Here is a 179,092-nt window from a genome sequence, read left to right as displayed (position 1 = left end):
CAAGCGAGGTCTGGGACGGATCCAGCGTTTGCGGCTCGCCGGAATTGCCGCGGTGCAGAACCGCTTCGGCAAGCGCCGGGCCTGCCGCCAGCACAAGCGAACCGGCAAGCAGGGCGGCGGTAAAATTGAACTTCGCAAACGTCATCTGGCTGTTTCCTCGCCGTTTACTGGTCGGTGTTTGACATGAAATGGCAATATCCATCCGTTCACGGTCCTGTAGAAAGGGCCGTGCCGGGTCATGTCTGTTTGTCGATTTGCGGTCGGTAGCTGGCACATAGCGAGCCGGGCAAAAGCGTGACGCGCAACCCGCGGGTGCGGGTTGCGCGTCAGACTTTGCTATTCAACGCTGAGATATTTGCTCAGGTGCTCGTTGTTGGCGTTATCACCCCAGCCCTTGACCTTGTCGGCCACGAGCCAGAGGTTCGCATCATTCATCAGCGGCGCGATCGGCTGGTCGCGCATGATCAATGCTTCTGCCTGGTGCAGGATCTTGGCGCGTTCCGCAGGATTGCGCTCTTCATAGGACTTCTTCATCAGGGCATCAAATTCGGGATTGGAATAATGCCCGTAATTGAAGGTCTTGTTGGTGCTGACATTGAGGTTCAGGAAGTTTTCCGGATCGGCGTAATCTGCCGTCCAGCCGGCACGGGCAACGTTGAATTTGCCGCCTTCCTGCAGGTAGGCGTAGTGCGATGAAATATCGAGGTTCATCAGCGTGACCTTGGCGCCGAAGGCCTTTTTCCACATGTCGGCAACAGCCGTCGCCACACGCTCGTGGTTCGGGTTGGTGTTGTAGCGGATTTCGATGTTCAGAGGCTTGCCGCCTTCGCCATAACCCGCTTCCTTCATCAGCTTGAGCGCTTCATCTTCACGGTCAAGCTGCGACTTGTCGGCAAAATCGGCCTTGGAGGGTTCGCCGTAGTTTTGCATGCCCGGAGGAACCAGGGAGTAAACCGGCAGTTTGGTGCCGTTGTAGATGTCCTTGGCAAGGAAATCGCGATCGACGGCCATCGAAAGGGCACGGCGCACGCGCACATCGTTGAACGGTTCGGTGCGCGTATCGAAGGGGTAGTAGTAGGTTGCCATGGCCGGGGTCACGTGGACCTGCTTGGCATTGGCGGCGCGCATGCGCTCGATCTGGTCGGAGGAGAAGTTGTAGACGAGGTCCAGTTCACCGGCTTCGTATCGTCGGACGGCTGCGGCCTGGTCTTCCAGGGGATAGAAGATGACCTTGTCGAGCTTGACGTTTGCCGCATCCCAGTAATGTTCGTTCTTGGCAACGGTCAGATGGTCGTTCGGCACGTGCTCAAGCAGTTTGAATGCGCCATTGCCCACCAGTTTGCCCGGTTTGACGAAATCGGCGCCATTCTTTTCGAAGCTGGCCTTGTTGATCGGCAGCGCAGTCTGGTGCGACAGCAGCTCGATGAAGAAAGGGGTCGGACGTTCGAGCGTGATTTCCAGCGTCTTGGCATCAATGGCCTTTACGCCGAGCTCTTCCACCTTGGCCTTACTCTTGTTGACGGCTTCGGCATTCTTGATGGGATAAAGGATATTGGCGTAGCCGGCGGCTGTCTTCGGGTCTTCGACGCGGCGCATCGAGAAGACAAAATCTTCCGCCGTTACCGGCGTGCCATCCGACCAGTTCGCATTGTCGCGCAGCTTGAACGTGTAGACGGTGCCGTCATCGGAAACCTTCCAGCTTTCCGCGGTGCCCGGAACGATCTTGCCCATGGCGTCATAGATCGTCAGGCCCTCGTAAAGATCCTTGACGATGAATGCTTCGATATCGATCGAGGTCTGCGACTGATCAAGGGTCTGCGGTTCGCCGCTGTTGCCGCGATGCAGCACGGCTTCTGCCAGTGCCGGGCTTGCGCCGATCATCAGCGATCCAAGCAGCAGCGCCGCGCGGAGGTTGAGTTTCATAAATGACATTTTTTGGTCCTTCCCCTTTGAAGAATTATGAAGGCATGAACAAAAGCCAAAATTTTGCCAAACGCAAGCCGTCGATTCTGCGAATTATGCGAAATATGCGAGTCGACGAAACGGCCTAAATCGAGTTAAACTCAGGATAGAGCAGCATTTTCAGGCTGTTTGGCCTGCAAGCAAATTTTACGAAAACGTCAAAAAAATTGTGCACGATGTGGACCATCGGGCCCATTCTCGTCACTTTTTGCTCCAAAATCGCCGCTCTGGCGCGTTTCACGGTGTCTGTTTGATATTTTTCCCCGAAATGGAAATTTGGTTAGCAAAGCCTTTCCGGCACCGTGCGGGTGCCCGCGCAGACGACGAGCGCTTGCGGTCTCGTGGCCGGCCAAGGGCCGAGGATCATTGTCGCCCATTGTTGTTGCCACACCACGCAATACCCCCAATTTTATCCTTGGACAGCCGGACAAGAATAGGTCTTAAGCGGGTGGTGATTTGCTGATCGAAAAAATCCTGTATGCTGCAGCGCCCCGCCCTTTGAACATCTGCCAGACATCCCCGGTGAACAACAGGTAAACGTGCATGACAGCTCTCGTCATTCTTACTATCGCAGCTGTCGCGCTCTGCGGCGTGATGGCCTGTGCCTTTCTTGTGCAGCGCCAGACCGGGAACAGCGGCTGGGCGGATGCCTTCTGGTCGTTCGGTGTCGGGGCAATCGGCATTCTTTCCATCCTGTTTTCCAGCGATATGGTCTCGCCGGCCCGAAAATGGCTGGTGATTATCCTGCTTGCGCTATGGTCGCTGCGGCTGGGCGGCCATATTCTGCTGCGCACGCTCAACAGCGAGGATGATCCACGCTACGCGCGGTTGCGCAGGCAATGGGGTGCCTCTGCCAATTCGCAGATGTTCTTCTTTCTGCAAACGCAGGCCTTTGCCGGCATTCTCCTTGTCGTCAGCGTTTACATCGCCGCCGCCCGGCCGGATGTCGAGCTGGAATTTCCCGATTATCTCGGGCTCGTGGTGGCGCTTGTTGCGCTTGCCGGCGAAGCGATCGCGGACTGGCAGCTCAAGCGGTTTTCGCGAAACCCGGCCAATCGCGGCAAGATCTGCGATACGGGTTTCTGGCGCTGGTCACGCCATCCGAATTACTTCTTCGAATGGCTGAGCTGGGTGGCCTATGTGCTGATCGCTGCGGATTTCGACGGCGACTATGTGCATGGCTGGCTCACGCTTGCCGCGCCGGTCCTGATGTATGTGCTGCTGCGCCATGTCTCCGGCGTCCCGCCGCTGGAGGAGCACATGCTTGCCTCGCGCGGCCAGGCTTTCCGGGACTATCAACGGCGCACGAGCATCTTCTTTCCCAAGCCGCCTCAAGAATAAGGTGAGAAAACAGGTATTAACCTATTGAAGTATCGATAATATCTATCGTCCTAATCGGTGACATCGGAATCGCGCAAAAGGGCTTCCAGGGTTTCCAGCCTGTCCGCCTCGATCGGCGGCTTGTCCCAGCGCAGGCGGGCGATACGGGGAAAGCGCATGGCGACGCCGGATTTGTGCCGTTTTGACCGGTTCAATCCTTCGAAGGCCACTTCCAGTACGAGGCCATGGTTCTGCTCCGCCCGCACGGAACGCACCGGCCCGAAGCGTTCGGTGGTGTTGTTGCGCACATAGGCATCGAGCTGTTTCAACTCTTCGTCGGTGAAGCCGAAATAGGCCTTGCCCACCGGCACCAGATGCGGGTCGTCTTCCGGGCCGGTCCACACGGCAAATGTATAATCCGAATAGAAGCTTGATCGCTTGCCGTGGCCGCGCTGGGCATAGACAAGCACGGCATCGATGGTGAAGGGATCGCGTTTCCACTTGAACCACGGTCCCTTCGGGCGTCCGGGCACGTAGGTGGAATCCCACTGTTTCAGCATCAACCCTTCGATAACGGGGTGCGGCGGGTTCCGGCGCATTGTGACAAGGTCTTCGAAGGTGGAATACGGCACGAGCGGCGACAGATCGAAACGCGTGGAATCGAGATCGGAGACAAAGCGCTCAAGCCTTTGCCTTCGTTCAGCAAAAGGCAAAGTCCGGACGTCTTCGTCGCCGTCAACCAGCAGATCGTAAAGCCGCACGAATGCCGGATGACTTTCCATCTGTTTGGCCGAAACCGCTTTCCGGTTGAGCCGCTGCTGCAGATCACCGAAGGCGCCGATTTCGACGCTTTCGGCGGTGCTGCGGGCAACGAGCAGTTCGCCATCCAGTGTTCCCTCGAAATGCATGGCATCGGCAATATCGGGAAAAGCGTGGGAGATGTCGTCACCCGTCCGCGAATAGACGCGCCGCTGGCCGGCTTCAGCCGTCAACTGCACGCGGATGCCGTCCCACTTCCACTCCGCCGCATAATCTTCTGCAACAATCTTTGCATAGTCCGATTCTTCGAGCGGGGTCGAAAGCATGACAGGACGAAACGGTGCGGCGGCAAGGCTGGCAGGTTTTTCCGTCTTGCCTTCCAGCCAGGCGAACAGGGATTGATAGGGCGGCTTCAATCCGTGCCAGAGTTCCTCGATCTCGCCAACATCCACTGCGCCGAAATCCGCAAGCGCCTGCTTGGCCAGTCGTGCCGAAACGCCGATGCGCAGGCCGCCGGTCACCAGCTTCAGCAGGGCGTAGCGGGCGGAGGCGTCCAACTGGTCCAGCCATTTCTCCACGAGCCTGATGGCATCGCTGCGCGAGGCGCGCGCGAGCGAGGCAACGACGTCGCCAAGGGTGGGGACGGCGTTGGCACGCGATGGCTCCTTGGCTGACCAGACCAGGGAAATCGTTTCAGCGAGGTCGCCGACATAGTCATAGGAATAGGCAAAAAGCTGTTCGTCCATACGCTCGGCGACGAGCGCGCGCAGCATGGCGGGTTTGACATTGGCGATGTCGAGGTCCCGCGTGATGGCGGCAAGGGCAAGACCGCGGTCGGGGTCCGGCGTCTGCCGGAAATAATCGACGAGCAGCCTGATCTTGCCGTTGCGCTGCGGCGTGAGCACCAGCCTGTCGAGAAGGGCGGCGAATTCGCGCATCAGTCCCCCTCGTCTTCATAGCCGACGAGATGCAGCGGCCGTGCGGCAAACCCGTTGAGATCGCACCATCGGACAAGCGCCTCCTCGCGGCCGTGGGTCACCCAGATCTGCGATGGGGCCAGTTCCCTGATCGTACTGGTCAGTTCATCCCAATCGCAGTGATCGGACAGGATGATCGGCAGTTCCACGCCCTGCTGGCGCGCGCGCTGGCGGATGCGCATCCAGCCCGAGGCGAAGCATGAAACAGGATCGGGAAAGCGTCGGGCCCAGCGGTCCTGAAAGGAGGAAGGCGGTCCGACAACGACACTGCCTGAAAAATCCTGCGGCGTACCGGTTTCGAGGGTTGCCGGGGACAGGGGGCCAAGATCGATGCCCTGCGACTGGTAGTATTCGCAGAGTTTTGTCAGTGCGCCGTGGATGTAGATCGTCCTGTCATAGCCCGCATCGCGCAACATGCGGATGACCCGCTGCGCCTTGCCCAGCGCATAGGCGCCCACAAGATGCGAGCGTTCCGGAAACTGTTCGATGGACTTTATGAGCTTGGCGATTTCGTCCCTGGCATCGGGATGCCGGAACACCGGCAGGGCAAAGGTCGCCTCGGTTATGAACACGTCGCAGGGAACGGGTTCAAACCCGATGCAGGTGGGATCCGCCGCCCGCTTGTAGTCACCCGAACAGACGATGCGCATGCCGTCCTTCTCGACGGCAATCTGTGCCGAGCCCAGCACATGGCCTGCCGGGTGAAAGCTGACCTTGACGCCATTGATCTCGCTGACTGTTCCGAGCTCCGCGGCCTGCGTCGTTCCGGCAAAATTGTCGCCATAGCGTATCCCCATGATATCGAGTGTCTGCTGTGTTGCCATGACATGCTGGTGGCCGGGTCTGGCGTGGTCGGCATGACCATGGGTGATCAGGGCGCGCTCCACCGGGCTGACGGGATCGATATGGAAATCCCCCGCCGGGGAATAGAGACCCGCTGGCGTTGATCGCAAAAGTGCCTCCGGACGGGTCAGCATTGTTCTTCCACCTTTCTGCACCAACGAAGATAGGCAGCATTTGGCTCCACGCAAATGCCGAAAACCGCGAAAGAAAACTTGGCGCTTTCCTTGCACACCATTACATTCGCTCTTGTGAGCACCAAGACAAAGCCCCTTTTTATCGAAGGCAGTTCTCTCCTGCCAAAACCTTTCCTGGACTGGTTTCAGGCCAAGGGATGGTCGCCGCGCGCGCATCAGCTGGAATTGCTGGAGGAAGCACAAGCCGGCCGTTCGACCCTGCTCATCGCGCCGACAGGTGCGGGCAAGACGCTGGCGGGTTTTCTTCCGGCGCTGGTCGATCTGGCGACACGCGGCAAAAGCAACAATGCCAGCCGTGGCATTCACACGCTCTACATCTCGCCGCTCAAGGCGCTGGCCGTCGACATCGAGCGCAATCTGGCCCGGCCCATCGAGGAGATCGGGCTTGATATCACCATCGAAACCCGCACCGGCGATACCCCCGCCTACAAGCGGCAACGCCAGAAGCTTGTTCCGCCGGATATCCTCCTGACCACACCGGAACAGCTCGCCCTTTTGATTGCCAACAAGGATGCCGGGCGGTTTTTCGCAGATTTGCGCTATGTCATCTTTGACGAGCTGCATTCGCTGGTGACGTCCAAGCGCGGACACCTGCTGTCGCTGGGATTGGCACGGCTGCGCAAGGTGCAGCCCGGTGTGCAGACCATCGGGCTTTCCGCAACCGTTGCCGATCCGGATGCCCTGCGGCGCTGGTTGCTGCCGCAATTGGAAGGCAGGCCCATGGCCAGCCTCGTCAAGGTCGAAGGCGGTGCCAAACCGCATATCACCATTCTTGAAACATCCGACCGCATTCCCTGGGCCGGCCACTCCGCCGTTTATGCCCTGCCGGGCATCTATGAAGCGATCAAACGGCACCAGACAACGCTGATTTTCGTCAATACCCGCAGTCAGGCGGAGCGCCTGTTCCATGATCTGTGGATGGCGAACGATGACAATCTGCCGATTGCGCTGCATCACGGCTCGCTCGATGTCAGCAAGCGGCGCAAGGTCGAGCAGGCGATGGCCAGCAATGCGCTGCGTGCAGTCGTTGCCACCTCGACGCTTGATCTGGGCATCGACTGGGGTGATGTCGATCTCGTCATCCATGTGGGTGCGCCGAAGGGGGCGAGCCGGCTGGCGCAGCGCATCGGCCGTTCCAACCACCGGATGGACGAACCCTCGCGCGCCATCCTGGTTCCGGCCAACCGATTCGAGGTGATGGAGTGCCAGGCGGCGCTCGATGCCAATTATCTCGGTGCCCAGGATACGCCGCCGCTCGGCGAGGGTTCGCTGGATGTGCTGGCTCAGCATATTCTCGGCATGGCCTGCGCTGAACCGTTTCATGCGGATGCGCTTTTCGAGGAGATAACCACGGCCCTGCCCTATGCGGGCTTGCCGCGTGAAACGTTTCACCGGATTGTCGATTTCGTCGCCACCGGCGGTTATGCCCTGAAAAGCTATGAACGTTTCGCCAAAATCCGCCAGACCGCCGATGGGACATGGCGTGTAACGCACCCGCGCATTGCCCAGCAATACCGGCTGAATGTCGGCACCATTATCGAGGCGCCCAGTCTCAATGTGCGGCTCACTCGCCAGCGCGGCAAGGGTGGCAATGCGCGTGGCGGCCCGGTGCTCGGCAAGGTGGAGGAGTCGTTTCTCGAAGCCCTTTCGCCGGGCGATACGTTCTTCTTTTCCGGGCGCGTGCTGCGTTTTGAAGGCATTCGCGAGAATGAATGCCTTGTTTCCAATGCCGAAGGGTTCGACGCCAAAATTCCTGCCTATGCCGGCGGAAAATTCCCGCTGACCACCTATCTCGCCGATCAGGTGCGCGCCATGCTGGCCGATCCGGATCGCTGGGGTGCCCTGCCCGATCAGGTCAGCGACTGGCTGAGAATCCAGAAGGAGAAATCGGTGCTGCCTGATCCCGGCAGCCTGCTGGTCGAAACCTTCCCGCGCGGTGAACGCTATTACATGGTGATCTATCCCTTTGAGGGACGGCTGGCGCATCAGACCCTTGGCATGCTGCTGACGCGGCGGCTGGAGCGGGCCAAGGCGCGGCCCCTCGGCTTTGTCGCCACGGATTATGCGCTGTCGATCTGGGGCCTGCGCGACATGGGCCGTATGTTCCGGAAGGGTGAACTGCCGCTTTCCGAATTTTTCGATGAAGACATGCTGGGCGATGATCTCGAGGCATGGCTGTCGGAAAGCTGGATGCTGAAGCGCACGTTCCGCAATTGCGCGCTGATCTCCGGCCTTGTCGAGAAGCGGCATCCGGGGCAGGAAAAAACCGGGCGGCAGGTAACCGTCTCGACCGATCTCATCTATGACGTCCTGCGCACGCATGAACCCGACCACATTCTCATCCAGGCCACGCGCGCCGATGCCGCCACCGGGCTTCTCGACATTCGCCGCCTTGCCGATATGCTGGCACGAATCAAGGGTCACATCATCCACAAGGAGCTCGACCGGATATCGCCGCTCGCCGTTCCCGTGATGATGGAAATCGGCAAGGAGCGTGTTCCGGGCGAAGCCCACGAAACGCTGCTCGAAGAGATTGCCGACGAACTGACCCGCGAGATGATGGAACGGACATGAATCTGGCGGTTCACACGACACGGACAATGCTGCACGGCGCGGTCGAGACCGATATTGCCGGCCATGCAGCTATATGTGACCCGTCCGGTGCGCTTTATCTGGAGGCCGATCGCATCCTGATCGTCTCAGACCTGCATTTCGAAAAGGGCTCGTCTTTCGCCCGGCGCGGCATGCTGCTGCCGCCCTATGATACCGCCTCCACATTGAAGGCACTGGCGGCAAGCATTGCCCGGTATCAACCGGCCTGTGTCATCAGCCTTGGCGACAGTTTTCACGATGGCGATGCCGCCGCGCGCCTGCCCGCCATCTATGCCGAGCAACTGGCGACATTGATGCATGGCCGTGACTGGATCTGGATCACGGGCAATCACGATCCGGAGCATCCGGCCGATCTTCCCGGAGAGACCTATGCGGAACTGGCTTTCGGGGCGCTGGTGTTCCGCCACGAACCTTCAAAAATCGCATCGCGGGGTGAAATCGCCGGGCATCTGCATCCGGCGGCAAAGGTGGTAAGGCGCGGCCAGGCGGTGCAGCGGCGCTGTTTCGTCACCGACCACACCCGCATGATCATGCCGGCGTTCGGCGCCTATACCGGCGGGCTCAACATTCTTGGCCGGGCCTTCCATGGCCTGTTCGACAGCAACAGCCTCAAGGCCTATATGCTCGGCCATGCCAGGGTTTACCCCATGCTGCGCAAGACGCTGTATCCTTGAGATATCTGCATGACTGTTCTTGCGGTCGGTAAGGAAATTCCTTACATATGGGCCATGCGAAGGAGTAACTCATGATCACCAGCAAAATGACGAGTAAAGCTCAGACGACCATACCGCAGGCGGTACGTGTGGCGCTGAAACTGAATCCAGGCGATGAAATTGCCTATCGGATTGAAGAGGGGCGGGTCATCCTCATGCGAGTGGAAGCCGGTACCCAAGGCGATGATCCCTTTGCAACATTCGTGGAGTGGGACAGCCCTGCCGATAGAAAAGCCTATGCTGACCTTTAAGTCCGGCGATATCGTCCGCGTACCGTTTCCTTACACGGACCGCAACACGCGCCAGCACCGGCCTGCGCTTGTCATCTCGGACGGCGCCGTGGGTGAAGATGCCAACCTTCTTTGGGTGCTGATGATTACCAGTGCTGAAAATAAATCCTGGACGGGAGATGTTTCCATTCCCCGTCATGCGGAAACTGGTCTTCCGGTCGCCTCCGTCATCCGGCCGCTTAAGATTGCGACCATTGAAGCGGCTCATGCGGACAAGCTGGGACAGGTTGCAACGGAAACACTGGATGATGTCAGGCGTGTGGTTGCCTCAGTCCTGAGCAAATAGCAATTCTGTCAGTTCTCCATTCAAATCGGCAGCCTGCCATCTTCCTTCAATGTGTCCAGCACGATGGCGGTCTTGACGTTCTGTACGGACTCGTGCGGCAGCAGCACGTCGTTGACGAAGGACGAGAGCGCCCGCAAATCTGGTGTGACCACCTTGATGAAATAATCCATCTCACCCGTCAGTGCATGGGCTTCCATGACTTCCGGCAGCTTTGAAATGAGGTCGGAAAAGCGGCGGGCATTGTCCCTGTTATGGGTGGCAAGTGTGACAGAGATGATGTTGACGATGCCGAGACCCAGTTTTTCGCGATCGATTTCCGCCCTGTAGCCGCGAATGAATCCCTCCTCCTCCAGCCGGGAGCGGCGGCGCGAGCATTGCGAGGCGGACAGGTTGATCCGCTCGGAAAGCTCGTTGTTTGTGAGTCGTCCATCCTCCTGCAGCGAAGACAGTATTTTGCGGTCAAACGCATCAAGTTGCTCCACTCATGCTCTCCTTAGTAGTTATATGCACGAAATGTGCGCATTATGCCTCTGCGGAGCGCTGAAATGCAAACACTTTGCATGCCATTTGCGCGATAATGCGGATAATCAGAGGAGGATGCCATGGGCCCATTTCCGCACGACGCACCGGTCGCTACGATCAGCAAGGAAAATCCTGCCGGGACGGATGGTTTCGAGTTTGTCGAGTTCTCGCATCCGGAGCCGGAAAAGCTGGAAGAGCTCTTCACCCGCATGGGCTACAAGCCCGTTGCCCGGCATCGCACCAAGAACATAACGTTGTGGCGTCAGGGCGACATCAACTACATCCTCAATGCTGAACCCAATTCCCATGCGACGAAATTCGTCGGTGAGCATGGCCCGTGTGCGCCATCCATGGCCTGGCGCGTGGTGGATGCCAAGCATGCCTTCGATCATGCGGTTGCCAAGGGTGCGACACCCTATACCGGCGATGACAAGACCATCGATGTTCCCGCCATTGTCGGTATCGGCGGATCGATGTTGTATTTCATCGAAAAATATGGCGAAAAGGGCTCGGTCTATGAGGACGAGTTCGAGTGGCTAGGCGAACGCGACCCGAAACCGCAAGGTGTCGGCTTCTATTATCTCGATCACCTGACCCATAATGTCTATCGCGGCAACATGGACAAGTGGTGGGCGTTCTACCGGGAACTGTTCGGCTTCAAGCAGATTCACTTCTTCGACATCGCCGGCAAGCTGACGGGCCTCGTTTCCCGCGCCATAACCTCCCCTTGCGGCAAGATCCGCATTCCGTTGAACGAATCGACGGATGACAAGAGCCAGATCGAGGAATATCTGCGCAAGTACAAGGGCGAAGGCATCCAGCACATCGCCGTCGGGACGGAAGCCATCTACGACGCGACGGACAAGCTCGCGGACAACGGGCTCAAATTCATGCCCGGCCCGCCCGAGACCTATTACGACATGTCGCATGAGCGTGTGCATGGCCACGATGAACCGATCGAGCGGATGAAGAAGCATGGCATTCTCATCGACGGCGAAGGCGTGATCGACGGCGGCATGACAAAAATCCTGCTGCAGATTTTCTCCAAGACCGTTATCGGCCCGATCTTCTTCGAATTCATCCAGCGCAAGGGCGATGAAGGCTTTGGCGAGGGCAATTTCCGCGCTCTGTTCGAGTCGATCGAAGAAGACCAGATCCGCCGTGGCGTGATCAAGGTCGCTGCTGCGGAATAACGCACAACGGAGCGGGCTATAAATCGGGTTGGTTGTGCATTATATTGAGTGCATGATGACTGCAGCTTTTGTAGCCCCTATCGTTCCCGCTGATTTCCCCGAGCTGAAACTGCTCGCGTGGAACAGGGATGCTGCGCGTCCAATTCCAGCGGAAGAAGCGTTTGAGCTCTACGAGCGCAACTGGCGCTTTGTCGATGCCGAGCACCTGACCGCCCGTGAAGCAAAACTCATTCGGGAGCTGACGCGGGTTTTCGGTAATGGTGTATTGCTGATTTCCTGACTTTTCCATCCATAGCGGTTCCTGCATAGTGCAGGATGGAAAAATGTGGGAGCGTTATGCCGATGGATGCGAGCGATGTTTTCGAAGCCATTGCCGCCTTAAAAAGCGACGTCGCTCGCATCTGGCCGGAAGGCCGTGTAGAAGCCGAATAGGCGTTGTCTCTAACGCTTGCCGATCAGCGCGGCGGCCTTGCTGCGGATTTCGGCAAGTTCTGCTGCCGACACGCTGCCCTTGTGCATTGCGCGTCGAACGCGCCAGTCGAGACTCTTGACCTGATCGGCAAGGACGGTGCCCGGTCGATCACCTGCGATCAGCACTTCGAACGGATACTTCTTGATCTGCGTGGTCATGGGGCAGCACAGCATGAGGCCGGTCTTGCCGTTATAACTGGCGGGGCTGAGCACGACGGCGGGGCGATGTCCGGCCTGTTCATGACCGGCTTGCGGATTGAAATGCAGCCACACGATGTCACCGGCATCGGGTACATAGGCCGGCATCAAAAGGATTCCTTGCCGACGGCAGTGCCAAAGTCGGCCTCGGAATGCATGTTCTCGGATGTGACGCCCTCGATCAGCTGATCCAGGTCATACTCGGTCTGACGGACCGGCTCGATGATGATCAGGCCATCTTCTTCACGCACATCAACCACCGTGTCGAGTTGCAGCCGCGCTGCAACCATGACAGCGACCGGGATGCGCACCGAAGCACTGTTCCCCCATTTCTTCACGGTCACACGCATAGCCAACTCCTTGTATCATCATTGTCGATACAATGATGAGTTCCGCTTGATGTGTCAACAATGTCTATACGTCAGGCTTGGCTTTATCCGGATGTGCTGCCACGAAGGCCTTGAGTTTTTCGCAGCGACCGGAGATGGCATTGACCCGTTTCAACCCTGAGATATCAGCGCCCCAGCGGTGGGCATTGTAGACCTGCGGCACAAGACAGAAATCGGCCATGCCCGGCTTGTCGCCATGGCAGAACTTGCCGGTATCCGGATTGTCGAGGAGCCGTTCGAAGGCTTCCAGTCCTTGCGCGATGAACTTCTGCATCCAGGCGCCGCGCGCTGCATCGCCGCCCCCGGTGATCTCCATGACATGTGCGGTCACGCCCATATTGCAGACCGGGTGAATATCCATGGCAATGGCATAGGACAGCGCCCGCACGCGTTGCCTGCCTGCCGGATCGGGGGGCAGAAACGCGGCATCGGGGTAAATCTCATCGAGATATTCGATGATGGCCAAAGACTGTGTCATCATCCTGCCGTCCATGGCCAGCGTCGGAACGAGGCCTTGCGGGTTGCGGCTCAGATTGTCCGGTTGTTTGTGCTCGCCCTTCAGCAGATTAACCGGCACGGTTTCATAGTTCAGCTTGAGGCTTTGCAGGGCAATCCGCACCCGGTAGCTTGCCGACGAGCGCCAATAGTCAAAGAGGACGAGCCCGTTCATCACTCGGCGTCCGTTTGATAGCGTGTCACCTGCTGCTCGATGGCGCCGAACACGGAATGACCGGCATTGTCCTTCATTTCAATGCGCACGGTGTCGCCGAACTGCATGAATGCCGTCTTCGGCGCGCCGTGATTGATCGTCTCGATCATGCGGATTTCCGCGATGCAGGAATAACCCGCCCCGCCCTCCGCGACGGGTTTGCCAGCTCCGCCATCCAGCTTGTTGGAAACGGTGCCGGAACCGATGATCGTACCCGCCGACAGTGGACGGGTTTTGGCCGCATGGGCAATGAGAACCGGGAAATCAAAGGTCATGTCGACACCGGCATTCGCCCGGCCGAACGGCTTGCCATTGTAGTCGACACTGAGCGGCAGATGCACCTTGCCGCCGTCCCACGCCTCGCCCAGTTCATCCGGTGTGACCGCAACCGGCGAGAAAGCCGAAGACGGTTTCGACTGGAAGAAACCGAAACCCTTGGCGAGTTCCGCCGGGATCAGCCCGCGCAGGCTGACATCGTTTACCAGCATGATGAGACGGATGGCGTGGCGTGCCTGATCGGGCGTCGCACCCATAGGCACATCGTCGACGACGACGGCCACTTCGCCTTCCATGTCAATGCCATAGGCTTCGTCGGCCATGACGATTGGCGCGCGGGGGCTGAGAAAACTGTCGGAGCCCCCCTGATACATCAAAGGATCGGTCCAGAAACTCTCCGGCATCTCCGCCCCGCGGGCCTTGCGCACCAGTTCGACATGGTTGACGTAGGCCGATCCGTCCGCCCATTGAAAGGCGCGCGGCAATGGCGACAGCGCCTCATGTTCGTGAAAGCGCTCGGAAGGGACGGCCCCGTGGTCGAGGCTTTCGGCCAGCGCTTCCAGATGCGGGGCGATGCGCGCCCAGTTGTCGAGTGCGGATTGCAGGGTGGCTGTGAGAAACGACGCATCGGTGAAACTGGTCAAATCCCTGGACACGATAACGAGCCTGCCGTCCCGCGTTCCATTGTTCAAAGATGCAAGTTTCATTCGGACCAGTCTCCTTCGGGTGTGCCGTTGAACCGCTTCTTCAGGTCCGTCCAGCAATCGGCATAATTGTCCTGTAGTGAGTCCAGTTCCGCCGCAAACCGCGTGAGATGCTGCGGGAAACGGGTTTCGAACATAAAGGCCAGGGTATTCTCCAGTTTGTGTGGTTTCAGTTCCACAGTCGATGCCTTGTTGAAGCCCATCGTATCCGGCCCGTGCGGCAGCATCATGTTGTGCAGGCTCATGCCTCCCGGAACAAAGCCCTCCTCCTTGGCGTCGTACTGACCATAAACCAATCCCATGAATTCCGACATGATGTTGCGATGGTACCAGGGCGGGCGGAAGCTGTGTTCGGCAACCAGCCAGCGCGGCGGGAAAATGACGAAATCCACATTGGCGGTGCCTTCCTCGCCGGATGGCGCGGTCAGTACCGTAAAGATCGACGGATCGGGATGGTCGAAGAGGATGGCGCCCACCGGCGAAAAGGTGCGCAGGTCGTACTTATACGGCGCGTAATTGCCATGCCATGCCACCACGTCGAGCGGGGAATGGCCGAGATCCGTCCGATAGAACTTGCCGCACCATTTCACATGCAGGCGGCACGGGGTTTCCTTGTCCTCATAGGCGGCGACCGGCGTCTTGAAATCACGCGGGTTGGCGAGGCAATTGGCGCCGATCGGTCCGCGATCCGGCAGCGCGAATTTCGCACCGTAGTTTTCGCAGATATAGCCGCGGGCTTCACCGTCAAGGGCGGCAACCTTGAACACCATGCCGCGCGGGATGATGCAGATTTCCGAGGGCTCGATCTCGATGATGCCCATCTCGGTGAATACCCGCAGACGACCCTTTTCCGGTACGAGCAGCATTTCACCGTCGGCATTGAAGAAGTAGTCATCCTCCATGTCGCGGTTGAACGCATAGACATGGGCGGCCATGCCGGTCTGGCCGTGCACGTCGCCTGCCGTGGTCATGGTGCGGATGCCGTCGATGAAATTCACCGGCTCCTGCGGCATGGGTGTCGGGTTCCAGCGCAGCTGGCCGATGGGCAGTTCGTGATCGTCGAGATTGGGTGCGGTCTTCCAGTCTTTGCGCGACGTGGGCGTGAAACGTCCCGAATGTTTGACCGACGGCCGGATGCGGTAAAGCCACGAGCGTTCATTGATGCCGCGCGGCGCGGTGAAGGGCGAGCCGGACAGCTGTTCCGCGTAGAGACCATAGGCACAGCGCTGCGGCGAGTTCTGCCCCTGCGGCAGCGCGCCAGGGAGCGATTCGGTTTCAAAGTCATTGCCGAAGCCCGGCATGTAGTGAAGGGTCATGATCAATCCTCCCGATCTATTTAGTTGCATTTGTGACGATCTTTTTTGTAACTATCAACGGCAAAGGAGATCAAATGACTGGGAAACAGAACGAGGCGGCGATGCCGCCGCTGGTGCTGGAGGATTTCATTCCCTACCGGCTGAACAAGGCAGCGGAGGCGATCAGCCAGCGCTTTGCCAGCCAGTACCGCGATGAATATGGCCTGACGCGGCCGGAATGGCGCACGCTGGCAACGCTCGGCCAGTTCGGGGCGCTGTCGGCGACGGCCATTGGTGCACATTCATCCATGCACAAGACAAAGGTCAGCCGTGCGGTGTTTTCACTGGAGCAGCGCCATTGGCTCAAGCGCAAGCGCGATGACGCCGACCGCCGCACGGAACATCTGGAACTGACGCCGGCGGGACGCAAGGCGTATCAGCATCTGGCGACGATGGCGCACGACTATGAGACCGAGCTGTTTGCCAGGCTCGGCGATCGCGGCGCCAAAGAACTGAAGGCGGGGTTGGCGGCGCTGGAAGCCTACTACCGGCAGGGCCGGTAGCAGCAGGTTGCAGGCCGATCAGAATGGCATGTCGACCCGCGGCCAGATTTCGCGGGACAATTTCCGGTAGTCGGTCTTCTTCGGGTTTGACGGATAGGGCGCGCCCGCATCGATATAGATGATCTCGGCTGCGACCGGCTCGAAACCCGCATGGAAATGGTTGGTCGACTTGACCAGCAGGATATCCTTGGCAACGGGTTCGATGCCAAGATTGGAAAAAATGTCGGGCTCAAATGTCTGGGTGCGATTGGTATTGAGGATGACCTCGATATCCGTGCCTTCGAGACGAATGACGGCGGCCGGTCCAAGGGTGACCCGGCTTTTGCCGAAACTCTGCCAGCCTTCCTGCACGGCCTTCACGACTTCAACCCGGGCATCCAGCGGTGCGCCGCCATCCGGCCCCGCCTTGCCGCCGAAGCGCAATTGAATCCGTGCGCCCTCGCCGGCGGCGAGACAGAACGTGACGGCAATCGGATCCCAGATCGTTGCCACCGCCACATTGTCGATGCCGCGTTCGATGATGCGGCGCAGGATCAGCGTGCCGTCACCGGCAACACCGCCGCCCGGATTGTCCCAGACATCGGCGACAACCACCGGCTTTCCGGTCTTCTTTGCAGCCAGAGCCACAGCTTTATCGAGCCCGGCTTCCGTATCGAGCATCGGCATGGCGGTGCGGCCGCGCATGCCGAAAATTTCCATGCCGAGGGATTCAGCCAACGCCTCGCCACGCGGTGCATCATTGTCGGTGACGACCATGACCTGTGTGCCGAGTTCCGGCACGTCGCCCGCCATGAAGCCGTGGATCAGCGAGATGGAGAGAATGTTGTTCTTGCCCTGCAAGGCTTGAATACGGTCGACGAAGGAACGCATCGGTTCGCGGCTGGTCGGGAAAACACCGATCATGCGGCAATCGAAGGTGGAGATGACCGGCTTGATCTCGCCGCGCAGCGTGCGCAGCGCGAGATCGACCACGTGCTCGCCGCGCTCGTAGAAATCCGTATGCGGGAATTCAAGGAAGGCAGCAAGAATGTTGGAATTCTCCACGCGTTTGCGTGTCAGATGGCTGTGCGGATCAAGTTCCGATGCAATGAGCACGTCAGGGCCGACAATCGCGCGGATGCGCTCGAGCAGATCGCCTTCGCAATCATCGTAGCCCTGGGCGACCATGGCCCCGTGCAGGCCAAGAATAACCGCGTCGACAGGTAGAGCCGCTTGCAGCTGGCCGAGAATTTCGTCGCGCAGTTCCTCGTAAGCCCGCTGCTGCAAAAGCCCGCCGGGTTCGGCCCAGGTCGCGGTGCCCTCGATGAGTTCAAAGCCCTCCTCCCGTGCGCGGCGGCGCAGAACCACCATGGGCGCCGAGCACAGCGTCGGTGTTTCCGGATGTTCGCCGGGACCCGCATAGAAGGCCATTTCAAAACTGGCGCGGTCGGTTGGAACCGGCGAAAACGTGTTGGTTTCCGTCGCGAAGGAGGCGGTGAAGATGCGCATGGAAATGCCTGTTCTTTATGTATCAGAGGGGCTTATAGGCAATGGCTTCGATTTCGATCTTGATGTCGATCATCAGGCGCGATTCAATCGTGGTGCGGGCTGGCGGGTTCTGCGGAAAATAGGTCGCGTAGGTCTTGTTGAAGGCGGAAAACTCGCGCGCATCTTCGAGAATGACGAAGGTCTTCACCACATCGGACAGATCCGCACCGGCCAGCGCCAGCGCTGTCCTGATATTCTCCATCACCTGCTTTGTCTGTGCTTCGATGCCGCCTGTGATGACGGTGCCATCGGCGCCGACCGGGACCTGGCCGGAAATGTAGATGAAATCCCCGGCGCGGACGGCCGGTGACAGCGGCACATGCGATGATCCGAAATGTTGTTTTGTCATGATGTTCAATTCCCTGACTTGGTTACTTGACGGCGCCGATGGAAAGCCCGCGCACCAGATAGCGCTGCAGCCACGCAAAGAGAATGGCGACCGGAACAGATGCCACAAATGCCGCAGCCATGACGTAGTGCCAGTCGACCGTATAGCGGCCGGCCACAAGCGACAGCACGCGGATCGGCAGGGTGTAGTTCTCTTCCTTGCGCAGCATGGTAAGCGCGATGACGAACTCGTTCCAGGCATTGATGAAGGTGAAGATGGCGGTGACGACCATTGCCGGGACGGCGAGCGGCAGGAAGACGCTGCGCAGCGTGCGCCAGCGGTTTGCCCCTTCCATCCATGCGGCTTCTTCGAGATCGCGTGGAATAGTGGAGAAATAGCTCTGCAGCATCCACACGCAGAAGGCGATGTTGAAGCCGGTGTAGATGATGACAAGCACATTCAGATTGTCGATCATCCCGGCATTGGCCACGAGCCGGAACAGGCCGATGACCAGCACGATGGGCGACAGCATCTGCGAGACGAGCAGAAATTGCCGGTAGGCGTTGCGGCCGGCAAACTGGTAGCGGCTGAGGGCATAGGCGGCGGGAATGGAGACGACGATGGTCAGCAGGGTCGACAGCGTCGATACGTAGAGCGAATTGGCGAGCGCCGACGCAATGCCGGAGGTCTGCCACATCTCCGAAAAGTTCTGCCAGTGCAGCTCTTCCGGCCACCAGGTTGGGTTGAGCACTTCCGTTGCCGATTTGAGCGAGGTGATCGTCATGACGACATAGGGAAAGAGGATCACCACGACGATCGGCGACAGGAACAGCCAGAACAGGAGGGAGCGCTTGAGCTTGCTGTTCATCATGCCTTCTCCTCGCGCATGGCCAGCCGCACATAGATGAGCGTGAAGACCAGAAGGATGGCGAACATGATCAGCGAGATCGCCGCCGCCTCGCCCAGGCGCCCCAGGCGGAAGCCGAGCTCGTAGAGATAGGTCACGAGAATATGGGTCGAATTGGCAGGCCCGCCCTGTGTGGTCACCCAGATGATCGGGAAAGAGTTGAAGACGTAGATCGTGTTGAGCACAAACGCGATGTTGATGAAGGGCCGCAACAGGGGAAGCGTGATCAGGCGGAACTGGTCCCAGCGTCCTGCGCCTTCCGTGGCCGCCGCCTCATAGAGATCATCGGGAACCGACGACAGTCCGCCGAGGAAAATGGTGACTGTAAACGGCACCGAGACGAGAATGCCGATCAGGATCTGCATCGGAAAGGCGGTGGATGCCTCGGCCAGCCACTGGATATTGCTGCCGATCAGGCCGAGATCGCGCAGCGCCGAATTCAGCATGCCGCTTTCGCCGTTGAGAGCCCAACGCCAGACCACGGCGGTCATGGTCAGCGAGATCGCCCAGGGCAGCATGATGAGGATGCGGGCAATGCCGCGCCCATAGAAATCCTCGTTGAGAATCAGCGCGATGGGGACCGATACGATCAGCGTGCCGAGCACGACGCAAACGGTCCATACCAGCGTGCGCCAGGTTGCGGCGATGAAATCCGGATCGGCGAACAGCACGCGGAAATGCTCAAGCCCGACGAATTCGCGCAGCATGCCGAAACGGTTCACGTCGTGCAGCGACAGCGAGACGATTTCCTTCAGCGGCCAGAGGATGATGGCGGCTGCCAGAATGAAGCTGGGCAGGATGAGAAAATAGGGGGCCGTTGCCCGTTGCATAAGCGTGCGTTCCTTGACCGGAGAATATGGGACCGGAGAATATGGCGTCTGAAGGACGGGGCGGGAGAGCGGCTGGCGCCACTCTCCCGCGGCCGGCTTATTTCAGCGTCGCGTTGATCTTGGCAGCCGCTTCCTTCAGCGTTGCCTCGGCCTCGCCCTGGCCAAGATAGATCTTCTGCACGGCATTGGAGGTTGTCTTGGCGATGTCCTCCCAGCCCGGAATGACCGGTGCAAACCGGGCATTTGGCAGCAGCGAGGTGAAGACCTTCAGATCGGCATTATCGGCGAAATAAGGGTCCTTCGCTTCTTCCGCGTTGACCGGCAGGAAGCCTTCGATCTTGTCGAACTTGGTGCGCTGTTCCTTGGTGAAGATGAAATCAAGGAACTTCCAGGCCGCTTCCTTGTTCTTGGAATTCTCGAACAGGACGATCGAGTCGGTCACACCATAGGTCCCCTTGTCGCCGCCAGGACCGGCGGGAATGGGCGCCACGCCATAATTGAGCTTCGGCGCTTCGGTCTTGATCTGGCCGGAGAGGAACGGTGCGGTGATGACCGTTGCCACCTTGCCCTGCTTGAACAGGTTCTGCACGTCTTCACGCGAATAGGAGGTCACGCCCGGCTGGGTCAGACCCTCATCGATGAAGCTCTTGTAAAGCTTGGCGGTGTCGATGGCCGCCTTCGAATCGAGGCCGGATTTGCCGCCCTTGACGATTTCGCCGCCATTCGACCACATGCCGTAGTAGAAATAGACGTCCGTCTCGATTTCCTTGCCCTGCAGGCCGAAACCATAGGTCTCGCCGCCGAGCTTCTTGATCTTTTCCGCGTCGGTCTTGAAGTCGGCCCACGTCGCAGGCGGCGCGCTGATGCCGGCCTTGGCGAAAATGTCCTTGTTGTAGTACATCGCCCGCGCCGAGGCGGCGACCGGCAGGCCGTAGACCTTGCCGTTCATGACCGACGGCGTCAGGAACGTGTCGATAAAGCGGGCCTTGAAGTCCGGTTTGATGTGCTCATCAAGCGGCGCAACGATGCCTTCCGACACATAGTCGAGCAGCCAGCGCGTGCCGATGATGGAAAGATCGGCATTGGCGCCGGCCGAAATATCGGTGGTCAGCTTCTGCTGCAGGCTGTCCCACGGCACAACCTCGATCTGGATTTTGACATCGGGATTGGCGGCTTCAAACGCCTTGGCCGCTTCCTGGAAATAAGGGCCCGTGCCCTTGCTGTATTCGGCGATCGTGACACGCACGGTGCTTGCGGCAAAGGCGCTGCTGCTGAAGGCAACGATGCTTGCTCCGGCAAGAAGGCATAGTTTCTGTTTGAACGTCATTGTCATTCCCCTTGTTATCGCCGCAGTCACACGGCGTTTGTTTGTGTCCGCGAACCGTCTTCGGCGGGTAGGCTCCTTCGCCTCCCGCAAGCCGTTTCTTCCAACCAGCCTCTCTATCTTCAAATGTAATTTAATTTCATGCAAGCGAATTTTGCATCGGTTTGATGTATTTTTATGTTGCTTTTTTTCACGCATCGCCATTAGCTGGGCAACAGGCGGTGGAATCCGCGAGAGATTGTCCGCAGAAGCGGGCCAATGATACGGGAACAGATGAACGCGCAATGACCTCACCCAATTTGCATGATTTCTATGGACTAAAAGGCAGGCAGGTGCTGATCACCGGTGCCGGAGGCGGTATCGGCCGGGCATTGATTGCAGCCTTCACCGCTGCGGGGGCCGTCGTTTCGGGCGCCGACAGGACGGACGCGGCATTGGAAAACCTGCCCCTCGCCCATCGTCTTGTGTTTGAACTCACGGACCGCGCCGGCATCGCAAAGGCCGTCGGTGACTTCATCGGCGAAAACGGTGCGCCTGACGTGCTGGTCAATAATGCCGGCTTCACCCGCGGCGAAACACTGGATCAGGTGGATGGCGACGTCTGGGATCGCGAGATTGCGGTCAACCTGAATGGTGCCTTTCATGTGACGGCGCCGGTCGTCGATGCCATGGCCAGACGCGGCAGCGGCAATGTGGTGTTCATATCCTCGGTCAATGGCCTCTCGCATTTCGGCAACCCGGCCTATTCGGCTGCCAAGGCTGGTCTGATCTCCTATGTGAAGGCGCTGGCCGTGGAGCGTGGACGGTATGGCATCCGTGCCAATGCGGTCTGCCCCGGCTCGGTGCGCACACCTGCATGGGATCATCGCCTCGCCGGTCAGCCGGAACTCCTGGCGAAAGTCTTGCCGCACTATCCGCTCGGGCGCATGGTGACACCGGAAGAAGTGGCACATGCCGCCCTGTTTCTGGCTTCCTCGGCAGCATCTGGAATAACAGGCACGGCGCTGGCCGTGGATGCCGGGTTGACGTCAGGCAATCTGCGCTTCATCAACGACGTTCTTGCGGGAGAAGACTGACATGGCCGGACTTCAGATCAAACAACTCGTCAAATCCTATGGAGCCATGAGCGTTCTGCATGGTATCGATCTTGAGGTACGTGACGGCGAGTTCCTCGTTCTCATCGGCCCTTCCGGCTGCGGCAAGTCCACGCTTCTGCGCATGATTGCCGGTCTCGACGATATTTCTTCGGGGGAGCTATGGATCGGCGATCGCCTGACCAATGGCCTCGCGCCGCAGCAGCGCAATATTTCAATGGTTTTCCAGAGCTATGCGCTGTTCCCGCATATGACGACGCGCAAGAATATCGGCTTTGGCCCGAAAATCCGGCGCGAGGCCGGAAGCGTTATCGATGCCAAGGTGAACAAGGCAGCGGAAACGCTCAACCTGCACAACTATCTCGACCGCCTGCCGCGCCAGCTTTCGGGCGGCCAGCGCCAGCGCGTTGCCATGGGCCGGACCATCGTGCGGGAACCCGACCTGTTCCTGTTCGATGAACCGCTGTCCAATCTGGATGCCAAGCTGCGCGTACAGATGCGCACGGAAATCAAGGCGCTGCATCAGCAGCTCAAGACAACCATCGTCTATGTGACGCACGACCAGATCGAGGCCATGACCATGGCGGACCGGATCGTGGTGATGAATGGCGGCCGCATCGAACAGATCGGCTCGCCGCTCGAGCTGTATGACCAGCCCGCCAACAAGTTCGTCGCCGGTTTCCTTGGCTCGCCCGCCATGAGCTTCATTCCCGGGACGCTGGAGCGGGGTGACGGGATGGTACGCATGCGGACATCGGATGGTTTCGCGATCCCGGTTGGCGATACGACGGCCGCTTCCGGTCAGCCGATTGAGGTGGGCATCCGTCCGGAACATTACCGCCTGGCGGCCAGCGGTCAGGGTTTCCCTTATAAAGTTGCCGTGATCGAGCCGACCGGCTCGGAAACGCATCTTTTCGGCACGATTGCCGGCGTGGATGTGCGCGCGGTGTTTCGTGATCGCATTGCGCCGGAACCGGGCAGCCAGATGATGCTGACGGTCGATCCCGGCAAGGTGCACGTCTTCGACGGGAAAACCGGAAACCGGATCTGATATGGCTTCGCCGCTTTTTGACATCGTTGCCCGGTTGCGTGAGATCGCCGAGAATGGCCAGCGCTCCGATCAAAGAGTGGCTGCCGCCGTTCTGGCGGATGCAGATTTTGCCACCCATGCTTCCATCGAAAAGCTGGCGGAAAAGGCCGGGGTCAGCGAGCCGACGATTACCCGTTTCTGCCGCTCGCTCGGCTTTGAAGGCACCCGTGATTTCAAGGTGGGGCTTGCCCAGTCCCTGGCGGTTGCCGGGCGGTTCATTTCGGTCAATGCCGCCGATGGTTCGGCGAGCCATGGCATTCCGTCCATCATAGCAACCAGTGCCGTCAGCGCGATTGAAACGGTGACCAATCTCATCGACCGGGCAAGTCTCGACCGCGCTGCGGCTATCGTTGCCGGTGCCGGCATGGTTCGTGCCTACGGGTCGGGCGGTGCCTCGTCGATGGCCGCGACCGAGCTCGAAAACCGGTTATTCCGGTTGGGTCTTCCAGCCTCCTCCCATATCGACGGCGAAATGCAGCAGATGACCGCCGCTACCAGCAACAGGGATACGGTCATCGTCGCTTATTCCCTGTCCGGCGAGGTCAAGCCGGTCATCGACGCGGTGACCATCGCCGGGCGCTACGGGGCAAAGACAATTGCCTTCACGGCCGCCAAGTCGTCCTTGGCGGCCGCGGCGCAACTGGTCTTGCCTTTTCACATCGAAGAAGGCACGAATGTCTACCGGCCCTCACCCGCCCGCTATGCCCTGCTTGCCCTCACCGATATGCTGGCCATGAGCGTGGCGGAAAAAATCGGCGCGCCCGCAGTGGAACGCATGCGCCGGATCAAGAATCTTCAGGGCATGCAAAAGAGCGATGCACCCAACCTTCCGCTTGGAGACTGAGAATTGAAACTGTCCGACCTTGATACGCCTGCCGTCCTGATCGATGTGGACCGGGCCGATGCCAACCTGCAGCGCTTCCAGGCCTATGCCGATGCGCATGGGCTGCGCGTGCGCCCGCATATCAAGACGCACAAGCTGCCGCGTTTTGCCAAACGGCAGGTGGAACTTGGCGCTGTCGGCATCACCTGCCAGAAGCTGGGCGAGGCCGAAGTGATGGCCGATGCCGGTTTGACCGACATTTTCATTCCCTACAATATTATCGGCAAAGCCAAGCTCGAGCGGCTCGTTGCCCTGCACGGACGCATCAAGCTTGCGGTGACGGCGGACAGCGCCGCAACCGTCAGCGGTCTTGCCGCGGCCTTTGCCGGTTCGGCGAAGCCGCTCGAGGTTCTGGTGGAATGCGATACGGGCATGGGCCGCTGCGGTGTGCAGACGCCCGATGACGCGGTTGCGCTGGCGAAGGTGATCGACGCCGCCGACGGTCTTCGCTTTGCCGGTTTCATGACCTATCCGAAGGCGGGTGGCGTGCTGGAGAACCAGGCATGGCTGGCAACGGCAAAGCAGAAAGCGGTCGATGCGGGACTTGATCCGCGCATCATCTCCAACGGCGGTTCGCCCGATATGTGGCGCGCTCACGAGGTGACGGCGGCCACCGAACATCGGCCCGGCACGTATATCTATATGGACCGGTTTCAGGTGGCAAAGAATGCCGGCACCTGGGACGATTGCGCCCTCACCGTTCTGGCAACCGTGGTCAGCCGCCCGACGGACAATCGTGCGGTCATCGATGCCGGCTCAAAATCGCTGTCGAGCGATACGTTCGGCATGGAAGGGTTCGGGCGGATTGTCGAATTTCCCGATGCGGTGATCACCTCGCTCAGCGAGGAGCACGGGACGATCGACGTGTCGGCGTGTAAATCCAAGCCGCAGATCGGCGACCGGATCCGGATCATTCCCAATCACGCCTGCGTGGTCTCCAATCTGTTCGACAGCGTGGTGCTGATATCAGGCGACGCTGTCGTCGACATTGCCCCCGTCGCCGCGCGGGGCCGGGTCGGTTAGTTTCCGTAGATGGCCGCGCGCATTTTCCGCTGCGCGTCGGACATCGCCTGCCCCTTGGCGTTGACCTGATCGAGCAGGATGTTCAACTGCGCCTGGATGGTGGGATCCGACACTTCGAACATCGAGCCGGAGATGGTGATCTTGTCCTTGTTCTGATCGACGAAATCGACAACCTTCAGGAGGATGTCGAAGGTCTCGCTCGTGGCCGGAAAGATTTCCTTGTAGGTGTTGGCGAGATTGCTCACGGTCTTTTCATAGGCCTTGTCAAAGACGGGCTTGAGGTCTTCCGGCTGCTTCAGCGCCGCATGGGCCCTGTCGGCGACGCTCTGTTCTTCATCCATGGTCGTGCGCAGCGTGCTGAGGCCGGCATAGGCGGCCTTGATGTCATCCTTGCGGTTCATGGCATCATCAATGGAGGTGATTGCACCTTTGGTGGCAAGGGCTTCCATGGGTTTGCTGATCTTTTCATTCATCGCCGCATGAAAATCGGTGATGATCTTGTATTGTGCTGCATAACTGCCAAGAGACTTGGTTTCTTCCGTGGTCAATTGCGGGACGCTCACGCCCTTCTTGTCGACGATGCGCGTCTGCAGAAAGTCGATGAATGCCTTGCGCTGGGTGGCCTCGTTGTCCGAACAGGCGGAGATCGACAAGGCCATGAACACGGTCATCACAGCCGCAATGGCAAAACGGAATCCTGGCATTTTGTTATTTTCCTTTTCTTCTTCACGTCCGCTCAGGCAAGCGGCCTGAACGATAGAGCCTGTCGGCCTTGTTGCTCCCTGTGGTGCTGCAGAAATTGGGCGCCAGCATGGGAAGAGTGGCATTTCCCTCAAAATTGATCGGATCGCTGGGTAGGGCCTAGTGCAGAAAGATATGTTGCACAACCGTGACGGGCACCGTCAGGCATGTTTTCCAGAAGCAATGGAAACTGCGGGAGGCCGGGGCCGAGCCATCTTGCGTGGCGGACCGATCGTTCAAGGCTCCGATTGTGGCCGCTCCCGATTGGCCATAGAATGCCATGCGTTGAGGGCCGGAGGAAGGAATTGCCATGGAGGAAGATGCTGCGGAATTTGCTCATCGTTTGCGACATCGCGCAGTGACCTATGGGGTCCTGACCTGTGTCCTCATGGTGGCAACGTCGCTCATCGCCGACAAGGGCGGCGCTGTGCTTGCCGGCCTGTGGCCCCTGATGATGGTGGGCGGGCTCATCACCCTGCTGCTTACCGGCTACCTCCTGTTTGATGCCGCTCTGTTTCGCTTCATCGCCTCGCATGAGGATGAACTGGACGGGTGCAAGGCCCTGGACGACATGCTGGCGCGGATGCGGCTGCGGTCCCGTCCGGAAAAGACGCGGCCGTTGCAGGCCAGAATATCGGGGACCAAGAGCGTTCTGGTGAAATTGCATATCGCTTTTGCCGCGTTTGTCACCCTGTTCGTGGCACTCGTTGTCTACGGATTCTGGGGGCACTGAAGGGACTCGACTCCCGGCGGGTCTTTCCTGCATCATGCAGGCCTTCGCCAGAGCTTATGCGTGCGGGACACGGGGAATGCGTATGGGGCCAACTGTAAAGGCGTTGTTCAAGCAGCCTGTTTTGCCAAGCGGCCCGGCAGATGTCGTCGAGCCTGATCCGGCCCGCTTTGCTGTGCTGAAGCCGGAAGAAATCCCGGCGGCCTTCCTTTGCGCCGAGGAGCGCAATCATACGACGGATGATCGCGATCCCTTCCAGCGCTGGGAAGAATAGGCCTAGCTTTTCAGCCTGTACCCCGTTTTGAACATCCAGCGCACAATCAGAATGCAGACGATGAGGAACACCAACGTCATGGCAAGACTGGTTCCGATGTGTACATCGGACAAGCCGTAAAAACTCCAGCGAAAGCCGCTGATGAGATAAACGACCGGATTGAACAAGGTGACCGTACGCCAGAACGGCGGAAGCATGTCGATGGAGTAGAAGCTGCCGCCCAGGAACGTCAGCGGCGTGACGATCATCAGCGGCACCAGCTGCAGTTTTTCAAAGCCGTCGGCCCATATGCCGATGATGAAGCCGAACAGACTGAATGTCACCGCGGTGAGCACGAGAAACAGCACCATGACAAAGGGATGCTCGATCCGCAACGGCACGAACAAGGCGGCCGTTGCCAGAATGATCACGCCGAGAATGATCGATTTCGACGCCGCCGCGCCGACATAGGCGATGACAATCTCGAAATAGGACACCGGTGCCGACAGCAATTCGTAGATCGTCCCGGTGAATTTGGGAAAGTAGATACCGAAGGACGCGTTCGAAATGCTCTGCGTCAGCAGCGATAGCATGACCAGTCCCGGTACGATGAACGCACCGTAGCTGACGCCATTGATCTCGGGAATGCGCCCGCCAATGGCCGAACCGAAGACGACAAAGTACAGGCTGGTGGAAATGACAGGCGAGATGATGCTCTGCATGATCGTGCGCCATGTACGATGCATTTCAAAGAGATAGATCGCACGGATCGCGTAAAGGTTCATTTGCGTTCCCTCACCAGATTGACGAAGATTTCCTCGAGAGAGCTTTGCTTCGTCTGAATGTCGTTGAACCCTATGCCTGCCTTGTCCAGATCCTTGAGCAGGGAGGCAATGCCGGTTTTGTCCTCATGCGCATCGTAGCTGTAGATCAGCTCGCTGCCGCTGGCGGCCAGTTCGAGCCCGTACTTGGCCAAGGTGTCGGGTACGGCCGAATGCTCTTCCTGCAAATGCAGGCGCAGCTGCTTCTTGCCCAGCGAGCGCATCAGTTCGTGCTTTTCTTCGACCAGGATGATCTCGCCTTTGCTGATGACGCCGATGCGGTCCGCCATCTGTTCGGCTTCCTCGATGTAATGGGTCGTCAGGATGATGGTCACGCCGGACTCGCGCAAGGCGCGCACAACATTCCACATGTCGCGGCGCAGCTCGACATCGACGCCGGCGGTCGGTTCATCGAGGAACAGGATCTCCGGTTCGTGCGACAGTGCCTTGGCAATCATGACGCGGCGCTTCATGCCGCCGGACAAGGTGATGATCTTGTTGTCTTTCTTGTCCCAGAGCGAAAGGTCTTTCAGGATCTTCTCGACATGGCTGGGTTTGGACGGCTTTCCGAACAGACCGCGGCTGAAACTCACCGTGTTCCACACCGTCTCGAAGGCATCGGTCGTCAATTCCTGCGGCACCAGGCCGATCTTGGTGCGCGCCGCACGGTATTCCTTCTGGATGTCGTGCCCATCGGCAAGGATCGTGCCGGATGTCGGATTGACGATGCCGCAGATGGTGCTGATCAGCGTCGTCTTGCCGGCGCCGTTGGGGCCGAGCAAGGCAAAGATTTCACCGTGATGAATGTCGAGATTGATGTTTTTGAGTGCTTCAAACCCGGAATCATAGGTTTTATGCAGATTGGAAACAGATATGGCTGAGGACATGAGGTCTATCCGGACGGAATTTTCGGTTGCGACGTCTCCGGTAGAATGAAACAGGAGGCATGAACCGTCATTGGAAGAATGGTTTTCCTTATATGGTGATCCAAACTGGTTTTCAAACCACCTCCTGACAAAACGAGTCAGGAGGCCCATCAAACAAAATACCCGCCATGCGAGGTGCATGGCGGGTGTCCGGATGGGCCGTTTTCTACAAGGGCTGTGCGACTACCATTTGGTGTGGGCTGAAAGCGTGATCGTCCGGCCGTCGCCATAACCGCAGACCGCCTCGCCGTCGCAGCCCTTGACATAGGCCTTGTCGAAAAGATTGGTGACATTGAGGGCAACGCCCCAGCTGTCCTTCTCGTAGCGGATAGCGGCATCGAACAAGGTGGCGCCGGGAACCTTCAGCGTGTTGGCCTTGTTGGCGTAGGACTCGCCCTGATAGCGGACGCCTGCCCCGAGATTGATCCCTTGCAGCGGTCCATGGTCAACCGTGTAATCCAGCCAGAACGCGGCAGACACTTTCGGGACGATTGTCGGCCAGTTGCCGATCAATGCCGGGTCTTCATCCTTGGCGATCTCCATATCGAGCACGGTCAGCGATGCCAGGGCCTTCCAGTTCTGGTCGATATTGACCTTGCCTTCCAGTTCCAACCCGGTCGATTTGACCTCGCCCAGCTGCGTGTCGATAAAGGTACCGGGAACGCGCGACAGCGCGTTCTGCTTGGTGATCTGGAACACGGATGCCGTCAGCAAGCCGTCAACGAAATCCGGGGCGTATTTGACACCCGCTTCGAATTGATAGCCCTCTTCCGGCTTCAGCGGTTCGCCAAGGGTGACGCCAATCACCGGATTGAAGAAGGTTGCCGCGCTGATATAGGGCGTCACGCCGTTGGAGAATTCATAGCCGAGCCCGACACGGCCGCTAACGGCGCTCCTGTTGTAGTCATAGGTCGGGCCAAGCGGGAAGAACGGGCCTTCGGCGGAATCCGACGCGATGTTGACGTAGTCATAGCGGCCGTTCAGGGTCACCAGCCAGCCATCGCCGAACCGCACCTGATCCTGCGTGTAGACGCCAATCTGGTTCATCTTCAAAACCTGATCGAGATAGACGCTGGTCGGGCCCTGCGGGGCACCATAGACCGGATTGCTGGCGCTGATCGGCGTTGCACCGCCCGATGCCTGCACCTGGTCGATCTTGAAATATTTGTAGTCGACGCCAAACAGGAAATTGTGTTCGAGCGCGCCGGTGGTGAATTGCTTCTCGGCCCGGTTGTCCATCAGGAACGTGTCGACCTTCGTATCGTGGTTGAAGCCGATCCGGTACAGAAGATTGTCCGGTGTTGTCGGCTTCAGACCGCCGCCATAGGGGAAGGCCGGATCAACATAGCCGTAGGGATAGGGGCTGGTTTCCTTCTTGTTCTGATGGCCGTAGCGCACATTCTGGCTGAGCTTCCAGCCATTGTCGAAAGTGTGTTCCGCTTCGTAGCCAAACAGATATTGGCGGTTCTGGCCGTCATCGATACCTGGTTCGGTGAAATTCGCCTTGCGGCTGATCTTGCCGAATGCCGCGTCCTTGACGGTGCCGTAATAAGGCAGGAACCCGCCGCCCGCATGGGTCTGGTCGAGGGCGGAGAACTGGCCGAACACGGTGACTTTTGTGTCGGCTGATGGCGCATAGGTGATCTGCGGCATAAGCGAGCCGCGAAAATCCTTGGCGAAATCCGTCTGCTGTTCGCCGCCGGCGATCCGACCGGTGAAACGGTAGGTCCAGACGCCGTTTTCATCGAGCTTGTCGCCGACATCGACGCCGAGATAGGCATTGCCGTACTGGTTGACACCCGTTTCGATTCGGCCGAAGCGATCCTTTTCCGGACGTTTGCTCACCATATTGACGATGCCGCCGGGATTGGCACCACCATAGAGAACCGAAGCAGGGCCCTTGAGGGCTTCAACCCGCTCAAGCATGAAAGGATCGATCTGGAACCCGCCGAAACCATAACCGAAGAGCGGCAGGCCATCGAGGAAAACGCCGCTTTGCGTGGCCTGGAAGCCACGAATGAAAATCCAGTCCGTATCGGGGTCTTCGCCGAAGGGCGCTGCGGTAATGCCTGCGGTATAGCGCAGGGCTTCATCGACTTTCCTGACGCCGCGATCCTGCAGTTCCTGCTGGCCAACTACGGAGACGGACTGCGGAATGGCGGTGATCGGCAGGGCGGATTTCGAACCGGCGGTGGTCTTCTTGGCGACGTAGCCGTTGACGGGTCCGGTCGCCGTGCCGTTGCCGCCATCGATGACGATTTCCTTGAGGACGATGGATTCTTCCGCCATGGCTGCGATTGGCAGAAGCGCAATGCTGAGGGTTGTGCCGGCAAACAGAAGCCCTGCCCGCCGCGTCCGGTTATGTCTTGTCATGTGTCGCCCCAAAAACCCCAAAGAACAATGACACCGCACGCCGCTGCGCCCGCGCCAATATCATCGTATGCCTGAATATTATGACTATTTAACTCAACTATAAATGTGGGTCTTGTCCGAAATCACGGCCCGTTGAATGTTTTTGGGCTAAAGTCGCCTGGCGGTAATGCTTATTTCCGGCTGCGTTGCCAGGCGGCCGGCGTGAGGCCGGTGTGCTGGCGGAACACGCGGGTGAAATGCGCCTGATCGGCAAAGCCTGCGAGCTCCGCGATGTGGTTGAGACTATGACCGGTCCGTAGCAGCATTTCTTCGATGCGGCGCACGCGCGCGCGCATCTGCCACTGGTGCGGCGGCATGCCGGTCGAAGCCTTGAAGGCATGACTGAAATGCGACTGCGACAATCCGGTCAGATCAGCCAGTTCCTGCAGGCGGACCGCACGCATCCAGTTGTCACCGAGATAGTTGGTGACGCGGCGCAGCTGCCAGGGCGCGAGTTTGCTGCGTTTGCGCTCCGCTTTGGCCTTAATGTCGAACAGCAGCGTGAAGACCGAGATTGCCAGGCTCTCACCATAGAGCGGGTGCAGCGGATCGGGATTGGCACACTCCCCTGCCATGAGATTGGCCAGCGCCAGGATGCGCGGATCGGAAAACATCAGGCGCGGCCGCGTGACCGCGCCAAGATCAACCCCGTCGCCAAAGCGTTTGACCAGTGTTTGGAGGTTGAAGTGCAGGTCGATGTGGCGGATGTGCTTGACCTCGCGGAGGCGGGACCAGAGCGGCATTCCCGCCGGGACATAGCACATCGGATTGGCAACGCCATCGCTGCCGAGATCCCTGCTCTGCGGGTCCAGCCGCACGTTGAACGTGCCGGTGTTCAGGCCGTCGAGAACGATGAAGAGCCGGGGATCTCTCGCCTCATACTGACCGCTGGCATCGGGGGCGCAATTCACGCTGAATAGATCGGCGACAACACCGTCCCAGGCGCGCTGCTGCAAGCCCCCGACGACGGAAAAGCCGTTTATCTTGGTATTCATCTGCGGTTGAAACGTCATTCGATTGGCATAAAACCATTGGAAATATCAGGCAACGCCAATGATTTGGAACGCTTCCAGAAGGTTTTGCATCAGCTTATAAAATATGAGTAAAGAAATCATCTTTAACTATTGAAATCATTGAGCCAATTGAAAACGGGTCCGGAACATGCGCGTTCCGGACCCGTTATGACAGAGGGCTGTTATTTCAGCGACTGTCGCCGGATGGCAACAATGCTGCCGCCTGTTTATGCCGGGACTGCCACGGGTTCACCCTTCACCTCGCGCATGCTCGGCAGGAAGATGGTCAACAGGCCGAGGAATGGCAGGTAGGAACAGACCATATAGACAAAGTCGATCCCCTTGTTGTCGGCAACGACCCCGAGAACCGCGGCTGCAATTCCGGCCATGCCGAAGGCGAAGCCGAAGAAGATGCCGGCGATCATGCCGACCCGGCCCGGCACAAGCTCCTGTGCGAACACCACGATGGCCGGGAATGCCGAGGACAGGATGAGGCCGATGAATACGGTCAGCACGCCGGTCCAGAACAGGTTTGCATAGGGCATCAGCAGCGTGAACGGCAGGACGCCCAGGATCGAGAACCAGATGACGGTCTTGACGCCGATCTTGTCGCCGACCAGTCCGCCACCGATGATGCCGACAGCAGCGGCGCCGAGGAACAGGAACAGCATCAGCTGCGACTGCTGTACGGTGATGCCGAATTTGTGGATCACGTAGAAGGTGTAGTAGCTGGAGATGCTGGCGAGATAGATGTTCTTGCTGAACACCAGCAGCGTGAGAATGATCAGCGACATCGTTACCTTGCGGCGCGGCAATTTCAGCGTGCGGCTGACCGGCGGCTTTTTCGCATTGGCGGCGCGATAGCGCTGGTACCAGTTGCCGACCTGATAGAGGACGATCATGCCGATCAGTGCCGCCGCCGAGAACCAGGCGATGCTCTGCTGGCCGTGCGGCAGGATGATGAAGGCTGCAAGCAAGGGTCCGAGCGCCGTGCCGAAATTGCCACCCACCTGGAACAGTGACTGGGCGAGGCCATGACGTCCGCCGGATGCCAGGCGCGCGACGCGCGAAGACTCCGGATGGAAGATGGACGAGCCGATGCCGATGAAAGCGGCGCCGATCAGCAGCATCGAATAGTGCGTGGCGATCGACAAGAGGCCGAGGCCAACCAGCGAGAAGCCCATGCCGACCGGCAGGGAATAGGGCATCGGGCGCTTGTCGGTATAGGTGCCGACGACAGGCTGCAGCAGGGATGCTGTGACCTGAAAGGTGAGCGTCAGCAGGCCGATCTGCTTGAAGTCGAGTCCGTAGTTGGTCTTGAGCATCGGATAGATGGCCGAGAGCATGGACTGCATCATGTCGTTGAGCAGATGGCAGAAGCTCACGGCAAAGATGATGCCGAAGGCAGTTATTTCAGCGGAAGAGCGCTGTGCGGGCAAGGATGTATCGGTCATATCGGGCGTTCCATCGGAAAATGAGGGTGTTGATTGCGTGCTTCGCGTCACCCTTCCCTTTCCTGATATACCTGTTGCATAAAACCTGCCTTCGTGGTTTGGTCTATTTCTTTCGCAAGTGGGCCAAGCCGATGCTCTATCTGAAGTTTCCCGAGATGAGTTTCCACGCCAGGGATCTGGGGCGCGTGCATCTGCAGCGGCTGGAATGGCTTGAGCAATCGAAGGGCGACGTGGTTGCCGGATTGGCGCACTATCCCACCGGGTGCCATGTTCCGGAGCACCAGCACAGCCTGTCGCAACTGCTGCACGCGATGACCGGGGTTGTCATGGTCTCCACCAAGTTCGGCCGCTGGATGGTGCCGCCGCATCATGCGCTATGGCTGCCGGCGGGCGTGCGGCATGCGGTGGATATGCATGGCGATGTCGCCATGCATTCGATCTACGTCCGTCCCGATGCCGTTGAAGGATTGAAGAACCATCTGCACGTGGTTGCTTTGACCCCGCTCATGGATACGCTGATCCGGGAGGTTGTCGCTTCCCCGTCCGACGAGCAGGCGAGCCCGCGCACGACGTTCATGATGGGATTGCTGCTGCACGAGATTCCCAAGCTGGAAGAGCGCCCGCTCGGCCTGCCCTTCCCCGATGACACCAGGCTGGCGGCGCTCTGCCGCGGCTTTCTGCAAGACCCTTCGCCCCGCACCAATATCGACAACTGGGCCGATCGCCTCGGCATGAGCCGCCGTACCTTTACGCGGTTTTTCCGGCGCGAGACGGGCTTGAGCCTGTCGACCTGGCGCCAGCAGGCATGCCTGCTATCCGCCTTGCCGCGTCTGTCCGGAGGCGAGGCGGTAACCAGCGTCGCGCTCGATCTCGGTTACAACAGCGTTCCCGCCTTTACCACCATGTTCAAACGCATGCTGGGCGCCCCTCCCCGCAATTATCTTCACTCGGCGGCCTGATTGCATGCACCGGCATTCCCTGAGCGCCATCTTTCCGATGGCGCTCAAGGAGACATGGGCTATCCCGGAGCGCCCGGTGCTGACCAGATTTGGCCAACGTGAATTGCCGATCCGGCACACTGATAAGGAGCTACCGGGTTGTTCTCGGCAAATGGGCCACCATACATGTCCAAACACTGTTTCTTCACATTTGGGCTAAGCACCGCGTCAGATGGCTCCAATGCCTCATTGGCAAGGGAACCGTTCAAGTAGTACGAAAAGTCCTGAACATCAGTATGATAATATATACTGTCGTTTTTGCCGATCTTGCACTTAGCCAGGCTGAACGTGTTACCTGCAGCCATGGATAAACACAGATCCGCATCTGCTGCCAGTTTGATGCGGTGCGTGGCGATATCACGCGACCAGATTTGCAGGTCGGATCCATTGCATGCGCTGATGGCAAATTTGGCAGTTGCAGTATCCTTGGACGACACTGTGAGACAAAACCCCGCTTTGCCGCTACCCGCCACGGAATAGATCTGACCGGTGGGTATGACTTTGACCGCTTTGCCATCGCATTTCGCTGCCAGCCGGAACATGGCATTCCCATGAGCTGGAATAGGCCTGGTCCACAGCTCTTTATCGGGTAGGATGCCTTCCGGTTTACTATCCCAGAGATCTTTTGCGGAAACTGTGCAGCTTTTTTGCCCGGAAAGGTTGAGGCCTATCGACCACAGATTTATTTTCTGCGGCTGAAGCTCGGTATTGCTTTTGTTGAGAAGGACAACGGCAAGCCGGTCATCGCTGAGCGGCTTAACGACAACGTCCATCCCCTTGTCTGGTGCCGGATCCGTTTGATATGCGATATAGCCGCCGATACCGAGTTTATCCTGGTCGACGGCGATGATATCCTTGTTTGTCAGAATTTTGAGGGAGTCCTTGAGATGCGCGAGGGTTACGCCGGCATCATCCCTTCCCTTCTGTTGATAGTATTCGGTCAAGCGCCGTACATCGGTGCTGAGAAGCAGCGGAGCCCCCATAACGGACCAGAGTGCGAACTGGCTCTTTTCTTCATCGGTGTTCATGCCATTGTCGCCGATGAGCAATTGATCCGGGTCATTCCAGCTGCCTGGCGCGACGTAACGGGAAAGTGCCACGGCAATATAGAAACTCGGATAGACACCCTTGTCGTAGTCACTCGCTCCTGCATCGGATAACCAAGGATTGCTAAGCGTCTTGGAGACTGCATCATATTTGTAGTTCTTGATGTCACCCCCGACACGCCATATCTGTCCGAGCGGGCGAACCCAATCCATAGTTGTATATTTTGCGTCGACGTTACTGCCGTGAGCCGCGGGCGCCGATTCCAGGAAGAGAATTTTTCGGTTGCTGTCCTTTGTCGCAGTCGCCAAAGCCGCCGCCATAGTCTCGAAGAGTTCCTTTTTTGATGACGTAACTACGAGAGTCGGTCGTTCCTTTTCCGGCCAATATTTGTAATCCTCTGGTTTCTCATTAGACGCATAATCACAGTTGTCGTACTTAAGAAGGTCAATGCCCCACTTGGCAAAGGCGGTTGCATCTTGCGTTTCGTGGGTTGCTGAAGCTGGAAAATACTGACACGTCCGCAAGCCAGAGCTGCTATAAAGTCCTGCTTTGAATCCCAGAGCGTGAACATAGCTGACATAGTTCGTTAAATCCGCGTCAAAACCCTTATGCGAGTTGAGGGCTTGAACCGCGTAATTCCAGCTTGCCGCTCCCTGCAGGGCGCCATTTTTGTCACGCGCTGTGTTCATCCAGCAATCATCGACGTTCAGATAGTTATACCCCGCATCCAGCAGGCCGGAATCTTTCATCGCACGTGCCTGGTCCAGCATGAAGTGCTGGAACGAATATTGATCTCTGCTGCCGTCGTCATTCAACGGCGCCTGGACGCCATTGATTGTTTCCAGTTTCGGCCAATTCCTGAACGAGGCTTGGGCGTGGCATTCAAAACGCGACCACGTTGTGAACCCCATGGGCGGTCTCGCTCCGAGTTTCTCCACAACAGGTATATCTGGTTTCGCCTTCACAGGATCTGTCGCCACTACCGCTTGTATCGTCGCTGGCACCGATGGGGCCGCATCCGATACAAACGTGCTGTCTGATGTCACTTGTTGTGCAGGCGTTGAATCATTGTTGCATCCGGACAAAACTGAACAAAGCAAAAGTGCCGGTGCGTACGGTAAAATGTTTTTCATTATATTTCCGTTCTTCAATTGGATCAGATGTAAAAAGGGTGCGTAAAAAATTGTCTGGTGAGTGAGATTGGAACCATGAAAATCGATACCAATAGTCGAGAAATGTAGCTAATTTTCAGCTATAAAAGAAAGTTAGCTTAGAAATGTAATTTTGCAACATATACCAATGTCGTAGAACACGCCGTTCGCGGACCGTGGCGAACAGCCGTATAAGACCACAATGATCGTGGCATGAGGGCGTTGTAGAGTTACTCCGCCGCCTGAACCCGCGGGGCCGGAACATAGTTGAGGATCGGGCCCAGCCAGCGCTCCACCTCTTCGACCGGCATTGCTTTGCGCTCCGAATAATCCTCGACCTGATCGCGCTCCACCTTGGCGACGCCGAAATAGTAGGATTCCGGGTGGGCGAGATAGACGCCCGAAACCGACGAGCCCGGCCACATGGCGTAGCTCTCGGTCAGGCGGACATTGATCTGCCTTTCCGCGTCGAGCAGGCTGAACAGAGTATCCTTTTCCGTGTGATCGGGCTGCGCGGGATAACCGGGTGCCGGGCGGATGCCGCGATAGGGTTCGCCAATCAGTTCATCTGGCTTCAAAGTTTCATCCGGCGCGTAGCCCCAGAATTCCTTGCGCACCCGTTCATGCATCAACTCGGCAAAGGCTTCGGCAAACCGGTCGGCAAGGGCCTTCACCAGAATGGACGAATAGTCGTCATTCGCCCGCTCGAACCGTTCGGCAATGGCGATTTCTTCTATGCCTGCCGTCACGACGAAACCGCCGATGTAATCCCCTTTGCCGCTGGCAACCGGTGCAACGAAATCCGACAGGGCGACATTCGGCCGGCCATCGCGCTTCGACAGCTGCTGGCGCAATGTATAGAGTGTGGCCAGCTCTTTCTGGCGCCCTTCGTCGGTGAACAAGCGGATATCGTCGCCGACAGTTCCCGCCGGCCAGAAGCCGATGACGGCTTTCGGATTGAACCATTTTTCATCGATGATCTTGGCCAGCATGGCCTGCGCGTCGGCAAACAACTGCCGCGCTGCCGCGCCCTGATGCTCGTCTTCGAGAATGGCGGGATAGCGGCCCTTCAGCTCCCATGTCTGGAAGAATGGCGTCCAGTCGATGTAGCGCGACAGTTCGGCGAGGTCGTAATTTTCGAACACACGCGTTCCCAGGAAGGACGGCTTCGGCGGTTCATAGCCCGACCAGTCGATCCTGTGGGCATTGGCGCGGGCCCTTTCCAGGGACAGCCGCTGCTTGTCTGCCTCATTGCGGGCATGGGTCTCGGCAACCCTAGTGTATTCGCTGCGGATGTTATCGACAAAGCCGCCCTTGGTATCCGGCGAGAGAAGTTGGGAGACGACGCCGACCGCACGGCTTGCATCGGTGACATAAACCGTCTGGCCTTTGTGATAGCGCGGATTGATCTTCACCGCCGTGTGCACGCGGCTGGTTGTTGCCCCTCCGATCAGAAGTGGAATATTGAACCCTTCGCGCTCCATCTCGGATGCCACATGCACCATTTCATCGAGCGACGGCGTGATCAGGCCGGAGAGGCCGATGATATCGACATTCAGTTCCTTCGCCGTCTGCAGGATCTTGGTCGCAGGCACCATGACGCCGAGATCGATGATCTCGTAATTGTTGCAGGCGAGAACGACACCGACAATGTTCTTGCCGATATCATGCACATCACCCTTGACCGTCGCCATCAGCACCTTGCCGGCGCTTTCGCGCTCGCCCGTGCCGCCATTGGCGAGCTTTTCCGCCTCCATGTGCGGCAGGAGCAAGGCCACGGCCTGCTTCATCACGCGGGCGGATTTGACCACTTGCGGCAGGAACATCTTTCCCGCACCGAAGAGATCGCCGACGACATTCATGCCCGCCATCAGCGGACCTTCGATCACATGCAGCGGCCGTTCGGCCGCAAGCCGCGCCTCTTCCGTGTCGACATCGATGAACTCGGTAATGCCGTTGACGAGCGCATGGGAAATGCGGTCCGCCACGCTCCATTCGCGCCAAGCGAGATCGCGCTCGCGCGCTTCCTTGCCGGCCGATCCCTTGTAGCGCTCGGCGAGGTCCAGCAACCGTTCCGTCGCATCGTCGCGGCGGTTGAGCACGACATCCTCGCAGGCCTCGCGTAGTTCCGGATCGATGGATTCATAGACCGCCAGCTGTCCGGCGTTGACGATGCCCATATCCATGCCGACCTGGATCGCATGGTAGAGGAACACCGCATGCATGGCTTCGCGCACGGGCTCATTGCCGCGGAATGAAAAGGACAGGTTCGAGATGCCGCCGGAGATATGCACATGCGGCAGCGTTTCCGTGATCTGGCGTGTGGCCTCGATAAAGGCGACACCATAGCCGTTGTGTTCCTCGATGCCGGTGGCAACCGCAAACACGTTCGGGTCGAAGATGATGTCTTCGGGCGGGAACCCGGCTTCCTTGGTCAGAAGCTCATAGGCGCGGGTGCAAATCTCGACCTTGCGCTCCAGCGTATCGGCCTGGCCCTCCGTGTCGAAGGCCATGACCACGACGGCCGCGCCATAGGCGCGCACGCGTTTGGCATGGTGAAGGAAAGCCTCCTCCCCCTCCTTCATGGAGATGGAGTTGACGAGCGGCTTGCCCTGCACGCATTTCAATCCGGCCTCGATGACATCCCACTTGGAACTGTCGATCATGACGGGCACGCGGGCAATATCCGGCTCGGCAGCAATCAGGTTCAAGAACTCGACCATCGCCTTCTCGCTGTCGATCAGGCCTTCATCCATATTGATGTCGATGATCTGCGCACCATTGGCAACCTGATCGCGCGCAACGTCAAGCGCCGTAGCAAAGTCGCCGGCGGTGATCAGCTTGCGGAACTTGGCCGAGCCGGTGATGTTCGTGCGCTCGCCCACATTCACAAACGGAATGTCCTTGGTCAGCGTGAACGGCTCAAGGCCGGACAGGCGCATATGCGTGGAAATTTCCGGGATCTGGCGCGGCGGATACTTGCTGACCGCCTCGGCAATCGCCCGAATGTGATCGGGTGTCGAACCGCAGCAGCCGCCGACGATGTTCAGCAGGCCGTCACTGGCAAAGCCTTCCAGCTGCTCGGCCATTGCCTCCGGGCTTTCGTCATACTGGCCGAATTCGTTGGGCAGGCCGGCATTGGGATAGGCGCAGACAAATGTATCGGCAGCGCTGGAAATTTCAGCAAGGTGGGCGCGCATTGCATTGGCGCCAAGCGCGCAGTTCAGGCCGATGGTGAAGGGTTCCGCGTGACGCACGGAATGCCAGAAGGCCGTCGGTGTCTGACCGGACAAGGTTCGGCCTGAGAGATCGGTGATCGTGCCCGAAATCATGATGGGCAGGGTAATGCCCTTTTCTTCGAAGACTTCCTGCGTGGCGAACACTGCTGCCTTGGCGTTCAGCGTGTCGAAGATCGTTTCGATGAGGATGATATCGGCGCCGCCATCCATCAGACCGCGCACCTGATCCGCATAGGCAATACGCAGATCGTCAAAGGTGACAGCGCGATAGCCGGGATTGTTCACGTCAGGCGAAATGGATGCGGTGCGGTTTGTCGGTCCGAGCGCTCCGGCCACGAAGCGGCGTTTGCCGTCCTTCTGTTCGGCCTTGATCGCTGCCCGGCGGGCAAGGCGGGCGCCGTCGCGGTTCAGCTCGTACACAACCTCTTCCATGCTGTAGTCAGCCTGGGCAATGGTAGTGGAAGAGAATGTGTTGGTTTCGAGAATGTCCGCACCGGCCATGGCATAGGCGTAGTGGATGTCCTCGATGGCCTGGGGCTGCGTGAGAATCAGAAGGTCGTTATTGCCCTGCAGGTGACAGGAGCAGTCGGCGAAGCGTTCGCCGCGGAAATCGTCCTCGTTCAGGCTGAGGCCCTGAATCTGCGTGCCCATGGCCCCGTCGAGAATCAGGATGCGTTCGCGCGCCGCCTTGGTCAGCGCTTCAAACACCTCCGAGCCATCCCGTGGAGCACCCATGGGACCGAACAGATTATCGACTGCAATATTCATGACTCAAACGCCTCTTGGCCATCTTGGGACGAGAGGCGTAAACTCACATAAAGATATCTTTATGTCAACAAATCAATTCCATTGGCGGCAGATTCTGTCGCAGCTGCGGCGTCCTGTCCCGCCGCAGCCGCGATGCCCGCATCAAGCGCGCCCTCGCGACGAAAATGTCCTCGGGAGCCGGCATTATGCGCATCAATCCCACGCCAGTGCTCCGCCATTCTGGTATTCGATAACCCGGGTTTCGAAAAAATTCTTTTCCTTCTTCAAATCCATCGCTTCCGACATCCACGGGAACGGATTGTCCGTGTCGGGAAAGACCTGTGCGAGACCAAGCTGGGCACAGCGGCGGTTGGCGATGAAGTGCATATAGCTTTCGCAAAGCGCAGCATTCAGCCCGAGGAACCCGCGCGGCATGGTATCGCGGCCATAGGATGCCTCGAGTTCCGCGGCATCCCTGATCATCCCGCGCAGTTCTTCGGTAAAGGCTTTTGTCCACAGATGCGGATTTTCGTGACGGATCTGGTTGATCACGTCGATGCCGAAATTCATGTGGATGCTCTCGTCGCGCAGGATGTACTGATACTGTTCGGCAATGCCGACCATCTTGTTGCGCCTGCCAAGCGACAGGATCTGGGCAAAGCCCGTATAGAACCACATGCCCTCGAAAATGACGTAGAAAGCCACGAGATCGCGCAGGAACTGCTGATCCATCTCCGGTGTGCCGGTCTTGAAATCCGGGTTGTCGAGATTTTGCGTGTGCTTGAGCGCCCAGGCCGCCTTGTCGGTGATCGATGGCACTTCGCGATACATGTTGAAGAGTTCGCCCTCGTCCAGCCCGAGACTTTCCACGATATACTGGAAGGTGTGGGTATGGACGGCTTCCTCGAAAGCCTGACGCAAGAGATATTGGCGGCATTCCGGATTGGTCAGGTGCCGGTAAATGGCAAGGACAATATTGTTGGCAACAAGTGACTCGGAGGCCGCGAAGAAACCGAGATTGCGCTTGATCATACGGCGTTCGTCGTCGGTCAGCCCGTCCCTGGATTTCCACAGGACGATATCCGCCTGCATCGATACCTCAGTCGGCATCCAGTGATTGTTGCAGCCATTGAGATATTTCTCCCAGGCCCAGTGATATTTGAGTGGCAGGAGCTGGTTGACGTCGGCACGTGAATTGATCATCGCCTTGTCATCGACGCGCACACGGCCACCGCCGCGTACGATATCGCCAAGACCCGTGGCATCGGCGACGGGTGCCTGATCCGGTGCAAGGGCGGGGTGGATGGCGCGGGCCGCATTGGCGGCAGCTTCGGTGTTGGTCCAGTCAAGCATGGTCTTTTCCTTCAATTCATTGCAAAGCACGTGTGGCAGGCGCGGTTGCGCGTTTACTGGCAGGCTTCACAGTCCGGATCATTGATCGAGCAGGCATTGCCGGCCGGTACCGACAGGATGATCGATTCGGCAATCGGCTTGGCGGCGACGGCGTTGAGCTTGCCATCGGTGCCTTTCAACGTGGACTTTTCCACGTGCGAGGCCGAACGCGAACGCAGGTAATAGGTCGTCTTCAAACCGCTGTTCCAGGCGAGGCGATAGAGTTCGTCAAGCTTCTTGCCGCTCGGGTTGGCAATATAGAGATTGAGCGACTGGGCTTGATCGATCCATTTCTGCCGGCGCGAGGCCGCAGCAATCAGCCATGCACTGTCGATTTCGAACGCCGTGGCATAGAGCGCCTTGAGGTCGGCGGGGATGCGGTCGATTTCACCAACCGAGCCGTCGAAATATTTCAGGTCCGAAATCATCACCTCGTCCCACAGCCCGCGCTGCTTCAGGTCATGCACCAGTGCAGCATTGACGACAGTGAAGTCGCCTGACATGTTGGATTTGACGAAGAGGTTCTGATAGGCGGGCTCGATGGACTGGGCAACGCCGCAGATGTTGGAAATCGTTGCGGTGGGTGCGATCGCCATGGTGTTGGAATTGCGCATTCCGGTTGCTGTCACCCGCTTGCGCAGGGCTTCCCAATCAAGGGTCGTGCTGCGGTCCATCGAAAGCCTGGCACCAGCCGCCGTGCGGGCCCGGTCGAGCAGTTCGATGGAATCGATCGGAAGAATGCCTTTTGACCAGAGCGAGCCGTTGAAGCTCGGATAGCTGCCACGTTCACTGGCGAGGTCAACCGATGCCGAAATGGCGTGATAGGAAATGGCTTCCATGCTGATATCGGCAAAAGCCACGGCTTCGTTGGAGGCATAGGGAATACGCAATGCCTGCAACGCATCCTGGAAGCCCATCAAGCCGAGACCGACCGGACGGTGACGCAGGTTGGAATGGCGCGCTTCCGGGATGGTGTAGAAGTTGATGTCGATGACATTGTCGAGCATGCGCATGGCCGTTGCCACAGTGCGCGTCAGACGCTCAAGGTCGAGGCCTTCGGCTGCAATGTGATTGGCAAGGTTGATCGAGCCGAGGTTGCACACCGCAACTTCATCCTTCGATGTGTTGAGGGTAATCTCGGTGCACAGGTTCGACGAGTGCACCACGCCGACATGACCCTGCGGCGAGCGGATATTGCAGGGGTCCTTGAATGTGACCCATGGGTGGCCCGTCTCGAACAGCATCGTCAAAATCCGGCGCCAGAGATCCAGAGCCCGCACGGTGCGGAAGACACGGATTTCCCCGCGTGCAGCCTTGGCTTCATAAGCCTCGTAGGCAATTTTGAAGTCAGCGCCGTAGAGATCATGCAGATCCGGTGTCTCGTCGGGTGAGAACAGGGTCCATGGCTCGTCCTTTTCCACGCGGCTTATGAACAGATCAGGCACCCAGTTGGCCGTGTTCATGTCATGGGTGCGGCGGCGGTCGTCACCGGTATTCTTGCGCAGATCGAGAAACTCCTCGATGTCGACATGCCAAGTCTCGAGATAGGCGCAGACGGCGCCCTTGCGCTTGCCGCCCTGATTGACCGCGATGGCCGTATCGTTGGCCACTTTCAGGAACGGTACGACGCCCTGGCTTTCGCCGTTGGTTCCCTTGATATGGGCGCCAAGACCGCGCACGGGCGTCCAGTCATTGCCGAGACCGCCGGAATATTTTGCCAGAAGCGCGTTGTCCTTCACCGCCTTGAAGATGCCGTCGAGATCGTCGGCGACGGTGGTCAGGAAGCAGGAGGACAGTTGTGGGCGCAGCGTGCCCGAATTGAACAAGGTTGGAGTCGAAGCCATGAAGTCGAACGACGACAGCAGGTCGTAGAATTCGATGGCGCGCGCTTCCCGGTCGATCTCACGGGTGGCGAGGCCCATGGCAACGCGCATCAGGAAGGCCTGCGGCAATTCGAACCGGATACCGCGTGTCTGCTGGAGATAACGATCATACAAAGTCTGCAGGCCGAGATACTGGAACTGCAGGTCGCGTTCCGGCTTCAGGGCTGCTGATATTTTCCGCAGGTCGAAGCGGGCAAGTTCAGGATCGAGCAGTTCCGCTTCAATCCCAGCCTTCACATAGGCGGGGAAATAATCGGCATAGCGCTCCGCCATTTCATGCTGGGTCGCCTGTTCGGGCCTGCCGAAGACAAAGCTCAAGGCTTCGCGGCGCAGCTTGTCCAGAAGCAGCCGGGCAGTGACAAAGGAATAGTTCGGTTCGGTTTCAACGAGTGTGCGTGCAGCCAGAATGGGCGCAAGCGACAGTTCGTCGAGGGTGATACCGTCATAGAGATTGCGCTGGGTTTCGCTGAGGATCGGCGTGGCGCTGACCCCGTCAAGTCCTTCGCAGGCTTCATCGATGATTCGGGCGAGGCGCGCCGCATCGAGCGGTGCCCTGGTCCCATCAAGCAGGGTGACGCTGAGGGACGGGCCGGTTTCGGCCACGGGTTCCACCAGCTTCGCCCGTTCTCGCGCGCGTTCTTCCCGGTAGAGCACGTAAGCACGCGCAACCTTGTGGTTTTCGCTGCGCATGAGGGCAAGTTCGACCTGGTCCTGCACGTCTTCAATGTGAAACAGACGGCCTTCGCTGCTGCGGCGCTTCAATGTTGTCACGATGTCGGCGGTCAAGCCTTCGACGACATCATGCACACGGCGCGAACCGGCAGCGACATTGCCTTCGACGGCGAGGAAGGCTTTGGTGAGAGCAACGGTGATTTTCAGCGGATCGAACGGTGTGACCGAGCCATTGCGCCGAATGACGCGGTAGCCGGGCTCGCTGGATGATGGCTGCAGTTCGGCAGGACGAACCGGCGACTGACCGTCGGCGCGGGTGGTTTGAAGAGAAAGAGACATATGCTTATACCCCAAATGTTGGGGGCAAAGGTCGAGCGCACGCGTGCAAGAATCCGGTCAGCTTGCGGCCGACCATTGCAAGCGACACACCGGGACACCCCGCCCGTGGACGTTCATCATGTCATGGCAGGTCTCCTGGCTCACAGGTCGGCGCTGGTGTCGGCCTTCCCGAAGCTGGGCTTCAGTGGCATTGTCGACAACAACTCGCTGTTTACAGTTGCGGGGGCAGCGCCGGCATCAATGTCCAGGACATTTCACCGGCTTCCCTCTTAGCTCCCGGTCTTGCGACTCGGAGAGAACCATAACATCTATATTTAGTATCAATTCGCCATTTTTAGTCAATAGGTAGATGGCGACAGCTTCGCATGCTCAGAGCACTGCGGATTGCGGCAAGACGAACGGCACGGATTTTCCGGGCAGCCCGCCGACCTTGAGCGCACATTCATAGACGCGCAGGATGCGGTCATCGGTCAAGACTTCCATGGGGGTACCCACAGAATCGGCCCTTCCCCTGTGCATGACCACGACGCGGTCGGCAAACATGGAGGTCAGGTTGAGATCATGCAGGATCGCGATGACCCCGCCACCGCGATCGGCAAAATCGCGGGCAATCTGCATGATGATCAGCTGATGTTTGATATCGAGGCTTGACACCGGCTCATCAAGAAAGAGAAAGCGGGGCTGGCCGTCCAGCACCGGCTGCCAGACCTGGCAGAGGACGCGCGCCAGTTGCACCCGCTGCTGCTCGCCGCCAGAGAGTTCCTGATAGAACCGCCCGCCGAAACCCGCGAGGTCAACGTGCTCAAGCGCTTCATCGGGCAGTGTGTCCACGTTGTGGCGCGAAGCACCGGAGCGACCGCTGGTCATGCCCAGCTTGACGATCTCACGCACGGTAAACGGGAAGGACAGTGAGGTGGATTGCGGCAGGATCGCCCGCATGGTTGCCATCTGCCAGAGCTTCAGCCGGTTGATCGGCGTGCCGTTGATGCTGATGACGCCCTCATGCGGCAGATCACCGGAGAGTGCACGCATCAGGGTCGTTTTGCCTGACCCATTGGGTCCGACGATAACTGTGAATGCGCCTGCCTCAGCATCAAAGGATATGTTCTCGACGATTCTGTTTCGGCCGAGGGACACGGAGACATTGGAAACACGGATCATGATCAGAGGTCCAGAATGCCGCGGCGACGCAGCAATATCCACAGGAAGAAGGGTGCGCCAACGGCTGCCGTGACGATGCCAATCGGCAGTTCCGATGGCGCAACAATCGTTCGGCTGACCGCATCGGCAATCAGAAGGAGGCAGGCGCCAAGGAGAGCGGCGGCCGGCAGGAGATAGCGATGATCGGGGCCGATCACGAGGCGCAGCAGATGCGGAACGACGACGCCGACAAAGCCGATGCCACCGCTCACCGCAACCGATGCGCCGGTGGCGGCAGCGACGGTGACAATGGCGATGCGTTTGAAGCGCTGTACCGGAATGCCGAGATGGCTCGCCGATGCTTCCCCGAGGGCGAGCCCGTTGAGGCCGCGGGCGAGGAATGGTGAAATGACGAGGGCGAGCGCAATGAGCGGGCCTGATGCGGCGATCTTGACCCAATTGGCTCCCGCCAGCGATCCCAGCCCCCAGAATGTCAGGTCGCGCAACTGTTTGTCGTCGGCGACATAGACCAGGACACCGATATAGGCGGCGGCCATGGCGCCGAGCGCAATACCGGCGAGCAGCATCGTGGCGATGGACGTTTGCCCGCGCCGCGTCGCGACGTGGTAGAGGATGAGCGTGAAGATGAGGGCGCCGAAGAAAGCGGCGAGCGGCAAGGCATAGAGACTGAACAGAGCGATCACCGGGGCGAGGAAGGTTCCGCCGAGAACGATGATGCTGACCGCGCCAAGCCCGGCGCCCGCCGAGACGCCGACAATGCCGGGGTCAGCCAGCGGATTGCGGAACAATCCCTGCATGACTGCACCCGATACGGCAAGGGACGCGCCGATCAGCGCGCCGAGAATGACGCGGGGCAAGCGGATATCGTAAATGATGATGCGATCACGGACGGAGAGCGCATTGTCCGTGATATCGGATCCGGCAATCAGGGACTTCACGACGGAGAGGACCGATGCATCGGATGCACCAAAGGCGAGGCTGAAAAGGACTGTGGCAACGAGCGCGACGCACAGGCAAGCAATGACCATGCGCGCAAACACTGACCGGTCACCATCCGGGCGCAGTCTGCTGCCGCCCTGTGCGGAAGCAAGGACGGCAGGTTTTCTCAAGACGGTCTCACTCATTTGCCGAGTTCGTTGCCGTAAATGGCTTCGGCCAGCTCGTGAATTGCCTTGGGCGCACGCGGCCCGAAGCCCAGCAGATACTGACCGCTCATGCGGATGATCTTCTTGTCTTTGCCGGCGGGCGTCGCGGCGATCGCCGCATTGGCAAGAAGGTCGGCATTGTCGGACGCATGGTCACCACCGCGGTCCATGACCAGAATGACGTCGGGTTTGGCGGTGATGATCGCCTCGTCCGTCAATGGCTTGTATCCGGGATATTCCGTGATCGCATTGTCGGCACCGGCCAGTGCGATGATCCCATTGGCTGCCGTTTTGGTGCCGGAGGCCATGATCTTGCCGCCTTGGGCGCTGAGGACAAACAGAATCCGCTTGCGGTTCTTGATGTTCTTCGTTGCGTCTTCGGCCGCCTGCAAATCCTTCTCGACCTGCGACGCCAGTTTTTCCGCCTTGTCGTCAACGCCAAGTGCCGTACCCACCACGCGTATTTTCGCCGCGATACTCTTTCCGGTGTAATCTTCCGGCACAAAAACGAAGGGCAGGCTGGCCTTCTTCAGGACATCGATGGTTTCCTTCGGGCCGCTGCCTTCCACGGCAATGATAGCCGTCGGATTGATGGAGAGAACCCCTTCGGGGGACAGCGCGCGCATATAGCCGACATCGGGCAGCTTCTGCGCCGCTTGCGGGTAGGTACTCGTCTGGTCACGGCCGACGAGGTGCCCTTCTTCCCCCAGCGCATAGACGATCTCCGTGATGGAGTCGCCGATGGACACTACCCGGCTCGCATCGGGAAGACGCCCGGTCACTTCTTCTGCAGAAGCCATGCCTTGTGCGTAAAGCAATGCCATCAGCCCGGCGAGCGAAGCGGCGAGATGCAGCCTTGCCGGCTTGCTCTGGCGTTTAGCGAACATGGTCATTTCCTTACGCGGCCGAACGCAGGATGCGCGGCAGGTTTTCGACAAGCTGGCGCCAGTCTTCCCGTTCGCCCGAACCCTCGTGGCGCTTGCCGAAGAACTGGATGATCATTTCCCCTTCGGCGCCGTAGGCTTCGAGCGATGTCACATGACCGTCCTTGGTCGGTTTGCGCACGGCCCACAACTCGGCAATGTGATCGAGGCGCAGGTGCATATGAAAGGTTTCATCGAGGATATTGAGCCAAGGCCCCATCGGCTTGATGTTCGCAATCGGACCCGAATGGATCTGGATGCAACCGCGATTGCCGACAAAGCACATGATCGGTATCTGCTCCTGCGCCGCATGCTGCATCATGGCGCTCAAGGCGTCGCGATCCAGTGCCCAGGCATAGTCCTGCCCGATCACCTGCACCGCCTGATGGCGGGTCATCTTCAGCGAGCGCAGAATGCCGAAGAATTCATGCACATCCTTCATCTGGGTCCAGCGATCGCGCAGGCCGTCCGCATCAAGTTCATGAATTTCCGCAGTCTTCTCCTCGGGCTTCGGCAAAGCCGTCAGTTCGATACTCTGCGACTGGTCATCGAGGCGCAGCTTGGCGACAAGTGCGTGGTAGGCATCGAGATCGGAAGCCGGGCGCAGATGAATTTTGTGGATTGCCTCGCCAGCGGCGTCAAAGAACTGCAGGCTGCGGCGGGTGAATTCGCCGTCCTGTTTTTCGACCGCGAAGCCGTGGGCCCAGCTGTCGGGAAACAGGCGCATGTCGATCTGTTCCCCGAGAAGCATGGAGGCATGCTTGCCGACAATCGGCTTGTCATAGACGCCGATCTTTTCGTGCACGGCGCTCTCATTGCGCGTGAGGGCCATGACCTCGCCCAAAGTCTGTATCTCGGTCAGGAAGGTTTCGATGCGCGGCGTGATGCGAATGACATTGAGGCCACAAAAAGCTGCAACCAAATCGGCCTCAGTGATACCCAGTTGCTGGGCAAGGTCGCGCTCGCGCATTTTGGGATTGTCTGCCCGAGCTTGCCGGATGTCCTGGGGTGCTGGCTTGTGCGTATCAGTCATTGTCTTCGGATGCCTATCAATGCGTTACTTGTTGAGAATGAGTTTGCCCTGGCGGGTGATTTTCAGGCGGTAAAGCGAGCCGGCATGTTCGATGCCGACTTCGTTGGAGCCGTCGAACAGGATCTCGCTGCCGTAAACGCGCATATCCGTTTGCCGGACCGGCATGAGTTCGCGTGCGAGCGGGGCCAGCCTCGGAAGCCGGACTTGAAGATCGATGATTTGGCGTCGTGACATTGCTGGCCAGCCTTTTCGTGCTGTCGTTGCCGGAATGCTCCGGCAACGGATAGTTCAAACTTGACTCGTATGATCATATTTATTACTCAACATAAAGAGGAGTCAACGAGTCAAGTTAGTTGGCGCTTGAAAAACATCACAAAATTGCAAGCGCGCTGACCGCGAGCCTGCAAAAATTCTTGAAGTTCGAGCTATCCCAGCAAGCGCAACGGCTGGAAATTTCGAATTGCGCAGCGCAATTTGCGGCAGGAAATGGTTTGAGCATGACCGCTGCTCCCGCCATGATGAAGCCTGCTGCAACAGGGAAGGCGTCGGGGTACGAGTCCTCCCCGGCGCCAACCCTGACAAAAGAAAAAGGCCCTTGCGGGCCTTTTCCATGTGCAGATTGATCATGCCCTGATCGTGGAGATCAGAACGGCGAATCAGGGAAGTAGAATTCCTTGGCATTGTCCTTGGTGACCAGGGTGGCATCCAGGATGTATTTGCCGCGCACAGGAACCTGATCGTAGAAATTGGCAACCGTCAGTTCGAGTGCCGTTGCGATCATGGACGGCGGATAGAGAACATTGATCGGTGTCATGGCATCGCCATCGCTGACGCGCTTGATCATGTCCTTCATGCCGGCACCGCCGATGACCATCTTGATGTCGGTGCGCTTGGCCTGGCTGATGGCCTCGAGTACGCCGACGGCCATGTCGTCATCCTGGCACCAGACGGCATCGATCTTCGGGAACTTGGTCAGATAGTCCTGCATGACCTTGAAGGCGTCATCGCGTGACCAGTTGCCGAACTGCTTGTCGAGCACCTTGATACCGCTTCCGGCAATGGCTTCGTCAAAACCCTTCTGGCGTTCTTCGTCAATGACGATCGGCAGGCCGCGAATGACCACGACGTCACCGGTGCCAAGCTTGTCCTTCAGATATTTGCCGGCGACACGGCCGAGCTCCGGATTGTTGCCGGCGACGTACAGATCCTGAATGCTCTGATCGGACAGGGCGCGGTCGACAACCGTGACGAATACGCCCTTTGCCTTGACCTGACGGATCGGGTCGGTCAGTTCGTCGGAATTGTGCGGCAGGGTGACGAGTGCGTCGATGCCCTGTGTGGTCAGGTCTTCCAGTGCGTTGGCCTGGGAAGCACCATCGGGTGATGTCTTGATGGTGATCTTGAGGCCGGGATGGTTGGCCTCAAGAATCTTGGCCGCCCGTTCGGCGTGATAGACGACGCCGCCGGTCCAGCCATGATCGGCAGCCGGAATGGAAACGGCGATATTGACTTTCTTATCCGCGGCGTGAGCCAGGACCATGCTTGACGCGAGCAGCGCGCCGGCAAGTCCCACGATGAGTTTACGCATATTTCTCTCCCAAATATTCTACGGGCCTTTGTGTCGAGGTCGGCGGGTGGCCCATTCTCCCCCTCCCAAACTTTTATCGCTGTCTATCCCTTGCGCTGCAGTGTCCGCTGCACCAGCATGGCGATGATGATGATGACGCCCTGAACCGCACCGATCAGATATTCACTGACGAAGTTGGACAGGACCATGATGTTGCCGACGATCTCCAGCATGAAGGCGCCGCAAATGGTTCCCCAGATGCGGCCGACCCCGCCTTTCAGCGCCGTGCCGCCGATGACAACAGCCGTAATGGCCTGCAATTCCCACAGCATGCCGGTGGTCGTGGTTGCCGCCCCAAGCCGCGGGACGTAGACCACTACGGCTATGGCCACGCAGATACCTTGAATGACATAGGTCATGGCGCGGACACGATTGACGTGGATGCCGGAATACCGCGCGACGTCTTCGTTGGAACCGACCGCGATGACGTGCCGGCCAAAGGAGGTCTTGTAGAGGATGAAGGCACCGAGCAAACCGACGGCGATGATGATCCAGACCGGTATCGGCAAGCCGAGGAACGTGCCGGTATAGACCGGCCGGAACAGATTGCGCATTTCGCTGGATTTCATGGCAATCGATCCGCCATTGGCCAGCCAGACCGTGACGGAGCGGTAGATGGCCATCGTTCCAAGCGTCACGATGAACGGTTCGATCCGCCCCAGCGTCGTGACGGCGCCGTTCACCAGCCCTGCACCTGCCCCGACGCCGATGGCGATGACGACACCGGCGGCCAGCATGGCGAAATTGCCGTCGATGGCGGCAGAATTCAGGAACAGGATCATGATGCCGGCGACAAGCGCAGCCATCGATCCCACCGACAGATCAAGCCCGCCTGCCGAAATCACGAAGGTCGCTCCAACGGCGATGATGGCGATGAAGGACGAACGGGTCAGCACGTTCAATATATTGTCGATGCCGATGAAGCTTGGATTGACCAGGGCGCCCAGAACGAAAAGCGCGGCAAGCGCCAGGAATGGCGCAACCGCCGTCTTGTCGATATCCGCCAGCTTGCGGCCAAGGCCGCGCGTGTCGGTGTTTGCTTGCGTATCGCTCATGCGGACCCCGTTGCGTATAGTTCTGCTTCGTTTGTTTTGACGCCGGTGGCGTAGACGACGATTTCATCTTCCGTCATCGCGTCACCCGAGACCTCGCCGACAATGCGCGCGGAGCGCATGACAAGGATGCGGTGACAGATGCCGATCAGCTCCTGCATCTCGGAGGAGATGACGATGACCGATTTTCCTGACTTGGCGAGATCGGCGATGAACCTGTAGATCTGTTCCTTGGTGCCGATATCGATACCGCGCGTCGGCTCATCGATGATGACGATGCTCGGATCAAGCAGCATCATCTTGGCAAGCAACAGCTTTTGCTGATTGCCTCCGGACAACTGGCCCGCCAGCAGATCGCGCCGCCGGGCCCGGATGTCGAATTCGGCAATCGCCTTGTCCAGCCCCTGTTCTTCCTGCTTGCGCTCGATGAGCGGGCCTTTGGTGAATTTTTCCAATGAGGCCAGCGTGAGGTTCGTCCGCAGGTTCTGTGCCAGAAGCAGTCCCTTGCCCTTGCGGTCTTCGCTCAGGTAGACAATCCCGGCGGCCATGCTGTCGCGCACGCTGTGAAACCGCACCGGCTTGCCGTTCAATTTGACCTGCCCATGTCCGGAACGCAGCCCGACAATGCCTTCGAACAGTTCAGTCCGTCCGGCGCCGATCAGCCCGGCAAAGCCGAGTATTTCGCCCTTGCGTAGAGTAAAGGATGCCTCGCGGGCATAACCCGGGACATCAAAGTTGCTGACTTCCAGAATGGTCTCGTGCGTCGCCGTTTCTTCCCGCTCAGGATAAAGCTTCGACATGTCACGTCCGACCATCAGCTTGGCCATGTCAACGGGCTGCAATTCCGAGGCATTGCGGGTCGCGATAAGCTTGCCGTCGCGCAGCACGGTGATGCGGTCGGCAATGGCGGCTACCTCCGGCAGGCGGTGGGAAATATAGAGAACCGCCACGTTCTGGTCGCGCAAGTTGCGGATCACCTTGAGCAGCGCTTCCGTCTCATAAGGGGTGAGAGATGCCGTGGGCTCATCGAAGATCACGACGCGGTGCGGCACTTGGAGGGCGCGGGCAATCTGCACGAGCTGGCGCCGCGCAATGGATAGCCGCGACACCGGTGTTGTCGGATCAATATCAGCACCGAGCTTGCGCACGGCTTCGGCAGCCAGCCGGTTCATCTCGCGGTCATTGACCATGTGACCGCGTTTCAACTCGCGGCCCATGAAAATATTCTGCGCGACCGTCAAATGCGGTGCGAGCAGGATTTCCTGGTGCACCAGCACAAGACCGCGATGTTCCGCATCGACGGGACCGGCGAGGGTCACGTCCTCCCCATCCATCGCAACCGAGCCGCGGGTCGGCTGCAGATGGCCGCTCAGAAGCTTCATCAGCGTCGACTTGCCGGCACCGTTCTCGCCGATGATTGCATGCACCTCGCCGGGCTGGATGGTGAGGCTGATATTGGTCAGCACCTCCACCGGCCCGAAAGCCTTGGCGATGCCCCGGGCTTCAAGCACGGGCAGCAGAGTTGACTGTGTGGCGGGGTCTGAACTCATCTTTCCTGGCACCCCCCTTTGCCCTGCCGGGCATCTCCCCCACAAGGGGGGAGATCAGCCTCCATTATTGTGCCAGCCATTTTGCAGCGTTGCCCCATGGATAGAGGTATCAATGCCAATGTGATCTCCCCCCTTGTGGGGGAGATGGCTGGCAAGCCAGAGGGGGGTGATATCCGCTTTTCCATCACACCTTCGTCCAGACACCGCCGGCCTTGGATGATTTGACCGCCGCATCGATGAACTCCATGCCGGCAAGTCCATCCTCGACCGTCGGATAAATCACATCCTTCGGCGTCTTCTTGCCCGTCCGGGCGGCAATGATCGCCTGTGCGGCTTCCGTATAGATATTGGCAAAACCTTCAAGATAGCCTTCCGGATGACCGCCGGGAACGCGTGTGACACGGGCGGCTTCCGGCGATGCGCCCGCTCCGCCGCGGGTCAGCAATTGCTTGGGCTTGCCGAACGGTGTGTACCAGAGATAATTCGGATCGGCCTGGGTCCATTCCAGCCCGCCCTTGGTGCCGTAGACGCGCAGTTTCAGGCCGTTCTCGTGCCCGGGTGCCACCTGGCTTGCCCACAGCATGCCCTTGGCGCCGCCATCGAAACGCATCAGGATCTGCACGTCATCATCGAGCTTGCGGCCTTCGACGAAGCTGGTGAGTTCGGCGCACAGCTGCTTCAGCGTCAGGCCGGAAACAAAACAGGCAAGGTTATAGGCGTGCGTGCCGATATCGCCGATGGCGCCGCCTGCGCCCGAACGCGCCGGATCGGTGCGCCATTCCGCCTGCTTCGATCCTGAGTCTTCCGCCTTTTCCGTCAGCCAGTCCTGCGGGTATTCGGCCTGCACCAGACGGATCTTGCCAAGGACACCCTTTTCGACCATGGCGCGGGCCTGCCGGATCATGGGGTATCCGGTGTAATTGTGTGTCACGGCAAAAATCTTGCCTGTCTTCTTCACCAAAGCCACGAGTTCCTTTGCGTCCTTCACCGTCGTCGTCAGCGGCTTGTCGCAGATCACATGGATGCCGGCTTTCAGAAACGCTTTTGCGGCGGGTGCATGCATATGGTTCGGGGTAACGATCGCCACCGCCTCAATCCCATCCGGGCGCTTGGCTTCCGCTTTCGCCATCTCTTCGAAAGAACCATAGGCACGGTCTTCCGCAATGCCGAGCTCCTTCGCCGAGGCCTTGGCGCGTGCCGGATCGGAGGAAAGTGCTCCGGCGACGAGCTCGTATTGATCGTCGATGCGCATGGCGATGCGATGCACGGCGCCGATGAAGGCGCCCTGCCCTCCTCCGACCATGCCGATGCGAATGCGCCGGGTTGCCGCTTTTTCTCTGCTTGCTTCAATAGCCATTGCCGCTTCCTTCCGTTCTTATACCAGACCAAGGATACGGCGGTTGGCCGCGTCATCGGTTCCTGCGCCAGCGAAATCATCGAATGCCCTTTCGGTCACGCGGATCAGATGTGCGTTGATGAATTCAGCGCCTTCACGTGCACCGTCTTCCGGATGCTTGAGAGCGCATTCCCATTCCAGCACCGCCCAGCCATCGAAGTCATAAGCCGTCAGCTTGGAAAAGACGGCGCCAAAATCCACCTGCCCGTCGCCAAGCGAACGGAAACGGCCGGCACGATTCACCCAGGACTGGAAACCGCCATAGACACCCTGACGCCCCGTCGGATTGAATTCGGCGTCCTTGACGTGGAACGCCTTGATGCGCTCGTGATAGATGTCGATGTAGTCGAGATAGTCGAGCTGCTGCAGCACGAAGTGCGAGGGATCATAGAGCAGGTTGGCGCGCGGATGATTGTTCACGCGCTCCAGGAACATCTCGTAGGTGATGCCGTCATGCAGGTCTTCACCCGGATGGATTTCATAGGCCGCATCGACACCCTGTTCATCGAGGTAGTTGAGGATCGGTGTCCAGCGTTTGGCCAGTTCGTCGAATGCCGCTTCGACGAGACCGGCAGGCCGCTGCGGAAAGGGATAGAGGAATGGCCAGGCCAGCGCGCCCGAGAATGTCGGCATGACTTTCAGGCCAAGATGGTTGGAGGCACGTGCGGCGCGCTTGACCTGATCGACCGCCCATTCCTGGCGCGCCTTGGGGTTGCCATGCACTTCGGGCACGGCAAAACCGTCCATCAGTTCATCGTAGACCGGATGAACGGCGACGAGCTGGCCCTGCAGATGGGTTGAAAGCTCGGTGATGGTGAGGCCATGCGCATGGGCAATGCCGGCGACTTCATCGCAATAGGTCTTGGAGTCCGAGGCCTTCTTGAGATCGAACAGCCGCGCATCCCAGGTGGGAATTTGAACACCCTTGTAGCCGAGGGATGCTGCCCATTGGCAGATCGCGTCGAATGAGTTGAACGGTGCCGCATCGCCCGCAAACTGCGCGAGGAAAATGGCTGGTCCCTTGATCGTCTTCATGTCTCGTCTCCTCCAATTCATGCGGGCGCCTCGGGCAGGCACCCCTCCGGTTTCTGTTCAGGGCATGTTGTCCCTGAGAAAAATATCGATGCGGATATGTTCCTGCCCCGGCACAATGGGACGGCCTTCGCGCAGGGCGGTGAGAATGCGTGCGGTGCTGCGCGCCATATGCCCGACATCCTGATTGATCAGTGCATCCACGGTGCCGCGCACCAGATGGCGGCGGGTCGAGGCGGTGAGTTCATGCGCCACGAAAATCACGTCGGAGACACGGCTGGTTGCTTCGAGCGCGGCGACAACACCCGCCTGGCCACCGCCGGCATTGTAGATGGCGACCAGATCGGGATGGTCGCGCAGCAGCGCGCGGGCGACCGTCTCAACCCGTGCATTCTCGTCCCGTGCTTCCCGCACGGGCAGAACTTCAAGATTGGCGTATTCGCGGGAAATGACCTGTTCGAAACCGAACTGCCGCTCCACGTGGTCGCGCAGGGCCAGCGAGCCGGCAATCATGCCGACCTTGCCCTTGCGCGGTCCGACAAAGCGGCCAATCAGCGATGCAGCGGTGCGCCCGGCGGCGTAATTGTCGATGCCGACAAAATGGGCGCGGCGCGAATTCGGTACATCGGAAACCAGTGTCAGGACAACCACACCCCTGTCGGCAAGGGCGTTGATGGCTTCTGTCACGGCGGGATGGTCGAGCGCGACGACAGCGACGCCGTCGATGCTGGAGGGCAGCCGTTCGAGCGCCGCCGCCAAAGCCTCGCCGTCGAAAGTATCGACATATTGAATGGAAAGCCGCACGCGTTCCTTCAACTGGCGTTCGCGGGTTGCACGAAACTCCGCATCCAGCGCCTGCATGAATTCGTTTTCGCCGGTCGGCAGGATAATCCGGAAATCATAGTCCCGTCCGCGTGCCAGCCGCGACGCGTGCTGATCCGGATGAAATCCAAGCAGTTTGATGGCCGCGTTGACGCGTTCGATGGTGCGCGCATGCACACCATTCCGCCCGTTCACAACACGATCAACCGTTGCAAGACTGACACCGGCTTCTCGGGCGACGTCTTCAAGCGTCATCTTTACCACGAGAATTCTCCTCCGCTTGATATACTAGTTCGGCGAAATGAGGTGTGCAACTCTTTTTGACGGGTTTTGATGGGAATTTTGATGGACGCAATGTTGCCTTGCTGCAACTTGCGTGTCGTTGTGTTGATCGCTGGCGACGATGTGAGCAACGCATGCCTTGAGCAAGGTCACTGTCTCACGACAGTGACCTTGCCCGAATTGTCCGATTGATGCGGAGTTTGACTGTTTAAATTATTCGCCATTCTCGAAATCGGTGCTGCGGGTGATGGTTTCCCAGGCATCGATCTCATCGGCAATCTCATCCAGTTTGCTGCGGGCACGGCGCAGCGCGTCGCTGCCGAGCAGCAGATGAAGAGGCGGATTGTCGGCACGAACCAGGTTGATGATCACTTGTGCTGCGAGATCTGGATTGCCCAGCTGTCGACCCGCGACGGAATCGAAGGCGGCAGAACTCCGTCCAATCGTCTCGGCATAGGCAGCGTCTTCGGCGTCGCTTTTGCGGATTGAATGAGACGAAAGGAAGTCCGTCCTGAATGCGCCAGGGGCGATGGCCGTTACTTTGATACCAAGCGGTGCGATCTCCAAAGCCAATGCTGATGAAAGGCCTTCAAGCGCATATTTTGCGGCGGCATAAACGGCCGATCCTGTGGTCGGCGCGCGCCCGGCAATCGAGGTGATGTTGATGATGTGACCGTGGCGCTGCGCGCGAAGATAAGGCAACGCCGTCCGAATGATCCGGAACGGTGCAAAAACATCGACAGCAAACAGTCTCTCGACATCCGCATCCGATGCCTTCTCCAATGCACCCAGCAGCCCGTATCCGGCATTGTTTACGATGACGTCGATCCCGCCCGCTATTTCAAAAGCTTTCGCAACGCTGGCGGCTGCGGCCCGGCCGTCGACCAGATCAACATTCAGCACATGCAAGGTGCCGCGATCATGATCAAGTTCGAACGACCCCGTACGAACTGTCCCAATCACAGTATCTCCCTCTGCCAGTGCTGCCACGGCAAGTGCCTTGCCAAGGCCACGCGAAATTCCTGTGATGAACCAAGTTGTCATTTCTTTATCCTTTTCAATGAACCAACGAGAAAATGGCAGAAAGGCCACGCCTTTATAATGCGCTAAGAAATTACAGCGCTTGTTAGCTCAGCTAAGTAATGTATGATGCTGAAATGGATATCCTGCTCGCCGGACATGACTACAATCAGCTTCGCGCCTTCATTGCCGTCGCCGAATTTCTGAGCTTCTCCCGGGCTGCCGACAGCCTCGGCGTCTCCCCTTCAGCGCTGAGCCAGATGGTACGCAGTTTCGAGGAACGGGTGGAGATGCGCCTCCTCCACCGGACGACGCGAAATGTGTCACTGACGGAGGCTGGTGAGAATCTGCTCCAGCGGGTCAGGCCCGCGGCGTTCGAGCTCGGAAGTGCCGTCGCACAGGCTCGCCGTTCAGGCGAGCACCCTGCCGGCACAGTAAAGGTGCATTCGTTCCGATCCGCAGCCCGAAAACACATTGAACCGATTCTTGCCGGCTTTACCCAGCGCTATCCCGAAGTGCTGCTCGACATCACGGTGGATGACGAGGTCATTGACATCGTCGCAGGCGGTTTCGACGTGGGCTTGCGCATAGGCGAGGTGATCGAGCGCGACATGATCGCCGTCCGTCTGGGATCCGAGCTTCGGCAGGTGGTGGTGGCGACGCCTGATTACCTGGCGCGTCATGGACATCCCGAACATCCCCGCGATCTCGTCAGTCATCGTTGCATACGTTGGCGCTGGCCGGGCCGGGCCACGCCCTACGCCTGGGAGTTCTTCGAAAATGAGAGCTGGTTCAGTGTCTCGGTCGAAGGGCCGTTGATCTTCAGTGACAAGGAAATGGCACTGGGTGCCACTCTCAAGGGAATCGGGATCGGTTTTCCGATCGAAGACACCGTTGTCAACCACATTGCCGAAGGCAGGCTTGTCAGCCTGCTCGATCCATGGTGCGCTCCGTTTCCAGGGCTATTCCTGTGCTATCCCAGGCAGCGTCATATGGCACCTGCGCTGCGGGTTTTCATCGATACCGTGCGTGCTGGCGCCTGAATGCTCGGTTTCTGCCAGCGGTCCGCATACCACCGCCTCGTCACATGGTTGTAACGCGATTGGCGCATAGGCGGTGCCAAAGATCGAAAAGCATTGTAAAAGCAGCGCATGACCGACATTCACATCCAGAATCTGACCAAGCGCTTCGGCGAGACGGTTGCTCTCAGAAATATCTCTATCGATTTCCCCGCAGGGTCGTTTACCTCGCTGCTGGGACCCTCCGGTTGCGGCAAGACCACTCTCCTGCGTCTGATTGCCGGGTTCGAGGCACCCGACGATGGCGCCATTGATTTTGGCGACGAGCGGATCGCCGATGTGCGCCGCCAGAAATCGCCGGAGGAGCGCGGTGTCGGCGTGGTCTTCCAGTCCTACGCCCTGTGGCCGCATATGAATGTTGCCGAGAACGTTGCCTACCCGCTGAAGACCCGGAAGGTTGCCAAGGCCGAGATCGCGCAGCGCGTCAAAGCGGTACTGGAAAGCGTCAGTCTCGGCAGTTTCGCCGACCGGCGGATCGAGGAACTTTCGGGCGGCCAGCGGCAGCGCGTCGCCCTCGCCCGCTGTCTGGTTGCCGACGCGAAAATCATCCTTTTCGATGAACCGCTTGCCAATCTCGACATGCATTTGCGTGCGTCGATGATCGAGGCTTTTCGGGATATTCATCGGCGCACCCGCGCGACGATCGTTTATGTCACGCATGACCAGTCGGAAGCGCTGGCGCTCTCCGATCGCATCGCGGTGATGAATGCCGGCAACATCCTGCAGATCGCTGCACCGGTGGAGGTCTATCACTCCCCTGCGGATCAGCGCGTGGCCGGGTTTATCGGCCGCGGCACGCCGGTTTCCGGCATGGTTGTCGAGAGGCAGGCGTCATCGGCTCTCGTTGACGTGGCGGGGTATCGTGTTGCAGCGCGCGGCGTTGCCGATGGCTCCGATACCATCAAACTGCTGCTGCGCCCCGAAGCTCTCCGTCTCGCCGATGATGGGCTTGCTGCCACAGTACAGGAAAGCACCTATCGCGGTGCCGTCTACGAAACCCGGCTTGAACTGGCCAACGGCGAGCGCCTGACGCTCGACAGCCCCTCGGCGCTGCGCATTGGTGAAACCGTGCATGTCGCCATTGCTGACGCCTGGATCATTCCCGGCTGATCTACCGCCAGGGCAATACACCGGGCGGGAGCTTTTTGCCGAGACGGTCGAGAACCGCCAAAAGTACCACGACAATCAGGATTGTCGTCACGGCAATGGCCGCCGCATGGGTACCAAGCCCAGCCTCTTCGAGGCTGAACAGCACGACGCCGAGTGTTTCATGCCCGCTTGACCAAAGCAGTGCCGAGACCGTCAATTCGTTGAATGCGCTCATGAAGACCAGCAAAGCGCCTGCAACCGCCGCGGGTGCCGTCAATGGGCCGGTGATGGTCATGAGACGGCGCAGCGGACCGGCGCCGGACACGGCGGCCGCTTCATTGAGATCACGCGACAGCTGCCCGATCGCCGTTGTGACGGGTTTCATGGCCAGGGCGAAGAAGCGCATGAGATAGGCAACCAGGATAATCCACGCGGTGCCGTAGAGGCTGCCGATCAATGGCAGCGGCCGCAGGAACAAGAGAATGCAGGCGATGGCAAGCACGATGCCCGGTAAGGCATAGGGCAGTTCGATTGCGCCATGCAGGACACGTTGCGACAGGCGTGAGAAGCGCTCCAGGCCCACGGCGACCGGAATGGAGCCAATGGCGAGGATGAGAGCAGCACTTCCGGCGAGAATGGCCGAGTTCCAGAAGGCGCGGCTGGTGGAAGCCTGCCGGAACAGAACTTCCTCGAAATTGGCGAATGTCAGGGTGGACCAGTTGAGCGGGACGCCGAAAGACGGGATCAATGCCGTGGTTATCAGAGCAAGCACCGGCAGGATCAGCATGAACAGGATGGCGACCCAGCCAACGGCGGCGAACAGCCAGCGGTAGCGGCCAAGAGCAAAGCGCGCGGGTGTTCCCGCCGTAAATCGGTGGTTGACCTTCTTCAGTGCCAGCGCCTGCAGGACGACGCCAAGCAAGGCAAGCATGGCAATAAGGACCGAAAGCGCAGCAACCTGCGGCAGCACGCTCGGGCCAAAACTGGCGATGCGCTGGTAGATCATCGTCGTCAGAGTGAGATAATTGACCGGCATGCCGAGCAGAGCCGGAATGCCAAAATTGCCAACACCCGACACGAAGGCAAGCGCCGTGGCAGCAACGAGATAGGGCCGTACCATCGGCAGGATGATCGTCAGGAGCACGCGCAGCGGCGATGATCCGGAAGAACGCGCGGCCTCCACCAGATCGCGGGGAACGCGGGTGAGCCCTGCCCGCAAGGTGATGAAAACAATGGGTGCATGCTGGATGGCATAGAGCAGGATGATGCCGTTGCGACCGAGCAGCGGATTGGAGGTGCCCGGCGGCGGTGCAAGACCGAAAGCACCAAGCAGCGTGCTGGATGGCCCGAACAGGTGCAGCCATGACAGCGCCATCACCTGCGGCGCAATCATCAACGGCAGCAGCAGCAGGAAGCCGAGGGTCTTGCGCCCCGGCAGATCGGTCATGGCGATGCCGACGGCGAAAGGCGCGCCCACCACGAGGGCGAGCAGCGCGCCGAAGAAGGCCGTATCCAAGGTGTTGAGCGTGGCCCGCATGACCGAGGCACTGGAAAGCCGCCCGGCCATGGCGGCAAGATCAATCTCGCCGCCGGGTGCGACGGCTGTCACCAGCAGCCGCAGCATCGGTAAAAAGCTCAAGGCAAAGATGATGGCGAGAACCAGCACGGCGGACAATCCGCCATCCTGCCGGAAATAACGCCACACCCTATAGAGGCGCGAGCCCGCATGGGTGGATGCGGGTCCGGTGTTGTCTATGGAATGCACAACGGCCAAAGGCGTTTACTGCCCCATCACTTCGCTGAACTTTTCCTTGTTCTTGGTCTCGTTGGCGAGCGCGCCGGCGGCATCGAACGTCATGACCTTGATCGAGGCGCGGTCGGGATAGCCCGCCGGCAAGGCAACGTCGGCACTCGCGGGGATATAGCCCATCTTGGCTGCGAGCTCCTGACCGTCCTTCGACAGGAGGAAGTTGATGAAGGCTTTTGCCGCTTCCGGATTTTTCGCCGTCGACAGGATGCCGGCCGGCTCGGTGACAGCCGAAACGCCTTCCTTCGGGAACACGAACTCGACCGGAGCGCCCTTGGCCTTTTCGCGGATCGGCATGTAGTCGACGATCATGCCATAGAGCTTGTCGCCGCCGCTGACGGCTTTGAGGATATCGCCATTGCCGCCCGCAGCCTGTGCGCCATTCTTGGCAAGCTCCGCATAATAGTCCCAACCCTGTTTGAGATTTTCGGTGAGCGTAACGGTGTGAATCAGGGCGGCACCCGATGTCAGCGGGCTTGGCATGGTGACAAGACCTTTGGCTTCCGGCTTGGCGAGATCGGCCCAGCTCGTCGGCACAAACGGTGCCTTGGTGTTGTAGACAATGCCTGTCGTGATCAGCTTGGTGGAGAAGTAGGTGCCGTCCTTGTCAATGAGCGCCGCGTCGATACCCGAAGTCTTTGCGTCCTTGAAGGGCAGCAGGCGGCCTTCCTTTTTCAAGCCTTCCATCGTCACCACATCGGCAATCAGCAGAACGTCGGGCTGCGGCTGGCCGGCTTCGATTTCGGCGCGCAGCTTGGCCATGATCTTGGGCGTTCCGTCGCGCACCCATTCAACCTTGATACCGGGGTTCTTCGCCATGAATGCGTCGGCGGTTTGCTGTGCATCAGTGTTGGGCTGGCTGGTATAAAGGACAAGTTTGCCGTCTGCGGCAAACACCGGCTGAAGACCGGCGGCAAGCAGAACGGAAGCGATGAGAATGCGGCGCATGATAACCCCTTTTTGTCAGGACGAGACGAACCCGCTTTGATTTTTGCAGGCTCATATTGATCGGTCACCCCTATACAAGCCGGATAACGGTTCTATGACATCTAGACAAAAGTTGTAAGGTTTTCATCGGGTGAATTGGCCCGAAAAACCCCATCAAAATTTTTTACTTGTCATCCCGCTGTTATAAACAGACAGTACAAAGAAAAAAATTGCACAGCTGCGCAATGGGATGGAAAATGACTGAACCTGCTTTCCTCAAAGTCGAGAGAATGAGCGTGGGGTATGGCCCGACGACAGTACTCGACAATCTAGACCTCGACATTCACAAGGGTGAATTCGTGGCGCTTCTCGGCTCGTCCGGTTGCGGCAAGACAACGCTTCTGCGGACGATTGCCGGCTTCTCCAAGCCGTTCAGCGGTTCCATCCAGGTTGCGAACCGCGATGTCACCCAGATGCCGCCGGACAAGCGCGGTATGGCGCTGGTATTCCAGTCCTATGCGCTATGGCCGCACATGACCGTTGCCCAGAATATCGGCTATGGGCTGAAGCTGCAGAAGCGCTCCAAGGATGTCATCGACGCGCGCGTCAACGAGATGCAGAACCTGCTTGGCCTTGGCGGTCTTGGCGCCCGCAAGCCGGCTCAGCTTTCCGGCGGGCAGCGCCAGCGCGTGGCGCTCGGCCGGGCGTTGGCTATCGATCCGGAAATTCTGCTGCTGGATGAGCCGCTTTCCAACCTCGATGCCCGCATCCGCCTGACGGTACGCCACGAGATCCGCTCGCTGCAAAAGCGGCTTGGCATCACCGCCATTCACGTCACGCATGATCGCGAGGAAGCCATGGTGATGGCTGACCGTATCGTTATCATGAATGCTGGACGCATCGAGCAGCAGGGAACGCCAGAGGACGTCTACAACAAGCCCGCATCGCTGTTCGTTGCCGCGTTCATGGGCGCGGAAAATGTTCTGTCCATGCAGGCGCGGGTCAACGGCGCGCAGATTGAACTGGCGGAAGGTGCGTTCAATCCCTCGACGGTCACGGCATTGTCGGGCCGTGCGCTTGCCAGCGGGCCGGTGCAGCTGCGTTTTCGTGCCGAAGCCGCCCGCCTTGCCGGCAGCGGCGATACGGTTTCCGCCGAGCCGGGTGCGCTCGAATTGCGCGGCCGGATTGCCAGCGTCAGCTATCCCGGCGGTCATTGGCGCCATGCCGTGCGGCTGGGTGACAGCGAAATCCTCGTCGATGCGGATACCGCCTTTGCCGAGGGAGAAACCGTCAAGGTGCATATCCCCGCGCATTCGCTTTTCATTTTCAACGCACCGCAGGTTGCTGCGGCCGCACATGCCCATTGAGGACAGGTGGCCGGTACGCCGGCCCCTGCCCCATAGACTGCCAAAACAAAACATCCATGCTCAACGGGAGTTCACGATGAAAACGTTACTACAGGCTTCACTTATCCTCGGACTGGCGGCCACACCTGCGGCAGCCGGTGATCTCACCGTGTTGACGGCGGGTGACCAGAACATGGTCGATTACGTCAATGATTACCTCGCCCCGATCTTCGAAAAGGAAAATCCGGGCACCAAGGTGCGGGTTGTCGGCACGGGCCCCGGCGATGCCGGTTCGCAGAAGATCGTCGAGCGGTTCGACGCGCAGGCCAAGGCCAACACGGAAAAATGGGATGCTGACGTGGCCGTCGTCCACGAGAAGTTCGCCGGTCCCATGGTCAAGGAAGGCTATCTGGAATCCTACCGTGCAAAGATTCCTTCCGGCGTCATGGTGACAAGCGACAAGGCAAAAATGGCGCTTGGCGCCAATGTCGACGGTTATGTCATGCCGATGTTTTCCAGCCAGACGGCTATCGCTTACAACCCTGCGCTGATCCCCAACCCGCCGAAGAGCTATGAAGAGCTGGTTGCCTGGGCCAAGAAGAACCCGAAGCAGTTCGGTTACAACGGCATCAAGGGCGGTGCCTCGGGCGTCAGCTTCGTCATGGGCTGGATTTATGCTTTCGGCGATGGCGATGCCAAGAAGTTGATGAATGGCCCGTTCGAAGAAGCGGAAACCAAGAAGTGGGACAAGGCATTTGCCGGTCTGAAAGATTTCACCACCAACGCCACTCTGACGCCGGGCAATGCCGGAACGCTCGACATGCTGAGCCGCGGCGAAATCGCCATGGGCCCGGTCTGGGTTGATATGTTCTATTCCTGGAAGGCAGACGGCAAGCTGCCGCCGGAAATGAAGCTGTTCCTGCCTGCTCCCGGCATGCCCGGTCAGCCGATGCACTATGTCATCCCTGCCAAGAGCCCGAACACAGCGCTGGCTGAAAAGTTTGTTGCTCTTGCCACCAGCCCGAAGGTTCAGGCTGAAGGCATCGTCAAGCGCTTCAACTGGTATCCTGGCATCGATGCGAAATATGTGCAGCCGGAACTCGACAAAGCCAGCTGGGACAAGCTCTTCGTCGATATTTCCCCGGAAGATCTTGCCACCAAGGCAAAGCCCTTTCCGATTGCCAAGTACAATTCGGCAATTCTCGAAGCATATGAGCGCAACGTAGCCAACTAATAGCGCGTGCCCTTCGGACCACCGGCCCAAGCCGGTGGTCCCCTTCCCTCTTCTGGAACATGCCGATGCAGAAACGCCTTCTCGCCATTCTTCTCGTGATCCCGGCACTGGTCATGATCGTGCTGTTTTTCATCGTGCCGCTTGGCGCGTCGATTGTCGGTGCCTTCGTTGTCGGGGATAGGTACGGCATCGGGAATTTTTCTAAATCCTTCGAGCTTTACTCCAGCGACATGATCTTCACGTTGCTGATTGTCGGCGTTTCCACCCTGCTGATCGGCTTTTTCTCGATCGCCATCGGCGGATATCTCACGCTGGGCGAGAATCCGCGTGCTGTCGCCGTGCTGCGCTGGCTCTATCGCTGGCCCATGTTCATTCCGTTTATCGTCGTGGGTCAGATCCTGCGCACATTCCTGGCCAAGAACGGCCTGATGAACAATATCCTTGTCAGCCTGGGCGTCCTGACACCGCTTCAAACGGTTGGCTTTCTTGACTGGCGCGGCATCGTCATTGCCTTCGTCTGGAAGCAGACACCATTCGTGACGCTGCTGGTTGCGGGCGCGATGGCCTCGCTCGACCGCAGCACCATTGAGGCCGCGCGCAATCTTGGCGCCTCGCGGCTGCGCATCCTCATCGAAATCATTGTCCCGCAAATCGCCGGAACCCTGCTGGTCGGCCTTATCCTCTCCTTTGTCACCATGATGTCGGTGCTTTCGGTGCCGTTGATGATCAATGCACAGTCCCCCACCATGCTGACCGCCGATATTGCATTCCGCATCAATGCCCATGGCGACTATGGCGTTGCCAATGCGCTCGGCATGATATCGCTGCTGCTGACGGCTGGCGTCGCCCTGGTCTATCTGCGGCAGTCAGTGAAGGAGCGTTCGTGATGACCCGGATCGATTTTTGGTGGGTTCCCCGCGCGCTCGTCCTTGGCCTGCTTGCCTTTGTGATTTTCGGGCCGCTGACCAACCTCCTGCTGTGGACGGTCGCGGAGAAATGGTATTTTCCGCATATGCTGCCGCTGGAATATGGTTTCAGCTTCTGGCAGCGGGTGTTCTCGCCGCGCGGCAATGCCATGGAATCGCTGGTGACGAGCATTGTCGTGGCCAGCCTGACCGTGGTGGTGGCCCTCGCCCTGGCCGTTCCCGCCGGTTACGCGCTGTCGCGGCTGAAACTGCCGTTCCGCAGCCTGATCCTGCTCGCCTTCCTCATTCCGCAGGCTTTCCCCAATCTGCCCGTCTATGTGAACATTGCGCGGTTCTTCTACCAGATTGGCCTGAACGGCACGATCATGGGCGTGGTGCTGGTGCACGTCACCCATGGTCTCGTCTATGCGGTGTGGATTGCCACGGCAGCGTTCTCCTCAGTGCAGATCGATCTGGAGGAAGCCGCCCGGTCCATTGGTGCCGGTCCCCTGCGCGCCTTTCGTGACGTGACCCTGCCGCTTGCGGCGCCCGGGCTTCTCGCCAGTGCGATTTTTGTGTTTCTGGAGTCGCTGGATGAGTTTACCGGCAGCTATTTCGTCGGCGCGCCCGATGTGAACACACTGCCGCTATTGCTCTATACGGCGGGGTCGGGCGGCAACTATCAGATTGCATCGATCACCGCGCTGCTGCTACTCATCCCGTCTATCGGCTTTATGCTGGTGGTGGAGCGATTCTTGCGCGCCGATGTGCTGTCCAAAGTCGGACACTAGAGGAACAAGCATGGATTCGAACGGCGACGATCTACCGAAGAAAACCCAGCACTATGTCAGTGCCGTCGAGGTGGCAAGAAAGGCTGGCGTGTCCCGCTCTGCGGTGTCGCGGGCGTTCACACCCGGTGCCAGTGTTTCTGCCAAGAAACGCGAAAAGATCATGGCTGCCGCCGAGGAGCTCGGCTATCAGGTCAACGATCTGGCGCGGGGTCTTTTGGCAAGAACAAGCCGGCTGGTTGGCCTTGTCGTCACCAATCCGGAATTGGGCTACCGCTCGCATCTCGTCGCAGCCTTGACCAAGGCGCTGATCCATCGCGGCAGTGTACCCATCGTCATCAATACCGGCCGCACGGAAGAGGAACTTGTCGCCGCGCAAAAGACGCTGTTCGGCTACCGCGCCGAGGCAACGATCATTCTGTCCGGTTCTCCCCCCTCCTCTTTCGTCGAGCTGGCGCGGCGCAACGGTCAGCCGCTCATCGTGCTCGGGCGGTCTGAAACCGGGGCCGATGACGTCAATATCGACAACGAAGGCGCAGGCCGCGAGGCTGCGCGGGTTTTTCTCGCCAATGGATTGACGGCATTGGGCTTTGCCGGAACGGTGTCCCGTACGCCGACGACCATCGAACGCGAGAACGGCTTCTGCCAGGAAGCGGCTGCGCATGGAGCGACCGTCATCATGGGGCATGGCGGCAATTCCGATTATGCGGGCGGGCAGGAGGCGGCGCGGCAGCTTTTTGCCGGCAGCAAACACCCGCAGGCCGTATTCTGCGTCAATGATCTGGTTGCCTTTGGTCTTATCGATCATGTGCGGCGGCACACAAATCTGAGGATTCCGGAAGACCTGTCCGTCATCGGGTTTGACGATATACCCGAAGCAGCCTGGGAAACCTACAATCTCACGACCTTCCGCCAGGACCCGGCTGTCATGGCTGCACACGCCGTGGCCCTGCTCGATCAGCGGCAGGCCGAGCCGGACTGCCCCCCCATGCACGACCGGCTGAACACGCACATCGTTGTGCGTGGGAGTGCCCGCATCCCCCATTCAATCAAGCCCTGATATATCCGAGACATTCCATGAAAATTATCCAGGTTACCGATCTGCATCTTGTCACGCCGGGCGATATTCTGTGCGAGCGCGATCCGCTGAAGAATCTTCAGGCCTGCATCGCCGACATCAACGAGAACCATGCGGATGCAGAACTGGTGATTTTCACCGGCGATCTCAGTGATACCGGTCATGAGGACAGCTACCAGGCGTTGGCGGGTGAACTGGAAAAGCTCATTCCGTCGTATAAACTGCTTCTCGGCAATCACGATAACCGCAGCGCATTTCTGCGGGTTTTCGATTCGGTCACGCCGGAGGACGGTTTCGTCCAAAGCGTGGTCGATACGGCGCAGGGGCGCCTGATCCTGCTCGACACCCTATCGGAAGGTTTTGTCGAAGGGCGTCTGGATGAAACCCGGCAAGCCTGGCTGAAACGGCGTCTGGCAGAGGCGGCCGGCCGGCCGGTGTTCCTCTTCCTGCACCATCCCCCCTTCCCTATTTTCCTGCCGCTCCTCGATGGGCTCGGACTTGTCGAATCGGAAGCGCTTCATGCCATGCTGCGCGAGCATGGCAATGTCAGGCATATTTTTGTCGGCCATGCGCACAGGCCGGTGGCGGGCAGCTGGCGCGGCATTCCCGTGAGCGTCATACGCGGCACCAACCACCAGACGGCACTGGATTTTTCACCCGACAGGATCATGACGACGCTCGAGCCGCCGGCCTATGCCGTTGTGTTTATCGATCAGGATACCGTGATCGCCCATTTCCACGATTTCCTCGATCGCACCGCCGCCTATCGCTAGCGGTTCGCCGGATTGGCCGGACGGTTGCCCGTCCGCGCGGGAAGATTAGCCCTATCTTATTGTATTCGTTTGTAAAAAGGAAATATATTGGATATGTCTTCAGCAAGTTCCGGTTTCTTGCCGAAGCAGTAGCCCAGTGCTTGTGCGCGCTGGTCGAGTTCTTCTCTGATCCCGTCGAGGATCGGGCCGCAATAGACTGGAGGATAGCAGTGAGACGAATTTACCGGACGTTCCGGTGATGTGAACATGAGGGTTCCAGGTTCCAGGAACGTGACCCGGTTGCCAAGATCGAGGTAGCTTTCCGCATAGGCACCTTCCGCGATCAGCACGCCATGCTGCTCCAATTCAATATGGTAATAAATGAATGGTTCGAGTGTTGCGTCCTGCGTGATGGAAGTGCCGTTGATGAGGAGCTTTGCCGGGACGAGTGACCCATTCAGAAACAGGCAATGATCCGGCGACACATAGAGGTCGCGGTTCGGCGACCCATGATCGAGCGCGCCCGGACGGATGCGGACAGGCGCATGATCGCGCAGCTTGTCGATGGTTCTGGGATCGATCCTGCGGCTTCCGATCCAGATGATGGGTACGGCTTCACCGTTCATCGTATAGACAAGATTGCCGATCCTGAGCCTCTCGACGGCGATCTCCCCTGCCGGTGTGGAGATCAGCGTACCCACGACAAAACAGGGTGTTGTGATAGTGATCTGACCGTCATTATCCACCCGGGCAAAGTCGAATATGGCAGCGGGATCGATTGTGAACTTTGCGCCCGCACCGAGCACCGTTCCAACTGTGTCAGTGACATCTTTGACTGCCGTTGTAACCGTCTTTACAACCTTTGACAGAAGGCCGGTTTTTTGCGCAGGCGCAGGCTCGGTGGTCTTTCCCGTCTTGAAGAGAAGTGTGTCACCCTTCAGTTCGGCGGAGGTTGCGCCATCCACTTTGATCTTGTCTCCTCCGTGAAGATTGATGATCTCGATGGGGCCGCCCACGTTGATACCGAGGTTGCCGGGCTGGTATTCGAATGTGCCAGTGCCGTCTGAATAGCCAAAATCGATGGTCGTCGAGTTCGCAATGTTAACGCCGGCAGGCGGCGCGCTAAGGGTGAGTGTACTGCTTTTTCCTACTCCATAGGTGATGTGTCCGAGCGCTTTTATATCAAGTTCGGCCGGGTTCACCGTCAGATGGGCGCCGTCGACGAGGTCAATTCTTGCGTTGGCAAGTGCCTTGATGTCCACGATATGGCTGTCCAGCGTTCGATTGCCGCCGTCAATAGCATAGTGATGATCCGCGACTGGTATCAGCCAGTCGGGTAATGGAATAGGCGTCGGTTGGTTGACCATGCTTCTGTTTCCTTCTGAAAATGGACTGGTGATGAAAATCAAACGGGCGTGGCTCTTTCCGCTCCGGCGCGGAGATGAGCACGGAGGTCGATGGACGGCTTCTGTCCGTAAATTTCGCGATAGGTGGCGGCGAAGCGCGCCGGGTTTGAAAACTGCAGACTGCTTGCGACATCAGTGACGGTTCTCGCCTTGCCCATCTTGATCAGGTCATGCGCTTCTGCGATGCGGTAATGCGACAGAATTTGGATCGGCGTTGCGTCACGGAAATGCCGGAATATTCGCTGCAGTGTTCGCGTACTGCACCCTGCGGCACCCGCGATATGATCGACCGTTACCGGAACGTAGAGATTGTTGCGGATGAATTCCTCGGCACGGCGGAGCTGTCTTGGGCATGGTTGCCGTCTGGAACGATCGCCATGGCAAAGATTGTGCGGCGCTGACGCGTAGAGTTGCGCGATCAGCAATTGCTCATAACTCATGACCAGCGGCGGCGTCTCCCCCTCCCCTTTCCTGAAAAGCAGAAGATTGATCGTGCGGTACAGGCTGGACACGGCGTGCCTGCGGAAATCGGCGACAGCCGCAAACCGGGGCTCATGAAAGCAAAATTGTCCTGACCACAGGCCAAACTGATTGCGCAACAGGGAGAGTGGAATCTGGAATGCGAGCCAGCGACAACCCTTGGTCAGTTTGAGCGACGTGGCTGGGTCGTTGATGACGGCTCCGGAGCAACCGTCCGGGATGTGCAATGCGAGGCGCGATCTGGTGTTGCCGCATTCGATGACACCGCTGAGCACAAAGATATAAAGGAGGTGGTCTGCCTTTCCGTCGGAAACGATTTCCATCGGATGGGAGGTCGAACCTTTCAGGATCTGTGTCTCATTGAGGCGGTAGATCTCGTCCAGGGGTAAACGAGGAAATATTGCGGGTCTCTGGGCAACGGGTGTCCCCGTGGCGAGCATTTGTACCAGAGGATGGGACCGGCGGTCGCGAGCAGGATTGCTATTCCGAATTGTATCGAACATTGCTTCAATCCTTGAAAAACAGATGGTGATTGAAATCGATGCGCCAGAAAAAATACAATTTTAAATAGAATATATTTCGTACGTAATTTGAGGTTGTATTGTTAGCTAGGGATCGCTGCCGCGTAAATGCGACTTTAGTACAAGGGAATTATTTACCATGAATCGCGCTGTTTCTGGAAAGAAACAGTTGAAGAACATCTGAATTCAGGAACTGATTGTTCTGCGGGGTCTTTGATTGATGATAGGTTGGCGCCCTTTACAGGAGTCGCCGAGGCGACCCAATTCCTTGTGTTCCCCTTAGCGAGATAGTTGAAATGAGCAAGCCATCTTCTGGTCCTATACCGGCCGGTCCAAAGCCCTTTTACCGTTCATTTGGTTTTCAGGTTATTGTCGCGATGATCATCGGGCTCCTGCTCGGCCTCGTCGCCCGTAATCTTGGCCCCGATGCCGCAGGCAATCCGAATTGGCTCAGCGTAACGCTGCAGACCGTCGGATCAATCTTCGTGCAACTCCTGCGGGCGCTGGTTCCGGCGCTGATTTTCACCGCGATCGTGGCGAGCATCAGCAACCTGCGCGCCCTCAACAATGCAGCCGCTCTTGTCTGGCAGACACTACTGTGGTTCGCCATTACGGCGCTCGTGTCGGTGGTGATCGGCATTGCGCTTGGGCTTGTTATCCAGCCCGGAATCAATTCCAGCGTCCTTGCCTCTGCCGCCTCCGTTCCGTCGTCGACCGGCTCGTGGCTCGATTTCCTGAAAGGGCTCGTTCCTTCCAACATGCTGGGTCTGCAGGCGTCGACCAAAGTGACCGGTGGTTCGGCGAGCACGTATCTGTCGTTCAACGTGCTGCAGATCGTCATCATCTCCATTGTGGTTGGTGTCGCGGCGCTGCGGGTCGGATCGGTAGCGGAGCCGTTCCTTGATTTCAATCGCGCGCTGCTGGCTGTGGTGCGCAAGATTCTCTGGTGGGTGATCCGCTTGACGCCAATCGGAACGATCGGGCTGCTCGGCACGGCGGTGGCGCAGTATGGCTGGGAAACCCTGGCTCAATTGGGCTGGTTTTCCGCTGCGGTCTACATCGGTCTTGGACTGGTGCTCTTTGTGGTCTATCCGATCGTGCTTCTGGCCAATGGTCTCAATCCGGCCCGGTTTTTCGCGGGCGCCTGGCCGGCGATCCAGCTTGGTTTTGTCTCCCGCTCATCGATTGGAACCTTGCCGGTCACCGAAGCCGTGACGGAGGGCAATCTCGGGGTGCCGCGGGAATATGCGGCCTTTGCCGTGCCGCTGGGAGCGACCACGAAAATGGATGGCTGCGCCGCCATCTATCCGGCCATCGCCGCGATCTTCGTCGCGCAATTCTACAACGTGCCGCTGGGTGTTCAGGAATATCTATTGATTGCCTTTGTATCGGTGATCGGTTCCGCGGCGACCGCCGGGCTGACCGGCGCGATTGTCATGTTGACATTGACGCTCTCCACGCTGGGTTTGCCTTTGCAGGGTGTCGGGCTTTTGCTGGCGGTCGATCCGATTCTGGATATGGGCCGCACGGCGGTGAATGTTGCGGGACAGGCGCTGATTCCGACGATCGTCGCCAAGCGGCAGGGAATTCTCGACCAGGGCCGTTATGACAGCACGACGACGATTGACGTGATTGATCCGGCTGCCGTGCCCGCTGCAGCCTGAGGATATCTGCAATTTGATAAAGCGCGGCAGCGATGCCGCGCTTTCCTTTTTGGTGTTGACAGCTGTCAACAGCCTCCCGATTCGGGGGCGGCGATTGGGCGGCACATGCTGTGTACGCGCGACCATGCCAGTTGCGGGGTGATTCTGGAATCAGTTGACAGCTGTCAACCTGTTGAATCCTTGTGCGCGCGCCTTATGGTTAAAATACATCGCGGGTGATTCACTCTTTGTAAACCACACTTCCATAGAGTTTTACGCAATTGCCACAGTTGTAAGCGAGTACCGAGTTGTCCAAGCGTAATCAGGCAGTCAACCATAGTCTGCACACTCCCGCCATCTCCCGGCGTCATCTCTTGCTGGGCGCAGGCTCCCTCGCAGTTCTCGGCGTATCCGGATGCTCACAGACATTCGAGCTTCCCGATATGAGTGTTGACACCATGTCGACCGGTAGTATCCGGCCACAGATCAGCGTGGATAAATCCATCACGGTTCCCGACGTCATGTACGCCGCGGTGCAGGAGGGGCCGTATTCGCTCCCGGCGATTCCCTATCAGAAGGTTCCAGCCGAGTTCCGGCGGCAGATCGTAGTTGATCCGACAGGCGAGCAGCCGGGGACAATTGTCGTGCGCTTGCAGGAGCGCTTCCTCTATCTGGTGCAGCCGGGCGGTGATGCCATCCGCTACGGCGTTGGCATCGGCAAGGCCGGGTTCCTGTGGAGCGGTCGCGCCAACATCCAGTACAAGAAGGAATGGCCGCGCTGGACGCCGCCGCGCGAGATGATCCAACGCAAGCCCGAACTGGTGAAATTCGAAAACGGCATGGAACCCGGACCGCAGAATCCGCTGGGGGCACGCGCGCTCTACATCTACAAGGATGGTGTCGATACAGGCTACCGCATCCATGGCTCGCCGGAATGGTGGTCGATCGGAAAGTCCATGTCATCCGGCTGCGTGCGTCTCATCAATCAGGATATCATCGATCTCTATAGTCGCGTGCCTGGCAAAGCCACGGTTGTCGTGGGATAGGGGAAACACTAGGGATCATTGCAGATTTGGATATCAGGCCGGGACCAATCGTCTCCGGCCTGATTGCTTTCATGGGCATGCCTGTACGCGTGGGGTTCAGGCGCGGATGAGCCCGAGCTTGCGTGCTCTGTCCATGAGGTTCTTGACCGATGAGGCGGCCCAGCGGGCAGCGCCGCGCGGCGTCCGCTCGTGCATGGCTTCAAGCTGACCGGCGATATCGCGCAAGGTCAAATCCGGGTTGGCATTGGCAATGCCGGTCACCAGCATCATCAGCCGATCCTCCGGGGTGCGGCGCGGGGACGGGGCTATCAGGCGTGCATCCGCAAGCCCTTCATTGACCAGCAGTCGTACCGAGCGGCGCAGGCGGTCGGCATTCCAGATTTGTCCGGTCTGGTGGCGCAGGCTGCGCGCCACCTCGTCCCAGGGGTGTTCGGGACGCATGCGCCGCACGATGGGCAGCCAGGATGACATCCCAGCCGTCAGGTCCGCCAGATGGCCGCGCCTGCGGGCCTGGGCGAGCTTTGCCAATGCCTCGGGCTGCTTCTCACGCAGGCCGGGATTGCCGGGAAGCCTGCCCCGCGCACGGGCGGCATTGATCCCCGCCTTGGTACGTTCGGAAATCAGGGCGCGTTCCAGCTGGGCCACCGCGCCGAGAACCTGCAGGGAAAACATGCCTTGCGGCGTCGAGGTATCAATGGGGTCATGCAGCGACCGGAAATGCGCACCCTTTTCCTCCAGCTGTTCGATGACAGTCAGGAGATGGCTGACGGACCGGGCCAGCCGGTCGAGGCGTACCACAACGAGCACGTCACCGCGGTTGATCTCCCGCAGGAGGCGGGCCAGGACGGGACGGGCGCGCGATGCACCCGAGCCATGCTCTTCGAAGATGGTACCGCAGCCCGCGGCCCTCAATTCCAAAAGCTGGGCATCATTGGCCTGTTCTTCCGTCGAGACGCGGGCGTAGCCAATCAGGATGGGTCTGGATGCTGCGGTCATGGCCGCGATCCTAGCAACCGTCCTGCAACTTGCAATGCCAGACGAGGGGATTGGGCGGTACTCCCATCCCGCAAATGGGAGCGCCGGGAAGCCCCCATGATCGGTGCCGGGGCATGCCAACCATGAAAGGGGAGGGGGGTGGAAAAGGCAAATAACTTATCCACGTGCGGTCCGGATCTGCTATAATTCCTGTTGGATAGGTTGCCGGGAGCGGCCTGCCAGTCCATCATGCAGAAATTAAATCTCTTTTGCCTGCACTTTTGATAATATTATTCAATAAATACAATGATGTTCGCTCAAATCGTATCTATAGTAACATGCGCATTCCAGAGCATGACAACACTCGCTTTGAGCTACATATTCTCATGGTTTGACGCGTCTTCAAACAGTTTTTCGACAAGGTTCGCCCGATACTGAAATCAAGTTCCTGCAGAGGTCTTCTTGAAGGATCGATGAGCCAGTTCGGGTCGTTGTACTGATTTTGACGTCAGTACGGCATGGCGACCAGCGGCGACGAGGCAAGACATCCGCTCAACGCTGAACAAAATGGCCTTTCGTCACTTCCACATAATCACGCTGCGGTACTTTGTAGCCAACCGGGCGCACCGGACTTTTCAACTCACTGATTACGGTGTTGCGTTTGATGGCCCGCCGCGCCGGATCAGGCACGGGGACGGCATTCATCAGTGTCTTCGTATAGGCGTGTTGGGGATTGTCGAAAACCGCCGCGCGCGGCCCGATCTCGACAATCTCGCCGAGATACATGACGGCCACGCGGTGGCTCACCCGTTCGACGACCGCCATGTCATGCGAAATAAACAGGAATGACAGGTTGAAATCCTGCTGCAAGTCAAGGAGCAGATTGACCACCTGCGCCTTGATCGAAACGTCGAGCGCGGAAACGGACTCGTCCGCAACGATGACTTTGGGATCGAGCGAAAGTGCCCGGGCAATGGCGATGCGCTGGCGCTGCCCGCCGGAAAATTCGTGCGGATAGCGGGAGAACATGTCGGCGGACAGGCCAACGCGCTCGAGCAGATCCACGGCTTTCTCGCGGGCCTGTTTCTGGGTTCCCAGCCGATGGACGATGAATGGCTCTGCGATGGTCGCACCAACGCTCATGCGCGGGTTGAGGCTGGCGAAGGGGTCCTGAAAGATCATCTGGATGCTCTTGCGCATAGTGCGCAGGGCGATCTGGTCAAGGCTGAGGACACTGGTGCCATCGAGGATCACCTCGCCGCTGTTGGGCTGCACGAGACGGGTGATGGACCGGCCGGTGGTCGATTTCCCGCAACCGGATTCACCAACAAGGGACAGTGTCTCGCCCTGGAACAGGTCGAATGACACGTTCTCGACGGCATGAACCGCGCCGGTCTTGCGCGAGAACAAGCCTGAACGGATATCGAAACGGGTGGTCAGGTTCCTGACTTCAAGGATCGGCGTTTTGCGCTTGTCGACCGTATCGGCGACCGGGGCTGGAACGGTGGTCTCGCCGGTTTGAATGTCGACAGTGGGGAAGCGCAGTGGCCAGTGCTGGCCTTTCATTGAACCGAGGCGAGGCACGGCTGAAAGCAGCGCCCGCGTATAGGGATGCTTGCCGCGATGGAAGATATCGGCGGTGAGGCCGCTCTCGACCGCTTCGCCGCGATACATCACAATGGTGCGATCGGAGATTTCGGCAACCACGCCCATGTCATGGGTGATGAAGAGGACAGCCATGCCTTCCTCTTCCTGCAGGACCTTGATCAGATCGAGGATCTGTCCTTGAATCGTCACATCGAGGGCCGTCGTCGGTTCGTCGGCAATGAGGAGCTTCGGGCGGCTCGCAAGCGCCATGGCAATCATGACCCGCTGGCGCATCCCGCCGGAGAACTGGTGCGGATATTCGTCGAAGCGCGCTGCGGCGTTGGGAATGCGGACCTTTTCCAGCAGGCGTATCGTTTCGGCCCGCGCCTCCGCCGGTGTCATCGCGCGGTGACAGGTCAAGGCTTCCGAGATCTGCCGCCCGATGGTGAAAATCGGATTGAGGCTGGTCATCGGCTCCTGAAAGATCATCGCAACATCGTTGCCGCGGATATCGCGCATCTGCCGGTCGGAGAGTGAAAGAAGGTTCTTGCCGTTGAGAACGACATTGCCTTCGATGCGGCTGGTTGCCTTTGTCAGCAGACGCATGACGGAGAGCGATGTAACGCTTTTCCCGGAACCGGATTCACCGACAATGGCGACGGTCTCACCCGGCATGACCTCGAAGGACACGTCGCGCACCACGCTTTTCCAGCTGCCGTCAACGAGGAAGGATGTGGTGAGCCCTTCGACAGACAGCACCGGTTTGGCTGTCTCTCCGGAAGAGTGGTTGGTTGAAGGAGCCGTCACAGGGTTCACGGTCATCCTGTCAGCGTCCTGCCGCATAGGCCTGCATCAGGCGCGGGGTGGCAGCGGCGCGCAACAGCCCGTCCGCTTCGCGTTTCGCGGCGGTCAGGCGGCCCACGGTCCACGGGTCTGCGGGGGTGATCAGGTGGCCCTTCTGCTTGAGTGCGTTCAACGCATCGGCTCCGATGCTGGTCTCGATGGTGATGTTTCCAAGCTCGCTCGTGCGCGGATAGAAGGAGCTTGGGAAATGCGCCGTGTGGAACAGCGGCTGGTCGATTGCTTCCTGCAGGTTGAGGCCGTGATGGATATGGCGCAGGAAGAACGGCAGCTGCCATTGGTCCTGCTGGTCGCCGCCGGGGGTGCCGAAGGCCATGGCCGGCCTTCCTTCGAAAAGGGCGATGGTGGGGGTCAGCGTCGTGCGGGGCCGCTTGCCGGGCGCAAGCGATGTCGGCAGGCCCTCCCGCAGCCAGAACATCTGCGCGCGCGAGTTGAGACAGAAGCCGAGACCGGGAATGATGGGCGAGGATTGCAGCCAGCCGCCGGACGGGGTGACGGAGACCAGATTGCCCTCGCGGTCGATCACGTCGATATGGACCGTATCCCCGCGCTTTTCCGACAGGTGCGCCATGGTTGGCTCATAGACAACGCCGCCGCCCATGCCTTTCAACATGTGCATGGTCAGGTCATACTGCGCGTCAAAGCCGGGTATCCTGCCGGGTTGAAGCGTGCGGGAGGCTTCTCCCGTGATCAGCTTGCGGCGTTCATCCGTGTAGGCATCAGACAGGAGATGGTCTATCGGCACATCGGCATGCTTTGGATCGCCGTAATAGACCTCCCGGTCCGCATAGGCGAGTTTCATCGCCTCGACCACCGTGTGCACGAACTCAGCGCCATTTGGGTCCATGGCCGCAATGTCAAAGCCTTTCAGCAGCGCAAGCGATTGCAGCAGGGCGGGTCCCTGGCCCCACGGGCCTGTCTTGGCAACGGTCCAGCCGTGATAATCGTAGGTTTGCGGTGCTTCGATCGTTGCGCGCCAGTTCGCCATATCGTCGGCGGTCAGGACTCCCCTGTGGCGACTGCCGCTGGCGTCCATGACTTCGGCGCTGTGCAGATAGTCTGCAATATGCTCGGCAACGAAGCCGCGATAAAACGCATCGCGCGCTGCCTTGATCTGGCTTTCGCGTTCCTTCCTGCTTTCGGCTTCGGCAATGATGCGTTTCCAGGTTGCTGCAAGGACCGGGTTCCTGAAATTGGAGTGCGGCGCCGGTGCCGTGCCGCCCGGCAGCCATGTGGCGAAGGAGGTCGGCCATTCCTTGCGGAAGAATTCGCCCAAACCGCTGATGGTCGCGGCGACACGCGGCAGAACCGGATGACCGTTCTCGGCGTAGTAGATCGCCGGTTCCAGCACGTCCCGTACCGACATCGTGCCATAGTCGCGCAGCATCAGCATCCAGCCATCGAATGCGCCGGGTATGACGGTGGCCAGCAGGCCATCGCCGGGGATAAGGTCCAGACCCTCGCGCTTGTAATGGTCGATTGTCGCGCCTGCCGGCGCCGGTCCCTGTGCGCAGATGACTTCGACCTTGTTCGTCTTCTTCGAGTAGAAGACTGCCGGCATGTCCCCGCCCGCGCCGTTCAGGTGTGGCTCCACCACCTGCAGAACCATGCCTGTCGCCACGGCCGCATCAAACGCATTGCCGCCCTTTTCCAGAATGCTCATGCCAACGGCGGTGGCGATCCAGTGGGTCGATGTCACAACGCCAAAGGTTCCAAGGATCTCGGGCCGGGTGGTGAAACGGGTCATTGCATTGTCCTTTCAGATATTATGCTTCGCGCGGATCGAGGGCGTCGCGCAGGCCGTCGCCAAGAAGATTGAAACCGATAACAACGAGAAAGATGGCGGCACCCGGCCACATGGCCATCCAGGGTGCCTGGGAGAGGAAGTTCTTGGCGACATTGAGCATCGAACCCCAGCTGGGCGCAGGGGGCTGCTGCCCAAGCCCGAGGAAGGACAGGCTGGCCTCGGCAATGATGGCGGTCGCGATGGTCAGGCTCGCCTGTACAAGCAGCGGTGAGAATACGTTTGGCAGGATGTAGCGGGTGATGATCCGGTAGTGCCCGAGCCCGACGGAGCGCGCCCCTTCCACATAGTCTTCGGTTTTCACGGTCAGCACCTGTCCGCGGGTCAGCCGGACGAAAAGCGGCATGGCGGAAAACCCGATGGCGATCATCGCATTGCCAAGGCTTGGTCCGAGAAAGGCGGCCAGCGCAATTGCCGTGATGAGGAACGGCATGGCAAGGAATGCCTCGGTGATGCGCGAAATGATGATGTCGATCCAGCCGCCGAAGTAACCGGATATCAGCCCGAGCGGCACACCGACGGCAACGGCGATGCCCACGGAGAATACGCCCGCCATCAGCGAAGCGCGGGCGCCCCAGATCATCCGCGAAAGAATATCCCGTCCGATATCGTCGGTTCCCAGCCAATGCGCGGCGGAGGGAGCCTTGCGGATGGCCGACCAGCTGGTGGCGACGGGATCCGCGATGGGCAAGAGCGGTGCCGTGACAGCGAGGACCAGGAAAACGCTGATAATCAGAAGCCCGGCGAGGGCGCTCCTGTTCGCCTTCAGTTTCTTCCATGCACGATTGCCTGAACGGCTTTGCTGGGGCACTGCCGGCATTGTCTGCTGCATGGTCATAGCGTGGCCCTCATTCTTGGATTCAGCAGGATGGAGAGCACGTCGGCGACGAGATTCATCAGGATGAAGCCTGCTCCGGTGCACAGGACAACGCCCTGGACAACCGCGTAATCCCGGTTGAAAACCGCATCGACGATCAGTTTGCCGAAACCGGGAATGGTAAAGATCTGTTCCGTCAGCACGGCGCCCGCCAGCAGCTCACCAAAGAGAAGCGCGGTCATGGTGATGATGGGAAGAAGCGCATTGCGGAACGTGTGCCGCAGAATGACGGATCGTTCGGAAACGCCCTTGGCCCGGGCCGTACGGATGTAATCGGCACTCAGGACCGTCAGCATGGACGACCGGGTGTGACGCATGAGGGTTGCTGCCAGTGCCAGGCCGAGAACGAAGGCCGGCATGATCATTGTCTGCAGCGACCGCAGCGGGTCCTTGAAGAACGGCTCGTAGCCCGATGCGGGAAGCCAGCCCAGTTTCACCGACACGAGCAGGATGAGCATGATGCCCATCCAGAAATTGGGTACGGACAGGCCGGAGAGCGCGACGACATTGGCGATGTAGTCAACCGCAGTATTCTTCCTGACCGCCGCTATTATTCCGATGGGCACGCCGATGGCCAAGGCGAACGTCATGGCCATGACAGCCAGCTGGATGGTCACCGGCAGCTTTTCGGCAATCAGGGAAAGGACAGGCTGGTTGGTCCGCAGGGATATGCCGAAATCGCCCCTGAGGGCGGAGCCCACCCAATAGAAATACTGGACGATGACAGGGTCGTTCAGGCGGTACTTGTCGCGCAGGAGTTCCAGCACCTGCGGATCGCGTTCTTCGCCAGCCATGGCCAGGATCGGGTCGCCAGGCAGCAGCTTTTGCAGCGAAAATGCAAAGATCGATATGATGATCAGTGTCGGTATGGCCAGCAGAAGCCGCTTTCCGATGTAGGTATACATGGGCTGAAAATCCTGACGCTCGCCTGGCGGCGAAGCTGCAGAATATGGCAGCTTCGCTTCAAGCCGTTTCGTTAGCTCTTCCTGACGCCCTGCAGGCGGATCATGCCGTCAGGGGAGGGGACAAAGCCAGTGACGTTCTTCTTGAGGGCCCAGATCCATGCCTGATGACCGAGATAGATGATGGGCAGATCGTCATTGAGAATCCGCGCCGCCGCATCGTATTTCTGCTTGCGCGCGGCGTTATCCGTGGAACTGCGGGCCGCGTTGAGAAGGGTGTCCACTTCAGGATTGCAGTACTTGGCATCATTGATAGCACCCTTGCAGGTGACAAACTCACGCAGATTGCCATCGGATCAACACGTCCGGACCAGTCGGCATGGCCAAACTGGAATTTTCCGGCTGGCAGTTCTGACTGGAGCGTTGCGAACTCCGTTGCCTTCAGTTTGACGTTAAACCCGGCCTCCGCAACCATCGATTGGATGACCTGCATTCTCTGCATGGTCACCGGATTGTTCGGGGTTGCAAATTCTATGTCGAGCGTTGCAAACCCAGCCTCTTTCATCAAGGCCTTGGCCTTTTCGACATCCCGGGTCGGTACGGGAATGTCCTTGTCATACCAGGGACTGTTGGGCGGGAAGGGCTGGTTGCCGGCAACGGACGTTCCTTCATAAACAACCTGATTGACGGCTTCGCGGTCAATGGCGAGCGAGAAGGCCTGGCGCAACCGCTTGTCCTTGCCGAACGGATTGTCGGCGAGCGGCCCATTGCCCACATTGGCGATCATGGCCAGATACCCGACACCGATCGCATCGGCATAGGTGAGCTTCGAATCCGCTTTCACCGCCGCAGCGTCCGTGGCGGCGAGCCGTTCCAGCATGTCGAGATCGCCGGACTGCAGGTTGGCGAGACGCACGGTCGAGTCCGGGATCGGCAGGAACGTCACCTTGTCGATGAAGACGTTGGCTGCATTCCAGTAGTGCGGAAATTTTTCGAGCACGATGCGGTCCTGCTGCACGCGCTCGACGAATTTGAAAGGACCGGAACAGACCGGTTTGCTGCCGAGGTTCGCTCCCAGTTCCGCTGCGGCTTTTGGCGAAACCATCATGCCGCTGCGATCCGACAGCTGGGCAAGCAAGGATGCATCAGGGCTTTTGAGGGTGAATTTGACCTGATAGTCGCCCGTTGCCTCAACACTCTTCACGGAAGACAATTCGCTCTTGCGGCGGGATTCCGGCAATGTCTGCGAGCGCTGGATGTTGGCGACGACGGCTGCGGCATTGAATGGCGTCTCGTCGTGGAAAACCACGTCCTTGCGCAGGTTCATGGTCAGTTCGGAACCGTCATCCGACCATTTCCAATCCGTCGCCAGCTGCGGCACGATCTCAAGTGTCGGGCTGACATCAACCAGTTTGTCGCACAGGGCCGTATAGACGATGCGGCCGACGAAGGTGCGCGACTGTGCCGGGTCGAGGACATCGGCATCGTCCTGGAGGCCGATACGCAATTCGCTGGCACCCGCAGGCACGGCAATGAGAATACCGGCTAGCAGGCTTGCAAGAAGTCTGGTCTTTTGCATTGAAGTTCTCCTCTTTTCATCAGAGCGGTCAAATCCGCTTGTTTGTTCCGTGTTGATGGCCGGTTATCTTCCGGTCCTTATCGCGATGGTGGTCTGTGCTTGCGGCACTTATCCCGGCTGTTTCGTTTCGAATCCGTCCAGCGATGTCAGGCGGATCAGCCATTCCTGCAGCATCAGCAAGTGCTGGCGCATGGCTTCGCCCGCCCTCAGCGGGTCGCGGGATTCGATGGCATCAATGATGGCTGAGTGGTGATCATAGGATGTCACCGCGGCGTTGTTGCCGCTGCGCGCGCGCTCACGGATGATCTGCCAGGCTTCATCCTGGCGCACCCGGTTGACCACATCGAAGATGGTCAGAAAAAACTGATTGCCGGCACTCTGGGCAATTTGCCGATGCAGCGATCCATCCCACAGCTCATGCGAGTCGGCATCCTGGCTTTCGCGCGATTTCAGCGCCAGTTCACGCATGCGGTCGATGTCGGTTTTCTTGGCCCGCATGGCCGCGAGCTGTGCCAGCTGCGGTTCTATCCGCAAACGGACCTCCATGATTTCCATGAAGTTCGTGCCGGCGATGATGGTGTCGACATGCTCGCCCCAACTATCAGGTTCGCGTCCGGCAAATGTGCCCTGGCCCTGCCTGCGCCATATCCGGCCTTCAGCCTCCAGTACTTCCAGTGCCCGCCGGACCGAGCGGCGGCTGACGCCGAGTGATTCCGACAGTGCGCGTTCGGTTGGCAATTTGCCGTCTTTTCCGAATTCGTCGGATGCGAGAAGCCGGCGCAACCGGTCAAGCGCGTAGTTCGAGTTTTCCTGGGACTGGTTGCTTGCCATGCGGTATTGGTCCGGACCAATTGTGATATTGGTTCAGTCGACGGTATTTTTCCGATGGCGTCAAGATGTTATTTTGAGCATTTATGTTTCTGCTCAAATTGTGGGCATACGCGTACCGGCTAACCCCTTGGAATCAGACGTGTTGCGGCTGAAACTTTTGTTCACAACTTGCCACTTTGAAGCCATGTTTTTTACATCGGTCTGACATGAGGCGCTGGTAGGAATCCTTCACCGAAGCGAAACGGAATCGGTGACGAAAATGCGCGCCACAACTGATCAATGGAATCCGCACTGGGCCGTCCATCCAGGCGAGCATCTGGCGGCCTGTATCGGATCGCACGGGCTTTCACGCGAGAGATTCGCCCGGGCCGCCGACATTCCCGTGGAAACCATCGACGCGATCATCGCCGGTCAGCACCCCATCACGCTCGACATCGCCGTGCGCATAGAGCGTTCGCTCGGCATCATGCCGGATCTCTGGTTCATTCTGCAGTCAAAATGGCATCGCCAGCAGAAGGCGTCCTAGCCCGATCTGAATGGGATCATAGAAAAGTTGCGATATCCTCCAGCCGCCGTTTTTCCGTCGCATGCGCCGGAATGGTCGCGCCCGGACGGGGATAACCGACAACCATCATGATATAGGGTTTGTCCTGTGCGGGACGACCGCAAATCTCGTTCAGGAACCCCATGGGATTGGGTGTGTGGGTCAGCATGGCCAACCCGGCCTTGTGCAGCGCTGCGATGAGAAAGCCGGTTGCGATGTTGACCGATTCCGGCACGTAATAATTTTTGCGCAATACCCCGTCGGCAGAGCGGCTCTTTCGCTCGCCGAATATGCAGATGAGCCAGGGAGCGTCTTCGAGAAATGGTTTGCTGCTGTCGGTTCCCAGCGGTGCCAGGGCTTCGAGCCATTCTTCGCCGGCGCGGCCGGCATAGAAGGCCTGTTCCTCCTCTTCCGCAGCAATGCGGATCTGCCGCTTGATATCGGGATTGCCGATGACGGCAAAATGCCATGGCTGATGATTGGCACCATTGGGTGCCGTTCCCGCCGCAAGCAGGCAGCTTTCGATGATATCCCGAGGCACTGGCCTTGTATCGAAATCCCGCACGGTATGACGACGGCGAATTTCCCCGTAGAAATCAAGCGCATTGCGGCGCATGAGGTCGACGGGCAATTCCTGATAGTCAGGCAGGGGGATGGGTTGGTAGGCCGCTGGCTTGGTTTGGCTCATCGTAAAAATCCTCGCATATTGTCCGCTTATATTGTCAGACAATTTTCACGAAGCAATCCCTCTTCGTGTACGAGGCTGGCCTTTATTCTTAGTCAGCGGTGAAATGGTCGTCGGTCAGCGACTGTATGAGTGTGCGCGACGCTTCGATATGGTCGAGCATGATAGCCTCGGCGCGCTGCACCTGTCCGTCAAGAATGGCGCTCACCAATGCCTGATGCTGGGCATTGGAGTTCAACACCTCTTGGCGGTGAACCAGCATGCGGAACTGCAGCCAGTAGATGGAGTTGTTGAGGCGTCGAAGGGTCTCCGCCAGAAGCGCATTGCTGGCGCACGTCACGAACAAGCCGTGGAACTCTTGGTTCAGATCCGAGAATCGCTGCATGTCGCCGCCGGAAACCGCATCGTCCAGCCGCATCTGCAAGGTCTGGAGTTTTGCCGGCTCTGCCAGGATGGCGGGAGCGGCCAGACGAACCGCCAGGACCTCGAGCGCCCCGCGAACCTGAAACAGCTGATCCACGCCCTTGCGCGACAATTGTCTGACCGTGACCCCGCGATTGGGCTCGAAGGCCAGGAGACCGTCGGAAGCCAGGCGCTGAAAGGCTTCCCGGACCGTCGACCTCGATACACCGAGGCGTTGAGTGAATTCGCCTTCCGTCAGGCGCTGACCTGGCGCCAGATTGCCTGAGCGGACGCGCGCGGTAATGGCGGTGACCACGTTTTCAACGGTGGAAGCGTGTGCATGGTCACGCATGGTATGATGTTGCCCTCATGTCGTTGTCTGTACCGAGCCTGTGCCGGAGCGCATCGGAACCAGATTCTAACTCTGGCCTGCGCGACGCTTTCGGCGAAGGCTGAAAAACAGGATGATCGAGCCCTCGGCAATGAACAAGACGACGGATGCCCAGAAGCCGACATGGATTGGGTCGTAGGGGGTTCCGCGCAGCGCATAGCCAAGGCAGAGAAACGGCGTGTTCCACAGGAACGTGCCAACCGCTGTTGCCAGGGTGAATGCCCGCGGGTCCAGCCGCAGAACGCCAGCGGGCAGCGCGAGGTAAATACGGACGGTGGGAATGACCTGTCCGGTCAGGGTTACCCAGAAATGATTGCTGCGGTACGAATTGGTCAACCGCTCGTAGAAGGCCGGTTTGAGGAAAACGTAGCGGCCGTAACGTGCGACGATGGCCTTTGCTCGCTCCGGTCCGAGCAGCCATCCCAGCGCGAACCAGCCCAATGCCCCGGCGGCGGAGCCGATTGTCGTGACCAGAATCGCCAGACCCAGGCCGCTGCCATCGGGCACTGTCATGCCCAGAAGCATGAAGAGGACATAGGAGGGGATGACCGGGATGAACTTCTCAAGCAATGCCAGAGACCCAAAACCAACGAGACCAAAGCTCAGGAGTGTCGCGATGGTTGCGGGCGCTTCGGCGGCTATATTGGCTGCAGGCATTCAAGTTCACGATCTTTTATGCCGAGGTCGGCGGTGTAGTGTCTTTCCTCCAACACGGGCCTGTGAAAGGCCCTGTTGCGCCAGAACCTCTACGGCAATTGTAGCATAACTTCCAGAGCAATGTATTGGCGGTGACACGAGGCCACGGAGTGTCCCCGCCAAACAGCCGTGGATGGCCGGGGTTCTAGGGACGATCGATCTTCGGCCCGATATGCGCCGGAATCGGGCATTGATAGGGGCGTCCTTCGGTTTTTTCCAGCCACTCCGCTTTAGCCTGGGCCAGAAGACCGGGATTGAGAATGAGATCAAGGCCGGTCGAAGCCAGGGACTTTGCCGCATGGGCAAAAGCCTTGTGCGCTGCCGGGCTCCTGCCCTGCGCCACCACCTGCCAGGTGTGCGGGGCAGTACCGATGGCCCATGCGGGTGCCCAGCACTGTGCGGTCGGCGTGACCCAGCTGACGTCGCCGACGTCGGTCGAACCGGCGCGGAAATGCGATTCGCCTTCAAAGTCGCGCAGCCCGAGATGCAGCGGGCTGGAACCGTCAACCTTGCCGTTGAGGAACACGTCCTTCTTGATCTGATAGAGCCGGACGCTGCTTTTGATGGCCTCCGGTGTCAGCGTGTTCTGTATTTCCTGGGCAAAGGCGACATCCTTGTCGTCAAACGGCACCGGGCCAATATCGACCATATTGGCGTGGATCGCGCTTTCGAGGGTGATGTTCGGCAAAAGGTTTGTTGCCGCCCGGTCGAACACGATTTCGACCTCCGTATCCGTCATCATCGCTGCGCCTTTGGCGATCCGGTCAACGCGCGCCGCCAGATCAAGCGCCACAGGCAGTTCCGGCGCGCGCACGAGATAGAGCGCTTCCGTGCGGGATTGAACCACGTTGGCGGCTTTCCCGCCGGCATCCGTGATGGCGTAGTGAACACGGCAGTCCTGCGGCATGTGCTCACGCAGGAAATTGACGCCGACATTCATCAGTTCCAGCGCATCGAGCGCGCTGCGGCCGAGATGGGCGCCATTGGAAGCGTGCGCGGCCACACCCTTGAAACGATAGTAGATCTCCAGCACCGCCAGATTGTTGGTGGAGCGCACACCGTTGAACGGCGCAGGATGCCATGTCAGCGCGGTGTCCACATCGTCAAAGGCACCGGCGCGGGCCATGAATGTTTTTCCCGAGCCACCCTCTTCGCCGGGACAGCCGTAATAGCGGATGGTACCCGGCAATTTGTTCTCCGCCAGATGCTTCGCCAGAGCGACTGCGGCCAGCATCGAACCGGTGCCGAGCAGGTTGTGCCCGCATCCATGCCCGGTGCCCCCGGATTTCTCCGGTTGCTCGACGGCAATACCCGCCTTCTGGCTCAATCCGGCAAGGGCGTCGAATTCACCGAGAAAGGCGATGACCGGCTTGCCATGGCCGGACTCGCCGATGAAGGCGGTTTCGATATCGGCGATCTCACGCTCGATGCGAAAGCCGTGCTTCTCCAGCATGGCAATCTGCGTCTGCGCGGACTGGTGTTCCGAAAAGCTCAACTCCGCATAGTCCCAGATGGCGTCGCTCATTGCAGCAAATTCAGGCTGCAACCGGTCGACAGTTGCAGCAATGGCTGCAACAGTTTGCTTGGTGGTCATCATGTCTTCCCTTTGGTTGTTCAATGTCCGGGCACGAACGCCCGCAAACAAACCTTCGAATTAATCGTCGAGCGATACTTCCCAAACCCGTGCATTCGACTGCCATACGGGCGTGCCGTGCACCTTCTTCGACGCACCCCAGAGATCCATCAGGTCATAGAGAAAAATACCCGGCACATCCTGCAGCATCAGCTCGTGAAACTGGTCGAAGATGGCCTGACGCTTGCTTTGGTCGGCTTCCCGGTAGGCCGCATCCATCAGCTCGATCGCCTTGGGATTATCCCACATGAGAGAGGCGTTCTTGTCCTTGTTGCCGACATAGAAACTGTACATCAGCGCGGGATCGAGGCGCGGGGTCACCGACTGCGAGATCACCTGGTAGTTGCCGCTGCGGCGGCGGTCGACCTGGGTGGCGTAATCCAGAACTTCAATCTGCACGTTGAGGCCAACCTGCTGCATCATGGCCTGGGCAACCACGGCGACGGGATAGCTTGGAACATTGCCGCGCTTGTTGGCAATGATCTTGATGACTTCGCCCTTGTAGCCGGACTCAGCGAGCTCTTTCTTGGCCTTTTCAAGATCGGTGGCAATCCGCTTCTTCTGCACGTCGGAATAATAGATCGAGTCCAGCGACACCATGGACGCGTTCGCAGCGCCGGTGCCGTTGGAAACGGCCCCGACCAGATCGTCGAGATCGAGGGCTGCCGCCATGGCGCGGCGAACGCCTGCTTTGCTCAGCACCGGATCGCGGGTCTGGATGTAGAGAAGGTTCTTGCCGTTGTTGCGCTTCATGATCAGCTGGATCGCACCATTGTCCTTCAGTTCCGAGACGAGATCGGCGGGCACTTCCGCCGCATCCAGCGCGCCTGACAGCAGGCCTGCCTTGACCGTGGACGCATCGGGAACCGCCGTGAATTTTACGCCGTCCACCAGGGGGCGCTTGGAACCCACCATGCCATCCGGCTTGCCGTCGTTCGGCGGCGATACATACTGGTCGAATTTTGCCAGACGGACATACTCGCCGCGCTTCCATTCACCCCACTTGAAGGGGCCTGTGCCGATGGGAGCCACAAAACTGCCGTCGGCCGCCACCGACTTCGGGCTGATGATGCCGGTGTAGCCGCATTCCGGCCGCGCCATCAGGCCGAGGAACACCGCCGAAGGCGATGCTATCTTCATGGCGACGGTATGGGCGTCGACGGCCTCGATGCCGGTGACCTTGACGGTTCGGCTGCCGTCGAAATCGGCGCGGCAGGTCCACTTGGTGTCCTCTGCCATATAGCGGTTCCAGTTCCACACGACATCGGCGGCGGTCAGCGGGTCGCCATTGTGGAACTTTACATTGTCGCGCAACGGGAATGTATAGGTCAGACCGTCCGCCGACACATTGACGGATTGGGCGAGAAGCGGCTTCACATCGCCGTTCTCCGTATAGCCCACCAGCCCTTCGACCAGATGAAATATGACGGAGTCGGTGTTGCCGTCGCGGTTGACGCCGGGGACGTTGCTGCGAATATCCGAGCTTTGCGCGACATTGATGTCACGGGCCTGTGCGAGGCCGCCGGCCGTCATCAGGATTGTTCCTGCGAGAAGTATCTTTTTCATGTTCCACTCTTTTTCCATAGGTTCAGGCGTCCAGCCGCCATTTGAGTTTGACGCCGCCATTGTCGTTGAGATCCAGTGCGGGAATGGCTGAAAGCAGTTTGCGCGTATAGGCTTCCCTCGGGGTATCAAAGATTGCGTTCCGGTCGCCCTGCTCGATGATCCGGCCATCCTGCATGACGATCACCCGGTCGGCGATCTGCTCGACGACGCCGAGATCGTGGCTGATGAAGAGGCAGGAAAAGCCATAACGCTTCTGCAGGTTTGAAAAGAGGTCGAGAACCTGCGCGCGCACCGTCACGTCCAGGGCCGATACCGGTTCGTCGGCGATGAGGAATTTGGGTCGGCGCGCGATCGCCCGGGCGATGGCAACGCGCTGGCGCTGACCGCCGGAAAGCTGGTGCGGATAGCGGTCGGCAAAAGCCTCGCCGAGGCCGACCTCTTCGAGTGTCTCGGCAGCACGCTGCTTTTTTTCTGCCGCCGTCAGGTCGGGAATAAGCCGCAACGCTTCCTCGACAAGTGCCATGATGGTCATGCGCGGGTCGAGCGATGAATAGGGATCCTGAAAAACCATCTGGCAGTTCATGCGGTAGTTGAACCAGTCGTTGTCACGGCGCTTGCCGTGGAACAGGATATCGCCGCTGGTTTCCTTGACCAGTCCGGCGATGGTACGGCCGAGTGTGGTCTTCCCCGAGCCCGAGCCGCCGACCAAAGCCACCACCTCGCCGGGATGGATATCGATGCTGATGCCATGAAGGGCGCGTTTGGCAATGCCTTTCTTGAACAGGCTTTTGCGCCCGGCATAATCAACCACGATGTCGCGCGCTGAAACGATCGGGCTGACGCTCGTGTCGATGACACGCACGTCACCGCGGAACGGCAGGGAGGACAGCAGCTTGCGCGTATAGGGATGCTTCGGTCTTGAGAGGATTTCTTCCGTCGTCCCCTGTTCGACCACCACACCCCGTTCCATCACGACAAAACGATGGGTGTAGCGGGCGACCATCGGCAGATCGTGGCTGATCAGCAGGACGGCGGTCCCTTGCTCCTTGGTCAGTTCGACCATCAGCTCCATGACATCGCGCTGCACGACGGCATCCAGCGCGGTTGTCGGCTCGTCGGCAATCAGCAGCGCCGGTTTCAGGAGCATGACCGAAGCCAGCATGATGCGCTGGCGCATACCGCCGGAAAATTCGTGCGGATAGGCGGTCAATGCACCGGCCGGGTCCTTCAGGCCGACACGGGTCAGCATGTGCAGGATGTTGGTCCGGCGCATCTCGAGTGTCTGTTTGGTGTGGAGAACGAGCCCTTCTTCCAACTGGCGGCCAATGGTCATCGACGGATTGAGGGAGGTCATCGGTTCCTGAAAGACGACGCCGATTTCGCCGCCACGCAAACGCCGCAGCGTGCGGTCGCTGGCCTGAAGCGTATCCTGACCCTTGTAGACGATCGAGCCGCTGGCATGCCGGATGCCCGGCGCAATCAGTCCGATGATCGACCGTGTCGCCAGTGTCTTGCCCGACCCGGATTCGCCGACAATACCGACGATCTCTCCGGGGGAGACATCGAAGCTCACATCTTTGACGACGGCGCCGCCATTGTGGATGACTTCGAGTGTCAGCCCGCGAACGCTGAGAAGCGCGTTTTGATTGCTCATTTCAAACCTCTCATGCGGGGATCGAGCTTGTCACGCAGGGCATCCCCAAGCAGGTTGATACCGAGAAGGGTCAGCGCGATGCAAAGACCGGGAAAGAAGCCGAGCCAGGCTGCCTGTTCGATGAACGGCCGGCCGGCGGCAAGCATGTTGCCCCAGGTGGGTGCGGGTGGCGGCACGCCAAGGCCGAGGAAGCTCAGCGCACTTTCCGAAAGGATCGCCCAGCCGAACATGGATGTCCCCAGAACCGTAATCGGTGCCAGGCAATTGGGCAGGATGTGGCGGAGAATCGTATAGATTTCGCTGTTGCCCATGACCTTGGAGGCTTCGATGAACTCCCGTTCGCGCAGGGAAAGGACGGCACCGCGCACGATACGCGCCATCGACGGGGTATAGGCGATCCCAAGTGCGAAGATGATGCCGTACTGGTTGGCGCCGAAAACCGCGAGCAGTCCGAGGGCGAGAAGAATACCGGGAAAGGCCAGCAGGGCATTGTTGAACGCCATGATGACACCGTCGACCCAGCCGCGTGCATAACCGCTGATCAGGCCGATAAGGGTGCCGAAGAACACAGCAAAACAGACTGTGGCAAAGCCAATCCAGACACTGGCCTGTGCCCCGACCATCAGCCGGCTCAGGACATCCCGTCCGAACTCGTCGGTGCCGAGAAGATGCGCTGCACTCGGTGCGGCCAGACGCGCGGAAAAACTGAGCTTCATCGGATCGAACGGCGTCCAGAGCATGCCGATGGCCGCGACGATAAAGAGGAGGGTGATGATGGTGCCACCGATCACCCCGTTGAATGTAAGCTTTTTCATTCCGCCACCACCCGTGGATCAAAGAGTGGATAGAGAAGATCCACGACGAGGTTGACCAGAACATAGGCAACCGCAACCAGCAGGAGACAGCCCTGAATGACGGGATAATCGCGCTGGAAAATACTGTCGACGAGCAGGCGGCCGAGGCCCGGTATGGAGAAAACCGTTTCGATAACGGCAATACCGCCGAGCAGATTGCCAAGAATCAGGCCGATCATGGTCCAGGTCGGACCAAAGGCGTTCTTGAAGGCGTGACGCCACAGAACTGCCTGTTCCGACAGGCCCTTGGCACGGGCATGGGTGATGTAATCAAGGCGCAGGACTTCTAGCGTGGATGCGCGGGCCATGCGGATGATCACACCCATCTCGTGGATAAAGAGGGTGGCAACCGGTAGGGCCATGTAGATGAGCCCGGCCTTCCAGTCTGTCGTCACCGAGACGTAGCCGAGCACCGGCACCCAGCCGAGTTTCAGCCCGAAGAAAAGCAGCAGCAGCAGTCCGAGCCAGAATGTGGGAATGGACAGGAGAACCGTTGCCGTGCCGACCAGCGCCAGATCGGTGAGGCTGTTCTGTTTCCATGCCGCGATAACACCTGCCGGGACGGCGATCACGCTTGCAATCAGAACCGCCAGAACAACGATTTGCGCGCTGATGAAAAAACGTGAGAGCACGAGGTGCAGGACGGGCTCACCGGTAACGATGGACTTGCCGAAGTCGCCGTTGAACAAATGCCCCACCCAGATCATGAACTGCACCGGAATGCTCTGGTCGAGCCCCAGCGTGGAACGCAGGGCGGCGATCTGCTGCGGTTCGGCAAGATCCCCAAGCATCAGAGCTGCCGGATCGCCCGGGATGAGGCGGATAAGGGTGAACACTGCCACTGCCACGATGACAATCGTGGGCACAGCCATCAGCATTCGGCCGAGTATAAATTTGATCACGTGGTTCCCATTCTGCTCTTTTGGCTGCGCGGAAGTTCCCCGCAGTCATCTGGCCATTGTGCGCCGGACTATGAGCATATGTGAAAACCATGCGCAATATTATGAGTAAATGTCATAGTGCTATGCAAGCGGGTACTTGCGTGACAGGTATGCGCGCGCCCATGTCCGGCGGAAAGCCATCTGTTCAGCTTTGCGGGCCCTCGACGTTGAGAAGCCTTTGCTTCATCCGCCTGCTGAGCGCTTCGGCAGCGATGGACAGCGGAACGCCAGCCGCCTTGGCAAGGCCGAAACTCTGCGTGAGCGGCGGATCGAAGGGCCGTATGACGATCCTTGTATCCTTGGTCAGGTGCGCGAAGAAGCTGCTGATGATGGCTATCCCAAGCCCATGCGCGGCATAGGAAAAGGCAGAATTGTTGCTGTGCGTTTCAATCTTGACGGTCTGCGACACGCCGGCCTGGCGAAAAATCTCATCGAGTTTCATGCGGGTGGGCCTGTTGCGGCCGGTCAGAATCAACGGAATATTGCGTAAATCCCTGGGTGTGACGATGTCCAGGGCGGCGAGGGGATGATCGGCGGGAATGACGCACACCTTTCGGCCGCTCACGACCACCTCAAGCTCGACGCTGGTGCTCTGCTGTCCTTCATAGCGCAGGAAACCGAAATCCACGATGCGCTGTTCGATCAGGCGGGTGATGGCGCCCGACGTGTCGAAGAACGTTTCTATGCGCACCCGCGGAAAATCCCTGTCGAAATCCGCGAGAAGATCCGGGGTAAACTGGTCGGCAAGGCTGTTTGGGAGGGCGATGCGCACCGATTCCGGCCCGACGGCCCCGCTGCGCAGGTCCTGCGCAAGGTTGGTGAAGCGGTCTATTCCGGCAAGGACAAGTTCGGCGTCATAGGCGAGCTTTTCCGCCTCCGGTGTCGGGATCAGCCTGCCCTTGTCCCGTGCAAACAGCTGCATTGAAAGGTTGGCCTCAAGCTGCTGCAGCAGGCGGCTGACGCCCGACTGGCTCAGGCCCATGGCCCGCGCCGTTGCAATTGTGGAGCCGGTAACGAGCAGGGTGCGCAGGACTTCGAGCTGCCGGACATTCATTGGGTTCTCACAGATCTCATGGACAGGGCGATTGTGTCTCGATTCGATGGAATAGGCCGAGCCTCGTCGAAGCTAAACTGTTAATTTTGCGTAAACAATCCGTCATGTGCCTTCAAAATGTCCCATTGGGAGGTGAATTGTGAATGGTCTGTCACTTGCGCATTCCGGCACGCCTTCACATGTGTTGCTTCAGGTATATCGAATGAGATCGCCCTGCGATACCTTCTGTAACCTGTTGCTGAATTTGTGGGCTGGAGGATCGATTGCGGTGCACCGGTTACAATTTGAGAAGGAGAGTATGATGAAGAAGACACTTGCTATGGCACTTGCGACCACGTCGTTGGCAATTGCTGGTGCAACGGTCGCTGTTGCAGCCGATATGCCGGCGACCTACCAGGAGCCAGACGCGCGCAACGGCGTGAGGATCGGCTATCTCACCTGCGATATCGATGGCGGCGTCGGCTACGTGCTTGGTTCGGCCAAGGAAGTCGATTGTGTCTTCCGTTCCACAGTCGGCCGTGAGCGTTCGGATCACTATACCGGCGCGATCAAGAAGCTGGGTGTCGATCTCGGGTTTACAACACGCAGCCGCCTCGTCTGGGCTGTGTTTGCACCGACCGCTGGTTATCACCAGGGTTCGCTGAGCGGCGTTTATCGCGGTGCAACAGCGGAAGCCACACTCGGCGCCGGTATCGGCACCAATGTGCTGTTCGGCGGTACTGCAGGCTCCGTTCACCTGCAGGCAATCAGCGTCACGGGCCAGATCGGTCTGAACATTGCTGCCACCGGCACGTCGATGACGCTTGCGTCGGCCAACTAAGACCGGCTGCTTTTCCTCGCGCCGCGGTGCGAGGGTTGCATTGGAGTGGGCACCGCTGAACAGGTTTCGGCGGTGCCCATTTCCGTTTGGGGAACCGTTGAAAGCTGTTCGGTGGTGCTCGTCATGAAATTCCGGCGCTTTCCGGTTTCGCGCGGGAAAGCGTCGTATCATCGGAAGAACAGCATGCGGCATCGCACTTATCTGTTACAATGACACGCGGTCGATCTGTCCATCGTTGACCAGGTTTCAAGGAGTACGACATGCCCAGGAAGAGACCGGAGGGTATTGAACGCTACAATGCACCGGCAGGCGGTTGGGGTGCATTGAAGGCGGTGGCGGAGAGTCTTGCCCGGCAGAAGATTGTTGCCCAGGGAGCGGCGACCCTGCTGAAAGCCAACCAGCCGGATGGGTTTGATTGTCCCGGTTGTGCCTGGCCGGACCCGAAACACACCTCTTCTTTCGAATTCTGCGAAAACGGTGCAAAGGCCGTCACTTGGGAATCGACCGCCAAGCGTATCGGGCCCACCTTCTTTGCATCGCATACGGTTTCAGAATTGTGGAACTGGTCGGATCATGATCTGGAAGATGAGGGGCGCTTGACCGACCCGCTGATTTACGATGCGGCGGCTGACACCTATGTGCCCATTGAGTGGGACAGGGCTTTCGCGCTTATCGGAGCGGAATTGAACGCTCTGCCTGATCCCAACATGGCCGAGTTTTATACCTCCGGCAGAGCCTCGAACGAGGCCGCGTTCCTGTTCCAGCTGTTCGTGAGGGCCTATGGGACCAATAATTTTCCCGACTGCTCGAACATGTGCCACGAGGCGACAAGCGTGGGTCTGCCGCACTCGATCGGCGTCGGCAAGGGAACCGTAACCCTGGAAGACTTCGATCATGCCGACGCCATCTTCAGCTTCGGCCACAATCCCGGCACCAACCATCCGCGCATGATGGCGACCTTGCGCGATGTGGCGCGGCGCGGCGCGCCCATCATTGTTTTCAACCCGCTGAAGGAGCGGGCGCTCGAGCGCTTTGCCTCGCCGCAAAGCCCGGTCGAAATGGCCACGCTCGGTTCGACGGATATTGCGTCGGCTTATCATCAGGTTCGCATTGGCGGCGACGTCGCGGTGCTCAAGGGCATGATGAAAAGGGTTTTCGAGCTTGACCGGCGCGATCTGGAGCGCGGTGGAAAGGGAATCCTCGACCGCGATTTTATTGCCGACCATACGTCAGGCATCGACGCTCTGAGAGAGGACATCGACGCGACACGCTGGGAGGACATCGAGATCATGTCGGGCCTTACCCGCAATGCGATCGAAAGTGCGGGCGATGTCTATGCAAAATCCAAGAATGTCATCCTGTGCTACGGCATGGGCATCACCCAGCACCGGAATGGCACGGCAAACGTTCAGCAGATTGCCAACTTCCTGATGCTGCGCGGCAATATCGGCCGGGAAGGCGCAGGCATATGCCCTTTGCGCGGTCATTCCAATGTGCAGGGCGACCGCACGGTCGGCATTACCGAAATTCCCAATGCCGCCCTCATCGACGGCATGGAGCGGGCGTTCGGTTTCCGGCCGTCCGCCGCCAAGGGGCACAATGCCATCGAAGCGATAGAGGCAATCATCGACGGCAGGTCCAAGGCGCTCGTCTGTCTCGGCGGGAATCTGGCTGTCGCCATGTCTGATCCCGATGCAACGTTTGCAGGGATGCGCAAGCTTGATCTTGCCGTGCACCTGACGACCAAGTTCAACCGTTCGCATCTGCTGACGGCCAAGACCACCATCGTCCTGCCCGTTCTCGGGCGCACCGACGCCGATGTTCAGGCCACAGGCCGGCAATCCGTGACCGTTGAAGATTCCATGTCGATGGTGCATGCCTCGCGCGGCTTTCTCAATCCGCCCAGCGGCGATCTGCGGTCGGAACCCGCTATCATCGCGGGTATGGCAAAGGCGACTTTGGGTGACCGTTACGGCATCGAATGGGACGCCATGATCGCGGATTACAGCCGGATCCGCGACAAGATTGAAGTTGTTTTCCCTGACTTCAAGGATTTTAATGCGCGTATCCGGGAGCCGGGCGGGTTTCGCCTGAGCGTACCCGCCTCGCATCGCGAATGGAAAACACCGAACCAGAAAGCCTGTTTCCTGGTGGCGAAAGGCTTGAGCGAGGATCCGCGTGTTCTGGAACCCAATGTACTGACGCTGACGACGATCCGCAGCCATGACCAGTACAACACGACGATCTATGGCATGGATGACCGGTATCGTGGCGTGTTCGGGCGGCGGGATGTGATTTTTCTGAATGCCAAAGACCTGGCCGAACGCGGCTTGGCCGATGGTGATACGCTCGATGTTGAAGCAGCGCGCGATCACGCCGATCCTGACGACCGACCGCGCCGGGTCAAGCGGTTGACCGCCGTGGCGTATAATATTCCCCGCGGCTCAGCCGCCGGGTACTATCCCGAACTGAACACGCTGGTCGCCCTGTCCCACTATGACCAGCAGTCGGGAACGCCGTCTTTCAAATCGATTCCCATCCGGATCACCCGCGCCGCGTGATCGATGGGCAGAGGGCGATACGTCAGCGGCGCGTTGACGCCGCTGAGGCGACAGCTGTCAGCCAGGCAGAAAAATAGTCCGGCCACACGCCGGTCGGCGTATCCTTCTCGCCCATGCCGAAACCGTGACCACCGCTGGCCAGTTGGTGCAGTTCCACGGGTACGCCCGCCCGCTTGCAGGCATCTGCCATGATGCGGGTATTTGCCGGGTCGGAAATGGGGTCATCCTGTGCCTGAACAAGGAACATGGGAGGGCACCCGCTGCGAACATGGGTTTGAACCGACCAGTCCGCACTCCGTTCCGGGCTTGGATGCGTGCCAATCAGGATGCGCCGTGTCGAGGTGTGGTCATAGGGCGGCTCCAGCGTAATGATGGGATAGATCAGCGCAGAAAACGACGGCCGGGCAGACAGGCCGTCCGCCGCATCGATCCGCTCATAGGAAGGGAAAGCCGAGCGGACGGAAGCCATTCCAAGCAGATGCCCGCCGGCAGAAAACCCGAGCACGCCAAGGCGTTCCGGATCGATCTCGAAGCGGCTGGCGTTCTGGCGGATCAAGCGCAAAGCACGTTGCGCATCCTGCAACGGCGCCAGCGGACCGGCATTCCATCCTTCTCCGGGCAGCCTGTAGGTCAGGGTGAAGACGGTAAAACCCCGGTCGGTCAGCCAGCGGGCTGCCGAAAGAGCCTCCTTCTTCATTTCGATGCGTTTGTAGCCGCCGCCCGCTGCTACGAGAACCGCTGCGCCATTCGGCTTTGCCGGCTGGAAAACCTCCATCGACGGGGCTGCGATATTGCTGACCGCCCCTTTGGCGCTGATAGTGATTGGTCCTGCCGGACCGCCGCCGCCGGGCGGCGTTGCGGGCCAGAGCGGAATGACCGTGTCGGCTGTGCTGGCAAAGAGTTTTGCCGGGTATGCGGCGATACCAAGTGCAGCCAATACCGTTCGACGGGTCACCATCATTTGCTTCCCTGCGATTTACCTTTGAGCCTTTGGTGCCTGGCCCTGGTCGCAAAGCCTCTGGATCGACTCCGTCAAAGCCAGAACTTCCTTGTCCTTGAGAAGATCGATCTTCTGGTGAAGCAGCTCCATCTTCTCGTGCAGCAATTCGATTTCCAGCTCGGCTTTGATGTTGATGCGGTAATCATGCTCGGCTTCTTTCCGGTCAATATCCTGCTGCCGGTTCTGGCTCATCATGATGAAGGGCGCCGCATAGGCCGCCTGAAAGGAGAGTGCAAGATTGAGGAGAATGAACGGATAGGGGTCCCAATGCTGGATATAGGCGGTGACGTTCAATACGATCCAGAAGAACAGGATCGTGGTCTGGATGATGATGAAACTCCATGAGCCCATCGTCGCAGCCACCTGATCGGCAATTCTCTGGCCGCTGGTCAACCCGTCGCCGGGTTTTTCCGGCTTGAGGCCCCTGTCCCGGCGGCGGACCGTTCGCAAATGATGCAGCAACGCCCGTTCAGTTTCCCAAAGGCCTCTGTGTTCAGTGTCCGTTTGTGTCATCGCGTCGTTCCTTGTGGCTCATGAGGTGACACTGCCTAACAAACGCTGTCCAGGCAACGCCAGTTGCACGCAGAAACCGTTTTCGACGGCGGGGAAGGTGAGTTCCCCGCCATGCGCCTTGGCAACCTCCGCCGCAATCGCCAGCCCCAGGCCGGAACCGGGTGCGGGACCGGACCCGACTTCGAAGGGTTCAAGGAGCCGTGCCTGTTCTGTGCTCGAAATGCCAGGGCCGTCGTCAATCACGTTGATCCATGCCTTGCTTTCATCGCGGCCGAGCTCCACAGAAAGACGCGTTGATGCGCCATGGATCAGGGCATTCTGGATCAGATTGGTCAGCGCCTCGCGGATGCTGATCATATCGCCCTGGATATGCAGCTCTGCCGGGCAGGGTAAGAAGGCGATTGTCACTTCCCGTTCCAGTGACAACGGGACGGCCTGAGCCAGCGTGGTTTTCGCCAATGCATTCAGATCGATCGTTGTGAAGCCAACGGTGCCGGCACGATGAATGACCATGGCGTGGTCGAGAAGCTGGCCAGTGAGATTGCCGAGCGCGTTCACCTTTGCGCCGAGTTTCTGAATCTGATCCTGCAGTTTTGGGTCGGCATCGTTCGACAGGATTTCCACCTGTGCATTGAGTTCGGCCAAAGGCGTGCGCATCTGATGGGCGGCATCGGCGATAAAACGCTGCATCAGCGCTATGCGATCGGCAAGTCGGCGCATGAAGTCATCAAGGACGCTGACCAATGCCCGGATTTCATAGGGCGGCGTAACGCGTATGGCGCGCAGATCGTCGGGCTTGCGCGCTGCGATTTCCCGTTCGATACGCGTCAGCGGTTTCAAAGCAATGCGCACGGAAATGGCGCCAGCGATCAGGGCAAGAAGGCTCATGATCGCGATCATGCCGACCGCCTTGCCGGCAAGATCCCAGGCGAGGGATTCCCGCGCCCGCAGGGTTTGCGCCACGACGATTTCCACCCAGCCAGTGCCGGAGCCGGTGTCAATCTGCTTGCCGATCGCCGCAACGCGGACCGACTGCCCCTGATAGTTGTCGTCGGCAAGGACCACGCCTTTGCGAATGTTTTCCGATGAAATTTTCGGCGCGAGATCGCCATAGCCAGCGACAACGACGCCGCGCGGATCGGTCACCCGGTAAAAGACCAGATCATAGGCCGACAGGGTCGCAAACGCGGCCGCTGGCGGGTCGAGGGTTACAACCCCGCCCTGCATGTAGACGTTTTCCGCAACCTGTATTGTCCCGCCAATCAAAAGCTTGTCATAGGCATCACGCGCGGCAATGCCGGCATATTGCCAGGCGGCAAGAGCAAGGACGACCGCACCGACACCGAGAATGAGCGCAATGAAGACGATGATCCGGATGTGCAGGGAGTAGCGGATATCATTTGCTTGCAAGTTGATAGCCCAGCCCGCGCGAGGTGCGAATCTCGATTGAAGTATCCGCCAGCTTGCGCCGCAGCCGCGTCACATATTGCTCGACGGCATTGGCGCTCGGCTCCTGGTCGAAGTTGAAAAGCTGCTCCACCAGTTCCTCCTTGGAGACGAAGCGCTTGGGCCGTGCCGCCAGAATCTCGAGAACAATCAATTCACGCCGGGTCAGGTCAAGAGCGGTATCGGCAACGCTGGCCGTGCGCCCGGCCCGGTCGATGACGAGGTCCCCGAAGCGCAGGGCATTGTCGGACATGCCGGCGCTCCGGCGCAGCAGTGCGCGGGCGCGTGCTTCCAGCTCGCGAAAATCGAACGGCTTGGTCAGATAATCGTCGGCACCAAGATCAAGGACGTCGACGCGGTCATCGACCGCCGATCGTGCGGTCAGGACCAGAACGGGCGTCTTGTCCTTGCGGCCGCGCAGCCCTTTGAGAATCTCGAAACCATCGGCGCCGGGCAGCATCATGTCGAGGATGATGAGATCATAATCCTGCACCCGCAGCACTTCGCTGGCGGTCCGGCCATCGGTTTCGCAATCAACGGCATGGCCGATTTTTTCAAAGCGCTGGGCAATCGCCTTGGCGATATCGGGCATGTCTTCCACGACAAGAATGCGCAAATCGTGCCCCCGAAACGTGAGTCAGGTATGTGTCAGTTACCGCAAGTACAGTCGAGGTGGGAGTTTTGTCAACGTTACGGCGTTGCGCAAAAGAGACGACGCATTGGGAGGAAGTATGACTTTGCATCAGTCCTTTGATGCTCGCGGCGCATTATTGAGCGTCGAGGGCGTCACACTGCAATACAAGACGGAAGATGCGCTGGTGACCGCCACGCATCGCGTCGATTTTCAGGTTTTTCAATCCGACCGCTTTGTTCTTCTCGGACCGTCAGGCTGCGGCAAGTCGACCTTGCTCAAGGCCATCGGCGGCTATCTCACGCCGACCGAAGGGCAGATCACGCTCAAGGGCAAGGAAGTCACCGAACCCGGCCCTGACCGGATGATGGTCTTTCAGGAGTTCGACCAGCTTCTGCCGTGGAAGACGGTCGGTGAAAATGTCGTCTTCGCCCTCACCGCCAGCGGGCGGGCAAAGCCGGCAGAGGCACGCGAACGCGCCCGCAGTTACATCGACAAGGTTGGCCTGACCAAATTCATCGACAGCTACCCCCATATGCTGTCCGGCGGCATGAAGCAGCGTGTGGCCATCGCGCGCGGCATGGCCATGGAGCCGGATGTGCTTCTGATGGATGAGCCCTTTGCAGCGCTCGACGCGCTGACGCGCCGCAAGATGCAGGATGAATTGCTGCAACTCTGGGACGATACGCATTTCACCGTCCTGTTCGTGACCCACTCCATCGAGGAGGCCATCCGCATCGGCACGCGCATTCTGCTCCTTTCACCCCATCCGGGCCAGGTGAAGGCCGAGCTGAACAGCATACCGCCCAGCGAGCTTGGAACCGGTACGCAGGCGGCGCTCGAAACCCGCATCAACGACATGTTGTTCGCCAGTTGAGATTGGAAGATTCGATGACTGAAGTTCTCTACACACGTCCGGAGATTGTGCGCGGCGACGGCAAGAAGGATTTCCTGCAGGTCGAGAAGACGCTCTCTGCCTTTGAACGCATCTATCGCATCGGTGCGGTGCGAAAAGCCTTTATCCTGTTCGTTCTTGCTGCCGCCTGGGAGATTTACGGGCGTTGGCTGGGCAATCCATTGCTGTTTCCAAGCTTCTCTCAGACCTTCGCGGCTTTCAGCTCCAACATTGCCGACGGAACCATTCCGGCCAGGGCGCTGGCATCCATCAAAACGCTGCTCATCGGCTATGGCATCGGCATCGTGCTGGCCTCGCTCCTGACCACGCTCGCCATCGGGTCGCGCATTGGTGCCGACCTGCTGGAAACACTGACCTCCATGTTCAATCCGCTCCCGGCCATTGCATTGCTGCCATTGGCGCTGATCTGGTTCGGCCTGGGGCAGGGAAGCGTGATCTTCGTGCTGGTGCACTCGGTACTCTGGGCCATCGCCCTGAATACCCATGCCGGTTTCCGGTCGGTTTCCAACACGATGCGGATGGTCGGCCTGAATTACGGCCTGCGCGGCCTCAAGCTGGTCCGTCATATCCTGATACCCGCCGCCTTTCCGTCCATTCTGACGGGGTTGAAAGTCGGCTGGGCCTTCGCATGGCGCACGCTGATCGCCGCTGAACTGGTATTTGGCGTATCGTCCGGCTCCGGCGGCCTTGGCTGGTTCATCTTCGAAAACCGCAACCAGCTGGAAACCGCCAACGTCTTTGCAGGCTTGTTCACGGTTATTTTGATCGGCCTTGCCGTCGAGAACCTGATCTTTGCCACGATTGAAAAGAAAACCATTCGCCGCTGGGGAATGCAGGCCTGAGTTTGAACCGCCGGGAACCGGTATGTATAAAGGGAGGACTAAGATGAAAATGATGAAACAGCTCTGTGCCGCCGTGCTCGGCATCGGCCTTGGATTGGCAGGTGCAACGGGTGCCGCCCGCGCCGAAGTCAGCGAAGTGCGGATTTCCAAGGGATACGGCATTCTCTATCTGCCGCTGATCGTCATGGAAAACCAGAAGCTGCTGGAAAAGCAGGCTGCCAAAGCCGGTCTGGGTGATGTCAAGGTGACATGGCTGATGCTCGATGGCGGCAATGTCATCAATGATGCGATGATGGCCGGTTCACTCGACTTTGCCGGAACCGGGGCGCCGGGCTTTGTCACCCTCTGGGCCAAGGCCAAGGGCATTCCAAATGTCGAAGTTGTCGGCATCAGCGGTCTCAGCGCCACATCGCTGTGGCTGAATTCGAACAATCCCGAGATCAAGACGCTGAAGGATCTGACACCCAAGGATAAAATTGCCCTGCCGGGGATCAAGACGTCGCTGTCGGCGGTCGTCCTGCAGATGATGGCAGCGCACGAATTCGGACGCGAGAACTATGCGAAGCTCGACCCGTTGACGGTCAGCCTGCCGCATCCGGAAGCCCTGGCAGCGGTGACAAGCGGCCAGACCGAGATTACTGCCCACTTCACCTCGCCACCGTTTTCCTATCTGGAGTTGAAAGACCCGAAGGTGCACCGGGTTGTCAATTCTGTCGATGTCATCGGCAATATCACGCTGGACGTGACTTTTGCGCCGAAGAAGTTCGTCGACGCCAATCCGAAAACCACGGAAGCTTTCCTGGCGGCTCTGGACGAAGCAAACGCTTTCATTGCCGGCAACAAGCAAGCTGCCGCCGAGATTTTCGCCAAGAGTTCGAAGGTGAAAGTGTCGGTCGAGGAAGTTCTTGAAATGCTCAATGACAAGGATTCGCAGTTCTCGACGACGCCGAATGGTGTCATGCAGTTTGCCGAGTTCATGCATCTGGCCGGTACGATCAAGGTCAAGCCCGCAAGCTGGACGGACCTGTTTATCCCGCAACTTCACGCGCGCAGCGGGAGTTAAGGGAAGGCTGCCATTCCCGGGTATTCTGACATGACGAGCAAGAGCCGGTTGTTATCATCGATAGCAGTCGGCTTTTGCTGCTGGTGAGCGAGGGCGCGTGATGACCCGCAGGGCGTTTGTTTTGAGTTTTGCTTGCCAGAATCGACCAGCCGGGGGATAAAGCAGCGATTGCAAAAAGCGAAAGTATTTCGGCCATGGTTGATGCGACACACGAACACGGCATGTCCGGCCAGCCGCTCAACGTCAGCTTCAACACCGAAAATGATCAGGCAATGGTTGTCCTGGCAGGCTCGTGGATTACCCGCTATGTCGGCCGTGTGAATGCGCAAATGCGCAAGATCGAGCATAGGAAGGATTTTTCCAATGCTGTCATCGATCTGTCCGGCGTCGACGCGTTGGATACCGCCGGGGCCTGGCTGGTCGACCGCATGCGCGTTGCCCTGGAAGCTGCCGGCAAACAGGTTGAGATACGCGGGCTGAAGCAGCACTGGGAAACGCTTTTTGATGCTGTCGGGAAAACCGCATCTGCTCCGGCGGATACAAACCTGCCGCTGCACAAGCCGAATCTTGGAATTCAGTTTCTCGATACAATTGGCCGGACAGTGGTCAATTTCGGCGATGATTTCATCAAATCCATGCATGTGCTGGGTGCTGTCGTCACCGGTTCCCAGATGCGTGGCGGCAAGGGAAGCCCGATCCGGTATCCGGCCTTCTTTCACCAGATTGATCGGCTGGGCGTCGGGGCAATCCCGGTGGTGGTGCTGATTTCATTCATTATGGGTGCCATTGTTGCGCAGCAGGGCGCCTATATGCTCAGCACCTATGGTGCCGAGACCTATGCGGTGAATCTCGTCGGCGTGCTGGTGCTGCGCGAGACCGGCGTCCTGTTGACCGCGATCATGATCGCGGGGCGCTCAGGGAGCGCCATTACGGCAGAACTCGGGTCGATGAAGATGCGCGAGGAAGTCGATGCGCTGCACGTCATCGGTCTCAATCCGATCAGCGTTCTGGTGTTTCCCCGTCTGGTCGCACTGAGTATTTCGCTGCCGCTTCTGACGATTATTGCGGATTTTGCCGGGCTTGCGGGCGGGGCCGTCGCGCTATGGCTTTATTCGGACGTATCACCCGGCATCTATATCGCCAATCTGCGCGATGCGATCACGGTCCAGTATTTCCTGGCGGGCCTGATCAAGGCTCCCTTCATGGCGATGATCATTGGTACCATCGCCGCGGTTGAAGGGATGAAGGTTGGCGGAAGCGCGGAGTCGCTGGGTCTGCGCGTGACGGCATCGGTGGTCAAGTCGATCTTCATCGTCATCGTTCTCGACGGTGTGTTTGCCATCTTCTACGCGTCGATCAATTTCTGATACCCGCCCGTTCATCTTTGTGCCTGGCTCGCCATGGAAGCGCAGGCCTTCACAGCCGTGCGGTTGCACAGGCGAGATTCGCGCTGTATTTCTGTTGCGATAGCCGTTCTCCGAGGTGAGGCGGCTGATGGCAGCCACGACGATTGGCACGAAAAGGATACGCGTCCGATGTTTGCGGCAAAGACGATGAATCACACTGACAAGACCGAGTTTTATCGCGAACTCTGCGCTCAGTTGAGCGGCCTTCTCGCTGATGAAAACGATGCCATCGCCAATGCCGCCAACACCTCGGCACTGATCTTCCAGATGGTGCCCGATCTCAATTGGGCCGGCTTCTATTTCCTTTATTCCGAAGACGAACTCGTTGTCGGCCCCTTTCAGGGCAAGCCGGCCTGCGTGCGTATCGCCGTTGGCAATGGCGTCTGCGGAACGGCTGTTGCGCAGGGAACCTCGATTCTCGTCGAGGATGTCCACGCCTTTCCCGGACATATTGCCTGTGATGCCGCATCCCGTTCGGAGCTTGTCGTGCCGCTTTTCCATGAGGGACGCATTCTGGGTGTTCTCGATCTGGACAGTCCGTTACCCGGCCGGTTTGACAGCATCGATCAGTTCGGCATGGAAAAACTCGCCGCAATCTATGTTGCCGCATGCAATTGGGACGATTGAGCGATAAATTTTCGCGTTACCCAACACCTTGTTAAAATTCCATATTTTCTGATTTTCGGATCGGCTTCGACACGGAATCTCACAGGATTATTCTGTCGGTTCTGAATCCCAGTTGACAAGAACCATGAAGTGAGTTTGTCTTGTAAAGCGATTTACTAAACCGCTTTACAATGGGGAAAGCGCTTGTGATCAAGAAGACGACGCCCAGTCTGAAAGATGTTGCCGCCGCAGCTGGCGTGTCGGTTACGACAGTATCGCGCCTGGTCAATGGCAGTCTTGATCTGCCGTATCACACCAAGAAGCGCATCGAAGATGCAATCAAATCGCTGAACTACATACCCAATCCGCATGCGCGGCGTTTGAGCATGGGTCGTTCGGACACCATCGGTCTGGTTGTTCCTGAAATTGCCAACCCGTTTTTTTCAACCCTGGTCGCCGCTGTCGAGCAGGCAGCCGACGAGCGCAAGCTGGCGGTCTCGCTGCATGCGACGCTCAATCGGGCAGGGCGCGAAATCGAATACCTGCAGCTGATCGAACGCAATCATGTCGACGGGCTGATCTTCATCACCAACCACCCGGACGACGGTGCGCTCGCAGGCCTTATCAACCGTTCGGGCAAGGTCATCATCGTCGACGAAGACGTGCCGGGTTCGAAAGCGCCGAAGCTGTTCTGCGACAATGATCATGGCGGTTATCTCGCCGGTCTTCACCTGGCGCAACAGGGGCACAGCCATGTTCTGTTCATCGGCGGCGACGAGCGCATGATCAGCGCGCGCCGCCGTTTTGATGGCCTGATGCGCGCGCTGCGCGAACAGCATGGCGATACGGCGAAGGTTGATCGTTACGCTGGTGAATACACCATCGATTATGGGCGCAAAGCCGCCGTCCGCTATCTGGAAGAGCAGCACGCGGCAACGGCCATCTTTGCCAGCTCCGATGAAATCGCCATCGGCCTGATCGAGGTCTTCAAGGATCGGAATGTGTCGGTTCCCGACGATGTTTCGATCATCGGTTTCGATGATGTCGGGCCGCTGCATCTCTTTGCACCGCCGCTGACCGTCATTCGTCAGCCGGTCCGGCAACTCGGGCGCCGGGCGCTCGAACTGCTTCTGGAAACAAATTGGCAGGAGTGGAAACCTTCCGCTTCGGAAGAACTGCTGCCAGTCGAAATCGTCGTGCGGAACTCCGTTGCCCCGCCGGCGAAATAACAAGACGTAACGGTAAGAAAACCAACAGAGGATGAGAACATGACTTTGAATTTGAGCAGGAGAACATTGATTGCATTGGCTGGCTTCACGGCATTGAGCTGCGCCGCCTCGTCGACTGCGATCGCACAGGAAAAGAAAACAATCGCGCTGGTGCAGATCAACCAGCAGGCGCTTTTCTTCAACCAGATGAACCAGGGCGCGCAGAAGGCAGCCGACGCCGCCGGCGTCAAGCTGGTTATCTTCAATTCCAACAATGAACCGACGGCGCAGAACAGTGCCGTGGAGACCTATATTCAGGAAAAGGTATCGGGTCTTGCGGTCGTCGCCATCGACGTCAACGGCCTGATGCCGGCCGTCAAGCAGGCCGCCGACGCGGGTATCCCCGTTGTCGCCATCGATGCGATCCTTCCCGAAGGTCCGCAGAAAGCCCAGATCGGCGTCGACAATGCCAAGGCCGGTGCCGACATGGGCAAGTTCTTCCTTGACTACGTCAAAGCCAATATGGGCGGCAAGGCCAAGATCGGTGTTGTCGGTGCGTTGAACTCCTATATCCAGAATGTCCGGCAGGAAGGCTTTGAAAAGACGATCAAGGGTGTTGACGGTGTTGCAGTTGCCGGCGTCGTAGACGGCCAGAATGTGCAGGACAATGCGCTTGCGGCAGCCGAGAACCTGATTACCGGCAACCCGGACCTGACAGCCATCTATGCAACCGGCGAGCCCGCCCTGATGGGCGCCATCGCTGCCGTGCAGAGCCAGGGCAAGCAGGGCACCATCAAGGTGTTCGGCTGGGATCTGACAGCGGAAGCCATTGCCGGCATCGATGCCGGATTTGTTGCCGCGGTTATCCAGCAGGACCCGTCGGCAATGGGTGCCGCCGCCGTGAATGCATTGCAGAAGGTTGCGGCCGGCCAGACCGTCGAGAAGAACATCGCTGTTCCCGTCACCATCGTCACCAAGGCGAATGTTGACCCATACAGGGCCGTCTTCAAATGATCGAGGTCGGTCAGCAAAGATCTGCTGCCATCGGTTCCGGAGGGGGTATTCCCTCCGGATCTGCCGGCGACGCACATGGCGCCCCGCGTATTTCCTTGCGCGGCATACGCAAATCATTCGGCTCGCACCAGGCATTGCGTGGTGTTGATCTCGACATTTATCCTGGTGAATGCCTTGGGCTTGTCGGTGACAATGCCGCGGGCAAGTCGACGCTGACAAAGATCATCTCCGGTACCTACATTCCGGACGGCGGCACCATGTCCATCGAGGGCGAGGACATTCATCTCACCGGCCCGGGCGATGCGCGCAACAGACATATCGAAATGGTCTTCCAGGATCTGAGCCTTTGCGATGAGATCGATGTGGTCGGCAATCTCTTTCTCGGGCGCGAGCTCAGCAAGGGCATGTTCCTTGACAGCAAGGCGATGCTGGCCGAAGCGCGCAAGATGCTGGATGCGCTGGAAATCCGTATTCCCAAACTGACCAGCAAGGTTGCCAACCTCTCCGGCGGCCAGCGGCAAGCCATCGCGATTGCCCGGGCAGCGTCGTTCAAACCGAACGTCCTGATCATGGATGAGCCGACATCGGCACTCGCCGTGGCCGAAGTCGAAGCGGTTCTCTCCCTGATCAATCGCGTGAAGGCCAATGGCGTATCCGTCATTCTGATCACGCACCGCCTTCAGGACCTTTTCCGCGTCTGCGACCGTATCGCGGTGATGTACGAGGGTACGAAGGTCGCAGAACGCCAGATCGGCGGCACCAATCTCGAGGATCTGGTCAAACTGATCGTTGGCGAAGGAGCAAAGCAATGACCGTCTATACCGAACGCGGTCACGGATCGCGCCTTGCCGATTTTTTCGGCGAGCACGCGCAGGTTCTGTCGATCGCCGTGTTTTTTGTCGCCTGCATGGTCTTTTTCTCGATCGGCAGCGATACGTTCCTGACCCTTGGCAATATTCTCAATATCGTGCGGCAGGCGGCTCCGCTGCTGATCGTTGCGATCACCATGACCTTCGTCATCATCACCGGCGGCATCGATTTGTCGGTGGGCTCGCAAGTCGCCCTTATCAATGCGGTTGCGGCTGTCGTCATGGCGATGGGATATCCCTGGCCATTGGTCGTGGTTGCAATGATCGTGCTCGGCGGCGGCCTTGGCTTCGTCCAGGGCTGGTTCATCGCCTACCAGGGGATTCCGGCGTTCATCGTTACGCTTGCCGGTCTTTCCATCCTGCGGGGATTCGCACTCTATCTGACGCAGGGCTATTCCATCCCCATTCAGGATGCGCCGGGTTTCTTTGCGCTGGGTCGCGGCGTCATTGGCGGGGTTCCTGTTCCGGCCATCATCGCCGCCGTCGTTGCCGTTCTGGGCTATGTGGCGATAACATCGACCAAATATGGCCGTCAGGTCGTTGCGGTCGGCTCCAATGCGGAAGCCGCGCGCCGGGTCGGCATGCCGGCCAAATGGATCATCGCCTCGGTCTATCTCATTTCCGGCGTGGCCTGCGCCGTGGCCGGGTTGCTGATCGCAGCACGACTGGGGTCCGGATCGTCCAATGCAGCGGTCGGTTTCGAACTCCAGGTGATCGCGGCCGTTGTTCTCGGCGGCACATCGCTCATGGGCGGGCGGGGCACCATCCTCGGAACGGTTCTCGGCACGCTGACCATCGCGGTGATCGGCAACGGGCTGATCCTGATGCACATCTCGCCATTCTTCACCCAGATCGTCACCGGTGCGATCATCCTGATCGCCATCTGGCTGAACACACGGATATTCACGGCAAACTTCCGCTTCGGCAGCGGCAAGAAGAGGTGAGTCCTGTGAACAGCGATCTGTCAGAAGCACATATCCGCTCCGGCAAGGTGATGACGGTCAATGGTCCCATTGCAGCGGAAGCGCTCGGCATCACGTTGATGCATGAGCACATCCTCAACGATTGCCGCTGCTGGTGGCATGCGCCGAAAACGCCGGAACGGCAGTACCTTGCCGGTGGTTTCGTCTGCATGGAAATATTGGGCGAACTCAAGCAGGATCCCTTCGTCAACAAGCACAACATCACGCTTGATGACGAACCGCTGGCGATTTCAGAGCTGCGCGCCTTTGCCAATGCCGGCGGCCAGACCGTGGTGGAGCCGACGTGCCGGGGCATTGGCCGTAATCCGCTGGCTCTGCGGCGCATCGCCAAAGCCGCGGGTCTGAATGTGGTGATGGGGGCCGGCTATTATCTCGGTTCCTCCCATCCGGCCGAAGTCGCTGATATGACCGTGGGCGATATCGCCAACGAGATCGTGCGAGAAGCGGTGGAAGGTGTCGATGGCACCGACGTCAAAATCGGGCTTATCGGTGAAATCGGCGTCTCGTCGGATTTCACCGCTGAGGAGGAGAAGTCGTTGCGCGGTGCGGCTCAGGCGCAGGTGCGGACGGGCCTTCCCCTCATGGTGCACCTGCCGGGCTGGTTCCGGCTCGGCCACCGCGTGCTCGACGTCGTGGCGCAGGAGGGTGCCGACATAAGGCACACGGTTCTTTGCCACATGAACCCCTCCCACGATGATTTCAGCTATCAGAGTGAACTCGCCGCCCGCGGTGCATTCATTGAATACGACATGATCGGCATGGATTTCTTCTATGCGGATCAGCAGGTGCAGTGCCCGAGCGACGAAGAAGCCGCCCGCGCCATCGTGCGCCTGGCCGAGGCCGGTTATCTCGACCGGGTTCTGCTGTCGCATGACGTGTTTCTGAAGATGATGCTGACCCGCTATGGCGGCAATGGTTACGCCTATGTGCTGCGCCACTTCCTGCCGCGCCTCAAGCGGCATGGCCTCGATGAAACGGCTCTTGATCAGATGATGCGGGCCAATCCGCGCGCTGTTTTTCAGGCTGGAGCCTGAAGCTAACCCCTATTTTGATATTCACGAAAGTTTGGTGATCCCATGACAAAGAAAGTCCTTCTCGTTGGCGAAAGCTGGGTCAGTTCGGCCACGCACTACAAAGGTTTCGATCAGTTCGGCAGTGTAACGTTTCATCTGGGTGCAGAGCCGCTGGTCAAGGCGCTCGCAGGCAGCGCGTTCGAACTGACCTACATGCCCGCGCATGAAGCGGTCGAAAAATTCCCCTATGACATGGCAGGGCTGGATGCCTATGACGTCATCATACTGTCGGATATCGGCGCGAATTCGCTGCTGCTGCCGCCTGATGTTTGGCTGCATTCGCGCACCGTTCCCAACCGGCTGAAGCTGATCAAGGCATGGGTGGAAAAGGGCGGCGCGCTGCTGATGGTGGGCGGGTATTTCTCGTTCCAGGGTATCGATGGCAAGGCGCGCTGGCGGCGGACGCCCGTGGAAGACGTGCTTCCGGTGACCTGCCTTCCCTATGATGACCGCGTTGAAATTCCCGAGGGTACGACGGCGAAGATCGTCATGCCGGACCATCCCGTCATGGCCGGTCTTGGCGGCGAATGGCCGGTGCTTCTCGGGGTCAATGAGGTTGAAATTCGTGACGGAGCGGATGTCGAAGTCGTTGCGACTTTGCCGGACGATCAGGGCGGCCATCCGCTGCTGGTTCTCGGGCGCCATGGCAAGGGCAACACGGCCGTCTGGACCTCCGATATCGGGCCACATTGGCTCTCCCCGGCCTTCTGCGAATGGGAAGGCTACGGCAAGCTCTGGAAAAACATTCTGGCCTGGCTGACGCGCTGATTTTCTCGGCGCGCGCAAGCCGCTATCTCAAAAAACCTATGAAAGGGAACGACATGCAGGAAATATCGGATCGTAGCTCCAACGCGGTGCAGGAGATATTCGGCACCAACAAGGTGCTCATTGGAATGATCCATTGCCCGGCCTTCCCCGGGGCACCCCGCTACAGGGGGGCGGATATGGATACGATTTACGATGCCTGCATGCGCGACGCGGAAGCCTGCGTGGAAGGGGGATTGCATGGCCTGGTCATCGAAAACCATGGCGATATCCCCTTTTGCAAGCCGGACGATATCGGGCCCGAAACAACCGGGTTCATGTCCGTTGTCACGGATCGCATTGCCCGGGCCATCGGCATCCCGCTCGGGATCAATGTGCTTGCCAATGCGCCCATTCCGGCTTTTGCCATTGCCATGGCCGGCGGTGCCAAATTCATTCGCGTCAATCAGTGGGCCAATGCCTATGTCGCGAATGAAGGCTTCATGGAAGGCCGGGCGGCCGAGGCAATGCGCTATCGGTCGATGCTGCGCGCCGAACACATCAAGGTCTTTGCCGACAGCCATGTGAAGCATGGCAGCCACGCCATCGTTGCGGACCGGACGATCGAAGAGCTGACCCGCGATCTCGCTTTCTTTGATGCCGACGGTGTCATCGCCACGGGCCAGCGCACGGGCAACGTCGCTACCATCGAGGAGATCGAGGAAATCGGCTCGGCAACGCATCTGCCGCTTCTGGTCGGATCGGGTGTCAACAGCGGCAACATCGTCGAAATACTCAAGCGGACCAACGGTGTCATCGTTGCATCCTCGTTGAAGCAGGGCGGGGTGTGGTGGAACCCGGTGGACATCGAGCGGGTCAAGGCATTCCGCGCCGCTGCAGAACCGGGGCTGGAGCACTGAGAGGATGGAAAACGAAAGTCTCTCCGACCGCATTCTTCGAGAAAATGCCACTGTTCTGCAAACGATGCTGGACCATCGTTTTGTCAGGGACATAAAGCACGACACGCTGAGCAGGGACGCCTTCGACCGCTATCTCGTCTATGAAGGCGCTTTTGTCGACACGGCGATTTCCATCTTCGCCTATGCGGCGGCAACGGCGCAAACCATGGAGCAGAAGCGCTGGCTCATTGCCGTGCTCGACGCGCTTGCCAATGAGCAGATCGTTTATTTCGAGCGCACCTTCGCGCGCCGCGCAATCGATCCGGCCGCATTCGACGTTGCGATTCCAGCGGTTGAGGCCTTCCGGTCGGGGATGCTCTGCATTGCAGGCGAAGGCGGGTTCCTCGACATTGTGGCCGCCATGTTTGCGGCGGAATGGATGTACTGGACGTGGTCAAAGGAGGCCTCGATGCATCGCATCAGTGATCCGCTTCTCAAGGAGTGGGTTGATCTGCATGTGAGTCAGGGGTTTGCCGAACAGGCATTGTGGCTTAAGCATCAGCTTGATCTGGCGGGGCCGAGTCTTTCCGAGCAGATGTGTGTCCGGCTCAGCAGCATTTTCGGCCATGCCATGCAGCTCGAAATCGATTTTCATGACGCGCCATACCTCTAACTTTCCAAAGGCCTCCCGATGCGCGCCTATGTAATCGGCAATGTCACCATCGATGAAACGATTATCGTGGACGCCCTGCCAACCTCCGGGGCCTCCATCCTCGGCGAGGTTGGAGCGCACGATCTTGGCGGCAAGGGAACGAACCAGGCTGTCGTCATGGCCCGGTGCGGGCTGCCCACGACACTGGTCGCGCCGGTTGGAAATGATGCACGCGCGGCAGCGATCCGCCAGCGCTTGCAGAATGAGCCGCTCGTGACAGAACTGGTCGAGCTGGATGGAAAGTCGAGTGATACCTCCATCATCTTCCGGTTGCCCGACGGTGAAAATGCGATCGTGACGACAACGGACGCCGCGCAGAACCTGAGTTCAGCCGATGTTGCCATGAAGCTCCACGCCGCTGAACCGGGTGATCTGGCGATCCTGCAGGGGAACCTGTCGCATCAGGCAACGCGTGAAATCCTTGAGCAGGCCAAGGGTCTTCAGATGGTGACTGCGTTCAACCCGTCGCCTTTGCGCCCCTATTTCTCGGATCTCTGGGCGCTGGTCGACATTGTGTTTCTCAACCAGGGTGAAGCCTTGGCATTGACTGGAGCCAGCGGAAAAGCAGCCGCGCACCATCTCCTGGACCGCGGCGTCCGGGATGTCGTTCTGACATTGGGGCGCGAAGGCGCCATTCTTGCGAATGGACAGGAGATCATCGCAGTGCCGGCGCAACCCTCCGTCGTGGTCGATACGACGGGGGCCGGAGATACGTTCATGTCCGTGGCCCTCGCATCGTCGGCCCGGCGCCATTGCCGCCTGGACAGGCTGGCAATCGAGCATGCGGTGCGGGGCGCTGCCATAACCGTATCCAGACGCGGAACCCATTCGGCCTTTCCGACAGCGTCGGAACTGGAAGCCTTGCTGGCATCGTCCTGAGAATCGGCGGCCTCAAGCCGTTGTGAATTGTCAGCGCCGCTTTTGCGGCAGATAATTTGGCTGCACCTGCGGGCTGAAACAGAATTTATCGGGATGACGGCACGAATAATCCGCTGTCTGGTTGCCAAAAAACCATAATTGTTCCACCAACATTAAACAGCGAAACTGAAACGTCGAAATCGGATCGAAGCTTTAATGCGTATACAATATGGTTTGCTCAGTGTGTTTCTGGCGTTTGCCCCTCCGGCTTACGCACTGGATGCAGGTTCACCGCCGGTATTGGCGCCGCTGCAGCAGCAGGCGCAAGCGGCCCGTTTGAGCGCTGAGTTTCTGTCGCGCTATCACTACAAGCCCGTTGCGCTTGACGATGCCCTGTCCGCCAAGATCATGGACCGCTTTCTCAAGGCACTCGATCCCGACAGGTTCCTCTTCGTTCAGGCCGATATCGACAAGTTCATGGCCGACAGCACGAAGATCGATGACGCGATCAACCAGGAAGATCTGCGCATCCCTTTTTCCATTTTCAACATCTATGAGCAGCGCGTTGTCGAACGCCTCACCTATGCCCGCTCGCTGCTCAAGCAGAATTTCGATTTCAGTGTGAAGGAAGATTATCCCTTTGTCCGGGACAAGGAGCCCTGGCCGAAATCCCAAGCCGAGAGCGACGAGCTTTGGCGCAAGCGGGTCAAGAATGACTGGCTCCGCCTGAAGCTTGCAGGCAAGACCGACGCTGCCATCCGCGACACGCTCGACAAGCGCTATCAGAACTCGCTGGAACGCGCTTACAAGTACAAGAGCGACGACGTGTTCCAGATTTTCATGGATGCCTACACCACGTCGATCGAACCGCATACGGATTATTTCGGAGCGACGGCATCCGCCGAATTCGATATCTCGATGAAGCTTTCGCTGGTTGGCATCGGCGCGGTCCTGCAGGAGCGGGAAGACTACACGACCATTCGCGAGCTGATGGCCGGCGGTCCTGCACAATTGTCCGGCAAGCTGGCTGTCGGCGATCGCATCACCGGCGTGGGCCAGGGCGAGCGCGGTCCGATAAAGGAAGTGGTCGGTACGCGCCTCGACGAAGTCGTCAAGATGATCCGCGGCGCGAAGGATTCCGTTGTCAGGCTGGATATCCTGCCCGCCGATGCCGGGCCAGACGGCAAGCACCGGGTGATCAGCCTCGTGCGTGACAAGATCAGCCTCGACAAGCAGGCCGCCAAGAAGACCATCCTGTCGATCAAGGATGGTGATGCCACGCGCAAGATCGGCGTCATCACGCTGCCGGCATTCTACGAGGATTTTGAAGCACGCCGCAAGGGCGACAAGAATTATCGGAGTGCAAGCCGCGACGTGGCCAGGCTTCTGGCCGAACTGAAGAAGGACAAGATCGATAACGTTCTCATCGATCTGCGCAACAATGGCGGCGGTTCGCTGGCCGAGGCCATTGATTTGACCGGCCTGTTCGTCGGCAAGGGGCCGATCGTGCAGGAGCGCAATGCCGGCGGCGAGGTCAATGTCGAGAAGGACAATCTTCCGGCGCCCGCCTGGACCGGTCCGCTTGCGGTTCTGATCAATCGCGGTTCCGCATCCGCATCCGAGATTTTTGCGGCGGCGATACAGGATTATGGCCGGGGCGTCATCGTCGGTGAGCCCAGTTTCGGCAAAGGCACGGTGCAGACCGTCGTCAACCTCGATCAGATCGCCCGCAACAGCAAGCCGAAATTCGGCGAGCTGAAGATGACGGTTGCACAGTTCTTCCGGGTGAACGGCGGCACGACCCAGTTGCGCGGCGTGACGCCGGATATCACCCTGCCCGGTTTCTCCGATCCCAAGAGCTTCGGCGAGTCGAGCTACGATAATGCTTTGCCGTGGGCGCAGGTCAAACCGGCGGAATATACGCCAATCGGCGATGTAAAGGCATTGCTGCCGCAACTGCAGAGCCTCCACGATGCGCGGGTGCAAAAGGACCCGGACTTCCAGCGCTTCGTGGAAGATATGGCCGACCTGAAAGCGCAGCGGGAAAAGCGGGTTGTCTCGCTCAATGAAACCGAACGCCGCAATGAGATGGCGGCGCAGGCCAGCCGCATCAAGTCGCGCGAAAAGGTGAATGACGGGGCGGGCACCGGCGAAGACGACGATTCAGCCGATGCGTCAACCCAGGATGACGGCCTGCAGGCCAATGAGCGCAGCCTGAGCGCGGACATCGCCATTGAGAAAGCCCGCAAGAGTGCCAAGGATGTATTGCTCGACGAAGCAGCGCACATTCTCGGTGATGAAGCGGATTTGCTGGCGGGAATTCCGAAACTTGCAGTGCAGCAGCCGGCCAGTACCAACGGCAAATAAAGACGCGCCGGCTCTGGCCGGATAATATGCTCCATCCGGTTAACCCGGGTGGAGCATTCTGCCGAACCGTTACCTCTGCGGCCGGTCCGATGTGAGCGGCACGACAATCTCGACGATGAGACCTCTCGGTTGCGCTTTGTGGGCTCTTACCGATCCGCCATGCAGCTCGATGGCCTGCCGGGTGATGGCCAGGCCGAGACCGACCCCCGCGCGCGCATCGCCCGTGCTTTCAGCCCGCACAAACGGCCTGAAGATTGCTTCCATCTGAGAGTCGGGAAGGCCGGGCCCCGTGTCCTCCACCCGGATCTGCAGCGCTTTCCCGCCGGCGAGGATGGCGGTGCGTATCACGACCTTGCCACCCGGTTCGCTGTATTTGATGGCGTTGCGAATGACGTTTTCGATAGCACGGTAAATCAATTCGCCATTGACATGGGACACGGCGGTATCGACGCCGGTGACTTCGAGAACAACCCCGTGCGCTTGCCCTTCAAACGCGCCGTCCTCCACGATGGCGTTGACGAGCTCCACGAGATCAACGGGCTGTTTGTCGAACTGGTATGGCTCGCCGGACTCAAGCTGCGCAAGCGTCAGTATTTCTTCCACCAGCCCGTCAAGCCGGTCGATCTCGCGGTTGATGCGCAGAAGCAAATCCGGCAGGCGGGCGGGATTCTGTTTGAGAATTCCGGCTGCCGCTTGCAGCCGTGACAAGGGTGAGCGCAACTCGTGCGAAACATCGTGGAACAGCCGCTGCTGGCTGAGATGAAAATCGTCAAGCTTGGCGGCAGCGATGTCAAAATCATGCCCAACGGCGGTTATCTCATCCTTGCGATGGCCGAATGTCTTGCCGATGCGGACGTGAAAATCGCCCTTTGCCAAGGAGCGCAAACCGGATTGAAGCGTCTCCAGCGGCCAGAGCAGATATCTGGCCAGCCAAAGCGCTGAAGCAAGGCTGGTGATGATGCCCGCAAAGATAATCGGCCAGAACCCGAGTATTTTTGCGACAATGGAATAGCTCATTCGTTTGGCCGTGATGCTGATGCAGCCTTCGGGCGTCTGGACCAATCGCGACATCGCTGTGACTGCGGGGCCGGATTGGCAGCTGGCCGGATCGGCTTTGGCGACAACGAGATCAACGGGCCGGTTGAAGGATGCGGCCGCTGCGGCGAACTTGGCCAGGGCGTCGGTGCCCGAGTCTTTCAATACCGTGGCGGCCGAATCCAGGATCGCCGTCTCGATGAGGTCTTGCGCGGCGCCCTTGGGCGGCGAGAGTCCGAATATCGTGCTGATTGCCACCACGACAAGGATGACCCCGGCTATGGTGAGGGCGAGCGTCCAGAAAAATCGCCAGAAGACGCGGCCCATTACTGCCCCTCGACGAGCTGATAGCCCATGCCGCGTATCGAGCGAATCCATGACTGCCCGTCGGCAGCCTTACCAAGCTTTTGCCGGATACTGCTGATGTGCACGTCAATCCGGCGGTCGAAGGCGGTCAGCGGACGTCCGAATGCACCCTTGGACAGGTCCTGTTTCGAGACCATCTGGCCGGCGCTTCGCACCAGCACCTCGAGCAGATTGAACTCCGTTCCGGTCAATTCCAGCTGGTGGCCTTGCCACTCCGCGGTACGCGAGCGCGGGAACAGTTTCAGGGCGCCGGATTGCAGGAGGTGTTCCTCCTGCTCCTGCCTGTGCCGTCCGGTCCGGCGAAGAATGGCACGAATCCGGGCGACAAGCTCACTTGGCGAACAGGGCTTTGCCAAATAATCGTCAGCGCCAAGGTTAAGTCCGGTGATCCGGTCGATGTTGTCGCCGCGCGCGCTCAGCATCAGGATTGGAATATCGCTGAATCGCCGTATCCGCTGCATCACCTCGATGCCGTTGAGGTGGGGCATCATGATATCCAGGACCACCAGATCGTAGGACCCCGAGACACCCTCCTCGATGCCGCGCTTCCCGTCATGAACAGCGCTCGCATCCAGCCCTTCTTCCCTCAGATATTCCGAAAGGAGACTGGTCAGTTCTATGTCGTCGTCAACCAGCAAGACTTTGGTCATGGTCCGCCTCGCACTCTGAAATCAAACTTTCCTATAGCCGGTCAAGCTGTGCCCGGGGCCGATTTTACATAACTTTACACAAACTTAACGCTACTTCACACCGAACCATTTATAGAGGCCTGTGGGGAGAGCGTTTTTGTAAGAAGGCCTGAATCGTGCTCACATCCCTGCTCCGCCACCCCTTGAGTGTGGTCTTTCATCCCTTCCTTGCCAGCGACAATTGCAAGCCCGGATCGCCTCTGGTCTTCCCTCGGGAAGATGGCGCGTGCCGGCGAAGCCGTGCCGGCACCAGGTCGGGTCCGCAGGCCTTAACGGAAAGAGTGTAGTTGAGAAATGCCAGGGCAATCAGATCAAAATGTTACAGGATTTCGCATTCGGTCTTTCGGCCTGCTGGCCCTATTTCTCGTGCTGGCTGGCTGTAACGCGCAACAGGGCAAACCTCCTGCTGCAGCGGCACGTCCCGAGGTTGGTGTCGTAACGCTGCATCCGCAATCGGTTGCCGTTACCGCCGAATTGTCGGGGCGGACAACCGCCTCCCTCAGCGCGGATGTGCGTCCGCAAGTGGGCGGCATCATCCAGTCGCGGCTGTTTGACGAGGGCGGCGAAGTAAAGGCCGGGCAGGCCTTGTACCAGATCGATCCGGCGAGCTACCAGGCCACCTATGACAGCGCGATGGCAGCGCAGCAGAAGGCAGATGCGGCGGTACCAAGCGCACAGGCCAAAGTGGAGCGCTATCAGGGCTTGATCAAGCAGAATGCGGTCAGCAAGCAGGATCTTGATGATGCGGTTGCATCGCTCGCCCAGGCGAAGGCCGATGTTGCCTCGGCAAGGGCCAGCGCCGATACCGCCCGCATCAATCTCGACTATACAAAGATCACCGCCCCGATTTCGGGCCGTATCGGCAAGTCGTCCCTGACACCGGGTGCACTTGTCACGGCAAGCCAGGACACCGCGCTTGCCACCATCCGGACACTCGATCCCATCAATGTGGATGTTTCCCAGTCGAGCACCAACCTGCTCAATCTGCGCCAGGCGATTGCGGATGGCAGGGTGAAGCTGAGCGGGACGAATGTGAGCGTGAAGCTCAAACTCGACAACGGGACGACCTATACGCACACGGGAAAAATGGAATTTGCCGAGGCCAATGTGGATCAGACCACAGGCACGTTCGCGTTGCGCGCGCAATTTCCCAACCCGGACCGGTTGCTGCTGCCGGGCATGTATGTGCGTGCGGTTGTCGAGGAAGGCGTTGCGCAAAACAGCTTTGTCGTGCCCCAGCGTGCGGTGACCCGTAACGCCAAGGGGGAGGCAACGGCCCTCGTCGTCGATGCGGATGGAAAAGTCGAGGAGCGCGCACTTGGCGTGCGCAGCAGCGTCGGCAACAACTGGCTGGTCGAGACCGGGATAGCCGACGGCGATCGCGTGGTCGTGGAAGGCTCGCAATTCGTGCGCGCGGGCCAGAGTGCGACGCCGGTGGAGGTGACGATCGATGACGTGACCGGGGAGATCAAGGAGCGCAAACAGGCGGCATTGCCTCAGTCTGACCTTGCCGAAGCCGCCAATCGTGAACAGAAGCCGGCGTCTGACGCCTCGGCCAAGAACTGAGGGTTCCCATGTCCGGCTTTTTCATCAACCGTCCGATCTTTGCCTGGGTGATCGCCATCGTCATCATGCTTGGCGGTTTGCTGGCGGTCAATTCATTGTCCATATCGCGCTATCCCCAGATCGCACCGACAACGGTGAGTATCAGCGGTTCCTATCCGGGTGCGGATGCGCAGACCGTCGAGAATTCAGTGACGAAAGTCATCGAACAGGGCATGACGGGCATCGACAATCTCGACTACATGACCTCCACATCGAGTTCGACGGGCAGCACCAGCATCTCCCTGACGTTTACCAGTGCCGCCGATCCCGATGTTGCCCAGATGCAGGTTCAGAACAAGCTGCAGCTTGTCACGTCGCAACTGCCGCAGATCGTGCAGAGCAACGGCCTGACGGTGACGAAATCCTCGACCGGCTTTCTCATGGTTGTCGCATTCGTTTCGACCGACGGCAAAATGACGTCGACCGATCTGGCCGATTATGTCGACAGCACCCTGAACGACACGCTGAAGCGGGTTGAGGGTGTCGGCTCGACCCAGTTGTTTGGCTCGGGCTATTCCATGCGCATATGGCTCGACCCGGACAAGCTTGCCAAATATGCGCTCATGCCGAGCGATGTCTCCACGGCAATACAGGCGCAGAACACCCAGGTTTCCGCCGGGCAGCTCGGGGCCCTGCCCGCACGGCAGGGACAGCAGCTCAAAGCGACCGTGACGGCCAGAAGCCGGCTTCAGACGCCCGAGCAGTTTCGCAATATTATTCTCAAGAGCGCCACCGATGGCTCGCTGGTCCGGCTCAACGATGTGGCACGCGTGGAAATCGGCGCGGAAAGCTATACGACAAGTGCTGCCTACAATGGCATGCCGGCGGCGGGTCTTGCCATCAACCTGGCCACGGGCGCCAATGCCATCAGCGCGGCGGAAGCCGTCCAGTCGGCCATTGCGCGCCTTTCCACGACTTTCCCGGAAGGGGTCAAGGTCTACTATCCCTATGACACGACACCTTTCGTTCTTCTCTCGATAGAAGAGGTGGTCAAGACGCTGATTGAGGCCATCATTCTCGTCTTCGTCGTCATGTTCGTGTTTTTGCAAAACATCAGAGCGACGCTCATCCCGTCCATCGCAGTGCCCGTGGTGCTGCTTGGAACGTTTGGCGTGCTCGCGGTTGCAGGCTATTCGATCAATACCCTGACGATGTTCGCCATGGTGCTGGCCATCGGGCTTCTCGTGGACGATGCGATCGTGGTTGTCGAAAACGTCGAACGGGTGATGCAGGAAGAAAAGCTTCCACCGAAAGAAGCGACGCAAAAGTCCATGAAGGAAATCACCGGGGCTCTCATCGGCATCGCCACGGTGTTGTCCGCTGTCTTCGTGCCCATGGCTTTCTTCGGTGGCTCCACCGGCATCATCTATCGCCAGTTCTCCGTCACTATCGTCGCGGCCATGGTGCTCTCCGTCGTGGTTGCACTGGTGCTGACACCGGCTCTGTGCGCAACCATTCTTCGCGCTCCTGCGGCAGGGCATGCGGAGCGCAAGGGCATATTCGGTTGGTTCAACAGGACTTTCGACCGCAGCACGACGGCCTACCGCAACGGCGCGCAGGGCATCATTCAGCGAAGCAAACGGTTTCTGGTGATTTTCCTGGCGATTGCGATTGCAATGGGCTGGATGTTTGTGCGCCTGCCAAGCTCGTTCCTGCCCGAAGAAGACCAGGGCATTTTGATCACCAGCGTGCAACTGCCGGTGGGGGCGACGCAGGACCGGACGTTGCGGGTTTTGAAGCAGGTGTCGGACCATTTCCTCAACGATGAAAAGGATGCGGTGGACGGTGTGTTCACGACGGCCGGTTTCGGCTTTGGCGGGTCCGGTCAGAATGTCGGCATAGCGTTTGTCAGGCTCAAGGACTTTGCATCGCGCCAGTCGCCGCAACTTTCGGCCAATGCGGTGTCCGGCCGCGCCATGGGTGTCTTTTCCAAGATCAGGGATGCCCGCGTGTTCTCCTTCAACCCGCCTGCGATCCAGGGCATGGGCAACTCCAACGGTTTTGAGTTCTATCTGCAGGATGTCAATGGCGCGGGCCACGATGCCTTGATGCAGACCCGCAACCAACTGCTCGGGCTCGCCGGACAAAGCAAGCTTCTGGCGAATGTGCGCCCGAACGGCCAGGAAGACGAGCCGCAGTTCGCCATCGATATCGATCAGGAGAAGGCCAGCGCGCTGGGTGTCGCCCTGTCCGATATCAACAACACCTTGTCGACGGCGTGGGGCAGCGACTACGTCAACGATTTCATCGATCGCGGCCGGGTAAAGCCCGTCTATCTGCAGTCGGACAAGGATTTTCGCATGCAGCCGGCAGACCTCGACAAATGGCATGTCCGCAATGCTTCGGGGGCCATGGTGCCGTTTTCGTCCTTTGCCTCGAGCCACTGGACATTCGGCTCACCGCGGCTGGAGCGGTTCAACGGCTCTGCTGCCGTCGACATTCAGGGTGCCGCCGCTGCCGGTGTCAGCTCGGGCGCGGCGATGGACGAAATCGACAAGCTGATGAGCCAGTTGCCGGCGGGTTATTCGCACGAATGGACGGGCCTTTCGGCACAGGAAAAACTGTCGGGCAATCAGGCCACATCGCTCTATGCCATATCAGTCCTGGTCGTGTTCCTCTGTCTGGCAGCGCTTTACGAAAGCTGGTCGATACCGTTTGCGGTCATGCTCTCTGTCCCGATCGGTATTTTCGGGGCGCTGCTTGCGGCGAGCCTGTTTGGCCAGACCAATGACGTCTATTTCAAGGTCGGCCTGCTGACGACCGTGGGCCTTGCGGCGAAGAATGCAATTCTCATCGTGGAATTCGCCATCGAACGGCAGACCGCCGGCATGGGGCTGGTCGAGGCCACACTCGAAGCCGCGCGCCAGCGGTTGCGTCCGATCCTGATGACGTCCTTTGCGTTCATCCTTGGCGTGGCGCCGCTGGCAACAGCAAGCGGCGCCGGTTCCGGCGCGCAAAATTCCATCGGTATCGGCGTCATGGGCGGCATGATCGCGGCGACCGTTCTCGGAGTGTTTTTTGTGCCCCTGCTTTTTGTCGCGGTCAGCCGGTTGTTCCGGCGCCGGAAGAGCGCCGACGGCAAGGTTCCCGACAACAGTGAAACGGCAACAGCCGGTTCGAACTGAGGCATGGGGCGAGATAATGAGCAAGATGGACGCAATGACAATCATAATACCAGCCTCACCCGATCCGGCTTCACGCGGGAAGCGCCATTTCCGCCTCGGTCAATTGCTCGGGTTTCTTCTGTTGAGCTCAAGCCTTGCCGGATGCGTCGTCGGGCCGGACTATCAGAAGCCGATGATTGCGATGCCCGGCCAGTGGGGAAGCAGCAAGCAGGTAAAGGCACCCAAGCCGGCGGAGTTGTCCAACTGGTGGAAGCGGCTGCGTGATCCAGAGCTGGATGCACTTGTCGATGAAGCGGTCGCAGGCAATCTGGATGTTGCCACTGCAAAGGCGAAAATCCGTGAAGCGCGCGCGACATACCGGCAGACCGCAGGCACGCTTTTGCCATCACTTGACGGGTCCGCATCGGCAACCCGCAACAGGGTGAGTGCCACCAGCACGGGGACCTCCGCCGAGACGTCCAGCCAGTTCCAGACGGGATTTGACGCGAGCTGGGAGCTTGATCTCTTCGGTGCCAACAAACGCAGCGTTGAAGCGGCAAAGTATGGTCTGGATGCAGCCGGTGAAGATCTGCGGTCCACATTGCTGACTTTGATCGGCGATGTCACCTCCAACTATGCCCAGGCGCGCGGCTATCAGGCGCGCATCGCGCTGGCCCGCCGTACGGCAGCCTCGCAGAGAGAGACGGCGGCGCTCACGCGCACCAAGTTCGAGGCCGGGTCATCCTCCGCGCTCGATGTCGCCAATGCCGCCGGTCTGGCCAACAGCACGGAAGCCAACATACCATCCCTGGAGACAAGTTATGCCGAAGCGGTGCACCGGCTTTCCGTCCTGACGGGCAGGGCGCCTGCAGCCCTCATGGACAGGCTGAAGCGCAGCACGCCCATTCCGACGCCGCGCCTGCCTGTCCCGACAGGGGTTCCGGCCGATATCCTGCGCACGCGGCCGGACGTGAGGATGGCGGAGCGCCAATACGCGCAGTACACCGCAAAGATCGGGCAGGCTGAAGCTGCCCGTTATCCCAGCGTCAGCCTGACCGGCAATATCGACACCACGGCCCTGAACATTGGCGATCTCGGCAAAAATTCCACCATCGGCTGGTCTTTCGGCCCGACATTGAGCGTGCCGATCTTCAGCGGCGGTCAGAAGAAAGCCGCGGTGGAAGTCGCTCAGGCACAGCGCGACCAGTATTTCGTTGCCTACCGGTCGTCGATCCTCACCGCGCTCGAAGATGTCGAAAATGCCATCGTATCGCTGGCACAGGAACGCATCAGGAATGGAAAGCTGGCCGCATCGGCCAAGCACTACCGCGATGCGGCCAGCCTGTCCCGCTCTCTCTACCAGGGCGGAACATCGAGCTTCCTTGATGTGCTTGACGCGGAACGTTCGCTGTATTCGGCGGAAGACGCCCTGCTGCAAAGCCGCGTGGCAATCGCGGCCGATTACATCGCTCTCAACAAGGCGCTTGGCGGCGGATGGAGCGGTTTGGTCGATACCGGCAAACCTGAACTAAAGGATGTTAATACGGGGCCGCACATCGCAAGCAATCGGCAACTGACGACGAACGGGCAGAAATAAAAACGGCGAGCCCGTAAGGCCCGCCGTTCTGTGCAAAGGATTTGACTGGAGATCGTATCAACTTTGCCACTTGGCGATGCTGCTTGAATGTCAGCATCGCCAAATTTCCTGCATCTGGTATTAGAAGTTGCGCTGGAAGCGGATCGCACCACCGAAGGCATCGTCATTGCCGCCATGGGCAAGCGAATAATCCTTACGGGCACCGTCGAACTTGGTGTAGTTGAATTCAGGCGTGATCGTGAAGCCGGGAACGATTTCATAGGCAACGTTCAAAGCACCCGCCAGCGTGCCTTCGGATTCATAGGCAAGCTGCGCATTGACAGTGGCCTTGTCCGAAACCTTGGCAGCCAGACCACCCCAGATGGCGTAGTCACCTTCCCAGGTGCCGAACCAGTTGCGGCGACCGAGCGGTGCATCGTCATAGTTGGTCTGGTAGCCGCCCATGACCCATGCGGATACCGTGTCGGTGAACTTCACGTCCAGACGCAGCTTGCCGGCCCATTCCTCGGCCTTGGAGTCGTAGCCGACGATGCCGGAAATCTTGCCCCAGGACTGTTCGTACTTTGCGCCGGCCAGCACGTGAGGCATGTAGTCGTCGATACGATAGTCGTAGCTATAATAGTTGTTGCCGACGCTTTCGCCCTGTTCGGCGCCGATCATGGCGGAGAAGCCATTGCCCGCATTGAACGTATAGCTGACCTGGTTGCTGTGGTCCGACTGATAGTTGATCACGTCGTCGTTGATGACATTGCCGGCATAACCGGTGAACGAGCCGAAGATTTCATCGGCCACGCCGATACGAAAGCCACCGAGTTCGATATAGGCATTCGGTATGGACGTATCATTGGCACCATTATTGTACTGGAAACGCGTCTCGATATAGGAGCGCAACGTGCCGAGTTCGGTTTCCGTGCTGGCATCGAAACGGAGCGTGGCGCGCGTCTTCTTCTGCCAGGTTCCGAATTCTCCGCCCTTGTAGACATTGTCGCCGCCCTTGGCGTCGTAACGCAGATAACCGCCGATTTTCAGGCAGGTTTCCGTGCCGGGGATATAGAAAAAGCCTTTGCCGTAGGTGTCGCAAACGCGAACATATTCAACGGCTTCTGGTTCGGCAACGACGACTGCGTCGGCAGCGCGTGCACCGGTTACTGCAACGAGCGCTGCAGCCGAGCCGAGAAGGAAGCTCTTGATTGTCATGGGGGATCTCCACACTCTATTGAATGAGTTGCTCAGCCGCATTGCCTTGCAACGAACAGATGAAATCGCTGTCTGCACAGTCCGTAATGGAGATTTGTAACGGTTTTATCACGCAACCGGTGTGGGCAGGCGAGCCAAGGTGGTTTCTTGTAAAAACCATGTCATGCCTCGGTCCGTGTGCCATTCCTGCAACAGTCAGAAGCCGCTCATTTGCGATGAGAACTGATTGATTGCGCCGGTAAAACGCGGCCGCGGGCTCGACAGGGGATATGAAGCAAAATAACTATGAACCATGACCGCAGCCAACGAAGACACCATCGCCAATCGCATTAGCCGCATCCTTGCCGACAGGATTGTGACCGGCCAATTGGAGCCGGGCGCAAAGCTACGGCAGGACCATGTGGCGGAAGAATTCGGCGCAAGTCACGTCCCGGTCAGGGAAGCCTTCCGCAAACTGGAAGCGCAGGGCCTTGCCGTCAGCGAGCCGCGCCGGGGCGTGCGCGTTGCCTCGTTTGACCTGGCCGAGGTGCGCGAAGTCGCTTTGATGCGCGCCGAGCTTGAGGGGCTGGCGCTCCGCCACGCTGCGCCGCACCTGACATCGTCCATTCTGGAAGAGGCCGAACAGGCCACCGTTGCCGGTGACAATTCCCGCGACGTGCGCTCCTGGGAAGAGGCGAACCGGCGTTTCCATCGCCTGATTCTCACGCCATGCGCGATGCCGCGTCTCTTGGCGGCCATCGATGACCTCCATTCGGTGAGCGCGCGCTTTCTGTTTTCCGCGTGGCGATCGGAATGGGAAGTTCGAACCGATCATGATCACAGGGCGATCCTGGGTTTCCTGCGCCAGGGCAATATCGAGAATGCCGTTGCAGTCCTCGAGCGGCATGTGCAGTGGATCGGACAAAAGCCGGTCAAAAGCCCGACGGGTTCGACCCGCGACGTTTTCGCTATCGTCGGCTGACCAAGACAGCACGTCGCCTGCGTTTCGATTTTTGAGCAGACAAACACTTCCGCTTGTGCCGGCCGTTCACGACGGTTGCATTTTTGTGTGCGCCTTATAAAATTATAGATAATTTATGATTCTATCTATAATAAGTCGTCAGATGGCGCAGAACATACGAGGCCGCACGCAAATGTTGAAAGTTTCCCCGCAGAAGCCAGAAGATTTTACGTCCGCTAATGATGTGGAGGAGCGATGGAGCGTTGATGAAGCCAAAAAAATCTATAATTTTCCGTTCAATGATCTGCTGTTCGAAGCGCAGACGGTGCACAGGCGGTGCTTCGATCCCAATGCCGTCCAGTTGAGCAAGCTGCTGTCGATCAAAACCGGCGGATGCCCTGAAGATTGCGGCTATTGCAGCCAGTCGGCGCATTATCCCACCGGGCTCAGGGCCTCAAAGCTCCTGCAGGTCGAAAAGGTTGTCGCGGAAGCGCGCAAGGCGCGTGACAGCGGCGCAACGCGATATTGCATGGGCGCGGCATGGCGAAGCCCCAAGGACCGCGACATCGGCATGGTCGTTGCCATGGTCGAAGGTGTCCGCGCACTTGGCATGGAAACCTGCATGACACTGGGCATGCTCTCGCCGGAACAGGCAGCAAGGCTCGCCGACGCCGGCCTCGACTATTACAATCACAACATCGATACGTCGGAGCGTTTCTACAGCGCGATCATCAGCACCCGCAGCTTCGCCGATCGTCTCGAAACGCTGGCGCATGTGCGCGATGCCGGAATCAAGGTTTGCTCGGGCGGCATCCTTGGCATGGGCGAGACGGTGGATGACCATATCGCCATGCTGGTTACACTGGCGAACCTGCCCGTGCCGCCCGAGAGCGTGCCGATCAACATGCTGATCCCCATTCCAGGATCGAAGCTGGCCGACGCTGCTCCGGTGGACCCCATCGAATTTGTCCGTGCCATTGCCCTTGCCCGCATCCTGATGCCTGAAACCCATGTTCGTCTCTCCGCCGGTCGCTCGGACATGAGCGACGAGATGCAGGCCTTGTGTTTTCTCGCCGGCGCCAATTCGATCTTTGTCGGCGATACGTTGCTCACCACCGAAAACCCCGGCGAGGACCAGGACGCCGCCTTGTTCCGCCGGTTGGGGCTGAAGGCTATGCCGCTGGGTGCGTCGGAGTGATGTCCGGCTTTCTCGCCGGTTACGGCAAAACCCTGGCCGGGCTGGAACGGAGGGGAAGGCGACGTTCCCTCATGCCGAATGGCGGGATCGATTTTACCTCCAATGACTATCTCGGCTTTGCCCATTCGCAGCGCATCAGAAGCGCCATGGCTGCCGCGATGGAGCGCGGCGTCCCGGCCGGATCGGGCGGCTCGCGTCTCCTGCGCGGAAATCATGCGGAACATGCATTGCTGGAAGAAGAGGCGGCGGCCTTTTTCGGCTCGCAGCGGATGCTGTACTTCTCGACCGGTTACGCGGCCAACGCTGCGCTGTTTTCAACCTTGCCACAGCGCGGCGATCTCATCGTCCACGATGCGCTCATCCATGCAAGCGCGCATGAAGGCATTGCCGCGAGCCGGGCGCAGGCGGTGGCGGCGCGGCACAATGATGTCGGGAGCTTTGAAAATGAATTGGCCAAGTGGCGCAAGACGGGCGGCAGCGGCCATGCCTGGATCGCAGTGGAAAGCCTCTACTCCATGGATGGAGACCGCGCGCCGCTTGCTGAACTTGCGGCGCTCGCGGACCGTTATGACAGCTTTCTTGTCATCGACGAAGCGCACGCCACCGGTGTGTTCGGCGAAAACGGCCGTGGTCTCGCGACCGGGCTCGAGCGGCGCGACAATGTTGTCCTCCTGCATACATGCGGCAAGGCGCTGGGGGTATCCGGTGCGCTCCTGGGGGCAAATGCCGTCATCTGCGATTATCTCGTGAACCGTGCCCGTTCCTTCATCTATTCCACCGCCCCGTCCCCGCTCATGGCCGCGGGGGTGCGCGAGGCGCTGAAAATGCTTGCCGAGGAACCCCGACGCCGGCTGGACCTGCAGCGCCTTTCGACATTTGCCCGGTCATATCTGGCAGAAACAATCGGCATGGGCAGCAGCAGCTCGCACATACTACCCATCATGATCGGCGGTACGATCCGCGCATTGCGTATCGCCGAACGCATGCGCGCGGAAGGGTTCGACATCCGTGCGATCCGCCCGCCGACGGTACCCGAAGGCACTGCGCGATTGAGGATTGCGATCACCTTGAATGTCGATGAGACCGCGATTTCCCGGATGCTGGATTGTCTGAAAATAACCCTTGCCGAGGAGGCCGCATGACGCAGCGTTTTGTCGTGACAGGAACAGATACCAATATCGGCAAGACGGTCTTTTCCGCCGCATTGGCCGATGCGCTCGGCGCCTGTTACTGGAAACCGGTCCAGGCCGGTCTTGAGGGGGAAACGGACAGCGAGACTGTCATGCGTCTCGGCGGGATACCGGCCGGAAGGATCATTCCCGAGGCATGGCGCCTGCGCACGCCTGCCTCTCCGCATCGCGCGGCCCGGCTGGATAATGTCGAGATACAACCGGAATTGCTGGTCCCGCCCTCGATCGAGGCGTCGCTGATTGTCGAGGGTGCTGGCGGTGTTATGGTTCCTCTGACGGAAACCGTGGTGTTTGCCGATGTCTTCTCCCGCTGGCGGATACCGGTCATTCTGTGCGCCCGTACTGGACTGGGAACAATCAACCATACCTTGCTGTCGCTGGAGGCCTTGCGGCAGCGCGCGGTGCCGGTTTTCGGTGTCGTCTTTATCGGCGATGAAGTTGCGGATACCCAGCATATCATCGGCGCGCTGGGACGGGTCCGCTGCCTTGGGCGGCTGCCACTGCTTGAAGCGGTGACGCCTGAAGCGCTGCGTCAAGCCTTTCGCGATCATTTCAACATGGCGCATTTCCGGACGGTAACCGCATGACCAGCGCCCTCCTATCCTCGCCGGTCTGGCATCCATTCACGCAGCACGCGCTTGAACCCGCGATGAAACGCATTGTCAGAACGGAGGGAGCCTGGCTGTTTGACGCGCAAGGCAATGCCATCCTTGATGCGATTTCCTCCTGGTGGGTCATCACGCACGGGCATCGGCACCCGCTGATCATGGAGGCGATCCGCACCGCCTGCGACAGTTACGACCAGATCATCTTTGCCGAATTCACCCACGAACCGGCGGAAAAGCTGGCGCGCGGCCTGCTGGCCGTCGCACCTGCGGGCCTCGCCCACGTGTTCTATTCGGACAGCGGGTCGACCTGCGTGGAAGTGGCGCTGAAGATGGCGCTCGGCTTCTTCCACAACACCGGTGCGCCGCGCTCGCGCATTGTCGTCATGGAGGACGGCTATCACGGCGACACGATCGGAACCATGTCGGCGGGGGAGCGCGGCGTCTTCAACGCGGCCTACCAGTCCCTGTTGTTCAGCGTCGACCGTTTGCCGTTTCCCTCGCCCGGACACGAACAGGCCACGCTCGATGAATTTGAAAGGCTGTGCCGGAGCGGCCAGGTCGCGGCATTGCTGGTCGAGCCTTTGGTGCTCGGGGCAGGGGGCATGCGGATGTACCCGGCTTTTGTGCTGGCCGAACTGAAGCGGATTGCCGAGCGGCATGGCACGCTGCTCATCGCCGACGAGGTGATGACGGGCTGGGGGCGTACGGGAACGCTCTTTGCCTGCACTCAGGCTGGCATCGCGCCGGACATATTGTGCACGTCAAAGGGCTTGACGGGCGGTGCCTTGCCGCTGGCCGCCACGCTGTGCACAGCGCCGGTCTTCGATGCACACCTGTCGACAGACCGCGGCCGGATGTTTTTTCATTCGAGTTCCTACACCGCGAACCCGATTGCCTGTGCAGCGGCCCTCGCTAATCTTGCCGTGTGGGAAAATGAGCCTGTCGAGGCGCGTATTCAAGCGCTGGAAGCCATGCATCGCGGGAAACTCAAACGGTTCGCCGCAGATGGCCGATTCAGCAATGTGCGGCAGGCGGGCACGATTGCAGCGCTTGATCTGGACGTTCCCGCATCGGGTTATCTCTCGGACGCCGGACCAAAACTGCGCGCGTTCTTCCGCTCCCGAAACCTGCTGATCCGCCCGCTTGGCAATATCGTCTATCTGATGCCGCCCTATGGCGTGGAGGAGGGCGATCTTGATCGTGCCTATGACGCGATTGACGAGGCAGCGGACCTGTTTGCGGCAGGCAGGCGATGAGCCGCATCATCGGTTTGGGCCATTATGTTCCCGAGCGCCGCGTGGAAAACGCGGAGATAGAGGTCAACCTTGGGCTCGAGCCCGGCTGGATCGAGCGAAGAACGGGTATCCGCACCCGGTATTGGGCAAGGGATGGCGAGCTGCTCACTGACCTCGCCGCAAAGGCCGGACGGTCGGCGCTCGATGATGCCGGGCTGCAACCGGCCGATATCGCCTTGACGCTGCTGGCCACCTCAACGCCGGACCATCTGCTGCCGCCGTCGGCGCCGCTGCTTGCGCATCGGCTCAAGCTTGTCAATTCGGGTGCCCTGGATCTTGCCGGCGCCTGCTCGGGTTTCCTCTATGCGCTGACGCTGGCTGACGGTTTCGTGCGCACGCAGAAGCGGCCGGTTCTCGTGGTTGCCGCCAACATCTTAAGCCGCCGCATCAATCCGGCGGAACGGGCCAGTGCCGTCCTCTTTGCCGATGCGGCAGGCGCTGTCGTTCTGGCGCCATCGGCAGAGCCGGGTACGGGCTTGCTCGGTGTGGATTTGGCCGCCGATGGCAGCCATTATGATTTGATCTCCATTCCCGCCGGTGGTTCGAAGACGCCTTTTTCGCCGGACGTGGCGGCGGCGGATTGCCTGATGACCATGCGTAACGGCAAGGAAATGTTTGCGCAGGCGGTGCACATGATGACGCGCTGCGCCGAACGGGCAATGGCGGATGCGCGTATTGGCCCGCAGGACGTCAGCCGGTTCGTGCCGCACCAGGCCAATGCGCGTATTTTTGATCTCGTCAGCGACAATCTTGGCATTGACGCTGCGCGGACGGTCCGCACCATAGCGGCCTATGGCAATTCCTCGGCAGCCACCATTCCGCTGTCCCTATCGCTGGCGCAGCGCGACCGGCGATTCATGCGGGGTGAACGGCTGTTGCTGACGGCTGCCGGGGCGGGCCTGACCGGTGGCGCCGTTGTCTGGGGCATCTAGACAGGTATCCGAACAAGCTGCCATGCCCGGCACTATTTCTGAATGTTGCGCATGATCATGTCGTAATGCGCATTCACATAGTCGTCGAGTTGCGGCAGGTTGGTCTGGCAGTCCAGGAGTTTGTCGATCGTCAATGTCAGTGCCGGGCTGAGCAGGATATGGCTGCTCTCGCTGGTCGCGACTCCCGGCCGGAAGACACCTTCCCGGACGCCCTTTTCAATGAGGTTCTGAAACATGGTCAGCATGGGCAGGACAAACTCATTGTAGTGAGCCGCTGTCAGCTCGGGAAAGCTCCGACCGTCGGAAATCAGAAAACGCAGGATTTCCCGCGAGTAGGGATTGACGGTCATGTGCTCGTAAACCGTATCGAGGAAAAGCCGGATGAGCTCATGCGGCGGACGGTTCTGATGCTCGCTCAGGAACTGTTCTTCGTTGAAAATCGGCTGCGAAAGCTTGCGCACGACATCGTGAAACAGCTCTTCCTTGTTCTGGAAATACAGATAGATCGTGCCTTTGGTAACGCCCGCCCGCTTGGCCACATCTTCGATGCGCGTGGCGGTATAGCCGCGCTCGACGAACTCGTCGAAAGCCGCATGCAGGATCTCCTGCGGGCGCTGCGCCTTGCGGCGCGCCCGCACGCCGGGGGCAGTGTCCGGTCCGGTTGCGCTTGACGCATTTTTTATTTCGGCCATGATTTCATCCAATGGAGCCTTGAAGTCGACTTGGACAACATTATACATTGACTGAACGATCAGTCAATAATATACCCGTCACACCTTTTCATGGATTGGTTGAATGATGCGGCCTGACTTTTTCTCCTCCGGATTTGTGGTTGAGCGCCAGCGGCAACGGCATGATGTGTCTGCCGTGCCCAGGCTGCTGGTGATGATTTTGGGGCTTGCCCTGCTGGCCGGTTGCCAGCCGAAGAAAGCGGCCGAACAGAAGCCGCCGGCCCAAGTGAATGTCGCCAAGATCGTGTTCACGGATTATGCGCAGAGTGTTTCGGTAACCGGTGAAATACGGGCGAAGATCGACAGCAATCTTTCGTTCCGGGTGAGCGGGAAGGTGACCGAACGGCTTGTGGACGTGGGTGACCACGTCGCCGCCGGCGACGTACTGGCGCGTATCGACCCGACCCAGCAGCGGGCCGACGTTGCCGCGTCCGATGCGGCTGTCCGTTCCGCCGAGGCGCAACTCCGCCAGACCACCTCTGCCTTCGACCGGCAAAAGGCACTGCTTGCACAGGGTTTCACCACGAGGAGCGCCTATGACAGTGCCGAGGAAGCCCAGCGCACGGCACAGGGCTCGCTCGATGCAGCCAGGGCGCAATTGCAGACATCGCGCGAAACCCTGTCCTATACCGAGTTGAAAGCCGACGCTTCCGGCGTGGTTACCGCGCGCAATATCGAGGTGGGGCAGGTGACGCAGATCGCATCGACTGCGTTCACGGTGGCGGTGGATGGTCCGCGCGACGCGATTTTCAATGTCTATGAGGGACTGGTCACGCGCAGTATCGGCGATCAGCAGATTCAGATTGTTCTGTTCGACAATCCCGCCATAACGGCCACAGGCATTATCCGCGAGGTCTCTCCGACGGTGGACGATGCCTCCGGCACCGTGCGGGTCAAGGTCGCGGTGCAAAACCCGACGCCTCAGATGGCTCTTGGTTCCGTGGTGATCGGAACGGTCAAATTGCCGGCCGTCAAGGCGGCTGTTCTGCCATCGTCGGTCTTGACCTCGGACAATGGCAAGCCGGCCGTTTGGGTCGTCGATCCGCAAACAAACGCCGTCGACCTGCGCGACGTGACCGTGACGGCTTACGAGTCGCTGTCTGTCGCGATTGGCGGCGGATTGCAGGCAGGCGAACAGGTGGTGACGACAGGCGGAACCCGGTTGCGGCCAACCGAGATTGTAGCAATCAAGAGTGGTGATCCGTCATGAGGCGTGTTCTCGTTTACGGCGCAAGCCTTGTCTGTCTGGGTCTTGCTCTCAGTGCCTGCCAGAAGGAAGGCGAGGCCAAGCAGCCGGATGTCGTGCGTCCGGTCCTGTCGACCGTCGTCAAATCGCAAACCCTGCAGGTCCGGGGATTTGCCGGCAAGATAGAACCGCGTTTTGAAACCCAGCTCGGCTTCCGCACCCTCGGGCGCATCGTGCGCCGTGATGTGTCCGTCGGAGATCAGGTTTCGAACGGGCAGGAGATCGCGGCAATCGATCCGCTCGCGCTGGAACTGGCGGTGCAGGCGGCGCAGGCGAACCTGTCGTCCACCAAGGCCCAGCTTGCCAACGCTGCGTCGACGGCCGACCGGCAGAAGGCGCTGCTCAGCCAGAATTCGGCGACGGAAGCCGTCGTCGATCAGGCGCAGCAGGCCTATGAAGCCGCCGTCGCCTCGGTTGTACGGTCGGAAGCTGACCTGACGAAAGCGCGCGAAGAACTCGGCTATGCGGTGCTGCGGTCCGATTTCGACGGCGTGGCCACGTCCCTGCAGGCCGATGTCGGGCAGACCGTGACCGCCGGCCAGCTGGTCGCCGTTGTTGCACGCCCTGATATCCGTGAGGCGGTGGTCGATATTCCCGAAACGGTGGCTGGCGCGATCGAGGTGGGAAGCAGGTTCGGCGTCTCGCTGCAGACCGATCCGACAATACAGACGGCGGGTGTTGTCAGGGAAATCGCACCGCAGGCGGATGAAGCCACGCGCACGCGCCGAACCCGCATCACGCTGCAGCAGCCGCCGGAAGGGTTCCGTTTGGGGACCACGGTGACGGCTTATCTCACCACCGCAGCGGATCCACGCATCCGCATTCCGGCAACGGCAATCCTCGAAAAGGATGGCAAGACGTTCGTGTGGCTGATCGATGAAAAGCAGGCGGCGGTTTCGGCCAGGGAAGTCAAGCTGGAAGACCGCACCAACGCGGACGCTATCGTCGTGTCCGGACTGACCGACGGTGACCGGATCGCCACGGCCGGGGCGCATAGCCTGGTCGAAGGCCAGAAAATCAAGATGACTGACGGGAATCCGCTATGAAGAAGTTCAACCTCTCGGAATGGGCGCTCGATCACCGCTCTCTCGTCTGGTATTTCATGATCGTTTTCACGATTGCCGGGATTTTCTCCTATCTCAATCTCGGCCGCGAGGAAGACCCGAACTTCACCATCAAGACCATGGTGATCTCGGCCCAATGGCCGGGAGCGTCGGTCGAGGACACGACGACACAGGTCACCGAGCGGATTGAAAAGAAGCTCGAGGAACTCGATACGCTGGACTATACCCGCAGTGTCAGTTCGCCGGGATCGACGACGATTTTCCTCAACCTCAAGGATACGGTGCGCGGCGCTGCCGTCACGCAAACCTGGATCCGCGTCCGCAACATGATCCGCGATATTTCCCCGCAGTTTCCGCAAGGGGTCGTCGGGCCGTTCTTCAACGACCAGTTCGGCGATGTCTATGGCAATGTCTACGGCTTTACCTCCGACGGGCTGAGCCGGCGGCAACTGCGCGATTACGTGGAAGACGTCAGGCGGAAAATCCTGACGGTTCCCGATGTCGGCAAGGTCGAGCTCGTGGGTGCGCAGGACGAGGCGATCTATCTGGAGTTCTCGCCCAAGCAGGTCGCGGCCCTCGGGCTCGACCAGCAGGCCATCATCAGCACCCTGCAGGCGCAGAATGCGATCACCCCGTCGGGCGTCATCGAAACCGGCCCCGAACGGGTGATGATCCGGGTGAACGGCCAGTTCGTATCGGAGAAGAGCCTGCAGGCCATCAATCTTCGCGTCAATGATCGCTTCTTCCGGTTGAGCGATGTCGCGCGGGTTACCCGCGGTTATGTCGATCCGCCGACCAGCCTGTTCCGCGTGAACGGCAAGGAGGCCATCGGTCTTGCCATCGGCATGAAGCCGAACGGCAACCTCTTGAAGTTTGGCGAACACCTCAAGGCGCAGATGCAGCAGATCACGGCCGATCTGCCCGTGGGCGTTGGCGTCAATCTGGTTTCGGACCAGCCGCAAATCGTCGAGGAGGCCGTATCCGGCTTCACGCGCGCCCTGTTTGAGGCTGTCGCCATCGTGCTGGCGGTCAGCTTTGTCAGCCTGGGCATGCGTGCCGGTTTCGTGGTTGCACTGGCCATTCCGCTTGTCCTGGCGATCACCTTCATGGTGATGGAATATATGGGTATCTCGCTCCAGCGTATTTCACTGGGCGCGCTGATCATCGCGCTGGGCTTGCTCGTCGATGACGCGATGATCGCCGTCGAGATGATGGTGGCGCGGCTGGAAGCCGGGGACAATCTGCGCAAGGCCGCCACCTATGTATACACGCACACGGCCTTTCCGATGCTGACCGGTACGCTGGTGACGGTATCCGGCTTCATTCCCGTTGGCCTCAACAGCAGTGCGGCGGGTGAATTCACCTATACGCTGTTCGTCGTGATCGCCGTATCGCTGGTTGTTTCGTGGATCGTGGCAGTCATCTTCACGCCGCTGCTCGGCGTGACGCTGCTGCCGAAGACCATGAAGAACAAGCATGAGAACCCCGGCCGGTTTACCCTGTGGTTCCAGCGCATTCTTCTGCTCTGCATGCGGTTCCGCTGGGTGACCATTGCCGCGACCGTCGTGATTTTCGCGGTTTCCCTGTACGGAATGGGTCACGTCCAGCAGCAGTTTTTCCCCAACTCCGATCGTCATGAGCTGATTGTCGACTGGAACCTGCCGCAGAATGCCTCGATCGTTGAAACCAAGGCGCAGATGGACAAGTTCGAGGCGGAGCAATTGGCCGGCAACGCGGATATCGATCACTGGAGTTCCTATGTCGGGCAGGGTGCCATCCGCTTCCTCCTGTCATTCGACGTGCAGCCGTCAAATCCGTTCTTCGGGCAGACGGTGATCGTGACGAAGAGCCTGGAGGCACGCGACCGGCTGCGGACGACGTTGCAGGCATGGCTGAAGAACGAGTTTCCAAGCACCGACGCCTTTGTCCATCTGCTGGATATCGGACCGCCGGTCGGCCGTCCGGTCCAGTACCGGGTCAGCGGGCCGGATGTGCAGAAGGTGCGCGATTACGCCCATGATATGGCCAATCTGATTGCCGGCAATCCATCCATCGGCGACATCACTTTCGATTGGAACGAACCTTCCCGCGTCATCAAGGTCGATGTGCTGCAGGACAAGGCGCGTCAGCTCGGGATCACCTCGGAATCGATTGCCTCGTCGCTCAATGCCGTTGTCGGCGGTTCGACAATCACGCAGGTCAGGGATTCGATCTATCTGATCAATGTGGTTGTGCGCGCCCGCGCCGATGAACGCGGCTCGATCGACCAGCTTCGCAACATCCAGCTGACGACGAGCAACGGCCAGTCGGTGCCGGCCGCGGCCGTTGCGAACTTCCGCTACGAGCTGGAGCAGTCGGTGGTCTGGCGTCGCGCGCGCCAACCCACCATAACGCTCAAGGCCGGTATCGTCGGCGACCTTCAGCCCGCAACAGTGGTGACGCAACTGGCACCAAAGGTTGCCGAGTTCGCAGGCAAGCTGCCGCCGGGTTACGGTGTTGTCGTTGGCGGTGCGGTGGAAGAAAGCGGCAAGGCCCAGGCGCCCATCGCAGCCGTAGCTCCGCTCATGCTGTTTGCCATGGTGACCCTATTGATGATCCAGTTGCAAAGCTTCCAGCGGCTGTTCCTGGTCTTCGCGGTTGCGCCGCTAGCCATTATCGGCGTCGTTGCCGCGTTGCTCTCCAGCAATTCTCCGCTTGGCTTTGTGGCTTTGCTTGGCGTCCTGGCGTTGATCGGCATTCTGATCCGCAATTCCGTGATCCTTGTCGTCCAGATCGAGGATCTCAGGCAGGAAGGCAAGGATCCGTGGAGTGCCGTGGTCGAAGCGACGGAGCATCGCATGCGGCCGATCATGCTGACGGCAGCCGCGGCCAGCCTTGCGCTCATTCCGATTGCCCGGGAAATATTCTGGGGGCCGATGGCCTATGCCATGATGGGCGGCATTATCGTGGGTACGGTGCTGACGCTTCTGTTCCTGCCCGCACTCTACATTGCGTGGTTCCGCATCAAGGCGCCTGATAATACGGTTCCGCCCGCGGGGCATCAGGAACCGGCAAGCGTGAATGCATGACTGGTTGAGGCGGGCGGAGCCAGCTTTCCGCCCATAAAAAACCGGGGCCTTGCGGCCCCGGACAATCAGGTTTTGCGATGACTAGAAATTGCGCTGGAAGCGGATGATACCACCGAAGGCATCGTCATTGCCGCCATGGGCAAGGGAGTAGTCCTTACGCGCGCCGTCAAACTTGGTGTAGTTGAGTTCCGGTGTGATCGTGAAGCCGGGAACAAGCTCGTAAGCCACGTTCAAAGCAGCAGCAATCGTGCCCTGTTCTTCGTAAGCAACCTGCGCATTGACGGTTGCCTTGTCGGTAACCTTGGCAGCCAGGCCGCCCCAGATGGCGTAGTCGCCTTCCCATGTACCGAACCAGTTGCGATTGACATTGGTGTTGAAGGACTGATCGTCATAGTTGGTCTGGTAGGCACCCATCACCCAGGCGGAAACCGTGTCGGTGAACTTGACGTCCAGACGAGCCTTGAAGCCCCATTCTTCCACGGCAGAGTCGTAACCGGCGATGCCGGAGATCGTTCCCCAGCCCTGTTCGTACTTGGCACCGACGAGCACGTGGGGCATGTAGTCATCGATGCGATAATCGTAACCCTGATCCACTTCGCCCTGCTCGGCGGCGATGATCGCCGAGAAGCCATTTCCGGCGTTGTATGTGTAGCTTATCTGGTTGCTGGCAAAGCTGTTGTACTGGATCACGTCGTCATTGATGATGTTACCGGCATATCCGACCCACGAGCCGAAGATTTCGTCGGCCACGCCGACGCGGAAGCCGCCCAGTTCGATAAAGGCCTGCGGAATGGACGCGCCATCCTGATTGCCATCGGTATACTGGAAACGCGTCTGGATGTAGGAGCGCAATGTGCCAAGTTCGGTTTCCGTCCGGGCATCAAAACGCACCTCGGCACGGGCACGCTTGTAATAGGTGTCGTTCTGGCCGCCCATGTGTCCGCCCTTGTAGGGGTCGTCACCGCCGCCGGCATCGTACCGCATGTAACCGCCGATCTTCAGGCATGTCTCGGTGCCCGGGATATAGAAGAAGCCGGCACCATATGCGTCACACACTTTGACGTACTCGACGGCTTCTGGTTCAGCGACAACAACTGCATCTGCAGCGCGAGCTCCCGATACTGCAACAAGTGCAGCGGCAGAGCCGAGAAGAAGAGTTTTGATATTCATGTCGATCTCCAGTGAAGGATCATTGTTCTAGGGGCAAGCCAAATTCGCAGTGCCTCACTTATGTCTTACTTTGGTACCCTTTTGGTCAAAGGACATAACTGGTGGTATATTGCTACCAGACGCAATGTTGCCAATTTGCACCAGTCGCGCAGAAGCAAAATGTCGTCATGGCGTGTCGGTCTTGTCTTTCCGGCTGCACAAAACGCCCAGCCGGCTTACTGCTTTTCGATGCAAATCAAATCTTTGTAAGGTCCGCGTCCCGCTGGAGGACACCGACGAATCCCGTTCACGAAAACCGCAATTTTCCGCAAATGTCGCGGGAAAGCCGCATCCCGCGCAATTTGACTGCGCAAAGTTGGTAGCAAAAAGCCACCAGTTTTATCCTTTGACTGCCTGGAAAATCGGATGCAACGTGAACCGGCAAATTCTCGTTCATGCGGCAAGTCCGCGTTGAACAGGAAGGCAAATGAGTTCAATTGATCTCCAGTCAATGCTCAACGACCCTGCCTTTCCAAGGGGCAGGGTCATTTCTTTTGAGCATGATGGTCGAGATCGGATGGCGCGGCGCGTGCGCTTTCCGCAAGCGAAGGTCTTCAGGCGTTGCGATCTATGGGCAACAGATCGTAGTCCCCGTTGGCAAGATGAATGTCGAATTGGGCGCGGGCTATATGGGCGGCGACCATGTTTTCGAAGACATCATTGAGGGTCGGCAGTATCTCGATCTGCCGGCCGCCGTCTTCCAGCAAACGCACCAGCCCTTCCGCTTCGGCCCGTTTCATAAGCCGGCGAATATGGGTGCGTGATACGCCGAAAAGATTGCCGATTTCATCATAGGGAAAGCTGACGATATTCTCCCGGTCTGCCGGTTGCTGTTCCTTCATTGTCATCAGCTTGCAGAGCAGCACCCCGCCGCCATCGCTGATGGCGAAGAGCTGGGAACTGTGCAGGTTGGAAATCATGGTGCTGACATTGAGCAGCGAATGCAGGCTGGAGGCGAAATAGCGTTCGAGGAAGCCGTCCGTGCCGTCGATCAATTGCTTGTAATGTCTCGAAGGAAACAATTTGTCGGCCGCAGCGATGGCAACGCCGACAATCCTGCGCATGCCGGATATCAGCTTGTCCGTCGGCTGGATCAGATGGTTCCGGTGGTCGGTTTCGTCGAGCACGCGGCTGACAAGCCCGATATTCTCGAGAAGATCGATTGTCGCCGAGGTGGTGTTCTTGCTGCAGAGCTTCAGGCTCGACGTTATGTTCTGGATGCTGGAAATGGTTGCGCCGTGATGTCCATTGTCGCGCGTGAAATGCAGTGCGAGAATCGACATGCAGATGACTTGCCGGGCGACATTCGCCATGACCTTGTTGGCCATGTAACGGCCTTCAAAAATTCCGACGGCGTCGTCCGCATAGTCCGCCGCTGCTTCGCTGAAATTGGGATGCTGACGCAGGATCGCGACCCGCTGCAGCAGCCACTCGGAACGTGTTTCATGACTTATGAAGGGAAGGGTTTCGGGCATCCGGTCGTTCATGAAGGCTATTCCCATTCGATTGCCACTCCGTCTGGATTTGCACCAGTGTCGTTTTGCCCTTTGCGGGCAGTTGGTTCGGCGGGTGTCGGGGAGCCCTGTCCTGATGACGCAATGTACATGCTCCTGCGATGAACGCTGATAACAAGTGCGTGAATCAAACGGCATGGCTTGCGTGTGGTCTGGCTTCCCCGGGTACAGAAATTGCCTCCACCCCCACGCAAGCGGTCTTGCCTGTTGCGCGACTGGTCTCGGCTGGATGGTCAGGTTTGGGACGGCAAAGACAGGGCGTCTCTAGCCGTTACTTGGCGGAATAGGCGGCAATCATGGCGTCGCACGCCCGTTTCAACTGTTGCTGAGGGCCTTCCACGCCAGCACTTTGGCCGCATACGCGGGCCCCCTCGACAAGCAGCACAAGCGCATCCGCCAATTGTTCGGCCTGTGTGACCCCTGCCATGTGGCAAAGATCGATCAGGCGCTGCTTGTGCACTTTCTTGGCATCGACGATCACTTTGAAAGCGGGGTGATTCGCTTCCTTGAGTTCAATGGCGGCATTGGCCAGGTCGCAGCCGCGCGGGTCACTGAACACGCATTCGGCGGCTTCATGAATCCAGCCGCGTATCTGCGCCAGCGGATCATCCGGAAAGGCCGTTTCCAGGTCGCGCCAGATCTGCTCACGCCGTGCGGAAACCTGTTTGAGGCACTCGCAGATCAGGTCGTCCTTCGATCCGAAGTGGCGATACAGCGTCATCTTGTTGGAATCGGCGGCCTCGGCAATCGCGTCGACACCGACACCCTTGATGCCTTGCTGGCGAAACAGCTCGATGGCGCTGGCCACGATGCGGGCTCGCGGCGGCATTCGGCTGCCGTCGGATTCCCCTGATATAACAGTATCGTGAGGTTTCGAAATTTCCTGCGTAGGCGCGCTTGACATAGATGTTACCGTCCAGTAACTATGGGTTGTTACTTACCGGTAACACGCATTTGGTTCTCATGTCAATTTTTCAAATTGGTGTTCGGGCCGACGCCTTACAAAAGTACCGATTTACCATTCTATTCGTTATTGCGGCGCGGTTGCCGCTGAGAAGGAGAGCATCATGCCACAGACATATGCCGATCTTACCCTTGCTGAAGCTTTATCAGATCCCATGATCAACGCCGTCATGCGCGCTGACCATGTGACCCGCAGCGAGCTTGAACTCCTTATGAAATCTGTGGCGCGAAAAAATATTGAAGCTGTCGCATCCAATAATTGGCAGCGGCCGTTTACGGTGGATCAACCCGCAGTATCCAAGAGCCTGCTTGCCATGGGCGCACGTGTTCGCTCGGCCTGCTGCGAAGGGTCCGTTTAGCGTTCGGGTTGACGTTCGGGCAGTCCACGGATTGCCAATGCAGATGATCGCCGGCAGTTCCCATGGGAGCTGCCGGTTTTGTTTTGCGGCAAGCGATGCTGCACAGGATTTTCGCAGTTGCACAAAATATCGGCAGACAATGTGCAATTGTTGAGCGCGGGTGTCTGTCTTGGCGGCCCGGTTTTGTTTGCTGGCAAGCTATCATTTGCTGTTTTTACGCCTCCGGGCGGGGCCGCAATTAAGCCTCCGGCGAAAGTGGCACGCAAATTGCTTTGGGTAGTGTATCCGCAGGTGATGGCGCACGATTGGGCGCAGCACCGGCAAAAAGGATCAGCACGCACAACTACCTATGAGAGAAGCCATAATGACAAAATACAAACTCGAATACATCTGGCTCGACGGTTACACACCGGTCCCCAACCTTCGCGGCAAGACGCAGGTCAAGGAATTCGATGCTTTCCCCAAACTGGAACAGCTGCCTCTCTGGAACTTTGACGGAAGTTCGACAATGCAGGCCGAGGGCAGAAGTTCGGATTGTGTTTTGAAGCCGGTTGCCGTCTATCCGGACAGCGAGCGCAAGAATGGCGTTCTCGTGATGTGCGAAGTGATGATGCCCGATGGCAAGACACCGCATCCTTCCAATACGCGTGCAAGCATCAATGATGATGAAGGCGCATGGTTCGGGTTTGAACAGGAATATTTCCTCTACAAGAACGGCCGTCCGCTCGGCTTCCCCGAGGCCGGTTTCCCTGCGCCCCAGGGCCCTTATTATACGGGCGTCGGCTACAGCAATGTCGGCGATGTCGCCCGCAAGATCGTCGAAGAACATCTCGATATCTGTCTTGCTGCCGGTCTGAACCACGAAGGCATCAATGCCGAAGTGGCCAAGGGACAGTGGGAATTCCAGATTTTCGGCAAGGGCTCCAAGAAGGCCGCGGACGAAATCTGGATGGCGCGCTATCTCCTGCAGCGTCTGTGCGAAAAGTACGGCATCGATGTCGAATACCATTGCAAGCCGCTCGGTGACACCGATTGGAACGGTTCCGGCATGCATGCCAACTTCTCGACGGACTATATGCGCGAAGTCGGCGGCAAGGATTATTTCGAACAGGTCATGGCTGCGTTCGAAGCCGCCTGCGATGAGCATATTGCCGTATACGGACCGGACAACCATCTGCGCCTGACCGGCAAGCACGAGACCCAGTCCATCCATCAGTTCAGCTATGGCGTCGCCGATCGCGGTGCGTCGATCCGCGTGCCGCACAGCTTTGTCGCCAATGGCTACCGGGGCTACCTCGAAGATCGCCGTCCGAATTCCCAGGGCGATCCCTACCAGATCGCGTCGCAGATTCTGCGCACGATCGCATCGGTTCCGGAACCGGTCGAAGACAGGCTCGCTGCCGTCGCTTAAGTTTGTTCCGGCATGGCGCGGGAAAACCCGCGCCATGCCTCTCCTCTCGGATGAGCGATGGTAATCGATCGAGATCCGAAGCCGGCTGCAGGCCTGTTCGCAGCCAACCCTTTGCCATACCTCCGGTAGAATATGAACTCACTTGCAATCAGTAAGTGAGAAGATCATGCTGTGTTTGCAATGCCATGGATGAATCATGCCGGGTCACGCTGATGCGCAATTCACCTGCAAATATTCCTGGAAGCGAGACATTTTCAGCCACAATCGACGTGCAGATTCCACTTGATGACTTCGAGTGGTGCGTTGAAAATGCGCTTCACTCCCCAGGGACGGGAGGCATCAAGGCATTGTTAAACCGGAACGCATGGTGCGTGCCCGGGGGAAACGCGAACCAGATCGCAAGGAACATGTGAAGATGAACCAGTTTCTGACACATACGCTCGCCGCATCGGTGATTGTCGGCGCCGGATTGACACTATTTGCCCTCCCTGCATCCGCAGCGAGCACCGCTGCCCAGTCTGTCACCAAGGAGTGCAGCACGAAGTACAATGCGGCCAAGCAGGCCGGTACGCTCAATGGCCAGAAATGGCCGCAGTTCCTGTCGACCTGCAGCGCGAGCCTGAAGACGGATGCTGCGGCACCGGCTCCTGCGGCCACGGCACCGGCGGTCAAGCAGGCTCAGGATGCCACCAAGCCGGCCAAGACGCCGGCAATGGCAGCAGCGCCGGCAGCAGCCGGAACCATGTCGGCCAAAGCGGTGACCAAAGAATGCAGCACCCAGTATCAGGCAGCCAAAACCGCCGGTACATTGAAGGATCAGAAGTGGCCGCAGTTCCTGTCGGTGTGCAGCGATAGCCTCAAGGCCGACAAGTCCGATGCGGCAACGCCGCCGGAACCGGCCGCCGCGCCAGCCAAGGCGACCGCCGGCAAAGCGGGCGCAGCCACCGAAACCGCCGCCAACGGCAAACCCTTGTCTGCCGGTGAAATCGCATTCCGTTCCCGCATTCGCGAATGCGGCGATGAGTGGCAGAAGGCAAAGGCTGCCAACAAGGTCGCCGGCCAGACATGGCCGCAATACTGGAGTGCATGCAACACCCGCCTGAAGTCTGAATAGGAACAGCCTGCCATTCGGCAGGCCGCGATTGAATTCCAGAAACGCCCGGACGGCTCAATTGCCTGTCCGGGCGTTTCTGCTTGCAACGTCGTGGCTTTTCTGGCGTCATCCAACGCTCACAGAGGCGGTATAATATCCGGCTCTGCGCTCGCAAACAGGAGAATGCCATGCCGATCCAGGATCTGGTGAACACCATAGCCACCCAAGCCAATCTCGATCCGCAGGCAGCGGAAAAGGCGGCAGGAACCGTGCTGTCCGTGCTCCAGCATGAAGCTCCGGAACAGGCAGCCAGCCTTTTTGCCAAGATGCCGGGCGCGGCCCAGTTGGCGCAGAGTTTCGACGTCATGGCCGCCGGCAACCAGTCGGGCGGGCTCATCTCCAGCATAACCAGCTTTCTCAGCGGCGCTGCGGGTGAAAAGGTCGGCGCGCTTGTCAATGGCATGGCGGCGCTCAAGGCCAGCGGCTTGACGGTGGAACAGATTCAGCAGGCGGGTACCGCCGTGATCGCCCATGCCAAGCAATCCGCCGATCCGCAGCTGGTCGATAAGATCGTTGCGTCGGTTCCCGGCCTGAAGGGGCATTTTGGTCTCTGAAGCAATGGGGTTGATGCGGTTGCTTGCTGACAACCGCATCGCCACCGGATAAACCGCTTCTCGTATCGCCAAGGACTAGCGAAGGAGCGGGCAGGATGAACGGAACGCGACGCGCGTTTTACTTCGCGCTTGGCTGGGTGATGGTGGCGCTCGGCTTTATCGGCGCGCTCCTTCCGGTCATGCCCACCACCATTTTCCTGATCATCGCCGCCTGGTGTTTCGGCCGTTCTTCGCCGCGTTTCGAGAAATGGCTGCTCGAACACCCGGTCTTCGGCCCGACGCTGGTGCAGTGGCAGCGCCATGGCGCCATCCCGCTCCGGGTGAAATGGATCGCCTGCGGCGGCATGGCGTTCGGTTATGGCTCCTTCTGGTATTTTGCGCGCCCGACGCTGCTTCTCGGCGGTGTTGTCATGTTGTTCTTCATCGCCTGCGCCATTTATGTCGTTTCCCGCCCGACCGGGAAATGACGGGCGACCGCGTGCGAATCGAAACGCCCATTCAAGGCCATTGACGTCCCGTCGGTGATGCAGGGAGGTTCCGTCCTGCGGATAAGCGGGATCGCGCAAACCCGGAAGTTGCAGGAATCGGGTGGACAGCGGGCGCGCGGGAGAGATGCCGCCCCGAAAAACAGTTGACAAGCGCGCGCAAAAATCCAACTCTATTACATTAAAAGGGGATATATTCCACTATAATGGAATTATTTGGATGAGGAGCAGCGGTGTCTGATTTACTTGTAAGCTTGTACACCGACAAGCTGGCCGAACTGAAGACCAAGGCTGACGGCGTTGCTGTGACCATCCGTCCGGTGCTTGCACCCGAGGCGCAACTGGTCACGGACTGGGTCCGCGAACATTTCAGTGCCAATTGGGCCAGCGAAGTCACGGTTGCCATCACCCGCCAGCCCTCGGCCTGTCTCATCGCCATCGAGGATGGCGCGCTTGCAGGATTTGCCTGTTACGACGCGATAGCGCGCGGCTTTTTCGGCCCGACGGGCGTCCATCCCGACAAGCAGGGAAAGGGCTTTGGCCTTGCCCTCTTTTCAGCCGCCTTGCAAACCATGAAAACACTCGGCCACGCCTACGCGTTCATCGGTGATGCCGGTCCGGTGGACTTCTACGTAAAGGCCGCCGGCGCCATCGAAATCCCGTCCGAAAACAAAGGCATCTATCAGGGCATGTTGCGCGCCAAGCGAACCTGAAGCCTATCCCCAATCACAGTTCCCATGGAGTGAATACAGTGTCCAGCCAATTGCCTCTCGCCCTGTTCGTCGGCATTCCCAACCCGGTTCTGTCACCCGATGAGATCGCGCTGTTTCGCGAGACCAACCCGCTCGGCCTCTTTGTCGGCCGCCGCAACCAGCGTGCGCCCGAGCAGGTCAAGGCATTGATCGAAAGCTTCCGCGAGGCTGTCGGGCGTGCCGATGCGCCGGTTTTCACCGATCAGGAGGGCGGCCGCGTTCAGCATCTCGACGCCGGCCCGTGGCCGCTGTTCCGCAGTTTTGGCGAGTTTGCCCGCCTCGCACGGCATGATCTTGAGCTGGCGCGCAAGGCGCTGCGGCTCTCTTCCCGTGCCATGGGCACCATGATGACCGAGCTTGGACTGTCCAGCGGTTGCTCGCCGGTGCTCGATCTGGTGTTCGATACCACAAGCGACGTCATCGGCGCCCGGTCGTTCGGGGCTGATCCGGAGCGCGTGACGTTGCTCGGCCGCGAGGTCATCGACGGTCTGCTGGAGACGGGCAACATGCCGGTCATGAAGCACATCCCGGGCCACGGCCGCGCCACGCTGGACTCGCACAAGGAGCGGCCGGTCGTCGATGCGAGCAAGGAAACCCTCCTTGCCACGGATTTCAAGCCGTTCATTGATCTCAAGGATACGCCCTGGGCGATGGTGGCGCACGTGGTCTATTCGGCTTATGACAAGGAGCAGCCCGCTTCCGTCTCGCCCGTCATGCTGGATGTCATCCGCAAGGATCTTGGCTATGACGGTGTCCTCATCTCCGACTGCATTTTCATGAATTCTCTGACCGGCACCATGCCGGAACGCGTCGCGCAGGTTCTCGACGCGGGCTTTGATATTGCGCTGCACAGCCACGGCGATCTTGCGGACAGCGAAGCGGCGGCGAAGGCATCCCGCCCGCTGACCGCAGACGCCGCCCGCCGCATCGCCGCCGCCAATGCCCGGCTCGGATCGCTGAAAGTCGATGTCAAGGCGGTGCATGCGGAAGTGGAAGACATGTTTGCAGGTGCACTGGTCAACTGATCGTCTTTAATCAATAAAAACAGGGGAATACGCATGTCGAGAAACCGTCTGTTTGCAGCAGCTTCTGCAATGATGTTCCTGTCTGCGCCTGCCATGGCGCAGACAGTGCTGACCGTCAACATCGAGCCGGCCACCACCTGGGTGCGCAATTTCAATCCGTTCAACCAGACGTCGGCCCGTCAGAGCACACTTGATTTCATTTATGAGCCGCTCGTCGTCTTCAACCGCTTCGACAACAACAAGCCGAACTATCGCCTCGCCGAAAGTTTCAAGCTGGCGGACGATCTGAAGAGCATCGAGTTCAAGCTGCGGCCGGACATGAAATGGTCGGATGGCAAGCCGCTGACCTCGGCCGACGTCAAATTCACCTATGACTATCTGCAGAAGTTCCCGGCACTGGATTTCGTCAGCATCTGGAAATTCATCAGCGGCGTCGAGGTTGTCGATGCGCAGACCGTTCGGTTCACGCTGGTCAATCCAAGCTCGCTGGCCGCCGACCAGTTGGTACAGGTTCCGATCATTCCGGAACATGTCTGGAAGGACATTGCCGATCCGGTGACCTTCGCCAACGAGAATCCGGTCGGCAGCGGCCCGATGACCGAGATTGCCCGGTTCACCGGCCAGACCTACGACCAGTGCCGCAATCCGAACTACTGGGATGCCAAGGATCTGAAGATCGACTGCATGCGCTTCCCGCAATTGGCCGATAACAACCAGATCCTGACCGCAACCGCCAATGGTACGCTCGATTGGGGTGTGTCGTTCCTGCCGGATATCGAGAACACCTATGTGGCAAAGGACCCGAAGAACTTCCACTACTGGTACACGCCGGGCAGCATGGTTGCTTTCCTGTTCAATCTGGAAACGGCCAATGCCAACAACCGCAAGGCCTTCAACGACGTGAAATTCCGCCGCGCCGTCAGCATGGCGCTGGACCGCAAGGGCATGATCGACGTGGCCGGTTACGGCTATCCCACGCTGAATGACGATCCCTCGGGCATGGGCGAACTGTACAAGAACTGGTCCGATCCGTCTGTGCTCGCCGACTTCGGCAAATACGGCAAATATGACACGGATGCGGCCAAGGCCCTGCTCGATGAGGCGGGCTATGTGGACAAGGACGGCGACGGCTTCCGCGACAACCCCGATGGCACCAAGCTGTCGTTCTCGCTGATCGTGCCCAATGCCTGGACGGACTGGATCGACACGGTGCAGATCGCCATCGAAGGCATGCAGGCGGCCGGGCTCGATGTGAAGATCGCAACGCCGGAAGAAGCAGTCTGGTCGGGTAATCTGATCAATGGCAATTTCGACATGGCCATCAACAGCCTGCCGGCGGCGGCCTCGCCCTATTATCCCTATCAGCGCGCCTATAACGAGCAGGATAAGGGCAAGACCCGCTTCACTTCGCAGCGCTGGTTCAATACGGATCTCGCCAAACTGCTGGTGGATTTCACACGGACTGCCGATCCGGCTGAACAGAAGACCGTGATGAACAAAGCCCAGCGCATTGTTGCGGAAAACCTGCCGATGATGCCGGTGTTCAACAATCCGAACTGGTATCAGTACAACACCAAGCGGTTCACCGGCTGGTCGACAAAGGAGCACCCCTTCGTCAATCCGTCGATCACCCGCAACAACCCGGCGCGTCTCATCCACCTCCTGGCGCTCGAGCCGGTCAAATAGGTATCGCACAGGCGGGGACGGGTGAAACCAGTCCCCGCCGCGATGGGAGATGCATATGGCCTTTTTGCTTCGACGCCTCGGATTCTATCTGGCTGCCTTCATTGCGGCTGCCACGATCAATTTCTTCCTGCCGCGCCTGATGCCGGGGGATCCGATCCAGATCATGTTTTCCAGCACCGGCACGGAACTGTCGGCGGAAAATCTCGCGTCGTTGAAGCTGACCTTCGGCTTTGTCGACGGGCCGCTCTGGCAGCAGTACCTCACTTATCTCAAGAGCATTTTTACCGGTGACCTCGGCCGGTCGATCAAATATTTCCCGCTGCCGGTGACGGAGGTTCTCGGCCATGCCCTGATCTGGACCGTGGCCCTGATGGGAACCGCCACGCTGATCAGTTTCACGTTCGGGACATTCCTCGGCATTCTCGCCGCCTGGCGGCGCGGCAGTGTCTTCGATGTCGTCGTGTCCGTCGGCGCAATCTTCGCCACCTCCGTTCCGGCGGTGGTCACGTCGCTGATCGTGCTTTTCTTCTTCGGCTTCACGCTCAACTGGTTCCCGACGGGCTATTCCGCCGATCCGGCGCTCGATCCCGCGTTCTCCCTGACCTACATCCTCAGCGTCCTCTATCATGGCATCCTGCCGATGCTGACCCTGTGCACGGTATTGACCGGTGGTTTTGCCGTCACCATGCGCAACAACATGATCAATCTTCTTGGTGAGGATTATATTGTCATGGGGCGGGCCAAGGGGCTTTCCGACAGCCGGGTGATGATCTGGTATGCGGCGCGCAATGCACTGCTGCCGACGGTCAGCAGCCTTGCCATCGCCATCGGCACCGTGCTCGGCGGTTCGCTGGTGACCGAAGTCGTGTTCAATTATCCCGGCCTTGGCAATATCCTCTACCAGGCCATTCTCGCCCGCGACTATCCTGTCATTCAGGGCCAGCTCCTGATCATGACCATCGCCATGCTTGTCGCCAATTTCATCGTGGATATCAGCTATGTGCTGCTCGATCCGCGCCTGCGGAGGACATGAGCCATGCAACCTCTCATCGCCGGACTTGTCCGCAACCGCAAAGCCCTGGTCGGCATGATCATTCTTCTGGTCATCGTCCTGATCGCCCTCGCGGCACCGCTGCTGACAGAGTATAACCCGGCAGCGCGCGTCGGCCGGCCGCACCAGCCGCCATCGGCCGAGCATTGGCTCGGCACCACACGCATCGGCCAGGACGTCTTTGCCCGGCTGATCTACGGGGCGCGGACATCGCTTGCCGTCGGTTTCGGCGCCGGGCTCCTGATCACAGTGCTGGGCACGGCGCTCGGCATCATTGCCGGGTATCGCGGCGGCAAGACGGATGAAGTCATCAGCTTCTTCACCAATATGGTGCTGGTGGTGCCCAACCTACCGCTGTTGCTGGTGCTTGCCTCCTTCATCGGTCAGGCCAGCCCGCTGGTCATTGCCATCATCCTCGGCTGCACGTCCTGGGCCTGGGGCGCGCGCGTGACCCGCGCCGAAACCCTGTCGGTCAAGCAGAAGGATTTCGTCAAATCGGCCGAAATGATGGGCGAGCCGCGCTGGCGTATCATGACCTTTGAAATCTTCCCCAATCTGATTTCCATCGTCGGCATCAACTTCATCGGCAGCGTGATTTTTGCGATCATCACGGAAGCAACGTTGGAGTTCCTTGGTCTTGGCGATCCCAAGACCGTGTCCTGGGGCATGATGCTGTACAACGCGCAAAAAGCGTCAGCCCTGTCCGTCGGCGCCTGGTGGGATATCCTGACCCCGTGTTTTGCTCTTGCGCTGCTGGGGATCGGCCTGTCGCTGCTGAACTTTGCCGTCGATGAGATCGCCAATCCGCGCCTTCGCACGGGAAACAGCATGAGCCGCTGGTCGGCACTGATCCGCTCCGGGGAGGGCCGCCTGTGACCGCACCGCTGCTTCGGGTGAAAAACCTCACCATCGACTATATCGGCGACAGTACGGATTTTCGCGCTGTGGACGACGTCAGCTTCGACGTCGCCCGCGGCGAAGTCTTCGGCCTTGCCGGAGAATCCGGTTGCGGCAAGAGCACGATTGCCTTTGCCATCAGCCGCCTGCACAAGCCGCCGGCATTGATCCGCTCCGGCCGGATACTGCTCGAGGACAGGGATGTGCTCGATCTCAACCCGGCACAGTTGCGGGATTTCCGCTGGCGCGAAGTGGCCATGGTGTTCCAGAGCGCTATGAATTCGCTCAATCCCGTGCTGCGCATTCAGGAACAGTTTTATGACGTGCTGCGCACGCACCAGACGATGAACCGGGCGCAGGCGCGCGAGCGGACGGCGGAGATGCTGCGTCTCGTCGATATTCCGCCCGACCGGATGAAGGACTATCCGCACCAGTTTTCCGGTGGTATGCGCCAGCGTATCGTCATTGCGATCTGCCTTGCGCTCAATCCGAAGATCGTCGTGATGGACGAGCCGACCACCGCGCTCGATGTGGTGGTGCAGCGCGAAATCCTGCAGCGCATCAACGAGCTGCGCCGCACCTTCGGCTTTTCCGTGCTGTTCATCACCCATGACCTCGGCCTGATGGTGCAGTTCTGCGACCGCATCGGCATCATGCTGGCGGGCAGGCTCGTGGAGCAGAACACCGCGGAAAACATTTATGGCGCGCCGCAGCACGACTACACCAGAAAGCTCTGGGCTTCCTTCCCGTCGCTGCACGGAGAACCGGTGATGGAGAAGGTATCGATATGAGCGATCCGCAAACCGCTATCCTTGCGCTCGACCGCGTGTCGAAATCCTTCGGCACGGCGCCCTTCAAGGTGAATGCGGCGCAGTCGGTTTCCTTCGAGATGCATGCCGGCCGAACCCTTGCGCTTGTCGGTGAATCCGGCAGCGGCAAGACCACCTGCGCCCGGCTGGTGATGCGGGAATACATGCCAAGCGAAGGCCAGCTGCTGTTCAAGGGCAAACCTGTCGCGACCGACAACGCCAAGGCGCTCGCCGCCTATCGCCGCTCAGTGCAGATGATCTTCCAGGATCCGTTTTCCTCGCTCAATCCGGCCCATACCATCGACTATCACCTGCGCCGCCCGCTGCAGCTGCACCGGCGCGACCTCAAGGGAAAACAGCTCGATGCTGCCATTGAGGAACTGCTGACCCGGGTCAAGCTCGACCCGAAAATCGTCGCGCGCAAACACCCGCATGAGCTTTCGGGCGGACAGCGCCAGCGCGTCAACATTGCCCGCACGCTGGCGGTCGGCGCCGAGGTGATCGTGGCGGACGAGCCGACCTCGATGCTCGACGTGTCGGTGCGTCTCGGCGTGCTCAACCTGCTCAACGAGATGAAGCGGGACATGAAGCTTGCGCTGCTTTACATCACCCATGACATCGCCACTGCCCGCTACGTCGCCGAGGACATTGTCGTCATGTATGCCGGACAGATCGTCGAATGGGGCAATGTCAACAAGGTCATCGACAACCCGCAGCATCCCTACACCCGGCTTCTCCTGTCGGCGGTGCCCGATCCGCAGATGCGGTTCGACGATCCGAAGGCGCAATTGAAGGCGGCCGACGTCGACGAAGTCCGGCGGTTGTCAGCGGTGCCGCAGGATCGCATCGTCGCTATCGAGCCCGGCCATTTCATCCGCCAGATCGCAAGCGGCAGGGCGGTGTAAAGCGCGCCGTCGCGATTGACCAAAACTGCCGGATGATTGCACAATCCTCCAAAGCGGATCAAAGCTGGCGGTTCGGCTCTGGTTCGCGCGCGTGATGACACCTAGATAGGGTGGGCATTACCCGAGGAGAACTGCCGTGGACAAAATTACCGAGCTTGCACAATTGATCGAAAAGCACACGGGCGCCGATGGGCTGTTTTCGACGGATATTCCGCGCCTGAACCTCGCCCGTGCCACGGCGCCGACCGAGCCGAACCATGTGGTGCATGAACCGGCGGTCTGTGTGATCGCCCAGGGCCGCAAGCGCACCATGCTGGGTGACGAGGTCTACTATTATGACAAGGCAACCTATCTGACCGTTTCCGTTGATCTGCCGATTGTGGGTCATGTCATCGAAGCGTCGGAAGACGAGCCCTATCTGTCGCTGCGCCTTGACCTTGATCCCACCATGCTCAGCGCATTGCTGCTGGAAGCGCCGAAGGAAAGTTTCAGCAACCAGCTGCCCGACCGCGGCATGTCGCTCAATCCGATGGGGCCGGACCTGCTCGACAATGTCGTGCGGCTCGTCCGCCTTCTCGATACGCCGAAGGACATTTCCATGCTGGCGCCGCTGACCGAGCGTGAATTGCTCTACCGGCTCCTGACGGGCGAACAGTCCGGCCGCCTGCGCCAGATCGCCCAGTCGGAAAGCCGGCTGCATCAGGTGAACAAGGCCATCGGACTGATCAAGCGCAATTTCCGCAAGACGCTGCGCATCGAGCATGTGGCCTCAGAAGCCAATATGAGCCCGTCGTCTTTTCATCAGCACTTCAAGGCGGTGACGTCGATGAGCCCGCTGCAATACCAGAAGCAGTTGCGGCTGCAGGAAGCGCGGCGGCTGATCCTCAGCCAGTCGCTGGACGCGGCAACGGCGGGCCATGCGGTGGGCTATGACAGCCCGTCGCAGTTCAGCCGCGAATATGCGCGCCTGTTCGGCCAGCCGCCGCTGCGCGATATCGCCCGGCTGAAGGACATGCCGGACTATCTGCTGGAAGGCTAGAGTCGTTTGCCGGTCGCCTTGTCAAAAATGTGCAGGGCACCGGCATCGATGGCAAAGCGCTGGGCCATTCCGGCTGTCACCGCCGATTTCGGCGGCAGGCTGGCGGTCAGGCGCTGGCTGCCGATGGTTGATGTGACCACCAGTTCGGGGCCGGTCAGTTCCACCACCTCGACCATGGCATCGATGCCAAGCGCCGCATCGCCCGCCGGAGCAAGGCTTAGGCTTTCGGGGCGGATGCCGATGACGACATCGCGTGCCTGACCGGCCTTTTCCCGGATATCGGCGGGAAGCGCAAAGCCGCTCAGCGATCCGTCAATATGGGCGATACCCTCGGCCACCGTGGCTTCCAGCATGTTCATCGGCGGCGAGCCGACGAAGCTGGCGACATAACGGGTGGCCGGGCGGTTATAGATCTCATCAGGCGTTGCCAATTGCTCGATCTGGCCGTCGCGCATCACGGCGATGCGGGTTGCCAGCGTCATTGCTTCGATCTGGTCATGGGTGACATAGACAATCGTCGTCCCCAGCATCAGGTGCAGGCGTTTCAGTTCGGTGCGCATTTCCATGCGCAGTTTCGCATCGAGGTTCGACAGTGGCTCGTCGAACAGGAAAATCTGCGGATCGCGCACCAGAGCCCGGCCGATGGCGACGCGCTGGCGCTGGCCGCCGGAAAGTTCGGAAGGCTTGCGTTCGAGCAGGTTTTCGATCTGCAGGATTTTCGCGGTCTTGCGCACGGCGTCCGTGCGTTCGGCCGCCGGAACCTTGCGCATTTCCAGCCCGAAGCCGATGTTGCGCGCCACCGACATGTTCGGATAGAGCGCGTAGGATTGGAACACCATGGCGATGTCCCGGTCCTTCGGATGTACGCCGGTCACGGAGCGGTCGCCGATGCGCACGTCGCCTTCCGTTGCTTCCGCCAGTCCCGCAATGATGTTGAGGAGCGTGGACTTGCCGCAACCGGAGGAGCCGAGCAGCACCAGGAATTCGCCGCTGGCAAGCGACAGGTCAATACCTCTCAGGGTTTCGATGACGCCGTAGCGTTTCCTGATGTCGATGAGTTCAAGGGCGCTCATTGCGCATTCTCCGGCGTGGTGTCGAGGTCATGGCTGTCATAGCGGCGGGGTACGGTCGAGATGGCTTTCGACGCCACATGGACACCGGCGGCGATGCAGTGTTGCAGGGGCATTTCCCGGGCAAGGGCGGCCAGGAAGGCCGCATTGAAAACATCGCCGGCGCCGATCGTGTCGGCAACGGGCACCATCGGTGCTTCGGTTGTCACCAGCTGATTGTCCGGGCCGATGGCCAGGGCGCCGTCCGATCCGCATTTGACCACGACGATGGCGTTTTCCGGCATCAGCGCCTTCAGCGTGCGCGCCGCGTCTGCGGGCTCGATGCTGTTGGCAAGCCGCGTTGTTTCCACCTCGTTGAACAGGGCGCAGTGACAGCGCGCCAGCCATCGGCGGGTCGCCGCCCGGTTGGCGTCGCTCCAGCCGTCGGCTGGCCAGCCGGTATCGAGCGCGACGCGGATATCGTTGGCGTCGGCCCAGTCAAACAGCGCGTCATAGTCCGCCACCAGCGCATCGGTCAGGAATGAACCGCACAGGAGGACATGACCGCCGCGCAACCGGTGCGTGTCCAGCATGGCGATCACATCCGGCCAGGACAGGGCACCGAGATGGCCGCGCGTCGTGAAGAATGTGCGCTCGCCATTGGGATGAGTAATACCGACGGACAGGGTTGTTCCCATCGGGGCAACAGGCCAGCGCTGGCCGCGCCCGCCGAATTCCTCGCGCAGCCATTGGCCGAACTGGTCGCTGCCGACATTGGCGGCGATCTGGAAGTCGATGCCGAGCCCTTCCCAGGTCAACGCCGAATTGCCGGCCGAACCGCCGACACGCAGTTCGTCGTAATCGACCATGATCTCTGTGCCGGGCGTCGGCCAGGGGTCGGCGGGGCCGAGGATCAGGTCCACGTTCACGTTTCCAATGACGGCCAGCGGGCGCATGATCCTATTCGCTCCGCGTAATCTTGGTGGAGCGCACGGGCGTTCCGACATCGGCGACCCGTTCACCGGCAAAGGCGATCATGAAATGCTGCGCGGCGGGCAGCAGCGCGAAAATGGCAGCGATCCCGGCGGCTTCACCGGCATTGACGGTGGTAACGCCATCAATCGGCTTTTCGCCCGAGGCATCGAACACCACCACAGGCGATCCTGCTTCGCACGCGGACACGGCCATTCCGGCAACCAGCCCGGCGGTGGCATCCTTGCCGCGGAACAGCACGACACCGACCTTTGGGCCAAGCATTTCCATCGGCCCATGTCGCAGTTGTCCGCCTTCCAGCGAGAAGCAGGGGATGCGCGACAGTTCGGTGAGGCCGAGCGCAATGGCTTCGGCGACACCCTGCAACCGGCGGCCGGAGGTTACGATCGAGGAAACATCGGAGAGAGTTTTGATGGCCGCATCGATCGGCGCTGTGCCACCGCGTTGAAGGCGCGCGAGCGCTGCCGCGGGATCGTCGCCCAGCGCTGTCAGAACAGCAAGATGCAGCGCAAAACTGACGGTCAGGCTGCGGGTGGCGGCAAAGGCGTTTTCGGTGCCGCCGGCACCCACGAGTGAGGGCACGGTGCGGGCCAGCGTCGATCCGCCTTCGAGCGTCAGACCGAACGTATCGGGCGCCACGCCCGCCTCGGCAAACCAGCGCAGCACTTCGGCGCTTTCACCGGACTGGGACGTTACAAGCACTGTCTTGCCGCTTATCGGCACCGGCTGCCCGAGCTGTTCCGACAGGGGCAGCGCCACCGCATCGATCCCCAGGCTGCGATAGAGCGGCTCCACGGCCCGGCTGACCGCGTGGGAGCCGCCCATGCCGAGCAGCAGGAGGCGTCCGGTCTTGCGCAGAGACTGGGCGATTGTCGCGGCAAGCGGTTTTGCCGCTTCGAAGGACGCGATTGCATCGGCATTCTGCCGCGCCATTTCCTTTTCGATCGCCACAAGGCCGGCGGGCCGGTTCTGGTCAGATGTCATGCTCATCCCTTGACGCCGCCATTGGTCAGGCCCGAAATCAGGGCACGCTGCATGAACAGACCGATGATCAGCGGCGGCAGGGCGGCCAGCACACCCGCTGTGGCGATCAGTCCGTAATCGGAGACCCGGCCGCCCGCAAGATCGGCGATGGCGACGGTCAGGGTTTTGGCCCGCTGGTCGGAGGTGAACAGCAGGGCATAGAAGAACTCATCCCAGGCGAGCAGGAAGGCAAAGAGCGCCGCCGTGGCCATGACGGGCGCGGCCAATGGCAGGGTGATCAGGCGCAGAATCTGGTCAAGCCGCGCGCCATCGACCGTCGCGGCGCTTTCGATTTCGCGCGGAATGGAATCGAAGCCGGATTTCATCAGCCAGGTGGTGAAGGGCGCAAGGATGGTCAGATACACCAATGCCAGTCCGAAAACATTGTTGAGAAGACCGAGGGCCGACAGCGCCATATAGAGCGGAACGGCGAGAGCGACCGGCGGCAGCATGTAGGTGGCGATGACCGCATAGAGCGACCAGCCGACGCTCGGCGTGCGCGACACCGCCCAGGCCGAGGGTATGGCGACAACAAGTGCCGCCGCTGTTGCCATGCCCGCCACTTTGAGACTGTTGAAAAGCGAGGCGACGAATGCCTCCCCGGCGCTGTTGGCAACGCTCGACAGGAGAACGCCATAGCGTGAGAGGTCGATGGTTTCAGGCCACCAGCGCAGCGGCTTGGTGATGAGGTCGGTGGTCGACGAAATGCTCATGATGAACAGCCAGACCACCGGCGCAAGGATGACCGCCGCCAGCAGGAGCGCTGCGGCATGGACAAGGATCGTGGCTGTCAGGCTGCGGCGTTCCATCAGGAGGCTCCTGCGCTTTTGCGGATCAAGGCGGCATAGGCGACGGCAAGAACGGTGACGAGAAGCGTGACAATCAGGGCAAGCGACGCTCCGGACCCTGCGCGCTGGAATGAAAAGGCTTCCTGATACACAAGGATGGACAGCGTGCGGGTGCTGTTGGCCGGGCCGCCGCGCGTCATCACCCAGATGAGGTCAAAGACCTTGAATGCTTCGATGGTGCGCAGGACCAGCGCCACCATCAGCGGGCCGGCGAGATAGGGCATGATGACGAAACGGAACCGGGACCAGGCACCGGCACCGTCCACCATCGACGCTGCCGTGATATCGCGCGGCACGGCCTGCAGCGCGGCGAGCGCGATCAGTGCCACCAGCGGAAAATTCTTCCAGCAGTCGGCAACGATGAGGGCGGTCAGCGCCGTGCCCGGCTCGCCGAGCCATGAGCGATAGGTGTCGAGAAGGCCGATCTGCGTGAGCGCCGCGTTGAGCGCGCCATATTCCGGGTTGTAGATCAGCCGCCACAAGGTGGCATTGACCACCGTCGGCAGAGCCCATGGCAGGATCATCAGCGCCCGCAAGACGGAGCGGCCATAGAACTGCTGGTTCAGGAGGAGGGCGGCGAGAACGCCGATCACCATTTCGGCTGCGACCGAAAGCACGGCGAACAGCGTGGTGGTAACGAGGGTCCGCTGAAAATTCGAGCCGGACAGCATTTTCACGTAGTTGTCGAGGCCAACGAAGCCGCCTGCCGTGCCGACCAGTTTGGCATCGGTAAAGGAGAGGCGCACGGTATCGACCAGCGGCCAGCCGATAATCGCAATCATGACGATGAGAAGTGGCAGCATCAGGAGCCACGCGCGTGTCGTAATCCAATTGCTCGTCATGAAGGAATGCCTGTTTCATCAATTCGTGGTGTCAATTCACCCCCCTCTGGGCTGCCGCCCATCTCCCCCACAAGGGGGGAGATCAGCCAGCTTAAGCGACATCAAGCACACTTCACCATGACAAATCGGTCAAGAGCTTCATGTCGATGTGATCTCCCCCCCTTGTGGGGGAGATGCCCGGCAGGGCAGAGGGGGGTGAAGCAGCACGTCGCGGTATCACAGGCCGCTGTTTGCGGCGGCTGTCTTGAGCGCATCTTCCGGCTTGGCCTGGCCGAGCAGCGATTCCTGCACGGCCTGCTGCAGGGCGGTCGACAGCTCCTGATATTTTGGCGTCGTCGGGCGCGGATACATCACCGCAAGGCTCTGCTTGGCGGCGGCAATCAGCTCTTCCTGGCCCTTGGAGACCGCGGGATCCGCATAGGATGATGCCCAGATCGGCAGGCTCAGCTTGGCATACTGGTTCTGTGTCTGCTGCGAGGTCATGAACGCAATATACTTCCAGGCCTCATCGGGGTGCTTGCTGGTGGAGGTGACGCCGAGGCCCATCGAACCGTTGACGGCGGAGACGGCGCTCTTGCCATCGATACCCGGCGCGGGAACAACGCCGACCTTGCCGGCAACCTTGCTGTCCTTCGGATCATTGGCCATGTTGTACATATAGGTCCAGTTGAGCGCGAAGGCGGCTTCGCCGTTCTGGAATACGCGGCGCACGTCCTCTTCCAGGAATTCCTTGGAGTTGGGGTTGGTCAGGCCGGACTTGTAGCTGTCGACCATGTAGTTGAGGGCATCGAGGCCGCCGCCCGACTGGAAGACGGGCTTGCCGTCCTTGATGAAGCTGCCGCCATAGGCACTCACCAGCGTGGCGTAATCGCAGATGGCGGCTTCCGCCTGCGACCAGCTCCAGGCGATCGGTGTTGCCAGGAGGCCTTTGTCCTTGATGGTCTTGGCCTGCTCGGTCAGTTCCGCCCAGGTCTTAGGCGGGTTCTTGATGCCTGCCTTTTCGAGGATTTCCTTGTTGTAGAACAGGTACTTCGTGTCGAGAATCCATGGCATGCCATAGCGCTTGCCCTGATATTCCACCGTGGTCCATGCACCGGGAAGCACGCCGGTCTTCATGTCGCCGGTAATCTTGTCCGAGACGTCGAGCAGCACTTTGTTGGTGGCGTATTCCGCCGGCCAGATCACATCGAACAGAACCACGTCGTAACCGCCGCCCGAGCCCTGGGCCAGGACGGTCTTGTCATGCAGGCCTTCATAGGGCACGAATTCGAGGTTGACGGTGACATCCGGATTGGCCTTGGTGAAGGCCTCGCTCATCGCGCGGACATCGGCTTCGCTATAGGCAGCCTGCGCCATGAAAAGCGCGTTGATCTTGGTTTCTGCATGGGCGGGAGAGGCAAGCGCTGCTCCCAGAAGTGTTGCGCCAAGCAGCGCGGTCTGGATGGATTTCAACATGGTACCTCCTATTTGGCTCTTGTGGCCCGGAACCTGTCCGTGATGAACGGGTGCCGGTTGGTGGTCATTATGCGCGGGAGCTTTTGTCATTCAGGACTGTCCGCGACGTGCCTACGTCCAGCCAGTGCTCACGTTCCCCAAGACTCTTGCGGTCTTTTGATTAAATCAATTGTTTTGACTTATTTCTTGATCAATATTGATCTGGTGTCAAGAGGGGGCGGAATGGACGCGAGAAAATCGATCCGGGCCAAGAGCGGAACCAATCTGGGTGGTGCGAGCGCGCACAACCGTCGCATCATGATCGATGCGCTGCGGGTCAATGGCGCCTTGTCCCGCGCTGACCTTGCCCGTGCCACCGGACTGACCCCGCAGACCGTGTCCAACATCATCGAGGAACTGGCCCGGGACGGGCTCGTGCAGTCGCAGGCCAGTGTCCGTAAGGGCCGGGGCCAGCCTGCCACACCGTATCATCTGGTACCCGATGGCGCTTTCGCGGTCGGCTTGCAGATCGACCGGCATGTCACGCGCACGGTCATCGTCAACCTGGTTGGCGACGTGCTGGTGCAGACGGAATCCAAATTGCCCTCCGGCGGCCCGGCGGAAGGGGTTCTTGTCATTCTCGATATCGTCAAAAAGGCCTGTGAAACGCTGACGGCGCAATTCCCGCATGCGGCGAGAAAGCTTGTCGGGCTCGGCCTTGCCATGCCCGGGCCCTTCGGCATCAATGAGCTCTATGACGATCCATGGATGATGACAGCCTGGCAGAACTTTCCGCTGGCCGAACGGATAGCGGAAGGCACCGGCCTCGAAGTTGCCCTGCAGAACGATGCCTCGGCGGCGGCAACGGCGGAAAGGCTGCTGGGCGCCGCCCATGGCCTTGACCATGTCGTGTGCATTTATCTCGGCTATGGTCTCGGCGCCGGGCTGATCCTCAATGGCGAGATCTATGGCGGCGCCTACTCCAATGCCGGCGAGATCGGCATGATGCTGGCACTGGCTCCCGGCGACGATGCGAATGTCGAGCCGCTGGAGCACTACACATCCATGGCCTCCCTGTGCAATGTGCTGGGTATCGATCCTTCGGACCCCCGGCTTTTCGCACTGGTCACCGATGCGGTGGTCAGTGGCGGTCCCGAAGTGGAGCGCTGGATCGACAACGCGGCGGACCGTTTGCGCCGGACTGTCCAGATGCTGGAATCGATATTCGATCCGCAGACCACCATTCTGTGCGGCGGCGCGCCCAAAGCGCTGATTGACCGCCTGATCGAGCGGATGGGACCCCTGATGCCGTCGATCGCGGACCGGGCTCTCCGCTACCCCGAGCCCCGCCTTCAGGCAGGGCTCGCTGATCCTTGGTCAGTCGCCTTGGGAGCGGCAGCGGAACCGATCGCGCGGGCCTTTGACCCGCGCTTCTCGGCAATTCTGAAAACGCCCTGATCAGGCGGCGTTTTTGATGGCGTCGCCCAGCATCGACACGATGGTGTCGATCTGTTCCTTCTCGACGATCAATGGTGGCGACAGGGCGATGATATCGCCGGTGACGCGCACCAGCAGGCCTTTCTTGAAGCAGTCGGTGAAGACACCGTAGCCGCGAGCACCCACAGCGTCGGGACGCGAGGCGAGTTCTATGCCGGCAACCAGGCCGATGGTGCGGATGTCGACAATACCGGGCAGGCCCTTGAGACTGTGGATCGCATCCTGCCAGTGCTCTGCCACATCAGCGGCGCGGGTCAGAAGTCCTTCCTCCTCGTAGACTTCCAGCGTGGCCAGACCGGCGGCGCAGGCGACGGGATGCCCGGAATAGGTATAGCCGTGGAAAAGCTCGATCTGGCTCTCCGGGCCATGCATCAGCGCGTCGTAAATGGTTTCGCTGGCAAACACCGCGCCCATGGGGACGGCACCGTTGGTCAGGCCCTTGGCGGTGGTGACGAGATCGGGCACCACGCCGAAGTAGTCCACGGCAAATGGGGTGCCGAGGCGGCCGAAGCCCGTGATGACTTCATCGAAAATCAGCAGGATGCCATGCTTCTGGCTGAGCGCGCGCAAACGCTCGAGATAGCCCTTCGGCGGCAGGAGAACGCCGGTTGACCCCGCAACCGGTTCGACGATGACTGCGGCAATGGTTTCGGCGCCGTGCAGCGCGACCAGCCGCTCCAGATCGTCGGCCAGATCCGCGCCGTGTTCAGGCAGGCCTTTGACGAAGGCGTTGCGGACGGGATCGTGCGTGTGGCGGATGTGGTCGGTGCCTGGCAGGAGCGGAAAGACGCGGCGGTTGTTGACAAGGCCGCCGACGGAAATGCCGCCGAAGCCGACGCCGTGATAGCCGCGCTCACGGCCGATGACCCGGGTGCGCGTGCCCTGTCCAATGGCGCGCTGATAGGCGATGGCGATCTTCAGCGCGGTATCGACAGATTCCGAGCCGGAGCCGGTGAAGAATACTTTTGTCAGGCCGGCCTTCTTGCCGCCCGGCGCGTGCGCCGCAAGTTTTTCGGCAAAGTCGAAGGCGAGGGGGTGGCCCATCTGGAACGAAGGCGCATAGTCCATGGTGATCAACTGGCGCGCCACGGCGTCGGCAATCTTTTCGCGCCCGTGCCCGGCATTGACACACCAGAGGCCCGCCGTGCCGTCCAGCACCTGTCCGCCATCGACATCGGTGTAGTACATGCCCTTGGCGGAGGCGAGCAGGCGCGGCGCTGCCTTGAACTGCCGGTTCGCCGTGAATGGCATCCAATAATTTTCGAGTGATGGTGTATTGCTCATGAGCATGTGGGGCGACTCCTCTTCTCATCACAGGGAGCCATGCTTTCTATTCACCAACAAGTCCTTTTCTATGTTCACATAAAGCGTTGATTTTACTGAATACGTCATTCATAAATTCATTATATCGAACATGTAGAACAGCCAGAGGGGCATCCGATGCAAATTGATCTGGGCGGGCGTCTGCGTTTCCTGCGGCAAAGGCACAACCTGTCGCAGCGCGAACTGGCCAAGCGGGCGGGCGTGACCAACTCCACCATCTCGCTGATCGAGTCCAATCAGACCAATCCCTCGGTCGGTGCGCTCAAGCGCATTCTTGATGGCATTCCCATCGGCCTGTCCGAATTCTTCGCCCTTGAACCGGACCGCAAGCAGAAGGTGTTCTACGAGGCGGGTGAACTGGTCGAAATCGGCAAGGGCAACATCTCCTATCTGCAAATCGGCGAGAACCTGTTCGGCCGTGCCCTGCAGATCCTGAAAGAGCGCTATGAACCCGGCGGCGATACGGGCCGGGTCATGCTCGTGCACGAGGGGGAAGAGGGCGGTGTCGTCATCAGCGGGCGGATTGAAGTGACCGTCGACGACCAGCGGCGCATTCTCGGCCCGGGCGACGCCTATTATTTCGAAAGCCGCCAGCCGCACCGCTTCCGCTGTGTCGGCCCCAATCCCTGCGAGGTCGTCAGCGCCTGCACGCCGCCGACGTTCTGATCAGCGCAGGGACGAAAACCAGGCGATGAGTTCGGCGCTGTTGTGCAGCCCGAACGCGCGCATGATGCGGGCGCGGTGCGCCTCGATGGTGCGTTTCGACAGGCCGATTTCCAGGGCGATCTGCGCATTGGTCTTGCCTTGGGAAACAAGCGTCAGCACCTGCTTCTGCCTGTCGGAAATGAGGCTGGCATTGCCTGCCACCGTCCGGTTCATCGGCTCGAAGCAGTAGAGCGCTTCGGCAAAGGGATCGGCGTGGTTGCCGCTGCGTCCGCGCACCCGGCACCAGAAGCTAGCGCCGTCGCGCCGCCGCATCACCCGCTCGTCGTAATAGACGCGCCCGCCGGCGAAATTCGTTCGCCACATTTCTCCTGTACGCACGAAGTCGGTGATCTTGGGATAGAGGCGGCTAAAACTCTGGTCGATCAGTTCGCCGCGTTCATAGCCGAAGGTCTCGGCGAATTCGAAATTGCAATCGCGTATGATACGGTGTGTCGCATAGACCATCGGCACCGGCATGTCGGTCAAAACGAAGCGTTTTGCGCTTCCTGAAACGGCAATGTCGGAGATAGGAAACTCGGCTGTGGTCATGCAGTATTAATACGACTACCTGTGCCATCAAGACAAGCCATACCGTTGCGGCAACGGCAGCGTTCAGACCCTGCCGCAGAGGATGCAGAACAATGGGAGAGTGTTCTTGAAAAAAGTACGATCAAATGTAAGCGATGCGCTGGATGGCGTGCTGTTTGACGGCATGACGATCATGGCGGGCGGCTTTGGCCTGTGCGGCATTCCGGAAGCCCTGATCTATGCGATCCGCGATTCCGGCGTGAAGAATCTGACGGTCATTTCCAACAATGCGGGCGTTGACGGCATCGGCCTTGGCGTGCTTCTGGAAACCAGGCAGATCCGCAAGATGATCTCGTCCTATGTCGGCGAGAACAAACTGTTCGCCCAGCAGTATCTTTCCGGCGAACTGGAGCTGGAATTCAACCCGCAGGGCACGCTGGCCGAACGCATCCGCGCCGGTGGCGCAGGTATTCCCGCGTTCTTCACCAAGACCGGCGTCGGCACCATCATTGCCGACGGCAAGGACGTGCGCGAGTTCGATGGCGAGTCCTATGTGATGGAACGCGGCCTGTTTGCCGACCTGTCCATCGTTCACGCCTTCAAGGGCGATACGGAAGGCAATCTCGTCTACCGCAAGACCGCCCGCAATTTCAATCCGATCATGGCGACAGCCGCCAAGGTGACGATTGCCGAAGTGGAAAACCTGGTCGATGCCGGCAAGATCGACGGCGACCATGTCCACACGCCGGGCATTTTCGTCAAGCGCATCGTGCATGTGCCGAACCCTGTCAAACATATCGAACAACGGACGACCCGTCCGCGTCTTGTCGCTGCAAGCGAGGTGAACTGAGATGGCCTGGACACGTGATCAGATGGCCGAACGGGCCGCGAAAGAACTGCAGGACGGTTTCTACGTCAATCTCGGCATCGGCATTCCAACCCTTGTCGCCAACTACATCCCGACCGGCATGAGCGTTCAGCTGCAGAGCGAGAACGGCATGCTCGGCATGGGCCCGTTCCCCTATGAGGGCGAGGAGGATGCCGACCTCATCAATGCGGGCAAGCAGACCATCACCGAACTGCCGACGACCAGCTATTTCTCCGGTGCCGACAGTTTCGGCATGATCCGCGGCGGGCACATCGACCTGTCGATCCTTGGTGCCATGCAGGTGGCGCGCAATGGCGATCTGGCCAACTGGATGGTTCCGGGCAAGATGGTCAAGGGCATGGGCGGCGCCATGGACCTGGTGGCCGGTGTCAAGAAGGTCGTCGTTGTCATGGAGCATGAGGCCAAGGGCGAGGCCAAGCTTCTGGAAGAATGCACGCTTCCGCTCACGGGACAGCGCGTCACCGATCTCGTCATCACCGATCTTGGCGTCTTCACGATCGAGCGGCGCGGTGAACCGAAGATGACGCTCGTCGAGATAGCGCCCGGCGTGACAGTCGATGAAATCAAGGCAAAGACACAGGCGGCATTCGACGTCGCCCTGTAAGATATTTTACGTGTCATGCGAGCCGGCAGAGCGTGATCCTCTGCCGGCTCGCTGCTTTTCAGCGGGGGCGCGGCCATTTTACCCCCGTTTTATCGGCAATTGGTCTGCAATGCTGACGCAATCTCGTCCTGCGATGATCAGGGCCAGGATGAATGACGACCGCCCGTGCAGGCGGTCAATAGTAAAAAGGCCATCGCATTGAAGTCTGTTTTTTGTGCGCTTATCTCACCCGAAGCGCTTTGGCGTATCATGCAACCGATCAAGCGAATGGCGTAACGGCGTGGATTCCTCAACAAACCAACCCGATCTGAGCAAGACTCTGGCTTCCATTGTGGACAATAAGAGCCGGCGGAACGTCTTTCGCAGGCATCCCTTTCTGTTTGGCGGAGGGCTTCTCGTCATCCTGGCTTTGGCGGCGGTGAGCTGGTTTTCGCGCGGAACCCATTATGACTACACCCAGAAGCCGCTGACCAGGGGCACGCTTTCCATCACCGTATCGGCGACCGGAACCGTTCAGCCGACCGAACAGGTGGATGTGTCCAGCGAGCTCTCCGGCACCGTGCGCACCGTTCTGGTCGACTACAACAGTTTTGTCGCCAAAGGCGACGTGCTGGCAACGCTGGATATCGACACGATCAGGACCAACATCGAGAGCTCGAAGTCAAAACTTCTGGCATCGCGTGCGCGGGTCGTGCAGTCGCAGGCGACGCTTGCGGCCAAGAAGAACGCGTTCGAGCGCATGACATCGCTGCAGGACAGCAAGGTTTCATCGGTGCGCGAGCTGGACGTGGCCAAGTCGGAATATGACTCGGCCGTCGCCGCGCTCGACGTCGCCAATGCGGAGGTAGCCGTTTCGGAAGCGGAACTGCAGGTCAACGAGACCTCCCTGCGCAAATCCAAGATCGTTTCGCCGATCGACGGCGTCGTGCTCAGCCGCTCGGTCGATCCGGGGGCGACGGTGGCCGCGGCCTTTCAGGCGCCCGTGCTGTTCAAGCTCGCCGGCAACCTGAAGAAGATGCAGCTGCAGGTCAATGTCGACGAAGCCGATGTCGGTCTCGTCAAGCCGCAGCAGGACGCAACCTTCAACGTCGATGCCTATCCGGACCGGACATTCCCGGCGAAGATCGTCAATATCCGGTTCCAGCCGGAAACCGTATCGAATGTCGTGACCTACAAGGCGATGCTGGCCGTCGAGAATGACGACCTTGCCCTGCGTCCCGGCATGACGGCGACAGCCTATGTCAAGGTCAGGGAGGTCAAGGATGCCCTGCTGGTGCCGAATGCCGCCCTGCGTTTTGCGCCGCCCAGCGCGCCGGCGAAAACCGAGGCAAGCGAGAGCCCCGAGCAGACGGCAAGCATCCCCGACACGGTGAAGAAGGAAGCCGGTGTGCAGCGGTCCGTCTGGGTGCTTCGTGCGGGTAAGCCGGAAAAAATCGAGGTGCGCGCCGGGGCGACGGACGGGCGCAACACCATCGTGCTCTCGGGCGGCGTCAAGGAAGGCGACGAGGTCATCGTGGCAGCGAGCACGCCGCCCAAATGACCATCCAGTCCGTGCAAAAAGCCGTGCCGCTGATCGAATTCCGCCGGATCACCAAGAGTTATGGAGCGGGCGAAGCGGCGGTCCACGCTCTGGCCGGGGTAGACTTTGCCATCGAACGGGGCGATTTCGTTGCCATCATGGGGCCGTCGGGTTCCGGCAAGTCGACGGCGATGAATTTGATCGGCTGTCTCGACCGGCCAAGCACCGGGCAGTATCTGTTCGGCGGCACCGGCATCGACCAGCTCGACCGGCATCAGCAGACGACGCTGCGGCGCGAATTGCTGGGATTCGTCTTCCAGGGGTTCAATCTCCTGCGCCGCACATCCGCCGTGGAGAATGTGGAGCTGCCCCTCATCTATCGCGGCATGGGCGCTGCGGAGCGGCGCAAGCGCGCACTGGAAGCATTGCGGCAGGTGGGGCTGGCGGCACGCGCCAATCATGTCCCTTCGGAATTGTCGGGCGGCCAGCAGCAACGTGTGGCGATTGCCCGCGCCATCGTCACCAACCCGCAGGTGCTGCTCGCCGACGAGCCGACCGGCAATCTCGACACGAAGACGAGTGTCGAGATCATGGAACTGATCTCCGGCTTTAACCGCGACAGCGGCATCACCGTGATCATGGTCACGCACGAGCCGGATATCGCCGCCTACGCCAAGCGCATCATCCGCTTTGTCGATGGTCACATCCAGAGCGACGAACGCAGACAGGATATATAACCATGCTGCTTGAAGCGTTCCGGCTGGCACTGCACTCCATGTCGCGCAACATGATGCGCTCCTTCCTGACGATGCTGGGCATTGTCATCGGCGTCGGCGCGGTGATCGCGATGGTCACCGTCGGCAATGGCACGCGCCAGAGGGTGACCGGCGAAATCTCCAAGCTCGGCACCAATCTGCTGTTCGTATCGCCCGGCAATCCGGAGCGCCGGTCGACCCTGCCGCCGCGCACATTCGATATCCGGGATGTCGATGCGATCCGCGACCAGGTGCCGGGCGTCGCCGCTGTGGCGCCGCTCGGCCAGGTCTCGGGCACCGCCATCCGCGAGGGCAACAGCCGGACGGCATCGATCGTCGGTTCCACCAACGATTACTTCACCACCATGAACTGGCAGCTTGCCACGGGCCGCAATTTTCTGGAATCGGAGGAGCGCAGCGGCCGCTCCGTCTGCATCATCGGTGCGACGGTGCAAAGGGTCCTGTTCGGCAACAGCATTCCGGACGGCGAGCGCATCCGCGTCAACCGCATTTCCTGCGAAGTCATCGGTACGCTGGTCTCCAAGGGCAAGGCAATCGACGGGCAGGATCAGGACAACATGGTCCTCATCCCATTCCGCATGTTCCAGCGGCGCATTGCCGGTTCGACCGATGTCTCCCTGATAACGGTTTCGGCCAGGGATGGGGCAACGACACCGGTCAAGACGGCGCTTGAGGACCTGTTCAAGGAACGCCGTAAAATCCGCCAGTCGGGCGACCGGGATTTCGAGGTGACCGATCTCAGCCAGATTCTTGGCATCGTTTCCATGACCACCGTGATCCTGACCGGGCTCCTGTCGTCCATCGCTGCGGTCAGCCTGCTGGTCGGTGGCATCGGCATCATGAACATCATGCTGGTCTCCGTCACCGAGCGCACCCGCGAGATCGGTGTGCGCCTGGCCATCGGTGCCACGGAAGGGCAGGTGCTGACGCAGTTTCTGGTCGAGGCCATCGTGCTTTGCCTGTTCGGCGGCCTGATCGGCACGGTGATCGGCCTGGCGCTCGCCTTTACCGCGGTGACATTGATGGGGGTGCCGTTCGTCTTCGATCCGTCGATCGTCCTCATCGCCTTCGGCTTTTCCGCCCTGATCGGCGTGGTGTTCGGCTATTTCCCGGCGCGCCGCGCCGCGCGGATGAATCCCATCGACGCACTGCGCTATGAGTAGCGCCGGTAGCCATGTGTCCTGTTTGAGCAGGAAAGACCCCTAAACAGAACGGAGAGAAAACAGTCTTGGCGGCAGGGACTGATGGGCGGGATCCCTGCAAGTGCCTTGACCATTCTCTCTCCGAACAGTGCCCATGATGGATAGGCACTTCTACACCGCAAGCGCGTGGACGGGACTGAAATCCACGGCGCTGCGGAATGCGGTCGGACATGATCCCGGCGGCCTTTGCGCCACCGGGATCATGCGTTGTCGTCAGAACCGGTAGTTGAGACCGGCTTTAAGCTCATGACTGCCAATGTCGGTCTCGCTGCGGCCGAGAGCCGACGTTGCCTTCACATTGGGCGTGTGGATGTAGTTGTATTCAATCTTGGCCGACAGGCCGCCGGCAAAGGCCTGTTCAACGCCGGCGCCGACGAGATAACCGGTCTTCCAGCCGCTGGTGTCACGCACCTTGTCGCCGGAATCGAATTTGGTCATGGCCACACCGGCCGTTCCGAAGACAAGCGTCTGGTTGAAGGTCAGGCCCGCCTTGGCCTTGGCGGCGGCGCGCCATTTTTCTTCGACCTTGCCGCCAAGGACCTTGTGCTCGGCACCGCCGAGATAGGAGCCTTCCACTTCGGCACCGAGGACAGCCGGTCCCATCTGGTAGTTGTAGCCGCCCTGGATACCGCCGCTCCAGCCGTTTCTGTCGGCGAAGGGGTTGGGAAACTTGGTAAAGGCGGTTCCGCCATGGGCGCCGATATATGCGCCGCTCCACTGGGAGGCGGGCGGATCACGATAGGCCGGTGCGGAATTGTAGAGATCGGCGGCCATCGCCGTCCCGGTTGATAAGGCTGCCAGCGCAAAGGCGCCGGCGAGCAAGACAGTCTTTCTCTGAGAGGACATTCGCATTACTCCAAACATACAAGCGCATGATCCACCGAACTGTCCGGCGACATGTTGATGCGCGGGTTCAACTCCTGAGAGCCTGATACACTTGGGTTGATCACGCTCTGGTACAGATGTCTTCCGGCGCGATGATCGCCCGATCCATGAAATGGCCACCGAAACTGACGCAAAACCCCTGCAATCGACCACCCCACTTCCGGCAATACCTCTTGCGCCGGAAGACATGGTTTATTTTGCAATTGAAGATTGCATCCACATTGCACAGAATGGGAAAATGAGAAATTTTATTATATATTTCAATAATTTATAGCGTTTTTGTTTACGATTTCTTAAGCAAAAACGGCATTCGGCGTGTCAGGCGCTGTTCGCCGGTATGCCGCAAGGTGCACCCTGTGCCTGGCGCCGCCGCGATCCCCGGACGGGTTTAACGGGTCTTTTCCACCACGCAGACCGGACCCCGCTCCGGGTGGCGCGAATCCGTGTCGACGCAGGTCGCATCATACCGGAACGTATCGTAATAGACACCGCCTGCGCATCCCGTCAGCAGGGAAAGGCCTGCGGCGAGCGTCAAAAATACCGGTTTGAAATATTTCAGGGGGTGATGGTTCATTTCCGCCGCATCTTTCCTATATATAGCCTGTCACAAGTGACACAGTGGCGTAACAATCCACTGATATTCTTTAGGAATTGGTCGAGTTAACATTCCGCGAATTACAGTATTCTACTGACATCTGGTGCCTAAATAAGGCATGTTCGGACGGAGCTTTGCGATCACGTTTTTGGTGATCGCTGATAAAAGGCTTGATCGAAGACGATGGACGTATAAGTTCTGCCTTCCGATTTGTTAACCAACCATTCACGTTAGGAGCAAAGCGATGAGCACAACCGTCGGCGACTATTCATTGCCAGAAGCCATTTCCACGGCGATAGCCAATGGTACAAACATTGTTAGGGCGTTCCGCGAACAATTCGGATATTCCGTAGAGGATTTGGCCGTTGCGTGCGGTCTTACAACCCTTGAAATTGATACAATTGAAAGCGGGCAGAATTCCGACCCGACGAAATTGGAACGCATTGCCCATGCCCTCGGGCTGCCGGCAAATGCCATGACGCCTGACGTCTCAAAACGTCTAAGCGCATGAAATAATTGATTTTTTAAATCAAAAAATCCAAAAGACTGCCAGAGCCAAATCCCAACTCTGGCAGTCTTTTGATTCTGGTGATTCCCTGGCTACAGGCAGAGCAGCGTACGCGTCAGCGGGTGCTCGCCATCGGCCAAGCCGTCAATCACATCGAAATGATGTTTTCCCGGCTCTTCCACCACATCCGCGTGACACTCGAAGCCCGACCAGATATTGGCCAGCAGTGTGCTCTGGCGCACGAATTCCGGCCGTTCCGCGCCGCCGACCCAGGCTGTCACGTCAATGCCTTCCTGCGGTTCGAGCAGGGCAGGGCTCTCCAGCCGCGCCTCGACAGCATCGAGATGAAACGTTTCATTCATCCGCGTCTTCATCAGGGGACGCAGATCGCCGAGCGCCGATATGGGCACCGTTTTGCGGATGCGATGGCGAATAGGCTGCCCGAGCGGCGAGGTGGACGACACCATCCGCGCGACGAGATGCCCGCCCGCCGAATGGCCCGTCAGGTGAACCGGTCCGGGGACTTCTCCCGCGGCATGGGTAATGGCGGTGCCAATCTGCACGGTGATGTCGCTGATGCGGGCCTGCGGGCACAGCACATAGGATGGGATGGCGACGGCAAACCCGTGCGTGAGCGGCCCCTTTGCCAGATGCGACCACGCCGACTTGTCGAAACTCATCCAGAATCCGCCGTGCACGAACACGACGAGGCCCTTCGCCTCGCCGCGCGGCATGAAGAGATCGAGGACATTGCGTTCATGCGGACCGTAGCCGATATCGGCCCTCAGCCGGCCGGCGGTTGTCATTTCCGTCCGAAAGTCCGCGGCAAGCCCCTTCCATTTCGGTGGAAAATCATTTCCCCCGGGGATGTAGGCGCCATTGGAATAGGCGGCGTCCCAGTCGAATTTCGCGCTCATGACGGTTCCCCCAACGATGCCGTTGCCCAAGACTATCAGAGGACGAACCCGGCGCAAAATGCCGGGTTCATCGTGCGGGTTGTCTATTCCCGTATCTTTTCGCGAATCTGCGTACCGGAGCCGGATTTGCGCAGGTTGGGCAAGGCCAGCATCAGCAGAACGAATGCGCCGGTGGCGAATTTCAGATCGGCCGGGGCCAGACCAAGCGTCAGGCAGAAGGAAATCAGCTGGTAATAGACGATCGAACCGACCACCGGCGCCATGACCTGGCGCAGGATGGTTTGCCGTCCGGTGATCGCTTCGCCGATGATCAGCGCGGCAAGGCCGTTGATCAGGATGCCGAAGCCCATGTTGACGTCGACGAAACCTTGCGTCTGCACCATGATGCTGCCGCCCGTTGCCGAAAGCGCACTGGCAACGCCGACGCCCATGATGGTGGCGATACCGACATTGATGCCCTGTGCTTCTGCCATGTCAGGGCTTGCGCCGACGGCGCGCATCGAGGTGCCCTTTTCCGACATGAAGAAATACAGCATCAGGCCGACAACCAGGGCAATCAGGGCGCCGACGATCAGGATTTTCACCCAGGGAACGTTGGCCGACGGGCCGGCAAGAATGGTGAAGACCGTGTCATAGGTGAAGAGCGGAATGTTTGTGCGGCCCATGATGCGCAGATTGATGCTGTAGAGCATCGTCATGACGAGGATGCCGGCGAGCAGCGTGTTGATCTTGAAGCGCAGGTGGATGAATGCCGTGGTGCAGCCGGCGAGAAAGCCGCAGACAAGCGCGACGCCGCAGGCCAGAAACGGATTGACGCCCATGCTGATCAGCGTGCCGCAGACGCAGCCGCCGAGCGGGAAGGCGCCTTCCGATGTCAGATCCGGGAAATTCAGGATGCGGAACGGCAGCATCACGCCGAGCACCACGAAGGCGACGATCAGGCTTTGCGCTATCGTGACGGGAATGAGACCGTAGAAACTGGTAAGAATGTCCAGCATGCTGCTCAACTCCCCTGCAATGCGATGGCGTCGGATTTGGTGTGAAACCGGTCAATGAGGTCGGGTACGGTAATGCCGCGTTTCTCCTCCTGTCCGATCTCAAGCAGAACCTTGCCTGCATCCATCATGACGATCTTGTTGCCGTACTTGATCGCATGTTCCATATTGTGCGTGACCATCAGCGTGGTCAGCTTCAGTTCCTCGACGGCGCGCACGGTTGTGTCCATCACCAGCTTGGCGGTGCGCGGATCGAGCGCGGCCGTATGCTCATCGAGCAGCAGCAGTTTGGGCCGGGTCGACACCGCCATCACCAGCGATAGCGACTGGCGCTGGCCGCCGGACAAGAGCCCGACCGGCATGTCCAGCCGGTTTTCCAGGCCGAGATTGAGTTCCGCGAGCTGTTCACGATACTTGGCCTTGCGCGGCGCGGTCAGCCCGTAGGAGAAGCCGCGCGGCTTGCCGCGCAGTTCGGCCAGCAGCATGTTCTCGCCGATGGTCATGGTCGGCGCTGTGCCGATCATCGGGTCCTGGAACACGCGGGCAATGAACTGCGCACGGCGATGCGCGTTCAGCTTGGTGACATCCTGGCTGTCAATCGTGATCCGTCCGGCATCGAGCGGCAGTTTGCCGGAAACGGCGTTGAGAAAACTGGACTTGCCCGCGCCATTGCTGCCGATGACGATGCAGAAGTCGGCCGGTTTGAGCGCGATGTTCAAGCCATCAAGCGCCCGGCGTTCATCCAGCGTGCCGCGATAGAAAATCTTTGTGCCGCCCGTTACGGCAAGCATGTTGGTAGTCATGTTTGAGCCCCTCAAACCAGGACGAAGCGCCCCGTGTCAAAAGTTCCTGCGCCTGTGATGGCGCAGGAACTATATGTTTGCAGACGATAGGAGAAGGCTTATTTGACGAAACAGCCGCAATCCTTGAGGGAGTCCGGGGCTTTATGCCCGGTTTTCTCCAGGACCTTCTCGTTGATCAGCGCCGCGTGATCCGCGTAGGACGGCTTGATCGGTGCGAGGCTGGCAGCGGACTTTCCGGCAATGATCTCGGCAGCAAGCTTGGCGGCGTTCTGGCCAACCTTGGTGTAGGACACTTCGAAGGCAGCGGCGACAAGGCCGTCACGCACGGCCTGGGCCGAGGCATTGACGATCGGGATATTGATGCTGAGCGCTGCGGCGGCAACAGCGGGAACGGCCGGCTGCACCAGGTTCGAGGCCGGTACGTAAATGACATCGGCCTTGCCGGCGAGCGAGCTCACGCGCATCGGAATGTCATTGGTATTGTCGAGACCGACTTCCACGACGGTCAGGCCCTGCGCCGCGGCAGCTTCCTTGACCAGCTTCAGCACGGCAACGTCATTGTCTTCACCCGGATTGTAGAGATAGGCGAGACGCTTGGCATCCGGCAGCAGCTGTTTGATGAACTTGACGACGGAGTTGACGTCCTGCAGGTCCGACGCACCGGTCATGTTCTTGTCGCCGGCTTCCCAGGAGGGTGTCAGCTTGGCAACGACCGGATCGGTCACGGCGGCGAAAACAACCGGCGTACCGGTGTTGCCGACGATCTGGCGGGCGCCCTGTGCCACCGGCGTGGTGACGGCGAGGATCAGTTTCGGATTGGCCGAAGCCAGTTTCGTCACCATTTGCGGGATGAGCGTTGCATCGAAATTCACCTGCAGCTCATCGAAAACCGCATCGGCAATGCCGAGCTTGACCAGTTCGGCCTTGAAGGCGGTAACGGTCTCGTCCAGCTGCGGATGCTTGCCGAACTGCGCAATGCCGATCTTCGTTTCCGCATAGGCTGCGCTGAGCCCAAGCCCCATTCCCAGTGCTGCAGCAAGCGCTGTCCGCACGACGTATTTTGCACCGATCATCGATTGTTCTCCATTTTTTGTTGGCTTTTTATTGGCCTCGCCTCCTCAGGCTTGAAAATAATATAACAAACGTGAAATGATATACAAACAGAAAATGGCAAAGGCCGAGGGAACGCAATGGCCGAAAGCATCAAGTCGGAAAACCTCTATACAGCGTTGCGCTCGCGCATCCTGAACGGCGACCTGCAACCAGGGCAATCCCTGCGGTTGCGCACGCTGGCCGCTGAGCTCGGCAGCAGTGCCACGCCGGTCCGCGAGGCGCTCAACCGGCTGCAGGCGGAGAGCTTTGTAACCACCGAGGCCAACAAGGGCTTTCGCGTGGCCATCGTCACCCTGGAGGAACTGCAGGATCTCGAAGCGGCGCGGTCTGTCATCGAAACCCAGCTCCTCGTCAGTTCCATCGAGAACGGCGACCGCGACTGGGAGGCCAATCTCGTCGGGGCACACTACCGGCTGTCGACCTGCGAGGTGCCCAATTCCTTTTCGCAGTTCGAGGCAATCGATGTCTGGGACGTCGCCCACACCGAATTTCACATGGCGCTCATCGCCGGGGCGTCGTCAAAGTGGCTGCTCAACTTTGCCCAGCAACTGCATGCCCAGCTGCACCGCTATCGCCGCCACATCATCCTGCGGATCGATCACCTGACCCGTGTCGCGCAGGAAAACAGCGACAAGTCGCTCGGCAACCTGTCGCGCGAAGCGCTGGGGATCGATGCCCACACGGCCCTGATGGAAGCGGCGCTGGCCCGTGACAAGGCCAGGGCCGCGGCCCTGATGCTGGACCATGTGCGGCTTGCCAAGGACGCCTTTCTGAAACTTGCCAAAGCCAGCGGCATCGCCGGTTTTGATACGGCCGCCTGACAGATCAAAGAGAAGAGTGACGATGACACGGATCAATGCAACACATTCGGATGAGACGGATACCCTGCGCCATTTCCGCGAGCGGTTCGATCTGCCGGATGGGGTGATTTACCTCGATGGCAATTCACTGGGCGCCCTGCCGAAGACGGTGAAAGCCCGCGTGGCCCATACGATCAGCGAGGAATGGGGCAATCAGCTCATCCGCAGCTGGAATACGGCGGGCTGGGTGCATCTGCCGCAAAAGGTTGGTGGCCGGATCGGTCGCCTGATCGGGGCGCAGGAGGGCACTGTCGTGTCGGCCGACAGCACCTCCATCAACCTGTTCAAGGTGCTGTCCGCCGCGCTCAGCCTCAATCCGGGCCGCAGCAAGATTGTCTCGGAACGGGAGAATTTTCCGACCGATCTCTATATCGCCGAGGGTGTCGCCAGGCAGATCGGTCAGGGCCACCGGCTTGTGCTGGCTGACAAGCCTGCCGATATCCCGGCGATGCTGGCGGACGATGTCGCCGTTCTCATGCTGACCCATGTGAACTATCGCACGGGCTATCGGCACGACATGGCCGCGATCACCAAAGCGGCGCATGACAAGGGCATTCTCGTCATCTGGGATCTCGCCCATTCCGCCGGTGCCATGGCGATTGATCTGACTGGAGCCGACGCGGATTTTGCCATCGGCTGCGGCTATAAATATCTCAATGGGGGTCCGGGTGCTCCGGCGTTTCTCTATGTCAATCCGTGCCATCACGGCGGCTTTCGCCAGCCGCTGTCCGGCTGGTTCGGACATCGCGCCCCCTTCGCCTTCGAATCATCCTATGCGCCGTCAAACAGCATTGACCAGTATCTGTGCGGCACGCCCTCCGTGCTTGGCATGGTGGCGATGGATGAGGCGCTGGCGCTGTGGGACGAGGTGGACATGGGTGCGCTGCGGGCCAAGTCCGTGGCGCTGTGCAATTTCTTCATTCAGGAAGTCGACGGTTTTGCCGGAGAATTCGGCCTGACGCTGGTCACGCCGCGCAACCCCGATCAGCGCGGCAGCCAGGTTTCCTATTCCTGCGACAATGGCTATGCCATCATGCAGGCGCTGATCGCCCGCGGCGTCATCGGTGATTTCCGCGCGCCCGATATCATCCGCTTCGGCTTTACGCCGCTTTATCTCAGTTTTGCCGAAGTGTCCGAAGCGGTTGCCATCCTGCGGGACATTCTGTCGACACGGGCCTGGGATGCGCCGAAATACAAGGTGAGGGAGGCCGTCACATGAGCCGCACACCCTACAATCCGGAGACGGAAGGCGCGCAGATGTCCTTCGACGGGCGCATGTCCTATGGCGACTACCTGCGCCTCGACAAGATATTGACGGCACAGGCACCGCTCTCCGATGCCCATGACGAAATGCTGTTCATCGTGCAGCACCAGGCGTCGGAAATCTGGATGCGGCTGGTTATCCATGAACTCATGTCGGTCTGCGAACACATTGCCAAAGACGATCTTGCGCCGTCGTTCAAGATGCTCAGCCGTGTCTCGCGCATTCTCGACCAGCTGAATTCCGCCTGGGACGTGCTCCGGACCATGACGCCGAGCGAGTACACGACCTTCCGCGAGGCGCTCGGCATGTCATCGGGTTTCCAGTCGTTCCAGTACCGCGCCATCGAGTTTCTGGCCGGCAACAAGAATGCCGCGATGATGCGCCCGCACGCCCACAGACCCGATATTCATGCGTGGCTGGAGGGTATCCTGCGCGCGCCCAGCATTTACGACCAGTCGATCCGTCTGCTCGCCCGCAAGGGCTTTGCCATCGACGCGGCGGTGCTGGAGCGGGATTGCGCGCTGCCCTATGAGGCCAATGACAGCGTGCGCGATGCCTGGCTGGTGGTCTACCGCTCGCCGGAGGCCCACTGGCCGCTGTATGAACTGGCGGAAAAGCTGGTGGATTTCGAGGATTATTTCCGCCGATGGCGGTTCAACCATGTCACCACGGTGGAACGCATCATCGGTTTCAAGACCGGCACGGGCGGAACATCCGGCGTCAATTACCTGCGCAAGATGCTCGATGTCGTGCTGTTTCCGGAATTGTGGAGCATGCGGACCGAACTCTAGGTCCGCATTGCATCAGGCGGCGTATTTATCGATGGCGACGCAGTCCATCGCCGACTTGGCGTGAATGTGGTTGCTGTGGGCAAAGCCGTGCTTGGCAATGGCTGCCAGATCGTCGTCCGGCTTGATCGGCCGTGACCACCAGTTGTCGTTGAGCACCCAGCCCTGGGCGGTGGCGCTTTCGACGTCCTGGCTGTCAGGGCGCAGAACGCAGGACTCATGCATGATTCGGGCATTGGGCGAGCGCCTGTTCATCATCTTGCGGCCTTCGGTAAGCGCCGTGGCCTCGTCTTCGGCAATGACAAGCTGATGAAACAGATGACGTGTCTGTTTGTATTTGGTCAGATAGGCAAATTTGACTTGATACGCTGGCACTTCATTCTCCTGCACCAAAGACTCAGTCGTTAACCATTTATTAATATTGGCACTTGACACGGCTTTTTCAAGGAGATGCAGGTTTTATACAGGTTTATTTGCGGGCGGTTTTCATCGCCTACGCATTCGTCAAGCCTTTGTTTTAAAATGATAAAGTTATTTTGTTTCACGGTCGAAATAAAAAGCCGTCCCGCCCTCCGGGGCAGAACGGCGCAAATGTGGCGTCAATCGGCTTGACGCGAATCAGCCATAGACGAGCTTGTCCTGCCGCTGCCTGAGTTCGACGATCTTCGAGCCGGGGATGGGGGCGGCATTGGCGCTGGTGATGAGTGCGCCCTTGGCGATGGGTGCCGTCACCGTGCCACCCTGCAACAGGCCGCAGGGGATGGCTCCGGCGGCGCGCGCCTCCGGCGCCGTCATGATCCAGGCGCGGTAGCAATATTCGCCGATCGCATCGAGCGTGTCGCC

The 179,092-nt window shown here is 59.4% G+C and carries 161 protein-coding genes, 2 pseudogenes and 1 riboswitch; of the genes and pseudogenes, 80 read left to right on the top strand and 83 right to left on the bottom strand.

Annotated elements, in window-relative coordinates:
* Positions 1-336: 336 nt before the first annotated feature.
* Positions 337-1,932, bottom strand: coding sequence for a peptide ABC transporter substrate-binding protein (locus ACP7B1_RS22695; protein WP_403181662.1), 1,596 nt, complete (start codon positions 1,930-1,932; stop codon positions 337-339).
* A gap of 573 nt (positions 1,933-2,505) precedes the next feature.
* On the opposite strand from ACP7B1_RS22695, the gene ACP7B1_RS22690 reads away from it, so the two are divergent.
* Entirely contained in the window at positions 2,506-3,303 is a 798-nt protein-coding gene (locus ACP7B1_RS22690; RefSeq protein ID WP_346305383.1) for a DUF1295 domain-containing protein, read from the top strand.
* A gap of 50 nt (positions 3,304-3,353) precedes the next feature.
* On the opposite strand, the gene ACP7B1_RS22685 is transcribed toward ACP7B1_RS22690, so the two are convergent.
* Positions 3,354-4,979, bottom strand: coding sequence for a cisplatin damage response ATP-dependent DNA ligase (locus ACP7B1_RS22685; protein ID WP_403181666.1), 1,626 nt, complete (start codon positions 4,977-4,979; stop codon positions 3,354-3,356).
* Positions 4,979-5,995: a ligase-associated DNA damage response exonuclease gene (locus tag ACP7B1_RS22680; protein WP_346305385.1), complete on the bottom strand. Its 1,017-nt coding sequence runs from the start codon at positions 5,993-5,995 to the stop codon at positions 4,979-4,981. The genes ACP7B1_RS22685 and ACP7B1_RS22680 overlap by 1 nt, the downstream gene beginning before the upstream one ends.
* A 114-nt stretch (positions 5,996-6,109) precedes the next feature.
* Between ACP7B1_RS22680 and ACP7B1_RS22675 the strand changes: the two genes are divergently transcribed.
* The 4 genes from ACP7B1_RS22675 (at position 6,110) to ACP7B1_RS22660 (ending at position 9,957) form a co-directional block, all read left to right on the top strand.
* On the top strand, positions 6,110-8,629 hold the full coding sequence (locus ACP7B1_RS22675) for a ligase-associated DNA damage response DEXH box helicase (protein WP_403181671.1): 2,520 nt from the start codon (positions 6,110-6,112) through the stop codon (positions 8,627-8,629).
* A gap of 26 nt (positions 8,630-8,655) precedes the next feature.
* Positions 8,656-9,342, top strand: coding sequence for a ligase-associated DNA damage response endonuclease PdeM (pdeM, locus tag ACP7B1_RS22670; RefSeq protein WP_346307591.1), 687 nt, complete (start codon positions 8,656-8,658; stop codon positions 9,340-9,342).
* A gap of 71 nt (positions 9,343-9,413) precedes the next feature.
* On the top strand, positions 9,414-9,632 hold the full coding sequence (locus ACP7B1_RS22665) for a type II toxin-antitoxin system PrlF family antitoxin (RefSeq protein ID WP_346307580.1): 219 nt from the start codon (positions 9,414-9,416) through the stop codon (positions 9,630-9,632).
* Positions 9,619-9,957: a type II toxin-antitoxin system PemK/MazF family toxin gene (locus tag ACP7B1_RS22660; RefSeq protein ID WP_346307581.1), complete on the top strand. Its 339-nt coding sequence runs from the start codon at positions 9,619-9,621 to the stop codon at positions 9,955-9,957. The genes ACP7B1_RS22665 and ACP7B1_RS22660 overlap by 14 nt, the downstream gene beginning before the upstream one ends.
* 20 nt (positions 9,958-9,977) lie before the next feature.
* Here ACP7B1_RS22660 and ACP7B1_RS22655 read toward each other — a convergent pair whose 3' ends face one another.
* Positions 9,978-10,439, bottom strand: a complete 462-nt coding sequence (locus ACP7B1_RS22655) for an Lrp/AsnC family transcriptional regulator (RefSeq protein WP_346307582.1) — start codon at positions 10,437-10,439, stop codon at positions 9,978-9,980.
* Between the two features lie 120 nt (positions 10,440-10,559).
* On the opposite strand from ACP7B1_RS22655, the gene hppD reads away from it, so the two are divergent.
* Both hppD and ACP7B1_RS22645 read left to right on the top strand, forming a co-directional pair.
* Positions 10,560-11,672, top strand: coding sequence for a 4-hydroxyphenylpyruvate dioxygenase (gene hppD / locus ACP7B1_RS22650; protein WP_346307583.1), 1,113 nt, complete (start codon positions 10,560-10,562; stop codon positions 11,670-11,672).
* A gap of 55 nt (positions 11,673-11,727) precedes the next feature.
* Complete coding sequence (locus ACP7B1_RS22645) at positions 11,728-11,952, top strand: hypothetical protein (RefSeq protein ID WP_346307584.1); 225 nt, start codon at positions 11,728-11,730, stop codon at positions 11,950-11,952.
* 161 nt (positions 11,953-12,113) lie between these two features.
* Here ACP7B1_RS22645 and mazF read toward each other — a convergent pair whose 3' ends face one another.
* The 5 genes from mazF to hmgA form a co-directional block, all read right to left on the bottom strand.
* Positions 12,114-12,449: an endoribonuclease MazF gene (gene mazF, locus ACP7B1_RS22640; protein ID WP_346307585.1), complete on the bottom strand. Its 336-nt coding sequence runs from the start codon at positions 12,447-12,449 to the stop codon at positions 12,114-12,116.
* Positions 12,449-12,691: an AbrB/MazE/SpoVT family DNA-binding domain-containing protein gene (locus tag ACP7B1_RS22635; protein WP_346307586.1), complete on the bottom strand. Its 243-nt coding sequence runs from the start codon at positions 12,689-12,691 to the stop codon at positions 12,449-12,451. The genes mazF and ACP7B1_RS22635 overlap by 1 nt, the downstream gene beginning before the upstream one ends.
* A gap of 64 nt (positions 12,692-12,755) precedes the next feature.
* Positions 12,756-13,400 (bottom strand): maleylacetoacetate isomerase, encoded by a 645-nt coding sequence (gene maiA / locus ACP7B1_RS22630; protein WP_216373323.1) that lies wholly within the window; start codon positions 13,398-13,400, stop codon positions 12,756-12,758.
* Positions 13,400-14,422, bottom strand: a complete 1,023-nt coding sequence (locus ACP7B1_RS22625) for a fumarylacetoacetate hydrolase family protein (protein ID WP_216373324.1) — start codon at positions 14,420-14,422, stop codon at positions 13,400-13,402. The genes maiA and ACP7B1_RS22625 overlap by 1 nt, the downstream gene beginning before the upstream one ends.
* Positions 14,419-15,735, bottom strand: a complete 1,317-nt coding sequence (gene hmgA / locus ACP7B1_RS22620) for a homogentisate 1,2-dioxygenase (RefSeq protein ID WP_346307587.1) — start codon at positions 15,733-15,735, stop codon at positions 14,419-14,421. Before hmgA ends, ACP7B1_RS22625 begins: the two co-directional genes overlap by 4 nt.
* A 74-nt stretch (positions 15,736-15,809) precedes the next feature.
* Here hmgA and ACP7B1_RS22615 point away from each other — a divergent pair, with 74 nt between their 5' ends.
* Entirely contained in the window at positions 15,810-16,277 is a 468-nt protein-coding gene (locus tag ACP7B1_RS22615) for a MarR family transcriptional regulator (protein WP_346307588.1), read from the top strand.
* 18 nt (positions 16,278-16,295) lie between these two features.
* Here the strand turns inward: ACP7B1_RS22615 and ACP7B1_RS22610 are convergent, their stop codons facing one another.
* The 5 genes from ACP7B1_RS22610 to ACP7B1_RS22590 all read right to left on the bottom strand — a co-directional run bounded on the left by ACP7B1_RS22610 (position 16,296) and on the right by ACP7B1_RS22590 (position 21,196).
* Positions 16,296-17,765: a M81 family metallopeptidase gene (locus ACP7B1_RS22610; protein ID WP_346307589.1), complete on the bottom strand. Its 1,470-nt coding sequence runs from the start codon at positions 17,763-17,765 to the stop codon at positions 16,296-16,298.
* Positions 17,766-17,787: 22 nt separating this feature from the next.
* Positions 17,788-18,156 carry a RidA family protein gene (locus ACP7B1_RS22605; RefSeq protein WP_346307592.1) on the bottom strand — a complete coding sequence of 123 codons (369 nt, stop codon included), beginning with the start codon at positions 18,154-18,156 and terminating at the stop codon, positions 17,788-17,790.
* 19 nt (positions 18,157-18,175) lie between these two features.
* Positions 18,176-19,003, bottom strand: coding sequence for a carbohydrate ABC transporter permease (locus tag ACP7B1_RS22600; RefSeq protein ID WP_288192171.1), 828 nt, complete (start codon positions 19,001-19,003; stop codon positions 18,176-18,178).
* Positions 19,000-19,869 carry a carbohydrate ABC transporter permease gene (locus ACP7B1_RS22595; protein WP_403181708.1) on the bottom strand — a complete coding sequence of 290 codons (870 nt, stop codon included), beginning with the start codon at positions 19,867-19,869 and terminating at the stop codon, positions 19,000-19,002. The genes ACP7B1_RS22600 and ACP7B1_RS22595 overlap by 4 nt, the downstream gene beginning before the upstream one ends.
* A gap of 97 nt (positions 19,870-19,966) precedes the next feature.
* Positions 19,967-21,196 (bottom strand): ABC transporter substrate-binding protein, encoded by a 1,230-nt coding sequence (locus ACP7B1_RS22590; protein ID WP_403181714.1) that lies wholly within the window; start codon positions 21,194-21,196, stop codon positions 19,967-19,969.
* A gap of 281 nt (positions 21,197-21,477) precedes the next feature.
* Between ACP7B1_RS22590 and ACP7B1_RS22585 the strand changes: the two genes are divergently transcribed.
* Genes ACP7B1_RS22585 through ACP7B1_RS22570 form a run of 4 tightly spaced genes read left to right on the top strand, consistent with a single transcriptional unit; the run spans position 21,478 to position 25,283 of the window.
* Entirely contained in the window at positions 21,478-22,269 is a 792-nt protein-coding gene (locus ACP7B1_RS22585) for an SDR family oxidoreductase (protein WP_346306184.1), read from the top strand.
* Between the two features lies 1 nt (position 22,270).
* Positions 22,271-23,338 carry an ABC transporter ATP-binding protein gene (locus ACP7B1_RS22580; protein ID WP_346306185.1) on the top strand — a complete coding sequence of 356 codons (1,068 nt, stop codon included), beginning with the start codon at positions 22,271-22,273 and terminating at the stop codon, positions 23,336-23,338.
* 1 nt (position 23,339) lies between these two features.
* Positions 23,340-24,221: a MurR/RpiR family transcriptional regulator gene (locus ACP7B1_RS22575; protein WP_346306186.1), complete on the top strand. Its 882-nt coding sequence runs from the start codon at positions 23,340-23,342 to the stop codon at positions 24,219-24,221.
* Between the two features lie 3 nt (positions 24,222-24,224).
* Entirely contained in the window at positions 24,225-25,283 is a 1,059-nt protein-coding gene (locus ACP7B1_RS22570; protein ID WP_346306187.1) for a D-TA family PLP-dependent enzyme, read from the top strand.
* Here ACP7B1_RS22570 and ACP7B1_RS22565 read toward each other — a convergent pair.
* A complete protein-coding gene (locus ACP7B1_RS22565; protein ID WP_346306188.1) occupies positions 25,280-25,987 on the bottom strand; it encodes a DUF3053 family protein in 708 nt (235 codons plus the stop codon). The genes ACP7B1_RS22570 and ACP7B1_RS22565 overlap by 4 nt on opposite strands.
* Positions 25,988-26,334: 347 nt before the next feature.
* On the opposite strand from ACP7B1_RS22565, the gene ACP7B1_RS22560 reads away from it, so the two are divergent.
* The gene (locus ACP7B1_RS22560; RefSeq protein WP_346306189.1) at positions 26,335-26,757 is read left to right on the top strand and encodes a hypothetical protein; all 423 of its coding nucleotides are present in this window, start codon (positions 26,335-26,337) and stop codon (positions 26,755-26,757) included.
* 82 nt (positions 26,758-26,839) lie between these two features.
* Entirely contained in the window at positions 26,840-27,028 is a 189-nt protein-coding gene (locus ACP7B1_RS22555; protein ID WP_346306190.1) for a hypothetical protein, read from the top strand.
* 2 nt (positions 27,029-27,030) lie between these two features.
* Here ACP7B1_RS22555 and ACP7B1_RS22550 read toward each other — a convergent pair whose 3' ends face one another.
* The 5 genes from ACP7B1_RS22550 to ACP7B1_RS22530 all read right to left on the bottom strand — a co-directional run bounded on the left by ACP7B1_RS22550 (position 27,031) and on the right by ACP7B1_RS22530 (position 33,633).
* A complete protein-coding gene (locus tag ACP7B1_RS22550) occupies positions 27,031-27,792 on the bottom strand; it encodes an ABC transporter permease (protein ID WP_288192161.1) in 762 nt (253 codons plus the stop codon).
* Complete coding sequence (locus ACP7B1_RS22545; RefSeq protein WP_346306191.1) at positions 27,789-28,715, bottom strand: ABC transporter ATP-binding protein; 927 nt, start codon at positions 28,713-28,715, stop codon at positions 27,789-27,791. Before ACP7B1_RS22545 ends, ACP7B1_RS22550 begins: the two co-directional genes overlap by 4 nt.
* A 222-nt stretch (positions 28,716-28,937) precedes the next feature.
* On the bottom strand, positions 28,938-31,127 hold the full coding sequence (locus ACP7B1_RS22540) for a TonB-dependent siderophore receptor (RefSeq protein ID WP_346306192.1): 2,190 nt from the start codon (positions 31,125-31,127) through the stop codon (positions 28,938-28,940).
* A 170-nt stretch (positions 31,128-31,297) separates the two neighbouring features.
* Positions 31,298-32,179 (bottom strand): AraC family transcriptional regulator, encoded by an 882-nt coding sequence (locus ACP7B1_RS22535; RefSeq protein WP_346306193.1) that lies wholly within the window; start codon positions 32,177-32,179, stop codon positions 31,298-31,300.
* Between the two features lie 227 nt (positions 32,180-32,406).
* The gene (locus ACP7B1_RS22530) at positions 32,407-33,633 is read right to left on the bottom strand and encodes an MFS transporter (protein ID WP_346306194.1); all 1,227 of its coding nucleotides are present in this window, start codon (positions 33,631-33,633) and stop codon (positions 32,407-32,409) included.
* Positions 33,634-33,764: 131 nt separating this feature from the next.
* Here ACP7B1_RS22530 and ACP7B1_RS22525 point away from each other — a divergent pair, with 131 nt between their 5' ends.
* Positions 33,765-34,592 (top strand): AraC family transcriptional regulator, encoded by an 828-nt coding sequence (locus ACP7B1_RS22525; RefSeq protein WP_223614644.1) that lies wholly within the window; start codon positions 33,765-33,767, stop codon positions 34,590-34,592.
* A 59-nt stretch (positions 34,593-34,651) separates the two neighbouring features.
* Here ACP7B1_RS22525 and ACP7B1_RS22520 read toward each other — a convergent pair whose 3' ends face one another.
* The 9 genes from ACP7B1_RS22520 to hemP form a co-directional block, all read right to left on the bottom strand.
* A complete protein-coding gene (locus ACP7B1_RS22520; protein ID WP_426137266.1) occupies positions 34,652-36,811 on the bottom strand; it encodes a hypothetical protein in 2,160 nt (719 codons plus the stop codon).
* A 248-nt stretch (positions 36,812-37,059) separates the two neighbouring features.
* The gene (metH, locus tag ACP7B1_RS22515; RefSeq protein WP_346305855.1) at positions 37,060-40,836 is read right to left on the bottom strand and encodes a methionine synthase; all 3,777 of its coding nucleotides are present in this window, start codon (positions 40,834-40,836) and stop codon (positions 37,060-37,062) included.
* 192 nt (positions 40,837-41,028) lie between these two features.
* Positions 41,029-42,168: a ribonucleotide-diphosphate reductase subunit beta gene (locus ACP7B1_RS22510; RefSeq protein ID WP_346305854.1), complete on the bottom strand. Its 1,140-nt coding sequence runs from the start codon at positions 42,166-42,168 to the stop codon at positions 41,029-41,031.
* Between the two features lie 53 nt (positions 42,169-42,221).
* Positions 42,222-45,101, bottom strand: a complete 2,880-nt coding sequence (locus tag ACP7B1_RS22505) for a ribonucleoside-diphosphate reductase subunit alpha (protein WP_426137265.1) — start codon at positions 45,099-45,101, stop codon at positions 42,222-42,224.
* Between the two features lie 108 nt (positions 45,102-45,209).
* A riboswitch (cobalamin riboswitch) is annotated at positions 45,210-45,420 on the bottom strand.
* Between the two features lie 50 nt (positions 45,421-45,470).
* Complete coding sequence (locus ACP7B1_RS22500; protein WP_346306403.1) at positions 45,471-46,262, bottom strand: heme ABC transporter ATP-binding protein; 792 nt, start codon at positions 46,260-46,262, stop codon at positions 45,471-45,473.
* 2 nt (positions 46,263-46,264) lie between these two features.
* A complete protein-coding gene (locus tag ACP7B1_RS22495) occupies positions 46,265-47,386 on the bottom strand; it encodes an iron ABC transporter permease (RefSeq protein ID WP_346306404.1) in 1,122 nt (373 codons plus the stop codon).
* Positions 47,383-48,300, bottom strand: a complete 918-nt coding sequence (locus ACP7B1_RS22490) for a heme/hemin ABC transporter substrate-binding protein (protein WP_403181768.1) — start codon at positions 48,298-48,300, stop codon at positions 47,383-47,385. The genes ACP7B1_RS22495 and ACP7B1_RS22490 overlap by 4 nt, the downstream gene beginning before the upstream one ends.
* Positions 48,301-48,304: 4 nt before the next feature.
* Positions 48,305-49,363, bottom strand: coding sequence for a hemin-degrading factor (locus ACP7B1_RS22485; RefSeq protein WP_346306405.1), 1,059 nt, complete (start codon positions 49,361-49,363; stop codon positions 48,305-48,307).
* Positions 49,364-49,387: 24 nt separating this feature from the next.
* A complete protein-coding gene (hemP, locus tag ACP7B1_RS22480; protein ID WP_223614931.1) occupies positions 49,388-49,528 on the bottom strand; it encodes a hemin uptake protein HemP in 141 nt (46 codons plus the stop codon).
* A gap of 188 nt (positions 49,529-49,716) precedes the next feature.
* Between hemP and ACP7B1_RS22475 the strand changes: the two genes are divergently transcribed.
* On the top strand, positions 49,717-49,986 hold the full coding sequence (locus tag ACP7B1_RS22475) for a hypothetical protein (RefSeq protein WP_346306406.1): 270 nt from the start codon (positions 49,717-49,719) through the stop codon (positions 49,984-49,986).
* 20 nt (positions 49,987-50,006) lie between these two features.
* On the opposite strand, the gene ACP7B1_RS22470 is transcribed toward ACP7B1_RS22475, so the two are convergent.
* The 7 genes from ACP7B1_RS22470 to ACP7B1_RS22440 form a co-directional block, all read right to left on the bottom strand.
* Positions 50,007-50,951, bottom strand: a complete 945-nt coding sequence (locus tag ACP7B1_RS22470; protein ID WP_346306407.1) for a substrate-binding domain-containing protein — start codon at positions 50,949-50,951, stop codon at positions 50,007-50,009.
* A gap of 83 nt (positions 50,952-51,034) precedes the next feature.
* Positions 51,035-52,045 carry an ABC transporter permease gene (locus ACP7B1_RS22465; RefSeq protein ID WP_288192149.1) on the bottom strand — a complete coding sequence of 337 codons (1,011 nt, stop codon included), beginning with the start codon at positions 52,043-52,045 and terminating at the stop codon, positions 51,035-51,037.
* The gene (locus ACP7B1_RS22460; protein ID WP_346306408.1) at positions 52,042-53,592 is read right to left on the bottom strand and encodes a sugar ABC transporter ATP-binding protein; all 1,551 of its coding nucleotides are present in this window, start codon (positions 53,590-53,592) and stop codon (positions 52,042-52,044) included. Before ACP7B1_RS22460 ends, ACP7B1_RS22465 begins: the two co-directional genes overlap by 4 nt.
* Positions 53,593-53,776: 184 nt before the next feature.
* On the bottom strand, positions 53,777-54,949 hold the full coding sequence (locus tag ACP7B1_RS22455; protein ID WP_223614655.1) for a Gfo/Idh/MocA family protein: 1,173 nt from the start codon (positions 54,947-54,949) through the stop codon (positions 53,777-53,779).
* 18 nt (positions 54,950-54,967) lie between these two features.
* Positions 54,968-56,023 (bottom strand): sugar phosphate isomerase/epimerase family protein, encoded by a 1,056-nt coding sequence (locus ACP7B1_RS22450; RefSeq protein ID WP_403181787.1) that lies wholly within the window; start codon positions 56,021-56,023, stop codon positions 54,968-54,970.
* 57 nt (positions 56,024-56,080) lie between these two features.
* A complete protein-coding gene (locus ACP7B1_RS22445) occupies positions 56,081-57,097 on the bottom strand; it encodes a LacI family DNA-binding transcriptional regulator (protein WP_426137268.1) in 1,017 nt (338 codons plus the stop codon).
* Between the two features lie 240 nt (positions 57,098-57,337).
* The gene (locus ACP7B1_RS22440; protein WP_346306324.1) at positions 57,338-58,216 is read right to left on the bottom strand and encodes an SDR family NAD(P)-dependent oxidoreductase; all 879 of its coding nucleotides are present in this window, start codon (positions 58,214-58,216) and stop codon (positions 57,338-57,340) included.
* 65 nt (positions 58,217-58,281) lie between these two features.
* Here ACP7B1_RS22440 and ACP7B1_RS22435 point away from each other — a divergent pair, with 65 nt between their 5' ends.
* On the top strand, positions 58,282-59,187 hold the full coding sequence (locus tag ACP7B1_RS22435; RefSeq protein ID WP_346306325.1) for a LysR family transcriptional regulator: 906 nt from the start codon (positions 58,282-58,284) through the stop codon (positions 59,185-59,187).
* Positions 59,188-59,295: 108 nt separating this feature from the next.
* Entirely contained in the window at positions 59,296-60,333 is a 1,038-nt protein-coding gene (locus ACP7B1_RS22430; RefSeq protein ID WP_346306326.1) for an ABC transporter ATP-binding protein, read from the top strand.
* A gap of 1 nt (position 60,334) precedes the next feature.
* Here ACP7B1_RS22430 and ACP7B1_RS22425 read toward each other — a convergent pair whose 3' ends face one another.
* Together ACP7B1_RS22425 and ACP7B1_RS22420 are read right to left on the bottom strand one after the other, a co-directional pair.
* On the bottom strand, positions 60,335-62,077 hold the full coding sequence (locus ACP7B1_RS22425) for an iron ABC transporter permease (RefSeq protein WP_346306343.1): 1,743 nt from the start codon (positions 62,075-62,077) through the stop codon (positions 60,335-60,337).
* A 15-nt stretch (positions 62,078-62,092) separates the two neighbouring features.
* The gene (locus tag ACP7B1_RS22420; protein ID WP_346306327.1) at positions 62,093-63,067 is read right to left on the bottom strand and encodes an ABC transporter substrate-binding protein; all 975 of its coding nucleotides are present in this window, start codon (positions 63,065-63,067) and stop codon (positions 62,093-62,095) included.
* 236 nt (positions 63,068-63,303) lie between these two features.
* On the opposite strand from ACP7B1_RS22420, the gene ACP7B1_RS22415 reads away from it, so the two are divergent.
* From ACP7B1_RS22415 to ACP7B1_RS22390, 6 genes are all read left to right on the top strand, one after another.
* Complete coding sequence (locus ACP7B1_RS22415; RefSeq protein ID WP_346306328.1) at positions 63,304-64,413, top strand: ABC transporter ATP-binding protein; 1,110 nt, start codon at positions 63,304-63,306, stop codon at positions 64,411-64,413.
* Between the two features lie 76 nt (positions 64,414-64,489).
* On the top strand, positions 64,490-65,626 hold the full coding sequence (locus ACP7B1_RS22410; RefSeq protein ID WP_346306329.1) for an extracellular solute-binding protein: 1,137 nt from the start codon (positions 64,490-64,492) through the stop codon (positions 65,624-65,626).
* A 65-nt stretch (positions 65,627-65,691) separates the two neighbouring features.
* Positions 65,692-66,513, top strand: a complete 822-nt coding sequence (locus tag ACP7B1_RS22405) for an ABC transporter permease (RefSeq protein ID WP_346306330.1) — start codon at positions 65,692-65,694, stop codon at positions 66,511-66,513.
* Positions 66,513-67,322 carry an ABC transporter permease gene (locus ACP7B1_RS22400; RefSeq protein WP_426137264.1) on the top strand — a complete coding sequence of 270 codons (810 nt, stop codon included), beginning with the start codon at positions 66,513-66,515 and terminating at the stop codon, positions 67,320-67,322. The genes ACP7B1_RS22405 and ACP7B1_RS22400 overlap by 1 nt, the downstream gene beginning before the upstream one ends.
* Before the next feature lie 10 nt (positions 67,323-67,332).
* Positions 67,333-68,379: a LacI family DNA-binding transcriptional regulator gene (locus ACP7B1_RS22395; RefSeq protein WP_346306332.1), complete on the top strand. Its 1,047-nt coding sequence runs from the start codon at positions 67,333-67,335 to the stop codon at positions 68,377-68,379.
* Positions 68,380-68,396: 17 nt separating this feature from the next.
* Positions 68,397-69,170 (top strand): phosphodiesterase, encoded by a 774-nt coding sequence (locus ACP7B1_RS22390; RefSeq protein ID WP_346306333.1) that lies wholly within the window; start codon positions 68,397-68,399, stop codon positions 69,168-69,170.
* Between the two features lie 56 nt (positions 69,171-69,226).
* On the opposite strand, the gene ACP7B1_RS22385 is transcribed toward ACP7B1_RS22390, so the two are convergent.
* Complete coding sequence (locus tag ACP7B1_RS22385; protein ID WP_346306334.1) at positions 69,227-70,516, bottom strand: Hint domain-containing protein; 1,290 nt, start codon at positions 70,514-70,516, stop codon at positions 69,227-69,229.
* 38 nt (positions 70,517-70,554) lie between these two features.
* The gene (locus ACP7B1_RS22380) at positions 70,555-71,538 is read right to left on the bottom strand and encodes a helix-turn-helix transcriptional regulator (RefSeq protein ID WP_346306335.1); all 984 of its coding nucleotides are present in this window, start codon (positions 71,536-71,538) and stop codon (positions 70,555-70,557) included.
* Positions 71,539-71,852: 314 nt separating this feature from the next.
* Here ACP7B1_RS22380 and ACP7B1_RS22375 point away from each other — a divergent pair, with 314 nt between their 5' ends.
* Complete coding sequence (locus ACP7B1_RS22375; RefSeq protein ID WP_346306336.1) at positions 71,853-73,220, top strand: dicarboxylate/amino acid:cation symporter; 1,368 nt, start codon at positions 71,853-71,855, stop codon at positions 73,218-73,220.
* Positions 73,221-73,540: 320 nt separating this feature from the next.
* Entirely contained in the window at positions 73,541-74,245 is a 705-nt protein-coding gene (locus ACP7B1_RS22370) for a L,D-transpeptidase (RefSeq protein WP_223614934.1), read from the top strand.
* A 96-nt stretch (positions 74,246-74,341) separates the two neighbouring features.
* Here the strand turns inward: ACP7B1_RS22370 and ACP7B1_RS22365 are convergent, their stop codons facing one another.
* The 7 genes and pseudogenes from ACP7B1_RS22365 to ACP7B1_RS22335 form a co-directional block, all read right to left on the bottom strand.
* On the bottom strand, positions 74,342-75,241 hold the full coding sequence (locus ACP7B1_RS22365) for a recombinase family protein (RefSeq protein WP_346306337.1): 900 nt from the start codon (positions 75,239-75,241) through the stop codon (positions 74,342-74,344).
* A gap of 531 nt (positions 75,242-75,772) precedes the next feature.
* Positions 75,773-77,629, bottom strand: a complete 1,857-nt coding sequence (locus tag ACP7B1_RS22360) for an ABC transporter ATP-binding protein (RefSeq protein WP_346306338.1) — start codon at positions 77,627-77,629, stop codon at positions 75,773-75,775.
* Positions 77,630-77,633: 4 nt separating this feature from the next.
* Positions 77,634-79,415, bottom strand: coding sequence for a gamma-glutamyltransferase family protein (locus tag ACP7B1_RS22355; protein ID WP_346306339.1), 1,782 nt, complete (start codon positions 79,413-79,415; stop codon positions 77,634-77,636).
* 19 nt (positions 79,416-79,434) lie between these two features.
* Entirely contained in the window at positions 79,435-80,292 is an 858-nt protein-coding gene (locus ACP7B1_RS22350; RefSeq protein ID WP_426137263.1) for an ABC transporter permease, read from the bottom strand.
* 14 nt (positions 80,293-80,306) lie between these two features.
* The gene (locus ACP7B1_RS22345; RefSeq protein ID WP_223614673.1) at positions 80,307-81,254 is read right to left on the bottom strand and encodes an ABC transporter permease; all 948 of its coding nucleotides are present in this window, start codon (positions 81,252-81,254) and stop codon (positions 80,307-80,309) included.
* A gap of 71 nt (positions 81,255-81,325) precedes the next feature.
* Positions 81,326-82,830, bottom strand: a pseudogene (locus tag ACP7B1_RS22340) (ABC transporter substrate-binding protein).
* 108 nt (positions 82,831-82,938) lie between these two features.
* Positions 82,939-83,661, bottom strand: a complete 723-nt coding sequence (locus ACP7B1_RS22335) for a FadR/GntR family transcriptional regulator (protein ID WP_223614675.1) — start codon at positions 83,659-83,661, stop codon at positions 82,939-82,941.
* Between the two features lie 259 nt (positions 83,662-83,920).
* Between ACP7B1_RS22335 and ACP7B1_RS22330 the strand changes: the two genes are divergently transcribed.
* Positions 83,921-84,187 carry a HigA family addiction module antitoxin gene (locus tag ACP7B1_RS22330; protein ID WP_223614676.1) on the top strand — a complete coding sequence of 89 codons (267 nt, stop codon included), beginning with the start codon at positions 83,921-83,923 and terminating at the stop codon, positions 84,185-84,187.
* Between the two features lie 16 nt (positions 84,188-84,203).
* Here the strand turns inward: ACP7B1_RS22330 and ACP7B1_RS22325 are convergent, their stop codons facing one another.
* From ACP7B1_RS22325 to ACP7B1_RS22285, 9 genes are all read right to left on the bottom strand, one after another.
* On the bottom strand, positions 84,204-84,893 hold the full coding sequence (locus tag ACP7B1_RS22325; protein ID WP_346307160.1) for a nitroreductase family protein: 690 nt from the start codon (positions 84,891-84,893) through the stop codon (positions 84,204-84,206).
* An 88-nt stretch (positions 84,894-84,981) separates the two neighbouring features.
* Positions 84,982-85,644: a GntR family transcriptional regulator gene (locus ACP7B1_RS22320; RefSeq protein ID WP_346307159.1), complete on the bottom strand. Its 663-nt coding sequence runs from the start codon at positions 85,642-85,644 to the stop codon at positions 84,982-84,984.
* A 66-nt stretch (positions 85,645-85,710) separates the two neighbouring features.
* Positions 85,711-86,340: a DedA family protein gene (locus tag ACP7B1_RS22315; protein ID WP_426137262.1), complete on the bottom strand. Its 630-nt coding sequence runs from the start codon at positions 86,338-86,340 to the stop codon at positions 85,711-85,713.
* Between the two features lie 184 nt (positions 86,341-86,524).
* A complete protein-coding gene (locus ACP7B1_RS22310) occupies positions 86,525-87,973 on the bottom strand; it encodes a M20 family metallopeptidase (protein WP_346305840.1) in 1,449 nt (482 codons plus the stop codon).
* Between the two features lie 60 nt (positions 87,974-88,033).
* Positions 88,034-89,578 carry an ABC transporter substrate-binding protein gene (locus tag ACP7B1_RS22305; protein WP_346305841.1) on the bottom strand — a complete coding sequence of 515 codons (1,545 nt, stop codon included), beginning with the start codon at positions 89,576-89,578 and terminating at the stop codon, positions 88,034-88,036.
* Between the two features lie 22 nt (positions 89,579-89,600).
* Positions 89,601-91,232, bottom strand: coding sequence for an ABC transporter ATP-binding protein (locus ACP7B1_RS22300; protein WP_426137261.1), 1,632 nt, complete (start codon positions 91,230-91,232; stop codon positions 89,601-89,603).
* Complete coding sequence (locus ACP7B1_RS22295) at positions 91,229-92,047, bottom strand: ABC transporter permease (protein WP_223614683.1); 819 nt, start codon at positions 92,045-92,047, stop codon at positions 91,229-91,231. The genes ACP7B1_RS22300 and ACP7B1_RS22295 overlap by 4 nt, the downstream gene beginning before the upstream one ends.
* The gene (locus tag ACP7B1_RS22290; protein ID WP_223614684.1) at positions 92,044-92,988 is read right to left on the bottom strand and encodes an ABC transporter permease; all 945 of its coding nucleotides are present in this window, start codon (positions 92,986-92,988) and stop codon (positions 92,044-92,046) included. Before ACP7B1_RS22290 ends, ACP7B1_RS22295 begins: the two co-directional genes overlap by 4 nt.
* 184 nt (positions 92,989-93,172) lie before the next feature.
* Entirely contained in the window at positions 93,173-94,081 is a 909-nt protein-coding gene (locus ACP7B1_RS22285) for a LysR family transcriptional regulator (RefSeq protein WP_346305842.1), read from the bottom strand.
* 301 nt (positions 94,082-94,382) lie between these two features.
* On the opposite strand from ACP7B1_RS22285, the gene ACP7B1_RS22280 reads away from it, so the two are divergent.
* Both ACP7B1_RS22280 and ACP7B1_RS22275 read left to right on the top strand, forming a co-directional pair.
* Positions 94,383-94,901, top strand: a complete 519-nt coding sequence (locus tag ACP7B1_RS22280; RefSeq protein ID WP_105733844.1) for a DUF992 domain-containing protein — start codon at positions 94,383-94,385, stop codon at positions 94,899-94,901.
* A gap of 260 nt (positions 94,902-95,161) precedes the next feature.
* The gene (locus tag ACP7B1_RS22275) at positions 95,162-97,462 is read left to right on the top strand and encodes an FdhF/YdeP family oxidoreductase (RefSeq protein WP_346305843.1); all 2,301 of its coding nucleotides are present in this window, start codon (positions 95,162-95,164) and stop codon (positions 97,460-97,462) included.
* Between the two features lie 22 nt (positions 97,463-97,484).
* Here the strand turns inward: ACP7B1_RS22275 and ACP7B1_RS22270 are convergent, their stop codons facing one another.
* From ACP7B1_RS22270 to ACP7B1_RS22255, 4 genes are read right to left on the bottom strand one after another with little or no spacing between them, the layout of a single operon-like run.
* A complete protein-coding gene (locus ACP7B1_RS22270; RefSeq protein ID WP_346305844.1) occupies positions 97,485-98,420 on the bottom strand; it encodes an alpha/beta hydrolase in 936 nt (311 codons plus the stop codon).
* An 18-nt stretch (positions 98,421-98,438) separates the two neighbouring features.
* Positions 98,439-98,975, bottom strand: coding sequence for a DUF1003 domain-containing protein (locus ACP7B1_RS22265; protein ID WP_346305845.1), 537 nt, complete (start codon positions 98,973-98,975; stop codon positions 98,439-98,441).
* 18 nt (positions 98,976-98,993) lie between these two features.
* Positions 98,994-100,385 (bottom strand): sensor histidine kinase, encoded by a 1,392-nt coding sequence (locus ACP7B1_RS22260; RefSeq protein ID WP_426137260.1) that lies wholly within the window; start codon positions 100,383-100,385, stop codon positions 98,994-98,996.
* Positions 100,372-101,037, bottom strand: coding sequence for a response regulator transcription factor (locus tag ACP7B1_RS22255; protein ID WP_403181881.1), 666 nt, complete (start codon positions 101,035-101,037; stop codon positions 100,372-100,374). Before ACP7B1_RS22255 ends, ACP7B1_RS22260 begins: the two co-directional genes overlap by 14 nt.
* 115 nt (positions 101,038-101,152) lie before the next feature.
* On the opposite strand from ACP7B1_RS22255, the gene ACP7B1_RS22250 reads away from it, so the two are divergent.
* From ACP7B1_RS22250 to ACP7B1_RS22180, 15 genes are all read left to right on the top strand, one after another.
* Positions 101,153-101,929: an ABC transporter ATP-binding protein gene (locus ACP7B1_RS22250; RefSeq protein ID WP_105733316.1), complete on the top strand. Its 777-nt coding sequence runs from the start codon at positions 101,153-101,155 to the stop codon at positions 101,927-101,929.
* Positions 101,930-101,943: 14 nt separating this feature from the next.
* Positions 101,944-102,810, top strand: a complete 867-nt coding sequence (locus ACP7B1_RS22245; protein WP_223614693.1) for an ABC transporter permease — start codon at positions 101,944-101,946, stop codon at positions 102,808-102,810.
* 43 nt (positions 102,811-102,853) lie between these two features.
* Positions 102,854-103,873: an ABC transporter substrate-binding protein gene (locus ACP7B1_RS22240; RefSeq protein ID WP_426137259.1), complete on the top strand. Its 1,020-nt coding sequence runs from the start codon at positions 102,854-102,856 to the stop codon at positions 103,871-103,873.
* Between the two features lie 194 nt (positions 103,874-104,067).
* Positions 104,068-105,240, top strand: coding sequence for an ABC transporter permease (locus ACP7B1_RS22235; protein ID WP_346306288.1), 1,173 nt, complete (start codon positions 104,068-104,070; stop codon positions 105,238-105,240).
* A 168-nt stretch (positions 105,241-105,408) separates the two neighbouring features.
* Positions 105,409-105,906: a GAF domain-containing protein gene (locus tag ACP7B1_RS22230; RefSeq protein WP_346306289.1), complete on the top strand. Its 498-nt coding sequence runs from the start codon at positions 105,409-105,411 to the stop codon at positions 105,904-105,906.
* A gap of 185 nt (positions 105,907-106,091) precedes the next feature.
* Positions 106,092-107,114 (top strand): LacI family DNA-binding transcriptional regulator, encoded by a 1,023-nt coding sequence (locus ACP7B1_RS22225; protein ID WP_346306290.1) that lies wholly within the window; start codon positions 106,092-106,094, stop codon positions 107,112-107,114.
* 39 nt (positions 107,115-107,153) lie between these two features.
* On the top strand, positions 107,154-108,107 hold the full coding sequence (locus tag ACP7B1_RS22220; protein WP_346306291.1) for an ABC transporter substrate-binding protein: 954 nt from the start codon (positions 107,154-107,156) through the stop codon (positions 108,105-108,107).
* A complete protein-coding gene (locus tag ACP7B1_RS22215; protein ID WP_346306292.1) occupies positions 108,104-108,919 on the top strand; it encodes an ATP-binding cassette domain-containing protein in 816 nt (271 codons plus the stop codon). The genes ACP7B1_RS22220 and ACP7B1_RS22215 overlap by 4 nt, the downstream gene beginning before the upstream one ends.
* Positions 108,916-109,920 carry an ABC transporter permease gene (locus ACP7B1_RS22210; protein WP_223614700.1) on the top strand — a complete coding sequence of 335 codons (1,005 nt, stop codon included), beginning with the start codon at positions 108,916-108,918 and terminating at the stop codon, positions 109,918-109,920. Before ACP7B1_RS22215 ends, ACP7B1_RS22210 begins: the two co-directional genes overlap by 4 nt.
* 50 nt (positions 109,921-109,970) lie before the next feature.
* Positions 109,971-110,993, top strand: a complete 1,023-nt coding sequence (locus tag ACP7B1_RS22205) for a phosphotriesterase family protein (protein WP_426137267.1) — start codon at positions 109,971-109,973, stop codon at positions 110,991-110,993.
* 42 nt (positions 110,994-111,035) lie between these two features.
* Positions 111,036-111,800, top strand: a complete 765-nt coding sequence (locus ACP7B1_RS22200) for a glutamine amidotransferase (RefSeq protein WP_346307996.1) — start codon at positions 111,036-111,038, stop codon at positions 111,798-111,800.
* A gap of 53 nt (positions 111,801-111,853) precedes the next feature.
* A complete protein-coding gene (locus ACP7B1_RS22195) occupies positions 111,854-112,696 on the top strand; it encodes a BtpA/SgcQ family protein (RefSeq protein WP_346307997.1) in 843 nt (280 codons plus the stop codon).
* Between the two features lie 4 nt (positions 112,697-112,700).
* Positions 112,701-113,348, top strand: coding sequence for a TenA family protein (locus ACP7B1_RS22190; RefSeq protein ID WP_346307998.1), 648 nt, complete (start codon positions 112,701-112,703; stop codon positions 113,346-113,348).
* Positions 113,349-113,366: 18 nt separating this feature from the next.
* Positions 113,367-114,266, top strand: a complete 900-nt coding sequence (locus ACP7B1_RS22185) for a ribokinase (protein ID WP_346307999.1) — start codon at positions 113,367-113,369, stop codon at positions 114,264-114,266.
* Positions 114,267-114,461: 195 nt separating this feature from the next.
* Positions 114,462-116,612 carry a carboxy terminal-processing peptidase gene (locus tag ACP7B1_RS22180; RefSeq protein ID WP_346308000.1) on the top strand — a complete coding sequence of 717 codons (2,151 nt, stop codon included), beginning with the start codon at positions 114,462-114,464 and terminating at the stop codon, positions 116,610-116,612.
* 69 nt (positions 116,613-116,681) lie between these two features.
* Here ACP7B1_RS22180 and ACP7B1_RS22175 read toward each other — a convergent pair whose 3' ends face one another.
* On the bottom strand, positions 116,682-117,974 hold the full coding sequence (locus ACP7B1_RS22175; protein WP_346308001.1) for a HAMP domain-containing sensor histidine kinase: 1,293 nt from the start codon (positions 117,972-117,974) through the stop codon (positions 116,682-116,684).
* Entirely contained in the window at positions 117,974-118,663 is a 690-nt protein-coding gene (locus ACP7B1_RS22170) for a response regulator transcription factor (RefSeq protein ID WP_223614707.1), read from the bottom strand. Before ACP7B1_RS22170 ends, ACP7B1_RS22175 begins: the two co-directional genes overlap by 1 nt.
* A 333-nt stretch (positions 118,664-118,996) precedes the next feature.
* Between ACP7B1_RS22170 and ACP7B1_RS22165 the strand changes: the two genes are divergently transcribed.
* Genes ACP7B1_RS22165 through ACP7B1_RS22155 form a run of 3 tightly spaced genes read left to right on the top strand, consistent with a single transcriptional unit; the run spans position 118,997 to position 125,008 of the window.
* Entirely contained in the window at positions 118,997-120,268 is a 1,272-nt protein-coding gene (locus ACP7B1_RS22165) for an efflux RND transporter periplasmic adaptor subunit (RefSeq protein WP_346308002.1), read from the top strand.
* Between the two features lie 8 nt (positions 120,269-120,276).
* On the top strand, positions 120,277-123,432 hold the full coding sequence (locus ACP7B1_RS22160; protein WP_426137258.1) for an efflux RND transporter permease subunit: 3,156 nt from the start codon (positions 120,277-120,279) through the stop codon (positions 123,430-123,432).
* A gap of 34 nt (positions 123,433-123,466) precedes the next feature.
* Positions 123,467-125,008 carry an efflux transporter outer membrane subunit gene (locus ACP7B1_RS22155; protein ID WP_346308004.1) on the top strand — a complete coding sequence of 514 codons (1,542 nt, stop codon included), beginning with the start codon at positions 123,467-123,469 and terminating at the stop codon, positions 125,006-125,008.
* A gap of 120 nt (positions 125,009-125,128) precedes the next feature.
* Here the strand turns inward: ACP7B1_RS22155 and ACP7B1_RS22150 are convergent, their stop codons facing one another.
* Entirely contained in the window at positions 125,129-126,205 is a 1,077-nt protein-coding gene (locus tag ACP7B1_RS22150; RefSeq protein ID WP_346308005.1) for a porin, read from the bottom strand.
* 292 nt (positions 126,206-126,497) lie between these two features.
* On the opposite strand from ACP7B1_RS22150, the gene ACP7B1_RS22145 reads away from it, so the two are divergent.
* The 6 genes from ACP7B1_RS22145 (at position 126,498) to ACP7B1_RS22120 (ending at position 132,368) form a co-directional block, all read left to right on the top strand.
* Entirely contained in the window at positions 126,498-127,166 is a 669-nt protein-coding gene (locus ACP7B1_RS22145; RefSeq protein WP_346308006.1) for a GntR family transcriptional regulator, read from the top strand.
* Positions 127,167-127,338: 172 nt separating this feature from the next.
* Positions 127,339-128,343, top strand: a complete 1,005-nt coding sequence (bioB, locus tag ACP7B1_RS22140; RefSeq protein ID WP_346308007.1) for a biotin synthase BioB — start codon at positions 127,339-127,341, stop codon at positions 128,341-128,343.
* Entirely contained in the window at positions 128,340-129,485 is a 1,146-nt protein-coding gene (locus ACP7B1_RS22135; RefSeq protein WP_346308008.1) for an 8-amino-7-oxononanoate synthase, read from the top strand. Before bioB ends, ACP7B1_RS22135 begins: the two co-directional genes overlap by 4 nt.
* Entirely contained in the window at positions 129,482-130,120 is a 639-nt protein-coding gene (bioD, locus tag ACP7B1_RS22130; RefSeq protein ID WP_346308009.1) for a dethiobiotin synthase, read from the top strand. Before ACP7B1_RS22135 ends, bioD begins: the two co-directional genes overlap by 4 nt.
* A complete protein-coding gene (locus ACP7B1_RS22125; protein ID WP_346308010.1) occupies positions 130,117-131,397 on the top strand; it encodes an adenosylmethionine--8-amino-7-oxononanoate transaminase in 1,281 nt (426 codons plus the stop codon). Before bioD ends, ACP7B1_RS22125 begins: the two co-directional genes overlap by 4 nt.
* Positions 131,394-132,368, top strand: a complete 975-nt coding sequence (locus ACP7B1_RS22120) for a beta-ketoacyl-ACP synthase III (RefSeq protein WP_346308011.1) — start codon at positions 131,394-131,396, stop codon at positions 132,366-132,368. Before ACP7B1_RS22125 ends, ACP7B1_RS22120 begins: the two co-directional genes overlap by 4 nt.
* A 32-nt stretch (positions 132,369-132,400) precedes the next feature.
* Here the strand turns inward: ACP7B1_RS22120 and ACP7B1_RS22115 are convergent, their stop codons facing one another.
* Positions 132,401-133,060 carry a TetR/AcrR family transcriptional regulator gene (locus ACP7B1_RS22115; RefSeq protein ID WP_346308012.1) on the bottom strand — a complete coding sequence of 220 codons (660 nt, stop codon included), beginning with the start codon at positions 133,058-133,060 and terminating at the stop codon, positions 132,401-132,403.
* 103 nt (positions 133,061-133,163) lie between these two features.
* Between ACP7B1_RS22115 and ACP7B1_RS22110 the strand changes: the two genes are divergently transcribed.
* The 3 genes from ACP7B1_RS22110 to ACP7B1_RS22100 are packed head-to-tail and all read left to right on the top strand — an operon-like array spanning position 133,164 to position 138,477.
* Positions 133,164-134,309, top strand: coding sequence for an efflux RND transporter periplasmic adaptor subunit (locus ACP7B1_RS22110; protein WP_346308013.1), 1,146 nt, complete (start codon positions 133,164-133,166; stop codon positions 134,307-134,309).
* The gene (locus tag ACP7B1_RS22105) at positions 134,306-135,391 is read left to right on the top strand and encodes an efflux RND transporter periplasmic adaptor subunit (protein WP_346308014.1); all 1,086 of its coding nucleotides are present in this window, start codon (positions 134,306-134,308) and stop codon (positions 135,389-135,391) included. Before ACP7B1_RS22110 ends, ACP7B1_RS22105 begins: the two co-directional genes overlap by 4 nt.
* On the top strand, positions 135,388-138,477 hold the full coding sequence (locus ACP7B1_RS22100; RefSeq protein WP_346308015.1) for an efflux RND transporter permease subunit: 3,090 nt from the start codon (positions 135,388-135,390) through the stop codon (positions 138,475-138,477). The genes ACP7B1_RS22105 and ACP7B1_RS22100 overlap by 4 nt, the downstream gene beginning before the upstream one ends.
* 81 nt (positions 138,478-138,558) lie before the next feature.
* Here ACP7B1_RS22100 and ACP7B1_RS22095 read toward each other — a convergent pair whose 3' ends face one another.
* The 3 genes from ACP7B1_RS22095 to ACP7B1_RS22085 form a co-directional block, all read right to left on the bottom strand.
* Entirely contained in the window at positions 138,559-139,647 is a 1,089-nt protein-coding gene (locus ACP7B1_RS22095; protein WP_223614722.1) for a porin, read from the bottom strand.
* A 593-nt stretch (positions 139,648-140,240) separates the two neighbouring features.
* Entirely contained in the window at positions 140,241-141,173 is a 933-nt protein-coding gene (locus ACP7B1_RS22090; RefSeq protein WP_223614723.1) for a hypothetical protein, read from the bottom strand.
* A 298-nt stretch (positions 141,174-141,471) separates the two neighbouring features.
* Positions 141,472-142,029 carry a TetR/AcrR family transcriptional regulator gene (locus ACP7B1_RS22085; RefSeq protein WP_346308016.1) on the bottom strand — a complete coding sequence of 186 codons (558 nt, stop codon included), beginning with the start codon at positions 142,027-142,029 and terminating at the stop codon, positions 141,472-141,474.
* Between the two features lie 238 nt (positions 142,030-142,267).
* Between ACP7B1_RS22085 and ACP7B1_RS22080 the strand changes: the two genes are divergently transcribed.
* From ACP7B1_RS22080 to ACP7B1_RS22020, 13 genes are all read left to right on the top strand, one after another.
* Positions 142,268-142,522, top strand: coding sequence for a hypothetical protein (locus ACP7B1_RS22080; RefSeq protein WP_223614725.1), 255 nt, complete (start codon positions 142,268-142,270; stop codon positions 142,520-142,522).
* A gap of 364 nt (positions 142,523-142,886) precedes the next feature.
* Positions 142,887-143,933 (top strand): glutamine synthetase beta-grasp domain-containing protein, encoded by a 1,047-nt coding sequence (locus ACP7B1_RS22075; protein ID WP_223614726.1) that lies wholly within the window; start codon positions 142,887-142,889, stop codon positions 143,931-143,933.
* A gap of 415 nt (positions 143,934-144,348) precedes the next feature.
* Positions 144,349-145,047, top strand: a complete 699-nt coding sequence (locus ACP7B1_RS22070) for a hypothetical protein (RefSeq protein WP_426137257.1) — start codon at positions 144,349-144,351, stop codon at positions 145,045-145,047.
* Positions 145,048-145,214: 167 nt separating this feature from the next.
* A complete protein-coding gene (locus tag ACP7B1_RS22065; RefSeq protein ID WP_426137256.1) occupies positions 145,215-145,640 on the top strand; it encodes a hypothetical protein in 426 nt (141 codons plus the stop codon).
* Positions 145,641-145,735: 95 nt separating this feature from the next.
* On the top strand, positions 145,736-146,107 hold the full coding sequence (locus ACP7B1_RS22060) for a YbaN family protein (protein ID WP_346307992.1): 372 nt from the start codon (positions 145,736-145,738) through the stop codon (positions 146,105-146,107).
* A gap of 251 nt (positions 146,108-146,358) precedes the next feature.
* Positions 146,359-146,838 (top strand): GNAT family N-acetyltransferase, encoded by a 480-nt coding sequence (locus ACP7B1_RS22055; protein WP_346307991.1) that lies wholly within the window; start codon positions 146,359-146,361, stop codon positions 146,836-146,838.
* Between the two features lie 38 nt (positions 146,839-146,876).
* Complete coding sequence (locus tag ACP7B1_RS22050; RefSeq protein ID WP_346307990.1) at positions 146,877-147,902, top strand: glycoside hydrolase family 3 N-terminal domain-containing protein; 1,026 nt, start codon at positions 146,877-146,879, stop codon at positions 147,900-147,902.
* Positions 147,903-147,935: 33 nt separating this feature from the next.
* Positions 147,936-149,588 carry an ABC transporter substrate-binding protein gene (locus ACP7B1_RS22045; RefSeq protein ID WP_346307989.1) on the top strand — a complete coding sequence of 551 codons (1,653 nt, stop codon included), beginning with the start codon at positions 147,936-147,938 and terminating at the stop codon, positions 149,586-149,588.
* 55 nt (positions 149,589-149,643) lie between these two features.
* Positions 149,644-150,621, top strand: coding sequence for an ABC transporter permease (locus ACP7B1_RS22040; RefSeq protein WP_346307988.1), 978 nt, complete (start codon positions 149,644-149,646; stop codon positions 150,619-150,621).
* Between the two features lie 15 nt (positions 150,622-150,636).
* Positions 150,637-151,515 carry an ABC transporter permease gene (locus tag ACP7B1_RS22035; protein WP_346307995.1) on the top strand — a complete coding sequence of 293 codons (879 nt, stop codon included), beginning with the start codon at positions 150,637-150,639 and terminating at the stop codon, positions 151,513-151,515.
* Positions 151,512-152,327: an ABC transporter ATP-binding protein gene (locus ACP7B1_RS22030; protein WP_426137255.1), complete on the top strand. Its 816-nt coding sequence runs from the start codon at positions 151,512-151,514 to the stop codon at positions 152,325-152,327. The genes ACP7B1_RS22035 and ACP7B1_RS22030 overlap by 4 nt, the downstream gene beginning before the upstream one ends.
* Positions 152,324-153,250: an ABC transporter ATP-binding protein gene (locus ACP7B1_RS22025; protein ID WP_346307986.1), complete on the top strand. Its 927-nt coding sequence runs from the start codon at positions 152,324-152,326 to the stop codon at positions 153,248-153,250. Before ACP7B1_RS22030 ends, ACP7B1_RS22025 begins: the two co-directional genes overlap by 4 nt.
* A 136-nt stretch (positions 153,251-153,386) precedes the next feature.
* A complete protein-coding gene (locus ACP7B1_RS22020) occupies positions 153,387-154,289 on the top strand; it encodes an AraC family transcriptional regulator (protein ID WP_105733355.1) in 903 nt (300 codons plus the stop codon).
* Here the strand turns inward: ACP7B1_RS22020 and ACP7B1_RS22015 are convergent.
* The 6 genes from ACP7B1_RS22015 to ACP7B1_RS21990 form a co-directional block, all read right to left on the bottom strand.
* Positions 154,286-155,362, bottom strand: coding sequence for a sn-glycerol-3-phosphate ABC transporter ATP-binding protein UgpC (locus tag ACP7B1_RS22015; protein ID WP_346307985.1), 1,077 nt, complete (start codon positions 155,360-155,362; stop codon positions 154,286-154,288). The two genes, ACP7B1_RS22020 and ACP7B1_RS22015, sit on opposite strands and share 4 nt — an antisense overlap.
* On the bottom strand, positions 155,359-156,294 hold the full coding sequence (locus ACP7B1_RS22010; RefSeq protein WP_346307984.1) for a carbohydrate kinase family protein: 936 nt from the start codon (positions 156,292-156,294) through the stop codon (positions 155,359-155,361). The genes ACP7B1_RS22015 and ACP7B1_RS22010 overlap by 4 nt, the downstream gene beginning before the upstream one ends.
* 4 nt (positions 156,295-156,298) lie before the next feature.
* Positions 156,299-157,321: an aminotransferase gene (locus ACP7B1_RS22005; RefSeq protein WP_346307983.1), complete on the bottom strand. Its 1,023-nt coding sequence runs from the start codon at positions 157,319-157,321 to the stop codon at positions 156,299-156,301.
* A complete protein-coding gene (locus ACP7B1_RS22000) occupies positions 157,318-158,163 on the bottom strand; it encodes a carbohydrate ABC transporter permease (protein WP_130271882.1) in 846 nt (281 codons plus the stop codon). Before ACP7B1_RS22000 ends, ACP7B1_RS22005 begins: the two co-directional genes overlap by 4 nt.
* Positions 158,163-159,044, bottom strand: coding sequence for a carbohydrate ABC transporter permease (locus tag ACP7B1_RS21995; RefSeq protein WP_346307982.1), 882 nt, complete (start codon positions 159,042-159,044; stop codon positions 158,163-158,165). The genes ACP7B1_RS22000 and ACP7B1_RS21995 overlap by 1 nt, the downstream gene beginning before the upstream one ends.
* A 216-nt stretch (positions 159,045-159,260) precedes the next feature.
* Entirely contained in the window at positions 159,261-160,499 is a 1,239-nt protein-coding gene (locus tag ACP7B1_RS21990; protein WP_403182024.1) for an extracellular solute-binding protein, read from the bottom strand.
* A gap of 222 nt (positions 160,500-160,721) precedes the next feature.
* Between ACP7B1_RS21990 and ACP7B1_RS21985 the strand changes: the two genes are divergently transcribed.
* Positions 160,722-161,936 (top strand): ROK family transcriptional regulator, encoded by a 1,215-nt coding sequence (locus ACP7B1_RS21985; RefSeq protein WP_346307980.1) that lies wholly within the window; start codon positions 160,722-160,724, stop codon positions 161,934-161,936.
* Here the strand turns inward: ACP7B1_RS21985 and ACP7B1_RS21980 are convergent, their stop codons facing one another.
* Positions 161,937-163,265, bottom strand: a complete 1,329-nt coding sequence (locus ACP7B1_RS21980; RefSeq protein ID WP_346307979.1) for an aspartate aminotransferase family protein — start codon at positions 163,263-163,265, stop codon at positions 161,937-161,939.
* Positions 163,266-163,415: 150 nt separating this feature from the next.
* On the opposite strand from ACP7B1_RS21980, the gene ACP7B1_RS21975 reads away from it, so the two are divergent.
* A complete protein-coding gene (locus ACP7B1_RS21975; RefSeq protein ID WP_223614742.1) occupies positions 163,416-163,964 on the top strand; it encodes a cupin domain-containing protein in 549 nt (182 codons plus the stop codon).
* Here ACP7B1_RS21975 and ACP7B1_RS21970 read toward each other — a convergent pair whose 3' ends face one another.
* On the bottom strand, positions 163,965-164,552 hold the full coding sequence (locus ACP7B1_RS21970) for a LuxR C-terminal-related transcriptional regulator (RefSeq protein WP_223614743.1): 588 nt from the start codon (positions 164,550-164,552) through the stop codon (positions 163,965-163,967).
* An 82-nt stretch (positions 164,553-164,634) separates the two neighbouring features.
* On the opposite strand from ACP7B1_RS21970, the gene ACP7B1_RS21965 reads away from it, so the two are divergent.
* The 5 genes from ACP7B1_RS21965 to ACP7B1_RS21945 all read left to right on the top strand — a co-directional run bounded on the left by ACP7B1_RS21965 (position 164,635) and on the right by ACP7B1_RS21945 (position 169,482).
* On the top strand, positions 164,635-165,381 hold the full coding sequence (locus ACP7B1_RS21965) for a CoA transferase subunit A (RefSeq protein WP_223614744.1): 747 nt from the start codon (positions 164,635-164,637) through the stop codon (positions 165,379-165,381).
* Position 165,382: 1 nt separating this feature from the next.
* Complete coding sequence (locus ACP7B1_RS21960) at positions 165,383-166,024, top strand: 3-oxoacid CoA-transferase subunit B (protein ID WP_346305356.1); 642 nt, start codon at positions 165,383-165,385, stop codon at positions 166,022-166,024.
* Positions 166,025-166,355: 331 nt separating this feature from the next.
* On the top strand, positions 166,356-167,564 hold the full coding sequence (locus ACP7B1_RS21955) for an efflux RND transporter periplasmic adaptor subunit (protein ID WP_346305357.1): 1,209 nt from the start codon (positions 166,356-166,358) through the stop codon (positions 167,562-167,564).
* Positions 167,561-168,280: an ABC transporter ATP-binding protein gene (locus ACP7B1_RS21950; protein WP_346305358.1), complete on the top strand. Its 720-nt coding sequence runs from the start codon at positions 167,561-167,563 to the stop codon at positions 168,278-168,280. Before ACP7B1_RS21955 ends, ACP7B1_RS21950 begins: the two co-directional genes overlap by 4 nt.
* Positions 168,281-168,282: 2 nt before the next feature.
* Complete coding sequence (locus tag ACP7B1_RS21945) at positions 168,283-169,482, top strand: ABC transporter permease (protein WP_346305359.1); 1,200 nt, start codon at positions 168,283-168,285, stop codon at positions 169,480-169,482.
* 252 nt (positions 169,483-169,734) lie between these two features.
* Here ACP7B1_RS21945 and ACP7B1_RS21940 read toward each other — a convergent pair whose 3' ends face one another.
* Positions 169,735-170,367: an outer membrane protein gene (locus tag ACP7B1_RS21940; protein WP_346305360.1), complete on the bottom strand. Its 633-nt coding sequence runs from the start codon at positions 170,365-170,367 to the stop codon at positions 169,735-169,737.
* A 427-nt stretch (positions 170,368-170,794) separates the two neighbouring features.
* Entirely contained in the window at positions 170,795-170,980 is a 186-nt protein-coding gene (locus ACP7B1_RS21935; RefSeq protein WP_346305361.1) for a hypothetical protein, read from the bottom strand.
* A gap of 265 nt (positions 170,981-171,245) precedes the next feature.
* Between ACP7B1_RS21935 and ACP7B1_RS21930 the strand changes: the two genes are divergently transcribed.
* Positions 171,246-171,512: a helix-turn-helix domain-containing protein gene (locus tag ACP7B1_RS21930; protein ID WP_105733374.1), complete on the top strand. Its 267-nt coding sequence runs from the start codon at positions 171,246-171,248 to the stop codon at positions 171,510-171,512.
* 89 nt (positions 171,513-171,601) lie between these two features.
* Here the strand turns inward: ACP7B1_RS21930 and ACP7B1_RS21925 are convergent, their stop codons facing one another.
* The 4 genes from ACP7B1_RS21925 to ACP7B1_RS21910 form a co-directional block, all read right to left on the bottom strand.
* The gene (locus ACP7B1_RS21925; RefSeq protein ID WP_346305362.1) at positions 171,602-172,426 is read right to left on the bottom strand and encodes an alpha/beta hydrolase; all 825 of its coding nucleotides are present in this window, start codon (positions 172,424-172,426) and stop codon (positions 171,602-171,604) included.
* Positions 172,427-172,509: 83 nt separating this feature from the next.
* On the bottom strand, positions 172,510-173,424 hold the full coding sequence (locus ACP7B1_RS21920; RefSeq protein ID WP_346305363.1) for an ABC transporter permease: 915 nt from the start codon (positions 173,422-173,424) through the stop codon (positions 172,510-172,512).
* A 5-nt stretch (positions 173,425-173,429) separates the two neighbouring features.
* Complete coding sequence (locus ACP7B1_RS21915; protein ID WP_346305367.1) at positions 173,430-174,212, bottom strand: ABC transporter ATP-binding protein; 783 nt, start codon at positions 174,210-174,212, stop codon at positions 173,430-173,432.
* 110 nt (positions 174,213-174,322) lie between these two features.
* On the bottom strand, positions 174,323-175,297 hold the full coding sequence (locus ACP7B1_RS21910) for an ABC transporter substrate-binding protein (protein ID WP_346305364.1): 975 nt from the start codon (positions 175,295-175,297) through the stop codon (positions 174,323-174,325).
* 117 nt (positions 175,298-175,414) lie between these two features.
* Here ACP7B1_RS21910 and ACP7B1_RS21905 point away from each other — a divergent pair, with 117 nt between their 5' ends.
* Genes ACP7B1_RS21905 through kynA form a run of 3 tightly spaced genes read left to right on the top strand, consistent with a single transcriptional unit; the run spans position 175,415 to position 178,252 of the window.
* The gene (locus tag ACP7B1_RS21905) at positions 175,415-176,158 is read left to right on the top strand and encodes a GntR family transcriptional regulator (RefSeq protein WP_223614754.1); all 744 of its coding nucleotides are present in this window, start codon (positions 175,415-175,417) and stop codon (positions 176,156-176,158) included.
* A gap of 22 nt (positions 176,159-176,180) precedes the next feature.
* Positions 176,181-177,416, top strand: a complete 1,236-nt coding sequence (gene kynU, locus ACP7B1_RS21900) for a kynureninase (RefSeq protein WP_346305365.1) — start codon at positions 176,181-176,183, stop codon at positions 177,414-177,416.
* Positions 177,413-178,252, top strand: coding sequence for a tryptophan 2,3-dioxygenase (gene kynA, locus ACP7B1_RS21895; protein ID WP_223614756.1), 840 nt, complete (start codon positions 177,413-177,415; stop codon positions 178,250-178,252). The genes kynU and kynA overlap by 4 nt, the downstream gene beginning before the upstream one ends.
* A 12-nt stretch (positions 178,253-178,264) precedes the next feature.
* Here the strand turns inward: kynA and ACP7B1_RS21890 are convergent, their stop codons facing one another.
* Together ACP7B1_RS21890 and ACP7B1_RS21885 are read right to left on the bottom strand one after the other, a co-directional pair.
* Positions 178,265-178,624, bottom strand: a complete 360-nt coding sequence (locus tag ACP7B1_RS21890; RefSeq protein ID WP_346305366.1) for a hypothetical protein — start codon at positions 178,622-178,624, stop codon at positions 178,265-178,267.
* Between the two features lie 243 nt (positions 178,625-178,867).
* Positions 178,868-179,092: pseudogene (locus ACP7B1_RS21885) on the bottom strand (homoserine dehydrogenase); the annotation flags it as partial.

Source organism: Phyllobacterium sp. SL163 (assembly GCF_049896885.1).
Taxonomy (GTDB): domain Bacteria; phylum Pseudomonadota; class Alphaproteobacteria; order Rhizobiales; family Rhizobiaceae; genus Phyllobacterium; species Phyllobacterium calauticae.
Note: the sequence above shows the minus strand (reverse complement) of the source record. Positions and strands in the feature narration are given on the sequence as shown.

Bases quoted from the DNA above. Each gene is read 5' to 3' on its own strand.
- ACP7B1_RS21985 (WP_346307980.1), top strand. From the start codon at position 160,722: ATGGACGCGAGAAAATCGATCCGGGCCAAGAGCGGAACCAATCTGGGT.
- ACP7B1_RS22200 (WP_346307996.1), top strand. From the start codon at position 111,036: ATGACAAAGAAAGTCCTTCTCGTTGGCGAAAGCTGGGTCAGTTCGGCC.
- ACP7B1_RS22330 (WP_223614676.1), top strand. From the start codon at position 83,921: ATGCGCGCCACAACTGATCAATGGAATCCGCACTGGGCCGTCCATCCA.
- ACP7B1_RS22085 (WP_346308016.1), bottom strand. From the start codon at position 142,029: ATGCCGCCGCGAGCCCGCATCGTGGCCAGCGCCATCGAGCTGTTTCGC.
- ACP7B1_RS22110 (WP_346308013.1), top strand. From the start codon at position 133,164: ATGATGCGGCCTGACTTTTTCTCCTCCGGATTTGTGGTTGAGCGCCAG.
- ACP7B1_RS22155 (WP_346308004.1), top strand. From the start codon at position 123,467: ATGACAATCATAATACCAGCCTCACCCGATCCGGCTTCACGCGGGAAG.
- ACP7B1_RS22000 (WP_130271882.1), bottom strand. From the start codon at position 158,163: ATGGAACGCCGCAGCCTGACAGCCACGATCCTTGTCCATGCCGCAGCG.
- ACP7B1_RS22320 (WP_346307159.1), bottom strand. From the start codon at position 85,644: ATGCGTGACCATGCACACGCTTCCACCGTTGAAAACGTGGTCACCGCC.
- kynU (WP_346305365.1), top strand. From the start codon at position 176,181: ATGACACGGATCAATGCAACACATTCGGATGAGACGGATACCCTGCGC.
- ACP7B1_RS22665 (WP_346307580.1), top strand. From the start codon at position 9,414: ATGATCACCAGCAAAATGACGAGTAAAGCTCAGACGACCATACCGCAG.
- ACP7B1_RS22325 (WP_346307160.1), bottom strand. From the start codon at position 84,893: ATGAGCCAAACCAAGCCAGCGGCCTACCAACCCATCCCCCTGCCTGAC.
- ACP7B1_RS22070 (WP_426137257.1), top strand. From the start codon at position 144,349: ATGAACCAGTTTCTGACACATACGCTCGCCGCATCGGTGATTGTCGGC.
- ACP7B1_RS22410 (WP_346306329.1), top strand. From the start codon at position 64,490: ATGAAAACGTTACTACAGGCTTCACTTATCCTCGGACTGGCGGCCACA.
- ACP7B1_RS22185 (WP_346307999.1), top strand. From the start codon at position 113,367: ATGCGCGCCTATGTAATCGGCAATGTCACCATCGATGAAACGATTATC.
- ACP7B1_RS22215 (WP_346306292.1), top strand. From the start codon at position 108,104: ATGATCGAGGTCGGTCAGCAAAGATCTGCTGCCATCGGTTCCGGAGGG.
- ACP7B1_RS22180 (WP_346308000.1), top strand. From the start codon at position 114,462: ATGCGTATACAATATGGTTTGCTCAGTGTGTTTCTGGCGTTTGCCCCT.
- ACP7B1_RS22595 (WP_403181708.1), bottom strand. From the start codon at position 19,869: ATGCAACGGGCAACGGCCCCCTATTTTCTCATCCTGCCCAGCTTCATT.
- ACP7B1_RS22285 (WP_346305842.1), bottom strand. From the start codon at position 94,081: ATGAATGTCCGGCAGCTCGAAGTCCTGCGCACCCTGCTCGTTACCGGC.
- bioD (WP_346308009.1), top strand. From the start codon at position 129,482: ATGACGCAGCGTTTTGTCGTGACAGGAACAGATACCAATATCGGCAAG.
- ACP7B1_RS21940 (WP_346305360.1), bottom strand. From the start codon at position 170,367: ATGTCCTCTCAGAGAAAGACTGTCTTGCTCGCCGGCGCCTTTGCGCTG.
- ACP7B1_RS22310 (WP_346305840.1), bottom strand. From the start codon at position 87,973: ATGACCACCAAGCAAACTGTTGCAGCCATTGCTGCAACTGTCGACCGG.
- ACP7B1_RS21950 (WP_346305358.1), top strand. From the start codon at position 167,561: ATGACCATCCAGTCCGTGCAAAAAGCCGTGCCGCTGATCGAATTCCGC.
- ACP7B1_RS22585 (WP_346306184.1), top strand. From the start codon at position 21,478: ATGACCTCACCCAATTTGCATGATTTCTATGGACTAAAAGGCAGGCAG.
- ACP7B1_RS22350 (WP_426137263.1), bottom strand. From the start codon at position 80,292: ATGCCGGCAGTGCCCCAGCAAAGCCGTTCAGGCAATCGTGCATGGAAG.
- ACP7B1_RS22235 (WP_346306288.1), top strand. From the start codon at position 104,068: ATGGTTGATGCGACACACGAACACGGCATGTCCGGCCAGCCGCTCAAC.
- ACP7B1_RS22455 (WP_223614655.1), bottom strand. From the start codon at position 54,949: ATGGCTATTGAAGCAAGCAGAGAAAAAGCGGCAACCCGGCGCATTCGC.
- ACP7B1_RS22265 (WP_346305845.1), bottom strand. From the start codon at position 98,975: ATGACACAAACGGACACTGAACACAGAGGCCTTTGGGAAACTGAACGG.
- ACP7B1_RS22590 (WP_403181714.1), bottom strand. From the start codon at position 21,196: ATGACGTTCAAACAGAAACTATGCCTTCTTGCCGGAGCAAGCATCGTT.
- ACP7B1_RS22645 (WP_346307584.1), top strand. From the start codon at position 11,728: ATGACTGCAGCTTTTGTAGCCCCTATCGTTCCCGCTGATTTCCCCGAG.
- ACP7B1_RS22165 (WP_346308002.1), top strand. From the start codon at position 118,997: ATGCCAGGGCAATCAGATCAAAATGTTACAGGATTTCGCATTCGGTCT.
- ACP7B1_RS21915 (WP_346305367.1), bottom strand. From the start codon at position 174,212: ATGCTTGCCGTAACGGGCGGCACAAAGATTTTCTATCGCGGCACGCTG.
- ACP7B1_RS22245 (WP_223614693.1), top strand. From the start codon at position 101,944: ATGACTGAAGTTCTCTACACACGTCCGGAGATTGTGCGCGGCGACGGC.
- hmgA (WP_346307587.1), bottom strand. From the start codon at position 15,735: ATGACCCTTCACTACATGCCGGGCTTCGGCAATGACTTTGAAACCGAA.
- ACP7B1_RS22485 (WP_346306405.1), bottom strand. From the start codon at position 49,363: ATGACTGATACGCACAAGCCAGCACCCCAGGACATCCGGCAAGCTCGG.
- ACP7B1_RS22205 (WP_426137267.1), top strand. From the start codon at position 109,971: ATGACGGTCAATGGTCCCATTGCAGCGGAAGCGCTCGGCATCACGTTG.
- ACP7B1_RS22525 (WP_223614644.1), top strand. From the start codon at position 33,765: ATGCTCTATCTGAAGTTTCCCGAGATGAGTTTCCACGCCAGGGATCTG.
- ACP7B1_RS22005 (WP_346307983.1), bottom strand. From the start codon at position 157,321: ATGAGCATGACATCTGACCAGAACCGGCCCGCCGGCCTTGTGGCGATC.
- ACP7B1_RS22080 (WP_223614725.1), top strand. From the start codon at position 142,268: ATGCCACAGACATATGCCGATCTTACCCTTGCTGAAGCTTTATCAGAT.
- ACP7B1_RS21970 (WP_223614743.1), bottom strand. From the start codon at position 164,552: ATGACCACAGCCGAGTTTCCTATCTCCGACATTGCCGTTTCAGGAAGC.
- ACP7B1_RS22450 (WP_403181787.1), bottom strand. From the start codon at position 56,023: ATGAAGACGATCAAGGGACCAGCCATTTTCCTCGCGCAGTTTGCGGGC.
- ACP7B1_RS22250 (WP_105733316.1), top strand. From the start codon at position 101,153: ATGACTTTGCATCAGTCCTTTGATGCTCGCGGCGCATTATTGAGCGTC.
- hppD (WP_346307583.1), top strand. From the start codon at position 10,560: ATGGGCCCATTTCCGCACGACGCACCGGTCGCTACGATCAGCAAGGAA.
- ACP7B1_RS22635 (WP_346307586.1), bottom strand. From the start codon at position 12,691: ATGCGTGTGACCGTGAAGAAATGGGGGAACAGTGCTTCGGTGCGCATC.
- ACP7B1_RS22075 (WP_223614726.1), top strand. From the start codon at position 142,887: ATGACAAAATACAAACTCGAATACATCTGGCTCGACGGTTACACACCG.
- ACP7B1_RS22530 (WP_346306194.1), bottom strand. From the start codon at position 33,633: ATGACCGATACATCCTTGCCCGCACAGCGCTCTTCCGCTGAAATAACT.
- ACP7B1_RS22360 (WP_346306338.1), bottom strand. From the start codon at position 77,629: ATGACCGTGAACCCTGTGACGGCTCCTTCAACCAACCACTCTTCCGGA.
- pdeM (WP_346307591.1), top strand. From the start codon at position 8,656: ATGCTGCACGGCGCGGTCGAGACCGATATTGCCGGCCATGCAGCTATA.
- ACP7B1_RS21930 (WP_105733374.1), top strand. From the start codon at position 171,246: ATGAGCACAACCGTCGGCGACTATTCATTGCCAGAAGCCATTTCCACG.
- ACP7B1_RS22465 (WP_288192149.1), bottom strand. From the start codon at position 52,045: ATGAGCGATACGCAAGCAAACACCGACACGCGCGGCCTTGGCCGCAAG.
- ACP7B1_RS22025 (WP_346307986.1), top strand. From the start codon at position 152,324: ATGAGCGATCCGCAAACCGCTATCCTTGCGCTCGACCGCGTGTCGAAA.
- ACP7B1_RS21920 (WP_346305363.1), bottom strand. From the start codon at position 173,424: ATGCTGGACATTCTTACCAGTTTCTACGGTCTCATTCCCGTCACGATA.
- ACP7B1_RS22430 (WP_346306326.1), top strand. From the start codon at position 59,296: ATGACCGACATTCACATCCAGAATCTGACCAAGCGCTTCGGCGAGACG.
- ACP7B1_RS22540 (WP_346306192.1), bottom strand. From the start codon at position 31,127: ATGACAAGACATAACCGGACGCGGCGGGCAGGGCTTCTGTTTGCCGGC.
- ACP7B1_RS21960 (WP_346305356.1), top strand. From the start codon at position 165,383: ATGGCCTGGACACGTGATCAGATGGCCGAACGGGCCGCGAAAGAACTG.
- ACP7B1_RS22065 (WP_426137256.1), top strand. From the start codon at position 145,215: ATGCCGATCCAGGATCTGGTGAACACCATAGCCACCCAAGCCAATCTC.
- ACP7B1_RS21980 (WP_346307979.1), bottom strand. From the start codon at position 163,265: ATGCTCATGAGCAATACACCATCACTCGAAAATTATTGGATGCCATTC.
- ACP7B1_RS22305 (WP_346305841.1), bottom strand. From the start codon at position 89,578: ATGAAAAAGATACTTCTCGCAGGAACAATCCTGATGACGGCCGGCGGC.
- metH (WP_346305855.1), bottom strand. From the start codon at position 40,836: ATGAATATTGCAGTCGATAATCTGTTCGGTCCCATGGGTGCTCCACGG.
- ACP7B1_RS21945 (WP_346305359.1), top strand. From the start codon at position 168,283: ATGCTGCTTGAAGCGTTCCGGCTGGCACTGCACTCCATGTCGCGCAAC.
- ACP7B1_RS22095 (WP_223614722.1), bottom strand. From the start codon at position 139,647: ATGAATATCAAAACTCTTCTTCTCGGCTCTGCCGCTGCACTTGTTGCA.
- ACP7B1_RS21995 (WP_346307982.1), bottom strand. From the start codon at position 159,044: ATGACGAGCAATTGGATTACGACACGCGCGTGGCTCCTGATGCTGCCA.
- ACP7B1_RS21910 (WP_346305364.1), bottom strand. From the start codon at position 175,297: ATGATCGGTGCAAAATACGTCGTGCGGACAGCGCTTGCTGCAGCACTG.
- ACP7B1_RS21965 (WP_223614744.1), top strand. From the start codon at position 164,635: ATGCAGAACAATGGGAGAGTGTTCTTGAAAAAAGTACGATCAAATGTA.
- ACP7B1_RS22495 (WP_346306404.1), bottom strand. From the start codon at position 47,386: ATGAGTGAGACCGTCTTGAGAAAACCTGCCGTCCTTGCTTCCGCACAG.
- ACP7B1_RS21925 (WP_346305362.1), bottom strand. From the start codon at position 172,426: ATGAGCGCGAAATTCGACTGGGACGCCGCCTATTCCAATGGCGCCTAC.
- ACP7B1_RS22060 (WP_346307992.1), top strand. From the start codon at position 145,736: ATGAACGGAACGCGACGCGCGTTTTACTTCGCGCTTGGCTGGGTGATG.
- ACP7B1_RS22335 (WP_223614675.1), bottom strand. From the start codon at position 83,661: ATGGCAAGCAACCAGTCCCAGGAAAACTCGAACTACGCGCTTGACCGG.
- ACP7B1_RS22555 (WP_346306190.1), top strand. From the start codon at position 26,840: ATGGGGCCAACTGTAAAGGCGTTGTTCAAGCAGCCTGTTTTGCCAAGC.
- ACP7B1_RS22010 (WP_346307984.1), bottom strand. From the start codon at position 156,294: ATGCGCCCGCTGGCCGTCATTGGAAACGTGAACGTGGACCTGATCCTC.
- ACP7B1_RS21905 (WP_223614754.1), top strand. From the start codon at position 175,415: ATGGCCGAAAGCATCAAGTCGGAAAACCTCTATACAGCGTTGCGCTCG.
- ACP7B1_RS22345 (WP_223614673.1), bottom strand. From the start codon at position 81,254: ATGTATACCTACATCGGAAAGCGGCTTCTGCTGGCCATACCGACACTG.
- ACP7B1_RS22415 (WP_346306328.1), top strand. From the start codon at position 63,304: ATGACTGAACCTGCTTTCCTCAAAGTCGAGAGAATGAGCGTGGGGTAT.
- ACP7B1_RS22565 (WP_346306188.1), bottom strand. From the start codon at position 25,987: ATGCCAGGATTCCGTTTTGCCATTGCGGCTGTGATGACCGTGTTCATG.
- ACP7B1_RS22195 (WP_346307997.1), top strand. From the start codon at position 111,854: ATGCAGGAAATATCGGATCGTAGCTCCAACGCGGTGCAGGAGATATTC.
- ACP7B1_RS22610 (WP_346307589.1), bottom strand. From the start codon at position 17,765: ATGCGCATCTTCACCGCCTCCTTCGCGACGGAAACCAACACGTTTTCG.
- ACP7B1_RS22240 (WP_426137259.1), top strand. From the start codon at position 102,854: ATGAAAATGATGAAACAGCTCTGTGCCGCCGTGCTCGGCATCGGCCTT.
- ACP7B1_RS22545 (WP_346306191.1), bottom strand. From the start codon at position 28,715: ATGTCCTCAGCCATATCTGTTTCCAATCTGCATAAAACCTATGATTCC.
- ACP7B1_RS22100 (WP_346308015.1), top strand. From the start codon at position 135,388: ATGAAGAAGTTCAACCTCTCGGAATGGGCGCTCGATCACCGCTCTCTC.
- ACP7B1_RS22505 (WP_426137265.1), bottom strand. From the start codon at position 45,101: ATGTCTCTTTCTCTTCAAACCACCCGCGCCGACGGTCAGTCGCCGGTT.
- ACP7B1_RS22315 (WP_426137262.1), bottom strand. From the start codon at position 86,340: ATGCCTGCAGCCAATATAGCCGCCGAAGCGCCCGCAACCATCGCGACA.
- ACP7B1_RS22575 (WP_346306186.1), top strand. From the start codon at position 23,340: ATGGCTTCGCCGCTTTTTGACATCGTTGCCCGGTTGCGTGAGATCGCC.
- ACP7B1_RS22395 (WP_346306332.1), top strand. From the start codon at position 67,333: ATGGATTCGAACGGCGACGATCTACCGAAGAAAACCCAGCACTATGTC.
- ACP7B1_RS22160 (WP_426137258.1), top strand. From the start codon at position 120,277: ATGTCCGGCTTTTTCATCAACCGTCCGATCTTTGCCTGGGTGATCGCC.
- ACP7B1_RS22685 (WP_403181666.1), bottom strand. From the start codon at position 4,979: ATGCGCGAATTCGCCGCCCTTCTCGACAGGCTGGTGCTCACGCCGCAG.
- ACP7B1_RS22145 (WP_346308006.1), top strand. From the start codon at position 126,498: ATGACCGCAGCCAACGAAGACACCATCGCCAATCGCATTAGCCGCATC.
- ACP7B1_RS22470 (WP_346306407.1), bottom strand. From the start codon at position 50,951: ATGCGTAAACTCATCGTGGGACTTGCCGGCGCGCTGCTCGCGTCAAGC.
- kynA (WP_223614756.1), top strand. From the start codon at position 177,413: ATGAGCCGCACACCCTACAATCCGGAGACGGAAGGCGCGCAGATGTCC.
- ACP7B1_RS22520 (WP_426137266.1), bottom strand. From the start codon at position 36,811: ATGAAAAACATTTTACCGTACGCACCGGCACTTTTGCTTTGTTCAGTT.
- ACP7B1_RS21975 (WP_223614742.1), top strand. From the start codon at position 163,416: ATGCAAATTGATCTGGGCGGGCGTCTGCGTTTCCTGCGGCAAAGGCAC.
- ACP7B1_RS22385 (WP_346306334.1), bottom strand. From the start codon at position 70,516: ATGGTCAACCAACCGACGCCTATTCCATTACCCGACTGGCTGATACCA.
- ACP7B1_RS22125 (WP_346308010.1), top strand. From the start codon at position 130,117: ATGACCAGCGCCCTCCTATCCTCGCCGGTCTGGCATCCATTCACGCAG.
- ACP7B1_RS22550 (WP_288192161.1), bottom strand. From the start codon at position 27,792: ATGAACCTTTACGCGATCCGTGCGATCTATCTCTTTGAAATGCATCGT.
- ACP7B1_RS22535 (WP_346306193.1), bottom strand. From the start codon at position 32,179: ATGACGTTTCAACCGCAGATGAATACCAAGATAAACGGCTTTTCCGTC.
- ACP7B1_RS22275 (WP_346305843.1), top strand. From the start codon at position 95,162: ATGCCCAGGAAGAGACCGGAGGGTATTGAACGCTACAATGCACCGGCA.
- ACP7B1_RS22510 (WP_346305854.1), bottom strand. From the start codon at position 42,168: ATGCTTGACTGGACCAACACCGAAGCTGCCGCCAATGCGGCCCGCGCC.
- ACP7B1_RS22230 (WP_346306289.1), top strand. From the start codon at position 105,409: ATGTTTGCGGCAAAGACGATGAATCACACTGACAAGACCGAGTTTTAT.
- ACP7B1_RS22445 (WP_426137268.1), bottom strand. From the start codon at position 57,097: ATGACGCTTGAAGACGTCGCCCGAGAAGCCGGTGTCAGTCTTGCAACG.
- ACP7B1_RS22045 (WP_346307989.1), top strand. From the start codon at position 147,936: ATGTCGAGAAACCGTCTGTTTGCAGCAGCTTCTGCAATGATGTTCCTG.
- ACP7B1_RS22615 (WP_346307588.1), top strand. From the start codon at position 15,810: ATGACTGGGAAACAGAACGAGGCGGCGATGCCGCCGCTGGTGCTGGAG.
- ACP7B1_RS22355 (WP_346306339.1), bottom strand. From the start codon at position 79,415: ATGACCCGTTTCACCACCCGGCCCGAGATCCTTGGAACCTTTGGCGTT.
- ACP7B1_RS22150 (WP_346308005.1), bottom strand. From the start codon at position 126,205: ATGACAATCAAGAGCTTCCTTCTCGGCTCGGCTGCAGCGCTCGTTGCA.
- ACP7B1_RS22040 (WP_346307988.1), top strand. From the start codon at position 149,644: ATGGCCTTTTTGCTTCGACGCCTCGGATTCTATCTGGCTGCCTTCATT.
- ACP7B1_RS22115 (WP_346308012.1), bottom strand. From the start codon at position 133,060: ATGGCCGAAATAAAAAATGCGTCAAGCGCAACCGGACCGGACACTGCC.
- ACP7B1_RS22490 (WP_403181768.1), bottom strand. From the start codon at position 48,300: ATGACCATGTTCGCTAAACGCCAGAGCAAGCCGGCAAGGCTGCATCTC.
- ACP7B1_RS22580 (WP_346306185.1), top strand. From the start codon at position 22,271: ATGGCCGGACTTCAGATCAAACAACTCGTCAAATCCTATGGAGCCATG.
- ACP7B1_RS22280 (WP_105733844.1), top strand. From the start codon at position 94,383: ATGAAGAAGACACTTGCTATGGCACTTGCGACCACGTCGTTGGCAATT.
- ACP7B1_RS22295 (WP_223614683.1), bottom strand. From the start codon at position 92,047: ATGAAAAAGCTTACATTCAACGGGGTGATCGGTGGCACCATCATCACC.
- ACP7B1_RS22400 (WP_426137264.1), top strand. From the start codon at position 66,513: ATGACCCGGATCGATTTTTGGTGGGTTCCCCGCGCGCTCGTCCTTGGC.
- bioB (WP_346308007.1), top strand. From the start codon at position 127,339: ATGTTGAAAGTTTCCCCGCAGAAGCCAGAAGATTTTACGTCCGCTAAT.
- ACP7B1_RS22220 (WP_346306291.1), top strand. From the start codon at position 107,154: ATGACTTTGAATTTGAGCAGGAGAACATTGATTGCATTGGCTGGCTTC.
- ACP7B1_RS22015 (WP_346307985.1), bottom strand. From the start codon at position 155,362: ATGAGCGCCCTTGAACTCATCGACATCAGGAAACGCTACGGCGTCATC.
- ACP7B1_RS22625 (WP_216373324.1), bottom strand. From the start codon at position 14,422: ATGAAACTTGCATCTTTGAACAATGGAACGCGGGACGGCAGGCTCGTT.
- ACP7B1_RS22210 (WP_223614700.1), top strand. From the start codon at position 108,916: ATGACCGTCTATACCGAACGCGGTCACGGATCGCGCCTTGCCGATTTT.
- ACP7B1_RS22460 (WP_346306408.1), bottom strand. From the start codon at position 53,592: ATGAGTTCAGACCCCGCCACACAGTCAACTCTGCTGCCCGTGCTTGAA.
- ACP7B1_RS21990 (WP_403182024.1), bottom strand. From the start codon at position 160,499: ATGTTGAAATCCATCCAGACCGCGCTGCTTGGCGCAACACTTCTGGGA.
- ACP7B1_RS22435 (WP_346306325.1), top strand. From the start codon at position 58,282: ATGGATATCCTGCTCGCCGGACATGACTACAATCAGCTTCGCGCCTTC.
- ACP7B1_RS22170 (WP_223614707.1), bottom strand. From the start codon at position 118,663: ATGACCAAAGTCTTGCTGGTTGACGACGACATAGAACTGACCAGTCTC.
- ACP7B1_RS22175 (WP_346308001.1), bottom strand. From the start codon at position 117,974: ATGGGCCGCGTCTTCTGGCGATTTTTCTGGACGCTCGCCCTCACCATA.
- ACP7B1_RS22420 (WP_346306327.1), bottom strand. From the start codon at position 63,067: ATGCGCCGCATTCTCATCGCTTCCGTTCTGCTTGCCGCCGGTCTTCAG.
- maiA (WP_216373323.1), bottom strand. From the start codon at position 13,400: ATGAACGGGCTCGTCCTCTTTGACTATTGGCGCTCGTCGGCAAGCTAC.
- hemP (WP_223614931.1), bottom strand. From the start codon at position 49,528: ATGCCGGTCCGGCAAACGGATATGCGCGTTTACGGCAGCGAGATCCTG.
- ACP7B1_RS22270 (WP_346305844.1), bottom strand. From the start codon at position 98,420: ATGGTGACCCGTCGAACGGTATTGGCTGCACTTGGTATCGCCGCATAC.
- ACP7B1_RS22560 (WP_346306189.1), top strand. From the start codon at position 26,335: ATGGAGGAAGATGCTGCGGAATTTGCTCATCGTTTGCGACATCGCGCA.
- ACP7B1_RS22190 (WP_346307998.1), top strand. From the start codon at position 112,701: ATGGAAAACGAAAGTCTCTCCGACCGCATTCTTCGAGAAAATGCCACT.
- ACP7B1_RS22375 (WP_346306336.1), top strand. From the start codon at position 71,853: ATGAGCAAGCCATCTTCTGGTCCTATACCGGCCGGTCCAAAGCCCTTT.
- ACP7B1_RS22500 (WP_346306403.1), bottom strand. From the start codon at position 46,262: ATGATCCGTGTTTCCAATGTCTCCGTGTCCCTCGGCCGAAACAGAATC.
- ACP7B1_RS22105 (WP_346308014.1), top strand. From the start codon at position 134,306: ATGAGGCGTGTTCTCGTTTACGGCGCAAGCCTTGTCTGTCTGGGTCTT.
- ACP7B1_RS22600 (WP_288192171.1), bottom strand. From the start codon at position 19,003: ATGATGAACAGCAAGCTCAAGCGCTCCCTCCTGTTCTGGCTGTTCCTG.
- ACP7B1_RS21935 (WP_346305361.1), bottom strand. From the start codon at position 170,980: ATGAACCATCACCCCCTGAAATATTTCAAACCGGTATTTTTGACGCTC.
- ACP7B1_RS22090 (WP_223614723.1), bottom strand. From the start codon at position 141,173: ATGAACGACCGGATGCCCGAAACCCTTCCCTTCATAAGTCATGAAACA.
- ACP7B1_RS22680 (WP_346305385.1), bottom strand. From the start codon at position 5,995: ATGCTGACCCGTCCGGAGGCACTTTTGCGATCAACGCCAGCGGGTCTC.
- ACP7B1_RS22405 (WP_346306330.1), top strand. From the start codon at position 65,692: ATGCAGAAACGCCTTCTCGCCATTCTTCTCGTGATCCCGGCACTGGTC.
- ACP7B1_RS22660 (WP_346307581.1), top strand. From the start codon at position 9,619: ATGCTGACCTTTAAGTCCGGCGATATCGTCCGCGTACCGTTTCCTTAC.
- ACP7B1_RS22695 (WP_403181662.1), bottom strand. From the start codon at position 1,932: ATGTCATTTATGAAACTCAACCTCCGCGCGGCGCTGCTGCTTGGATCG.
- mazF (WP_346307585.1), bottom strand. From the start codon at position 12,449: ATGCCGGCCTATGTACCCGATGCCGGTGACATCGTGTGGCTGCATTTC.
- ACP7B1_RS22365 (WP_346306337.1), bottom strand. From the start codon at position 75,241: ATGACCGCAGCATCCAGACCCATCCTGATTGGCTACGCCCGCGTCTCG.
- ACP7B1_RS22120 (WP_346308011.1), top strand. From the start codon at position 131,394: ATGAGCCGCATCATCGGTTTGGGCCATTATGTTCCCGAGCGCCGCGTG.
- ACP7B1_RS22380 (WP_346306335.1), bottom strand. From the start codon at position 71,538: ATGTTCGATACAATTCGGAATAGCAATCCTGCTCGCGACCGCCGGTCC.
- ACP7B1_RS22690 (WP_346305383.1), top strand. From the start codon at position 2,506: ATGACAGCTCTCGTCATTCTTACTATCGCAGCTGTCGCGCTCTGCGGC.
- ACP7B1_RS22300 (WP_426137261.1), bottom strand. From the start codon at position 91,232: ATGAGCAATCAAAACGCGCTTCTCAGCGTTCGCGGGCTGACACTCGAA.
- ACP7B1_RS22390 (WP_346306333.1), top strand. From the start codon at position 68,397: ATGAAAATTATCCAGGTTACCGATCTGCATCTTGTCACGCCGGGCGAT.